Source organism: Streptococcus ictaluri 707-05 (assembly GCF_000188015.2).
GTDB classification, from domain to species: Bacteria; Bacillota; Bacilli; order Lactobacillales; family Streptococcaceae; genus Streptococcus; species Streptococcus ictaluri.
The window spans coordinates 1-230,686 of the sequence record NZ_AEUX02000001.1; the positions used below are offsets into that span (position 1 = coordinate 1).

Sequence of the window (230,686 nt, forward strand, 5' to 3'; positions counted from 1 at the left end):
CCAATCAACGGTTGAGAGCAATGCCAGACGATTACGTGACGCTGAAGGCAATTACAATAGTCTGGCAGAAACAGTGGCAGGCTATGAGCGCAGGATATCTAGTCACGATGAGACTATCTCCTCTAACTTTACACAGCTTAAAAGCTTAATTAATGCCAGCGTATCCCTGGAAAAAATCCAATCTATGCTGCAACTATCTGGTGACAGTATCATGTTTGCGATTAAAGACAAAATCCCGCAAAGTAAAATGTCTGGTAGTGAGATAATCTCAGCGATTAACCTCAACGCTTATGGCGCAGTCATTACAGGTAAAAACATCGCTCTTGATGGCAATACCACTGTTAATGGCACCTTTACCACAAAGATTGCCGAAGCTATCAAGATACGAGCTGACCAGATTATCGCAGGTACTTTAGATGCCTCTAAGGCTCGTATTACTAATCTAAACGTTAGCAGTATCGTTGGTTTAGACGCTAACTTTATCAAGGCAAAGATTGGCTATGCGATTGTTGACATGCTTGAGGGTAAGGTTATTAAGGCTCGTAATAGTGCAATGCTTATAGACCTAAACGCAGCAAAGATTGACTTTAACAGCAATGCCACGATAACTTTTAATACAAAATACAATGCGATTGTGCGTAAAAGAGGTGAGAGTACCGCATTTTTACACTTTAATGACGATGTACACGGAGGAGCCTTTATCGGTCTTGGAGTGACGTCAAATTATGAGGGCATAAAATCACAGGACACGGTACGTTTTGCTGGTATGCGAGTATTTAGATCAAATGACAGCAATGACCAACTTGAGCTTTACGGAGATAGGATTATTATGTCACACGGTTTTGATCAAGGTGGGTCGCTAATTATTAAATTTAGTGATTTTGCTGGTACGGATGTCAATTTAGCTGATATATTTAATAAAATTTTTGATAATTTTAACAATCTAAACAATAACGGTAACTATAGTCGTAGTTTTTACGGCAGTTGGAAATAGGAGATACTAATGGATTTAACATTAAAAAATAAAGATTTAAACACAATGTATGCCGTACTTGATAAAATCAAGGTCACTAATATGTGTGCCAATCGTGGCCGTGCTAAGTTACTGGCCAAAGTCGTTGATAAAATCAAAGAGTACGCCAAGGATGAGGCTGACCTTATTGATCTGTATGCGGCCAAGGATAAAGATGGCTAAGTTTGTCATCGATGAGCACAAAAACATCAATCTAGCAGATTCGACTAAGATTGATGAGCTCAATGACTTATTGTCTGAACTTGGTGATGAGGACATTACTATCAAAGGCCACGAGTATTCTAAGCGATTTATTGACTTTTTGGAATACTTGGCTGAATCTGAAGATGAATTTACGGCTCAGGAAATTTTGATTGTCGATAACATTTTGGAACAATTTGAAGAAAGCAAAGGAGAATAAAGATGAGAAATTGGAAAGTCACAGGAAAATACCCACAATATAACGGCGCAGGAGCAGTCGCAAGCACACACGTCATTATCGCTGCAGAAGACGGCGCCGTTATCCCGCAACTGATTAAGCAAGATTTAACATCAACTAACGATACAGAGATTATCAAAGCTGCCTTGGAAGAGTTTGAAAAATCAGAGTATGTCGAAATCGCCATGGGCGAAGCTGTCCAAAAAGTGGACGACTTGGAAAAAGTATCCCAAGAAGCTGCCAAGACTGCTAAAACAGCTCAAGCAGCTGCTGGACTAGCTAAGGTGTCCGCAGAGCGCACGCAGAAGATGATTAACTTGCAAACTATCCATGTTTTGACTAGCGGGGGCCGAGTAGAGCCTGACATCTACAAAGGCATGTTAGAGCTTATCGAGCCTGTCAAAAAAGGAGAGTACCAAGCCTATGATGTCTTTACTGTAGTGGACGACAAGCACGAAGACCAAGCAGGCGAAGGTAATCTAGTCTTTGTCCACGTTAACGAGCCGTTTACCTACGAGGCGCAGACCTTAGAGGAGCTCGAATCAGAGGAAAAAGTGACCATTATCAAATATGCGGACCTCGTTAAAGAAGATTAGAGGTGGTTAGATGATTATTAATTTAACAAGTCTTATCCATCTTTTTAGCGATCTTGTGCGCACAGTAGAGATCCACGTTTTTACGCTTTTTGTTTGCTTTGACATCATCACAGGATTGACAAAAGGTATTACTAATAAGAGAGCCAATAGCACAAAAGGGCTATCTGGCATTATCAAGCATTTTTTAGTAGTTTTGCTAGTCTACACTGTCTATCCTTACCTCATTTTGCTTGGGGCTAAGCCTTTGGCAGTTGCCTTTGTCCTCTTCTTTATCGCATGTTATGGCATCTCAATTGTGGAAAATTGGGGTCAGTTGGGCTTGCCGATGCCAAGTTTTGTCAGATCCTTTTTTGAAAAACTCAAACGTGACACTGATCAATTTGACATTGCCACGATTAAAATTGATAAGACAGGTGTTAAAGTCGAGGCACCACAAGTTGACCTAAAGCAAAAAGAAGAGGAGTAGCATGAGACAAGCAATCACACAACTAGCCGTAATCATAGCTATCATGGTGCTATATTTTCCACTGGCCGTGATTGCTTTGATTTTGGCTCCCTTTATAGGAGAGGATGATAGATGGCATTTTTAGATAATATAAAAAGCGCAGTTATCGCAGAGTGGCACAATCATAAGATTTTGCCATCTTTGACAGCTGCTCAAGCTATCTTAGAGAGTGGGTGGGGTAAGTATGCCCCACATAACGCTCTATTTGGTATCAAGGCAGATAGCTCTTGGACTGGTAAGTCATTTGATAGCAAGACTCAAGAGGAGTATCAACCAGGAGTTGTGACTGATATTGTAGACCGATTTAGGGCCTATGATAGTTGGGATGAGTCTATCGCTGACCATGGCCAGTTTTTAGTAGATAATCCACGCTACCAGTCTGTTATTGGGGAGACTGACTACAAAAAGGCTTGTCATGCGATTAAGGACGCAGGATATGCCACAGCCAGTGGTTATGCGGAGCTACTTATCCAAATTATCGAGGAAAATGACTTGCAGTCTTGGGATGCCGAAGTTATCGGCAGAAAGGAGAAACAGATGATTAGTTCTCAGTGTCGAGAAGTCATTGAATTTTATATCAACCTAGCCAACGCTGGCATGGGCGTTGATAAAGATGGTGCTTATGGCACGCAGTGTGCAGACGTCCCTTGCTATGCCGCTAAGCATTGGTTTGGTGTAGACCTTTGGGGCAATGCAGCTGACTTACTAGCTAGTGCAGCAGCCTTAGGATGGGAAGTCCACTACCTGCCTACAGACGCAAATCCACGAGCAGGAGCATTTTTTGTCATGAATGCTTGGTTTGACGGTGTAAATTATGGTCATACTGGTCTTGTCTATGTTGACTCAGATGGCTACACTATGCAGACTATCGAGCAAAATATTGACAGTAATGCCGACGCTTTATATGTTGGTGGTCCAGCAAGATTTAACGTCCGTGACTTTACCAATGTGGCAGGATGGTTTTACCCACCATATCAAGGAGATGCAGTTACACAAACAGTCAGCACCGAGCCACAAAACTCTGACACAATTGTAGAGACACCAAAAGCAGGTACCTTTACGCTTGATGTTGCAGAGATTAACATCAGACGTTGGCCAAGCTTAGCCAGCGAAGTTGTAGGCAGTTATAAACAAGGTGACATCGTTAACTTTGATAGCGAGGGTTATGCGAATGGCTACTACTGGATTAGCTATGTTGGTAGCTCAGGTATGCGAAATTACATGGCTATTGGGATAACTGACAAAGACGGTAACATTATCAGTCTCTGGGGAAAATTAAATTAGTGTAACCGACATATATGTCGGTAGCAAAAAAGAAGGTAAAGCTCCTTAAAATAAGACGAATGCCCTCGCTTTTGCGGGGGCTGTTTTTTTATTGAAATATTGAAATCTTACTTTGATACAGACACAGTCGTGACCGTTTCGTTCGCGGGAATTAGCGAAGTGAGTTCGTCTTTTGTAAATTCTGCTTTTATCAATTTATTGTCTTACTATGATTTTAATCATATTAAAAGTCAACTTAAAATTGTAAATTCAACAAAACAAATAAATGATTTAATAAAACAACGATTTAGTTTTGAAGTAAGTAGGCATATTACAGTATAGGTGCATATTATCTAGCAAGAATCGCCTGACACTAGTGGCTCTTGCTTTTTTATAAAAATATTGTAAAATAATATTAGGTTTGTTTAAGACCTAATCCTCTGAACAAATTCTCTAAATTGTTTACCTCCTGCTGATTCAGTAGGAGTTTTTATTGACTTTTACACGATAGATAGTGTAAAATAATGTTAATATTTGAACCACACTAGTTTAAATATCTTTTTCATTTAGTCGCCTTACGTTTTTTACGTAGGGCGTTTTTTGTATTTATCTGCACACGACATCGCCAAAAACCTTGATTTAAAAGCATTTATTCGCACATGGTAATGTCCGTTATAGTAGCAATTTTAAAAAATGTCTGTTTTAAGCGACTTTTTACGGATATAAGTGTAGGAGGTGTTTATGTTAACTTACGACGAGTTTAAGCAAGCTATTGACCGTGGGTATATCACAGGCGATACAGTGATGATTGTACGCAAGGATGGCCATATTTTTGATTATGTCTTACCAGGTGAGCCTGTGAGACCGTGGGAAATTTTGACTGAAGAAATAGTAGAAGCAGTGCTGATGGAATTGTGGCGCTAATCGGTCAAAAATCGGTCAAACGTCATCAAAACCTTTGTTATTAGGGCTTTTCAAATCCGTCTACCGCGCCTTCAGAACATACAAAAAAGCAAGTCCATTTATGTGGGCTTGCTTTTTTAGTTATCAGTTCTTGTTTGGATAGTTAAGGGTAAATCCTCGTAGAAGTCTTGCTTTTTAAGCCAATCTTTGGCAGCTTCCAAGCTTTCTCGAGTAATCTCATGACTGCCAACCCAAAAGGTCTGAACCTGAGCGAGGCGCTTTTGGAAGAGTTCGATAACTGTTTGGCTATCTTCTAGTGTCGCGATGGGGTCTCTTTTACCCATAGATAAAAAGACACTGGTATCTGCTTTACTTTCGCGTAAATGATCGATTGGCACAGGATACATAGGTGCAAAGAGCATGCCTTTTGTTAACGGTGATCCATCAGCTAAAAGGAGGTTAATAGCCATGTTAGCGCCGTTTGAAAAACCGACTAGGACGGTTCGGTTGAGATCAAGATGGTGTTCAGTACTAGCCTCTTTTAGAAATGCTAATAAGGCTTGGCCTCTTTTTTCCAAATCGTCGAGGTCAAAGTGGCCTTCCCCATGTCTTTTGAAGAAGCGTAACAGGCCATTTTCGTCGACATCACCTCTTAAGCTCAAGACATTAGCATCAGGGTTTAAAAAGTCTGCTATAGCCAAGAGACTGTGCTCGTCGCCTCCTGTACCATGTAATAGGACAAAGATTGGTTGGTCAGCTTGACCAGCTTTAAAAATAGCTTTCATCTAAAGTCACCTAAGGTCTTTCTAGTCGTCTCATCTCTCCAAGGGCTGCATAGTCTTGCCCAGCTAGACGACTCATGGGCTGCAGTTGATCGGCTAAGACATAAGTCTCTTGATAAACCGTTTCATCCATATGATAATGAAGGACTTCAAGTAGCATCAAATCAGCAATTACCTCTTCCTTATCATTTGTGATAGGAATGTGTTGATAGAGTTTGGTCTCAAATCGTGTCATAGCTTCTAAGACACCGGGTGTTTTAATCTTAGTGGAAGCAACTGTGGTCATACCAGTTAGAGGCAACTCACTTTCACTTGGGGGCAATTCCTTGGCTGCTTGATTAACAGCTTCTAAATTGGTAGCAGAGACTGAATGAATCACTGCTTCACCAGTCCTTAAGATATGGCGAGCAGAATCTTTCATCTGCCCTTGTCGCCTTTGAATGCTAATGGAAAGAATAGCAGGGTTATAAGAAACAATATTATAGAAACTAAAAGGAGCCAGATTGACCTGCCCATCTTCAGAGAGGGTAGAGACAAAAGCAATGGGCCTTGGAATAACGGTACCAATCAAAACCTTATACTCTTCAATGGCACTTAACTGGGATTTATCAATGGATTGCATAGGGTTTTCTCCTTTTAAGGTTTTAGTTTAGTGTGAGTGGTAAGAGATTTGCTGTGATACTGTCACGGAGTGACTCCAACTGTTTTGGCAATTGTAAGGCTTGGCCTAGTTTCTCTAGTGGTTCATCGACAGTCATTCCAGGACCTTGTGTGGCAAATTCAAAGATGACTTTGCCGCTTTCCTTTAAATAAATGGATTTGAAATATTTTCGGTCATGCACCACAGTGACATGAAAATTCTCTTTTTGAAAATCTGCTTGATAGGCTTTCAAGGCATCTAGATCGGTCACATTCCAGGCGATATGGTGACCTGTACCAGGTCCCCAACTGCCCCTTAGAAAATTAACCTTTGGCAATAAAATGTCATGAGCCAGGTCCCCAAGGGTTCGTAAGCGAATATAGTCAGCATTGTCATCAATCTCTTTTAGCCCCATATAGATCGTCATAAAGTCACGACTGCCTTGATAATCTTGAGAAAAAAGGATAACGCCGTGGAAACCAAGGATAGCGGTATCGTCTGCTTTGTCATCGCTTTCGACCAATGCTAATTCCAGTTGGTGCTTGTCTTCAAAATAAAGAGCAGGAGAGTCAAACCAATGGCCTTCTTCAATGCTAACCTGATGTTGTGTCAAACGGTTTTTCCAAAAGTCAAGTGAGCCTTTTGGAATACGAAAGGCAATACGTCCAACTTGACCGCCCACTTTTTGGCCGGCTTGACGGTCTTCCCAAGGAAAGAAAGTGATTAAGCTTCCTTTTTCGGCTTTTTGATTAGCGAAGTAAAGGTGGTAAACGCTAGGGTCATCAAAGTTAACGGTTTGTTTCACCAAGCGCAGTTGTAACACCTTTTGATAAAAATTGAGATTTTCTTGTACATTTCCGATAATAGCCGTAATGTGATGAATGTGTTGAATGGTTTCCATAAGCTAGTCCCTCTTACTCTTTAATGGCGTTTGGTATCGAAAGGACGGACAGTCTCTTCAATAAAATGACGTTTTGGTTCTAAAAATGGTGGTAATGATAAGCTTTCCCCAAGGGTCTCATAAGGTTCGTCAGTAGCAAACCCAGGACCATCCGTAGATAGCTCAATCAAGATATGACCGACACGAGAGTAGAGTGCTTCAAAATAGGAGCGATCAACCAAACCAGAACTTGGGATGCCTAGGTTTTGGTATTTTTCTGCCCAGTGACGGATAGCTTCCTGATCTTTGACGCGGAATGACACGTGATGAACTTCCCCGTATCCTTGGATTTCTTGACGGCTTGTAGTGTCTTGACGTAGGATAACTTGACCTCCGTGCCCACCAAGGCCAACTTCTAAGATACTGTAGTCATCCCCTGAGCTTAACAGACGCATCCCGTAGACTTGTGTTAAATAAGTTTTGAAGTCTTCATAATAGCTAACCGTGATTTCCACTGGACCAAGTCCATAGATAGCCATATCAGTAGGGACAGGACCTTCATGCCAAGGAATTCCTGGTTCAACGCCTTGATTGTGCTCATCTGAAACCAATTGGTAACGTTGACCATCTTCTTCTTCAAATGGTAGAGCTTTATGTCCAAAAAGATCGATAATACCATCATGTTTGACACCGAAAGTTTCAAAGCGTTCAAGGTAGTACTCTAAAGCGGCATCACTTGGAACACGAAAACCGACACGTGTAATAGAGTTGGTTCCACGAATACCTTTAGGATTGTCAGGGAAATCAAAGAAGGTCATGTCCGTACCTGCTGAACCCTTATCATCAGCAAAGAAGGTATGGTAAGTGTGGATATCATCTTGGTTAACTGTTTTTTTAACCAAGCGCATGCCTAAAGCTTCTGTGAAAAAATGGTAATTGCGTTCAATATCATTTGTCATTGCAGTCACATAGTGAATGCCAATTAATGCGGTATCTGTCATAAGCTTTCCTCTTTCTGCTTGAGCTGGTGAGCTATTAGCTTTCTCGGTTAACTAAGAGAAAGGTCTCATCGCTAGGATTATGATTTTATAATATCGCTAATTAGTAATAAAAACAAAAAAGATGCTTGGGATGTGAATTAATGTCACCTGGAACTAGAAAAAGTCTAAAAAAGGTTGAAGAAACAATTGTTTCTTCAACCTTAAGTTATGGTTCAAATCTAGTGTGTTAAAAGGAGTTAGTGCTTAAGTAATCATTAAAGACGTTACTTGCATTCTGGCGAAGCGAATAGGTCTCTAATTCGTTAACATGGTGGCGCAGTCCATGAGCCTGAGCAGCGCTAATATCTTCTCTTAGCTCAGCCTCATGAATGGCTCGTCGTTCTAAATAATAGCCGTGGAGTAGTTCGCCACTGTTATCTGGAATGAGGTGAGTAATCACACGTTCCACAAAGAGACCGGATTTAATCAACTCAGCGTCCTGTAGTCTTTTTCCCTGTAAGAAATTGACCAAGGCAGCATTGTAATACCCTTCCAAATCTTCTAAAGCATCTAAAACTAATTCGGTGTTACTAAGGTATAGGTCTGTCAAGTGTTGACGATCTTCTTGTTGTAAGAGATGATGGGGTCGCTTGAAGCTTTTCCAAAAAGCAGCCATGCCGTTCAAAGCCAGCAGCTCTCTCATCAGGCGACGAAGAACCCGCATCAAAATGGTCAAGCTGTAGGTAAAACTAGAGACAAAGCTGCGATTGACCTGTCTTTCTAGGGATTTCAAGTAGGATTGATAGAGGCGGTATTCAAAGAGGCTGACATGACCATGTTTGAAGGCATATTCAAGGCCTTCACTTTCAATAGCAATGATGAGTAATTGTAATTCAGCTAAATCTTCTTTGACATTGTTGGGCTCCTGTTCCAGGATGAGGCGCTCGATACGATGGTTGTAAATATCCATGACTTGATAAAGAGCAGCTTGGTTCTTAGGAGCTTTTCGACTTTCTTTTTCAAGTTCCTGAAGGACACTGGTTAAGATGCCGATTTTAGCAAAATGGTCAGGATTAACCCTTAAAGGAGAGACTAATCTTGGTAAGACCACTAAGCCCGTTAGGAAGCTTAACAAGGTAACGGCCCTGACAGTAAAGAGGACAAATTGATACTGGAAAGAATCCATACGTGGTAACAGAAGAATTGTCGCAATAGAAACACTCCCTTTAACACCAGAAAAAGTCAACAATAGAATATCTTTTTGGTATTTTTTAAAGGGCTTATGATTACGATGCCCTCTGATGGCATAAAAAAGCGAAATGAGTAAGAAGCGAACCAAAAACAAAACAGCGGTGATTAAGAGTACCATGCCAAACAAGTAGACATTACTGTATTGAGGGCTACTTAAAACAGGTCCTAGGATTTCAGCTAGCTCTACACCAAAGATAAGAAAGACAAAACCATTTAACATCACATTAATGGTTTCCCAAATAACATGGGTAACACGATCCACTTGGGCATCAAAGAGAGTGACTTTTTTAATACGATTAGCCTGCATGACACCTGCAATAACAACAGCAATGATAGCAGAAAAACCTAAAATATAAGCCAGAAAATAGCTAGCAAAAGGAAGGGTTAATTCCAGCAATAGGACACCAGTGACATCTGCGGCATCAAATTTTTCAAGTACAGAAAGTAAGATACGGTGCAAAAGGGCAAAACCAAGACCCACCAGAACACCTCCTAGGATAGCCATCAAAAGATGAAGACTGGCTTTAGCCAGGGAAAAATAACCTGTTGCTAGAGCAGTCAGAGCAAACTGGAAGGCTACCAGTCCACTGGCATCATTTAAAAGCCCTTCTGAAGTCAGAATATTTTTGATACGCTTAGGAAACTGAAAACAGTTGGCGATAGACAAGAGAGCCACAGCATCCGTCGGAGCTAGTGCCGCTCCCATAGCAAAAGCTACCGCCATAGGCAATTCAATCGGAAGCACCTGATAGGCAGTAAGCCCCATCAAAATAGTGGTGATAAAAACAGTAGGTAAAATCAGGTAAGTGATAAAGGTTCGAAACCTTAAAAAACTGTTGACATCACTTTCTTGTCCTTCTCTAAAGTTTAGTGGAGCTATCACAAAGGTGAGGAATAACTCGGGATTGAGCGTAATCGTATTGCCTTTGCTCCAAATCCCGTAAAGGAGTCCAAAAGCTAATTGAATAGCTGGTAACGGCAATTGGGGAAAAATGCGATTGATGACATTGGATACAACCAGAGACATAAGGAAGATAATCAGTAAAATGGAAAAAGACATGAGGATTCTCCTTAATGATTATCGTCAGCTTGCTCGTGACTATAGGAATGTTTCAGCTGAGCAATTTTTTGATCAATGAGAGTAATATCTTTTTTTCAATCAAAAGTTGGCAACGCTCTTTTTCCAAGGTCAGTAATTTCTTTTTTAATTTTTTAGCTTTTCTTAAATCACTACAAGTGATGTCACCTAAAGGACTACCTATAGGTGGCTGCGTCAAGGTATTTTTGGCGCATATGATTTAAGCGTTCAGCCAGAGTAAGATCAGACATATGGTCTCCTTGCTTGGTTTATCTTGAATAGGGCTTTTCTTAAAGCCGATATGAAACTATCCCAGTGATGCACAGATCACTAGGATAGTTGAAAAAGTCTGCTTGTGACCAAAGCTTGTTTTATTTGGTCATGCTTAATTTAACCTTAGGAAGGCTAATCGGCAAGCACATCGTCAAAATCACTTGTTTTGTCAAATAAGTTAACCACATAAGGGCAAGTGGCTGCTAGTTTGATGCCTTCAAGGCGAGCATGATCAGCAATCTTATCCACTAATTGGCGTGCAATACCTTGACCACCATAGGCTTTATCAACAAAGGTATGATTAATGGTCCAAACGTTGCCTTTAGCGACAAAGGTACATTCTCCGATTTCTGTTGTCATATCGTGTGCCACAGAGCGATTCTGTGATTTATCAAATGTGATTGTTACCATAGAGAACCTCTTTCTTTTAAAGGGATTAGAATACCTTCATTGTAGCAAAACTTGACCTTTATGACAAACACTAGCTGTCACTTAGGCTAGTCTTTTAGAGTAACCTTTTTTTCAATAAACGCATGGAACGACCAAATTTGTCGGTGGTCTGCCTTATAAATTGGAAACCACTCTTTTCATAAAGCCCCTCATGCTGCGTCAAGGTATAAAGCTCAGAAAAACCGTCTGCTTTAGCCACTTCAAGGATACGATCCACCAGCTCTAGACTTAAACCTTTCCCTCTAAAAGCAGGTGCTACATAGACAGTGGCTAAAAAGGGACCAAAACCGGGATTTTCCACAATATCCTCACTTAAAAGTGCCGCAAAACCTTTTAGTTGATCGGAATCATCAGTAATGACAACAATACGATCCTTAGGATCGAGCTCTCCTTCTTGTAGACGTTTGACCAGATAAGCACCAGCTTTCCAATCGATAGCAGCCATAGCTTCTAAAAGGAACTGAGGCCCTTGGTGGTCGAGAGTGAGTTGATAGACTTTTTCATCTAGTGGATTGTCGGTACGACTTGGGATCCATTTTTTGTAAAGGTAAGGGGTAATAAAGCTAGACAAGATGACAGCAAAGGCAATCTGACTGATGCTTTGACTAATGCTTTTCTCAGATAGAGGCATGTATTGACTAACAAATGGAGGGATGGACATGGAAAAAGCAGCAATAGAGCTCATAGAAAGTGCCATTCGTCCGCCATTGTCATTCCAATAACGATCAAAGACAAGCAAAGGAAGAACCGCTATCAGATAGTAGAAAAGAACAAGCAAAAGTCCTGAGAAGCTAGCCTTCAAGGCCATTAACATATTGATACGTGCCCCAAAAGTAACGGCTAAGAATGGGATTAACAAAATAGAAAGGGGACGAAACATAATTCGGCTAGAAGGGTAGAGGTAACCAATCACAATGCCAAGGACAAAGGGGAGAATGTTGGCTAATAAGGGGACTAATAGAGGAATGTGGGATTCGCCGACACTTAAAATGACCAAAGGAATAGCAGGAAGCATCAACAAATTGATGACTGAAAAAGCACTCTCTTCCATCTCGCTAATATCTTTGCCTAAAAGTACCAGATACATACCAGGATTGAGAGACATGAGGACAGCAGTGACAGTCACCGCTGAAATGCCTAAGAGCCCGCTGGCAGGAAAAAGAGCTTTGAAAAGTAGGCTTACGACCAGACTAATGGCGATTTTGAGTAATAAAACGGGACCAATAGCTTTGATAACTTTTGGGTATGTTGCCAAATCAGTCTGAATACCAGAAACCAATAATAAAACGGCAATGATGAAAAAAGTAGTCTCTTGACTAAAAAGCCCACTAAAAGGCACCCTTAATTGTAATAACTTAGGGAAAAAAGTGTAAACCAAAGAGGTAAAAAACATGGGGATAAGGAAATTGCTTCCTTTGAAATGACTGAGTTTACGAATAAGAGACATGAGATTCCTTTCTAATCTTTGAGTGAGATGGCTAGCATTTTACGTAAGAGCTCTTGCAACTTATCTAATTCAGCGTCTGTCAGACGCTCAGTCAGTTGATCTTCCAGTTGACTCGCCATATCTTTAAAGACACCTTGATAATCCAGTGCTTTTTTAGTTAAGTAGAGTTGTTTTTGGCGTTTGTCTTTGCCATTGGCTAGACGTTGAAGCCAGCCCTCTTTTTCTAAATTTTGTAGAATTCGAGTAACAGTGGGATTGCTCATATTGAAATAATTTTCAATGTCTCGCTGGTTACGGCTACCATTGTCAAATAAGTAAAGGTATTTTAAACATTTGAATTGGCTATGGGTAATGCCATGTGGGGTTAAAACCTTATTGGCAATCTTATCGAAAGACAAATTGGCTCTTTTAATTAAATAAACGGTATTTTTTTCGCGCATCTTATCTCCTAATATATAGCTTGCTATGTAATTAACTAAAAATAAGATAACATAGCTTGCTATCTTTTTCAAGAAAAGCGTTTGAAAAAAAACACCCAACAAGTTAACTTGCTAGGTGTTAGATGTATTTACCAACGATCTGCGTAGAGATGCTCAGCATTGTCTTTTAAGATAGCCAATGTATCCCTATCATCTAGTGGTGCTTGTCGAATATAGGAGAACGCACGGCTGTATTTGTTATCTTGAAAGTAAGGAAAATCACTTCCTGCTAAGAGCCGATCTTGGCCTAGAATAGCCTGACTATGTAAAAGAGAAGCCTCTAGGAAATTGGCTGTATCAAACCAGAAATGCTTTTTTAGGGTGGTGAGAGGATTGTGAGAGAAGCTATGCCAGTCCTCGTAATTATCTAGCAAGCGTTGCATTTGGAAAGAAACACCGCCACCTAAGTGAGCCATATGAAACTTGAGATTTGGGAAGCGCTTTGGATAATCAACTTTTAAGAGTTGGACAGTGGCTAACAAGTCTTCGATAGGTGCTCCCACCGTCCATTCTTGCTCATAATCTGTTACCATTGGGCTAAAAGCGCCACAGCCAGTAGGGTGGACATAAATAATAGCCCCTAAAGCATCCATAGCTTCAAAGAAAGGAACAAAGGCAGGGTCCGCAAGAGATTGACCATTTTCTAAGACGGTATTGACCGCTATTCCTAAAAACCCTAATTCTTGCATAATCCGTTTACCTTCAAGAATAGCTGCCTCCACATGAGGCAATGGCACCGCCCCATAAGCTTTAAAATGGCTGGGATACTTGTCAATGACTTCTTGATATAGGTTATTAATAAGCCTAGCTGCTCCTAAGGCTTGGTCGGCATTTCCAAATTGGGGCACTTGAGGGGTAGCAGAGAGAACTTGATAGGATACCTGAGCCTTATCCATCATGGCAAGGCGTCCTTGCATGTCTTTTTCTTGCTCACTGGCCTTTAAGCCCTTAGCGATAGCAACCCCTTTTGCTCCTAAGTCTTCTAATAAAGAGAGATAGTCGTCGGACCAGAGATGGGCATGGGTATCAATTGCATTAGCTGTCATTTGTCTACTGTCTACCTTCTTTCTATACGATAAGAAACGGAAGTTCTTTGCTTAGTTCTAAAAAGGCTAATCAAGAGAAATTCTATTATTACTATCTAAAGATAATTGTATCAAAAAACAGTCTTTTTGGTTCACCTAAGCCCTTACTCTTGACAAAGAAGTCAGAATCTAGAGCATTTTAAAAAAATAAAAAATAATCCCGCGTTGTAAAATGAAGTGCAACAAAAAAGACATGTTCGTCTGATATACTAGAATTCCCCAATTCAGTATGGAAAGCAGATGAACATGTCCAACATTAATTCTACCAGAAAATCATCCTATTCTCATCTTTCAGCCACAGAACGGGGTGAAATTGCTGCTTATCTTAAAATGGGAAAGAAACCCGCTGAGATTGCTCGACTCTTGGGTCGTCACCGTTCTACAATCTGCCGAGAAATAAAACGTGGTTCAGTAGAACAGGTAAAGGATAAGAATGGAAAACAAACCTTCTTCAACGCCTATTTCGCTGATAGTGGGCAACGTGTCTATGAAACCAATCGTCAAAAGAGTTCTTATCTCAAGTTGAATGACTGCTCCGCTAGGTTCATTGAACAATTAGAATCTGCCTTGACGGCTAACATTCGTCTCCATAGTGTGGATAGTTTTGTTCAGACTTACAAAGTGAACCATCCTGAAGAAGTCGTCCCCTCTACCAAAACGATTTATCGTTATATCAAAGAGGGGGTATTAGCTATTAAACCAATCGATTTGCCTAAGATGGTTAGTATCAGAAAACGTTCTAAGAAAGTCATGAAGACGAATAAGAAGACTTTAGGTAAATCTATCGAAGAACGTCCAGAATATATTAATGATCGTTCTGAATTTGGGCATTAGGAGATTGATTTGGTTCTCGGCAAGAAAACCAAAGGTGAAGCTGTTATGTTGACTTTGGTAGAGCGCCAGACACGCTATGCACTAGGAGTTAAGCTAGAAGACAAGCAGTCCCAAACCATTAACCGTGCTGTCACGCATCTCATCAGTCAGTATCCTATTGCATCCATCACAGCGGATAATGGTTCTGAGTTTAGTTTACTCTCAAACTTAGAAGCTGTTGAAGTTTACTTTGCACATCCCTATTCTTCACATGAGAGAGGAACAAACGAGAACTTCAATGGCCTCCTCAGAGAATATGTCCCTAAAGGAGTCTCACTTAATCCACTAACCTCTGAAGAACTTGACAATTATATTACTGCCATCAATGAGCGCCCAAGACGACTTCTTCAATATCAATCCTCAAAATTCCTGTTTGAGCTATCCCGAACAGCTTAACATCTGGAACTCTAGTTATCTATGAACTGGTTGCACTTGACTTGACAACTTGCGAAATGAAAAATTAATAATCTTTTTTAAGGTTTTTGATTGACAGGGCTTTCCTTTCGTGTTACACTGAGCAAGTAAATTAGTTTTTGAGTTAGTATTTGTGTTTCAACATCTTTATTTCTCTCTATTTTTACAAAATGCTTTATAGAAAGGAAGTGGATGTATATGGCACAAGGTACAGTTAAATGGTTTAACGCTGAAAAAGGTTTCGGTTTTATTTCAACTGAAAACGGTCAAGATGTCTTCGCACATTTTTCAGCTATTCAAACTCCAGGATTTAAATCTTTGGACGAAGGACAAAAAGTGGAATTTGATGTAGAAGAAGGTCAACGTGGCCCTCAAGCAGTCAATATCACTAAATTGTCTTAATTTAAATAAGATAATTAACAAAAAAGCAATTGTTAGTAATAGCAATTACTTTTTTGCGTGAAGTCTATATAAAAAAGTGGCTGTCCACTTACCTTTTAGTAGTCTAAAATGTCTTTGATTTTAGCCAGATGCTGTTTTTTTCGTAGCTCAAGAAGGGTTTCTTTTAGCTGATCGGACTGCTGTTGGATAAAGTCAAAGTTCATACCAATCACTTTGACTCCAGGATTCAGCCCTAATTCATCCATGATATAAGGAATGAGCTTAGGGGTTGTGACCACGATATGACTCGAAGGGTTAAAGGCTTCCTTATTCTCCATTAAAATATGGAGAGACTTTTATTAAAAGGAGAGAAAAATGAACAAAACTTTCAAAAAAATACTGGCCACATCCGCAGCCTGCATCGTCATGACAAGCACAATAGCCGCAAGCCCCCTAAGAGTGTGGGCGGAGGAATATTATGGATGGGAAGATGGGACGAGGAGTGACTCACCAGTTTTTTTGTATGTGACACCGAAAAATAATCTTAATCGTGAATTAAAAGATGATTATATTGTATATTGCTTTAATAGGGATAAAGCATGGCCAGAAAAATGGGAGGTAGGAAAATCATTTGAGGAAGTCCAAGAAGATATTAATTTTAAACTTCCTTCATATGATAAGAGAAAAGGCTCAGATGAATTGCTTAAGAGTACTGCTTCAAGATTTAGAACGTCTGTAAAAAATATTACTGCTTCTTTAGTTGGTGTACTAAAATCAGGTTATCCTACTGTAAAAAATATAAATAAACTTGATGAAAAGAAAAGTAGGAAAGTTACTCAGCTAGCTATTTGGTATTTTAGTGATAGTCAAACTGATCCCGATAGTTACTTACAACCTTCAGAAAAATTAACTTCAGAAGAAAAGACTGCTTTTAATTTATTGATTGAAGAAGGGGAAAAAGCAGGAGGAACTTTGGTTTCTGCTGACGATTATACATTGGATATTTATATAGCTAATGATAAATATTATAAACAGAAACAATATCAAAATTTACTAGGATCTCGCTTGGTTTCCAAAGAAGATGGCGAACGTGGTGAGCAAGGTCCCCAAGGAGAAAAAGGAGATAAGGGCGACCAAGGTGAACCAGGTCTACAGGGCGAACGTGGTGAGCAAGGTCCCCAAGGAGAAAAAGGAGATAAGGGCGACCAAGGTGAACCAGGTCTACAGGGCGAACGTGGTGAGCAAGGTCCCCAAGGAGAAAAAGGAGATAAGGGCGACCAAGGTGAACCAGGTCTACAGGGTGAACGTGGTGAGCAAGGTCCCCAAGGAGATCAAGGCGAACAAGGGCCAGTTGGACCACAGGGTCCACGTGGTGAAGATTGTAAGTGTTCTGATCAAGAGGTGACCCCTCAAATGCCTGGGACAAGTCCAAAAGACACATCAAATGGCAAAGGTAACACAAGCGATAAGAACACAAGTACATTGACAACTACTAATTCTTATCCAAGTCGTCAGCAATCATTACCAAAAACTAATGACGTTTCAAGCGGTTTTGCGGCTCTCGGCGCAGGTATCCTTTCCCTACTAGGATTAGCAGCAGCATTCAGACGTCGTCAGACTAAGTAATGACTTAAGTAGCTTAAAAAGACAGATGCCATCAAGTATCTGTCTTTTTCCCTGTCTTTCAATGATTTAGAGTTGCTTTTGCTCTCATCTATTTGTTATAATAATAGTCAGTTTTAGTCAAAATAGCTTGTTGGTAAGTGAATTGACGAGGAAAAAGTAAAGGAGTGATAGCATGCCAACAAAAAATACATCAGACAGTATTGAAGAATATATCAAAGAGCTTTTGGCACAGTCAGGAATTGCCGAAATCAAGCGATCCCTGCTAGCAGATTCCTTTCAAGTTGTCCCAAGTCAGATTAATTATGTGATCAAAACCCGCTTTACAGAAAGAAGAGGGTATGAGGTTCAAAGTAAGCGAGGTGGCGGAGGCTATATTCGGATTGCCAAGGTGAACTTTTCTGACAAGCACCATCTTATCGGTAATCTAATGGCCTTAATTGATGAGCAACTGAGTGAGCAGGTCTTTACAGATTCCATTCAGTTACTCTTTGATGAAGACTTATTAACCGAAAGAGAAGCCAATATCATTTTGGTCATGGGATCTGATGATGTTCTAGGTAGTCAAGGGCCACAGATTAGAGCGCGTATGCTCTATCGTTTACTCCAACGAATTGATAGAAAGGGAAGCCAATAATGAAGACTTATTCCTTAAAGATGCAAGAGATTTTCAAACAAGCCCAATTTCATGCGGAGCGTTTTGGCAGTCACTACTTGGAAAGCTGGCATATTCTGTTAGCCATGGTTGCTGTTGATCACTCCTTAGCCAATTTGGTGCTTAGTGAGTTTGACCAGAAGATTGCAGTAGAAGAATACGAAGCAGCAGCCATCTTAGCGATGGGCAAAAGTCCTAAAGAAGTGACAGATATGTCCTTTAAGTCACAATCAAAAACCTTAACCGAAATCTTACAGTTAGCGCAAGCAATTAGCCAAGTAACTGGAGACCAGGAGATTGGCTCAGAGCATGTCTTGTTCGCTATTTTACTCAAGCCTGATACTATGGCCAGTCGTTTGCTTGAAATGGCGGGCTATAAGTTAAAAGAGTCTGGTAAAGATGAGCTTCGCATGGCGGATTTGCGTAAAGCTATTGAAGTACACGCTGGCTATAATAAAGAGACCATTAAAGCCATCCACGACTTGCGAAAACCCAAAAAAGCGAAATCAAACGGTACTTTTTCTGAGATGATGAAGCCTCAAAGCACGGCAGGAGACTTGTCTGATTTTACCAGAGACCTAACGGAGATGGCTAGTCAAGGGCTCTTGGAGCCTGTCATTGGGCGTGACAAGGAAGTGTCGCGTATGATTCAGGTGCTTAGCCGAAAAACCAAAAACAACCCTGTTTTGGTAGGAGATGCTGGTGTCGGAAAGACCGCCCTAGCTTACGGGCTAGCGCAGCGTATCGTTAACGGTGCTATTCCTTATGAACTTCAAGACATGCGTGTCCTAGAGTTAGATATGATGAGTGTGGTGGCAGGGACGCGTTTTCGTGGTGACTTTGAAGAGCGCATGAACCAGATTATTGATGATATCGAAGCTGATGGTCATATTATTCTCTTTGTGGATGAATTGCATACCATTATGGGATCTGGCAGTGGGATTGATAGTACCTTAGATGCTGCTAACATCTTAAAACCAGCCTTGTCTCGAGGAACGCTTCATATGGTTGGGGCGACAACTCAAGAAGAATATCAAAAACACATCGAAAAAGATGCCGCCTTATCTCGTCGTTTTGCTAAAGTCTTGATTGAAGAGCCTAGTGTAGAAGATGCCTATCAGATTTTAGTGGGCTTAAGGTCTTCTTATGAGCTCTATCATAATGTCTCTATTTCAGATCAAGCTTTGCAGACAGCTGTCAAAATGGCTAAGCGCTATTTAACTAGCAAAAATCTACCCGATTCTGCCATTGATTTGTTGGATGAAGCTAGTGCCACAGTTCAAAGTTTGGTCAAAAAGGAAAGTCCAAGCTTTATCACGCCACTTGATCAAGCCCTCCTTGATGGTGACATGAAGAAAGCATCAGCTTTATTAGCCAAAACTAAAAAAGGCCAAAAGAAAAAACCAACTCCAGTTACTGAAGAGGACATCATGTCTACTTTGAGTAAGTTATCAGGAATTCCAGTTGAAAAGATGACTCAAGCAGATAGCAAAAAATACCTCAACTTGGAAAAAGAACTGCATAAGCGCGTGATTGGTCAAGAAGATGCAGTTTCAGCTATTTCTCGTGCCATCCGTCGTAACCAGTCAGGTATCCGAACTGGCAGACGCCCAATTGGTTCTTTCATGTTCTTAGGACCGACAGGTGTTGGTAAAACAGAGTTAGCCAAAGCTTTAGCAGAAGTACTCTTTGATGACGAGTCAGCCTTGATTCGTTTTGACATGTCTGAGTACATGGAAAAATTTGCTGCTTCTCGCTTAAATGGTGCCCCTCCAGGCTATGTTGGTTACGATGAAGGAGGAGAATTAACCGAGAAGGTTAGAAATAAGCCCTACTCAGTCCTTCTTTTTGATGAGGTGGAAAAAGCTCATCCTGATATCTTTAATGTTCTGTTGCAAGTTCTTGATGATGGTATGTTGACAGATAGCCGTGGCCGTAAAGTCGACTTTTCAAATACCATTATCATCATGACTAGTAACTTGGGAGCAACAACCCTTCGTGATGATAAGACTGTTGGTTTTGGAGCCAAAGCCTTTAGTCATGACCATCAAGCCATGGAAAAACGTATTTTGGAAGAATTGAAAAAAGCTTATCGTCCCGAATTTATCAATAGGATTGATGAGAAGGTTGTCTTCCACAGTCTCAGTCAATCAGATATGCGCAATGTGGTGAAAATCATGGTACAACCACTGGTATCTCATTTAGCTGAGAAAGGGATTCAGGTCAAATTCCAGCCATCTGCACTTAATCACTTATCAGAAGTGGGTTATGATGTGGAAATGGGAGCCCGCCCACTTCGTCGTACTCTTCAAACAGAAGTGGAAGACAAGTTATCAGAGCTCATCTTATCTGGTCAGCTCTCAAGTGGTCACCAGTTGAAAATTGGCATGTCACATGGCAAATTAAAATTCGATATCCAGTAATGATATAAAAAATAGCCTAGCTCTAAAAGAGCTAGGCTATTTTGTTTGAGTTATTGTTAAATAATAGAAAATCAAAAATCCCATTCAACAAGTGTTAACTCATAAATGGGAAATGACTTCATATTCTTTTAGTGGGTTAAATCTTAATAATTAATTAAGAAATAGCCTTTATCTGTCTTAGTTACAACAGGATCTTTAAAATTGATTGCTTCTTCATAAAAATCATAGCCATTATTATAAGCTTCAATGATTTTACGACCGTATTCAGCAGCTTGCTCAGCATAGTAGTCATGGTACTCAGTACCTTCAGTCAAATTGCTCAATTTAGAAAAAATAGATGATTCTGTTAAGAGATGCTTAATATCTGGACGTTGGGAATCAGCGTTAACAGAAGTTGATTGAGTTGCCATCATAAAGGCTGCAGCAGCTGTTGCAAGTGCGACAAAAAATTTATTTTTCATGATATAAATAGTTCCTTTTCTGTATGAAACAGGTGATGGGTGATTTAGAAAAAGGTAAGGAATAAGATAAGATGTCATTTTGATTGACGAATGTGATAGCGCTATTTGTTTAATCAAATTCTACTTTATTTCTAACTCTATTTAATAATACAGCAATAAAATAATAAAGTAAACATTTATTTATAAAATAATTAAAATTTAAACTATAAATGATTTTAGAATTAGAGTTAAGCAAAATATTTTTTACTAAAACTAAAGCTGTTAAATCCTTTCTTGCTCATAGTATTTTAGTAGTTTTTTCTTGATTATTTTCCTTCAAATGATAAAATAGAGAAGGAAGTTAGCACTTTTTGTGTAAGAGTGCTAATAAAAAAGAAAATGTATTAATTGGAGGTAATTATCATGTTAAAACCTTTAGGAGACCGAGTGGTCCTAAAATATGAAGCCGATAAAGAGCAAACGGTTGGCGGTTTTGTTTTGGCAGCTAGTCACAAGGAAATGACTAAAGTGGCTACTGTTGTCGCTATTAGTGAAACAGGTATTCGTACGATTACTGGCGAGATTGTTCCTTCAAACCTAACGGTTGGCGACAAGGTTCTTGTGGAAGCTGATGCTGGCTTACCTATTAAAGATGGTGATCAAGACTTGATTATTTGCCGTGAAGCTGATGTTTTAGCAATTTTGGCTTAAGTAACTTGTCTTGTTAAGACGAAGATAATTAACACTAGTAAAGAGAAGAGGAAAGAAAATGGCAAAAGAAATTAAATTTTCAGCAGATGCACGCGCTGCCATGGTGCGTGGTGTCGACATGTTGGCAGATACGGTTAAAGTAACCCTTGGACCAAAAGGACGTAATGTGGTACTTGAAAAAGCTTTTGGATCACCTTTAATCACCAATGATGGGGTGACCATTGCAAAAGAAATTGAATTAGAAGATCATTTTGAAAATATGGGCGCTAAATTGGTGTCTGAAGTTGCTTCTAAAACCAATGACATTGCTGGAGATGGTACGACAACGGCTACTGTTTTGACACAAGCTATTGTTCGTGAAGGCCTTAAAAACGTTACAGCTGGTGCCAATCCAATTGGTATTCGTCGCGGGATTGAAAAAGCAACAGCAACTGCAGTAGATGCATTGAAAGCCATTGCTCAGCCAGTTTCTGGTAAAGAAGCTATTGCTCAAGTAGCAGCAGTATCATCACGTTCTGAAAAAGTCGGTGATTACATTTCAGAAGCTATGGAACGTGTGGGTAACGATGGTGTTATCACTATCGAAGAATCACGTGGTATGGAAACAGAGCTTGAAGTGGTTGAAGGCATGCAGTTTGACCGTGGTTACCTGTCTCAATACATGGTCACTGACAATGAAAAAATGGTAGCTGATCTTGAAAACCCATTTATCTTAATCACGGATAAAAAGATTTCAAACATCCAAGACATTTTACCACTGCTTGAAGAAGTTCTTAAAACAAACCGTCCATTACTCATTATTGCAGATGATGTGGATGGTGAAGCTCTTCCAACCCTTGTCTTGAACAAGATTCGTGGAACCTTCAATGTGGTTGCTGTCAAAGCGCCAGGATTTGGTGACCGTCGTAAAGCTATGCTTGAAGATATTGCTATCCTAACAGGTGGTACTGTTATCACTGAAGATTTGGGACTTGAGCTTAAAGATGCAACTATGCCTGCTCTTGGTCAAGCAGCTAAAGTCACTGTCGATAAAGATAGCACAGTTATCGTTGAGGGAGCTGGTAGCTCTGAAGCTATCAGCAACCGTGTCAACTTGATCAAGTCACAATTGGAGACAACAACATCTGATTTTGACCGCGAAAAATTACAAGAGCGTTTAGCTAAGTTAGCTGGTGGTGTTGCAGTCATCAAGGTCGGTGCAGCAACTGAAACTGAACTAAAAGAGATGAAATTACGTATTGAAGATGCCTTAAACGCAACTCGTGCAGCCGTTGAAGAAGGTATTGTTGCTGGTGGTGGTACAGCCTTCATTAACGTCATCAAGCAAGTCGAAGCTTTAGAGCTTGAAGGTGACGATGCGACAGGACGTAATATCGTTCTGCGTGCCCTTGAAGAGCCGGTACGTCAAATTGCTTACAATGCAGGTTACGAAGGCTCAGTTGTCATTGATAAATTGAGAAATAGCTCAGAAGGGACAGGCTTTAATGCCGCGACTGGTGAGTGGGTAGATATGATTGCTACGGGTATCATTGACCCTGTTAAAGTAACTCGTTCAGCCCTTCAAAATGCAACTTCTGTCGCTAGCCTTATCCTGACAACAGAAGCAGTGGTCGCAAATAAACCAGAACCTGCAGCACCAGCTATGCCAGCTGGTATGGATCCAGGAATGATGGGCGGCTTCTAATTCCCCTATAGCATTGATGCTTATTAAAAAGAAAAGAACAAAGGTTGGATTTCGCATCATGATTTCCAACCTTTGTTCTTTTTAGTTGTGACAAAAATGCCAAACTTTTTAAATGAGAGTTTTTTGCTTACAGGCTTTTAATGTATTGGAAAGCCTGTTGTTTTTCTTTGTCATGTGCTATCATGGAGTCAAGGAAAAGCTATTCCCGTATATGCGTGGTGGAGGTCTGTGATGAATCATTTTGGAGAAATTTTTAAAACCTTTAGAGAATCAAGGGGATTACGATTAAAAGATGTCGCAAGGGCTGGTATATCAACCTCTCAGCTGTCGCGTTTCGAAAAAGGGGAGACAGACTTAACCATTTCGAAATTTATGCTGATCTTGGATGAAATTAACATGCCCATTGATGAGTTTATGTATGCTGTCCATGATTTTCGCCGTGACGACTTAAATGAACTCTTATCAAAAGTGAGGCATTTTGTAACAAATCGTGATAGTGACGGCTTGGAACACTTACTTCATGCTCAACTAGCATCAACTGATAAGAGGGAGACGTTTCACCATATTAATGCTATTTTATTAAAAATTCGCTTACAAGCTTTATCAGGTCAACCTTATTATACCCAACAAGACTTAACGGATTTAACAGACTATCTTTTTGGGGTTGTCTATTGGGGCTCTTATGAATTATTGATTTTTTCAAATACCCTAGATGTTTTAAGTCATGATGTTTTCATGGTTTTGGCTAGAGAAATGGCTAGACGTTCTGACTTTTACAAAGAAATTCCAAGTAATAGACGATTGATATCATCCATGTTATTAAACGGCTATATCACCTGTGTTGAAAGGGAAAAATTTATGGATGCCTTGTACTTTGAAAAACAGCTAAAGCAATGCTTTTTCACGGAGACAGAAGTTTATGAACGCCTGGTCTTCCAGTATGTTCAAAGTATGTATCAGTATAAAAAAACAAACAGCACTAGTGCTATGACTGAGATGAAAAAATGCATTGAAACGATGAGATTAGTAGGAAGTCACCATTTAGCAAAGACTTATGAGAGATATTTAGAAACCCTTTTGAAAAACAAGAATTAGTTGCAGATATGGGAATTAAATGAAGTGCTTCTTATCTTTTTGTAAACTTAAGGATAGTATCAGCGGCCTATTGATGATGTGACGATTTTTAGGCTTACTATCAGACTTATCTTTAATTGAGTAAAAAATGAGTTGTTGATATTGGTGCGAGAAGGTGTGGAAGGTATTGGACAATGTTATAAGAGTAATTCTTATGTCATTTAGATAGGGAGTAAGAAGGATGAATGTCTTTTTTAAAAATAGGGACTTTAGACAGTTATCGCTGAATCAGGCTATTTCGCTATTGGGTGATACCATGTTTTATCTGGCCATTATGCAGGCTGTATCGGCTTATGCTTTTGCACCACTGGCGGTTTTTTTGATTACTGCTTCAGAGGAATTACCACAGTTATTGCAGTTATTTACAGGGAGCTTTGCGGATTTTCAAAAAAATAGAATCAACAAAATGCTGATTATGGGTTTTGCCAAGTTTTTGCTCTACAGTTTTGTAGCAGTCTTATCAGGAGGTGGATTGACCATTGTCAGTGTTGCCTTGATTTGTCTTATTAATCTTGTATCAGATACACTCGGTCGATTTTCAGGCTCCATGCTAACCCCTATTTTTATCAAATTACTGGGTGATGATGTTGCTGAGGCTATGGGTTTTAATCAAGCACTTGTAAGTATTGTGCAAGTTTTCGCAAATCTTTGTGGAGGCTTAGCCTTAGGCTTTATCAGTTTGCAGTGGTTTGCTATGATCAACGCCTTGACCTTTCTTTTTACTTTTTTAGGCTCATGTTATATTCGCAAGGATTTGAAGAGCTACGAAAAAGAACTGCCAGAAACAACAGACTTTAATTTGAAAAATTATATCAGCCATATGTGGCAGTCCTTACGGGTCTTATTTGGCTTTTCAACAATACTTAAGTTATTTGTTATCTTAGCTATTGGACAAAGCATTTTGGGAATGATTGTTCCTTTATCAAGCTTATTGCTGATTAAGCATCCTTTTTGGGGCTTATCGGTTGGCTTTTCTTTAGGCTTATTATCCATTGCTATTTTTGTCGGCATGCTTTTGGGAAATATCAGCACGACAATCTTAAGAAAGAGCTTATCGACGCGAAGGGCTGTGCTTTTTTCTCAAATGATGGGTTTTGTGATGGTTTTAGGGATCTTCTTCTCTCAATTTGCCGTGATTCTGTTTGGAGCTTTTGGGAATGTTTTCTTCATGGGAGTCATTAATCCTAGACTCCAAGAATTGTTCTTTAAGCATATTCCAAAAGATAAAATGGGAGCGATTGAGTCTGCCTTAGGTTTTCTCTTAACATGTATAGCAAGTTTACTATCTATGCTGATGGTATTTATAGCCACACAACATACCGCCTTAGCCGCTTATCTAGCGGTGGCCGTCTTGGCTTTTTCAAGTATTTTGTTAGTGAGGGTCAAGTCTTTCGAATAGCAAAAGAGTCTGGGACAAAAAGATTTTCATTTTAGAAATTCTACATTACCTGTTCTGATTTGTTAACAAAATAGAAATAAAAACGAACAAAGACAGCTTTTCAAAGTTTTAAGTCTATCTTTGTTCGTTTTTTCTAATTGTTGACGAACTTTTGTCCCAGGCTCTTATGATGCGTAAGAAGGCTTAGTCATAAAGGTGTGTAGCAGTTTTTACCACCTTTTTTTCGGTTTCAGACCAGTAGTGAATACGCTCAAAAGGGCCCTTTCGCCAATAAAGAGGTAGACGCTCACGGATATCTTTTTGCATATCCAGCTTATCCAAGTCTGCTATAGCATGCCATTTTGGGAATCCCTCACGCGACTCTGTCAGTAGCTCTCCTTCAAAGGATTCACATAGAAAGTCGTAATAGACATAGCGCTCTTTTTTGTCAGGATTGATAAAGCCAGAAATGCCCTTTAATTGAAGATTTAAAGCTGTGAGGCCTGTTTCTTCTTTTAGTTCTCGTAAAGCCGCTTCAAAGAAAGATTCGCAGGGCTCGACTTTACCCTCCTGGCTGAATCCATCCTGGGAAGTTATCATGTTGCCTATGGAGTAATAAAATCATATCGTTATGTTTGACACAAATATTGACCCAGTTTTTAATCGTTTCTATCATCAGATTTACCTCCTTTTTAGTATAGCATAAGAAAAAAGGGGAGAAAGAGGTTTCTTGTCATTTTTTGGCTTAAGGTTTCTTTAAGCAAGAAAGAATATACTATAACTATCCTAAATAATGGTTAGTTACCAATGGATAACTAATTCTTTTCATAACCCCTTCCTAAGTTAATCAGTTTTTCGTTAGAAAAGCTGGTTAGCTTTTTTTACAAATTTAAAAAGCTGCCTTTTTTCTCCTAGGTTAGGAAAAGTAAGACAGCATAGAGAGTCATTTTTTAACGTTTTGTTATGATTTAGTATTTTTTGATGAGGCTTTCTCACCGCTTTCTTTAACCAATTTGGCTTCAATAGCTTTTAAGCGTTTGAAAGTTTTTTCAGCGCGATCTAGTGAAACCTTATCAGCTTTTTCTTGAGCAGCTTTGGGGTCACTGGCTACTAAGTCACTGATTTCTTTGGTGCTTTTGTTCTGTTCGGCAATCCAAGTTTTTTCTAAGGATTTGATTTCATCAATAACCTGATGGCCAAATTTTTTAGGATTGGCAGCCACTAAATCGTTAATGTGAGAAACTGTCCAATACCATGATTTTCCATTGTAAGATGTGCTTTTTTCCTGATAAGCTTCATAGGTCTGGCTAATATTGCCTAAGTAAGGTAGGTAAGGGGCATTTCTTGGGCTTCCCATAGCAAGCCACATAACCCCTCCTCCAACTTGGTCAGGGATATCGTCTTTGAGTTGGAAAATATGGGCTTCCATGACGTTAGGATTTGAAATGGGATAAGCATAGCCTTTAGTGGCTTTTTTGGATTTTGGTTTACCTTTGCTATCTAGTTCCATCTGATCCAAAGGTTTGAGGTTAAGACCTTCAAAGCGGTTGCGCTGTAAGGCCATAGCGTCTTCTAAGCTGAAGGTTTTATCAGTGCTTTGAAAGAGTTCATAGGATTTATCTTTGTAGGTTACTTTTGAATCAGGATCTAACGCTTTGATGCCTGAGAAAGAGCGTGATCGGTTGGCATCATCTAGCGGTGGATTGTAGGAGCGAGATATGTGAAACTTCCCATCTACTTCGGTATAGGATTTGGCTTTTTGAGCCACTGTCATCAGGTCTTTTGAAGTAATGGTGCTGTCTTTATCTTCTAGATTGACATGTCCTAAGTAAAAGGTATTGGGAAAAACAGCGAATTTGTCATCAGGAAATTTAATAGCAGCATATTGGTGACCTGAAAGGATTTCCATATACCAGATACCTTCTTTATCAGCTATGGTCACGATATTACCTTCAGCAGAGCCTTTTTCAGCTACTATCTGAGCAATCAATTCAATCCCTTGGCGAGCTGTCTTCACACTTGGCAAAATCACACTGGCCATGGAAGATTCAGCAAGCCCATCTTTGACATAAGGGTCGATTTTTTGAATGGCATCGTTGGCTGACGCCGAAACTGTTGCTGACATGGAGACACCCCATTCATTGATACCTGCTTCGTCATAGACGCCTTCTTTTGGAGTAACATCTGGCACAGCAGTGTATTTATAAGAATGTGAAGGTAAAGGGTACTTAAACCCATTGGATAGGTCTTCCCACATGTCCTCTTCTTGATTATCCTTGGCTGCTCTAACGACAAAGGTCTTATTATGGTTGGGTTCTAAGTCTTCGGTACGTCCATAGAGAGTAGATCCATCTTTAGTTAGCTCTTTTCCGATAATGAAACCGGTACAGGCATAGGTGACGGGTTGAAAACAAAGGGCAGTCGCAACAGCTAATAGGCTTATTGTCATTTTTTTGGTTTTCGTCTGAAACCTCCTCGATTTTGATAACGCTTCCAAAAACATTATAAATCTGGCTTTGAAAAATTCAAGTTTTTGCTAAGAACTTGTCAAACTGTTAGTTATCTAAATATTGTGATAATGACGGAGAAAATAGGGAAGATTAGAAGAGATTATTCAATTTAATAAATTTTGGTATAATAGGTGTAAGTTGAAAAAGGATAGGAAGTAGATATGAAACTATATTTTCAGAAAAAAAGTGTTAAAATAGCCTCGGCACTTTTGGCTCTTTTCTTGCTCTTATTGTTAGCTTTTGGAGCATTTCATTATTCGAAAACAAATCGCATCAATGCTTATGTTGCAGCAAAGTCAAGCTCATCAGGAGCGGTTTTTGAACAGATTAAAGAGTATATGGTCTGGGCGGATACCAATGAGCAGATCACTAACGATGAAGCACGCTATACTCGTTTTAGCAGACTCAAATCCTCAGATGTAGCAGCAGAGAAAGAGCGATTGAAAAAGGCTGGACCAGAAGATGAGCTCTACGTCAAGTCGGTGGGGCGCAAATTCCTCATTTTCCCGGATTATCGCATAGCTGTGAAGCCCATCCGCTTAACCCTAAAAACTAACCTCCCCAATCTGGATCTTCTGTTAAATGATAAAAAAGTAGCTGTCTCAGATTCAGAAAATTTCACCACAACCCTCGAACGCTTACCAGCTGCAGATTATAGAGCAAGTGTCTATGGTTATCATGAAAATCACAAAATCAAAGTTAGTAAAACTTACGATGGGCAAAATGAGTTGTTGGATTTAAGTCTTCTCTTTAAGACCTTCACAGTTGTCAGTAATGTAAAAGATGGAGAGCTTTACTTTGATGACAATCGCGTCGGTACCTTATCAGATGGTCAATTTCAAGTAGAGGATTACCCTGTCACTGAAACAGCACAAGCCATGATTAAAAAGCGTTTCCCAGATGGTCAGCTCAAGTCATCTAAGCATCCTTTAGCTCCTATTGAGAATGGGTCTCAGCTGGAGATTACTGTTGATAATTTGCTTGGAGACGACAAAGCAGGTCAACTCCTAGTGGCTGCTTTTGATCAGTTGCTAGCTTATCTCAATGCAGGACAAGATTCTGCTCAATTTGCTACCTTGTTTGAAGAAGGCGCTAATAACGATTTTTACAAGGGCTTAAAGGAATCTGTTCAAGCTAAATTTCAAACTGATATTAGAAAAGCCTCTTCTCTAAGTACTCCCTCAATATTACTGACAAAAGTAACACAAGTTGGTAAGAAAAGTTACCTTATTGATTTTTCGGCCACCTATGATTTTCTTTACAATAAGGAAACGGATCCTGCCAAATCGACTTCAGGAAATGTCCGTCAAGAATTAGTTGGAAAGATGCCTGTTAAGAAAGTCGGTCAAAACTACCTTGTCAGTCAAAAAGGTGCTAAATCCATTACAGTTGCTAGTGAAGACAATCAAGTCAAAGCGCCATCGCTTTTCCCTGAAGCACTCTTAGGGACATGGTTAGGACAAAAGTCTGACATGTCTATCAGTATGACCTTGAGTGAAGATGGCACTGTTACGACTAAGATTGATTATAAGAACCCTAACACCCCAGGCCTGTCTAAGTCGGTTAAGGTGAAAAAAGTAGAAGAAAAAGGAGAAGGTATTTACCTTTATAGGCTTGATCAAGGGACTGATACCAGTGTCCTAACCCCAGGTGGTGGGCTAGGAGGGATGAATGTGAAATACGCCTTTGGCTTCCAAGTTGCAGGTCAAACAGCTCATCCTATTGTTTGGCAGACTGGTCTTAATAGTGACTTTGACTATAGTAAACCCTTACCAGGTATAGAACTTAAAAAACAATAAGATTGTCCAGAGACAAACAAAAGACCCAGAAATATGATTTCTGGGCTCAGACGGTAGACGAACCCCATCTCCCTATACCAATAGGATGAGGGGGTTTGCAAGGGTTTTACTAAATGTCCTATTTCTGCGAGCGAAAGCGAGCTTATTAAGGCTATTTCCGCCGTGCTGAAAGTGTCTAAAATTCTTCTAAGAAATCGCTACCGTCCGACAGCACCTAAGGAAAGTAGTAAAAAGTGACTTTTTCTTCAAACAAAAGACCCAGAAATCATATTTCGGGGTCTTTTTTCTCTCTCAAAAGTTAGTATGATATCAACAGTCATCTAATGATTAGGATATTACACAATACCTGATTGAAGCAAGTAGTAAGCTAAGAGGTAAAGGCCATAAATATGGGCTGGGTAAAAAATGTAAAAGAAGTATTTGCTGCCTTTTCCACGCTTACCATTATAAAGAGATATTAAAAAAATAGCAAAGACCATCATCCATTGGTAATTTTGGCCATTAAAGAGTCCCATGATACTAAAATCCGGAACAGCAACAGCTGTAATAAAGGAAACGATGATTAAGCAAAGGCACTGAATAGTTCTTTTCTCTCTAAAAATGTAAAAACATAGTACTAGGATAATCGCTACAATATTAGCTTCTACCATAAGGTAAGAGGGAATAAAGAAAGCTAATTGTATCAAAAATGGATTTTGCGCGCATAGAAATGGTAATAGGCTACTGAAGATTGGCAAAGAAAAGAGGAGAATTCCTTTGGCTACTTTTTTCTCTCTAATCAAGTCAACTGCTCTCATGGCTATGGTAGCTAAGAACATGGTCATAAAGATATTGTTCATCAAAACGACAGAATGAACATGAATAGGAAAAACACTACTAATGATGTCTGTAGCAATGATCATGAGAGCTCCTGCAATATACAGGCGCAGACTGTAACGTGTCTTGGAGCGTGTGTGGTAAAACCCTTCAGCACACATGAAGAGAAATAAAGGAAGGGCCATTCTACCAAGCATATTAAGGATGGTAAAGTCAGCAGCGTAATAAAACATTTGGTGAATATGATCGCCCACCATAAGGAGAGCTCCAATGAGTTTAAGTTGAAAGCCATTTAGGCTGAATTTTTTGGTCACAGATTTCTCCTTTCTCTAATGTGAATGGGCACTGTTGCTTTGGGCCTTAATGGCTTGTAAAGCCTTTTGAGGAACTTTTTCTTGAGAAATGATTCGTTCACCAACAATGATGGTTTTGGAGTGTTCGACTTCCACATAGCTTCCTGGAGCAGGATAATCTTTTTTGGTGCCTCGAAAAGTGATTTCTAGCTCTTTTTCCTTGCCTTCTTTGTTAAAAGCTTTTAAGGGGTATACTTTACCAGGTAAGTCTTTGATGTCCTTGCCGTCTTTATCTTTTAAATAGGAATCTTTACTATTGTCACTATCCAAAGGAATTTGGGTGTAATAATAATCATCAACCACATAGCGATCGGTGTAATATTGTTTACCCCAAACGGCAAGACCGATAGCGGCAATCATGGTAAAAAAGAAAATGGTTTTTTTCATAGGGACTTTCTCCTTAAAATTCTAATTCTTTCTTTTTGAAGAGCTTTTGAGTCACAATGATAGGCAGAATAAGGTAAACTAGTACTCCTATTAGAGAAAGCCATTCCAGATGGCCATCTGTTAATTGAACGATAAGCTTTTGTAAGAGGTTTTTGAAAAGTGCAGGACTAGGGTTAAATGAGCTGTCTTTTAAAAAGTGGTTGAAGGCTAGTGATAAAAGGCCACAAATGGTATTGGTTGCAAGCAAGATATAAAGAATCAAACCTGAGATAGCTTGTTGTTGATAAAAGACTAGGACTTGTGCAAAGGTGATGTAGCCAATGACTAAAATGGCTTGAAGCAGCCAGTGAGTAGCCAAAACAAGGTTTTCATCTGAGGTTAAGGGGATTCCAGTCAGGTAAGGCACTAACCACATTAAGAAAGCAGAGAGACTAGCTGTGGTCAGTGTCAAAAGAGCTTGTTCTAAAAACTTAATAAGGATAATTTTTTGTCGAGAAATCCCAAAACCGATTGCCACCTGCATGGACTTGCTCTTAAAATCATCATGATAAACTGCTAGAAAAATAGCTACTCCCAGAACAACGGGGAAAAAAGAAGGGATAATATCTGTTTTTAAGAGGAATTGTTGGGAGGTGAGATGGGGATTGAATAAGATAAAATAGAGTGCTAGAAAGGCTGCTAAGTATAAGCCAATAGTGGCAATAAATGATTTTTTATTAATAATACGCATCAAATCTGCTTTAATGTAATTCATGTTGACCTCCGATTAAATCAAAGTAGTAGTCTTCTAGAGACCGTTTTTTCTGTCCGGAAGTTAAAACAGGAATATTGTTGACTTCCAATAAGGATAAGGCGCTAGCATAAAAGTTATCAGGAATCTCGATAATGCTTCCAAGGCTTTGTAAATCATCTTGTTCGATTTCTTTGATGATTTTTCCTTGGTCTAAAATGCCAAAACGAGTTGCTGTGTGTTCCAGCTCTCCCAAAATATGAGAGGAGACAATGAAGGTAATGCCTTGTTCTTGGTTAAGTTTTTTTATCAGTTGACGAATGTCAATGATGCCTTGCGGGTCCAAACCATTGACGGGTTCGTCTAAGATGATGATTTCAGGTGAACCAAGTAGGGCATTGGCGATGCCTAAGCGTTGCTTCATCCCCATAGAGAAGCTCTTAAAAGGTGCTCTAACCCCTTTTAGACCGACTAATTGTAAAACGCGAGGAACTTCAGTAGCACAGTCTAATTGCTTTAGACGGCAGTAATAACGAAGGTTGTCTTCGGCGGATAAGTAATCAAAGAAGTTTTTTCCGATAAAAAAGCCGATTTTTTGACGTTCGCTGGCCAAATCTTCTGACTTGAATCGGCCATTGATACTGATTTGGCCACTTTGAAAATGACTGAGTCCGAGTAGGGTTTTAAAGATAGTAGTCTTTCCGGCTCCGTTTAGACCGACTAGCCCGTAGATATCTCCTTTGTTGACGTGGAGGCTTAGGTTTTGGATAACTTGCCTGTCACCGTAGTATTTATTGATATTGTCAAGTGTAATCATAAGATCTCCTTTTCTATAGGACTAGTTTAATGCTCTAAGCTTATGACAAGCTAACCCCAACCTTAACTTAACCTTAAATCGACACAAAGTAACATTAAAGATGGCTATTTGTAGTAAAAACGGCTGTTTTTAGGCTTTACATGGTTTGTTCAATAGTGGCTTTTATTGTATGATAGAAGAGTGAGGAGAAAGCCAATGGAAAATGCTGTACTAGATAGACCAATCTTAATTGTTGATGATGAAGAAGACCTCTTGCAATTGCTTGATATTTCCTTGCGAAAAGAAGGTTTTACTCATATTTATCTGGCTAAAAATGGAAGAGAAGCTCTAGACATCTTTAAAAGAGAAGCCATTGACATGGCCTTGCTTGATATTTCCTTACCAGATATTGATGGCTATGATATTTGTAAGACCATTCGCCAAAGCTCAGATATTCCTGTCTTGTTTTTGTCTGCCAGAGGAGATGAGATGGACCGGGTAATTGGCTTAGCTACAGGTGCGGATGATTATAGTTAGTAAGCCTTTTAGCGTTAAAGAAGTATTGCTTAGAATTAAGATTCACTTGAAGCGCTATGGTCAAGCCAACCAAAAAAGTTCCCTTCAAGAAGAGACTTCTGAAATCATTGAAGTGGGACCATTTCGGATTAATACCAAAAGCATGTCCGTGTGGAAGCATGGTGTTCTTGTTCCACTAAAAGCCAAAGAATACAAGATGTTTCTCTTTATGGCTGAAAATAGCCAACAAATCATTAGCAAAGAGCGTTTTTCACAAGAAGTTTGGGGAGAAGACTATTTTGGTTTTGACAATACCATCACCGTCCATATTCGTCGCTTGCGTGAAAAATTAGAAGATTCCCCCTCTCATCCCAAACATATCTTAACGGTAAAAGGATTGGGCTATAAATTGATGCCAGGTGATACCCAGAAATGAAAAAGAAATTAACCTTACAATACACTCTAAGTGTTGGTCTGGTTGCTATTTTGATTTTAGTGGTTAATTTTTTAGCCATTATACTACTAACCTATAGCTATCAAGCCAAACGGGGTGTCAATGAAGAAGTAGAAACCTATGTGAGAGGCTTTTCTAAGCATATTACTGTTTCAGATGGACAAGTGAGCATTTCTCAAGCAGGCAAGAATTCTCTTGATCAAAAAGGCTTGTGGATTCAAGTGCTAGACCAAGTAAACAATGAAGTAGCGAGTTACAGACGTCCTAAGGCAGTCAAAACTCATCACGACAGTATTGAGTTGGTCAATGGCTATAAATATGCCGGAACCTTTGATGGACAGTCAGAAATGCTTTTTGGCCCGTTATCCTGATTGATGTGATTACGGTCTTATTGTTAGGCTATTTGTTTAGCCTTCATCTAACCAAGCCCATTAATAAAATGGTGACCAGTATTGCTGACTTATCAACAGCTAACTTGGAGCAACCGTTAGTCAGTAAAGGTATTTACAAAACTGTTTTTGAGCAAATTAATCGTTTGTCTCAACGCTTAAAGAGTAATGAAATTGAGCGTCAAGAGATTCAAAAGATGAGACAAGACTGGGTGGCTAATGTGACCCACGATATCAAAACTCCGCTAGCTTCGATAAAAGGTTATGCCGAATTATTGGAATCGGACATGCCCCTAGACAAGTCTGAAATCAATCAATATGCCGACATTATTCAAAATAAAGCTGATTATTTAACCGATTTGGTTGCTGACCTTAATTTAGTCATGCAATTGGAAAATAGACAGTCTCTCTTGCATAAAGAAAAGGTAAATTTAATTAGCCTAGTTAAATCACTCATCATAGAGGTTTTCAATGATCCCAAGTACCAGCATATTCATGTAGAATTCCAAAGTCAGCTGCCAGTAATTGAACGTCAAGTAGATATCAAATTAATGAAGCGGGCCATTGCTAATTTAATCTACAATGCCATCCTTCACAATGACAAAGTAGTCAATATCCTGATTAAAATTGTGGAAGACAACAAGCTTCATATTTGGGTTGTTGATGATGGTAAAGGGGTTAGTGACGAGGATTTACCACGACTTTTCAATCGTTATTACAGAGGAACGAATACAGGTGAAGCCCATAAAGGGTCAGGGCTTGGCATGGCCATCGTCAAAGAAATTATCACAGCACATGACGGTGAAATCCATGTTCACAGTCATCCTGGCAAAGGGATGGCCGTTGATATGATGTTGCCATAATCCTCTTGTTTCCCCTTTATTCAGTCAACAATGACAGTTATCATTCGAGAAAGGAATAGCCATGTCTTACCTTATCATTCCACCAATCATTTTTTGGTTGCTTTTTCTAATCATCTATCTAAAGGAACCAAGAACACTCTGGTTAGGAACAAGCCTTATAGCCGCAGCTGGGGTTTCAATGCTCTGCCTTTTGATATCCATTTTTGCTTTTAAAAACCCTGATTTAACAGAAGAACAGTTGTTTCTTGCAGGGATAGCTGCAGCAATACTTGCTTTTATCTTAATGATTATCCCCCTCGCCTTAATTTTACTCTTTATTGTGAATGGTATCCGCCTACTCAAACGAGAAGGTTTTTCCATGCGAAATCTACTCTGGCTAGCTATGGGGGTTGGGATGCTTTCCTATCCATTTGTGACAGGTCTATTGCAACGAAGTTTTGAATACTTCCGCTTTTCGGAAATTCCCTATGAGATGGTGGCCTTGATGATTACTTATTTGTTTATTCTGGCTTCTATTTATACGTTGTCTAGCCTATTAAACACTTTTTACCTCAAACCTGATCATCCAGATTATATTGTGGTCTTAGGTAGTGGCTTAAATGGTGACCAAGTCACGCCCCTGCTAGCTAGCCGTATCAAGAAGGGCATTGCTATTTATCAAAAAAATCCTGGCAGTCAATTGATTATGTCAGGCGGTAAAGGAGAAGATGAGCTAATTGCAGAAGGAGAAGCTATGTATCAATATGCCATAGCACAAGGTGTCCCTGAAGAAGCAATCTTAGTGGAAAACCAATCGCGCAATACTCGGGAAAATATCCTCTTTTCTAAAAAACTCATGACCAAGTCACAGCATTTTTGTTTGGTAACTAACTATTACCATTTGTTTAGAGCCTTGCTCCATGCTAAAGCCTTAAAGAGTCCTTGTCGTGGCTATGGTGCCAAGACCAAGCTCTATTTCACCTTAAATGCTTTTATCAGAGAATTTGTGGGTTACCTTTACCTCAAACGAAAACTACATACCATAGTACTACTTATTTTATTAGGAATTTTCACCATTTTAAGATTGATTGTTTTTATCACTTCTGGACAACTTTAAATTTGGTTTGCTTATTTTTAAAATAAGGGTTGACAAATAAATCTAATAGGACTATACTGACACTAACTAAATCGGTAGGTGAGACTACCATAGGGATACGGATGACTACCGCAAAATAGTGGAGACACTATACGCTGGTCAGCAGTCTTTGTCGTTAAGGCACAGACTAATGTCATTTCATCGCCCTATGATGTTAAAGCTTGAACGGTGAGAGAATCTATTAGTGTGCATTAATAGGGCTTATCGTCTTGCGACGGTAAGCCCTATTTTTTGTGGAAAGGAGTGGTGAAGATGTCGAGCGATGATCATCCGATAAGTCAACAAGAGATTACGATTAGAAAGCTATCAGTCGGCATCTTTCTGACTGGTAGAAGATGAGGTTTTTAAATGAAAACAACAAGAGAAAGACTCTTACAAGCCTGCCAACAACCAGTAGAGCAAACACTCCTTGAACTAAAGAGTAGCCAAGAAGGACTCAGCCAAGATCAAGTCCTTATTAATCAATCCCTATACGGGGCTAACCGATTTATCAAGCCTAATCAACCTGGCTTATGGTCTAAATTATACGATGCCATTATCAACCCCTTTACCCTTATCTTGTTGGTAATTGCCTTGGTTTCTTTTTTGACCAATGTCTTATGGGCAGCATCAAGGGAAAAAGATCCTACAACAGTCATTATTATCTTATTTTTAGTAGCAGTATCAGGAGCTATTCGTTTTTTTCAAGAGCTCCAAAGCGATAAAGCTACAAGCCATTTATCTGAAATGATTGTCAACAAAGCTACCGTTATCAGAGACAAGCAAAAAACAGACCTTCCCATCACAGATTTGGTGGTCGGAGATGTGATTCATCTGAGTGCGGGGGATATGTTACCAGCTGATGTTCTATTGTTTGAAACGCGAGATTTTTTTGTTCAAGAATCAAGCTTGACAGGTGAAAGCGAGCCAGTTGAAAAAGTAAGTCATGGTCAAAACAAAGAACAAGCAGAATCATTATTAGAAGCACAATGCCTTGCTTTTATGGGGTCCAATGTCATTAGTGGCAGTGCCTATGCTTTAGTTCTTGTGACAGGAAATGACACGCAGTTTGGTTCTATTCAAGCAAGTTTGACAGCTATTGATGAAGCCACTAGCTTTGAAAAAGAAATGGAACACATCTCATGGTTGCTCATCCGCTTGATGTTAATATTAGTGCCCCTAGTTTTTCTCATCAATGGCATGACAGATGGGGATTGGTTAGAGGCAGGTGTTTTTGCTCTTAGCGTAGGAGTTGGCCTTACTCCTGAAATGCTTCCCATGATTATCACTGCTAGTCTAGCTAAAGGCTCTATTGTCATGGCTAAAGAAAAGGTGATTATTAAAAAGTTGAATGCCATTCAAGATATAGGGGCTATCGATGTCTTGTGTACAGATAAGACAGGCACCTTAACTCAAGATGAGGTGGTTTTGGAATACCCTTTAGATATTCATGCTGAGCTTGATTTATCAGTTATTGAGCAAGCCTACCTCAACAGCTATTACCAGACTGGCCTTAAAAATTTATTGGATCATGCTATTATTGGACGCACTCATAGAGAGGCTAAGGAACATCTTTTTTTACGTGACTTAGACAAGCGTTACACTAAAATCGATGAACTGCCTTTTGACTTTGAACGACGTCGCATGAGTGTCATGGTGACAGACCAGACAAAAGAAAAACGAATGGTGACAAAAGGTGCGCTAGAAGAGATGCTAGGTATTTCCAACTGGGTTAAAGATGGGGATGCTATTTTACCTATGACGCAAGCTGTCCGTCAAAATATCCTGGACGCAGTGGATGACCTCAACCAACAGGGGTTACGCGTCCTTGGGATAAGTTATAAAAGCTTTAGTTCAGAAACATTGGACTTCACAGTATCTGATGAATCAGATATGATTCTAATGGGTTATTTAGCCTTCTTGGATCCCCCTAAAGAATCCGCTGCCCCTGCCATAGAAGCCTTAAAAAAACATGGAGTTGCTACTAAGATTTTAACTGGTGATAACGAAAAAGTGAGCCAAACCATTTGTGAGAAGGTAGGGCTTGATATCACTCAGGTTTTATTAGGTTCAGACATTGAAAATCTGTCAGACCAAGAATTACAAGTTCAAGTAGAAAAGACAAGTCTTTTTGCCAAATTATCTCCACAGCAAAAAGCACGTGTTATTTATGCTTTAAAAGCCAACGGTCATAAAGTGGGCTATATGGGAGATGGTATCAATGATGCCCCGTCGATGAAAGTGGCAGACGTTGGAATTTCAGTTGATAGCGCAGTAGATATCGCTAAAGAAGTGGCAGATGTTATCTTACTCAACAAAGACCTTATGGTTTTAGAAAAAGGAATAATAGAAGGTCGTAAAGTCTATGCTAACATGACGAAATACATCAAAATGACGGTTAGTTCTAATTTTGGTAATATTTTTTCTCTACTGGTAGCCAGTGTTTGCCTTCCTTTTTTACCCATGTCACCAATTCATTTGATTGTGCTTAATCTGATTTATGATTTAAGCTGTGTGGCTCTTCCTTTTGATCATGTGGATCAAGCATTCTTGAAGAAGCCTCACTCATGGACAGGCAAGTCCATCACACGCTTCATGTTATGGATGGGACCTATTAGCTCTATTTTTGACATTTTGACCTATGCTATTATGTTCTTTTTGATAGCACCACTGGTTTTAGGTGGACACTATCACATGGTCAGTGATAAAAGTCTCTTTGTTACTGTCTTTCAGACAGGCTGGTTTATCGAATCTATGTGGACACAAACCTTGGTGATTTACCTTCTACGGTCAGCTAAGCTATCTTTGACACAAAGTAAACCCGCTCCGCTACTCTTAGTTAGTACGCTTTTAGGACTTGCCTTTGTCACCCTACTTCCTTTTAGTCCCTTGGCAAATCTTTTTAAACTCTCTCCTTTGCCATTACTTTATTTTATTAGCCTCTTTTTGGTCTTATTAGCTTACTTGCTATTAGTGACTTACGTAAAAGCGCGATATATTAAACGTTACCACGAGTGGTTATAAGCGAAAAATTCTTAAAAACAAGACAAAACCCTGAAGAAAACTAGACTTCAGGGTTTTACTTTTTTGAGTGCTGTTTCATTAGCTAATATGGCTTCAAAACTATTAGACTTAGCCTTGATACAAAGGTCTTGATTGGTCAAAGGGTGCCTAAAAGAGAGCTGATGGGCATGCAGCATGAGGCGTTTGACTGGTGAACTAGGATAATAGAGAGGATCTCCTAAGAGAGGATGCTTGTGATGGGTCAAATGCACCCTGATTTGATGAGTGCGACCTGTCTTGAGCTTGCAGTTAATCAGACTAGAGCTTGCAAAAGTTTTAAGTACCCTGACCTCTGTGATAGCTCTTTGTCCCTGCTTAGGGTCCACAAGGCGTTTACGGCGGTCATGCCTGTGACGCCCAATAGGATCTCTAAAGGTCATCTCTTTTTTGTCAAAGCTCCCTTGAACTAGAGCCCAGTAATCGCGGTGAATATCTCGGTTTTCTAATAGGCGATTGAGAATGGGTAAGATAAAAGGATTTTTGGCAAACAAAATGACACCGCTAGTTTCCATATCCAAGCGATGGACCACATAGGCTGTCTGACCAATATAAGCCGACACGTGATTGAGCAGAGCCAACTCCTCGGGCTGGTTACCGTGAGTTTTCATTCCTTCGGGTTTGTTGACAATAATAAGGTGCTCGTCCTCGTAGAGGCAATCAACTAAGTCAGGATTGCCAAAGTGAATTGTCTTAGCAGGGTAGGCTTCTTGGTCAAAGAAGAGGGTGACAGTATCCCCCTTAGCGATGGGACTTTGCCAGTTAATAGGTTCTTGATTGATCCAGATATGTTTTTTTACCCGCAAAAAATGCCTGATTTTACGTGGAATCAGTAGCTTTTCTTCGAGAAAGCTTTTGACCGTCGTGGTTTCGTAGGGATTGTCAAAGCTTACATAAAAGCCCTGCTCCTTACTTCTTGTCTTCATCAAGCCAAGCATGGTATTTTTCTAAGAGATTGATGGCCATTTGAGTAGCAAGAGCAGCAGAGAAGGCTTCTGTACCCTCGCGCTTATCATTAGCCACTTCTAGACGTGTTTCATCGTAGATGGCTTTGAGGCTATTAGGGGATAGGGTTTCTTTAAAGGCTTGAAATTTGTTCATAAGACATTCCTTTTCTAAATGATAGTGATACCCTATTATAGCATTTTTTAGTCTTAGCATGGTAGTTTTCGTTAGTTGGAGATAGGTCAGATAAGGCTTTTTCCTTCTAAAAAATAGCATATTACAAGAAAAAGGCTTAAAAACAGCTAGCTGGTAGTTTTTTGATATAGGATTTGAGGAGAAATTGTTATAATATGAAAAGATACTGAACCAACAAAGGAAGAAGTCATGAATACTATTAGACGCTATGATGTGAATGAAGAGTGGGCACACACGGGACTTGTGGAAGCTGGTGATTTTTATTTTTTAAATTACTGCTGCGGTAATCTAGGACAAGATATCGAGAGTCAAATTAATGGTGCTTTTGATGAAATGGAGCGACGCTTAAGCATGGTGGGACTTACCTTAGAAGCAGTTGTCCAAATGGACTGTCTCTTTAGAGATGTCTGGAATATCCCTGTCATGGAAAAAATCATCAAAGAACGCTTCAACGGTAAATACCCTGCACGCAAGTCTATTCAGACAGAGTTTGCTCATTCTGGAGGTGCAGATGGGTTGCTTTTTCAAGTGGATGCCGTTGCTTACTCCAAACACATCACAGTCTCTTAGGATGACTTAATGATAGATTAACTGATGACATTTTTAGAATTGTTACAAAAAAAATTCTTCCCAAAACGCTATCAGCAAAAACAGGCTGCAAAGCAAGAGGCTGAGCAAAGAGCTCATGATTGGGAAGAGGATCCTTTTTTAGAAAACGAGGAAGGCTTACAAGCAAGGGATGCTTCCCAAAGCTCTCAGTCAGCCTTTCAGCGGAGTCAAGCCTATCAAGATAAGCCCAAGAAGCTGTCGCCTTGGAGGCAAAAGCTAGAAGCTGTCTTGCCTTCGCCTCAAAACCCTATGCGTCGTTTTTGGCGTCGTTACCATATTGGTAAGTTCTTACTTATAATAGTAGGAAGTATGGTATTGATTTTGGGGTCTTATCTCTTTTACTTATCAAAAACAGCTAAGGTATCGGACTTGCAAGATGCGTTAAAAGCAACGACAGTCATTTATGACCATGCTGGGGAGCAAGCGGGGAGCCTATCTGGACAAAAAGGCACCTATGTGGAATTGGATGCTATCTCGGATGACCTTGAAAATGCGTTTATTGCCACCGAGGATCGTTCTTTTTATAGTAATAACGGGGTTAACTTCAAACGCTTTATCCTGGCTGTGGTAACGGCTGGACGCTTTGGTGGTGGTTCGACCATCACACAGCAGCTAGCCAAAAATGCTTACCTCTCACAGGATCAGACTATCAAGCGTAAAGCGCGTGAGTTCTTTTTAGCCCTTGAATTAACGAAAAAATACAGTAAAAATGACATTCTGACCATGTACCTCAATAACTCCTATTTTGGAAATGGGGTTTGGGGCATTGAGGATGCCAGTCAAAAATATTTTGGTACTTCAGCAGCTAACTTGACCTTAGATGAAGCAGCTACCTTAGCTGGTATGCTTAAAGGGCCTGAAATTTATAACCCTTACTATTCCATTGAGAATGCCACTGCTCGTCGTGATACGGTCTTGGGAGCTATGGTTGCGGCTGGAAAAATCAGCCAGGAACAAGCCAGCCAAGCTCAAACCATTGGAATGGGCAATCGCTTAGCAGATAGCTATGTGGGAAAAACAGAGAATTATCAATACCCTTCTTATTTTGATGCGGTCATTAATGAAGCTATCTCTCGTTACGGTATTTCTCAAAAAGATATTGTCAACAACGGTTATAAGATTTACACCGAGCTAGATCAGAATTACCAGACGGGGATGCAGACCACCTTTAACAATCTTAGCCTCTTTCCTGTTTCTGCTTTTGACGGGACCACATCAGAAGGTGCAAGTGTAGCGCTAGATCCTAAGACAGGAGCTGTCAGAGGCTTGGTGGGGCGTGTGAATAGTACCGTTGACCAGCCTTTTAGAAGCTTTAACTACGCCACACAGTCTAAGAGAAGTCCAGCTTCCACGATTAAACCACTTGTAGTTTATGCACCAGCTCTAGCAAGTGGGTGGTCTATTGAAGAGGACTTACCTAATACCGTTCAAGACTTTGATGGCTACCAGCCACATAACTACGGCAATTACGAATCAGAAGATGTGCCTATGTATCAGGCGCTAGCCAATTCTTACAACATCCCTGCAGTATCTACCTTAAAAGAACTGGGGATTGATAAGGCCTTTAGCTATGGTCAGAAGTTTGGCCTCAACATGACAAAGACCCCTAAAGAACTAGGGGTAGCACTAGGAGGTAGTGTCACGACCAATCCTCTTGAGATGGCTCAAGCTTATTCGGCTTTTGCTAATGATGGGGTCATGCATAAAGCCCACTTGATTAGCCGTATTGAAAATGCTAGAGGAGAGGTCATCAAGTCCTTCACAGATAAGCCTAAGCGCGTGGTCAGCCAATCAGTCGCTAACAAGATGACTAGCATGATGCTTGGAACCTTTTCTAATGGTACAGGCGTTAATGCCAACGTTTATGGCTATACCTTAGCCGGTAAGACAGGTACAACGGAGACAGACTTTAACCCAGATCTTTCAGGAGACCAGTGGGTTATTGGTTATACACCGGATGTGGTTATTAGTCAGTGGATTGGATTTGACAAGACAGACGAGAATCATTATTTATCCGATTCGAGTGCGGGAACAGCTTCGGCCATTTTCAGCACGCAAGCCTCCTATATTTTGCCTTATACTAAGGGCTCATCTTTCAAGGTAGACAACGCCTATGCTCAAAATGGTATTGCGGCTGTCTATGGCATCAACGAAACCCAGACCGAGACTGCCTTAGATTATCAGTCCATCATTGATGGCTTAAGAAAGTCAGCTGAGGAAGCTTCCAAATCCTTATCGGATGCAGTCGATCAATCAGGCTTACGAGAAAAAGCACAGTCCGTCTGGAAAGATATCGTGGACTATTTCAGATAGCTTGCGGAAAAATGATATTCATGTTAGAATAATGTCTACGGAGGCGTTATGGCACAGAAAAAAGCAAGCCTAGCGTGTGTCGAGTGTGGTAGCCGCAATTACTCTATCGGGGTAAGTAGCACACCTAGAGCAACACGCCTAGAAGTTAACAAATATTGCAAACATTGTAAAAAATACACCCTGCACAAAGAAACACGTTAGAGGAGAGACAAATGACATTCATCAGTGGCATTTTTAAACTCTTGAAAGACACAACATGGCCAGATCGTAAACAACGTTGGAAAGATTTTATCTCAGTACTTGAGTACACAGCTTTCTTTACGGTGATTATCTTCATCTTTGACCAGTTGCTCTCAAAAGGAGTTTTATCACTTATTAATTATTTTTAATTCCTAAAACAGCTTGGGAAAAGCAAAGGTTGAGACATATGTCTCAACCTCAGATTGAAGACAAAGCCCTAGAAAAATGAATTTCTAGAGCTTTTTTGTTCGCTAAGAGTTATAATAAAGACAAGAATCTCTAGGAGGTCTCTCTATGTTCCACAAAGAAAATCCGAACTAAAATCGTAATCAAGTTGGCTTTTATAGCTTAGATGAGTTGGTCCCTAAAGACCATCTCTTACGTCAAATTGACCAAGCCATTGATTTCTCATTTATTTATGACTTAGTTGAAGATAGTTATTGTGCTGATAATGGTCGTCCTAGTTTGGATCCCGTTATGTTGATTAATATTCCTATGATTCAATGTCTGTTTGGCATTCGTTCTATGCGTCAAACTATCAAAGAAATTGAAGTCAATTTAGCTTACCGCTGGTTTCTTGGCTTGACTCTAGAAGATAAGGCGCCTCATTTCACAACATACGGCAAGAACTACAGCCGTCGTTTCCAAGATAAACAAGTCATTGAAGCCATCTTTTCTCATATTCTAGGTCTCTGCCTCAATGCTGGTTTGATTGATCCTACCGAAATCTTTGTGGATGGGACTCATATCAAGGCAGCTGCTAATCATTACAAATACATCAACCAGGAAGTTGAGGCACAAGCTAAATTTATGAGTGACCAATTGGAGAAGGAAATTGCCAAAGATAGGGAGAAACACGGAAAAAAGTCCTTAAGGCTCGCCAAAGAAAAAGAGCCCGCAAGTAAGAAAATGTCTACAACAGACCCTGATAGTGGTTGGTTTCATAAAGGAGAGCATAAATAAGTCTTCGCTTATAACGCTCAAGTTGCTTGTGATAAACATGGTTGGGCATTGGGGTATAGTATTCACGCTGGAGATGTCCATGATAGTCAGGCATTTCCTGAACTCTTTGACAAGATTAAAGCATTGAACTCTCATTATCTCATTGCTGATTCTGGTTATAAAACCCCAAGCATCGCTCATTACTTATTAACTCTAGGTGTCATACCAGTTTTTCCCTATACAAGACCTCATAGTAAAAAGGACCTGCTTCGGCCAAAAGAATTTATCTATGATGAGTATTATGATGTCTATCTTTGTCCAGAAAACCAACCTTTGCACTATTCAACGACTAATCGAGACGGTTACCGTGAGTATAAAAGCGGTCCAGCTATTTGTCAGACTTGTGCTCTTTTATCAGTTTGTACCCAGTCGAAGAACCACCAAAAAGTCATCACACGTCATTTATGGAAAGATGACTTAGAAGTCTGCGAAGACATCCGACACCAACTAGGGATGAAAGAGCGTTATCAACAGCGTAAAGAGACTATTGAACGCTTGTTTGGGACAGCTAAAGAATACCATAACTTACGCTATACGAGATTAAAAGGAAAGTCCAAAATGGGGGCAACCCTTGGGCTTACTTTAGCGTGTTTAAATCTGAAAAAATACAGCAAATGGATGGCTGGAATAGCCTTATTTCTTTGCCTGAAAGTTGCCAAAATGAGGCAAATCATCATAATGATAGTAAAAGAAAAGACAAACTGGAGGTTTAGACCAGTTTGTCTTCAATCTGAGGTTGAGACATATGTCTCAACCTTTTTTAGTATCTTTATGAGAAAAGAGTTTAGAGGCTGCAAGCTTGTGTAATTCATTGACAGCCTGTCTGTCTTCTACTATAATAAAGGGGAAGAAACCTCGCAAAAGCCTATCATGGCTTTTTTATAATGAAAGGAAATCAAAGATGTTAGATTCTTTTGACAAGGGCTGGTTCGTCCTACAAACTTACTCAGGTTACGAAAACAAGGTGAAAGAAAACCTTCTCCAAAGAGCGCAAACCTACAATATGCTAGACAATATTCTCCGTGTAGAGATTCCTACACAAACGGTCAATGTGGAGAAAAACGGTCAAACGAAAGAAATTGAAGAAAACCGCTTCCCAGGATATGTCTTGGTGGAGATGGTCATGACCGATGAAGCTTGGTTTGTCGTGCGTAACACGCCAAACGTTACCGGATTCGTAGGATCACACGGGAACCGTTCAAAACCAACCCCACTACTTGAAGATGAAATTCGTGCTATCTTATTATCAATGGGTCAAACCGTTGATGTCTTTGATACCAACATCAAAGAAGGTGACGTGGTTCAAATTATTGATGGTGCCTTTATGGGTCAAGAAGGCCGTGTTGTCGAAATTGAAAACAACAAGGTTAAACTCTTGCTTAACATGTTTGGTTCTGAGACAGTAGCTGAAGTGGAATTATATCAAATCGCAGAATTGTAAATAGCAATTAAATAGTCAGTCAAATTTAAAATTTCTAACAAAACAAACTAAAAATCTAGTTATCTAATTTTCAGATAATTATGTTTTTTCTTATTTCAAAAGGTTTTAATGGATTTTTAGAGGGTTGAGCAAAGAAAGTGATTGTAAATAAATGAAAATGACTTTTAATATTGACTTAAGGAATGATAAAAATTCTAATTAGAATAAGGTTATCCGCAGAGATAATTAAAATAAAACTTCCGTAAAATATTTAAAGGGGAATAGGAACATGGAAAACAAGAAGATGAAATACTACTTGAGAAAATCAGGATTCGGACTAGCTTCAGTATCAGCAGCGTTGATTGTAGGAACTAGTGTAGCACAAGCTGCCGAACCTTCATCAAATATTAATGTGGAAATTATGCAAGCGGCTGTAAGTGATTTAGATTCACAAATTAAGAAATCATATGATTTAATTAACAGTGAAGATGCTAAATTGAGTAGTGTAGCAACTGCTAAGTTGCAACTTGCTATTGATAAAGCGGTGAAAACATTAATGGAAAGTTCAGATGTTAATGAACTTATGAATGTGACAATTGAAATGGCTAGTGCAAAAGCTGATTTCAATAACACTATTACTGCTATAAAAGCATCAATTGCAGATCAAGAAAAACCAGCAGCGGAATACGCAGAAGCTTTGGCAGATTCTAAAGTTCAAGAATTGGATAATCTCTTTGAAAAGCAAGCTTTAACTCAAGCTCAGAAGGATGAATTTGAATCAAAAATTCAGGCTGCAACAGATATTGATTCTTTAAATTCATTGCGTGCTGAAATTAATCAAGCTGAACAGGATGCAATTAATAGTAAAGCAGATTTAGATAAAGCCAAAGCAGATGCTAAAGCAGCATTAGCTGCAGCCGGCGTTAGCGACTTTTACGTAAGTAAAATTGATGGTGCTAAGACATTAGCTGGAGTAGAAGCTCTTAAAGAAACTACTTTAGCATATGTAAAAGCATCTGCACTTGAAGCAGCAAAAGAAGCAGCAAAAGAAGCAGCGAAAGCAGAGTTAGCAGCAGCAGGCGCAAGCGACTTCTACATCAACAAAATTGATACAGCTAATACAGTTGACGGTGTTAACGCTCTTAAAGATGCAACATTGGCGTCAATGAAAGCATCAGCTCTTGATGAAGCTAAAAAAGCAGCGAAAGCAGAGTTGGCATCAGCAGGTGTAAGCGACTTCTACATCAACAAAATTGATGGTGCTAATACAGTTGAAGGCGTTAACGCTCTTAAAGATGCAACATTGGCGTCAATGAAAGCATTAGCTCTTGATGAAGCTAAAAAAGCAGCGAAAGCAGAGTTGGCATCAGCAGGTGTAAGCGACTTCTACATCAACAAAATCGATGGTGCAAACACAGTTGAAGGTGTTAACGCTCTTAAAGATGCAACATTGGCGTCAATGAAAGCATTAGCTCTTGATGAAGCTAAAAAAGCAGCGAAAGCAGAGTTGGCATCAGCAGGTGTAAGCGACTTCTACATCAACAAAATTGATGGTGCTAATACAGTTGAAGGCGTTAACGCTCTTAAAGATTCAATTCTTGGTGCATTAGCAAAACCAGAAGACAAACCAGAAGTAGATGCTTTAGCAGCAGCTAAAGAAGCAGCGAAAGCAGAATTAGCTGCAGCAGGCGTAAGTGACTTCTACATCAATAAAATCGATGGTGCAAACACAGTTGAAGGTGTTAAAGCACTTAAAGATGCGATTCTTGCCGCTTTAGCAAAACCAGAAGACAAACCAGAAACACCTGAAGTCCCAGAAAAACCAGAAACTCCAGAAACACCTGAGAAACCTGAAATGCCTGAAACTCCAGAAAAACCAGGTCAATCAGTACCAATGGCAGAATTAACACCTGCTAAGAAAGTTGCACCAGCAGCTAAAGCAGAGAAAAAAGCAGAAGCTAAGAAAGAAGAAAAACAACTTCCTTCAACAGGTAATGCTACAAATCCATTCTTCACAGCAGCAGCAATTGCAGTTATGGCAGGAGCAGGTATGGTTGCCGTTTCAAGCAAACGTAAAGAAGATTAATCCTATTTACCCATATACTATCTTAAGAAGTTCCATGCTTTTTGAGATTGAAAAGACAGGTCTTTTAGATCTGTTTTTTTGCTTATCTGCTTTTGAGAAGTTTCTGATGCTTACTTTTTAGGAAAGATATGGCTAATCAAAAGTGCTGTTTTCTGTAAGTATTTAGAAAAATCTGAATTTTATTATGTAGGGATTGATTTTCACATTCCTAAAAGGCTAATATCGTGATATAATAAGAAGACTAGACTTTTTACATGGGAGAATTCACATGACAACTTATAATCACAAAGAAATTGAGCCGAAATGGCAGGCCTTTTGGGCAGCTAACCAAAGTTTTAAAACTGGAACTGACAAAAACAAACCAAAATTCTATGCCTTAGACATGTTCCCGTATCCTTCAGGAGCGGGTCTTCACGTAGGACATCCAGAAGGCTATACAGCGACGGATATATTGAGTCGTTTCAAGCGTTTACAAGGCTATAATGTCCTACATCCAATGGGTTGGGATGCATTTGGTTTACCAGCTGAACAGTATGCTATGGATACAGGTAATGATCCAGCTGAATTTACAGCTGAAAACATTGCAAACTTCAAACGTCAAATTAATGCTCTCGGATTTTCATATGATTGGGACCGCGAGGTAAATACAACGGATCCTAATTATTACAAATGGACTCAATGGATTTTTACAAAGCTTTATGAAAAAGGCCTAGCCTATGAAGCTGAAGTAGCGGTCAACTGGGTGGAAGAATTAGGAACTGCCATCGCAAATGAAGAAGTTCTGCCAGATGGTACTTCAGAACGTGGAGGATACCCAGTTGTGCGCAAGCCTATGCGCCAATGGATGTTGAAAATCACTGCTTACGCAGAACGATTGCTCGAAGACTTAGAAGAAGTTGATTGGCCAGAATCAATCAAAGATATGCAACGCAACTGGATTGGAAAATCTACAGGGGCAAATGTTACTTTTAAAGTTAAAGATTCAGATCAAGACTTTACTGTCTTTACAACTCGCCCTGATACTCTATTTGGGGCTACATATGCAGTATTAGCACCAGAACATGGCATGGTTGATGCCATTACTCGCCCTGAGCAAGCACAAGCTGTTGCTGACTATAAACGTCAAGCAAGTTTGAAATCGGACCTAGCTCGTACTGACTTGGCTAAGGAAAAAACTGGTGTTTGGACTGGTGCCTATGCTATTAACCCAGTTAATGGAAAAGAAATGCCAATCTGGATTGCTGATTATGTCCTTGCAAGCTATGGTACTGGAGCTATTATGGCAGTACCAGCTCATGATGAACGTGACTGGGAGTTTGCTAAACAATTTAATCTTGAGATTATTCCGGTCCTTGAGGGCGGTAATGTTCAAGAAGCAGCCTACACTGAAGATGGTTTACATATTAATTCTGATTTCTTGAACAGCTTAGATAAAGCTGAAGCTATGACTAAAATGGTAGCATGGTTGGAAGAAAATCAAGTTGGTAATGAAAAAGTTACTTATCGTCTACGTGACTGGTTGTTCTCACGCCAACGTTACTGGGGTGAACCAATTCCAATAATCCATTGGGAAGATGGAACTTCAACGGCCGTACCTGAAAAAGATTTACCGTTAGTACTTCCTGTAACTAAAGACATTCGTCCTTCAGGAACTGGTGAATCTCCATTAGCTAACCTTACTGACTGGCTAGAAGTTGTTCGTGAAGATGGTGTTAAAGGCCGTCGTGAAACTAATACAATGCCGCAGTGGGCAGGCTCAAGTTGGTATTACCTTCGTTATATTGATCCACATAATGATCAAGCCTTGGCAGATCCAGAATTACTCAAAGAATGGTTGCCAGTGGATATGTACATTGGTGGTGCAGAGCATGCAGTGCTTCATTTACTCTATGCACGTTTCTGGCATAAAGTCCTTTATGATTTAGGTGTCGTTCCAACTAAAGAACCATTCCAAAAATTGTATAACCAAGGAATGATTTTGGGAACAAGCTATCGTGACCACCGTGGTGCACTTGTGGCAACTGATAAAGTTGAAAAACGTGACGGGTCATTCTTTAACATTGAAACAGGTGAAGAACTAGAACAAGCACCAGCTAAAATGTCTAAATCACTCAAAAATGTTGTCAATCCAGATGATGTTGTTGAAGAATTTGGTGCTGATACGCTTCGTGTCTATGAAATGTTCATGGGCCCACTTGATGCGTCAATTGCTTGGTCAGAAGAAGGCCTCGAAGGTAGCCGTAAATTCCTTGATCGCGTTTACCGTTTAATTACGACTAAAGCGATTGTTGCGGAGAATAGCGGAGCCCTTGACAAGGTTTACCATGAAACTGTAAAAGCAGTGACAGAACAAATTGACAGCATGAAATTTAATACTGCCATTGCACAGTTGATGATTTTTGTGAATGCGGCCAACAAGGAAGATCAATTATTTGTAGACTATGCCAAAGGCTTTGTCCAATTAATTGCACCATTCGCACCGCATTTGGGAGAAGAATTATGGCAGGTCCTAACAAGCTCTGGAGAGTCTTTAACTCATGAGGCTTGGCCAATTTGGGATGAAGCAAAACTGGTTGAAAATGATGTGGAAATCGTAGTCCAAATTAAAGGTAAGGTGAAAGCTAAGTTAGTTGTTGCCAAAGACCTACCAAAAGACCAATTGGAAGCTATTGCCTTAGCAAATGACAAAGTCCAAGCAGAAATTGCTGGAAAAGAAATCATTAAAGTTATTGCAGTACCAAACAAATTAGTCAACATTGTAGTGAAATAAAACAAAAATTCCCAAAGACACTTATGTCTTTGGGAATTTTTTTGTGCAGATATAAAAAGACGCTAGTATTAGGAATAGCTAGCGTGTATTTAGGAGGTTATAACTTAATAATGGGGTTTCGGTAAAGCCTAGTTAGCGGTCTAACTCTTACATTCTCACTTTTAGATAATGTCTTAAGGTTTTATGTTTTTTTAGGGTTAAAAAGATGGTGTGGGAAATTTTGTGCTTCCCTTTACGTTAGCCAATAAGGAGCTAACAATTTTATCTATTTTAATGGGAGAGTTAAACAATAAATCTAAATACCGCTAACAAAACTCTTACTAAGTTACTTTATATTATAATATAAATATAATATAAAGTAAAGTAAATTAATTTTATTTAATAAAAAATAATGATAAAAAATAGTTTAAAAAATGACTAAGTTTCACTTAATAATAAAATCGTTTACAATGTAAAATAAATTAAAAATATATTGAAAAGATAACAAAAGTATGATATATTAAATACATCATCGATGTAATATTAAACAATGAATAGACGATTTTTTTAATAATGAAAAAAACAATTTTAGCTAGTGCAGCAGCACTTATGTTAGCCGGTGTAGCATTTGGAACAACACAAACAGCAAGTGCGAATGGATATAACTATAGAAGTGAGAGATATTTTACGCAGAATGGTTCAAATAGACGTCATATAATGAAGGCATTAAGAGAAAATAAAGCATTACAACTTACAACTATTTTACAAGATTATCAATTAGATGACGAAGATTACAATGGTTATTATAACTATTATTCAAGACTAATCTATACCTTAACTGATGAAAATACTATGGACGGACATTTAGATTCATTAAGAGATTATTTGGGATCAAAAGAGAATTATCAATATTAATTTATAAGAAAAAGTTTAAATTAGAAAACTTTGTCCAAAATTCTACCCTTTGGGTGGGATTTTTTAATAGTAACTTATATAAATAAGATGTAGGAGGAGCGTTAGACTCTACCAGTTTAGGGGGTATTACCAATAAAGGAGGGAATTGGTGAAGTGGTCATTGGATAAGAAAATCAAGTGTTCCCTTTGGGGGATCTTGCTAGCTATAGTGATTTTCTTTTTTGAGGGAAGCGCTCAAGCTTATAGTACTTATGATGGGGATAAGATTAATCTCTGGTGGAATGGGGATTCCAAGATTAGTAAGTACGTGGATTATTCTAAAGAGGTGGTTGGGGACCGCATTCTTTGGAGGGTCTTTTTTAACAGTGCGCAGGAAGAGTGGGCTAAGCCAGTTTACACGGTCTTTTTACCCAAAGAGGTAGATGCTCCAGAAGGCTTGTCCATTATTCGTTATCAAAAGGATGGGAAAAAATCATCCTATTATAAGAAGAAAGCAGAGTGGGTCTATGAGTATGAGTCTCAGCGAGGTGCTTTTGATAAGGAGTGGCAGAGATTGCCAGGTCAGACAGGAGATAGTTACGGTCTGCAAGCTTTTACCTATATCAAAGATTTAGGTGATTTTTCACGCGTTATGATTGAGCACGATTATAATCCTTTACACAAAACCTCAGACAAGGTGGAGTGGCGCTTTTACACTAAGGTCAAAGCTAAGTATCAAGGCAAAGAGGACCGTTTTGCTTTTTTAGCAGGCATGCAACAAAACGATATTTTTAAGAATTTTCCTAGCTTTAGAGGCCAACTCAGTAAGTTTCAGGTTACCTTTAAGGGTGCGCATAAGCAGTGCAATGCTTTAGAGGACCTTGATATTACTAAGCAATTTGATATAGGTCATTCCTTAGATGATTTGCTGAAAAATCCAGAAATGACCAAGTTATTACCTCCAGGAACATTGATTTCTAACCAGCAAAATGCTGCTCATAAGGCTGATTGTAGTAAGTCCGATGCGCCTAAAGAAGATCGTACCTATTATGTCTATAAAGAAAAAGAAAAGAGTGAGTCACCCAATATAGCCAAAAAAACTAAAAAGACAAGATAGAAAAAGGCAAGAAAGTCATCTGACTGACCTATCTTGTCTTTTTTTGATAGGAGCGCAATTAGTAATACCATTCTTTTTTATCAGAGTTTTTCTCTGACGAGAGAGGGTGGTTTTTGTTTAGTCTAATTTTGAACACTTGGGTGTGCGATACTTGGTCTTTTTTAAAACGCTTACATTACCTATAATGAGATTATAAATAACATCATCTTTGAAAAGAGGTAGTTCATATGGAAACGCTCCTAGCTTCCTTGAATTGGTTTTCGCAAAATATTTTGCAAAATCCTGCATTCTTCGTTGGTCTTTTGGTTTTAGTCGGTTATCTCCTGCTTAAAAAACTAATCTATGAAGTCTTTGCTGGCTTTGTTAAGGCCACGGTTGGTTACTTGATTTTAAACGTTGGTGCAGGTGGTTTGGTAACAACCTTTAGACCAATTTTAGTGGCACTGGCTAAGAAATTTGAATTGAAGGCCGCTGTTATTGATCCTTACTTTGGTTTGGCAGCTGCCAATACTAAATTGGAAGAAATGGGCTTCATCAGTGTAGCGACAACAGCCCTCTTGATTGGTTTTGGGGTCAATATTCTTCTAGTTGCCCTACGTAAAGTGACCAAGATTAGAACTCTCTTTATTACAGGTCACATCATGGTACAACAAGCTGCAACTATCTCAGTCTTTGTCTTGCTTTTGATTCCACAATTCCAAAATGCCTTTGGTGCTTGGGCTGTGGGGATTATCTGTGGACTTTACTGGGCCGTTAGCTCAAATATGACGGTAGAGGCAACTCAGCGCCTCACTAACGGTGGAGGCTTTGCCATTGGTCACCAACAACAATTTGCCATTTGGTTTGTGGATAAGGTAGCCCCTATCTTTGGTAAAAAAGAAGAAAACTTGGATAACTTAAAATTACCAACGTTCTTAACTATTTTCCATGATACGGTAGTAGCTTCTGCCACACTGATGCTAGTTTTCTTTGGCGCTATTTTAGCGGTCTTGGGGCCAGATATTATGTCCAATGTGGAATTAATCGGACCAGGGGCCTTCAATCCTGCCAAGCAAGCTTTCTTCATGTATATCTTACAAACATCCTTGACATTCTCTGTTTATCTCTTCATTTTGATGCAGGGAGTACGCATGTTCGTTTCTGAATTAACCAATGCCTTCCAAGGAATCTCTAGTAAGTTGCTTCCAGGTTCATTCCCAGCGGTTGACGTTGCTGCTTCTTATGGTTTTGGTTCTTCAAACGCTATTCTTTCTGGATTTGCATTTGGTTTAATTGGACAACTGATTACGATTGCTTTGTTGGTTATCTTTAAAAATCCAATCCTTATCATTACGGGATTTGTCCCTGTTTTCTTTGATAATGCAGCGATTGCTGTCTATGCGGACAAACGTGGTGGTTGGAAAGCTGCGGTTGCTCTTTCATTTATCTCTGGGGTCATTCAAGTAGCCCTGGGAGCAGTAGCTGTTGGTTTGTTAGGATTGACTGGTGGTTATCACGGTAACATTGACTTGGTGCTTCCTTGGCTACCATTTGGTTACTTGTTCAAATTCCTTGGTATTGCGGGTTACGTGATTGTTTGTCTCTTCTTGTTGGCAATTCCACAATTACAATTTATCAAAGCAAGAGATAAGGAAGCTTACTATCGTGGGGAAGCGCAATAAAAAGGTTTAAGTAGCCTAGCGCGACTCTCATTTAAGAGTGATATTGACATAAGATTTGGAGGAAACTAAAAATGGTAAAAGTATTAACAGCATGCGGAAACGGTATGGGATCATCTATGGTTATTAAAATGAAGGTAGAAAATGCCCTTCGTCAGCTAGGAGTGACTGATATTCAGTCCGCTTCTTGCTCAGTAGGTGAAGCTAAAGGTCTGGCATCTGGTTATGATATTGTGGTGGCTTCTAATCATCTGATTCATGAATTGGAAGGACGTACCAAGGGACACTTGGTGGGTCTCGATAACCTCATGGATGACAACGAAATCAAAACCAAATTACAGGCGGTGCTTTGACAAAGAGCCCTACAATAACAGATAGGAGTTGTGAATCGTATTCCAACTCTTTATCTTTGCAGGTCCCCAACAACTACCAGTAGAGGAAGGATAGTGACATGAATTTAAAACAAGTATTTATTGATAACGATGCCATCCGATTAGGCTTAGAGGCAGATACTTGGCAGGAGGCTGTCAAGTTGGCAGTGACGCCCTTGGTCGAAAGTGGTGCGGTTGAAGAGCGCTACTACCAAGCTATTATCGAATCGACAGAGCATTACGGCCCTTATTATATTTTAATGCCAGGCATGGCAATGCCTCATGCCAGACCAGAAGATGGGGTCAATCGGGATGCTTTTTCACTGATTACGTTGAAAGAGCCCGTGACCTTTTCAGATGGTAAGAAGGCTCAGGTACTCTTAGCTCTTGCAGCTACTAGCTCTGCCATTCACACATCAGTTGCTATCCCGCAAATCATTGCATTATTTGAATTGGACAATGCCATTGACCGTTTGGTAGCCTGCCAAAGTGCTCAAGAGGTGCTGGATATGGTTGATGAATCCAAGGACAGTCCTTATTTAGAAGGACTTGATTTAGAAAGCTAAGACCGTTTAAGTTATCAGTTATTAGAAAAGAGGTTAAGAGATGACACAAAGAATTCCCAATTTACAGGTGGCCCTAGATCACTCTGGTTTACAAGGAGCTGTTAAAGCAGCTGTTGCTGTTGGTCAAGAAGTAGATGTGATTGAAGCAGGAACCGTTTGTTTATTACAAGTGGGCAGCCAGTTAGTCGAAGTCCTTCGCAGTCTTTTCCCACAGAAAATCATTGTTGCTGACACAAAATGCGCTGATGCTGGCGGGACAGTTGCCAAAAACAACGCCTTGCGCGGTGCAGACTGGATGACTTGTATTTACTGCGCTACCATTCCAACTATGGAAGCTGCCTTAAAAGCCATCAAAGAGGTTCGTGGCCAAGCTGGGGAAATTCAGATTGAGCTTTATGGTGATTGGACTTTTGAACAGGCACAACTGTGGCTGGATGCCGGTATTTCACAAGCCATTTACCATCAATCCCGTGATGCTCTCCTTGCTGGCGAAACGTGGGGACAAAAAGATTTAGATAAGGTCAAACGTTTAATTGAAATGGGCTTTCGTGTTTCGGTGACAGGTGGACTAGATGTGGATACCTTGAAACTCTTCCAAGGACTAGATGTTTTCACCTTTATTGCAGGTCGTGGGATTACAGAAGCGGAAAATCCAGCTGCTGCGGCGCGTGCTTTCAAAGATGAAATTAGACGAATCTGGGGATGAAGTCAATGACACGTCCAATTGGTATTTATGAAAAAGCGACTCCCAAAGGGATGTCTTGGCTTGAGAGATTGGCTTTTGCCAAAGAGCTAGGATTTGACTTTGTGGAGATGTCTATTGATGAATCAGATGACCGTTTGGCACGGCTAAACTGGTCAAAAGAAGACCGTCTAGCTATTGTCAAAGCCATCTATGAGACAGGTGTTCGGATTCCAAGTATCTGTTTTTCAGGGCATCGCCGTTACCCGTTGGGCTCTAATGATCCAGAAATTGAAGCTAAATCATTAGAGCTAATGAAGGCTTGTATCCAACTGGCTTTGGACTTGGGTGTTAGAACCATTCAGCTAGCAGGCTATGATGTCTATTATGAAGAAAAGTCAGCAGAAACTAGAGCTCGATTTATCAAAAACCTTCGTCAGGCCTGTGATTGGGCAGAAGAAGCACAAGTTATCTTAGCTATCGAAATCATGGATGACCCTTTTATCAATTCGATTGAGAAGTATTTGGCCATTGAAAAGGAAATTGATTCGCCTTATCTCTTTGTCTATCCTGACACTGGTAACGTCTCTGCTTGGCATAATGACCTTTGGAGTGAATTTTATTTGGGGCATGGCTCAATAGCAGCTTTGCATTTAAAAGACACCTATGCTGTGACAGAAACATCAAAAGGACAGTTTCGTGATGTGCCATTTGGACAAGGTTGTGTAGACTGGCAAGAGATGTTTGCGGTCATTAAAGCCAGTCGTTATCAGGGACCATTCTTAATCGAAATGTGGTCTGAAAACTGCGATAGTATTGAAGAAACGCGAGCAGCTATTAAGGAAGCGCAAGCCTTTCTTTATCCTTTAATGAAAGAAGCGGAGGTCATATAAGATGGTAAAACAATTACAAGAAATGCGAGAAAGGGTTTGTGCAGCTAATAAGTCACTACCCAAGCATGGTTTGGTCAAATTTACCTGGGGCAATGTCTCAGAAGTTTGTCATGAATTAGGCCGTATCGTCATCAAACCTTCAGGTGTTCCTTATGAAGAGTTGACACCTGAAAATATGGTGGTTACAGACCTTGATGGTAAAGTCATTGAAGGAGATTTAAACCCGTCCTCTGATTTACCGACGCATGTTCAGCTGTACAAGGCTTGGCCAGAAGTAGGTGGGATCGTCCACACCCATTCGACAGAAGCTGTGGGTTGGGCTCAAGCAGGACGAGATATTCCTTTTTATGGGACTACTCATGCAGACTACTTTTACGGAGCGGTTCCTTGTGCTAGGTCATTAACTTCGACTGAGGTTGAAGGGGCTTATGAAAAAGAAACAGGCATCGTTATTTTAGAGGAATTTACAGAACGAGGCTTGGATCCTATGGCTGTGCCTGGTATCGTGGTGCGTAATCATGGTCCCTTCACTTGGGGGAAAACACCAGAAGAAGCGGTTTATCACTCAGTTGTCTTAGAAGAGGTGGCTAAAATGGATCGTTTCACAGAGCAAATTAATCCGCGAGTTCAACCAGCACCAAGTTATATCATGGATAAACATTACCAACGCAAACATGGCCCGAATGCTTATTATGGTCAAAAAGGACAGGTTCACTAAGAAACCCTGTAGGATATGGTTTTTGATGAGTCTTTTGCCATCAAAAACAATTTATGTCAGAGTAGGTCTTTGACCTACTCTTTGCTACAGTTGATTAAAGGTGAAAAAGTGTTACAATGTCATGTACGTCAATCTTGTTAGTGGAGGTGAAATCAGGTGATTCTTTTAGATAAAAAAAGTTATGATCTTCTTTCTTATCTGATTAATTTACAAGAGGCAAAAACCGTCATGGCCATTTCAGCCGATTTGGGTCAGTCGCGCCGTAAAATTTATTATCACTTAGATAAAATCAATGAAGCCTTACCAGGAGAAGTCGGTCACATTACGGCTTTTCCGAGAGTAGGGCTTCTCTTAACGGGTGAGCAAAAAGCATCCTGTCAAAAATTATTAGATGAAGTCACCGATTACCATTATGTGATGAAAAGTGATGAGCGTCGCTGTTTATCTGTTATTTATATTGCAGTAGCAACTGAGCGCGTGACCTTGGATAAGTTGATGGCTATTAATGATGTCTCACGAAATACTATTTTGAATGACTTGGCAAAGCTTTGTGAAGAACTCTCTAGTAAGCAGTATAAGATTCAGCTACAGGCTACCAAAGCAAGGGGTTACTACTTTGATTGTCACCCTATGGCTTTAATTCAGTATCTCTATAAACTTTTGGCTACTGTTTATCAAGGCGGTAATCAGAGTTTTATTGACGTCTTTGATCATAAATTATCTGAGACACAGGGTCTGTCTGTTTATTTTTCTAAGGATGTTCTGGATTATATTCACGAATACCTCTTTTTATCGCAAGCTAGCTTAGGTAAGACCATCAATACACAAGATAGTCAGTTCATGTTACAAATTCTTCCTTTTATCTTGTTGAGTTACCGCAACATGCAGCTGCATTCGGAAACCAAAAATGCCTTAAAGCAGGAATTTAACCTCATTTGGAAACGAAAAGAATATCAAATTGCCAAATCCTTGGCGAGTGAACTTTACCATAATTTCAAGCTGCATTTGGATGATATTGAAGTGGGTATGGTAGCTATGTTGATGCTGTCTTTTAGAAAAGATAAGGATCATCATGTGGAAAGTCAAGATTACAAGGAAATGCGAGCGGATATTAGTCGCTTTATTGACCAGTTAGAGAGCCGTTATCAGCTGCACTTTGCGCATAAAAAAGACTTACTGAGACAACTAACGACACACTGTAAAGCCTTGGTTTACCGCAAAGCTTATGGCATTTTCTCTGTCAATCCTTTAACGGATCATATTAAGGAAAAGTATGAAGAGCTCTTTGCTATGGCTCAATCATGCGCCACTTTGCTAGAGAAGGCTTGGAAAATTCAATTAACCGATGATGATGTGGCTTACTTGACCATTCATTTAGGTGGAGAGTTACGAAATAGCTCTCTGGAGCAAGAAAAGACCAAGTTAGTCATTGTCTCAGATGATGGCATTGGGATTCAAAAGTTGTTGCTTAAACAGTGTCAGCGCTATTTGGCTAATTGTCACATTGAGGCGGTTTTTACCACCGATCAATACCAGAGTGTCTGTGATTTGATGACCATTGATATCTTAGTCTCCACGACCGATATTCTTGAAAGTGATGTTCCTACGATTATTGTCAATCCGATTTTGAGTGATGACGATATCATCAGATTATTACGCTTTTCAAAACAAGGGAGGCTGACAGAGAATTCGCAATTTTCCATTGATTTGGAGAAAGCTATCGAAGCCGTTGTCAAGGATGATAGTGACCGCTACGCTTTAAAAAACAAAATTGAAAAATTAATTCACCGTGATTTCTTATAGTCTAGAAATAAACATTCGATAAAAAAGGTACCTCAGTTTGCTATGACTTAGCAAAAGACACTGAGGTTTTTAGTATGTTTTGGACAGTCTTTCAGTCCAGTTTTGAACACTGAACTGTGTGACACTTGGTCTTTTTCTAATGTGTGTGAAGGACTATACTTAAGGTATAGAAAAAGACATTCAATTGTGGAGGAAAAGCAATGGCAAACGTAAAAGACATTACCCGTGAATCATGGATCCTTAGCACATTTCCAGAATGGGGAACCTGGCTCAATGAAGAAATTGAATCAGAAGTGGTCCCAGATGGCAATTTTGCCATGTGGTGGTTAGGAAATTGTGGTATCTGGCTTAAAACACCAGGTGGGGCCAACATCGTCATGGACTTATGGTCTGCGCGAGGCAAATCAACCAAGCAGGTTAAGGATATGGTTCGTGGGCATCAAATGGCCAATATGGCGGGTGTTCGTAAGTTACAACCAAACTTAAGAGCACAACCTATGGTTATTGATCCTTTCATGATTAATGAGTTGGACTATTATTTGGTATCGCATTATCATAGTGACCATATTGACATCAATACAGCGGCAGCGATCATGAACAATCCTAAATTGGATCATGTCAAATTTGTAGGACCATATGAATGTGGCCATATTTGGGAAGGTTGGGGCGTTCCAAAAGAACGCATTATTGTTATCAAGCCAGGAGAAAGCTTTACCTTTAAGGATATGACTGTAAGAGCTGTCGAATCTTTTGACAGAACTTGTCTTGTCACCCTTCCGGTAGCTGGTGCTGAGGAAAATGGTGGTGAATTGGCTGGCTTAGCAGTGACAGATGAAGAATTAGCACGTAAAACTGTCAACTACATTTTTGAAACACCTGGTGGAACTGTTTATCACGGTGCAGATTCTCACTTCTCAAACTATTTTGCTAAACATGGTCGTGATTATGATATCGATGTGGTCTTAAATAACTATGGTGAAAACCCAATTGGTATCCAAGATAAGATGACGTCAATCGATTTACTTCGTATGGCAGAAAATCTCCGTGCCAAAGTCGTTATCCCTGTTCACTACGATATCTGGTCTAATTTCATGGCATCTACCGATGAAATTATCGAACTTTGGAAAATGCGTAAAGAACGCTTGCAATACCAATTCCATCCATTTATTTGGGAAGTAGGTGGCAAGTACACTTACCCACAAAACCAAGACCGTATCGAATACCATCATCCTCGTGGCTTTGATGATTGCTTCTTGGAGGATTCCAATATTCAATTCAAAGCCTTGCTTTAGGAGGCCTTGAGGATTCTAGCAAAAGACCTTATTGCAATGCAATAAGGTCTTTTTGTGATTATGGGTTTGTACTACGTAGCACTTTTAAAGCTAGTCTTGACTCATGGAGCCCTACGCTAGTTTGAGCGTGAATATCATAGATTAAAGTACGCTCTTTTTCTCCGTCTTTCCAATTGATATGTGGTTTATCAAAAAAACAATTTGATTTGTTACTTCATTAAGATAAATCCAGTCAGGATCATTTCCAACAAATTTAATACGTTGGTATTTTAGTTGAGTTGTAATATCAATTGGAGAAACTTTTTCGTCTTCTTTAATTGTTTTATTTAGCATAACATCAAAGATGCGTTCCGGCACATATTTTGCCTCATCAGCTTGTGAGGCAGTCGCAAAACTTAAGGCTGATGCCAATGCAATAGCGAAAGTAGCTAGTTTAAACTTAGCATTTTTAATAGATGATTTTGTCATAGTGTCCTCCTTAATGACATGTTATAAAATAGCGTTAGGTGAACTCCTAAAGTTCATTTAACTAATATTATTTTAATTTAAATATAAGTAAATGTCAAAAACATATTAAATAAAATTAATAAAAACTTAAAAATGATAATAAAATCCTCTCTTAATATAAGAAAGGATTTTATTGAAAGATATTCTTCAAGTAAAAAGATTGTATTGGCTTTTTTAGGGCTTAGAAGGATTAGCCTCAAGAAAACTAGGAGCATGATAAAGTGGTCTAGTGGATTGGTCACCATTCTGATTAAATAGACTGGTGGAGGCTACTCCACGTTCTTTCTCAATAGCTAGGAGTTGATCAAAGGCTTTAAGATAGGAAAGATCTTTAGATCTAACCTTTGGTAGTCCAGCCTCTTGATGGAAGCGAAGTAGGTCTCTGGTTTGGACCGTGTCACTCATTTTTAGCTGTTGTTTGGCTGCTTCACTAATGGTTTGAAGTTCTTCTAGGGTTTTGTCATCCGGATTGCTAATTTCAATACCGGTCTGTGTTTGATAGAGGCGTCCACTGTAGTTAGTGTAATCTGGTGTGATGTAGTTGCCAGCACTTCGAAAAGCCACAATCTGTTTGTTATCTGGTGATAGTAAGTCCTGTCCTAATTGAATGAAAGGACTACTATCAATGCCTAAAGCATGTAACAGGGTTGGAGCCGTATCAACTAATCCACCATAGGTTTCATTGACATAGCCTTTGCCCATCCCTGGGATATGGAGCATATAAGGGACGCGTTGAAGCATGGCATTATTATAGGCAGACCAAGTTTCGGGATCTTTACCTAAAAGAGGCGCTAAATCGGGATTTCGTGAATTGGAAATACCATAGTGGTCCCCATACAAGACAATAATTAAATTGTCATAGAGGCCAGATTTTTTTAAATAGTCAAAAAAGGAAGCAACCGCTGAATCTAAGTAATTAGCTGTCGAGAAATAAGCATTAATGGTTTTGTCATTGGTATCCGCTAAGGGAAAGCCTAACTCATCGCCGCTTAAATGCAGATAAGGATAGTGATGCGATACGGTGATAAATTTGGTGTAAAAGGGTTGTTGTAGGCGCTCTAGGTATTTGATGGCATCGCCAAACATGACCTTATCATTCAAACCGTATTGGAAGGAATTATCACTAGTTTGCTCTGACATGTAGGCTTGATCAATCCAGTGCTCATAACCAAATTGCTTATAGACATTGTTTCGGTTCCAAAAAGTTCCTTTGTTACCATGAAAAGCAGCGCTACTATAACCGGCTTTTTCTTTTAAAATATGAGGTAGGGCTTATTGGGTATTGTCAGCTCCGTACTGCACAAAAAAGGAGCCTTGGTTGAGACCAAATAAAGAGGGCTCCATTAGTGTTTCAGCATCAGAAGATTTTCCTGCCTTGACTTGGTGAAAAACATTGGAAAAGGCAAAGGTATCCTTTGAATGAAAGAGAGAATTGATAAAAGGAGAGACTTCATGCTCAACCCCATTCACAGGCAGTTTGTAATCAATCAGAAACTGTTGGAAACTCTCTAAATGTAGAACGATAACGTTTCGGCCTTTAGCAATGCCATATAAATCAGGATTGGGTTTGGCGTGATGGTCCTTTAGATAGTCTTTAACTAGAGAGATGTCATCAGGGTTGGCCTTGTCACGTACTTTTTTGGTTTTGTAAGTTTGATTGGCATCATGGCTCATAAAGGCAGGTAAGCCAAGTCCTCTTACAATATAAGTATTTGAAAAGCCACGACTTAGGAGTTGCGGACGATCAATTTCAGCTAAGAAGAGATTAATCAAAAATAGTAAAGCAGATAGGCAAGTGACTGCAAAGCTAGCTTTTTTGCTCAGTGATAGGGGGCTAGGAGTTGGGTTCTTCTTTTGCTTACGCCATAAGAGGAAGAAAAGCAGAAGATCTAAAATGTAAACAAAATCCCAAGGTCTGATCAAATTAACAGCGGCATCGCCAAGACCAGCTGCCACCTTGCTACTAGCAAGCATGGTACTGACAGTAATAAAATCAGAAAATTCTCTGAAATAGATGACGTTAGAGATGAGAAGTAAATTGAGTAGGCCGTAGATGAAGAAGCTCAGACCATAAAACCACTTGCTATTTTTGACATAGAGTGGTAATGCCAGAAGCAAAAGGCTCAAAGGAAGGGGATTGATTAAGGTAAGAAGAAATTGGTAGGGATTGTCCAAGTCAAGGTTGAAGTCCACTTGATAGGCCCACATGGTCTTAATCCAGTAAGAAAGGGTTAACAGAAGTACAAATCCAAGCCTCGATCGAAGGATTTTGAAGACAAAGGGCTGATTTAGGTGTTGTTTCATGTAAATAAGTCCTCTAATTCATAATTAATATAGTAAAAAAGCAATAGTATTGATTATAACACAAAGCTTGCTTAAGAAGCCAGTCTAAGCATTTTTGAAATGGTCACTTATCAACGTAAAGCTTTTCTTGGAAAGATTAATAAATCAGAAAACATAATCGAGTGTTTTGCAAGTGTTTTCAATAAATGCTATACTGGTGATAACCAGATGATAAGATAATGGGTTCTCTTTTAATAAAAGCTATTCAAAACTGCTGACCAGACAATGATTGCTAAGAAACTTTTCTATTGAGTGTCATAGAGGTCTTTTCTACTTATTTTGGGAGGAAGCTAATGAAACAAGTGATGTTAATCGTAAATCCCGCTTCAGGCGGTGAAAAAGCAAAAGAGTATCAAGAAGCTGCTGAAAAAAGTTAAGCGAGTATTTTGATCACGTCACAACAAAGTTGACCGAAGAAGAAGGGGATGCTAAAGCCTTTGCGACACAAGCAGCCCAAGAAGGTTATCACAGCGTATTTGCAATGGGTGGTGATGGAACCTTAAACGAGGTTGTCAATGGCTTGGCTAATCAAGACCAAAGACCAAGATTTGGTTTTTTCCCTCTTGGGACTGTCAATGACTTAGCTAGAGCTCTAGCTATTCCTTTGGATCCATTGCAAGCCATTGATGAGATGAAACTTAATAGGACAAGACTTCTCGATATTGGTAAAATCAATGACACTTATTTCACCAATATTGTAGCTATTGGAAATATTCCAGAATCTATCAATAATGTCGATGATGACCAAAAAACCCTTTTAGGGCCATTTGCCTATGTACTATCTGGTTTGAAGGATGTCTTATCCAATGAAAGTTACGAGTTTCATATCGTAAGAGATAATCAAGAAGAGGAGCTCAAAAGCTCATTGCTCTTGATAGGCTTAACGAATTCCATCGGTGGGATGAAGCAAATTACTAATCAAGCAAGAGTTGATGATGGCTATTTGCATTTGGTTTACACAAAAGATCATCATTTGATGGATATGATTAAATCTTTACCTAGCCTTTTTGCTGACCATTCTCAAACCAATGACCAATTAGGGTATTATCGTGTCAAAAAGGTCAAGGTGAGTGTGGCTGGTCCTGTCTTAGGTAGTAATGTGGACGGAGATGAAGGAGATGAGCTGCCTTTAGAAATTCATGTCTTGCCTCATCATTTGCAAGTTTATACAACACAGTCTTAAACGAAATTGAGAGTCCTTTTAGGGCTCTTTTTTGATGATGACAAACAAGAGAAGTGACTCTAAAAGTCACCACTTTTTTTGAAAATGGAATGGTTTTTAAAGTCAAAAAGCAACTTTTTTTCAAAAAAGTTCTTAGCTTAGAAAGCTTGATAGGATTAGGTAGTTAGCGTTTTCGCTTTGTTTAAAGCTGTTAAAAAATCGGCGATAGTTCTTGACAGTAAGTGACCACACATGATATGATAATTATGTTCTGTTTCGGCAGATTCTTTTTTTAAGCAAAAAAGTGACCATACATTTATAGATATTGTAGCGCCACTTAATAAATAAAACGGAATGTAAAATCAACGATTTAAACGATTTAGGAGAGGAAAGAATGGAAAATATTTTAGAAGTCAAACATTTGAGTAAAATCTTTGGCAAGAGGCAAAAAACAGCTCTTGAAATGGTTAAGGCCGGCAAGAGTAAGAGTGAGATTTTCAAAAAGACAGGTGCCACCGTGGGTGTCTATGATGCTAGCTTTGAAGTCAAACAAGGTGAGATCTTTGTTATTATGGGACTTTCTGGAAGTGGTAAGTCTACTTTGGTTCGTATGTTGAACCGCTTGATTGAACCTTCAACAGGCTCTATTCTCATTGATGGTAAGGACATTTCGAAAATGTCAGTTGATGATTTAAGAGAAGTACGACGTCATGATATCAACATGGTTTTCCAGAGTTTTGCCCTCTTTCCTCATAAGACCATTTTAGAAAATACAGAATTTGGCTTAGAGTTACGTGGTGTTCCTAAAGAAGAACGTCAGGAAATTGCTGAACGAGCTCTTGATAATTCAGGACTGTTAGACTTTAAAGACCAGTATCCAGACCAATTGTCAGGAGGGATGCAACAGCGTGTTGGCCTTGCCAGAGCGCTAGCCAATAGTCCTAAAATTCTTTTAATGGACGAAGCTTTCTCGGCCCTAGACCCGCTTATTCGCCGTGAGATGCAAGATGAATTGCTTGATTTGCAAGATAGCATGAAGCAAACCATTATCTTTATCAGTCATGATTTGAATGAGGCCTTGCGTATTGGTGACCGTATTGCTCTGATGAAAGACGGTCAGATTATGCAAATTGGTACTGGTGAAGAAATCTTAACCAACCCAGCTAATGATTTTGTCCGTGAATTCGTTGAGGACGTAGACCGTTCTAAAGTCTTAACGGCTCAAAATATTATGATTAAACCTATTACAACGACTGTTGAATTAGACGGTCCTCAAGTGGCTTTAAATCGTATGCACAATGAAGAGGTTTCCATGTTAATGGCGACCAATCGCCGTCGTCAATTAGTGGGTAGTTTAACGGCTGATGCGGCTATTGAAGCTCGCAAAAAAGGCCTTCCTCTGACAGATGTTATTGATCGTGACGTCAGAATAGTATCAAAAGATACCGTTATTACCGATATTATGCCTTTGATTTATGACTCGTCTGCACCAATTGCGGTTACTGATGATGACAACCGACTTTTAGGTGTTGTTATTCGAGGTCGTGTCATTGAAGCACTGGCTAACATTTCAGATGAAGATCTTAATTAGAATGGAGAAAAGACATTTTGGAACATTTATTACAACATAAATTGCCAGTTGCTCAACTGGTTGAAACCTTTACGGAATGGCTGACCAAAACCTTCTCAGGTCTCTTTGACTTGATGCAACAAGTAGGTAGCTTTCTTATGGACTGGGTAACCAATACCCTTTTGTTTATCCATCCCTTACTTTTTATTGCCTTAGTGACCCTTGCCATGTTCTTTTTGGCTAAGAAGAAATGGCCATTACCAACCTTTACCCTTTTAGGACTACTTTTCATTTATAATCAGGGTCTATGGGAACAGTTGATTAATACCTTTACCCTAGTCTTGGTAGCCAGTTTGATTTCCATTCTAATTGGTATCCCTCTTGGTATTTGGATGGCTAAAAAAGCGACTGTGCGTCAAGTGGTTAATCCCATTTTGGACTTTATGCAAACCATGCCAGCCTTCGTCTACTTAATTCCAGCCGTTGCCTTCTTTGGTATTGGTATGGTACCGGGTGTCTTTGCCTCAGTGATCTTTGCTTTGCCACCAACGGTTCGTTTCACTAATTTAGCCATTCGTGATATTCCTACAGAATTAGTCGAAGCTTCAGATGCTTTTGGATCAACAGCTAAGCAAAAGCTATTTAAGGTAGAGTTACCTTTAGCTAAAAATACTATTATGGCTGGTGTTAACCAAACCATGATGCTAGCCCTATCTATGGTGGTAACTGGATCTATGATCGGAGCCCCTGGTTTAGGTCGTGAAGTCTTATCAGCTTTACAACATGCTGATATCGGAAGTGGTTTTGTTAGTGGTTTAGCCCTTGTTATTTTAGCTATTATTCTAGATAGAATGACTCAACTCTTTAACAGCAAACCACAAGACAAGTCAAAAGCAGGAAAAACCAACAAATGGATTGGAATTGCTGCCCTTGCTATTTTCCTTTTCTCAGCTATTGGACGTTCTGTTGTCATGATGACCTCAGGTTCAGCTGAAAAAGGGCAGAAGGTAAGAATTGCCTATGTCCAGTGGGATTCAGAAGTAGCTTCTACGAATGTTATCGCTGAAGCCTTGAAAAAAGAAGGTTATCAAGTTGAGTTAACGCCTCTTGATAATGCTGTCATGTGGCAGACCGTTGCCAATGGTAATGCAGACTTCTCTACTAGTGCTTGGTTACCAGTCACTCACGGGCAACAATACAAAAAATACCAAAAAGATTTAGATGATCTAGGGCCAAACCTTAAAGGAACCAAGCTAGGATTAGCTGTTCCAACTTATATGACTGATGTTAATAGTATTGCTGATTTATCAGATCAAGCTAGCCAAAAAGTAACTGGTATTGAGCCAGGAGCTGGTATCATGAATGCTGCTAAAAATGCTTTGAAAGATTATGATAACCTATCAAGTTGGGAGCTTGTATCAGCATCAACAGGAGCTATGACAACATCCCTAGACCAGTCTATTAAGAAAAAAGAGCCTATTGTCGTCACCGCTTGGTCGCCACACTGGATGTTTGCCAAGTATGATTTGAAATACCTAAAAGATCCAAAAGGAAGCTTTGGTTCAGAAGAAAATATCAATACCATTGCTCGTAAAGGGCTGAAAAAAGATATGCCAACCGTCTATAAAATCATCGATCGATTCCATTGGTCTCAAAAAGACATGGAAGCAGTCATGTTAGATATTAATAAGGGCATGAGCCCAGAAGCAGCGGCTAAAAAATGGGTTGATGCCAATACGGATAAAGTTTCTAAATGGATGAAATAGCATTTAGTTAATATTAAATTAAAAAAGAAGAGACTTGTATTTTCTCTTCTTTTTTGTTTATTTTTTGGCAGAAAATCTTGAGAATGTCTGGTTTAAATGGGTTTTAAAATGACAAAACAATAAAAATATGAAAAATAGTCAAAAAATACCTTGTCAAAGAAAATAAAAAAAGTATAATAAAATTATAAGTTAATTAACAATAACTTAACAAAGCTAATGAAAAGATAATTTAAAAAAGTTGCTTTGTTTCTTTTTTAAGAAAAAAGTTTACTGACCTATTGCCCCTTCACTTGGAGCTTGTGAGACAAGCAAGCTCCCCTGCTCAATCAAAAAGGAGAAACCTAATGAAAAAGAAACTAATCGTATCCCTAGCCACAGCTGCAGCAGCCCTTATGATGGCTGTGCCATCGGTGCACAAGCAGAAGCTACACCAGCTAAGATTTTTACAGCATTTTTAAAATCTAAAGTTGAGTATCAAAAATACACCGTTCATCGTGACACTTATTATCTCATTCCTCAAAGTATCATGAGTAATTTTGATCAGAAAATCCAATACTATAGCTTTGATGATATCTCAATCACTCATCAATTCTACAGCTTATGGCCTGAATTTAAAGATGATGCCTTTAAAGAAAAATTAGAAGAAGCACTTGAAACAGGCAATTACGGCCAAAAACTTAAAGTTAATTCCGATTTAACGATGGAACAATTTCATGCTCGAATGATAGATTTCTATAATGTTAAATAAACAACTTTCGGTAATTTTTTCTAATGAAACTGTTCTCGTTTGAGAGCAGTTTTTCTTTTATCCTTATGAGAAAGGGAGGCTTAGAAGCTTCTTCTATCAAGACTTGTGATATAATAAGGCTATGGAAAACAAGAATAAATTACTATTAATTGATGGCTCATCGGTAGCCTTTCGTGCCTTTTTTGCTCTTTACAATCAAATTGACCGTTTTAAAAATCACAATGGTCTTCACACCAATGCTATTTATGGCTTTCACTTGATGCTTGATCATATGATGAAGCGTGTCCATCCTACACATGTTTTGGTGGCTTTTGATGCGGGGAAAACCACTTTTAGGACAGAGATGTTTGCCGATTATAAGGCAGGCCGTGCTAAGACACCTGATGAGTTTCGGGAGCAGTTTCCTTATATTCGTGAGATGCTAACAGCGTTAGGGATTGCTTATTATGATTTGGAAAACTATGAAGCTGATGACATCATCGGGACGCTTGATAAAATGGCAGAGCGTACTGAGGTTCCTTTTGATGTGACTATTGTCAGTGGGGATAAGGATTTAATTCAGCTTACAGATGCTAATACAGTAGTTGAAATTTCCAAAAAAGGGGTAGCAGAATTTGAAGAATTCACCCCAGCTTATTTAATGGAAAAAATGGGGCTGACACCTGATCAATTTATTGACTTAAAAGCTTTGATGGGCGATAAGTCGGATAATATTCCAGGTGTTACAAAGATTGGCGAAAAAACAGGTCTCAAACTCTTACACGAGTATGGTAGTTTAGAAGGAATCTATGCCAACATTGATGGCTTTAAAGCCTCTAAGATGAAAGAAAACCTCATCAATGACAAGGAAAAAGCTTTCTTGTCTAAAGAATTGGCGACCATAAATACCAGCTCGCCTATAACCATTGGACTGGATGATATTTCTTATACAGGACCTGATTTAGCCCTCTTGTCTCAATTTTATGATGAGATGGACTTTAAACAGTTAAAGCAAGCCTTATCCAGTCAGTTGCCTCAAGAAGAAGTAGCTACTATTGCTTATCAAGAGGTGAGCAGTCTTAGTAGGGAGCTTTTTTCTGATGATGATGTCTTTTACTTTGAGGTCTTAAATGATAACTATCATAGAGATCGTATGATTGCCTTTGCCTGGGGCAATCAAGAGGCTATCTATGCGAGTGATGATATAAGTCTTTTGTCCCAAGATCTCTTCAAAGAGATTTTGGCTAAGCCTATGGCTACTTATGATTTTAAACGCAGCAAAGTGTTATTAAGCCATTTAGACATTGATATCCCAGCTCCTGCCTATGATGCGAGACTAGCTAACTATCTCTTATCCAATGTTGAAGACAATCAAATGACCACTATTGCGCGATTGTTTACTAAGATTCCATTGGAATCAGATGAAGTCGTCTATGGTAAAGGGGTCAAGCGTGCGGTTCCAGAGAAGGATATTCTACTAGGGCATTTGGCGCGTAAAGTCAAGGTGCTTTTGGATAGTAAACCGCTCGTCTTAGATAAACTGGTTGAACATGATCAAAAAGACCTTTATCAAGCTATTGAATTACCTTTGGCTAATGTCTTAGCTAAGATGGAAATTCAGGGGATTACAGTTAACAGAGCCAGTTTAACGGAAATGGCCCTTCAAAACCAAATTGTTATTGAAGAGCTGACACAGACTATCTATGAGATGGCTGGTGAGACCTTTAATATTAATTCACCTAAGCAACTAGGAGTCATTTTATTTGACAAGATGGGGCTGCCGCTTGAGATGACCAAAAAGACTAAAACAGGCTATTCAACAGCAGTGGATGTTTTAGAGCGATTAGCACCCATTGCTCCTATTGTGGCTAAGATTTTGGACTATCGTCAAATCACTAAACTCCAGTCGACCTATGTCATTGGTTTACAAGATTATATTATGTCAGATGGCAAAATTCATACCCGTTACGTGCAAGATTTGACCCAAACAGGACGTCTGTCCAGTGTAGACCCTAACTTGCAAAATATTCCGATTCGCCTCGAGCAAGGTCGCTTGATTCGTAAAGCCTTTACCCCGTCTCAAGCCGATTCCCTTTTGTTAAGTTCGGATTATTCTCAAATTGAGTTACGGGTCTTAGCTCATATTTCGGGTGACGAGCACTTGATTGCTGCGTTTAAAGAAGGAGCTGATATTCATACGGCGACGGCTATGCGTGTCTTTGGAATTGAAAAGCCAGAAGATGTTACAGCTAATGATCGCCGAAATGCTAAGGCTGTTAACTTTGGTATTGTCTATGGGATTTCGGACTTCGGTCTCTCTAACAATCTAGGGATTAGTCGAAAACAAGCGAAACAGTATATTGATACTTATTTCGAACGCTACCCAGGCATCAAGGACTATATGGAAAGAGTGGTACGAGAAGCAAAAGATAAGGGCTATGTGGAGACGCTCTTCAAGCGCCGTCGTGAATTACCAGACATCAACTCGCGTAATTTCAATCTCAGGTCCTTTGCGGAACGCACAGCCATTAATTCCCCTATCCAAGGAAGTGCTGCAGATATCCTTAAGATTGCCATGATTAACTTAGATCAGGCCTTGCAAGATGGTCAATTTGAAGCCAAAATGCTACTACAAGTACATGACGAAATTGTCTTAGAAGTTCCTGAACAAGAACTACAAGCTGTTAAGAAATTGGTCAAGGAAACCATGGAATCGGCAGTTAGCCTAGCAGTGCCTTTACAGGCAGACGAAAATACTGGTCAAAGTTGGTATGAAGCAAAATAAAGGCTATCTATTCCTCATTTTTAACATTTGTGTTATAATAACATGAAAAATAATGAGGTGTTTCATGAACGGATTGGAAATATTATTAAAACTCCTGTTAAAATTAGTAGGTATCATGTTGCTGATTGCACTTGCTTTTCTTGCCATTTTTATGGTCGCTTACTATTGGTGTTCTTAAAAGATTATTTCCGCTTCATTCTGCTATCATTTAGGACTTTTAAGTCCTTTTGATGATACGAAGAGACAACTTATGTTATAATGAGAAAAAATGATGAGGTAGTAGCTTATGGACATTCATTCACATCAGCAAGCCCTAGATGCCTATGAAAACGTCCTAGAGCATCTACGAGATAAGCACATTCGGATTACAGAGACACGTAAGGCTATTATTTCTTACATAATACAGTCCACAGATCATCCCAGTGCGGATATGATTTATAAAGATTTACAGCCAAAATACCCAAATATGAGTTTGGCTACCGTTTATAATAATCTTAAGGTACTCGTTGATGAAGGGTTTGTATCAGAGTTAAAAATTGCCAATGATTTAACGACCTACTATGACTTTATGGGTCATCAGCATGTCAATGTGGTTTGTGAAAGCTGTGGGAAAATTGCTGACTTTATGGATGTGGACGTTATGGATATTGCCAAAGAGGCTCACCAACAGACCGGTTACAAGGTGACGCGTATTCCCGTCATTGCCTATGGTATTTGTCCTGAATGTCAAGCCAAAGAAAACAAACTCAAATAATCTAGGAAGAAGTTAAAAAAGCTTGGGCCATATGGTCCAAGCTTTTTTTGTAGGCGATAGGTCTCTTTTAATCAGGCATAGGACTTGATTTTTTAGTCAAGCCTGGTAGAGGCAAACGGTCGCCTTCTAAAGGTTCATCTAATTGATCATAACGATCCTTTAGCTTTTGATAGAAAATCGCTTTTGAGGTGAGTAAATAAGGTAAAACATAGAAATATAATAGACCAAAACTTAGCATGCTACCAAAAATCCATAGGATAAAGCTAAAGTGTAGCCAAAAGTAAGACCATTTGTAGCCATCCATCAGGTATTTGCTCTCTTCAATAGCTGCTATAGAGCCTAGATAGTTTTGATTTTTGACCCTATCATATAAAATAAATTCAGATTGACTATAGGCATAATAACGGTTGATGTAGATAACCAGTCCGACCAAGCAAACCATAACACCTAAAACGATTAGTAGGATTGACATCTTATTATTGGTTCCAGCTTTAAGATTGGTAAGCAAGGCAAATACCCCAATAGCTAATATGATCACTCCAATAATCAAGACCAGAGACCAGACTAATAGCAGAAGCCATTTGACGAAGGCTAAGATTAAGATTTTGCCGATATAGTCTCTTGAAAAGGCAGTGGTGCTTTCTGAAAAAGTAACGCTAGTGCGGTGATATCTAACCACCTCTATCATCGTAAAACTAGCTGAAAGAGTGAGTAGAAGTAATATGATAGTAATCAGTAGGGGGAAGTAATTGGCACCCACAGACATTTCAATTCCTTGATTGATAATGTAAGACTGGTGTACCTCAATTCCCATATAAAAAATGGAAAGTAAAGTAGGCATTAAAAATAGCAAATACTTTCCCGAAAGCCCTTTAAGGGTTTGGCGAGCTTGCCTTTTAATTTCTCGAATTGACATAGTGAACTCCTTTGGGCTATTATATCATATTTGAATAAAGCTTTAAAATAGCAATAGTTATTTTAAAGAAAAGTTGACTTGTCAGAAGGCATGACAAGGACCTGTTTTTTTGGTAAAATGATAAGGCTTTAAACAAGCCCATCTTCCTGATAAGAATTAGGAAGATGCAAAATCGCTCAAGACTGTTTATCTTGATAGCAAGGAATAACAATATGACAGATTATCCAATTAAGTATCGTCTGATTAAAAAAGAAAAGCACACGGGTGCCCGTCTGGGTGAGATTATCACACCGCATGGAACCTTTCCGACACCAATGTTTATGCCAGTTGGAACACAAGCCACTGTTAAAACACAATCTCCTGAAGAATTGAAAGCAATGGGTTCAGGAATTATCCTTTCTAATACCTATCATTTGTGGCTCCGCCCTGGTGATGAGTTAATTGCAAGAGCTGGTGGCCTTCACAAATTCATGAACTGGGATCAACCAATCCTTACTGATTCAGGTGGTTTCCAAGTTTATTCTTTAGCTGATTCACGTAATATTACTGAAGAAGGTGTAACCTTTAAAAACCATTTAAATGGCTCAAAAATGTTCCTTTCTCCAGAAAAAGCTATTTCAATCCAAAATAATCTAGGTTCAGATATTATGATGAGCTTTGATGAGTGCCCTCAGTTCTATCAACCTTATGACTATGTTAAGAAATCTATTGAACGCACCAGTCGTTGGGCAGAACGTGGGTTAAAGGCACACCGCCGTCCACATGACCAAGGCTTGTTTGGAATTGTTCAGGGAGCTGGTTTTGAGGACTTACGTCGTCAATCAGCAGCTGATTTAGTGTCAATGGACTTCCCTGGATACTCAATTGGTGGACTGGCTGTTGGTGAAACCCATGATGAGATGAATGCGGTACTGGATTTCACAACCCCATTATTACCTGAAAACAAACCACGTTATCTGATGGGTGTAGGTGCGCCAGATAGCTTGATTGACGGTGTTATCCGTGGTGTCGATATGTTTGACTGTGTCTTGCCAACACGGATTGCCAGAAATGGGACATGTATGACTAGTGAAGGACGTCTAGTGGTTAAGAATGCTAAGTTTGCGGAAGATTTTACCCCCCTTGACCATGACTGTGATTGTTACACCTGTCAAAATTACACACGTGCTTATATTCGTCACTTGCTTAAAGCAGATGAAACCTTTGGTATTCGTTTGACAAGTTATCATAATCTCTACTTCCTAGTTAACTTAATGAAAAAGGTTCGTCAGGCAATCATGGATGACAACTTACTTGAATTCCGTGAAGATTTCTTGGAACGTTATGGATACAATAAATCAAGTCGTAATTTTTAAAGCATTCCTAAAGGCTGAACGAGAGTTTCAGTCTTTTTCCTATTCCATTGGTTTTTTCTTGTTCTTTCAACACCAATGGTTACCCTGTAACAAAAAATAGGTTGACAAAATATCTTAGCTCTATTAAACTATTACAGAGGATATCATATGACAGATTGTTACGGAATTGACTTAGACCCTGAATACCGCTGCATTCACTACCATAGTGTGCTTGACATTGTTGGCTTAAAATGTGCCACTTGTCAGCATTATTATGCTTGTTATCAGTGCCATGATAGTCTAGAAGATCATGCTTTTCAGGCAACTAGTCTCAAAGAGGCTTATCCTGTGATTTGTGGTCATTGTCGCAGACTTTTAAGCCGTTCAGAATATGATATTGGTCATTGTCCTTTCTGCCTTAGTCCTTTTAATCCAGCCTGTCGTAGGCACAAGACTATTTATTTTTTAGAGGAGTAATCACATGTTTTCAACCAAAGATTTAGTTAAAGTCGCTATGATGACGACCTTGATTATTGTTTTAGGTCTTATTCCAGCCATTCCATTAGGCTTTATACCGGTTCCTATCGTTTTGCAAAATTTAGGCATCATGTTGGCAGGTTTGATTTTGGGTGGTAAAAAAGGCAGTTTATCAGTTCTATTGTTTCTGATTATTGGACTCTTTTTACCTGTTTTTTCAGGGTCAAGAACGACGATTCCTGTTTTGATGGGGCCATCTGCTGGTTATGTGGTTGCTTATGTATTAGTGCCTCTTGTTTTTTCCGTAATATATCTAAAGTGCAAAGGAAAAAAAGCAGTGGCAGCATTTTTAGCCATCTTTATCTCAGGTGTCTTATTAGTGGATGTTATGGGTGCCATTTGGTTATCAGCTTATACCGGAATGACCTTGGGAGCTTCCTTTTTGTCTAACCTAATTTTTATTCCAGGCGATAGCATAAAGGCCATTATCGCGACCTTGATTGCCCTAAAATACCAGGATTCTTTCGTAAATCGTAAGCCTTAATTGAAAGTAGCTCCCAAAACGGGAGCTTTTTTAGGCCTGAGAAAAACCTTTTAGCTTTAGATTTGATATAATAAGAGAAAAGAAAGAAGGTGTGGTCATGAAATTAACAACCTTAGGCTCGTGGGGAGGTTATCCTTATCAAGATGGTGGAACAACCTCTTATTTGGTAACAGGACATGACGGCTTTCAATTACTGATGGATGCCGGTAGTCGTTGCCTTAATGAATTAGAAAAAGAAATCAGTCCATTGGATTTAGATGCTGTGATTATCAGTCATTACCATCCTGATCATGTGGCTGATTTAGGTGTTTTAAGACACTATTACCAACTTTATCCCAAACACCTTTGGCAATCTAAGGTTCTGCCAATTTATGGCCATCAAGAAGATGCCAATGAGTTTGCAAAACTCACTATTCCAGAAGTGTCTGAAGGGATTACTTATGATGTTGATGGGACTCAAACGATTGGACCTTTTGACATTACCTTTATCAAAACGGTTCATCCTGTTGTTTGTTATGCCTTTCGTATTTTGGAGAGAGAAACTGGTCAAGTATTGGTCTTTACTGGAGATACAGGTTACTTTGATCAATTAGCCCCTTTTACGAAAGGAGCTGATTTGTTCTTAGCGGATGTCTATCTTTATGAAGGCAATGAAAACCACATTGCCCATCTGAGCACTAAGGAAGCTGGACAAATTGCTAAGGAAGCAGGCGTTAAGCGCTTGGTTTTGACCCATATGCCTCCTTTGCCTCCAAAAGGAATTGATCCAGATAATCATTTGACTATCTTGCGTCAGCAAGCCCAAGCCCATGCTCAAGATATCCCGGTTGATCTGTCTTTACCACATCAGACTTGGGATTTAGGGAGTTTGACCTAATGGCTTACTGTCAAGAAGAATATCACTATTTTATGCGTGAAGCCCTGAAGGAAGCTGAAAAATCCTTAATAAAAGAGGAAATTCCAATAGGCTGTGTCATTGTCAAAGATGGAAAAATCATTGGGCGTGGGCACAATGCGCGTGAGGAGCTTAACCAAGCTATCATGCATGCTGAAATCATGGCCATTAATGAAGCCAATGCCCATGAAGGCAACTGGCGTCTACTTGATACGACACTCTTTGTCACTATCGAACCCTGTGTCATGTGCAGTGGCGCCATTGGTTTAGCACGAATTCCTCATGTGGTTTACGGCGCTAGCAACCAAAAATTCGGTGGAACAGATAGCCTCTATCAGATTTTAACCGATTCACGCTTAAATCATCGGGTTGAGGTGGAAAGAGGTGTCTTGGCAGAAGAATGCGCTCAAATCATGCAGACCTTTTTCCGTCAAGGACGCGATAAGAAAAAAGAAGCTAAGCATTTAGCAAAAGAAGAGGCAAAACTGGATAATGAGTTAGGTAAGAATGAAAAAACACTGACCGATCCCAGATGTTAGGGAAATAGGTCAGTGTTTTTCAATTGTTTAATGGCTATCATGCTGTCTGGGTGTTAAAGGAAATAGCATAAACCTCAGGGACTTGACTATAAGTGTAGCCACTATAGTGATCTTGGTAGCTACTAAATAAGTGATGATACTGTTCCTGGTTGGTGGCTAAATCCCTTACCATGTCTTCGTAAGCTTCTTGATTGGAAAATTGGATAGTGATTGGAGTTTGACTTTTAGCAAGCTGATTAGCAACGCTATCTAAGACCTGGTTAGTATCATAGGTGTCAAAATAGCTCTGATGTTGTTTCGCATAAAGCAGTGAGTCGTCAGAACAAACAGGCATTTTCCATACATTTTGATAAGTTTCGGTATGATTAAAATCAATATCAGAACTAGCGTGATGAGATAGATTCATCAAGCTATCAGGTAGACATAAGAAATGGTAGTTGGTATCCGTATGAGGGTTTCCTGATAATTGGCTATCAAAAACAGGATCTCCCCAAGTGGTATCAACGGCATACCATTTTCCATCAAGCATGATGGTATTCCAAGCATGTGGATAGCTGCCTTGGGTTTGGTGAGAGGTAACAGTCCCTCTAATATAAGCAACCGGAATGCCTGCCTTTTGACAAAGAAGTTGGAAGGCTTGTGCATAGCCATTACACACAGATAAGTGATTCAAAAAGACACTGCGAATGTCTTGATTAGAGGCGATTTTAGAGGAATCACCTGACTGATAGGCCTCAAAGGCTTTTTTATTGTAGTCGGTTTGCTGAACAATGACTTCATAAAAATACTTGACCTTGTCGTAATCACTTCCTTGAGGCATCTTAGAAACAATCTCATCTGCAGTGCTTTGCAGCTTTTGGTAGGTTGTTTTAATATCTTTAGGAATTGGGAAAGTGACATAAGCATCATAGTCAGAAATCTCAAAATGATAATCAGCAGAGGTAATCCAAAAGAACTCGGGATTATCCATAACAAAGGCGTCAATAGTTTTTATGAGGCTCTTTTTGGACTGTGAGCTTAGGCTAATCACTTCACGAAATTGCGATAAGCTCTGGTAGAGCTTAATGTAATTGTCTTGTTGCTTTTTGTTTAATTGTTGATAATAGTAGTTATTAGCTATTTTTTGGACAATAGCTTTTTGTTCGGTTTCTTTTAGCTGGCTTTGTTCATTATTGGCAGTTATTCCCTTTTCTTCTAGTAAGGAGCAGCTAGCTAAAGCAGGCAGTAATAGGCAAATAGCTATCGTGATAAGTTTCCTTTTCTTCATAGGATCTCCCCAAGCGATTCTAATAGGAATATTATAGCACACTAATGTTGAGATGAAACCAATATGCTCGCTATTGCAGTATTTCAAATAGGATTTAAAAATTGTTATTGAGATAATATAGGATTTTATTAAAAATAAAATAAAAATTATTATAAAATTATTGACATAAAATTTGTTTATATTTATAATATAATTAAATAAAATTAAAAAGGAAAATATAGCTAATGAAAGCAATGAAAAAAATCACAGCAGTGGCAACTCTAAGCACCTGTCTTGGATTGTTAGCCATCTCAGCCCCAGCCAATGTTAAGGCAGAAAGTGCTTATGATAACACTGTTAAATTGAACTTATGGTGGACAGATAATGGACAAGTTTCAGATATTGTAGATTACACAAAATCATACGATGCCTATAGAAATGAAATTACTTGGAAGGTTACTTTCAATAAAAACAAGGAATGGTGGTTATCACCTGATTATGTTGTGTTCTTGCCTAGAGAAGTTGAGGAACCAACGTCAGTTAATATTGAAAAAATCGACAATGTTAGAAGAACCGGAGAAAGTAAAGCACGTCCTAGTTGGGTTTATGATTTTGAAACAGAGCGTGGCAAATTTGATCAGGAATGGGATAAGTTTCCGGCTCATATTGGGCAAAGTAGTGGTTTAAGTGCTTTTACAAATATTAAAAATAAGGGATTTTTCTCAAAAGTTTTAGTTGAGCGTCTAGCAGAATCTGGTGTTCGAATGGATGATACTGTTGTTTGGACTTTTACTACAAAGATTAAAGAGAAGTATAGAAAAAACTTTAATGTTGATAACCTGTCCTTTTTAGCGGGAATTCAGCAAAATACCATCTTATTTGAAAAATTAAATCCGACTTTCCGAGGAGAATTAAGTAAATTCAAAGTACAATTTAAACCATTAGAAAAAGAAGCTAACGTCTTAAAGAAATTGGATTCAAGTGTTTTTGAGGAAAAAGTTTTTGATATCGGAAATTCTTTAGATGATATTCTAAAGGCAGAAAAATTCAAAGATTTAGCTGGTGAAGGTATTTCTATCTCAACAGATGATGTTGGTTCTCGTATTGCAGATCGAGGATATGGGGATGCACCAAGTGAAGACAAGCTATATACTTATTATGTCTACAGACGTATGACTGAAGAAGAAATTGATGAGGACTGGAAAGAGAAACATTCTTTCCAAGGAACTTTGGTTGGTCCCGGACAAGATTTGCCATCTGGAATCTCACGTGGTAGAGGAAGTGGCTATGGAAATTCTAATTGGTACACAGAGGCGAATGGGTATACTCAACGAGACCGTTATACAAGACGCTTAAAGCCAGGAACAACAATAGATTAAAAATGAGATAATAAGCACTGCTCAACGAGCAGTGCTTATTAATATAAACAGGACTCACCTTAGGAGTCCTTCTTGCAATTTTTTAGTATTATGTTATAATTGATAGTGGAGCAACACTTGTGCGTGAAGTGGGTCAGGGGAGGAATCCAGCAGCCCTAAGCGATGTCGAGTGTGTGCTCTTTTTTTATTTTCAAAAGATTAGATTTTTTATATAATGGAGGAGAGAAAAGGAGATTAGATGAGAAAATACTTACAGGTGAGACTCTATGAGATGTCTTATTATATCGAGATTATTATTTCCATTATTTTACTTGTTTCCTTGTTGATTTTGACAGGGCATTTGGCCTTGACCTTGACAGGTATTTTTTCTATTAAGACAGGTCTGGATACCTACTTGCAAAACTTTTTGAATCAGGCAATGAGTATCGCTATTGGGGTCGAGTTAATCAAAATGTTGAGTAAGCATACCTCAGGTACCATTATCGAAGTCCTATTATTTGCTATTGCACGCCAGATTGTAGTTTCTCACGGCTCTCCTGTGGATTCCCTTTTAAGTGTTATTGCCCTGACTATTTTGTTTGCGACTCGTAAGTACCTTTTTACAAGCTTTGATGATGCCTCTAGTATTATTGTCAGAGGAAGTCAAAAGGTGGCAATGGCTTGTCGTGTGGCTAGGGTGCAACTACCGCTTGTCGACAAAAACGAATTAATGAGAGATATGATGCTACGTTACCTTGAAAAGGAAGGGAAAACAGCCCGATTAGGAGCTTCTATTGCTTTTCCTGATGTAGCCCTTAGAGTTGATCATATGCATGAAGGGGTAATCACCCGAATTGAAATCATCAGAACCCAACTTTAGTTTCCTTGAAAGCCAAAATCATAGAAAATAATTGGAAATGATTGAAAAAAAGCTCACAAAGGGGTATGATAGTAGAGAATGAAAACGATGGAGGAATTGTTAGGATGTCACATATTACATTTGATTATTCAAAAGTTTTAGAAAAATTTGCTGGCCAACATGAAATTGACTTTTTACAAGGTCAAGTTACGGAAGCTGACAAGATATTACGTCAAGGAACTGGTCCAGGTTCAGACTTTTTAGGATGGCTTGACTTACCTGAAAACTATGACAAAGACGAATTTGCACGTATCCTAAAAGCAGCAGAAAAAATCAAATCAGACAGTGAAGTGCTTGTTGTGATTGGTATTGGTGGTTCTTATCTTGGTGCTAAAGCAGCGATTGATTTCTTGAACAACCATTTTGCTAACTTACAAAGTGCTTCTGAGCGTAAAGCACCGCAGATTGTATATGCTGGAAACTCAATTTCATCAACTTATCTTGCAGACTTAGTAGAGTATGTGCAAGATAAAGAGTTCTCTGTTAATGTGATTTCTAAGTCTGGTACAACAACTGAACCAGCCATTGCTTTCCGCGTTTTCAAAGAATTACTCGCTAAAAAATACGGTCAAGAAGAAGCTAACAAACGTATCTACGCAACGACTGATAAAGCCAAAGGTGCCGTTAAAGTAGAAGCTGACGCTAATGGTTGGGAAACCTTTGTCGTACCAGATAATGTTGGTGGACGTTTCTCAGTTTTAACAGCTGTTGGACTATTACCGATTGCAGCTTCAGGAGCAGATATTACAGCTCTTATGGAAGGGGCAAATGCCGCTCGTAAGGAATTGTCTTCTGATAAGATCTCTGAAAACATCGCTTACCAATATGCAGCTGTTCGTAATGTGCTTTACCGTAAAGGCTACATTACTGAAATTTTAGCTAACTATGAGCCATCTCTTCAGTATTTTGGTGAATGGTGGAAACAATTAGCCGGTGAATCAGAAGGAAAAGACCAAAAAGGTATTTACCCAACATCAGCTAACTTCTCAACAGACTTGCACTCACTAGGCCAATTTATCCAAGAAGGCTACCGTAACCTTTTTGAGACAGTGATTCGTGTAGATAAACCACGTAAAAACATCATCATTCCAGAAATGGCTGAGGATCTTGATGGTCTTGGTTACCTTCAAGGCAAAGATGTTGATTTTGTCAATAAAAAAGCAACAGATGGCGTTCTTCTTGCGCATACAGATGGTGGGGTACCAAATATGTTTGTGACTCTTCCAGCTCAAGACGAATTTACATTAGGTTATACGATTTATTTCTTCGAATTAGCTATTGCGGTTTCAGGTTACATGAATGGGGTCAACCCATTTGACCAACCAGGTGTAGAAGCTTACAAACGTAACATGTTTGCGCTTCTTGGAAAACCAGGATTTGAAGAGCTAAGTGCCCAATTAAATGCTCGTCTTTAATCAAAGTTAAAAAGGTCCCTCTAGGGGCTTTTTTTCTTGTGATGTTTTGTCACTTTTTGACCTTTACCTCTCTCTTTATCATTATTTGTAAAATAATATTGACATTGCTATGTGAGCTAGATATAATAGGGGTGTTAATTCGGAAAAACCGAAAACTATTTTCAAGGGGAGAAAAGGATGACCTATTCGTTTATCACGTCTTACTTAAAAGCTTCTGTTGGTGTAGAAGGAAACTTTATTAAAGTATCTAATCCTAACACGATTTTAAAGGTGATTCCATTAGGGGCACAAAATCGTACCATTCCAGTAGAGCAAATTGCAACAGTTGATGATTCCTTCAAATTAGATCTCAAATCATTTTTATGGGGACTGTTTTTCACCTTTATGGGATTTGGGCAACTATCGGATAGTTTCTTTTTAGGTTTCATCCGGACAGCTTATGGGATATTGACGGTTCTAAGTTCTTTACAAACTATTTTAACCTTAAATTTAACCTCTGGACAATCTCATGCCATTAGTGTTGTTGTTTTTGAAAAAGAAAAAACAGTGGTCTGTAAAGAAGCTATTCAAGAGCTTATTAGCCAACGTTATCAGGATACCAATGTTGGTAAGCACACTAGTGAACAAACAGAACGTTTGATTAACGCTATGACAAATCAGTAAAATAGCTCTTGGAAAAAGGATTGGGGAAAAGAATGGTAGACGTAGATAAGCTAAAAGAGACAGTAAAATCGAATGGTAAAACATTAATTGGGGGACTTGCCATTATTGCTTTGATTGGAATTGGGTATACTTACTATCAGGGACAGCCAAAAAGCATTTTGAATAAAGTAAAAATTACTTTTAGTGGTTATGATGGTTTTGGAAATGCTCATTATAATGATCGTGAAGTTGGTAATGAGATTTCAAAGATTGTCTATAAAAAGATGGGGTTTAGCAAAAAACAAGCACAAGACATTCTTGATAATGATCCTATCATAATGACAGATATCCGCTTGGATCCCAAGTTACAAGGAAAATTTGATAAGGCGAGTGCTATGCTTGGCACTATTCGGGTTGAATTGGGACGTAGCGAAAACCTATCAAATGGGGATAAGGTCATTTTCTCAGTTCAATCAAGTAGTAGTAAATCACCTATCAAAACGCAGAAAAAAACTTATACGGTTAAAGGCTTATCAAAACTTAAGTCTACTAGTATAGATGAGTTTTTGAAGGAACATCCTGTGGTTTTAAAGGGGTATAATCATTACGGATCAGTTACCTTACCTAAGGGCAAACATGATTTAGATTTCTTTGATAATCGTTATCAAATTGAGGAACAAAAGAATTTAGCAAACGGTGATGAGCTATCTCTGACGATTTCAGAAGATTATCTTCATCAGTTGCTAAATGAAGGTAAGACGATTAAACCTAAATCGAAGAAATGGAAAGTAACAGGTCTTAAAGAAATCACTGAGATTAGTAATCTGAATGACTTGTTAGCCAAAAATGATGACTTGGCAAAATCTAAATATGCCAATACCTCTTATACAACGTATCAGATTGAAAAACAGTCTCATTACATGAAATATAGTCCAGAGACACAAGGTTATTGGAACAGTGAGGAAAAACCAGAAGTGAGATTGGTAACGGTATATAAGATTACCGAAACCTATAACGACAAGTCAAGAGTGTATTACAATTACTATGGTTATTACGCTAATGTTGGAAACAATGACCAAGTGGAACTGGAGTCTAGTGAATCAACTTCAGGTTACACCGACGAGGACTTAGAAAATCTGATTTCAGACCTTAAAGCTAGTGGCTTCAAGGAATATGATGCTTAGAAAAAGCTAGAATAGAAAGTAATCAAATGAAAAAATTAGCAACTTTACTTCTCCCTCTAATGCTGTTGATTAGTTTAGCAGGCTGTGGGAAATCCATCAATGGAACTTATGTGCGACAAGAAGCCGGCGCTAAAGGAACCATAACCATCAGTGATAATAAACATGTTCATTACCAATTAGATAGTCTTTTAGGAAAATATGATTTCGAAGGTCAGCTAAATCCTTCTCAGAAAACCATGTTTTTAGAAGGGAATGTTTGGGGGAATGCCGTCTCTCAAGAGTGTCCTTATGAATTGACAGATGATGGAGATCTGCTGATAAAAGCAGAAGAATCAGAAGCTAAGATTAGTGGTCTGTTTAAACGTCAAGCTAATTAATCGAAAAAGAGTCTGGGACAAAAAGATTTTCATTTTAGAAATTCCACATTACCTGTTCTGATTTGTTAACAAAATAGAAATAAAAACAAACAAAGACAGCTTTTCAAAGTTTTAAGTCTATCTTTGTTCGTTTTTTCTAATTGTCGACGAGCTTTTGTCCCAGGCTCCAGACTGTAGACAAACCCCATGTCCCAGTACCAATAGGATGGGAAGCTTTGCAAGGGATTTACTAAATATCCTATTTCTGCGAGCGATAGCGAGCTTATTAAGGCTACTTCCGCCGTGCTGAAAGTGTCTAAAATCCCTTTAATAGCAAGATATTAGACACTCGGAACTGGCGAGACCTTAGGCTCGACAGTTAGGTATGGAATTCTTCTAAGAAGTCGCTACCATCCGACAGCACCTAAGGAAAGTAGCGAAAAGTGACTTTTTCTTCAAACTGAGAAAGCTCAAGTGAGCTTTCTTTTTAATAATTTCCAAAAGGAATGCAACAAAAAAGGTCAGTTTGGGAACTGACTAACTAAAAACAAGGGTTGGGCACCCATTATGGGTGCCCAGGAGATTTATGAAAAGGGAAAACAAGGGAATACCTTTTCTCCCAGCGGCTTTAGGGAACCGCTATTTAGGATGTCTATATCATAACCTAGAAAACTTAAAGTTTCCTTAAAATGAAAACTTCTTAGAGTTTTTTGAAAAATTTAGTTAATCTAGGCTCTGCTTTCTTTTTTCACATACTCTCTAAAAGCCCTATACAAAAGGATTTTTGGGAAATAAAAAGTCTTATATTATCATAGAATACCTCTAAAAGTAACCTTGTCTATCACTTCCTCTTTATGATATGATAAGGACATGACAAAAAAAGACTATCGCAAGCAGGTGCTAGAGCACTTAAAGGCTATGCCAGAGGCAGAAAAACAATCAAAAGATAAAGCACTTTTAGAAGAATTGACAAAGAGTGAAGCATACCAAAAGGCTCGGACCATTGCGACTTACTTAGCGATGCCGCATGAATATCAAACACAAGCTTTAATTGAGCAGGCTATTCAGGATAAAAAGACTGTTTTGATTCCCAAAACTTATCCGCAAGGAAAAATGATTTTTGTCCCTTATCATCTCAATGAGTTGATGAAAACAGCTTTTGGTCTTTTAGAACCTAAAAGCGATGTTCCTTTTGCCAAAGAAGCCATTGACATGATACATGTTCCAGGACTTGTCTTTAATGCTTCGGGTCATCGTATTGGCTATGGAGCTGGCTATTATGACCGTTATTTAGCGGATTATAGTGGGATGACAGTTAGTGCCATTTATAAGAGTCAATTAAGGTCATTTGAGCCAGAAGACCACGATGTAGCTGTGAGTGAGGTGTATTGTCAATGAGAAGACCTTTTAAAAATTATCCCATGACTGTTTTTTTATTACTTGTAACCAGTCTTGTTTTTTTAAGCATGCAACTGATTTATGGGAATCTAGCCACTAGCTCTCATGCGGTCTATCAATTTGGTGGGATGCTTGGGATAGTAGTAAAAGCCATGCCAGATCAACTTTGGCGCTTAATCACCCCAATATTTGTTCATATTGGTTTAGGACATTTCTTTGTGAATGCCTTGACCTTATACTTTGTTGGTCAAATGGCAGAAGATATCTGGGGTTCTCGAAACTTTTTGTTGCTCTATATGTTATCGGGAGTGATGGGGAATGCTTTTACCATGTGGTTGACTCCTGAAACCGTGGCTGCGGGTGCTTCTACCTCTTTGTTTGGTCTATTTGCTGCCATCATGGTGTTAGGAACTTTTGGTCAAAATCGTGCCTTAAAAGAAGTTGGGAAATCCTATCAAACCTTGATAGTTGTCAATCTCCTATTAAATCTCTTTATGCCAAACGTTAGTATGGCTGGACATGTCGGTGGTATTGTGGGCGGTTCACTACTTGGACTAGCGCTAGGAAGCCAATTAGAGAAAACTGTCTTTTCAAAAAGTCATCGCGCCTTAGCTTTTATTGCTTATGTCTTAATACTCGTGGCTGTTTTAGCTTATTGCTTTTTATTTTAGAAAAAGAAAAGGAATTGGATTTTAGTCCAATTCCTTTTTAACTTATGATTTTGAATCATTTTCCAATTCTTTGCCTAATTTGATAATGTAAGCTTTTAAGTCATCTTTGACTTGTTCATGTTTGAGAGCATAATCAATTGAGGTTTTCATAAAACCAAATTTATCTCCCACATCATACCGTTTTCCTGTAAATTCACGAGCAAAAACTCTTTGTGTCTTGTTTAGGGTATCAATAGCATCCGTTAGCTGGACTTCATTGCCAGCCCCAGGCGCTTGGTTTTCCAAAATGGCAAAAATTTCAGGGGTTAGCAGGTAACGACCAATGATAGCCAGATCACTAGGAGCTTCTTGAGGACTTGGTTTTTCAACAAAGGTGTCCACGCTGTAGAGACCATTAAGTGCTTTTCCTTGAGGAGCGATAACGCCATAATTAGAAACCTCTTCGTGAGGAACTTTCATAACAGCAATAGTAGAAGCATGAGTTCGATCGTAGTCGTCGATGAGTTGTTTGGTTAGGGTTTTGGCAGTAGGATCAGTGATATCCATCAAATCGTCCCCCAACATGACCACAAAGGGTTCGTTACTGACAAAAGCTTTTGCTTGTAACACAGCGTCTCCAAGGCCTCTTGGATGACTTTGTCGGATGAAATGCAAATTGATAGCTGTTGTTTCATCAACCAGTTTTAGGAGCTCTTTTTTGCCTTTAGCTTGAAGATTATATTCTAATTCAAAGTTGGAATCAAAGTGATCTTCAATGGAACGTTTGGCTTTTCCGGTAACAACTAAAATTTCTTCAATACCTGCTTTTAAGGCTTCCTCGACGATAAATTGGATCGTCGGTTTATCCACAATAGGAAGCATTTCTTTGGCTAATGCTTTGGTGGCAGGTAAAAAGCGTGTGCCCAGACCTGCTGCTGGAATAATGGCTTTTCTGACTTTAGTCATGAATAGACCCTCATTTCTATAGACCAATTCTTAATACCATTCGTTTTCAGAACGGAATTCGTTTGACATCATGCCAAGAATGCTCTCTTTAATGTCAGCACCTTCATAGATGGACTTGTAGATAGCGCTAGTAATGGGCATGTAAACACCCAATTCTTGAGCAATTTCGTAGGCAACTTTGGTTGTGGAGATACCTTCAATGACCATGCCCATATTGCGTTCGATATCTTCTAGTTTTTCACCTCGGCCAAGGGCATCACCAGCACGCCAGTTACGAGAGTGAACAGAAGTTCCTGTGACGATTAAGTCTCCTACACCAGAAAGACCACTATAAGTGAGTGGATCGGCTCCGAGTTTGACACCAAGGCGAGTAATTTCAGCTAGACCACGAGTAATGACGGCTGCTTTGGCATTATCACCATAACCAAGGCCATGAAGAGCACCAGCTCCAACGGCAATGATGTTTTTAAGGGCACCAGCTGTTTCGACACCAATGACATCAGGATTGGTGTAGAGACGGAAGTAATGATTGCTAAAGAGAGACTGAACGTACTTAGCGGCTTCAATATCTTTGGAAGCTGCTGTGATTAAGGTAATGTCTCGAACAATCGTTTCTTCAGCGTGACTTGGTCCAGAAACAACCACAATGTCACTTCGCAAGTCACTTGGAATCTCTTCTTCTAAGATAGTAGAGAGGCGTTCATGCGTTCCTGGCTCTAATCCTTTTGAAGCATGCATGACAACAACTTTATGGTCTAAGACTTGAGCCACTTGTTGAGCTACTAAACGTGTCACCTTAGTGGGAACCACAAATAGGACAGCATCCACATCAGCTAAAGCTTCTTTTAAATCTAAGGTCGCTTTGATCTTATCATCTAAAACGATATCTTTAAAATAATGGGTATTGGTATGCTGATTGTTAATTTCGTCAATTTGTGCAGGAATATTTCCCCAAAGACGGGCTTCATGACCATTGTCATTAAGAACTTGTGATAGGGCGGTACCCCATGAACCTGGTCCTAAAATGGCGATTTTTTGTTTTGTCATTTCTATTTCTCCTTTAAGAGCTAATCACTTTATTATATCACAAGACCAAGGCGAACTCTAACAGAAAAGGTCTTCTTTGAAAGGAGCTACTTTGTTTCAGAGCTTTGGTTTTTAAATCTAAAAATTTTCAGAAAATAAGACCTTTTAATTGACAATAGTTCCCAAGAGAACTAAAATAGTTTCCATGATAACGAATTAGGAGGAAAAGATGTCACAAATTATAGCTGATTTACGAGAATTAACCCATCAAGTGGAACAAATTAGTGACGAGATTGCCAGAAAATATCACCTTGAACATTTGGCAGGTCCTCAAGGACATGTTCTTGTATTTTTGGAAAAGCATAAAGGACAAGAAATTTTTGTTAAAGATATTGAAAAGAAACTGCAAATTTCAAAATCGGTTGCCAGTAATTTGGTGAAACGTATGGAAAAAAATGGTTTTATTGAGGTGATTCCCTCGACGGTAGATAAGCGTTGTAAGCAGGTGGTTTTGACAGAAGCAGGAAGAGGTAAGCTACCTGTCTTACAAGAATGTCGCCGTGATATTGAGAACTATTTTTTCAAAGAAATCACAAGAGAAGAATTGCTGACGGTTAAAAAAGTCGTTCAGCAATTGAAACACAATATGATGACTTATAAAGGAGATACAGATGCTTAAAAAAGCGATAATGTCTTATAAATGGTATGCCGCTTTGTCGCTACTAATGATTACAGTAGTGGTCGCTAGTGCTTTGCTACAACCTCATTATCTGAAAGATATTTTAAAGGCGGTTTTGGAAAATGATAAATCTCAAATCACTCAAATTGGGATTGGGCTCTTAGGGATTGCAGGATTTGGCTTATTAGCTGGAACCCTTAATACCATTTTGGCTGCTAAAATTGCCCAAGGGGTTTCAGCAGATATCCGTGAACAGACCTTTCGAAAAATTCAAAGTTTTTCCTATGCCAATGTTGAGGCCTTCAATGCAGGGAATTTAGTTGTGAGAATGACTAACGATGTTAATCAAATTCAAAACCTCGTTATGATGATTTTCCAAGTGCTCTTGCGCTTACCCCTTCTGTTTATTGGTGCTTTTTTCATGGCGGTCCAAACACTTCCAAAGTTATGGTGGATTTTAGTCTTAATGGTTATCTTGATTATTGTCATTATGGGCTTAGTCATGAGTCAAATGGGTCCACGATTTGGGATATTCCAAAAATTGATGGACAAGATTAACCGTATCGCCAAAGAAAACTTACGAGGAGTACGGGTAGTTAAATCCTTTGTGCAAGAAAAAGAACAGTATGAGAAGTTCAAGGAAATCTCTAATGAGCTATTAGACTTGAACCTCTTTATTGGTTATGGTTTTTCCTTGATGCAGCCAGCTATGATGTTAGTCTCTTACATGGCTATTTATTTCTCCATTTATTTGGTTTCAGGAATGGTTAAAACAGAGCCAACGGTTATTGGAAATATTGCTTCATTTATGACTTATATGGGGCAAATCATCTTTTCAATCATGATGGTTGGTTTTATGGGAATGCAAGCTAGTCGTGCTTTTGTGTCTATTCGTCGTATTAATGAGATCTTAGAGACTGAGCCAGCCATGAGCTTTGACACCCAAAAGGTGGAAGACCTCAATGGACGACTTGCCTTTGAAGATGTCAGCTTTACTTATCCCGATGATAGCGAAGCAACGCTCAAGCATATTTCCTTTACGGCTGAGCCAGGTCAAATGATTGGTGTTGTTGGTTCGACGGGTTCTGGGAAATCTACCTTAGCTCAATTGATTCCTCGTTTATTTGATCCTCAAGAAGGTCGTATCTTAATTGATGACAGACCGCTTAAGAGCCTTAGTAAAGAAACATTGCGTCAAACGGTCTCTATTGTCCTTCAAAAGGCAATTCTTTTTTCAGGGACCATTGCAGATAACTTACGTCAAGGCAAATCTTCTGCTGATGAATCGGCTTTAGCAGAGGCAGCTAGAATCGCTCAGGCCCATGAGTTTATTGAAAGAATGACAGATGGCTATGAGAGCCAAGTTGAAGAACGTGGAAACAATTTCTCAGGAGGCCAAAAACAACGCTTGTCCATTGCTCGAGGAATTATCAAAGAACCTAAAATCTTAATTTTAGATGATTCAACCTCTGCTTTAGATGCTAAGTCCGAAAAATTAGTGCAAGAGGCATTGAATAAGGAATTGAAAGATACCACTATTATTATGATTGCTCAAAAAATTTCTTCTGTGATTAAGGCAGATAAGATTCTCGTTTTAGATGATGGGCAATTGATTGGACAAGGGACACATGCTCAATTAGTGGCAACTAATCCAGTCTATCGTGAAATCTACGAGACACAAAAAGGGAAGGAGGAAGACGAATGAAAACCTTACGATTTTTCTGGTTTTATTTTAAACGTTACAAACTCTCATTTGTCTTTATAGCTCTGGCTATTGTACTAGCTACCTATTTACAAGTTAAGGCACCGGTTTTCTTGGGACAATCCTTAGCAGAATTAGGAAAGTGGGTGCAGTCCTACTTCAAGGCCAAACAGGTCAGTCAGATGACGGGGCAAGCTCTTGTAGAACCCTCTATGACTCCTTTTAAAAGCATCATGTGGAAGTTGCTTTTGACCTATCTTTTTACAGCTCTAGCAAGCCTCATTTACAGTCTGTTGTTTACTCGAATTATTTCTCACTCAACGAATCGTATGCGAAAAGGTCTTTTTGGGAAGTTGGAACGCTTAACCGTTGGCTTCTTTGACAGCCATAAGGATGGTGCTATCTTATCTCGCTTTACCAGTGATTTGGATAATATTCAAAACTCCATGAATCAGTCTTTGATTCAAGTTTTGACCAATATTGCCCTCTACATTGTCCTTGTCTGGATGATGTTTCGTCAGGATATTCGTCTAGCTTGGGTAACCATGGCTTCAACGCCAGTAGCAATTTTACTTTTGGTTTACATCGTTACAATGGCTCGAAAATACACCACCATTCAACAAGAAGAAGTCAGTAGCTTAAATGCTTACATGGACGAAAAAATATCTGGTCAAAAAGCCATCATTGTACAAGGGGTACAAGAAGAAACGATCGATGGTTTCTTGCAACATAATGAAAAAGTAAGAGCAGCAACTTTCAAAGGACGTCTCTTTTCAGGGCTTCTCTTTCCTGTCATGAATGGGATGAGCTTGATTAACACTGCCATCGTTATCTTTGTTGGCTCAACCATTGTCTTAAATGACCATTCTATTTCCTCTGCTGTCGGTTTAGGCTTGGTGGTAACCTTTGTTCAGTATTCTCAACAATATTATCAACCCATCATGCAAATCGCTTCTAGTTGGGGTGAATTGCAGTTAGCTTTTACAGGTGCTAGCCGTATTCAAGAAATGTTTGATGAAAAAGAAGAAGTGCGTCCGCAAAATGGTAGACGCTTTACAGAGCTTAAGGACAATGTGGCTATTAATCATGTGGACTTCAGTTATGTCCCAGGCAAACAGATTTTATCAGATGTTTCTATTGTGGCACCTAAAGGCAAAATGATTGCGGTTGTTGGTCCAACAGGTTCTGGGAAAACCACTATTATGAATCTGATTAATCGCTTCTATGATGTGGATTCAGGATCGATTACCTTTGATGGACACGATATTCGTGACTATGATTTAGATAGTCTCCGCCAAAAAGTCGGCATTGTTCTGCAAGAATCGGTCCTATTCTCAGGTACCATCGCAGACAATATCCGCTTTGGCGATAAGAGCATTAGCCAAGAAATGGTAGAAACAGCTGCTAGAACCACTCACATTCATGACTTTATCATGTCTTTACCAGACGGTTACGAGACCATGGTTTCTGATGATGACAATGTCTTCTCAACAGGACAGAAACAGTTAATCTCTATTGCACGTACCCTTTTGACCGATCCAGAAGTACTGATTTTGGATGAAGCGACCTCCAATGTCGATACCGTTACGGAAAGTAAAATTCAAAAGGCTATGGAAGCGATAGTGGCTGGACGAACTAGCTTTGTCATTGCTCACAGGCTTAAAACCATTTTGAATGCTGATCAAATTATTGTCCTTAAAGATGGACAAGTCATTGAACGAGGCAATCACCATGAGTTATTGCAGCAAAAAGGATTTTACTCTGAGCTTTACCATAATCAATTTGTCTTTGATTAATGAAAAAACCAAAACCAGCTTTTTCTGGTCTTGGTTTTTTGTTTTGTTTAGGCTAATGATTAGTGAGAAGATGCCCTTGAGACGGCGTCAGCTTCAGCAGCTAATGTTGGACTAGCACTCCCGCCGGCATCAGATGCCCCCGAGGTGGCATCAACAGCATGGACAGGCATAAGAGGATTGATTTTGCCACCGGCTAAATGCTGACCAGTTTCTTTAAGGTACCAGTCAAGCCACGGCTTAAAGTTGAAGACAATTTCATTGATACCAGCATAAGAGCCATCTGGATAATACATGGCTTGGTAATTGTGGGTATTAATAACCTCAGCAGGTGAGCCTGGTACAATGGTTCTCACGTACTCTTGATTGCCATTTCTCAAGGTACCAATCACCCATTCCACATTTTTCATACGAGCAGGTAGAAGAGAACCGTTAACGGTTGACATGCGGTTACCCACTTGAGCAGGTACTCGCTTAGCATACATGGTTTCAGGATCTTGATGGGCATTGTTATAATATAGAAATTGATTGTTATCGTCAGCAAAAGTCAACTCAAAAGGCATGGCTTTTAAAAAATGTTGATCTGGTCAACGGTTAAAAGACCATTGTCTAACTTGACATAGGTGTTTCCTTCAACTGCATTGACGAGTTTAGAAGCTTTTTCTAGCCATTCAGGATCATCGGGATCAACTTCTGTAATGGTTGTTGCGATAGGTTTTCCGGCATCTAAGTCTTCAGGTGCAATAGGTTTTGGAACTTTCAAGGTTGATACAACTCCTACGTATTTGATGAAATTATCAAGGCAAAGCTCAAGGAATTTAACTGTACCTTCGTTGATAATATTACCTTTATCGTCAAAGGCTTCTTTGGCCTTGCCTAAGAGAAATTCATTGCCAGGTAAGGTGTAGGCGTTGACGCCTGGTGCATCAAGAATTTTGCGCAAGTGTACTTGAGCACGAGACGTTCCTTGATCGTAGTATGAGGCTCCAACAATCATAACTGGTTTATTTTCAAGAGGATGTAAGTTAAAGGACATCCACTCTAAAGCGTTTTTTAGAGCAGGTGTGATGGTGTGATTATGCTCTGGTGTGGCAATGATAACCCCATCTGCACGTGTAATCTTATTATATAAGTATTGAACAGCAAAGGAGTTTGATTGGTCATTGTCCTGATTAAACATGGGAATGTCTTTGATTTCTAAAAGTTCTAGCTCGAACTTGAGTTTAAACTGTCGACGAATAAACTCTAATAGCATACGGTTATATGATTTTTCGGCGTTTGAGCCGACGATCCCAACAAATTTCATACTCATTCCTTCTTTCTCTTGTTTTACAAGTTTTCCCAATCAAAGTCTTCGGCGTCTTTTCGTAAAAGCGCTTGTGCATTGGATAGTTTCCCTGCAATCTTAACAAAGATACGGAAATCATCAAAAATAGCATCTAACTTTTTAATGGTGTCTAAGTCAAAGAGATTACCCTTGTCATCAAAAGCTTGCAAGGAATGAGAAAGGAGAAATTCATCTGGTAAGACGGTTGCTTTTAATTCAGGGGCATTGAGAATCTGACGCAGCTGTAGCTGAGCACGAGAAGAGCCAAGTGTACCATAAGAAGCGTCAGTAATCATAACGGGCTTGTTAAAGAGAGGGAAAATGCCATAAGATAGCCAAGCTAAGGCATTCATCAAAACAGCTGGAATAGAGTGATCGTATTCTGGCGTGCTAATAATGACGCCATCAGATGCTTCGATTTTACTGGCTAAACGTTTCACGCTTTCAGGAAGTTCTTTGCTTGCAGGTTTGTTAAACATAGGAAGATCAGCAATCTCCACAAGTTCTATGCTTGCTTTATCTGAAAAGTGATGCGCCATATATTGAAGAAGCTTACGATTAGTAGAACGGCTAGCATTGGTGCCGACAAGACCAATAAGTTTCATTTCCATAAAAATCCTCATTTCTGAAATAGTCAATCTATTTCATTTAATACGTTTATGATAACGCTTTCTAAAATAAAAATCAATTCTTTTTTAAGATAATAACAATTAAGCTAGCTTAATTTAATATGATTTTAAGAACTGTTATAGTATACGTGTCGGGCATGGTAAAGGATATGATATAATAATAGGAAACTTACTGAGGAAAAGAAAAACATGATTGACTTACAAGAGATTCTGTCTAAAATGAATCCTAATCAAAAAATAAACTATGATCGCGTCATGCAAGAAATGACTAAGTCTTGGGCTAAAGAAGCAGTGAGACCTCGCATTTTAATGCACGTTTGCTGTGCGCCCTGCTCTACCTACACGCTAGAATACCTGACAGAATTTGCCGATATTACCGTCTATTTTGCCAATTCTAATATTCACCCCAAAGCTGAGTATCACCGTAGGTCCTATGTGACCCAACAGTTTATTTCAGACTTTAATGCTAAGACAGGGCAGTCCGTTTCCTTTATTGAAGCGGACTATGTGCCTAACGAATACAAACAACTGGTTCGAGGCTTGGAAGAAGAACCAGAAGGAGGCGACCGCTGTCGGGTTTGCTTTGATTATCGATTGGACAAGACTGCTCAAAAAGCCGTGGAGCTTGGCTTTGACTACTTTGCCAGTGCCTTGACCATTAATCCCCACAAAAACTCGAAAATTATCAACGATGTAGGGATTGATGTGCAAAAGGTTTACACTACTAAATACCTCCCAAGTGATTTTAAGAAAAATAATGGCTATCGACGTTCTGTTGAGATGTGTGAAGAATACGATGTCTATCGTCAGTGCTATTGTGGCTGTGTCTATGCTGCCAAAATACAGGGAGTGGATCTCGTACAAGTCAACAAAGAAGCCAGGCAATTTCTGCAAGATAAGACCTTAAATCAAGATTTTCCTCAGATTCTCTTCACTTATCAGGGGAAAGAAATTTAAAAAATTGCTAGCCAAGCAAGGTATTTCTTGGGCATAGCCTCTTTTTGCTATTCAGTTACGAATAGTCTATAATAAGAAGACTAAAAAAGAAAAAGGAAATGAGCAGACTAGCTCAGGAGAAGACAAATGTCAAAGATTCGTGGATTTGAACTTATTTCAACACTGACTGATACTAATTTATTGCCAAAGCGTGAAACTAGTCATGCTGCGGGCTACGACTTGAAAGTCGCTCAAAAAACAACAATTGAACCTGGTCAGATTGCCTTGGTACCAACCGGGGTGAAAGCTTACATGCAAGATGGTGAGGTTTTGTACTTATATGATCGCTCCTCAAACCCTCGTAAAAAAGGATTGGTATTGATTAACTCTGTTGGAGTTATTGATGGTGACTATTATGGAAATGAAGCCAATGAAGGTCATATTTTTGCACAAATGAAGAATGTGACAGATCAAACCGTGGTGTTAGAAGTCGGAGAACGCATTGTACAGGGTGTCTTTATGCCCTTTTTAGTGGCAGACGGTGACCAAGCAGATGGTGTCCGTACAGGTGGCTTTGGTTCGACAGGACAGTAAAGCGATTTAACAAAAATGCTTATGACAGCAGGCCTATTCTTTACGAATGGGTTTGTCTTGTCTAGGGGAGGGAGATTACTATGGCTAAGAAGAAAGCAACCTTTATTTGTCAAGAATGTGGCTACCAGTCACCAAAATACCTAGGACGTTGCCCTAACTGTTCGGCTTGGTCCTCTTTTGTTGAAGAAGTCGCCGTTAAAGAAGTTAAAAATGCGCGTGTGAGTTTGACGGGAGAAAAAAGTCGCCCCATCAAATTAAAAGATGTGGACAATGTTAGTTATCATCGAACTCAGACGGATATGGCTGAATTTAACCGAGTTCTGGGTGGCGGTGTTGTCCCAGGTAGCCTTATTTTGATAGGTGGAGACCCAGGGATTGGTAAGTCAACCCTACTTTTACAAGTATCAACCCAGTTGGCTAACAAGGGGACGGTTTTATATGTTTCAGGAGAAGAATCTGCCGAGCAAATCAAACTGCGTAGTGAGCGCTTGGGAAATATTGATAATGAATTCTATCTGTATGCCGAAACCAATATGCAAGAAATCCGAGTAGAGATTGAAAAACTAGCTCCAGATTTTTTGATTATTGACTCTATTCAGACGATTATGAGTCCAGATATTACAGGGGTGCAAGGTTCAGTCAGTCAAGTTCGTGAAGTGACTGCAGAATTGATGCAGCTGGCAAAAACCAACAATATTGCTACCTTTATCGTGGGTCACGTTACTAAAGAAGGTACCCTGGCAGGTCCTCGTATGCTGGAACACATGGTGGACACGGTTCTTTATTTTGAAGGTGAGCGTCACCATACCTTTCGTATTTTAAGAGCGGTCAAAAACCGCTTTGGCTCGACCAATGAAATTGGAATATTTGAAATGCAATCTGGCGGCTTGGTAGAGGTCTTAAATCCTAGTCAAGTCTTTTTAGAGGAACGCTTAGATGGGGCAACAGGATCGGCTGTCGTTGTGACGATGGAGGGCAGTCGTCCTATTTTAGCAGAGGTGCAATCTTTAGTGACACCAACAGTTTTTGGCAATGCCAGACGCACGACAACAGGCTTGGATTTTAATCGGGTCAGTTTAATTATGGCGGTGCTTGAAAAGCGCTGTGGCTTACTCTTACAAAATCAAGATGCCTACTTAAAATCAGCAGGAGGCGTTAAGTTAGATGAGCCTGCTATTGATTTGGCTGTGGCTGTGGCCATTGCGTCAAGTTATAAAGAAAAGCCAACTAGCCCTCAAGAAGCCTTCTTAGGTGAAATAGGTTTGACAGGTGAAATCAGGCGAGTGACACGTATTGAACAGCGGATTAATGAAGCAGCCAAACTTGGATTCACCAAGATTTATGCCCCTAAAAATGCCTTACAAGGCATTGATATCCCTCAGGGTATTGAGGTTGTCGGAGTGACTACGGTTGGTCAGGTTTTAAAAGCTGTTTTTAGCTAAATAAATATACCATTCTTTTACTAATGAGATAAAATAGGTGTCATAGCAAATGAGAGGTCTACTCTAGGAGTCATTACTTGGAGTGGCCTTTTTTGAATACTTTTGTCACACAATTTCCCGAACATTGCATTCAAAATAGGCAAATTCTTAGACAGCAAACTAGCTTCATGATAAGATAAGACACAGTTAAACAGAATCTTTTAAGAAGATGAAGGAGAAACGAATGTCTTATTTTGAACATTTTATGGCTGCCAATCAGGCTTATGTGGCCTTGCATGGGACAGCTCATCTGCCCTTAAAACCCAAGACTAAAGTAGCGATTGTCACTTGTATGGATTCGCGCTTACACGTGGCACAGGCGCTTGGCCTTGCTTTGGGGGATGCTCATATTTTAAGGAATGCTGGCGGACGTGTCACCGAAGACATGATTAGATCTTTAGTTATCTCCCAACAACAAATGGGAACGCGAGAGATTGTGGTTCTTCACCATACAGATTGTGGTGCGCAGACTTTTACTAATGAAGGCTTTGCCAAGCATATTCATGATCACTTAGGCGTTGATGTTACAGGACAAGATTTCCTTCCTTTTCAAGACGTGGAAGACAGTGTCCGAGAGGATATGGCTAAGCTAAGAGCCTCCTCTCTAATTCCTGATGATGTCATTATTAACGGTGCCGTCTACGATGTGGATACTGGAAAGATGACACAAGTCTTTGAAAAATAGCATATTAGTCAAAAGGGACGAGAGGGGTTCCTTTTTTTATCGTTTTAGAATGTGATTAAGACCACTTATTGCTAAAAAATGACCACTTACTGGAAAAGCCTTGTTTTGAATGAGATGCTTGCTATAATAGAGTTAAGAACTGAAGGGTTAAGAAAGCAATAGCTGCCTGAGTGATAAAGGAAAGGAGAAGACGATGAAAGTTAGGCTTGACTTGGATGATAGCTACCAAGATGTTGAAGTCATCATAAAAACCTCTCACGTAACTGACCGAGTGAGACAAATCCAAGAAATGCTTCTCCAATTAGAAAAATCACCATTATCCTTTTATAAAGGAACGAGTGAATATTTTATTAAACTGGAGGAAATCCTCTTTTTTGAAACAAACTCTCCTAAGCTATTTGCTCATACTAAAGATGAGGCCTACGAGGTAAAGTTGAAACTTTATGAACTGGAAAGCTATTTACCCAACTATTTTTGTCGAGTAGCAAAAGCTACAATTGTCAATACACGTTCGATTTATGCTTTAGAACGTTCCTTCTCAGGGACTAGTACCATTCAGTTTTATAAAACACACAAAAAAGTTCATGTGTCACGACACTACTATCATGTTTTAAAAGAGACACTTAGAGAGGTAAAGTAATAAGATGAAACGAAAATTATTAGGGGTTAGCTTATTGTTATTGGCTTGTTTACTCATTCTTAAGGAACAATTTGGTTTAATTCCAATATCCGTTTGGACATTAATTTGGTTTAGCTTACTCAGTTTTATCACGCTATTTGTTTTGGCTAAAAAAAGATGGGTATTAGCTAGTATCCTGTCATTATTACTGTTAATCAGATTAAATGATTTTTGTCATTGGCTAGCAATTTCCAGTTGGCTATTATTTCTGATCGGTTTGTTAATTGTATTGGGTTTTTCCCTTCTTTTTAAAAAAGACCTGTCTTTTAGAGATTTAGTGGGCAAGAGCTCTCGGAAGTCTTTTGGACATTACGATTATTATATGAATGCGTCTCAGTCTTCTCAGAGAACCATTGATATTATCTTTAGTGATGCCTCAATCTATTTTGATGAAACTGAAATGCTATTAGACTTAGTGTTCTGTGAGATTAATGCCGCTTTTTCAAGTCTGACGCTCTATGTTCCTAAAGAATGGAAAGTAGAGATAAAGGGAGATCAATTGTTTAGCTCCCTTGATAAAAATATGGCTCTAAAGAGTGGTGAAAAAACTCTTGTTGTTGAAGCTGATATGTTGTGTTCGAGTCTTGTTATAGAGACTGTCTAAAGAAGTCGACCCTTAACCTTTAAGAGCAGTGATTTTCTTCTGCTCTTTTCATCTGCAAAAATAGACTGAATATTCTGGAAATAAAAGGTGTGAAATGAAAGCTATTCTACAAAATAAATTATTCTTGACCTTATTTGCAAGTAACAAACTATCAGATTTCGGGGATGTGATGTTTTACCTTGCCTTAATGGCCTATGTTCTTCAGATGCCTGGTTACAAGCTAGCGGTTTCCATTGTCAGTGTCTCAGAAGCTTTGCCCATTTTGACTAGTTTTGTGATGGGCTATTTGGCAGACAGGACGATTGATAAACCCAGGACAATTCTGTATACCCTAACCTTTCGTGTTTTCGTTTATCTTGTGGTAGCCTCTGTGGTCTCTTTTAGGCCGAGTATTGCCGTTGTCTTTGCGCTTGCTTTGTTAAACCTTTTATCAGATTTAACTGGACAGTATGAAAATTGAATAGGTTACACTAAACTAGACAGAATTTATAAAGTGTTCTACACTAAAGAAAATAGGAGAATATTATGTCTAGAAAAATACGTCGCCACTTCACCGATGACTTTAAGCAACAAATCGTTGACCTTCACAATGCAGGGATGAAACGAAGTGAGCTTATCAAAGAATATGAGTTAACCCCATCAACCTTCGATAAGTGGGTACGTCAGGCTAAAACAACTGGTTCCTTTAAAACTATTGATAATCTTACAGATGAGCAGCGTGAACTGATTGAACTCCGAAAGCGTAATAAAGAACTCGAAATGCAGTTAGATATCCTAAAGCAAGCGGCGGTGATTATGGCACGAAAAGAGAAGTAATCACTGCTAATAAAGACAAATATAGCATTTCAGCCATGTGTCGTTGGTTGAACATTCCTCGTTCTAGCTATTACTACAAGGCTGTTAAACCAGTCTCTGAAGCGGAACTTGAAGAAAATATCAAAGCTATTTTTCTCGAAAGTAAGGCCAGATACGGGGCTAGGAAAATCAAGAAATGTTTGGAAAATGAAGGCATCCAGCTGTCTCGTCGTCGGATTCGTCGCATCATGCACAAACTCAACTTAGTATCCGTTTATCAGAAAGCAGCCTTCAAGCCACATTCAAAAGGGAAGAATGTGGCAGCTATTCCTAATCACTTAGCCAGACAATTTCATCAAGAAAAGCCTCTAAATGCTTTAGTAACAGACTTAACCTACGTTCGTGTCGGTAATAGCTGGGCTTATGTTTGCTTGATTATTGATCTCTTCAATCGTGAAATCATCGGTTTGTCAGTTGGTTGGCATAAGACCGCCGAATTGGTTAAACAAGCGATTCAGAGCATCCCTTACGCTCTGACCAAGGTCAAGATCTTCCATTCTGATCGTGGGAAGGAGTTTGATAATCAGCTGATTGATGACATGTTGGAAGCTTTTGGAATCAATCGTTCTCTAAGCCAAGCAGGCTGTCCCTATGACAATGCGGTAGCTGAGAGCACCTATCGCGCTTTCAAAATTGAATTTATTCATCAAGAAACCTTTCAGTCACTGGAAGAATTAATCCTTAAAACGAAAGATTATGTGCACTGGTGGAATTACCATCGCATTCATGGCAGTCTCAGCTACCAGACACCCATGACATGGAGATTAATTGCTTAAAGAAAAAAGCACTTTATAAATGTTGTACAGAAAAGTGTTGCCTTTTCACTTTTAGTCAGGCTCTAGGTGCTATCTTGTTGCTAGGTTTTCAAGCTCTTGGAGCTGTTCTTGTGACCGTTGTGTCTTATTCTACTTTGGCTTTAATAAATGCGGCCACCTTTGCGATTAGTGCTTTAGTTATCCTTAAGGTCTCCTCGAACTTATATCATCTTTTAGCTAATCGTCCTGTTCAGATGGTTAAAAAGGGTGAGAAGAGTCTTTGGCAAGATTTGCGAAATCAAGTTAAATTTGCTATCAACGAGTCTTAATCACTTCCCTTGATCAAACAATGTTTACTTATTGCTCCAGTATTGAATGGAAGTCTCAGTATCTTATCCATTGTGGTTGCTATTTTAATAAAACAAGATTCAACTTTCTTAATCATTAATCCTGTCATGACGTTAGCGTTAATCAGCTGCTGTAGTATCTTTGGTGGGACTTTGGGAGCATGTTTAAGTATGACTCTGTTTCAAAACTGTGATTTAAGCTTACTGATTCGCTTACAAACCTTAGGCTTGCCCTTGCTTTTTATATCCCTCTATACCCACTGGATTTTTGGTGTCTACTTGAGCTTAGGGATGTTAATGATTGTCTCTGGTATGTTAAATCCCAAGTTTCAAGCCTTACTAATGAATTCTTTTCCAGAAGAACGGTTAGCCTTATTGATGTCTGGCATTATGACTCTTTTTCAAATAGGGACATTTATCTGTCGTGGCATCGTCGCAGTTTTGATTGTATGGCTTCTGGTTGATTGGATTAGTCTATCTTTTTTATTGATAAGTATCCTTCTTACCCTTTACACGTTTAAAACCCTTCAAAGAGTTAATAGTTCCCCTTATTAAATAGAAGAAAAGTCCCCGCGTTGTAAAATGAAGTGCAACAAAAAAGACATGTTCGTCTGATATACTAGAATTCCCCAATTCAGTATGGAAAGCAGATGAACATGTCCAACATTAATTCTACCAGAAAATCATCCTATTCTCATCTTTCAGCCACAGAACGGGGTGAAATTGCTGCTTATCTTAAAATGGGAAAGAAACCCGCTGAGATTGCTCGACTCTTGGGTCGTCACCGTTCTACAATCTGCCGAGAAATAAAACGTGGTTCAGTAGAACAGGTAAAGGATAAGAATGGAAAACAAACCTTCTTCAACGCCTATTTCGCTGATAGTGGGCAACGTGTCTATGAAACCAATCGTCAAAAGAGTTTTTATCTCAAGTTGAATGACTGCTCCGCTAGGTTCATTGAACAATTAGAATCTGCCTTGACGGCTAACATTCGTCTCCATAGTGTGGATAGTTTTGTTCAGACTTACAAAGTGAACCATCCTGAAGAAGTCGTCCCCTCTACCAAAACGATTTATCGTTATATCAAAGAGGGGGTATTAGCTATTAAACCAATCGATTTGCCTAAGATGGTTAGTATCAGAAAACGTTCTAAGAAAGTCATGAAGACGAATAAGAAGACTTTAGGTAAATCTATCGAAGAACGTCCAGAATATATTAATGATCGTTCTGAATTTGGGCATTGGGAGATTGATTTGGTTCTCGGCAAGAAAACCAAAGGTGAAGCTGTTATGTTGACTTTTGGTAGAGCGCCAGACACGCTATGCACTAGGAGTTAAGCTAGAAGACAAGCAGTCCCAAACCATTAACCGTGCTGTCACGCATCTCATCAGTCAGTATCCTATAGCATCCATCACAGCGGATAATGGTTCTGAGTTTAGTTTACTCTCAAACTTAGAAGCTGTTGAAGTTTACTTTGCACATCCCTATTCTTCACATGAGAGAGGAACAAACGAGAACTTCAATGGCCTCCTCAGAAAATATGTCCCTAAAGGAGTCTCACTTAATCCACTAACCTCTGAAGAACTTGACAATTATATTACTGCCATCAATGAGCGCCCAAGACGACTTCTTCAATATTAATCCTCAAAATTCCTGTTTGAGCTATCCCGAACAGCTTAACATCTGGAACTCTAGTTATCTATGAACTGGTTGCACTTGACTTGACAACTTACGTAAGAAATAACGTTCGGAGTAATCAAATTATAAGGAGAATGAGTATGCAACAGGTTTTTAATGTTAGTATTTCAATACCAGATGATGTTGTTGTTATTTCAAAAGAGGAGTATTTAGATTTAATAAGTGATAATGAACAAGGAAAATGGTGGGATATTGATAACTTACAAGAATTATTGGGACTTGGTAGGTCAAAATTAATTAATGATATCTTATTAAATCCAGATATTAAAAAGGATGTGGATTTATCAATTAATCCAAACGGTTTTATTGTTTATCCTAAGGGTAAAGGTAGCCATTATAAAATATTAGCAACTAGAGCTAGGAAATATTTTGAAGAAAATTTTGGTTCTATTTTGTTAAATAATTAAATGATATAATATTGAGGATAAATTCCTTGATGTCTAGGAAAGGAGAAAAATGGCAACATATAGACAAAGAGGTAAAAAGAAATTATGGGATTATAGAATATTTAATGAAAAAAGTGAGTTGGTTGCTTCTGGTTCAGGTTTTAAAACAAAGCGTGAGGCAATGAATGAAGCTATGAAGATGGAGCAACAGAAGTCACTAGTAAATTCTATATCCTCTGATATAACTTTATATGATCTATGGTTTGAATGGTATAGCTTAATTATTAAACCTAGTGATTTAGCAGAGACTACTAAAAATAAATATTTTATTAGGGGTTCAGTAATTCGTAAGCTTTTTGGTAATCAGAAAGTTAACAAAATAAAACATAGTGCTTATCAAAGAAAATTAAATATGTATGCTGAAAAATACACTAAGAATCATGTTAGGAGGTTAAATTCGGATATAAAAAAAGCCATTCAATTTGCAAAAAGAGATGGCATATTATTGAATGATTTTACTGATGGTGTTGTAATAGCAGGAAAGCAATCTGTTAAAGAATCGGATGATAAATATTTACATAGTATTTCTGATTATGAGAAAGTAATATATTATTTGGAAAGCAATCTAGACTATTCAAATAGTATTGTTTACCCGTGGTGCTAGTTAATCTCAAAATACAATAAAAAGCCCAAAAGGACTATACTGTAAGTGCCTACACAAACAGGAGGTTAGTCCAAATGAGCCACTTACAGTATACAGCTAAATCCCATCACTTACAATGGAATATGCGTCAATTATCAAAAATTTGTTCTCAGTTTTATCAGGATTATTGTCCGGAAGACTTCAAGCACCGTCGTAACGTCTGTCTGTCCAAAGTTTCAGACCAATCTCTTCTAGTTTTACTGCTATTACAAGCTGAACTAGGTATTAAATCACAACGTCACTTTTATAGGATTTGTCAGCTATTTCCCTGCGGTACATTACTAGAAAGAAGTCGCTTTAATAGGCGTGCAAGACAGTTGATTTGGCTGGTTCAAGTGATTCGTCAGGCAATGAACACTCAAATTTCTCCCAATACCATTGTTATTATAGACAGCTTTCCTTTGCCACTTTGTCAATCTATTCGTAACCACAGGGTCAGACTTTTCAATGGGATAGCTAATATTGGTTACACCGCCTCTAAACATATGTGGTTTTACGGTTTTAAGGTTCACATGCTAGTGACCTTATCAGGCTACATTCTGAATTATGTTGTCAGCCCAGCCTCTGTTCATGATATTAAGGCAGTTTACGAGTTGCTAGAAAGGTGTGAACAATCCGTCATTTTAGCAGACTTAGGTTACCTTAACCGTGAGCTGAAAGATGAGTTGAAGCAAAATGGCTATCACCTCTGGACTCCCTTGCGTCAAAATATGGAAGGGGCTAAACAGCATAATCATTGGAAACTAATGGCTATGAGACGAACCATTGAGACTAGATTTTCAGAACTTTGTTCCCTTTTTGATATGGAACGAACACTGGCTAGGGGCATGACAGGGCTGCAATTGAGGATTGAACAAATCATACTAGCTTACAATTTGAGATATTTTGAAATTAACTAGCACCATGGGTATTGTTTATTTTTTCTTATTAGTATTGTTTAAAACTGGTTTAAGAGTAGGTGAAGCTTTAGCGTTAACTTGGGATGATGTTAATTTTGATGATCTAGAAATCAAGACGTATAGAAGATTTAGTGGCGATAAAGGAACCTTTAGTCCACCTAAAACAAAAACTTCTATTCGTACTATTCCTATTAGTCAGTCTTTAGCATTAATCTTAAGACGTTTGAAGGATGATCAGCAAGTTATGTTGAAGAATTTAAAAATTGTAAATATTAATAATCAAATATTTTATGACTATAGGTACGGTGTGTCGTCAAATAGTGCCATTAATAAAAGTTTGAGAAATGTTTTACATGTCTTAAATATTGATTCAAAAATGAGTGCAACAGGTGCTAGACATACCTATGGAAGCTATTTATTGGCTAAGGGTGTTGATATTTGGGTAGTTGCAAGGTTAATGGGGCATAAGGATATCACACAGTTAGTTGAAACTTATGGTCATGTTTTGACAGAAGTAATAAATAAGGAATATGAAACTGTTAGAGATTTAGTATCTTAAAGATAATTTTTGAAAAAAATAATTCTAGAACAAATTTAGAACAAATTTTAAAAAACAAAGAAAAAAACCTTTAAAATCAAGGTTTTTAACTATATTATTAGTGCCCCCTACAGGGCTCGAACCTGTGACCCATAGATTAAGAGTCTACTGCTCTACCAACTGAGCTAAGGAGGCAAGAATGCTGTATTGGCACCGGTGGTCCACTTATTGTATTGATCCCGCACAACATAAGCAGGTGGGTAACGCGCCCCTTCTTGGAAGTTGCGTCCGCGTGAAACGGCTTGCAGACTAGAAGGGAACTTTGTTTCCCGGAATACAACGAAATAGTCGGTCAACACTTAGATGTGGACTCGTATGCCACAGCAATGTTTCTTTGTAATTATGATACCACTTTTTAAAAATTTTTCAAGTCAAAAAGATAAGTAATGGAACCGTTTTCTCATGATAGTTGTCCATTAGGGTTTAGAAAGCTTGTCAATTCGCTCTTTGTTACTGCCTAGGGCTCGCTCATATTTGCCAGTGTCATTAGGTATAAAATAATCTTTTCCTTGGAACTTATCAGGCAGGTATTGTTGTTTGACCCATTTTTCCGGATAATTATGGGGGTAACGGTAGTTTTGGGCGTTGCCCAGTTCTTTACTGCCACTATAATGACCGTCACGTAGGTGCCTTGGAATAGGAAGGTTTCCTGATTTTTTAAGGTCACTAATAGCTGCATCCATAGCCAAATAGGCAGAATTTGATTTAGGCGACAGTGCCAGATCAATCACCACATTGGCAATTAAAATGCGGGCTTCTGGGAACCCAATTTTTTGAGCCGCTTCAAGTGCTGTCACGGTATGAATCTGAGCCTCAGGATTGGCGAGTCCTATATCTTCATAAGCGATAACGGTTAGTCTTCTAGCTAGGCTAGGTAAGTCACCAGCCTCAACTAATCGTGCGGCATAATGTAAACTGGCATTAACATCTGAGCCACGAATAGCTTTTTGTAGAGCAGAGAGGACATCATAGTGTCCATCCCCATTTTTATCCATGGTAATGTAACTTCGCTGTAAGGAATTTTCCATGACGTCTAAGGTAATATGACGCACTCCTTTGTCATCTGCAGGAGTAGACATAACGGCTAAGTCCAGTGAGTTATAGGCGGAGCGTAAGTCCCCATTGGTAGCAGTAGCTAAAAAGTCTAAGGCCTCATCATCTAATAGGATATCAAAGGCAAAGCCTCTTTCTTTGTCTTGGATAGCAGATTTTATGGCAGCTTTAATAGCTTCTATACTCAAAGGCTCTAACTCAAAAATTTGCACGCGACTACGAATGGCAGGGGTGACCGAGAAGAAAGGATTTTCAGTAGTTGCCCCAATCATGATGATATTACCACTTTCTAAAAGCGGTAAGAGAAAATCTTGCTTAGTTTTATCAAGCCTGTGAATCTCATCGAGTAAGAGCACTAAGCCACCAGAGAATTTGGCTTCTTCAGCAATTTCTTGGAGTCTTTTTTTACTATCAACAGTGGCATTGAAAGTTCGAAAAGCATACATTGTAGTGCCTGCAATGGCACTAGCAATAGAAGTTTTCCCGATTCCTGGAGGACCGTATAGGATCATAGAAGACAGCATATTAGCTTCTACCATACGACGGATAATTTTTCCGTCGCCTACCAAATGATTTTGGCCGATGACTTCTGAGATATTGCGAGGCCGCATTCTGAGCGCTAAATTATCAGGCATTTGAGCCCTCCTTTCGTCCTTATCATGACTTGTGTTTGGCTACAATGGCCATAAAGTTAGCAATCATGGCCATCCCTTCTGGTGTTCCAATACTTTCAGGGTGAAATTGTAGACCATAGACAGGTAGTGTCTGATGTTCAAAGGCCATGAGCTCTCCATCATTGCAATCATTAGCTGTGGCGATAAAACCCTCCGGCAAGTGGTCCACTACAATGGAGTGATATCGCATGACCGTCTGCTTAGAAGCTAAGCCTTTAAAAAGGCTAGCAGGGCCGTAGCTTTGCATTTGGCTTTGCTTTCCATGCATGACTTCTTTAGCCAGCCGAAGTTGGCCCCCCATGCCTTCAGCGATAGCTTGATGGCCTAGACAAATGCCTAAAATGGGTTTTTGATCAAAAAATTCTTGAATTAAGTCAGGCATCTGATGAGCTTCTTTTGGCCAACCAGGTCCAGGTGAAAAGACTAAAGCATCCGCTTTTTCCGCTGTTTCAACCAAGCTGGGGTCTTCATTGGTGAGCACAATGGTTTCGTCGAATTCACTCAGGTACTGTGCTAGGTTATAAGTGAATGAATCATAATTATCAATTAAGAGTATCATAGTTTCCTTAAGAAATCGAAAAATCGTCTAGTGTAAGTTGGTATAAACCTCGAACGGCATTGCCACCATAGATGGCCTCTGCTTTTTTGAGATCAGAGATGGTCAATCGCTTTTCTTCTAAGAGCCCTTTATTGAGCAGGTCTTGGCGATAAATACCTGGTAAAATGCCTAGAGAAGTAGGTGGGGTATAGAGCTTGCCATCGATTTTAACTATAAGATTAGCGATAGAAGTCTCAAGTAGCTCTTCATTAGCGTTGACAAAAATTTGCTCGTAAGCTTTAGGATCAATGTGTGGCCTGTGACTGGTTTTGAAGTAGGTGAAGGATTCTGTTTCTACCTTCTTATTTTGACGCACCAGCTTAGCCTTTAAAAAGCTTTTAGAAAGTGGTTTGAGGGGTTGATCACTTAGCAAGAATTCTCCCTCTTTGGTCAAAGCAATCGATAAGCGATAGCTTGCCTTGTCTTTGCCTTGTAAATAGCTCTTGATTTGGGAGGTTAAGGCTGCTTCGTTATAAGGAAAATCAAAATAATGGGCTGATTCTTTGAGGCGTTTGACATGTTCATTACCATAAAGCATAGCCTGATTGTCGATTTTAGCTGTTGTGTTAAGTGTAAAAGCTGTTTTTTTACGGTAAAGAACAGAGGATTTCTGTTCAATTTCAGCAAATTCAGCCTGCCACTGGCTCTCCCAAGTGATACCACCGCCGACCCCATAGGTGGCTTTATTATGACTTAACTGGATGGTGCGAATAGGAACATTGAAGAGACGTCGTCCATCAGGTAGGCAAATGCCGATGCTGCCACAGTAGACTCCTCGGGGTTTTGGCTCTAAGCGCTTAATGATAGACATGGTGGAGACTTTGGGAGCTCCTGTAATAGAACCACAAGGGAAAAGGGCTCTTAAGATATCCTTAAGGTGACAATGATCCTTTAAGTCGCCAACGATGGTTGAGGTCATCTGCCAAACGGTGGAATATTGTTCTAACTGACAGAGCTGGGTAACTGATACACTACCGGTTTGGCAAATTTTCCCCATGTCATTACGCAGCAGGTCTACAATCATCATGTTTTCAGAGCGATTTTTAGCATCGGACTGTAGCCAATCATGTTCAGCTTGGTCGGCTTCCAAATTGACCCCACGTTTTGTGGTGCCTTTCATAGGACGGGTTGTCAGCTGCCTGCCTTCTTGCTTGAAAAAAAGCTCAGGACTAGCTGAGATGACGGCAAAGTCGTCGTGAGCGATATAGGCGTTGTAGCCAGCTCCTTGATCAATGACTAATTTGTTGTAAATGGCTAAACTGTCATTGGCAGTTAAGTCTTGTTGCAGTTGAATGGTATAATTAACTTGATAGGTATTGCCTTGTCTCATCTGCGCATGAATGGTCTCAATAGCTTTTTGATAGACTTCTTTCTGGGTTTGACTGACCCAGTTTTTAGGGATAACAATACTATCATATGTACTTGGAAGTGCTTCGATTTGACAAGTCTCATGCACAGTAAAATAGGCAAAGTATTCCTTGCCTAGAGGGTGGTGATGAGTCTCTAAGTTGGCATCAAAATAAGAAGCAGCCTCATAGCTGAGGTATCCTACAACATAGTAGCCTAAGTCTTGGTAATAGTTGACAGCTTCTATCACTTGCCCAACTTGGTCTATTGAGTTAGCCACTAATTCTTTAATTGGAGATTGAAAGAGATAGCGGCGACCAAGTTCTTTAAAATCAATAATGGTTTTCTTGTGCATACCAAAATTATATCATAATTTACTAACATGACGTGTCATGATGATTGCCACAAAAGGGGTAGGTAATGTCTTTTGACATTGGAGAGAGAGCCTAGGTGACATGATTTGAATCAGGTGGATAGGAAAAAAGTATGACAAGAGCTCTAAAAATGATAGAAAATTGCCCAAAAGTGCAGTTTTTAGTGATAAATGGTAGCACTAAGCTTAAGTTATTTCTTTTAACATGATAAGGTCTAGCTGACAAAAAGATGCGACCCTCGTACGACTTCTAGAAAGATTTGTTATACTAACAGTAGGAAAGGATTAGGGTGAAGAGCTGGTCCCTAATGACAAAGGAAAACTTATGAAACGAAAAGTAAACAAAGTGATTTATGTTTTATTAGCGCTATTTTTAGGTGAGTTTGGATTACACAAATTTTATGCAGGCCAAAATGGAAAAGGGATTCTTTATTTGATTTTCTCATGGACCTTGATACCAGGACTTTTGGGAGTCATCGAAGGGATTAGAGCTATCTTTCAGCCAGCTGACAAAGATGGTTATTTTGACATTTAAGTTGGATTTGCTTTTGAGTTTTTAGAAACGTATAATGAAAGCTTAAACAAAACATTTACTACATAGAAAGAAAAGGATGATGACATGGCAAAATTTGGCTTTTTATCAGTATTAGAAGAAGAAATGGACAAACACTTTCAGTATGATTATGCTATGGATTGGGATAAAAAAAATCATGCTGTAGAAGTGACCTTTGTTCTAGAGGCACAAAATCAAGACGCTATTGAAACCGTGGATGACCAAGGACAAGTCTCCAAAGAAGACATCGTCTTTGAAGATTATGTGCTCTTTTACAACCCTCAAAAATCACAGTTTAATGCTGAAGATTATCTGGTGACCATACCATATGAACCTAAAAGAGGCTTATCACGTGAATTTTTAGCCTATTTTGCTCAATTTTTAAATGATGTGGCAACAGAAGGTCATAGTGATTTAATGGATTTTCTAGAAGATGAGAGTCAATTCGATTTTGGACTAGAGTGGAACCAAGAGCTTTTCGAAGAGGGGCAAACAGGACTCGAAGAAAAAGAATTCTTCGCTTATCCGAGATACTAAGATTATATATCATAAAAGATAATTTTAAAAAGAATAATGACAACTAGAGAAATAGCAATAATTATATGGGGAACTATATTTTTTATTATCCTTTATTATAAAAAGTTAGTCGGACTGGATTTGATATCGTCTTTAGCTAAAAGTGTTTTAGATATACTTAAATCTCCCATTTCTAGATGGATACTACTATATAATTTTTTTGTAGCATTTGGTGTATATTACTATTGCGAAAAATATAATTTTTATATGTCAAATTGGTATATTAAAGATTACGTTTATGCATTATTATTTGTCCTATTTCCATTAGTTCTTGCTTCTAAAAATAACAAGATTAATCTCATAGTAAAAAGTAAATTTAAGGAACTTTTAGTATTAACAGGTATTTTAACGTTTATAACTGAAACTTATACATTTAATATAATTATTGAATTAGTATTGACACTTTTTATAGGAATTATGGCAGTAATGATCGGAATAAGTGAATCACAACTAGAATTTAAGAGTGTAAATAAGATTTTTAATATAATTTTTTATTTTGTGATTATTTTGATTATATTTCTTTCTTTTAGAAATTTTATAAATAATACCCGTGGTGCTAGTTAATCTCAAAATACAATAAAAAGCCCAAAAGGACTATACTGTAAGTGCCTACACAAACAGGAGGTTAGTCCAAATGAGCCACTTACAGTATACAGCTAAATCCCATCACTTACAATGGAATATGCGTCAATTATCAAAAATTTGTTCTCAGTTTTATCAGGATTATTGTCCGGAAGACTTCAAACACCGTCGTAACGTCTGTCTGTCCAAAGTTTCAGACCAATCTCTTCTAGTTTTACTGCTATTACAAGCTGAACTAGGTATTAAATCACAACGTCACTTTTATAGGATTTGTCAGCTATTTCCCTGCGGTACATTACTAGAAAGAAGTCGCTTTAATAGGCGTGCAAGACAGTTGATTTGGCTGGTTCAAGTGATTCGTCAGGCAATGAACACTCAAATTTCTCCCAATACCATTGTTATTATAGACAGCTTTCCTTTGCCACTTTGTCAATCTATTCGTAACCACAGGTTCAGACTTTTCAATGGGATAGCTAATATTGGTTACACCGCCTCTAAACATATGTGGTTTTACGGTTTTAAGGTTCACATGCTAGTGACCTTATCAGGCTACATTCTGAATTATGTTGTCAGCCCAGCCTCTGTTCATGATATTAAGGCAGTTTACGAGTTGCTAGAAAGGTGTGAACAATCCGTCATTTTAGCAGACTTAGGTTACCTTAACCGTGAGCTGAAAGATGAGTTGAAGCAAAATGGCTATCACCTCTGGACTCCCTTGCGTCAAAATATGGAAGGGGCTAAACAGCATAATCATTGGAAACTAATGGCTATGAGACGAACCATTGAGACTAGATTTTCAGAACTTTGTTCCCTTTTTGATATGGAACGAACACTGGCTAGGGGCATGACAGGGCTGCAATTGAGGATTGAACAAATCATACTAGCTTACAATTTGAGATATTTTGAAATTAACTAGCACCATGGGTGAAATATATATTTTTAATAAGGAAGTATAGTATTATTAATACTGGAAATGTAACGGTTGATAAAACTTTTTATGGATATCCTAAAGTAACAATTAATATAGAAAAATCTGTTGATTTATCTAACTCTGAAATTTTGAACTTAATTGCAAGAGCATATGTAAATTGTAAAAAGTATTTCAAAGTGACAGATATGATGATAAATTATCCTATATATATTGAAATAGTTGATAATGAGAAATTTACAATAGCACTTTGACAAGAGGATTTTTTCTCTAAGAATTGGCTATTATATGATCCATTTTCAGGTAATGATGTTGTAGAAATTTACCAGAATGTATTTAAGAGAGTATAGATACGTCTAGGTAAATATTGAAAGGAATTTAAGATGAATGCATGGCAAGAAGTGACGGTGCAGGTACACCGAGATGCTGAAGAAGCTGTTTCTAATTTGCTAATCGAAACAGGAAGTCAAGGGGTGGCTATTTCAGATAGCGCAGATTATATTGGTCAGGAAGACCGTTTTGGGGAGCTTTATCCTCAAGTTGAGCAGTCAGATATGATTGCAGTGACGGGCTACTACCCATCCAGTAGCGATTTGAGCCAGGTCATGATAGCCCTTAATCAAGGCTTAGGCGAATTATCCCATTTTGGGCTAGAGACTGGGCAAGTAGAGGTCAATAGCCAAAAGTTGGCAGAGGAAGACTGGGCTGAAAACTGGAAAAAATACTATGAGCCCGCACGTATCACCCATGACTTAACCATTGTACCGAGTTGGACAGAAAATTATGTGGCCTCTCCTAGCGAAAAACTCATCAAGTTGGATCCAGGAATGGCCTTTGGAACAGGTACCCATCCAACGACTAAAATGAGTCTGTTTGCGCTGGAGCAAGTGTTGCGTGGAGGTGAAACAGTTATTGACGTTGGAACTGGTTCTGGAGTTCTTTCTATTGCAAGCTCACTGCTTAGTGCTAAGGACATCTATGCTTATGACCTCGATGAGGTAGCGGTGCGCGTGGCACAAGAAAATATTGATCTTAATCAAAACACGGAAAATATCCATGTGGCGACAGGTGACTTATTAAAAGGCATTGATAGACAAGCAGATGTCATTGTGGCCAATATTTTGGCAGATGTCCTCATTCATCTGACTGATGACGCTTATCGCTTGGTCAAAGATCAAGGATATCTGATCATGTCAGGCATTATTTCTGAGAAATTGGACATGATGCTTGAAGCAGCCTTTAGTGCAGGCTTTTTCTTGGAAACGCATATGATTCAGGACGAGTGGAATGCTTTGGTCTTCAAAAAAACAGATGACATGTCGGGAGTGATTGGCGGCTAATGCAACAGTATTTTATAACAGGACCTGCCAAAGACAGGCTGGTCATAGAAGATAAAGAAACCCTCAAGCACATGTTTCAGGTCATGCGCTTAGTAGAGGGGCAAGAACTGGTTCTTGTTTTTGATGATGGCATTAAGCGCTTAGCCAAGGTCTTGGATCATCAGCAACACCTCCTTCAAGTCTTGGAACCTATAGATGATCAGGTGGAGCTTCCTGTAGAAGTGACTATTGCTTCTGGTTTTCTTAAAGGAGACAAGCTGGATTTTGTTACCCAAAAAGCCACAGAACTTGGTGCTATGGGAATCTGGGCTTACCCAGCTGATTGGTCTGTAGTCAAGTGGGATGCTAAAAAACTAGCCAAAAAAGAAGAGAAATTAGAAAAAATCGCCTTAGGCGCAGCACAGCAGAGTAAGCGAAACCGTCTGCCTCAAGTCAGCCTCTTTGCTCAGCAAAAGGACTTCTTGGCTGAGCTAGCTCATTTTGATCGCATTTGGGTAGCCTATGAAGAGTCAGCTAAGCGAGGTGAGCAGAGCCGTCTTGCTACAGAGCTTAAGGCTTGTCAAGCTGGTGAGAAAATCCTGATTATTTTTGGCCCTGAAGGGGGGATTTCACCGAGAGAAGTGGCTCTTTTTGAAGCAGCAGGTGCGACCAGCCTCGGTTTAGGTCCTCGGATTTTACGAACCGAAACAGCTCCACTATATGCTCTAAGTGCTATTAGTTATGCTTTGGAGATGTCTCGATAACAATAAACAAGTAGTTGATAAGCAACTGCTTGTTTTTTTGAAACAAAATTAAGTATTGACTTAATTTCAATTAAGTATATAATTTAGTTAAGTGTTTATTTAATTTAAAATAAGTGGGTGAAAATATGAAACGTGTAATCGGCAATCGCTTATTTATGGTGACTTTTCTAGCAGATTTACTTTCCAATTTTGGAGATGTGCTCTATTATCTTGCCTTAATGAACTATGTTCTTCAATTACCTCAAGCTAAGTTAGCGATTTCTTTAGTGAGTCTATCTGAATCTCTGCCCTTATTAACTAGACTATTGATGGGAATTTTGGGTGATCAAACAAGAAATAAGATTGATACGATCCTAGCTACACAAGTTTTTAGAGGCGTTCTGTATTTAGGGATGGGAATTCTGATGGGCTTTAAACCAGCTCTATGGGTGCTTATCGTGGCAGTTGTAGTTAACTTTTTGTCAGATCTTTCAGGTCAATATGAGAATGCCCTATATATCCCCTTGAGTTTGCGGATTGTTCCTGAAGAAGATCGTGAAGCCATGTTTGCTTTTCGCCAAGGAACCAGTTCAGCATTTGGTATGCTCTTTCAAACTTCTAGTGCATTGTTGATTGGCTTATTATCTTATCGAAACTTGGCCTTTATCAATGCAGGGACGTTTTTGGTTTCTTCTCTTTTGATGATAGGCATACGCTCTTCTTTAAAAGCTCTTGTAAAAAAGAGACCGTTGACTTTATCAGATTCAGGTAAGCTTAAAGGTAAAGGAATGCCTGCTCAAATCTTACAAAGGCTTCAATCATCCTATCGACTCTTAGACCGTGTTCCATTTTTAAAGAGCTCTATAGTAACGATTGTTATCCTCAATGCCCTATTAGCCAGCTTTGATGCTCTTTTAATGCTTAGCATGAAAGAAGATGCTCGTTTTAGAGTTTTTAATCCAGCAACCACCTTGGCAATCTTTAGCATGCTAACTACGCTTGGAACGATTATAGGTAGTGCAGTCACCACAACACTTGCAAAAAGGATTTCTCTAGAGAAACTATTAGTGATGACTACTTTTTCTCCCTTTTTCATTTTTATGGGCTTTTATTTAATCTCTTTCCCGCGTTGTAAAATGAAGTGCAACAAAAAAGACATGTTCGTCTGATATACTAGAATTCCCCAATTCAGTATGGAAAGCAGATGAACATGTCCAACATTAATTCTACCAGAAAATCATCCTATTCTCATCTTTCAGCCACAGAACGGGGTGAAATTGCTGCTTATCTTAAAATGGGAAAGAAACCCGCTGAGATTGCTCGACTCTTGGGTCGTCACCGTTCTACAATCTGCCGAGAAATAAAACGTGGTTCAGTAGAACAGGTAAAGGATAAGAATGGAAAACAAACCTTCTTCAACGCCTATTTTGCTGATAGTGGGCAACGTGTCTATGAAACCAATCGTCAAAAGAGTTCTTATCTCAAGTTGAATGACTGCTCCGCTAGGTTCATTGAACAATTAGAATCTGCCTTGACGGCTAACATTCGTCTCCATAGTGTGGATAGTTTTGTTCAGACTTACAAAGTGAACCATCCTGAAGAAGTCGTCCCCTCTACCAAAACGATTTATCGTTATATCAAAGAGGGGGTATTAGCTATTAAACCAATCGATTTGCCTAAGATGGTTAGTATCAGAAAACGTTCTAAGAAAGTCATGAAGACGAATAAGAAGACTTTAGGTAAATCTATCGAAGAACGTCCAGAATATATTAATGATCGTTCTGAATTTGGGCATTGGGAGATTGATTTGGTTCTCGGCAAGAAAACCAAAGGTGAAGCTGTTATGTTGACTTTGGTAGAGCGCCAGACACGCTATGCACTAGGAGTTAAGCTAGAAGACAAGCAGTCCCAAACCATTAACCGAGCTGTCACGCATCTCATCAGTCAGTATCCTATTGCATCCATCACAGCGGATAATGGTTCTGAGTTTAGTTTACTCTCAAACTTAGAAGCTGTTGAAGTTTACTTTGCACATCCCTATTCTTCACATGAGAGAGGAAAAAACGAGAACTTCAATGGCCTCCTCAGAGAATATGTCCCTAAAGGAGTCTCACTTAATCCACTAACCTCTGAAGAACTTGACAATTATATTACTGCCATCAATGAGCGCCCAAGACGACTTCTTCAATATCAATCCTCAAAATTCCTGTTTGAGCTATCCCGAACAGCTTAACATCTGGAACTCTAGTTATCTATGAACTGGTTGCACTTGACTTGACAACTTGCGATTTAATCTCTTTACCTATTATGGTGATTTCTTTTCTTGTTATGACAGTGGCTTCAGGTATTTTAAACCCTAAATTAAATGCCATAATTATGGTAAGTTTTCCAGAAGAGGGACTAGCTACTGTGGCAGCAGGTATTTCAAGTCTCTTTACCTTAAGTATGGTATTAGGGAAATTGTTTATGGCAGCTCTTATCTTGGTCTTGTCAGCAAGGCAGCTTTCTTCTATCTTTGTCTTGCTCTCGTTAGGCTTTTTGGGATATCCTATTATCAACAACTATACGATTCACACAGACAACAAATCAATCAGACTGGAGCATGATGAGAATTAATTATTCAGAAACAAGTAGTGACTTAGTGGAATTATCATATATTAATCTATTAGCTTATGACAAACAGGAATGGGAGTGGGACTTTTCAACCAAAGAGCAAAAGATTTTCCAGGATGTTTTTCCAGTGCTTGATGAATTACATGCCCTATTTCGGCCTTATCAAGACAGAATCAAACGCTACTACTTAATGGGAGATGCCTATAGTCTTTGGGCTATCCTTTACTTTAAAATGTTATCAGAAGGTTTATCACCTCAAGAACCGCAAGAGATTCATGACTATGCTTTGGCTATGAGTGATTTTGCTATTCAAGAACTTTTGACAGATTTAGTTAAAACTAAGCTAGACTCTAATCAAAAAGCGGAGGATTTTTTGACGTACTTGGAAGTCTCTTCCTACTCAGCTGAGAACAAATGGTATTTTAGTCAATTTTACAGAAATCCCTCATCTTTTATGAAGCATTTTGTGACGCTATCTGAGGAGCTGATTGCCTTATATTTGCCTTACTTAGAAAGAAGTAGACCTGAGCGTCGCCGTTATGCACAGGAATTTTCAATAGCAGAATTTTTGACACATTCTTCCTATTTTTCGGAGTCACCAATGACAATTGAAAAAGACAACCTTGCGGATGTCTACATTCTGAGTCCTTGGATGATTCGATTTCATTATTTTCAAGCTATGACAAGTCAACCCAAAAATGTTTTTATTCTCTCTTGTCGGATGGATCTTTTATTGGAAAGTCAACAGACCTTGAATTTGGATACTTTTACTCATAGTTTGAAAATTCTTAGTGATCCTACTCGCTATGCTATTTTAGCTGCTTTAACTAAGCCTCATGCTAAAAGTAAAACCATCGCTCAAGAGTTAGATATAACAGGAGCAGCCGTCTCTTTTCATACTCAAAAGCTGATTAATGCGCATTTGTTATTGGCTAGTAAGGCTGATGATAGTAGTAAATATCGTATTAATGCTAATCTCCTTAAATCGCTCATTGCTAAATTAGAAGATGATTTCCAACTAAAGTCTTAAGAAGTGAATATAAAATAGGAAAAGAAGACCCCCTGTCGTAACCAGGTAGCCTAAGAAAATCAGCCATTTAGGACGCTGGTGGCGTAAACGATAGATGAGGTAGAGCATAACTAGGTGAAGCAAACTGACGATAAAGATAAAGCTATCAAACATAAGTCCCTCCAGGAGTAAGTTAGTCCTCTGGAGTAGAGGCTGTCAGGATGTTTTCCTTTCTTTTAGCATAACATATCTCAAAGACATCATTCAATGCCTTATTAACCATAACTAAAAAAATCAGTCTGAGATCAGCTTCTAGCTGGTCTCAGACTGTAGAAAAACCCCATCTCCCTACACCAATAGGATGAGAAGCTTTGCAAGGGATTTACTAAATATCCTATTTCTGCGAGCGATAGCGAGCTTATTAAGGCTACTTCCGCCGTGCTGAAAGTGTCTAAAATCCTTTTAATAGAAAGATTTTAGACACTTGGAACTGGCGAGACCTTAGGCTCGACAATTAGGTATGGAATTCTTCTAAGGATTCGCTACCGTCCGACAGTACCTAAGGAAAGTAGTAAAAAGTGACTTTTTCGTTAAACTGAGATCAGCTCCTAGCTGGTCTTTTTGATTTAAGCAGTTGACAGTTGCTACTAAAATGACTATTCTAGAAGAAAAGATTATCAGGAGGGGACTTTGGTTACTATCAAAGATGTTGCAAGGCTAGCAGGTGTGTCGCCATCGACAGCTTCAAGGGCGATGCATGATAATGCCATGATTAGTCAAGCTACAAAAGACAGGGTTAGAAAAGCCATGGAAGCATTGGACTATTCTCCCAATTACTCTGCTCAAAACTTGGTCAAAAAGCAGTCTAATACTGTGGGTATTATCTTACCTGTAAGAGAAAGTCAAGAGAGCTTGGGGAACAATCCCTTTTTTATGCAAATTATTCAGGGGATTGCAGCCATTTGTACGGATCATGGCTATATGGTTAGTCTAGCGACTGGACGTTCTGAAGAAGAGCTTTTGAAAAATGTTCAAAATATGATTCGCAGCGGTAATATTGGTAAGCTAGTCTTTTTATATTCCAAAACGGATGATCAGGTCTTTGAGTTTGTTAAAAATCAGTCTGTGGACTGTGTGGTAGTAGGACAATCGGCACTTGAGAATAAAGGAAATGCCAAGTTTGTGGATAATGATAATCGACAAGCAGGTTATGATGCTGCTAATTTTCTCTTTCAAAAAGGCTGTCGCCAGATTAGCTTTGTCTATACGGATATGGCTGAATTAGTTCAGTCTGATCGCTATCAGGGATATCATGACTTAATGACAGAGCATGAGTTGACTCCGCATGCTTTTCATCTCAACAATAGCCAAAACCAATTGTGTGATCAAGAGAGTTTGGCTTATGTGAAAGAAAATCCTGACAGAGCCTATATTACTTGTGATGATTTATTAGCCATTAGCTTGCAGCGTTTGCTAAAGCAAGTAGAGTCTAACGAAGATACAAAGATGATTAGTTTTAACAACTCCATGCTAGCAGAACTTGCCAGTCCAGCATTGACTTCAGTTCCTTATCAACTGGGAGAAAAAGCGGCTGAGTTGGTCTTAACTGGCACTGATAGAGACTCAGAAACAGTCCTAATTCCCCATCAAATTATTGAGAGAGCTTCAACAAGTCAATAGAATAGTGAAGACTGGCCTCGGTCAGTCTTTTTAATCTTTTTTTGAGAAAACGCTTTACAAAATAATAAAAGGTTAGTATAATATGTGTAACAAAAGCGCAAACGTTTGCGTAATTTGTTAATCTCATCATCTAAAGTTGCTAGAAGTATTTATTAATGGCTTCTTAGCCCTGTTTTTTCAAAGGAGAGGAAGAATGAAAGGTTCGTTCAAACAAGTCTTTAGTTTCGAATTTTGGCAAAAGTTCGGGAAATGTCTTATGGTAGTCATTGCTGTAATGCCTGCTGCTGGTCTTATGGTTAGTATCGGAAATTCTATTCCTATGATTAATCCAGATTCTCATCTGTTAGCAACTATCGGTAACGTCATTGCTCAAATTGGATGGGGAGTAATTGGTAATCTTCATTTGCTTTTTGCCTTAGCTATCGGTGGTAGCTGGGCTAAAGAAAGAGCTGGGGGAGCCTTTGCTTCAGGTCTGGCTTTTGTTTTGATTAGTCGCATTACAGGAGCTATCTACGGGGTTAATGCAGCGATGTTGGCGGATCCCGAAGCTAAAATCAAGAGTATTTTAGGCACTGAAATGATCGTAAAAAATTATTTCACCAGTGTTTTAGAATCACCTGCTCTTAACACGGGGGGTTTCGTTGGGATCATAGCTGGTTTTGTGGGGGCTACAGCCTTTAACAAATATTACAATTACCGTCGCTTACCTGATGTCCTAGCCTTCTTTAATGGGAAACGTTTTGTGCCCTTCGTGGTTATTGTCAGATCAGCCATCGTTGCCTTGATTTTGGCACTGGTGTGGCCAGTTATTCAATCTGGTATTAACGGTTTTGGGATGTGGATTGCTTCGTCTCAAGATTCAGCTCCAATTCTAGCACCATTTTTATACGGTACTTTAGAGCGCCTCTTGTTGCCTTTTGGCTTGCACCATATGTTAACCATTCCAATGAACTATACAGCCCTTGGTGGCACCTATGAGGTTATGACTGGTGCTGCAGCAGGGACCAAGGTATTTGGACAAGATCCGCTTTGGTTAGCCTGGGTGACTGACCTTGTCAACTTAAAAGGCAGTCATGGCGCTTCTTATCAAGAGTTAATGCACACCGTGATACCGGCTCGCTTCAAAGTTGGTCAAATGATTGGCGCAACAGGAACCCTTATGGGGGTAGCCCTTGCCATGTATCGAAATGTCGATGCGGATAAAAAACACAAATACAAAATGATGTTTATCTCGGCGGCAGCAGCAGTCTTCTTAACAGGGGTGACAGAGCCTTTAGAATACATGTTTATGTTTGCAGCTATGCCACTTTACTTGGTTTATGCTGTGGTACAAGGTGCTTCATTTGCTATGGCAGATCTTGTCAACTTACGTGTTCATTCTTTTGGTAATATCGAGCTTTTGACACGTACGCCAATGGCCATCAAGGCGGGACTTGGCATGGACTTGATACCGTTGCTTTAAATGGCGTTCCTTTTTCTGTCAAAGTCAATCAAGGACAAAAAGTTGTGGCAGGAGACTTATTAGTCGTAGCTGATTTAGCTGCTATACAATCAGCTGACAGAGAAAAGACCATTGTCGTTGCCTTTACCAATACTACTGAAATTAAATCTGTTGACCTTGTGGCAAAAGGCGCACAGACAGCTAAGACGCTAGTCGCTAAAGTCAACCTTTAACATATCTTTAGAGAGAGTGATAGGACAAGGGGAATACCCTCTTACTTCCTATGACTCCTCTTGTCTTATAGGAGAAGAAATGACCAAGCTATTAACGCTAAATACCCATTCATGGATGGAAATCAATGCTTTAAAAAAATTAGTTGATATGGCCGAGCATATCTTGGCTGAAAAGTACGATGTGATTTGCTTACAGGAGATTAATCAATTAATGGAAAGTGAATTAGCTACCTCTTTACCAGCTTATCAAGCTATTCCAGGAACACCAGCCGTTCATAAAGATAATTTTGCTTTGCTGTTAATCCAGTACTTAAAAAAACGAGGGCAGCATTATTATTGGTCGTGGGCTTATAATCATATCGGCTACGGGATTTACCACGAAGGGGTCGCTATCTTATCTAAGCAACCCATGCAGACATCAGAAATCTTAATATCGGCCATGGATGATGAGAAGGATTACCATACTAGACGAGCTTTGATTGCTAAAACGACCATAGAAGGAAAAGAAATTACAGTGGTTAATGGTCACTTGTCTTGGTTTGATAAAGGCTTTATTGGAGAATGGCAACGTTTGGAAGAGAAGTTAAAAAGCATTGATAGTCCATTGATAGTCATGGGAGATTTTAATAATCCAACAGATCAAGCAGGCTACCAATTAATCTTAGATAGTCAACTAGGCTTAAGAGATAGTCATGAGATAGCAGCTTATCGCTTTGGAGAACACAGCATTGTCGCGGATATTGATGGCTGGGAAGATAATAAAGAGGCCTATAAGGTGGATCATATCTTTACGACTGAAGAATTTAAAATCCTATCTTCTAAAATCACCTTTGAAGGAGGCGAAGCACCAGTCGTGAGCGATCATTACGGTTTAGAATTCACCTTAGAATGGGCAAACTAAAAAAGAAGCATGCGCTTCTTTTTTGTTATTTAGAGATTGGCTAAGCTAGATTTACCGCGAATTAAAATAACTTTTGTCATCCTTTTTGCCTTAGTCAATCATGGAACTCTTGAGATAAGCATCTACTAAGCGTTCGGTAGCTTGGATGGAGTCCATGTGAGTGCGTTCATAGGAATGACTGGATTCAATACCTGCTCCTAGCAAGGCGTGTCTGACCTCAGCGCCTGCTCGCATGGCGGCTGAAGCATCACTACCATAATAAGGATAGATATCTAATTGGTAAGGAATATTGTGACTTTGGCACAAAGAGACCATGTGTTGACGCAGACCATAGTGGTATGGGCCTGAGCCGTCTTTGACACAAATAGAAACCGTGTATTCATCTGTGGCTTGATCATCGCCCATAGCTCCCATGTCAACAGCCAGATATTCTACGGCCTTAGGAGAAAGGCTAGAATTGGCACCATGTCCTACTTCTTCAAAGGCTGAGAAATAAAAATGAGTGGTGTAAGGCAGACGAATCTGCTCCTCATGATAAGTTTTCAGGAGATTCAATAAAATAGCAGCAGATATCTTATCATCCAAATGACGCGATTTGACAAAGCCAGAATCGGTAACAACCACACGAGGATCAAAGGAAATAAAATCACCTACTTCGATACCAAGAGCACGTGTTTCGTCAGCGTTGGTCACTTTCTCATCTAAACGAATTTCCATATTAGCCTGATTGCGCTCAGCAGTCCCCGCATCTTTGTAGACATGGACAGAGGTTTGGTGCATTAAAATCGTACCTGAGATTTCCTTACCAGTCTTGGCTACATGAACGGTACAATTTTCCCCTTCGATAGCATTGTAGACAAAGTCGCCAACAAGATCCATTTTGAGGCGACCATCTGATTTAATAGCACGAACCATAGCCCCTAAGGTATCTAAATGAGCAGTCACAATACGGTGCTTATCATCGTTTTTTCCCTTGACGGTTACCATAAGTCCACCTTTTGTGGTTGCAATAGCTTGGTAACCAAGAGCATTGATTTCCTTTTGGACATAGTCCATGATGACTTGGGTAAAACCAGTCGGAGAAGGGATATTGGCTAAAGTAGTCAGGTATTCAAGTGTTTGTGTCATCATAACTCCATTCTTGTTTAAAACTCAATATATCAGTCTCATTATACCATGTTTAGGAGGAGAATGCGTCCTAGCTCCTTAAGAAGAAGGGAAGCTTCTAGTGACTTGTTTTTTAAGGCTTTTTACAAGGAGAACCACGAAGAACAGACTTATCAAGCGATCCAAATAATCGGTTCCTGATTGAACCAGAATAACGCTTAAGGGCATGTTAATCCCAAGGCCATGGAGGGCTTGAACCAAGAGACTTGACCCACTAGAAGTAATGCACTTAAAGAGCAAAACAATAATCAAAGAAGCGACTAAGGTTCCTGGCAAGGACAGGATTAGGCTTTGCCAGAAGAGATTCTTAGATAGCCTTGTCTTTGGTGCGAGAAAGCCACAGATAAGAGACGTTAAAATAGCTACTGGCGCATAAAAGAGGGCAAAGATATCGGTGCTTGCCCAAGAGATGAGAGCACTAAGGAGTGCTGTTAGTGCTCCTAACCAAGGACCAAATAGCATGGAGATAGTTAGGGTGCCAAGCATATCCAAATAAATCGGTAAGCGCAAGAAGAGCGCCAAATTGGCACCGATAACATTAAGGGCAATGGCAACTGCCATGAAACTAAGTACTTGTGTTTTTCCTTTTGACATGAGTTATCCTAACTTTAGAGTGTCTATATCCTGACGGATTTGATGGTGTGGGGCTTCTAAAATAGGAGCCATAAAATCTTCCCAAAAGGGGCATGTCTCAACGCTTGTTAAGACATGGCTATTAGCCTTTTTCTGGTAAAAATCTGCCTGATCGACAATGCTTTTCCCCATGGCAGGTCCTTGTGTCACAATCTCAGTGTAACTGTCAAAGCCCTGGCAAATGGAAGGCTCTAAAAAATAAGCAAGGGCTAAAGGATCGTTGATGACACAACCAATCAGATGTTCGTATTGCCAATGAAAGTCATTATAAAAAGCAGTGATGGCTGAAGTGATGGCTGAGATGAAGGCTGTCACCTCAGGGTTTATACGGGACATGTAGGTAACACGATTAGGATCCAAGACAATCTGGCGCGTGACATCTAAGCCAACCATTTCCACCTTGCGTCCCAAGTCTTGAAAGACCTTATCAGCAGCATGTGGATCACACCAGTAATTGTACTCTGCCACAGGCGAGCAGTTGCCGTGAGACTTGAAGCTACCACCCATGCTGACAAAACGATGACAATGCTTGCCAAGGTTTGAGTTCCTGGTTAGGGCCTGAGCGATGTTAGTTAAGGGCCCCAAAGCAATGATAGCTGTCTCTTTAGGCCTAGAAAAATAGTTAGCTAAAAACTGATCAGCACTTTCTTTCTGCACAGTTTTAGTGACAGAAGGAACCAGCTGACTCTCTCCTAAACCGTCCATGCCGGGAGTATTTTGAGCGGAGACAAAGTCTCTGACTAAGGGGTTTCCTTGCCCCAGATAGATTGGAATATGCAGACAATTGGTTTTCTCAAGCAGTAAGATAGCATTTTGAAGCCCAATATCAACAGGGACATTGCCTTCTACAATGGTAATGGCAACCACATTTAAGTTGGGATGCTTAAGGGCGTATAGTAAAGCTAAGCTATCATCAATCCCTGGATCACAATCAATAATGACGTCTCTTGAAAACATAAACAACCTTTCTAAAAAACAAAACGTTCGAGAGCATAACTCCCGAACGTTTAACATAGGTAACCATTTTCTAGAACATGTGAAAAAAGCTTGAGGCTACGCCAAGCAATTGAAAAGGGGTTACTTAGTTTTTTATTCTGGGAAGTTTTCGAACCAGTCCAGGAAATTCCTGAATTTCATCTCTTAGTCTACTACGATTTAAAACACTTGTAAAGAGACTTTAATAGCTTTCTGTTGCTTTTTCATAATGTTCCACAATAATTTTAGCTAGGCGCTCAATATCAGCTTGGTCACCTCGGAGTTCGAAATCTCCTAATAGAGGAAAGCCAAAACGCTTTGCATATTGTTTAGCCGTTAAGCAATATTGTAGATTAAAATTCTTGTTACCTGAGCCAATGATACCCAGACAGTTTTTAGCGTTATCATGTGCAGCAATAAAGTCACCTAGAGGATTGGTTAGAATCTCAATATCTCCAGAATCACTTCCATTTCCACCTTCTAAATAGGTAGGTAAGATAGCAACAAAAGGTCTTTTTACAGGAAAAGTCTCATGTTTTAAGTCTTTGATATTAATAGGCTCAATCAATAACTGATACTGTTCCTCAAGATAAGGGATGATACGTTTAACAAAGCTTAAAGTATTGCCGCTTAAACTAATAAATACGATAGATAGGTTTGGCATGTCGTCTCCTTTTTTAAGAATAAACTAGTATTTTTTAAATAGTATCATAAGCTAATCCTGTTTACAATTGGAACTTGTATATCATAATCATATTATTGGGATAACAATCTTAGACAAACATGATTGATTAGAACAAAGCAGGATTAATCCTAAAATAAAAAAAGGTGAAAAAAAGAACGATTAAAGAAGTAATAAAAGGTTCATAAAGAAACTTAGCACCCTAAAAATATTTTTTTTAAAAAAAAGAATGGTCTCCATATAATGTGTATATATTACATCAAAAAATGTGAATACTATTGTAAGAAATAAAACTATGCTCATTTAGTATTTATTTGTGTTATAATATAATCGTTTACATTCTAATCGGTATGTTATGAGAGTTAGAAGAAAAATAATATTAAAGGATGAGAGAACATGAATGTTAGTAAACTATTTACTAAACAGCAATGGAGAGAATTGGAACTGATTGCCTATTTAACTGACCACCCTAATAAAACTGGTGTCAAAGACAGAGAACTGAGCAAGGTTCTAGATAGTACAATATTGACCCTACAGGCTAGTTTAGCGAATTTACAATTGATGAGTGGTATCGGAAAAGTACATTATGAAGATAGTTATTTGAAAATAGAATATTATGATAATTGTGGCTTACAGGAAGTTTATCAAAAGGCTCTAAGAGGGTCTCAAGCATTAAAATTGATGTCTATACTTTTTTTTAAGGAGTTTGCTTCATTGGAAGACCTGTCAGAAGAATTATTTATTAGCTTATCTACGTTAAAAAGGCTTATTACTAGAACGAATAGCTATTTGAAAAAAGAATTTAATATCTTCATATCAACTAGACCCATCTCGGTAATGGGTAATGAACACAATATCCGTTTATTCTATTTAAAATATTTTTCAGAAGCATATACTATAACTGAATGGCCCTTTGAAAGCTATTTAAATAAAAAGAATCATGAACGGTTAATTTCATTACTGGTAGAAAAGACATCTTTAAATATAAATTTTGCCTTATTTCAACATCTTAAGATTGTAAGTGGGGTAAACTTAATTCGTTTCCAAAAAGGCTATAGAATCAATGAATATAATAACAATCAAGGAAAGCTCCTTTTAAATGCATTAGAAAATTCGAAAGAGATGAAGGATTTATCCTCACTTTTTCGAATGAAATTTAATTATTACATAACTGAAGATGTTCTAACGGAATTATTCTCTAATTATCTAGATAAAAGGCTTGAACTTGGGATTTCAACTAAAACTGTTGCTTTCTCAAGAGAAGTTACTCCCTCTCCTTATATACTATCAAGTTGGATAGCAGTACTAGATTCTTTTGAACAAAAGTTGAACCTAAGTATTTCAAATAAATATAATTTAGCTGTCCATCTTCATGCCACTGTCATCTTAGGGCAAGAAGATATAGGTGTCAACTTTTTAGTCTATGATTATAAGCAAAACTATCTTACTCTGCTGAGTTCTCAATATGAAACGATCTATAGCTGCTTTTTAAACCTTGTAGAAGACTTATATGATAAGAATCACATTCTTTTGGATAGTGATTTGAGAGATAATCTACTTTATTGTTTTTTTATCACCTGGGAAAATTTTTATCTTGAAATGAGACGAAAACAATATAAATTAAAAGTACTGGTAATTGAGCGTAGCTATAGTAATACAGGTAACTTTTTGAAGCGGTATGTAGGAGAGTTTTTTGAAGTAACCAATTTTGAAGAATTAAAAGTTATGGATATTGATCTTGTGGCAATAGCTGAAGAATATGATTTAATTGTTACAGATGTTATTATAGAAAGGGTAGAAGGTGTAGAAATTTTATTTTTCAACCGTATGATTCCAACTCTAGTAGCAGATAGACTTAATGATATTATCTAAGGTTGAATACTCCATAAAGATTAGAACAAAGTGGTAGTTCCAACTGTGTAAATAGTGCCATCGATAGTGAAAAATAGATAAAGGGAGCAGAGATTTAAATTATAATAATTTGAAAATTGCCCTAACAATTAGAAAAACAGTCCGCGGAGTGATAGAATTTTAAAAAAGTGAACTTGAAATAGGGGATGTTATTTGTTAAAATTGAGTTAAGCTTGAGTATCAAGAAATAATTTGATTATTATTTGACTAAGTGGTAAAAATGATATACACTAAAAAAGGAGAAAAAATGACTAGAGAAAACACGAATAAGCACTATTCGCTTAGAAAGTTGAAAAAAGGCACTACATCAGTAGCAGTAGCTTTGTGTGTCTTGGGAGCAGGATTAGCAAGCCAAACAGAAGTTAGGGCGGACTCTGTAGTTAGGGAAGTTAGTCTTGAACAGGCTACAGATGACCCGGATACAAATACAAATACAATTACAGAGGAAGCGTATAGAGCTCTAGAAGAAACTTTATTAGGAGTTTTGAGAGATCATTCAATTCTATTTGAGGAAAAACAAAAAGAATTGAATGATCTCAGTAGTGAGCTTGAGCTTAAAAATAGGAAAATCGCAGAACTAGCAAATGAGAATGATGAATTAATAGACGAAATCGAAAGATACAGTGATGTTATCCAACAAGCAAATCGTGAAGCTAGTGCTAGACAAAAAGAATTGAATGATCTCAGTAGTGAGCTTGAGCTTAAACAAAAAGAATTGGATGATCTCAGTAGTGAGCTTGAGCTTAAATTTAGGCGAGTCGCAGAACTAGAAGATAAGAACAATAAATTAATAGACGAAATCGGAAAATACGCTGATGTTATCGAACAAGCAAATTTTGAAGCTAGTGCTAGACAAGAAGAACTTGCAATAGTTCAACTTCAACTAGAAGCTAAAAATGCTGAACTAGAAGCTAAAAATGCTGAAATTGAAAGCTTGAAAGTTCAAGGCAATATGAAAGCAGAAGAGATTGCTAAGTTGGAATCAGAAGTTGATATATTGGAAATCGCTAGACATGACTTGAATCTGGACATTGCAGTTTTACAAGCTAAACTGAATGAAGCTAATGCAGATAAAGCTAAACTCACAGAAGAAAAACAAGTCTTGGAAGCAAGCCGTGAACGCACAAACAGCGATTTAGAGGCGGCTCGTGAGGCTAAGAAACAAGTTGATGCAGAACTTGCAATAGCTCAACGTCAACTAGAAGCTAGGGAAGTTAGTCTTGAACAAGCTACAGATGACCCGGCTACAAATACAATTACAGAGGAAGCGTATAGAGCTCTAGAAGAAACTTTATTAGGAGTTTTGAGAGATCATTCAATTCTATTTGAGGAAAAACAAAAAGAATTGAATGATCTCAGTAGTGAGCTTGAGCTTAAAAATAGGAAAATCGCAGAACTAGCAAATGAGAATGATGAATTAATAGACGAAATCGAAAGATACAGTGATGTTATCCAACAAGCAAATCGTGAAGCTAGTGCTAGACAAAAAGAATTGAATGATCTCAGTAGTGAGCTTGAGCTTAAAAATAGGAAAATACGCAGAACTAGCAAATGAGAATGATGAATTAATAGACGAAATCGAAAGATACAGTGATGTTATCCAACAAGCAAATCGTGAAGCTAGTGCTAGACAAAAAGAATTGAATGATCTCAGTAGTGAGCTTGAGCTTAAACAAAAAGAATTGGATGATCTCAGTAGTGAGCTTGAGCTTAAATTTAGGCGAGTCGCAGAACTAGAAGATAAGAACAATAAATTAATAGACGAAATCGGAAAATACGCTGATGTTATCGAACAAGCAAATTTTGAAGCTAGTGCTAGACAAGAAGAACTTGCAATAGTTCAACTTCAACTAGAAGCTAAAAATGCTGAACTAGAAGCTAAAAATGCTGAAATTGAAAGCTTGAAAGTTCAAGGCAATATGAAAGCAGAAGAGATTGCTAAGTTGGAATCAGAAGTTGATATATTGGAAATCGCTAGACATGACTTGAATCTGGACATTGCAGTTTTACAAGCTAAACTGAATGAAGCTAATGCAGATAAAGCTAAACTGAAAGAATCAAAAGAGAAAGAAGAAACACCTAAGACTCCAGAGAAGCCAGAAGCACCTGGCAGATCAAGTATGCCTTGGACAGCGTTAACGCCTGCTACACCAATCGCTAAAGACGAGAAGAAACTTCCATCAACTGGCGAAACTGTGAACCCATTCTTCACCGCAGCAGCCCTGCCAGTTATGGCAACAGCTGGTGTGGCAGCAGTCGCAAAACGAAAAGAAGAAAACTAAAAACATCGTTCCTATTCCCCAATAGCGATAAAAGTTAAAAGAAGTTTGGAGATATCTTCTCCAAACTTCTTTTTTATAATAAGATGTTTAGTCAAAATTTGAAAATAAGCTATAAAAACTAAGTTATGCCCATTTCATCTTTTTACTTTAATTGTATAATAAGATTAGTAGTCATAATAGAAAGGTATAATCTATGACATCATCCCTTGAAGAAATTAGCATTCTATCTTTATCATTAGTTCTTGTGTCAGTATTTGCTATTACCCCGATCTCTCATGATATGTACGATTACTATTCACTTCCTCTATCAGTTATTGAAATATTAGTATCACTGCCATCTTTAACGATTATGCTTGTGCTAATCATTTCTCCACTTTTGACAAAAATACTGAGTGAGCAGACTATTATTACTACTGGTTTAATTATTACGGCTTTGTCTGGAGCTTTCCCTGTATTAATCCAATCATATCCGCTTGTTTTTGCTTCTAGGGTATTATTAGGTATTGGGATAGGATTAGTTAATATTAAAGCTATCTCTTTGATTGGAGAGCGTTACGATGGAGAGGTGCGACAACGACTATTTGGTTACAGGGGAGGGGTGGAGGTCTTTGGATCAGCGTTTCTCACATTTTTAGCAGGTCAGTTAGCAGATTTTGATTGGTCTTATAGCTTTTTAGTCTATTCTTGTGCTTTAATAATTCTGTTATTGTACGTTTTTTTGTTCCCTGTACCATTGATACTGGCGACAACGCTTATGTTACTACAGAGGAGTCAACTGAAAAAAGCACTAAAATGAGTTTCGTGCAAAACTTATATTTGTTTTCACTAATAGGGTTAGCAATGGAAACTGTTCTTATAAATGCATCTATTTATCTTCGACTTTTTGATGTAATGAGTAGTCTAGGTGATTTTACAAGTAGTCAGAGTGCACTGTTATTAGCAAGTCAGCAACTAATTGGTATAGTAGCTGGAATTTTGTTTGTTTTCTTTGTTAAATATTTTAGACACTATTGCTTTACTTTTGCAGAAGTAGGACTTTGTCTATCGCTTATTAGCTTAGTCTTTTCTCGCTATATAAGTTCTTTTGCTGTAGCGACTATTTTAACAGGCTTTTTTTTCACGATCAAAATTACTCTTATTTTTAATGCTTTACCTGAATATTTTCCTAAAATACACCTCAGTAGAGTCACTTCCTTAGTTCTTCTCGGCTGTAGTTTTAGTGCTTTCTGCGTACCATTAGTATTAAAACTTCTTGGATCAATAGTTGGAACGTCAAGAAATATATTTTTATTATATGCATTTTTATCACTTTTATTGATTATCGTACTATTTATAGTAGAAAAAACTAAGAATTCTACTTATTAAGATAATAGATATCTATACCCGTGGTGCTAGTTAATCTCAAAATACAATAAAAAGCCCAAAAGGACTATACTGTAAGTGCCTACACAAACAGGAGGTTAGTCCAAATGAGCCACTTACAGTATACAGCTAAATCCCATCACTTACAATGGAATATGCGTCAATTATCAAAAATTTGTTCTCAGTTTTATCAGGATTATTGTCCGGAAGACTTCAAACACCGTCGTAACGTCTGTCTGTCCAAAGTTTCAGACCAATCTCTTCTAGTTTTACTGCTATTACAAGCTGAACTAGGTATTAAATCACAACGTCACTTTTATAGGATTTGTCAGCTATTTCCCTGCGGTACATTACTAGAAAGAAGTCGCTTTAATAGGCGTGCAAGACAGTTGATTTGGCTGGTTCAAGTGATTCGTCAGGCAATGAACACTCAAATTTCTCCCAATACCATTGTTATTATAGACAGCTTTCCTTTGCCACTTTGTCAATCTATTCGTAACCACAGGTTCAGACTTTTCAATGGGATAGCTAATATTGGTTACACCGCCTCTAAACATATGTGGTTTTACGGTTTTAAGGTTCACATGCTAGTGACCTTATCAGGCTACATTCTGAATTATGTTGTCAGCCCAGCCTCTGTTCATGATATTAAGGCAGTTTACGAGTTGCTAGAAAGGTGTGAACAATCCGTCATTTTAGCAGACTTAGGTTACCTTAACCGTGAGCTGAAAGATGAGTTGAAGCAAAATGGCTATCACCTCTGGACTCCCTTGCGTCAAAATATGGAAGGGGCTAAACAGCATAATCATTGGAAACTAATGGCTATGAGACGAACCATTGAGACTAGATTTTCAGAACTTTGTTCCCTTTTTGATATGGAACGAACACTGGCTAGGGGCATGACAGGGCTGCAATTGAGGATTGAACAAATCATACTAGCTTACAATTTGAGATATTTTGAAATTAACTAGCACCATGGGTATATCTATATAAAAAGTAATCCAGGGAACTACATAAAGATAGTTCCCTGGATTGCTTTTTATGGGTCAGACTATACTGACTAATGATGTTGCTAGGTATAGAAAATTAATTTTGTTTTCTAGGCTTTTTAAATAAGGCAACTAAGCCCACGAGGGTCATTCCAAGAATAGCTAGTCCAGTTGATTGTTTTTGGCCTGTTTTTGGTAAGCTTGCTTGCATTTGGCCAGAAGAACGTGTTTCTTTGTAAACTTTTGCTGCTAATTGGTGGATGGCTTGACGATCCGCTTGGCTCATGCCTGTAGATGTCATGCTAGTCATTTGGTCCGGCTTCATATAAGTGAATGTGAAATCACTAAAACCTGCTGTTGCTGAAGGACCCACATAAGCAATATCTTTTGAGTTGGCAATTAAGTCTTTAGCTTTATCAGCGCTCAAGAAACGTAGGTCAAGTCCGTTGATGGTATCTGCGAAGTACCAGTTATTATCAGCTGAAGGATTAATGGTTTTTTCAGAAACGATATAATCAATAATGGCTTGACGATTTTCCAATTTGAGTAGACGGTTTACGGTAGCATTTTTAACTCCAGGGAAGTTTCCGCTAGCACGATAATTGTTAGTTACTACGATAAACTCTTGGTCGGCAGTGACTTCTTTGCCCATGTATTTCAGATTACGAACACGGCTAGAGTTAGGGTTAACCAGATTACCATCTTTGTCATATTTGTTAGCTTGGGTGACGTCAAACTCATAAGTAACGCCATCAATGACATCAAAGTTGTAGGTACGGAACTCAGTGTTAACTAAGTTTTGAGCTTCTTTATTAGATGGGTTAATCGTGTTAAATTGACCAGCAGCCATTTCCAACCATTCTTTGAGGTCAGCACCATTAACTTTTAAGATAGCTGTGACGTTATCATAAAGATATAAGTCAGCTACGTTTTTAATGGCAATAGGTCCTACAGGGATGTCAGTGTAAGCACTTGGATCGTTACGAGTACCGGCTTTGAAAGGCACTGCAGCTGATAAGAGAGGAAGGTTAGCCTCTGCTGTACCGGCTAATTCTTTGGCAGCGTACCAGCGTTGTGCATTGTTAACAATTTGAATTGATGGGTCATCTTTGACAAGGGCAAAGTAACTGGTAATAGGAGCAGAGGTCGTTCCCACTTGTTTACGCACATAAGCAACTGTGCCATCATGTGCTTCTTTAGCAATCTCAACAATAGAAGCGTCAGCAAGTTCTGATTTAGTATCAATTTTACGAATTTGAGCGTGGCTCTTATCTTTATTAACAGACCATTTGCCATTTTGGAAAGTAATTTCAAGATCGATAAGACCTAGATGATCTCCGTATTTCCCAGCCATGATAACAGGTGTTCCTTGAAGAATATCTCCGTTATCTACTAAAACCACATTACTGTTTTCTTTACGAGCTTCGTCGATTAGCACAGCTGTTTTAGCTAAACCAAGTTTTTGCGAAGGCATATCTTGGTAATAGTCATAATTGACAAGGTTGGTATGGAGGTCTGTTGTAGATAAGATACGCAAATTAAGGCTTTGCCCTTCTACAGGGGTTTGAGCCATTGTGTCTGATTGACTAGCTTCAGAAGAAGCTTTTTCACTAGTTTCAGTTGTAATAGCTTCTGCCTTTGGTGCTAAAGTCGCATCCAGCTGATTTGTAGTTACATTAATGTCAGAAGATTCTGAATTCATATCCGCTGACGGAAGTTTTTCAGCAACGTTAGTGGCTAGATTTGACGCAGTGTCACTAACAGGTTCTTCTGCATGAACTAATTGGCTACTTGAAGCCGCTAAAAAGAGAGACAAAAGCAATGCGCATTTTGAAACATCTTGTTTTTTCATAAACAATCTCCTATTTTCCTAAATAATAGTTTTACCTATCCATTATAGCTCATGGAAGCGGTTGCATCAACAATAAAGACGAACTATTTTGGAGACTTGTTTCCAAAACATTTTGGTTATGACTGCTTCTTTGTTAAAAACCATAAAAGTTAGAAGAGAAACTTAGGAGAAAGCTTGACACTCAAGGATTCCTTCTTTTTCTTTTGAAGTGAAAGTGTTAAAATAGGTAAAAGAAAAGTAGACGAGGATGAGAATGGCTAAAGAAATTAATTTATCAGGCGAGGAAGTGATTGCACTTACTGCCAATTATCTGAATGAAAAGGATGTGGCTTTTGTCAAGAAAGCATTGGACTATGCAACGGCTGCTCACTTTTATCAGATTAGAAAGTCAGGTGAACCCTACATCGTCCACCCCATTCAAGTAGCAGCTATCTTGGCAGATTTGCATCTTGATGCGGTAACAGTGGCTTGTGGCTTTTTGCACGATGTGGTGGAAGATACAGATATTACCTTAGAAAATATAGAAGCCGATTTTGGGAAAGATGTCCGTGATATTGTAGACGGTGTGACCAAGTTAGGTAAGGTAGAATATAAATCTCATGAAGAGCAACTAGCTGAAAACCATCGTAAGATGCTTATGGCCATGTCAAAGGATATTCGTGTCATCTTAGTGAAGTTAGCTGACCGCCTTCACAACATGCGCACACTCAAGCATCTTCGTAAAGATAAGCAAGAGCGTATTTCAAGAGAAACGATGGAAATTTATGCCCCTTTGGCTCACCGTTTGGGGATTAGTCGCATCAAGTGGGAACTTGAAGATTTGGCCTTTCGTTATCTTAATGAGGCTGAGTTTTATAAGATTTCGCATATGATGAGTGAAAAGCGTCGCGAACGTGAAGCACTTGTAGAAGATATTGTGACGAAAATCAAAACCTACACGACAGAACAAGGCTTATTTGGGGATGTCTATGGACGGCCAAAACATATTTACTCTATCTATCGTAAGATGAGAGATAAGAAAAAGCGGTTTGATCAGATTTTTGATTTGATTGCTATTCGATGTGTTATGGAGACTCAAAGTGATGTCTATGCTATGGTAGGTTACATTCATGAGCTATGGCGTCCGATGCCAGGTCGCTTCAAAGATTATATTGCTGCGCCAAAGGCCAATGGCTATCAGTCTATTCATACCACGGTTTATGGGCCAAAAGGTCCTATTGAGATTCAGATTCGTACCAAAGATATGCACCAGGTGGCTGAGTATGGGGTTGCGGCGCACTGGGCCTACAAAAAAGGGGTTCGGGGAAAAGTAAACCAAGCCGAGCAAAAAATGAGCATGAATTGGATCAAAGAGTTGGTTGAGTTACAAGATGCCTCAAATGGTGATGCGGTTGACTTTGTGGATTCTGTTAAGGAAGATATCTTTTCAGAACGCATTTATGTCTTTACCCCAACAGGTGCTGTTCAAGAATTACCCAAAGAATCAGGTCCGATTGATTTTGCCTACGCTATCCATACGCAAGTTGGGGAAAAGGCGACAGGTGCTAAAGTCAATGGTCGTATGGTTCCACTAACGGCCAAACTAAAAACAGGTGATGTGGTAGAGATTGTCACCAACCCTAATTCCTTTGGGCCTAGTCGAGACTGGATTAAGTTAGTCAAGACCAACAAAGTCCGTAATAAAATTCGTCAATTTTTCAAGAACCAAGACAAAGAACTATCTGTTAATAAAGGGCGCGAGCTCTTGGTGAACTTTTTCCAAGAGCAAGGCTATGTGGCTAATAAATACTTGGAGCGTAAACGCATCGAAGCCATTTTGCCAAAAGTCAGTGTCAAGAGTGAGGAAACACTCTATGCGGCAGTTGGTTTTGGAGATATCAGTCCAGTCAGTGTCTTTAATAAATTAACTGAAAAAGAACGCCGTGAAGAAGAACGTGCCAAGGCGAAGGCTGAAGCGGAAGAGCTGGTAAATGGTGGTGAGGTTAAGCACGAGAATAAAGATGTGCTTAAGGTTCGCAGTGAAAATGGCGTCATTATTCAAGGAGCATCTGGACTTTTGATGCGTATTGCTAAGTGTTGTAATCCTGTTCCTGGAGATCCTATTGAAGGCTATATCACCAAGGGACGGGGGATTGCCATTCACCGTTCTGATTGTAACAATATCAAAGGACAAGATGGCTATCAAGAGCGCTTGATTGAAGTAGAGTGGGATTTGGAAAACTCTAGCAAGGATTATCAAGCTGAAATTGATATTTATGGACTTAATCGTAGTGGTCTTTTAAATGATGTCTTACAGATTTTGTCCAATTCAACCAAGAGCATCTCAACAGTTAATGCCCAACCCACAAAAGACATGAAGTTTGCTAATATCCACGTTAGCTTTGGAATTCCTAATCTGACCCACTTAACAACAGTGGTTGAAAAAATCAAGGCGGTTCCTGACGTTTACAGTGTGAAACGTACCAACGGCTAGGAGGAAAATAATCATGAAAATTGTGATTCAAAGGGTTAGTAGAGCCTCTGTTAGTATTGATAATCAGGTCGTGGGCGCTATTAAGCAAGGATTGGTTCTGCTAGTTGGAATCGGTCCAGAAGATCAGCAAGAGGATCTGGATTATGCTCTTCGCAAAATTGTCAATATGCGCATTTTTTCAGATGCAGACGATAAGATGAACCTGTCCATTCAGGATGTTGCCGGTAGTATCTTGTCTATCTCTCAATTCACCCTATTTGCGGATACTAAAAAGGGTAATCGTCCAGCTTTTACAGGGGCTGCAAAGCCTCAGATGGCAAGTGATCTTTATGATCGCTTTAATCAAGCATTAGCTCAAGTGGTTCCCTTAGCTTGTGGACAATTCGGGGCAGACATGCAAATCAGCCTTGTCAATGGTGGACCAGTTACCATTTTATTAGATACTAAAAATCGTTAACTTCCTGTTAAGAAAAAGACAGGATACCTTTAGTCAAAAGCCATATGAAAGTGATTCCCTTAGGGAGTCGCTTTTTTCTTGTTTAGAATGAAGGGTAAAACCAAAAAAACAAACCATCCTTGTGATGATTTGTTTTCAGGGGAAGAAATAACCCTTTGAGTTGCTTTCTTCTATAGTATTAATTACTTTTCAAAAGTAGTTTCAGGCGCAGGTGTCCCTAAATCACGTAGGTAGCTATAAGCTTCTCTTTCTTCTTCGCTATAGCGATCTTTGTCATAAGCAACATGATAGCTAGCATTTTTACCCTCAGGACGTTTAGCCATGTAGATTGTTACTACGCGGTTAGCTTCATCTTGGTTATCGTCAACTTTTCCGGTTAGGCTATAGTCTAAGATTCCAAAAGCATCTAAATTGTTTAATAAGAGTTTGTGTTTATCACGAACGTCATACAAATCTGCAAAATCAAGTTGGTGTTCATTTTTAAGGTATAGGCTCTCACTTCTTAGAGTGGCTTTATTCTCATCGTCTACGTAGTTAACAGTCACTAAAGACATATTGCTACGGTCAGCATAATTGTAAGGTTTGTCACCTTTTTTCATAATATAGTAAACTTCAGAGATGACATCTGTGTTTTGAGCTTTTTCTTTATCTCCAGATTTTCCATTTATTTGATAAGCTTGCTCTCTATCTTTAACCTGATAAGTAAACTCATCTTGACCTGAAAAGATGGTACGGAAGATGTCTTTATCATGAGTGACAACTGCGGATTCACGTTCTGTAATGAGATATTCTGGATATTTTTGTGAAAGAATCGTTTGAGCGATAGCTTTTAATTCAGACGATGTGATACTATCTCCGACAGCTAATTTTTTCAAGTCGTACATATCTCGAAGTAACGGTTTGAAATCGTCATCGCCGTTTTCTGAGATAAAATTCACTTCATAATTGATTTGAACATCTTCAGCTGATTCTGTGATAGCTTTTGCTTGATATGGTTTGAGACGAACATGTCCGCTTAACAGGAAGTTTTGGTTAGGGTGGATAGGAACCGTTACAGAATCATCTTTATCTGCAAAGTAAATCTTGTTGTATCTATCTGTAATCTTAGCATCATCTGCAAAATCGATGACTTTGAAGTAATCAGCATTTGTACGCGCATTTGCCACTAACTTTTCTTGGATGACTTTTAGCAAGTCAGCTTTTTCAAGTTTTCTGCTAGTATATGCAGAGTCAGAATCAAATTGTTTTGATTTTTGACCAGGTTCTTTTCCTAGTACAGTATTTAATTGAAGATCGAGTTCAGAAATTTTAATATTAATTTCTTGATTAGTGCCTTCAACGATACCATTAACATTAATAATCAATTTGCTGTTTGTTGAAGTTGGAGTGTCTAAAAGCCAACCTGGACCAGCGATAGCATGGACAGGTTTACTTGCTCCAAGTGTTATGGCAGATAGTAGTGCAACCATCCCAAAAGATAAACGTTTTTTCATAAATACCCCTAAAATATTAAGTTTTTGCCGGCTAAATTAGTCTAGCAGAAGAAATTTACCCATACAAGAAGAGGGAAATTAAACCATCTCTTTTCAATGAGCCTTTCATAATAAAAAAATGATGACCTAAAAAGAAAAATGATGATATTTTTTGAATATTAAATGACCACATCCTTTTAAAACAGGCGTGTATCTTATTTTATAAAAATTTAATGTATAAAAATTCTTTTTAAATAAATATTATACTTTTATACGAAAAGATTAGAAAAATTATTATTTTTCAATTACTTAGAAAATACGGATTTCAAGTTCAAAAAACTAAAAAAAAAAATAATTCGCTTTTAAAGTCTTTTTAAGCGTTTTATGAGATGAAAACTAAAAAAGATTATGCTTTTGTTAAGGGCTAGCTATTATTTCTTTTAAAGAGAGGTCTTATTTATATGTTATAATGGTCTAAAGACCTTCACGAAAGGAGAGCTTATGAAGCTGAAGGATTACTTCCCAGACATGACAAGGGGCTCTCTCCCTTTAAATGATGACCAGTGGATTAGCCTTGAAAATGAAGAGGGCTACCTTCATTTACCTAAGAATGGGTTATCAGAGCGAGAGCTTCTCTTATTAGAGTTGATACAAAAGCAAACTCAAGAAAAGAGGGTAGGGGATATCTCCTCTCCCTGGTATCCTTACTTGATTGAACAAAAAGGAAAGCAGCCTCATTATTTTGCTCAGTGCCAATTCATATACTTAAACCATCATCTTCCCCTTTCAGAAGATCTCGTTGACTTGTTCCATAGCTTGATTCCAGGAGTTGAAGTTATTTTACCTGTCAGTCAGACTCGGACCGTTTTGTTGTTACGTCAGGAGACTGACGCGGATACTCTGCGAGTGTTGGCAGATACTCTTCCTACTATTGAAAGCGACTTTGGCTTGGCACTTATGATTTTTGTTGGTAACAGTTGGAATAAGCTGAGCGGGACAGCTTTACGGGATTATTTTGAAGAAGAAAATGCTCTCTTTAGTCATTATCTCAATCAGAAAGCCGCAGGGAACCTAGTTACTTTTGCTAAGCTCATGCTCTGGTCACTATTGTCTTCGGTAGGATTTCCCCATTTAGAGCAACATTTCAGTCAAGTCCTATCCAATCATAAAGAAATGTCAGAAGTGGTGTTGGCCATGTGGCAATCTCAAGGGAATTTGGTTCAGACAGCTCAAGCTCTCTTTATCCACCGAAATTCACTTCAATATAAATTGGATAAGTTTGCGCAACAGTCGGGGTTACATTTGAAAAACTTAGATGATCTTGCTTTCGCCTATCTCTTTTTGTTAAAACATTAGTTTTGTGCAAGGTGCCCAAAGAAGTTTGGGCGCCTTGTCTATTTTATGAAAGCGGTATCTTTGTTATAATGAAACCATCAAATAAATGTGTCGGCATTGGTGAAGGATACTCGCCAAAAATCCTCGCTGGCAAACAGGAGAAATCATGGTTGAATTAAATTTAGATCATATTTACAAAAAATACCCAAACACAACTCACTATGCAGTTGAAGATTTTGATTTGGATATTAAAGATAAAGAATTTATCGTATTTGTAGGTCCTTCAGGATGTGGAAAATCAACAACTCTTCGTATGATTGCAGGACTTGAAGATATTACCGAGGGTGAGTTAAAGATTGATGGTGAAGTGGTTAATGACAAATCACCTAAAGATCGTGATATCGCTATGGTTTTCCAAAACTATGCCCTATACCCTCACATGACGGTATACGATAACATGGCATTTGGTCTAAAACTTCGTAAATACAAAAAAGATGACATTGATAAACGTGTTAAAGAAGCAGCTGAAATTCTTGGTTTGACTGAGTTCTTAGAACGTAAACCAGCAGACTTGTCAGGTGGTCAACGTCAGCGTGTGGCTATGGGACGTGCTATTGTCCGTGATGCTAAAGTTTTCTTGATGGATGAGCCATTGTCAAACTTAGATGCCAAACTTCGTGTATCAATGCGTGCTGAAATTGCTAAAATTCACCGTCGTATTGGTTCAACAACTATCTACGTTACTCACGACCAAACAGAAGCAATGACACTTGCAGACCGTATCGTTATTATGAGTGCTACTAAGAACCCTCAAGGAAATGGTACTGTCGGTAAAGTAGAACAAGTGGGAACACCACAAGAATTGTATAATCTTCCAGCTAATAAATTTGTTGCAGGCTTTATTGGAAGTCCAGCTATGAACTTCTTTGAAGTAGTAGTAAAAGATGGTCGTATTGTCAGTGAAGATGGTTTAGACATTGCTATTCCAGAAGGCCAAGCTAAAATGCTTGATGCTGCTGGTTACACTGGTAAAAAAGTCACTTTTGGTATCCGTCCAGAAGATATTTCAAGCAACCAAATTGTGCATGACACTTATCCAAATGCTAATGTCATGGCAGAAGTTTTGGTTTCAGAATTGCTTGGTTCAGAAACCATGCTTTATGTGAAATTGGGACAAACTGAGTTTGCTTCTCGTGTGGATGCGCGTGATTTCCACAGCCCAGGTGAAAAAGTTAGCTTGACATTTAATGTGGCTAAAGGCCATTTCTTCGACCTAGATACAGAGCAAGCTATCCGTTAATCGTACCTCCTAGAATATAACGAAATCCTCAAAGGTCTTTGAGGATTTTGTTTTCATGAGATATTAGAAAGAGAGTAATCAGTATGGAAAAACACTGGTGGCACAAAGCAACCGTTTATCAAATCTACCCACGTTCTTTTAAAGATACAAGTGGCAATGGGATAGGGATCTTAAAGGAGTAACTAGTCAGCTAGATTACTTGCAAAAGCTGGGCATCACAGCTATTTGGTTATCACCTGTCTACCAATCGCCTATGGATGATAATAGTTATGATATTTCCGATTATCAAGCTATCGCACCAATCTTTGGGGATATGGCGGATATGGATGAATTGCTTTTAGAGGCTAATAAACGAGGCATCAAAATCATCATGGATTTGGTTGTCAATCATACTTCTGATGAGCATGCTTGGTTCGTTGAAGCTAGAGAAAATCCAAACAGTCCTGAGCGAGATTATTACATTTGGCGAGATAAGCCTAACGATTTGATGTCTATTTTCTCAGGTTTGGCTTGGGAATTGGATGAAGCTTCTGGACAGTATTATTTACATCTCTTTAGTAAAAAGCAGCCTGACTTAAATTGGGAAAATGCACAGCTACGTCAAAAAATTTACGACATGATGAACTTCTGGATTGCTAAGGGTATTGGTGGTTTTCGAATGGACGTCATTGATTTAATTGGGAAAATTCCTGATTTAGAGATTACTGGAAATGGCCCTCGTCTCCATGAGTACCTCAAAGAAATGAATCAAGCTACTTTTGGAAACCATGATGTGATGACTGTTGGTGAGACTTGGGGGGGCAACGCCTGAAATCGCTCGTCAATATTCACGTCCTGAAAATAAAGAGTTGTCCATGGTCTTTCAATTTGAGCACGTTGGTTTGCAACATAAGCCCAATAAACCGAAATGGGATTATGCCAAAGAACTTGATGTGCCTGCCCTTAAAAGGATTTTTAGCAAGTGGCAGACAGAGTTGAAACTGGGTGAAGGCTGGAATTCCCTTTTTTGGAATAATCATGACCTGCCAAGGGTCTTATCCATCTGGGGGAATGATCACGACTACCGTGACAAATCAGCTAAGGCGCTAGCTATTTTACTTCATCTCATGCGTGGAACTCCTTATATTTATCAAGGTTAGGAAATTGGTATGACCAATTACCCATTTGAAACCTTGGATGATGTTGATGATATTGAATCACTCAACTATGCCAAAGAAGCTTTGGCTAATGGTATTAAAGAAGCTGATCTGATGGATAGTATTCGTAAGGTGGGTAGAGACAATGCCAGAACACCTATGCAGTGGTCTAAGGAAAAGCATGCTGGATTTTCAGAGGGTCAAAGTACTTGGTTACCCGTCAATCCTAATTATCAAGAGATTAATGTGGCTGAAGCACTTGCTAATCCTGATTCCATCTTTTATACTTACCAAGAACTAATTGCATTACGCAAGAAGGAAGAATGGTTAGTTGAAGGTGATTACCAGCTCTTGTCCACAGCTGATAAAGTTTTTGCCTATAAACGTCAGTTTGGAGAAGATACTTATGTGATTGTTGTCAATGTATCTGACCAAAAGCAAAGTTTTGCTAAAGACTTGGCAGGGGCACAAGTGATTATCACTAATACAGACGTGACTAAGGCTTTAGAGACTAAGTGCCTAGAACCTTGGGATGCTTTTTGTGTGAAAGTGGCTAAGCAGTAAGAATAATATGTTTGTCTAGTCATGAATAAGGTTTAGAGAACGTTGAATATCAAAAAAGGTAGACCTAGGCTTCTGCCTTTTTTGTATTTTAGCTTGTATGACTTATTGAGCTGAGCACTGAAACTTATCTCAAGATCGACATGAGGCGAGCAAATAAAAAACAAATGAAATAGCTTGTTGAAAGCGCCTGCACAATGTGCTAAGATAGGGTTGTTAGAAACTTTTATTAATAGGGAGGTCTTATGAACAAACAAGTCACTCAAGGGTCTAAAACCTATAAATATGCCATCAAAAAGTTGAGCATAGGGGTTGTGTCGGTAGCTACTGGAGCGAGTATCTTACTTTATAGTCCACAGGTTTTAGCGCAAGAAGGTGGTCAGCCTCAGACAGCGCAAGCATCCAGTCAAGGATTTGATGGAGTTGAGGTAGATGATACAGCCGCTGTTTTAGCCATTCTTGATCATGAGGGGTTAAATCTTAGCCAGCCGGATTTTGTCTCTGAATCTGCTAATAGCCTTAAGAGTCAAAGCAGCTCAGCTGAATCGTTACCTGTAAACGGAGAAGCGCCTTCTAAAAGCCCTGCTCTAGCTCAAGAAATGTTAGAGGAGAAGCAGTCTAATTCAGAAATTGAAGCCAATCATTTAAGAATTCACTTTAAAAATCTGCCACAGGATCAATCCCCAGAGGCATAGGGGTTATGTGTGTGGGATGATGTGGCTGAGCCATCCAAAGACTGGCCTAAAGGTGCCTTACCTTTAAGTGAAGCTCAAAAAGATTCTTATGGTTCTTATCTTGATCTTAAGTTGTCCGATCAAAAGCGGCAACAACTATCTTTCTTAATCAATAATAAGGCTGGGGATAAAGTTGTTGATGACCATCATCTTAAGCTTTTAACAGACAAAATGAATGAAGCTTGGTTGGATGAAGACTTCAAGTCTTATCCTTATCAACCTTTAGAGAAAGGGTTCATTCGAATCAATTATCAAAATGACAGTCAGACTTACGACAATCTAGCTGTTTGGCTATTTAAGGATGTTAAGACGCCTTCTACCGATTGGCCAAATGGTTTAGATTTGGTCAAAAGAGGTCCTTATGGTGCTTATGTAGATGTTCCTTTAAAGGAAGATGCTAAAGAAATTGGCTTTTGATTCTGGATAAGAGTAAGTCAGGTGATGCCATTAAGGTTCAACCGAAGGACTACCTTTTTAAAGATTTAGTTAATCATACACAAATCTTTGTTAAAGGCACCGATCCAAAAGTCTATAATAACCCTTACTATATTGATCAAGTCAGCCTAAAAGGTGCTCAACAAACAGAGCTAGATGAGTTAAGAGCAAGTTTTACGACTCTAGACGGTCTTGATAAGGATGATATACTAAAAGCTATCAAAGTTATGGACAAAGATGGTAAGGAAGTTGCCATAGATGACCTTAGCTTTGATAAGGAAAATCCTGTGGTTATCCTTAAAGGCGATTTTAAAGTGGCCGGTTCAGACTATACCGTTACTTTTGGAGATTTAAGTCAGGTGGCTCGCCAATCCTGGCAATTAAAAGATAAGCTCTATACCTATGAGGGTGAGCTTGGTGCTAATTTATTTAAGGATGGTTCTGTTGACTTAGCCTTGTGGTCTCCGAGCGCTGATAGTGTTAAAGTTGTGATTTACGATAAAGACGATCAGACAAAAGTTCTTGGTCAGGTTGATCTGACTAAGTCGGAAAAAGGTGTCTGGACAAGTCATTTAAGTGCGGATAGTATTCGAGGGATTAGTGATTACACCGGTTATTACTATCTCTATGAAATCACACGTGGACAGAAAAAGGTTATGGTTTTGGATCCGTATGCTAAATCGTTAGCGGCTTGGGATAGTAAGACTGTCACTGATGAGATTAAAACGGCAAAAGCTGCCTTTGTTAATTCTAGCTCACTAGGTCCTAAAGACCTTGGTTTTGCTAAGATTGAAAACTTTAGCAAGCGTGAAGATGCTATCATCTATGGGGCACATGTACGAGATTTCACCTCTGACCAGGCTCTTGATGGTAAGTTGAGCAGCCCGTTTGGGACCTTCTCAGCTTTTGTGGAAAGACTAGATTACCTCAAGGATTTAGGAGTTACCCATGTGCAATTGTTACCTGTTCTAAGCTATTTTTATGTGAATGAGCTAGACAAAGCAAGATCCACAGCCTATACTTCCTCTGATAACAACTACAACTGGGGATATGACCCTCAAAGTTATTTTGCCCTGTCTGGTATGTATTCTGAAAATCCTAAAGATCCTGCGTTACGAATTTCAGAACTCAAAGAGTTGGTCAATGAGATTCATAAACGTGGTATGGGGGTCATTCTAGATGTGGTTTATAATCACACTGCTAGGACTTATCTTTTTGAAGATTTAGAGCCTCATTATTATCATTTTATGAATGCTGATGGCACAGCCAGAGAGAGTTTTGGTGGTGGACGTTTGGGTACCACTCATGCGATGAGTCGTCGTGTTTTGGTGGATTCCATTACTTACTTAACAAATGAGTTTAAGGTGGATGGTTTTCGTTTTGATATGATGGGTGACCATGATGCACAAGCGATTGACCAAGCTTTTCAAGCGGCTAAGGCCATCAATCCTAATACTATTATGATAGGAGAGGGTTGGCGAACTTACCAAGGAGATGAAGGGCATAAAGAGCAAGCCGCAGATCAGGAGATGAAGGCAACTGATACTGTTGGTGTCTTTTCGGATGATATCAGAAATATTCTCAAAACCGGCTTCCCGAATGAAGGGACACCAGCTTTTATAACGGGTGGTGCTAAAGATATCGAAAGCCTCTTTAGATCAATCAAAGCGCAACCAGCTAACTTTGAAGCTGATGATCCAGGTGATGTGGTGCAATATATTGCTGCTCATGATAATTTAACCTTACATGATGTGATTGCCAAATCCTTGAATCTTGACCCTAAATCAGCTCAAGAAGAGATTCATCGTCGCATTCGCTTAGGAAATACCCTTATCTTGACTTCTCAAGGAACTGCCTTCTTGCATTCAGGGCAAGAGTATGGTCGTAGCAAACAGTTGCTTAATAAAGATTACAAGTCAAAAGTGACTGATGATAAGGTACCAAATAAGGCGACACTTATTGATGCGGTGAAAGAGTACCCTTATTTTATTCACGATTCTTACGACTCTTCAGATGCCGTGAATCACTTTGATTGGACAAAAGCAACTGATAAAGAGTTTAATCCTATCTCGACCAATACGCAAGCTTACACAGCAGGCCTAATTGCCCTCAGACGCTCAACAGACGCCTTTTGTAAAGCTAGTAAAGCAGAAGTAGAAGCTAGTGTCCATTTGATTGGTCAAATTGGGCAAGACGGTATCGAAAAAGAAGACAAGCTGATTGCCTATCAAACCAGAGATTCTAATGGCGATCTTTATGCTATTTTCGTTAATGCTGACAGTCAATCTCGTCGTCTTCGCTTAAATGACAAATATCGTTTCTTGTTGAAAGGTCAAGTAATTGTCGATGCTGATAGGGCTGGTACTTCTGAACTTAGCAATCCTAAAGGGGTTAGTTTCACTAAAGATGCGATAAATCTAGATGCTTTAACAGCTATTGTGATTAAAGTTGAAGCTCCTGACGTAGATAATATAGAGCAAAGTCATCCGTCTAAAGAAATGACTGAGGTCATGCCTTTAGTCACCCAAAGCGCCAAAAATTCAGAAACAATTTCTCGGCAAACACAAAGTCACGCAATCAAAGAGACCTTACCAAAAACGGGTACTCAAGATTCAAAAGGTCTAGTAGCAATGGGCTTGTTGGCATTAAGTGCTGCATTTAGGCTTGTTACCTTTAAGACAAGCTCTAAAAACTAGTCATTCATCTTAAAAATTGATAAAATAGAATGATAAATAGGGGTCATCTATTGCTAACTTTAGTATATAAAGATTGCTCCAAGTCCGTGAAAGGAACATGATATGACGTTTTCAGAAAGTATTCTTGCTTTTCAAGAAGTGACCATAGCAGAGCTGACAGCTAAAATAGAGGCTGGGCAAGATTTATCTCTCTTTGTAGGACGAGAAAGTTGCCCTTATTGTCATCGATTTGCACCTAAGTTAGCGACTGTAGCTAAATAGGTTAAGGAGCCTATTTATTTCCTTAACAGTGAAAGTCACGCTGATTTCTATGAGATACAAAGTTTTCGTAAGAAATACCAACTAGTGAAAGTACCTGCTTTGCTTGTGCTAAAAAAGGTCAGGCGCGTAGCGTTTGTGATTCCTCTCTTTCAGAAGAAGAAATTGTAACTTTCTTAGAAAATTAGGCAGGATATGGTATGTAGTTTTGGTAGCCAAACCTTGCTATGTGCCAGTAAATCTGTTATAGTAGACATGACTTTTATAAAGACTAAGGAGAAATTATGGGATTTCCAACAATTTTAATGTTTGTTGTTATGATTGCATTGATTTGGTTCATGCAACGTCAACAAAAGAAACAAGCACAAGAACGCCAAAATCAGTTAAATGCCATTGAAAAAGGTGATGAAGTGGTAACCATTGGTGGCATGTATGCGATGGTAGATGAAGTTGATACTGCTGCTAAAAAAATCGTGTTAGATGTGGATGGGGTTTACCTTCCTTTTGAATTAACAGCTATCAAGCGCGTGGTTACTAAGGGTGGCACAGTTGACGCTCCTGTGGAAGCTGAGCAAGCGGTGATTGTTGAAGAGCCAGTCATTGACACACCTGAAGAAAATCAGTCTATTATCGAAAACGATTAATGATTATAAGTCTGAGACACTATTGTTTCAGACTTTTTTAATTCTTCAAAAGTGTGGTGATTTAATATAGGAAGTGAAAAAATAAGAAGGGGCTGCTTGGCTTTTTTTCAAGAAAGCCCTTAGAAAAAGCAAGCCAAATAGCCTATAATGTGGTAGAATAAGAGATAAGTATGCTTATAAATAAGGAAAAAACATGTTTGGATTAAAAACGAAATCGAAAAAAGTTATTTTGGACAAAATTCCAAAACATATTGGAATCATTATGGATGGTAATGGGCGTTGGGCTAAGAAACGACTCCATCCAAGAGTCTTTGGACACAAAGCTGGTATGGATGCTTTGCAAGATGTTACCGTTGCTGCTTCTGATTTAGGGGTGAAAGTGCTAACCGTCTATGCCTTCTCTACCGAAAATTGGTCAAGACCACAAGATGAAGTGTCATTTATCATGAATTTACCTGTTGAATTTTTTGACAAGTACGTTCCTGAGTTGCACCGAAATAATGTGAAAGTTCAGATGATTGGGGAAACTCATCGCTTACCTGAAGCAACCTTGGATGCTTTAAATGCTGCTATTGCAAAAACAAGACAAAACACAGGCTTGATTTTAAATTTTGCTTTGAACTATGGAGGACGTGCAGAAATCACAAATGCGGTTCGTCTCATTGCTCAAGATGTCTTGGATGCTAAGCTAAATCCTGATGATATAACAGAGGGCTTGATTGCCAATTACCTGATGACAGATCATCTTCCTTATCTTTATAGAGATCCTGATTTGATTATCAGAACAAGTGGTGAGTTACGCTTGAGCAACTTTTTACCATGGCAATCGGCTTACAGTGAATTCTATTTCACTCCCGTCTTGTGGCCGGATTTTAAAAAGGCTGAGCTCATCAAGGCTATCGCCGAGTATAATAGTAGACAACGTCGCTATGGTGGGATTTAAAGGAGAAAAGATATGAGAGAACGTCTTATTTGGGGAGGAATTGCCGCCGCAATTTTCCTACCTTTTTTAATCATTGGAAGTCTTCCTTTTCAGCTTTTTGTTGGCTTATTAGCGATGATTGGAGTATCTGAATTGTTAAAAATGAGAAGACTTGAAGTCTTTTCGTTTGAGGGAATTTTTGCCATGCTTGCCGCTTTTGTTTTGACGGTACCCATGGGAAATTATATGACTTTTTTACCTATTGATGCCAGTTTTGCTGCTTTTGGATTAATTGTCTTTTTCCTTTTAGCCGGTACAGTGATAAATAGTCAAGCTTATTCTTTTGAAGATGCTGCTTTCCCTATTGCTGCTAGCCTCTATGTTGGCATTGGTTTCCAAAATCTGGTCAATGCTCGCATGACAGGGATTGATAAGGTTTTACTAGCCCTTTTTATTGTTTGGGCAACTGACATTGGAGCCTATATGATTGGGCGTCAATTTGGTCAGAGAAAGTTACTTCCTAAAGTCTCCCCTAACAAAACAGTCGAGGGAAGCCTAGGAGGTATCGCAAGTGCTGTCGTGGTATCTTTGCTATTTATGATCATTGATAGATCCGTCTATGCTCCACATAACTTCTTTGTGATGCTGCTTTTAGTAGCTTTATTTTCTATTTTTGCCCAATTTGGAGACTTGGTAGAAAGTGCCATGAAGCGCCATTTTGGTGTCAAAGATTCAGGTAAATTAATTCCTGGGCACGGTGGTATTTTAGATCGTTTTGATTCAATGATTTTTGTTTTTCCCATCATGCATCTATTTGGTTTGTTCTAAGAAAAGAAAAAATAGACTGAAAGGAAATCTATGTTAGGAATACTTACCTTTATTATTATTTTTGGGATTTTAGTTATTGTTCATGAATTTGGGCATTTCTATTTTGCTAAGAAATCGGGCATTCTTGTTCGAGAATTTGCTATTGGCATGGGGCCAAAATTATTTACCCACGTTGATAGTCAAGGAACCCTTTACACTATTCGTATCCTCCCTTTAGGCGGTTATGTTCGCATGGCAGGTTGGGGCGATGATAAAACAGAAATAAAAACTGGAACACCAGCCAGCTTAACCTTGAATGAGGCTGGAATGGTGTCACGTATCAATCTATCGCATAGTAAAATTGACCCAACAAGTCTTCCTATGAATGTGACGGCTTACGATTTAGAGGAACAATTGACGATTACAGGTCTGGTTCTTGATGAGACAAAAACCTACCCGGTAGATCATGATGCCACCATTGTAGAAGAAGATGGGACTGAGGTTCGCATTGCCCCTCTTGATGTTCAGTATCAGAATGCTTCTATCGGAGGACGTTTGATTACTAACTTTGCAGGGCCTATGAATAACTTTATCCTAGGTATTATCGTTTTTGTCATTCTGGTCTTTTTGCAAGGTGGCGTTCCTGATTCCAGTACCAACCATATTCGTGTGTCAGAAAATGGACCAGCCGCAAAAGCTGGTATCAAAGATAATGACCAAATTATCAAAATTGAACACTCTAAGATTGACAACTGGGATGATCTAGTTCGTGCGGTGTCACTGAGTACATCAGGAAAAGAAGCTAAGAAATCCTTAGAGGTTACTTACCAACGAGGTCAAAAGACAAAAACAGTTACCATAATGCCTAAAAAAGTCAATAATAGTTACATTTTAGGTGTACAAGCACCTTTAAAAACAGGATTAATGGATAAAATTCTGGGTGGCTTCAAATTAGCTGGTCGAGGGGCTCTACTTATTATCGTGGCTCTAAAAGGTTTGATTACAGCCTTTAGCTTAGATAAGTTAGGTGGACCAGTAGCCATGTTTCAAATGTCCAACCAAGCAGCACAAAATGGCTTGGAGTCGGTATTGAATCTCATGGCTATGCTGTCCATTAACCTTGGGATTTTCAATTTAATTCCTATCCCAGCACTAGATGGTGGCAAGATTCTGATGAATATCATCGAGGCTATTCGTCGCAAACCCCTCAAGCAAGAAACAGAAACCTATATCACTTTAGTGGGTGTGGCTATCATGGTTGTCTTAATGGTAGCAGTAACCTGGAATGATATTATGCGTGTTTTCTTCTAATCAAACAAGAATGATAGCCGAAGAGTCTGATAAGAAGGGCTCTTTCGACTTCGCTTGTCTTTAAAGTAAAAATGGAAAGGAATACCTGTTCAATACAAGGAGTAGCTAGTCAAGTGGCCTCCAAATGATTTGAGGAATCAGGTATCTTAAACTTATGAAACAAAGTAAAATGCTTATCCCAACCTTGCGCGAAATGCCAAGTGATGCCCAAGTAATCAGTCATGCGCTGATGATGCGCGCTGGTTATGTGCGACAAGTTTCAGCTGGTATTTATGCTTATTTACCATTAGCTAATCGTACCATTGAAAAGTTCAAAACTATTATGCGTCAAGAATTTGAAAAGATTGGTGCAGTAGAAATGTTGGCGCCAGCCCTTTTAACAGCAGATTTATGGCGTGAATCTGGCCGTTACGAGACTTATGGTGAGGACCTTTATAAATTAAAAAACCGTGATAAATCTGATTTTATCTTGGGGCCAACCCATGAAGAAACCTTCACGACCTTGGTCCGTGATGCGGTTAAATCTTATAAGCAGTTGCCTTTAAATCTCTACCAAATTCAATCCAAATACCGTGATGAAAAACGCCCACGTAATGGTCTATTACGGACACGTGAGTTTATCATGAAAGACGGCTACAGTTTCCATCAAAACTATGATGATTTAGATGTCACTTATGAAGATTATCGTCAAGCCTATGAAGCTATCTTTACAAGAGCTGGCCTTGATTTTAAAGGTATTATTGGAGATGGTGGTGCCATGGGTGGTAAGGATTCACAAGAATTTATGGCCATCACCCCAGACCGTACCGACTTGGATCGTTGGGTGATTTTAGACAAATCTATTGCGTCCTTTGATGATATTCCTGAAACGGTTTTAGAAGAAATTAAAACAGAGCTGACGTCATGGATGGTTTCTGGAGAAGACACCATTGCGTACTCTAGTGAGTCTAGTTATGCTGCCAACCTTGAGATGGCAACCAATGAATACAAACCATCTTCTAAAGTGGCCTCTGAAAAAGACTTGATTGAAGTGGAAACCCCTAATTGTAAAACTATCGATGAAGTGACTAACTTCCTTTCTGTTGACCAAAGCGAGACTATCAAAACCTTACTCTTTATGGCTGATAATGAGCCTTTAGTAGCTCTTTTAGTTGGTAACGATCAGGTCAATGATGTGAAATTGAAAAACTATCTTGGGGCAGATTTCTTAGAGCCTGCAACAGAAGAGCAAGCACTAGCTTTCTTTGGGGCTAACTTTGGTTCCCTAGGTCCCGTTAATCTTTCAGAAGGTAGCCGTATTGTGGCTGATCGCAAGGTAGCTGACTTGGCTAATGCTGTAGCAGGAGCTAATAAAAATAGCTATCACTTGACAGGGGTTAACCCAGAGCGTGATTTCCAAGCGGAGTATGTTGATATCCGAGAAGTGAAAGAGGGAGAAATGTCTCCTGATGGGCATGGTGTCCTTCAATTTGCGCGTGGTATTGAAATCGGACATATCTTCAAATTAGGGACACGTTATTCAGATAGTATGGGAGCTAACATCCTTGATGAAAATGGCAGAGCTGTACCAATCGTTATGGGTTGCTACGGTATCGGGGTTAGCCGTATTCTATCAGCCGTTATCGAACAACATGCCCGCTTGTTTGTTAGCAAGACGCCAAAAGGAGACTTCCGCTATGCTTGGGGTATTGACTTCCCTAAAGAATTAGCGCCATTTGATGTCCATCTCATCACTGTTAACGTCAAGGACCAAGTATCTCAAGACCTAACTGCTAAAATTGAAGCTGATTTGATGGCTAAGGGCTACGAAGTATTGACTGACGATCGTAACGAACGTGTGGGATCTAAATTCTCAGATAGTGATCTTATTGGATTACCGATTCGTGTGACAGTTGGTAAAAAAGCCTCTGAAGGTATCGTTGAAATCAAAATCAAAGCAAGTGGTGACAGTATTGAGGTTAATGCTGAAAACCTAATTGAGACGCTAGATATTTTGACAAAAGACAAAGCATAAAGAGTAAGATGATGACAAATGTCGTCATCTTTTTTTGTTATTGGCAAGCTTTTAGAAAAACTCGAAAAATCCAAGTATTTGTGTTAAAATAGAGCCTAAGAAAATCAGGAGAAAATTATGTCAGATTTATTCGTTAAATTGATGGAACAAATTGAAATGCCGCTTGAAATGAGACGTTCAAGTGCTTTTTCGTCTGCTGATATTATTGAAGTCAAGGTTCATGCTTTGTCACGGCTATGGGAATTTCATTTTTCTTTTGCCCATATTTTACCTATTGCCATTTATAAAGAACTGGCTGATCGTTTGCAAAGAAGCTTTCAAGCTGCTGATATTAAGGTGACCTTTACCATTCAAGTAAAAGAGCCACAGTTTTCAGACCAAGACTTGCAGGCTTACTACCGAGAAGCTTTTGAGTATCCTCCTTGTAATGGGGCTAGTTTTAAATCATCTTTTTCCACTTTAAAAGTGGCTTACCTAGACCAAAAACTGATCATTTCAGCTCCCCATTTTGTTAATAATGACCACTTCAGGAAAAACCATCTGCCCAATCTGGCTAAACAGTTTGAACGATTTGGATTCGCCCCTCTAATCATTGATATGGTTTCAGATCAGGAAATGACTGAGCAGTTGACCAATCATTACGAATCAAGTCGTCAGGCTATTTTAGAAAAAGCAGTCCAAAATAATCTTGAAGCTCAAAAATCCTTAGAAGCCATGCAGCCACCGGCAGAAGAAGCCCCTGCTGCCCCAAAATTTGACTACAAAGAGCGTGTGGCCCAGCGTCAAGCTGGATTTGAAAAAGCAACCATCACACCAATGGTTGAGATTGATTCTGAAGAAAATCGTATCGTCTTTGAAGGTATGGTTTTTGATGTGGAACGAAAAACCACACGTACGGGCCGACATATTATCAACTTTAAGATGACCGATTACACGTCCTCTTTTGCCATGCAAAAATGGGCCAAGGACGATGATGACCTTCGGAAATACGATATGATTGCTAAAGGAGCCTGGTTGCGGGTACAAGGCAATATCGAAAACAATCCCTTTACCAAAAGTTTGACCATGAATGTCCAACAGGTGAAAGAAATTGTTCATCACGATCGTAAGGATTTGATGCCAGAGGGACAAAAACGGGTGGAATTTCATGCCCATACTAACATGTCCACAATGGACGCCCTACCAACAGTTGAAACTTTGATTGATACCGCAGCTAAGTGGGGACATAAGGCTGTTGCTATCACCGATCATGCTAATGTGCAGAGTTTTCCACATGGTTATCACCGAGCACGCAAGGCAGGCATCAAAGCTATTTTTGGCTTGGAAGCTAATATTGTTGAGGATAAGGTTCCGATTTCTTATCAGCCTGTGGATATGGATTTGCATGAAGCCACTTATGTTGTCTTTGACGTTGAGACCACAGGTCTGTCTGCTATGAATAATGACCTGATTCAGATTGCAGCCTCTAAGATGTTTAAGGGCAATATTGTCGAGCAATTTGACGAATTTATTGATCCAGGACATCCCTTGTCAGCCTTTACCACTGAGTTGACCGGTATTACAGACAAGCATTTGCAAGGGGCAAAGCCCTTATGTCAAGTCTTAGAAGCATTTCAAGCCTTTTGTCAAGACAGTATTTTAGTAGCCCATAATGCCAGTTTTGACGTTGGCTTTATGAATGCCAACTATGAGCGCTACAACTTACCTAAGATTAGCCAGCCTGTCATTGATACTCTTGAGTTTGCTAGAAACCTTTATCCTGAGTTCAAACGTCATGGTTTGGGGCCTTTGACCAAGCGCTTCCAAGTTAGCTTGGACCATCACCATATGGCCAACTATGATGCCGAAGCCACTGGCCGCTTGCTTTTTATTTTCTTAAAAGAAGCACGAGAAAAGCGTGGCATCACTAATCTTTTAGAGCTCAATACCAAACTGGTGGCAGAAGATTCTTATAAAAAAGCACGTATCAAGCATGCGACTATTTATGTGCAAAACCAGGTTGGTTTGAAAAACATGTTTAAGTTGGTGAGTTTGACCAATGTCAAGTATTTTGAAGGGGTTCCTCGACTACCAAGAACGGTCTTAGACCAACACAGAGAAGGTCTCTTGATTGGTTCTGGCTGCTCGGAAGGTGAAGTCTTTGATGCCGTTTTATCTCAAGGTGTAGATGCAGCTGTTGAGATAGCCAAGTACTATGACTTCATTGAGATTATGCCGCCTGCTATTTATGAACCACTGATTGCAAGGGAATTAATCAAGGACCAAGCAGGAATTGGAAAGGTTATTAGTGATTTGATTGAAGTGGGGCGTCGCCTTGACAAGCCTGTTTTGGCAACGGGAAATGTCCACTATATAGAGCCTGAAGACGAGATTTACCGCGAGATCATCGTGCGTAGTCTGGGTCAAGGGGCTATGATTAACAGAACCATTGGACGCGGTGAGGGGGCAAAACCAGCACCTCTTCCTAAAGCACACTTTCGAACAACCAATGAGATGTTGGATGACTTTGCCTTTCTTGGTAAAGATTTGGCTTATCAAGTGGTTGTGCAAAATACCCAGGACTTTGCTGATCGTATTGAAGAGGTTGAGGTGGTTAAGGGGGATCTTTATACCCCTTATATCGATAAGGCCGAAGAGACCGTTGCAGAGTTAACCTATCAGAAAGCCTTTGAAATATACGGCAATCCCTTGCCAGATATTATTGATTTACGTATCGAAAAAGAATTGACCTCTATTTTGGGGAATGGTTTTGCGGTGATTTACTTGGCCTCTCAGCTCTTGGTAAATCGCTCTAATGAACGAGGTTACTTAGTAGGATCACGTGGTTCTGTTGGGTCTAGCTTTGTGGCGACCATGATTGGCATCACAGAAGTTAACCCTATGCCTCCCCATTATGTCTGTCCTAAGTGTCAACACTCAGAATTTATTACAGATGGTTCTGTAGGATCAGGTTATGATTTACCGAATAAACCTTGTCCGAAATGCGGAACGACCTATCAAAAAGACGGTCAAGACATTCCCTTTGAAACCTTCCTTGGTTTTGATGGGGACAAGGTTCCTGATATTGATTTGAACTTTTCAGGTGATGATCAACCCAGTGCCCATTTAGATGTTCGCGATATTTTTGGAGCAGAATATGCTTTTAGAGCTGGGACCGTTGGTACGGTTGCTGAAAAAACAGCCTATGGATTTGTCAAAAGATACGAACGTGATTACGGGAAGTTTTACCGAGATGCTGAGGTGGATCGTCTAGCAACAGGGGCTGCGGGTGTGAAACGTACAACGGGTCAGCACCCGGGAGGAATTGTTGTTATTCCAAACTATATGGATGTTTATGATTTCACCCCTGTACAGTATCCTGCCGATGATGTGTCAGCTTCTTGGCAGACGACTCACTTTAACTTCCATGATATCGATGAGAATGTTTTGAAGCTAGATATACTAGGACATGATGATCCTACCATGATTCGAAAACTACAAGACTTATCAGGTATTGATCCTATCAGCATACCTGCTGATGACCCAGGAGTTATGGCTCTCTTTTCTGGTACGGAAGTGCTTGGAGTGACTCCTGAGCAAATTGGGACACCAACTGGGATGCTAGGGATTCCTGAATTTGGGACTAACTTTGTTCGAGGCATGGTCAATGAAACCCATCCGACCACTTTTGCGGAGTTATTACAATTATCAGGGCTTTCACACGGAACCGATGTTTGGTTAGGCAATGCCCAAGATTTGATCAAAGATGGGACAGCCACTCTAAAAACAGTAATTGGTTGTCGTGATGATATTATGGTTTACCTTATGCACGCAGGCTTGCAACCTAAGATGGCCTTTACCATCATGGAGCGGGTGCGTAAGGGCATGTGGCTTAAGATTTCAGAAGATGAGCGCAACTCTTACATCCAGGCGATGCGAGAAAACAAGGTACCAGATTGGTATATTGAGTCCTGCGGTAAGATCAAGTACATGTTCCCTAAAGCCCATGCGGCAGCCTATGTCTTGATGGCCCTTCGAGTGGCCTACTTTAAGGTGCATCACCCTATTATGTATTATTGTGCCTATTTCTCCATTCGTGCTAAGGCTTTTGAGTTAAAAACCATGAGTGGTGGCTTAGAGGCTGTCAAAGCCAGAATGGAAGACATCAGCCTTAAGCGTAAAAACAACGAAGCCACTAATGTGGAAAATGATCTCTTTACCACGCTTGAAATTGTCAATGAAATGTTGGAACGTGGTTTCAAATTTGGTAAATTAGACCTTTACAAGAGTGATGCCACGGAGTTTCAAATTGAAGGAGATACTTTAATACCACCTTTTATTGCCTTAGAAGGCTTGGGGGAAAACGTGGCCAAGCAAATTGTCAGAGCACGACAAGAAGGAGAGTTCCTCTCTAAAATGGAGCTCCGCAAACGAGGTGGTTCTTCTAGTACCCTAGTCGAAAAAATGGATGATATGGGGATTTTGGGTAATCTACCTGAGGACAACCAATTGAGTTTATTTGATGATTTTTTCTAAAGGGTTGGTGAGAGCATTTCACTAACAATACGATAAAGTGAGTGGGACAAGACCGACTTCTTGTCCCGCTACTTAAATTGATTAATACTAATCAGTGACATATAAAATAAAGCGAGGAAATAAGATGAGTCATTTAGATACAAATACCGCTTTGAAAGCCATGGTGGTGTTTCGTAAAGCTCAACGAACTTTGGATGCTTTTGGGTCTGATATCTTTAAAAGTGCAGACTTAACAGCTACACAATTTAGTGTGCTTGAGGTTCTACATACCAAAGGCTGTATGCGAATCAATAATTTGATTGATTCTTTACTAGCCACTTCAGGTAATATGACCGTTGTGTTAAGAAACATGGAGCGTAACGGTTGGATTAGTCGGTGCAAAGATGAAAGTGACAAAAGAGCCTATGTGGTTACATTAACAGAGGAAGGTAATCGATTGATTGAATCCGTATTGCCAAAACATATTGCACGTGTCGAAGAAGCCTTTGCGGTTTTGACCGAAGAAGAACAACTAGAGTTGATTGAACTGCTCAAAAAATTTAAAGATTTATAAACAAATGTCTTTACAGCTCTTCCAAAAGAAGGTATAATTACTACATAGTGATAAAGGCCTAGAAAGAGGAATTTATGACATGTCGTTTTTAGACAGCATCAAAACTATCTTTAAAAAAGAAGAGGAAAAAGAAATGAAAAACATTTTATTTATCGTTTGCTCACTTCGTGAAGGTTCTTTTAACCATCAATTGGCTACTCAAGCTGAAAAAGCTCTTGAAGGACAAGCAGCAGTATCTTATTTAAACTGGAAAGATGTTCCTGTCTTTAGCCAAGATATGGAAGCAAATGCACCAGCTTCAGTTGTTGAAGCTCGTCAAGCTGTTCAAGCAGCAGATGCTATCTGGATTTTCACACCAGTTTATAACTTATTTATTCCAGGTTCTGTTAAAAACCTTTTAGACTGGCTATCACGTGCTCTAGATTTATCTGACCCAACTGGACCATCTGCTATCGGTGGTAAAGTGGTTACTGTTTCTTCAGTAGCAAACGGTGGACATGATCAAGTCTTTGCGCAATTTAAAGAATTGTTGCCATTTATCCGTACGTCAGTAGCCGGAGAATTTACAAAAACATCTGTTAATCCTGAAGCTTGGGGAACAGGAGTTCTTGAAGTTACAGAAGAAACAAAAACAAGCTTGTTAGCACAGTCAGAAGCACTTCTTGCAGCTATTCAAGACTAAAGAAAAAAGGCCAAGGGCCTTTTTTCTTATTCTAAAATCAAGAGGCCTTCTTTGGCTTCAAATGGGTTTTTAGGGTTGATGCGGTCATAAAACATAACACCATTAATATGGTCGATTTCATGTTGAACCACAATGGCATTATAGCCTTTTAGCTTGAGTTTGTGTTTTTGGTTGTTTTTGTCAACATATTCAATCGTAACACGGGCATGTCTTACGACATAGCCTTCAACAGTTCGATCGACAGATAAGCAACCTTCCCCATCAGCTAGTGCAGCGTCTTGAACAGAGTGAGAAATAATTTTTGGATTATAAAGCACTTCTTGCATGCTGTAGGCTTCTTTAGGTGGATTACCCTCACTATCTTCAGGGTTAGGTACTAAGACGGCAATGATGCGTTTAGAAACATCAATTTGTGGTGCAGCTAAGCCAACACCTCCTCTAAGTCCCATTTTTTCTGCCATAATAGGATCTTGAGAATGTTTTAAAAATTGCATCATCTTTTCACCTAAGATGATGTCTTCGTCACTTAAGGGCAAGCTCACTTCTTTGGCAACCGCACGAAGTGTTGGATTTCCTTCCCTAATAATATCATCCATATCAATCAGATGACTTGCTTTAATTAATTTATCTTGTGCAGACATGATTACTCCTTCTATTTATTCAATGGCTTTACTATATCATAAAAGCCTTTATTTTAAAAGATTTCCCTTTGATGACAAATTTGTCTAGCTTTTTATCAACAAATGATATTATTTGTCAAAAAAGTGAAATATTTAGGCTAAAACAGTTGTTTTTTGCGTCACTTATCTGTATAATCTTCTTAATATCCAAACATATGTATCTTATAGAGAGAAGATGACACTGTAAACACAAGGAATCTAGGGAAGATTCCTTGTGTTTTTGCTAAATGAAGACATCAGTCCTCAGTCGCTAATATCAAGTGACTGGAGGGCTTTTTTAGAGATGATTTGATAGTTTTTAAAGCTGGTACGCTTAATAATGCCTTGGCTTAGGAATTGATTGAGGACGCGGTGGAGGTGGCGGTAGCTAGTTCCAAAACTATCCGCTAAAAGACTTAGTTCTAATGTGAATTGGCCTGCCTCCTCTATTTGCAAGATATAGGCTGCAAGTCGTTCTTTGACGGTGTATGTGATGTTGGTGCTTGAGGTAATGTTTTGTTGATAAAAGTTTTGTGCTAAGCCCTGTCCGATATGATAGAGAAAAGAAGCATCTTTTAATAAGTTTTCTTTAGACACTAATGGCAAGTGAATGACATAGGCTTGAGTCAATACAATAACGGAAGTCACCGCATTTTGGTTGGTCATTAATTCAATGTCACCAATAATAGTTGGTCTTGAATGGGTCTCTAAAATGTGTTCTTTTCCATTAAAGAGGCGTCTAACGATTTTAATGCTACCTTGTACCACATAAAAAAGCCCCTTTAATTCTTGATCTTGAATACAGATAGCCTCCCCTTTTTGATAGTGCAGTAGTTGCAGCTGGTCATGGCTAAAGCTAGGAAAAAAGGTATCCAAGTGGTGCCTTTTGAGGTAGTAGTGTAATAAGTTGTGATCTGAAATCGTCTTCATAAGCGTTTTATGACCTAGGTCCTATTTTTATCGATTTCTTTCGATTATACTGAGAGTAAGAAAAATAGTCAAGAAAAGAAAGTTAAGCCCTATGAAGTCTCTTATTGAAAAAATCAATTTACTCAGTCTCTCCCTAATGATGATCTCCCCTTTTTCGGTGTCACCAGCACTTCCCAAAATGATAGCTTATTATCAAAAAGTGGGTTACCAAACGAAGGATGTGGAATTACTTTTTTCCTTATCTTCTTTTGCTATTTTAGTGATTTTATTGCTTAATCCCCTTATCAGTCGTTTATTGAGTGAAAAAATCACCATCATACTTGGTCTTTTACTCTTATCTGCGGGTGGGAGCATACCTGTCCTCATTCAAGATTACCCTCTTGTCTTTTTATCACGTATTTTCCTTGGCCTAGGTATCGGCCTTATCAATGCCAAAGCCATTAATATTATTAGTGAGCGCTTTAAAGGGAAAGAACGTATTCGAATGTTAGGTTTTAGAGCTTCTGCTGAAGTCCTAGGCTCAGCGGTCTTTACCTTCTTAGCGGGCTATTTGATTGGCTTTGATTGGTCCTTTGCTTATGTCATTTATGCTTTTGGCTTTCTGATTTTAATGCTTTACTTGCTAGCCGTATCACCTATGCCAACAGAAACAACAAGTCCTTTGGAAAATAGTCAGAAAAACACTAAAAAAGCTTCTCAAGTTGCTCTATCGGCCAAACAAATACTTTATATTTTTTCTATGGCTCTTTATGCTGGCTTTGTTATCTTGATAAATACACTTAATACCCTTAGAATACCACAAGTGATTGACCGCTTGCAGCTAGGTTCTGCTAGCCAGGCTAGTTTGATTTTAGGCTTAATGATGCTGATGGGGATTCTATCTGGTCTTAGCTTTAGTCGCTTGTTATCAGCTTTCAGAGATGAATTGGCTAGTCTGGTTGTCTTTGTCTTGGGCTTAGGAATGCTGGTGCTTTGGCAGGGCAATAGCCTCTTTTTGGTCAGTTTAGGTGCCTTATCAACAGGTTTTGTTTATAGTATAGGGGTGACCTATATCTTCAATGCTCTTTCAGAAAAAATACCAAGTCATCAATTAACCTTGGCAACCACTTTGGTTTTAATTGGTTGTAACATTGGTGGAGGTAGTGCAGCCTTAGTTTCTCAACTTTTAAGTGTCTTTAGTCAAGATTTGCGACAGGGTTTCTTGATTTTTGCTATCTTGAGTTTTCTACTCTCAGTTCTATTATATGGCATAACAAAAGGTAAGAAGAAACAAAGCTAAGTAATCTTTAAGAATTAAAGTTGACCTTATCTGCCTAATTTGCTAGAATAGAAGAGTCGTAAGACACACCAACTTTTTCTTGGTTTTAGGAGTGCCAATCCTAGGACTCGGATTAAGCAAAAAAAGGAGAATTTATTATGGCAATCTCAAAAGAGAAAAAAAATGAAATCATCGCTCAATATGCACGTCATGAAGGCGATACTGGTTCAGTTGAAGTTCAAGTAGCTGTTCTTACTTGGGAAATCAACCACCTTAACACTCACATTAAAGAGCACAAAAAAGACCACGCTACTTACCGTGGTTTGATGAAAAAAATTGGTCACCGTCGTAACTTGTTAGCGTACCTACGTCGTACAGATGTTAACCGTTACCGCGAATTGATCCAATCATTAGGTCTTCGTCGTTAAGTCGATCAAAGATTGAAAAACTCCCTTTTGGGGAGTTTTTTTATTGTTACCTCTCTTTTTCTTCTCTTATGACTATGTTATAATGTTACTATAATATAGTAAGAGCTATCACGATAAAAGGAATTGATATGGTAAAACCAAATGTGAAGCAGATAAAAGTTTTGATAGATTATGTTCTGTCTTCTATTCTATTCTTTTGCGTGCTTGATTTTTTAGTATCTCTCTTTCGGGGTTACAGAGATATTCGGATTGGTGGCTTTTCTACCTTTATTTTTGTGATTTTCTTAGCTTGGTCATGGCCAAAGAAGAAGTGGTTACGGGTTTGCCTGGCCTTTGTACTGAGTTACTTATGGTTTAGTTTGTGGGACGAGCTGACCTTCAAGGGTAACCCCGTGGTCTATTTACTGCTAATCGTTCTTTTAGGGTTTTATTTAAGAGGACGGTTCATGCATTTTTTTCTCAAAGAAAGTCTTTCTCAAAAAGAGATTAAAGAAGGAGATCAGTAATGGCACAACAAGTTCAAGTGTATATCAAATGGTTAATGGTACATCTCGTGTTACTCTTATTGATTGAGACCCTTATCAGTTTAGTGACTTTTCAATCCTATTATGTCTTAACACCTATTCTCATTTGGCTTCTTTTAGCTTCTCCAATTAAGTTTTTACATCCAGAGGGATTTCGTCTATGGAAACTTTTAGCGGTTTTAGGGACTTTTTTAGGTTTACTTTGTCTTTCCTGGCTTTTTTCCATTTAGATTTGATATGCCACTATATGCTGTTCTCATACTGTTGGTCATTAGTTTCTTCTTACTACGTTATTGCTATCCTATTAAAAAATCAGAATTGAAAAGGCTATGGTTTGGTTATTAACACTATCCTATTTATCTGGCTCAGCCTTGAGGTTGGGCGTTTTTTATTTAACTGAATTATGTTAAAATAATACTTATACGTGGTTTTATACAAAGTTGAGTTTAGGGACAGCTAGATTGAACTTTGTAGGAAACACGTAAACTAAAAAAACGGAGAATTTTATGTCAAAACAAACCTTTACAACACGTTTTGCAGGCAAGTCACTGGTAGTTGAAGTCGGCCAAGTGGCTAAACAAGCTAACGGTGCCACAGTGGTATGCTATGGTGACTCAACAGTACTTACAGCAGCAGTCATGTCTAAAAAAATGGCAACTGGAGCTTTTTTCCCGCTTCAAGTCAATTATGAAGAAAAAATGTATGCGGCAGGGAAATTCCCAGGTGGCTTTATGAAGCGTGAGGGTCGCCCTTCAACAGATGCGACCTTGACAGCACGTCTGATTGACCGCCCAATCCGTCCTATGTTTGCTGAGGGTTTTCGTAATGAAGTACAGGTGATTAACACAGTACTTTCTTATGACGAAAATGCAAGTGCACCAATGGCGGCTATGTTTGGGTCTTCATTGGCCCTCTCTATTTCAGATATTCCTTTTAACGGGCCAATTGCTGGGGTGCAAGTGGGCTATGCGGATGGTCAGTTTATCATCAACCCAGACAAAGAACAAATGGCAAATTCTTTATTAGAATTAACAGTTGCTGGTAGTAAAGAAGCTATCAACATGGTGGAATCTGGTGCTAAAGAATTGCCAGAAGATATCATGCTTGAAGCCTTACTTTGCGGGCACCAAGCCATCCAAGAATTAATTGCCTTCCAAGAAGAGATTGTGGCTGCAGTTGGTAAAGAAAAAGCAGAAGTAGAACTCTTACAAGTTGATGCGGACTTGCAAGCTGAAATTGTGGCTAAATACAATGCTGATTTGCAAAAAGCGGTCCAAGTTGAAGAGAAAAAAGCGCGTGAAGCTGCCACTGAAGCCGTTAAAGAGACGGTTAAAACAGAATACGAAGAGCGCTATGCAGAGGATGAAAATTTTGCCAGCATGATGCGTGATGTGGCAGAAATCCTTGAACAAATGGAGCATGCTGAAGTACGCCGTCTCATTACTGAAGATAAAGTCCGTCCTGATGGCCGTAAGATTGATGAGATTCGTCCGCTGGATGCAGTTGTTGACTTTTTACCACAAGTTCACGGCTCAGGTCTCTTTACGCGTGGACAAACTCAAGCTTTATCAGTCTTGACGCTTGCCCCAATGGGTGAAACACAAATCATTGATGGCTTAGCACCAGAATACAAAAAACGTTTCCTACACCATTACAACTTCCCACAATATTCAGTTGGTGAAACAGGTCGTTACGGAGCAGCTGGTCGTCGTGAAATTGGTCATGGTGCCTTAGGTGAACGTGCCCTTGAACAAGTTCTTCCAAGCTTAGAAGACTTCCCATACGCTATCCGTCTCGTTGCTGAAGTCTTAGAATCAAACGGCTCATCATCACAAGCATCCATCTGTGCCGGAACACTTGCCCTTATGGCTGGTGGTGTGCCTATTAAAGCACCAGTTGCTGGTATTGCTATGGGTCTTATCTCTGATGGGACAAACTACACTGTCCTAACAGACATCCAAGGTTTAGAAGATCACTTTGGCGATATGGACTTTAAGGTTGCTGGTACACGTGAAGGGATTACTGCCCTTCAAATGGATATCAAGATTGAAGGGATCACCCCACAAATCTTAGAGGAAGCCTTAGCACAAGCTAAAAAGGCGCGTTTTGAAATCCTTGACTTGATTGAAGCAACTATTCCTGCTCCTCGTCCGGAATTAGCACCAACGGCACCGAAAATTGACACCATTAAAATTGATGTTGATAAAATTAAAGTGGTTATTGGTAAAGGTGGGGAAACCATTGATAAAATCATTGCTGAAACTGGTGTTAAAATTGACATCGATGATGAAGGAACCGTTCAAATCTTCTCAAGTGACCAAGCAGCTATTAACCGTACCAAAGAAATTATTGCTGGCTTAGTCCGCGAAGCTAAAGTTGGTGAAGTTTACCATGCTAAAGTTGTTCGTATTGAAAAATTTGGTGCCTTTGTCAACCTCTTTGATAAAACAGATGCCCTAGTTCACATTTCAGAAATTGCTTGGACACGTACGGCTAATGTAGCAGATGTCCTTGAAGTTGGTGAAGAAGTTGATGTTAAGGTCATTAAGATTGATGATAAGGGACGTGTTGATGCTTCAATGAAAGCTTTGATTCCACGTCCGCCACGTCCAGAAAAAACAGAAGCAAAAAAAGAAGAAAAACATGACTAAAGTAAATGAATTAGATATGCGATTAAGAGCTTTTATCAATGTCCCAGACAATTTCTTGGATGGGGTAGCTCTGGTAAATGCCTTTCACCATTTTCCGGTAATAGCAGCTAAAGAGCCTTATGCTATCGAGATAGAGGGTGTTAAAGTAACTCCTGTCTTTACAGATAAAGATGACATGGCTCTCTTTAAAGAAGAACAAAAAAGTGCTCAAAGCCTTTATTGGTTGGAACGCTCAGCGCTTGCGGTTCTTGAAGAAGTTATTGAAGCAGGACTATCAGGCCTTGCCTTCAACCTTAAGAAAAAAGGCGATTTCGGCAATTCAACGGTCTTTAAAAGCAGTGATATGATTCAATTTATGAACAATTACACTCATATCTTGAATGCTTTGATAAGCGACGAGAATGTGGCTGCTGATACCATGGACAAAATCTATTTGGTACCAGCCTTTGTTTACCCTAGAGATGATAAGCATTACGACCGTCTTTTCCCAACTATGTCAACTCCTGAAGGAAAAAGCTATGTTCCTGCCTTTTCAAATCTGCAAAGTTTTGCTAAATGGTACAACCAAGAGGACTTTGGAGGACAGTTTAGAAAAGCTCAGGGCACCATTTTGACTTGGAAAATTGAAGATATTTACCAACCCCGAAATGGTGAGAATGAGCTTGATGAGACTTTTGGCGTTGCCATTAACCCCTTTGATGATCAACAGATTTTGGTTGATTGGTCTGAAATGGATAACTAAAAGGAGAGACTATGGGCTGGTGGAAAGAAAGTATTGCTATTGTAAAAAAATTGGACCCCGCTGCCCGTAATACCTTGGAAGTTTTGTTAACCTATCCAGGCATTAAAGCTTTGGCAGCTCATCGAATCTCTCATTTTTTGTGGCAACATCATTTTAAGCTCCTAGCACGCATGCATAGTCAGTTTTGGCGCTTTTGGACGCATATTGAAATTCATCCTGGGGCTTCAATTGCTCCTGGGGTTTTCATTGATCATGGGTCTGGTTTAGTTATTGGTGAGACAGCCATTGTTGAAAAGGGAGCCATGCTCTATCATGGGGTCACCTTAGGTGGAACGAGTAAGGATCAGGGTAAGCGACATCCTACTGTTCGAGAAGGAGCTTTGATTTCGGCGCATGCACAGGTGATTGGACCAATTGAGGTTGGCAAGAATGCCAAGGTAGGTGCAGCAGCTGTTGTCCTATCAGATGTACCTGAAGATGTGACGGTAGTCGGTGTTCCAGCCAAAGTGGTGCGTGTTCATGGTAAAAAAGATGATGTCCAAATCCGAACCCTGCAACATCAACGCGAAGAATCCTATTATTCTTCTAAATTGTAAGAAAGACGAAAGGTTTAAATAATGACATACCTTAAGCGGACTCCTGGCAAGTTACTCTTTTTGGCTATAGCAGCCTTTGTGCTCTATGACGCCCTTAAAAAGGGGTCTTGGTTTTGAGGGATCTTGGCCAGTTTAGTCATGATAAGCAGAATTAGAGACCTTTTCAGGATTTACCATAAGAAATAAGCAGTAAAAAACGGATAAAAAGCTAGAAGCAGGACTTCTGGCTTTTTAGGCTTAAGGAAAGAATTGTTGCTAGAGCGGATCTCTTTTGGTTCAGTCTTTACCTTTATGCTATAATAAGGGTTACAAGGATTCTGACTTGTTCATAGAAATCAATGCTCAGTAGTCAAAGAAGTTAAGAGTTTTTGGCTCACTCCGAAAAAATGTAAGTGATATAAAGGATATGTAATGATTAAAATCTACGATACCATGACGCGACGTCTTAGAGAATTTGTGCCCATCCATGACAATACGGTTAATATGTATGTTTGTGGTCCAACGGTCTATAATTATATTCATATTGGAAATGCACGTTCAGCGGTTGCCTTTGATACCATTAGACGCTATTTTGAATATGCTGGTTATCAGGTGAATTATGTTTCCAACTTCACGGATGTGGACGATAAAATCATCAAAGCGGCAGCAGAAGCTGGGGTCAGTCCAAAAGCTTTGGCTGATACCTATATTGATGCTTTTATGAAAGATACCCAAGCACTGGGTGTCAAAAAAGCCACTCAAAATCCACGTGTAATGGATTATATGGCTGAAATTATTGATTTTATCCAGATATTAATTGAGAAGGACTTTGCTTACCTATCAGCTGGAGATGTTTATTTCCGAGTGGCTAAATCTTCTGGTTATGCTACATTAGCTAATAAATCACTGGAAGACTTGGAGATTGGAGCTTCTGGACGAACCGATGCTGAGAAGGACTTGAAAGAAAATCCTCTTGATTTTGCCTTGTGGAAAAGTGCCAAAGAAGGTGAGATTTCCTGGGATAGTCCTTGGGGTCAAGGTCGTCCAGGATGGCATATTGAGTGTTCTGTCATGGCGACAGAACTCTTAGGAGATACCATTGATATCCATGGCGGGGGAGCCGACTTGGAGTTTCCGCATCACACTAATGAAATTGCCCAATCAGAAGCTAAGACTGGTAAAACCTTTGCTAATTATTGGATGCACAATGGTTTTGTCAATGTGGATAATGAAAAGATGTCCAAATCTTTGGGGAACTTTGTCACAGTTCATGACATGCTAGAAAATGTAGACGGTCAAGTCCTGCGCTTTTTCCTGGCAACCCAACATTACCGTAAGCCCATTAATTTCACTGAAAAAGCCATTCATGATGCTGCGCTTAATCTAAAGTATTTGAAAAATACTTGGCAACAAGATGTCAGCCAAGGAGCAGACAAAGCAGAATTGCAAACTTTCCTTGATGCTTTTAAAGAAGCCATGGATGATGATTTTAATACGGCTAATGGTGTTACCGTGATATTTGACATGGCTAAATGGATTAATTCGGGCTCTTATGATGCAGAGGTTAAGACAGCCTTTGAAGCGCTTTTAGCTGTTTTTGGGATTGGTTTTGAAGAAGAGGTCTTGGATCAGGCTATTGAAGATTTGATTGCAGAACGTCAAGAGGCGCGTGCTAATCGTGATTTTGTTAAAGCTGACGCCATTCGTGATCAATTAGTGGCTCAAGGCATTAAGTTATTGGATACCAAAGATGGTGTGAGGTGGACTTGTGACTAATGCTCTGGATGTGAATCTCATCAATGGGATTGCCCTTGCTTTTGAGGGGGATGCGGTCTATTCTTGCTATATTCGCCGTCATTTAATTTTTAAAGGACAAACCAAGCCTAGTCAGTTGCATCATTTGGCCACTAAGTATGTCTCAGCTAAGGTACAGGCTACTTTAATTCAAGCCATGCTAGCGGAAGGTCTTTTGTCGGAAAAAGAAGAAGATATCTATAAACGCGGACGCAATGCTAATAGCCATACCAAGGCTAAAAATGCCGATATCGTGACTTATCGCATGTCTACAGGATTTGAAGCCCTTATGGGATATCTGGATATGACTGGGCAAACAGAACGCTTAGAAAGCCTTATCCAATGGTCCATTGATTATGTGGAAAGTCATTAAACTAAAAGAAGACCAAGATAATTAGTTCTCTTGGTCTTTATTGTCCTTTAGTAAGCTTAATCAAGTGGAATTAATGCTTTTGATTGGCTCAAGTCCACTGTTAGGGCGTAATTACTGTTATCTCGAATGGTATGTTCAAAGTCAGTGGTGTAAAGGAGTAGTCTTAGGGTATCTCCTTTTTCCAAGTGATAGAGACTTGGTTGTAAGCTAAAGTGTAGCATCATCCACTCATCATTAGGAACAGCTTGGTTGGTTAATAGGTCCTCACGATTTTGCAAATTCATGACCCCTTTGGTGATCACCCGGTAAGGGGATTTCTTAAAAGGTAATTCTTTTAGAGCTTCACGGGCGAAATTTTGCCCATTGTCAATGCTAGCTAAAGTGAGATTAGCCGGCATATCAAAGAAACGTTTTTTCTTACCGTAATCTAAGACTTGTGCGGATAGGATACCTTTGTTTTCACTTGATTTCACTTTTAACTGTAGGACAATTTCACCGTTAATGGGTAAGTCCTCTTCCAGTAAAATATCAACCAGGGCTTGATTGGCCTTGCCTTCAAAGAGAGCTGCTTTGAAAGAGCGGAAATCTTTACCGTAAGCTTTAAAATCGTCTTCACCGTAGTGATTGTCAATTAAAAGCAGTTCTTGACCGAGGTCAAGAACTTTGATGGTTGAGGTTCCAAAGACTTTACGCTCCTGCCAGTTTTGTGGGCGGGTGTTATCTTGCCAGATGATTTCAGGAAGGCTAAAATCATTAGCTAGGCCTAGGAGTTTTTGGCAAAGGAGGGCATTCATGCTTTCACGGAAATCAATGGATTGCCAATTATGCATGTAAACATGCTCACCTTGATGTAAAAAGAGGTGCTTGTTGATAGTGGATGGAAGCGCATTGAAAATCTCATAGACCTGTCTTGGTTTGACATTCCAATCTTGTAAGCCATGTTTGTAAACCACATCGCAAGTGATCTTGTCAGCGTTTCTGAGATAGTTACGATCATGCCAGAACTGGTTGTAATCACCAGTTTCTCTATCAAGAGCTTTTGATTGTTGTTTTAAGAGTTCTTGGTAGTGGTCATTATGACGAAGGTAATCACCGGCTAATAAATTACGGGAGTAGGTGAGTTCGGTTAAGACATCCAAATCTTCTCCGGGATAGCCGCCAGGGCTACAAACAAGGCCGTTTTCACGATAATAACCATACCAAGAAGAGATGGCTGATTCAGCAATAATGAGGGCCAAACCATCTACTCCAGTGGTTGCCAGTCCAGTAGACATAGTGCCTAAATAAGATTTACCAGTAGTGCAGACTAAGCCATTAGACCAATCTGCTTTGACCTGGTATTTTTTCTTGTGGCTGGTATAGGCCGTAGCTCTTCCATTTAGCCAATCAATAACGGCTTTAAAGCTTTCAATTTGAGCGTAGTCCCCACTGGTCATAAAGCCAGTGGAACCAGCAGTTCCCACACCAGAAACATAGATATTGGCAAAACCACGCGCTAGGAAGTAGTCATTAAGACTATAAGAACTTATGTAACTAAAGCTCTCTAGGCTTTGACTCAAAGGAAGGTCAGATTCTTTAGTATCAAGTGGCGTGAATGGGTGATCTTCCACTTGAATGAGGCCATTTTCTTTAAGATTCAAGTCTCCTTCCATGGCATAGAGCTTTTTATCGTTAGCCACTTCATTGATGCCTTGGTGGTAGGGGCTTGGTGTCATCATGCTTGGTAGGGGCTGATCTGTTTTGGGACGAATAATATTGACCTTAATCAGATCCAACTCCCCATCTTGATCGGTATCAAGTGGAGCTTCCACGTAGACCACTTCTCGAATCAGCTGTGATGTGTCAAAGGTAGCTAGTGATTTTCCGTTGAAGAAGTGGTAATCATTGTCCATGGCAAGCATGCCTTTGCTGACCAAATCATCAATCAGGGTCATGCCAGACTTACAACGGGTCGCTAGTAAGTGGTGAAGATGCTTGATAATTTCTTTTTCGTCAAAGTGGATAGGAAAGGCCAGTTTATCAAGGAAAGCATTAGCCTCTGTAAAATCAACTCCAGGAATAAAGCCAAGGATTTGTAAGGCCAGTAAATCAAAAACCTCTTTGGTTAAAGCTTGCTCTGATTGGAAAAAGCTCAAGGCGTCCATGTCATTTTTGGCGATTAGATGACTTAAAGGATAATCGCTATCAGGGTAGTGGAAGAAGAGTTTACGTAAAAAGATTTCTAGGTTAGCTTTGGCAGTTTTTTGCAGATTCAGATCAAAGCCCAATTCTTGTAATTCTTCAGCTGCTCTTTCTAGGCTAGTTGGGATGTAAGAAAATTGATTGTAACGCATAAGAAGGTCCTTTCTAGTGGCTTAGAAAACGATATTATCCTTTAATTTTTCTAGATTAGTGATGATAATATGTTGCTTATTGATGCGAATGATGTTTTCTTCTTTTAATTGTTTCAAAATACGACTGACACTGCTAGCAGTAGAAATGCCACAAAATTTCCCTAACTCTTCATTAGTAATCACAAAATTAATGCGGATATGACCATTAGGAAGCGTCTCTCCAAAAAGAGTCATCAAATCAAAGATTTGTGTTGAAATAGCTCCAATTCGTCCATTGGTTAACATGCATTGCATTTTTTTCATGGATTTTTGAAGGCGATTATGGTAAAAGTCCTTGACATAGCCTTGCAGCCCCAAATCTTCGTTGATGTCTTTTAAAAAGGTTGAGCGACGAACCTTGTAAAAACTAGCTTTCTCCGACTCAATGCGAACATTATAAGGCTCTCCCATGTCTTTTGAATAACCAGTGTTTAGGACGGAGGTTATTTCTAAACCCGTTACATATCTGAGATTGAATTCCATACCATATTTTGAAAGGACGCTTTGTTTTACAATACCGTCCTTTCAAAATATAGGTAAAATCTTCCTCAAGACTCTCAAAAGTCAAGTACTTGTGATAGGTCTTTTCAATGATGGGGAAGTTATGATTGTCAATATACTTTTGTAAAATGTGATGATTCACGCTTTTCTCCAAATATCTTCTTCTACCATTGTATAACTTGTCGCTTCAAGAGGGCTTAACATTTGCTAATGCCCTTTGATAGTATCACTTATATTATACCATTGAAATATATTATATTCTGCTTTTTTTGTAAAATGTTTATGAAAATAGAGAGGAGTTCATTTTCAGTGGAAGAAAAGTTATTTAACAAACATTTTGTGGCCGTTACCATTCTTAATTTTATTGTTTATATGGTCTACTACCTTTTTACGGTTATTATTGCCTTTGTGGCAACTAGAGAGTTAGGAGCCCAGACTAGCCAAGCAGGATTGGCAACAGGTATTTATATTCTAGGGACTTTATTAGCCCGTTTGATTTTTGGAAAGCAGTTGGAGGTGTTTGGTCGTCGTTTGGTTTTAAGAGGAGGTGCTATTTTTTACCTCTTAACTACCTTAGCCTACTTTTTTATGCCAACCATTAGTATGATGTACTTGGTTCGTTTCTTAAACGGGTTTGGTTATGGTGTGGTGTCCACTGCGACCAATACCATTGTAACAGCCTATATTCCAGCTCGTAAAAGAGGAGAAGGTATCAATTTTTATGGCTTGTCAACTAGCTTAGCAGCAGCCATTGGTTCCTTTGTGGGAACTTTTATGTTGGACAATCTTCATATTGATTTTCGTATGATTATTGTCTTATGTAGCGTCTTAATTGGGTGTGTGGTTGTAGGTGCTTTTGCTTTTCCAGTCAAAAATATGACTTTAAATGCGGAGCAATTGGCTAAAACCAAATCGTGGACTGTGGATAGTTTCATTGAGAAAAAAGCCTTGTTTATCACTGGTATTGCCTTTTTAATGGGGATTGCCTATGCTTCAGTTTTAGGATTTCAAAAGTTATACACGTCTGAGATTCATTTGACCGCAGTAGGCGCTTATTTCTTTGTGGTCTATGCTTTAATCATTACCATCACTCGCCCAGCAATGGGGCGTTTAATGGATGCTAAAGGCGATAAATGGGTCTTATATCCAAGTTATCTCTTTTTGGGAATGGGACTTTTCTTGCTAGGTAGTGTGTCATCTGGACCAAGCTATTTGCTGTCAGGAGCCTTGATTGGGTTTGGTTATGGCACTTTTATGTCTTGTGGTCAATCCGCCTCCATACAAGGGGTAGAAGAGCATCACTTTAATACGGCTATGTCTACTTATATGATTGGTCTTGATTTAGGTTTAGGTGCGGGACCGTATCTCTTAGGTTTGATTAAAGATTTGGCACTTGGTAGTGATGTGGCTTCCTTTAGGCACTTATTCTGGTTAGCTGCTGTGATTCCACTGATTTGTACCTTGCTTTATTTGTTAAAAACAAAGACAAGACAGATTGTTTCTTAAGAAGAAAGGAGTTTAGCCTTATGCTTAAATACAAACGTATCTTAACAGCTGTAGATGGTTCTTATGAATCGGAGTTAGCTGTGGAAAAAGCCATCAACGTAGCTCTTCGCAATAATGCTAGGTTGTTATTGACTCATGTCATTGATACTAAGGTTTATCAAAGTGACGCCCTCATTAGTGATGTTGTGTTTGATAACCATGAAGCTCATGCTAAAGCTGTTTTGGCCTATTATGAAAATCTCGCCCATTCAAAAGGGCTTCAAGATATCAAATTGATTATTGAAGCCGGAAATCCGAAAAAGTTATTAGCTCGTGACATCCCAGAAAGAGAAGGAGCCGATCTCATTATGGTGGGAGCTACTGGGCTCAATACCTTTGAGCGCTTATTGGTTGGCTCAACCTCAGAGTATATCTTATGGTATGCTAAAATTGACTTATTAGTGGTACGTGATTGCCAAAAAACCTTATGAGTTCTCTAAAACAGAAAGTCTTAATAAGAAAAGGCTTTCTTTTTTGATGTGCTTGATGGCTTGAAAATCTCTTTTGATTTTCCTTTCATTTCTCTGTCCATACGCTTTACAATCACTGCTAAGCCTGTTAAAATGGTATCTGTTACATTTTATAATTATTTGGAGGAAACCAGAAGACATGGAAATGACATGGACTGTGAAATATATCACAGAATTTATTGCAACGGCTTTTTTGATTATTTTGGGAAATGGCGCTGTTGCCAACGTTGATTTAAAAGGAACAAAAGGACATAACTCAGGTTGGTTAGTAATTGCCTTTGGTTATGGTTTAGGGGTTATGATGCCAGCCTTGATGTTTGGTAACGTATCTGGTAACCACATTAATCCTGCTTTCACAGTTGGACTCGCAGTATCAGGCTTGTTCCCATGGGCTCACGTCTTACAATACATTGTGGCACAATTACTTGGGGCTATCTTTGGTCAGTTGGTAGTGGTAATGGTTTATAAACCTTACTTTATGAAAACGGAAAACCCAAATCATGTGTTAGGTTCATTCTCAACGATTTCAGCTCTTGATAATGGTCAAAAAGACAGCCATAAAGCTTCTTACATCAATAGTTTCTTAAATGAGTTTGTAGGTTCCTTCGTTCTTTTCTTTGGTGCCCTAGCTCTTACAAAAAACTATTTTGGTGTGGAATTAGTTGGTAAATTAGTTGAGGCAGGTTATGACCAAACAACTGCTGCAACACAAATTTCACCATATGTGACAGGATCATTGGCGGTTGCTCACATCGGTATTGGTTTCTTAGTTATGGTCTTGGTTACATCATTAGGTGGACCAACTGGGCCAGCACTAAACCCAGCGCGTGACTTAGGTCCTCGTTTGTTACACCACTTCTTACCAAAATCAGTTCTTGGTCAAGCCAAAGGTGATTCAAAATGGTGGTATGCATGGGTACCTGTAGTAGCTCCTGTTTTAGCAGCCATTGTAGCTGTAGCAGCATTCAAATACCTATATATTAAATAATAAAAAAAGAGGCTGAGGCCTCTTTTTAGTTTGAAGAAAAGTCACTTTTTGTTCCTTTTCTTAGGTATTGTCGAAGGATAGCAGCTTTTGTTAAAAATGCTAGACCTAACTGTCGAGCCTAAGATCTTAACAGTTTCGATTAAAAAAAAGAGGTTTTGACCTCTTTTTTATTTATGTGCCACTTGTTTCGCCATAGTTGGGGTTAGAGATGAGCGTATCAACATGCCTCCTGTAAAGATGACGATAGCAATGACCAGTACTTTGAGGCTATTAATATCTAGGTTAGTTAAGAAGAGAACTGCAATTAAAACCCCAATAACCCCTCCGCAGACAATACCAGCAAAACCATCCCAGTTAACACGGTTGCCCTTGATAAATTGGCTACTTGAAGCCGCCATAATCATAGCAGCATCTAGCATCATGACAGGCATTGCGACAGCAGGACTTAGTCCCATGAGTGAGAAGAAAATCAACTCGGGTGCGTAATTGCCTAGTCCCATGGTCATTAAGACCCCAACAGTAAAGTTAAAGGCGATTCCGACAAATAGCCAAATACCATGCAAACCATGGACAGCATCAGAAAGATTATCACCTGGATGAGCAATCATTCTAAAAATCATGATTAAAGCAGCTACTATCAAAAGGCTTCCTAAAATGCGTTGAACAGTAGGGGTATGCCAATTTTTAGTGATTTGAGTCCCAAAATAGGCACCCACAAAAGCGGCAGCAGCCATGGTAACCAAGGTCAGAACCTCCACTTTAACGACAAAAATAAAGCAAAGAGACTGGATGAGAACAGGAATAACGTGCCCGACGGTCATGGTTCCAGGTAATTTCTTATCATCAGTGACTAATTTGGTCACCTTAAATAAGGTAGTTGTAGTGGCAAAAGAGCCAATGCCAAGGGTATCTAAGCAATCTGTGACAAGGCCAATAAAAAAGCCAGTCCAGAAACGTTTAAAAGGGTTGATCTGATGGCTTTTAAGGTGTTTTACCAATACCACAAAAATAAAAAGCATTGCCGAAACTAGCAAAGCCTGTATCAGTCTAAGGATAATCATTTCATTCATAAAGACTAGTTTACAAAAAAAATGGGTCTTCGTCAATTTTACTTTCAAAAGAAACCGACGGCTAGAGACCTTAGCTTAGCATATAATTTCTTGTCAAAAAAGGCTTTTTTGTCTATAATAACAGAGGATTAGGAGGAAATTATGTCTTTATTTAACAATCTCGTCTTTAAAACTCCTGTTTTACGTGTCAATGACCGTGACCTTAATATCGCTTTTTACCAAGAGCAATTAGGTTTACGCTTGGTCTCAGAAGAAAATGCCATTGCTATTTTTTCATCTTGGGGAGAAGGACAAGAGCGCTTTGTGATTGAAGAGTCGCCAGCAGCTAGAACCCGTGCGGTTCAAGGGCCTAAAAAAGTCAATACCGTTGTCATCAAAACAAACTTTCCAGAAGATATTGAACAGTTGTTAGCGCATGGAGCTGCTTATGATCTACTTTTTAAGGGGAAAAATGGCTACGCTTTTGAAATTAATTCGCCAGAGGGTGACCGATTCCTCCTTCACGCTGAAGACAGTATTGAAGTCCTAGAGCCTGCTGACATGCCGTCACTGGCTAAAGAAGCTATCTTTAAAGGATTACGTCATTTCCAATTTGACATTATTGTGCTCAACGTACCTGATGAAACAGCCTCCAAAGCCTTTTATCAGTCTATTTTTACGAACCAATTACCAATTGCCCTAGAGTTCAATCAAGAAGAAGGACCTGATTTAGCTATTGACCCCCACATTGCTTGGGATTTAGAAATACTAGAGTTTCAAGTGCCAGCAGATTATGATATGTTAGCCTTAAAAGCTTACTTAGAAGAAAAAGGTCAGCAGGTCTATCTGGATAAGAAGGAAAAAGTCCTAGTCATTTCGGACCCAAGTCGTATTGAAATTTGGTTTGTCAAATGTCCTTAAAACTGTTAGAAACCATCCATCAACAGATAGATAGAGGCTTATACCATGGGGCTAGTTTAGCACTTTTTCAGTCGGGTAAGTGGCAAGAATATTACATTGGCACGGTGGATGGCAAGCAAAAAGTGAGAGAAGACATGGTCTATGATTTGGCCAGCGTCTCAAAAGTAATTGGCGTTGCAACAATGTGCATTTTTCTAGTCAATAGTGGTGCGCTGCACTTGGACTTTCCCTTGAAATATTATTACCCAGCAGTAGTAAATGAGATGGTTACGCTTAGACAACTATTGACTCATACAAGTGGCTTAGACCCTTATATTCCTAACAGAGATAATCTGAATGCTGAGCAGCTTAAGCAAGCTCTTAATCAATTGACCCAAAAAGAAGATCAGTCTTTTCATTATACGGATGTCAATTTTTTATTGTTAGGCTTTATGTTAGAAGAGCTCTTTGGGCAGTCTTTGGATCACTTGTTTAAAGAGCGTATTTTTACGCCATTTGGCATGAGCCAGACCTCTTTTGGTCCACGAAGAGAAGCTCTCCCGACGCGTCGAGGAATTAGTGATGGACAAGTTCATAATCCTAAAGCTAGGGTTTTAAAAGAACATGCTGGTTCAGCAGGACTCTTTTCGACGCTTAAGGATTTACAGCTCTTTTTAGAGCATTACCTTGAGGACGATTTTTCAGATTCCCTTTTTCGAGACTATAGTGGCACTGCCAAGAGCAGATCTTTAGGGTGGAACTTGGAAAGGGATTGGATAGATCACACGGGTTATACAGGTCCATTTATTATGCTCAATAAAAACGAAGGACAAGCAGCGATTTTTTTGACCAATCGCACCTTTGAAACGGATGATAGACCTTTGTGGATTGCAGAGCGTCGTCTTATTCGTGATGCTATCCTAGAAAGCTTTACCAAAACTAAGCAAGAAGGACTAGACAAAACTGTCTAGTCCTTCTTGCTTAGTAAAGTCGGGGGCTTGCTGAAGATTCTCTTTCTATCAGAGCAACTGGTAGCACCTGTTTTGTTGGAATGTTTTTTCCATGTAAGAGTGCTAAAAGGGAATCAATGGCAAGTTGGGCCTTTTGGCTGGTTTCTTGGTGAATGGTTGTTAATTTAGGGCTAGTATAGAGTGTAAAAGGCAAATTATCAAATCCAATGAGCGAAAAATCATCTGGGACTTTTTTTGGTGAGCCTCTAAACCTTCCTTAATGCCGACAATCATTTCATCGGCTGTTGAAAAAATAGCCGTAATCTGATGGGGATTATGCTTAGCAAGCTCTTCTCCAAGAGTGTAGCCGCCATCAAAACAAATTTCCTGACCAAGCAAGTGTGGTTCAAGCTGCCATTCTTGAATGGCTTTTTGATAACCCAAAAACCGTTGATAGAGGATACCATTTTGTTAAAAGCCTCTAAGTGATAAACCTCTTTGCCTGAGGCAAAGGCGATGGCTTTATGACCTAATTGGCAGAGCTGTTTGGTGGCCAAATAAGCTCCTCTGAAATCGTCTGAATGAATAGTATAAATGCTGTCATCGTCCACATAAGAATCGATAAAAACCGTCGGAATAGAAAGGGTTTTTGTCATTTGCTTAGCATGCTGAGAAGAAATCCCAAAGGCAATAACCCCATCTGCCCCCCATGACTTAGCGGTATGGCAACACTCCTCTACTGAGGGGGTCTACAAAAGCATGATGTCATAATGGTATTGATTAGCAAATCGGGAAATAGTAGCGATAATGCTAGATAAATAAGGGATTTCAAGCAAGCTCTTCCCTTCAAAAGAAGGCAGCCAAAGGGCGATGATACGAGATAGACCACTACTCAGAGACCTAGCATTAGCATCAGGAATATAGCCACTTTCTTCAATGAGAGCCATGACTTTTTGATAGGTTTTATCACTAACTTTATGACGTTTATTATTGAGCACATTTGAAACCGTCATGGGACTGATTCCCAGTTGGGCAGCAATTTCTTTAATAGTTGGCACAGGTAAACTCCAATTCACGCAATGTAAAAGATAAGTCTATGATACCATAAGTCCGTCTCTTGACAAACTTAAAATGGCAAAAGATTTTTAGAAAGGGTATTGACAGGTTTTTACTCTCGTATTATATTGAGGTCAATAGAAAACGCTTCCCTAATTCTTACAAAGACTTTTGGGATTTATTTGGGAAGATTAGTTTAACGATAAACCTAATAAAGAAAAATGGTTGTGACAACACTTTTCTTTATTTTTACTATTTGATTTAACGATAAACCAGATGAAACCTAAACTAATCTCACTAAGCTAGACACCTTATGAAATGGAGAAAGACAATTGAAAATGCCAACTGTAATTAGCCAGTACATAACCGACTACAAAAAAGATTTCAAAAAAGCATACCTCTTTATGTCTTGCTTTTACCTTCTTTAGTCTTACTTCTTGTATTTTCTTACTATCCCATGTATGGGCTTGTGATTGCTTTTAAAGATTATTCACCGTCACTTGGTTTTTCAGGCAGTCCATGGGTCGGTTTTAAGCATTTTTACCAATTTTTTAATTCTTACCAGTTTGGTTTGACCATTAAAAATACCTTGGTGATTAGTCTTTATAGTATATTTATTGGATTTCCCTTGCCTATTTTGATTGCCTTGTTATCAAATCAATTGAGGAGTGAACGCTTTAAGAAGATTTTCCAAGTGACCACTTATTTTCCGCATTTTATTTCAGTTATGGTTGTGGTGGGGATGGTCTTGATTTTCTTCTCACCTGAGACAGGGATTGTGGCTAATTTCTTTCGTTTTTTAGGTTTACATTATCCCAATATTTTAGCTAATAATAGTTTTTTCAAAGACATTTATGTGTGGAGTGATGTTTGGCAACACACCGGTTGGGACAGCATAGTTTATATCGCAGCTTTAGCATCCATTGATCCGACTTACTATGAGGCGGCAGAAATGGACGGAGCCAGTCGCTTTCAAAAGATTTTGGCTATTGATATACCCCATTTGATTCCGACCATGGTGGTTCTTTTGATCCTGAGGGCAGGTGGTTTACTGAGTATAGGATTTGAAAAAGTCCTTCTTTTACAAAACCCTCTTAACTTATCAGCGAGTGAAATCATCTCGACCTATGTTTATAAGATGGGGCTGCAAAGCTTCCAATACAGTTTGTCGACGGCTATTGGATTGTTTAATACCTTAGTCAATTTAATTATTCTACTAACGGTGAACTGGTTAGCGAAAAAATACACGGAAAATAGCTTATTATAAGGAGATTTGGACTTGAAAGTGATAACTAAATTTTTCAAACGTAAAGCGTCAGATGTTCTTTTTGATATTAGCCTCTATGTCATTGCCTGTTTGATTATTCTTTTGGTCATTTACCCATTGTGGTTTGTTTTTATTGCTTCGTTTAGTGATCCTTCTTCAGTGGCAAGAGGAGATGTGCTCTTATGGCCTAAAGAATGGAGCTTAAATGCCTATCGAACCTTACTGCAAGATCGTAGCATCTGGATTGGTTACCGTAACACCATTTTATATACCTTTTTTGGAATTCTTTTTGGCTTAGCGGTTAATCTCCCTGCTGGCTATGCCTTATCACGACAGGAGTTATTAGGGAAAAAAGTGATTCAATTTCTTTTCTTGGTTCCCATGTTTATCTCTGGGGGCTTGATTCCAACTTATTTGGTAGTTAGAGATGTAGGCTTGCTCAATAATCCCTTGGTTATGATAGTTCCTTTTGCTGTGTCTTCTTACAATGTGATTGTGGCTAAAACCTTCTTTAAGAGTAATATTCCTGAAGGCTTATGGGAGGCAGCTCAGATGGATGGTGCAGGAACCATACGTTTCTTCTTCTCGTTCGTATTGCCTCTGTCAAAAGCCATCATTGCGGTTATTGGCTTATGGACAGCTGTTGGCATTTGGAATTCCTGGTTTAATGCTTTGATTTACTTAACAGATGCTGATTTGCAGCCCTTGCAATTGGTTTTGAGACGCATTTTAGTAACTAATGATTCCTTATTAAAACAGGCAACAGGTAGCTTAGCTTCTAAGCTAAGGGATTTGTCAGAAATGATGAAGTATGCTGCTATTGTAGTATCCACCTTACCCATTCTTTGTTTATACCCCTTGTTGCAGAAACATTTTAATAAAGGGGTCATGATTGGTTCGATTAAAGAATAGGAAGACAACTGATGACTAAATTACTTAATCCAAATAGTCGTGTACTGTTTTTTTAGAGGCATGCTTTGATTTATGGCTTCTTAATTGTTTATTTCTTACATTTTCTTTACCTGTCATAACACTTGGGGCGAGTTTAACAGCTCTGTACAAGTCGGTTGGTGATCTTCGAGACGGCAAGCGACTTCATGTCAGCAAAGGTTTCTACACTACTTTTAAAGCCAATTGGAAAGACAGTAGCTACTTTTATGGATTAAGTGGTTTGGTGATGCTAGTTGTCTTATTAAATGTCAGATTGATGAATCTGACGACTGGTTTACCGAGACTGATACTCATTTCCAGTCTCTCAATTGTTAGCCTTTATTTGTGGCTCTTTGTCTTTTCGACCTATTACTTTATCGTTCGTTATCAGAATCGTTTAAGGAAACAACTCGTCTCTGTCATGCAATTTAGTGCTTGTGAGAAGTGGAAGCTGCTTGCCATGAGTGGTTTATATTTGGCATTATACCTCTTCTTTTTAAGTAGCCGTATCGGCCTTGTCACAGCCCTATACTTTTTCAGCTTTGGTGGTGCAGCCTTATTAGCCTTAATCAAGGTCATCTTTTTTAGAAAAATACTAAAAAAATACGAAGAAAGTGGAGGGAAAAAATCATTGTAATTGTCAATCGTTACTTGTAGGATACCAATATTTATAAAGGAGAAAACATGAAAAAACCTATCCGCTCTTATCTGTTACTTAGTTCCCTATTACCTATCTTAGCCTTGTCCTTAAGTGCTTGTCAGTCTCAAACTGCTTCAAAAGAATCAAAAAGTACTAGTGATAAGGATTTTACAGTGGCAACTGTCCGTTGGCAAGACTGGGGCAAAGATTTCTTAAAAGGTTTTGTTGAAAAAGCTGAGAAAAAAGCAGATGTTTCGGTCAACTGGAAAGTCTATTTGAACTCAGATTGGGCAGACCAAAAAGCTGTTCTTATGGCTGGTGGTAAGCTCCCAGATGCTTTTTTAGGCTCAATTTCCTTCTCAGACAGTGATTTGTCTGTCTTTAAAAATCGCTTCATTCCACTAGAATCTTTGATTGACAAGCACATGCCTAATCTAACCAAAATTATGAAAAAGAATCCGAACATGCGTGCTATTGTCACCGATCCAGATGGGCATATTTATTCCTTGCCAAAACGTGAACCAATGAGTCCCAAAGTGGCTAATCAGCTTTATATTAATCAAAAATGGTTGGATCGTTTAGGTTTACAAATGCCAAAGACTTATGAAGACTTAGTTGCGGTTTCAAAAGCCTTTCGTGATAAAGATGCTAATGGCAATGGGAATCCTTCCGATGAAATTCCATTTGAAAATGGTGGTGTAGACCCAATCTTAACTTATGCGTTACCATTTGGGACAGTTATCAGTCCAGGAGAATCAGGACGTTACTGGACAGTCAATGACAAGAAAATTACCTTTACTCCAACTGCTGATTACTATAAAGAGGGGATTAAATGGGTACATCAACAATATCAAGAAAAATTAATTGATCTTGAAATTTTCACTCAAGATTCCTCTCAAGCAGAAGCGAAACGTCAGAATAAGGGGGATGCTATTGTTGGTATCTCTGCTGGCTGGACAGCAGATTCCTTGTTTGGACCACATGCTTCTGAGTATGTACCGATGCCACCTATCACAGGTCCAAGTGGCAAAGCTTTTGTTCACTCAGATGGTAGTGGTTATGGGCGAAATGAACTCTTGATTACTGATCAAGCTAAAGATCCTGGTAAAATTCTAGCGTTCTTTGACCAATTCTATACTGAGGACGCAACCATTCAGACTTTCTACGGTTCCTTTGACAAGGCCACTAAGAAGAATGAAGATGGTACTTATACGGTTTTAGAAGCCCCAGATGGCGAGCAAGATATTTTTGCATGGGTTAATTCTTTAAGAAGTTTTGGACCTAAATATGCTCCAGATGGCTTTAACCAAAAAGTCACCTTACCTAAAGGAGCTGGTGATGGCCTTAAGTTAGAAGCTCAAAAAGTGGTCGAAGACGCTGCTCAAGAAGCCTTCCCTAATGTCATGTTCACCCAAGAAGAACTCAATCGTTTGTCAGTGATTTCCGTAGATATCATGTCCTTCATTCAATCTAAACAAGCTCATTGGGTTACAGAAGGTAATATTGATAAAGAATGGGATGACTACTTAAAAGCTCTTGATAAAATGGGCTTAAAAGAATACCAAAGCATTCATCAAACGGCTTACAAACGCTATCTACAAAGCGAGAAAAAATAAGTTTTGAAAAAGGCCCCAAGGAAAGGTCAAGCATTTCTTTAGGGCCTTCTTTTTTGAAAGTATCAGACAAGTTTATTAAGGAGAATATATGGAATCCCTTTTGACATCTATCTATTCGGATTCAACCAGTCATTATGTGTCTAACCCCTACCCAAAAAGAGGTGATAAGATTAGCATTACCATAAGACTTCGTGTCAATGACAAGATTGATAAGGTTTTTTTACGCTATAAAAAACAAGGTGTGGAAATTATTGAGACCATGAGCAAACAAAAAGTTGTTAATGGGCTGGTTTATTACCAAGCGCAAGCACATTGTTTGGACCAGTTTTTGACCTATCAATTTTACTTAACGACTCAGGATACAATTTATTTTTACACCCAAGCTGGCCTCACAACTTATTTGCCAGATGATAGTCGTAATTTTAAGATTTTTACAGATTATGACGCACCGTCATGGCTTTCTAAAACGGTCTTTTATCAAATCATGCCCGATCGCTTTGCTAATGGCCGTCCAGAATTGACCCTAAAAGCGGATGCTTTCACTTATAATCACAAACAGCCACGCTTGATGAACTGGGATGAAGCGCCTCTTGAATATAGTGAAGTTTCTGGGATGGATTTTTATGGGGGTGATTTGTGGGGGATTATTGATCGCTTGGATTACTTGCAAGAGCTTGATGTCAACGGAATTTACCTTAATCCTATTTTTACCTCACCGACCCATCATAAGTATGATGCCCTTGATTATTTTGAGGTTGACCCTAGCTTAGGAGGTGAAGAAGCCCTTATTGCGCTTTCTAAAGCCATGCATGACCGTGACATGCGCTTGATTTTAGATATTTCGATTAATCATACCAGTTCGTCTTCCAAGTGGTTTAACAAAACCTGTGAATTTTATGATAAGAGTTAAGGAGCTTATCATAATCCTGACAGTCCAGAACGCGAGTTTTTCTTTATTAAAGAAGATGGCAGTTATTTGTCCTGGTTTGGCGTTGAGACCATGCCACAGCTCAATTATGGCTCTGAGAAATTAAGGGATATAATCTACAGAAATGAGAACTCTGTTTTAAAACGTTACCTTAAAGAACCCTTTAATATTGATGGTTGGCGCTTTGATGTGGCAGATGTCATGGCTAGAAATGAGATTTTAGATGTCTATCACGAGGTTTGGCAGGAAATCTATCAAGAAGTTAAAAAAACCAAACCTGATGCAGTGGTCTTAGCCGAAGAATGGGCTGACGCTTGGGAGATGTTTGACACCAAACAGTGGGACTCTACCATGAATTATTTTCAAGCAGCAAGGCCCTTACGTGAATTTGCAGGCACAGGAGATCTCTTTATGGATCGTCAGGCAGATTTGGCTAAAATCCATTACCCCAGAGATGCTAGTCACCTAGGGCACCGTATTTTACAATTTTTGACCAAAATTCCATCTCAAGTTCAGTATCAGATGCTTAACCTCATTGATTCTCATGATATTATTCGGTTGTATCATATGCCAAATATCACGACGCAAGCTTTTCAAGGCGCTTCTGTGATCCTCTTTGGATTACCTGGAGCGACTAGTATTTGGTATGGGGATGAGCAATTATTGGCAGGGCATGGTCATTCTACGGAAGGAACTCGCTATCCTATGAATTGGGATGTGCCTTTAACGCCAGAACAGAGCCAAAACTTCCAGCTTTATCAGCGATTGTGTCCCTTAAAAACCAGTAGAGAAGCACTACAAACAGGTGGCTTTAAAATCATCTCGATGACAGGGGACTTATTTGCTTTTGCCCGCTTCACCAAAGAAGAATTCTTCTTATTCATGTGGTCTCAATCAGATGAAGTAGAGCAGTTAGAAGTCTCCTTGGCAGATTTTGGCATGTCCGAGATCATACAAGAAGTCTTATTTGGTGATGTGACAGTGAATCAAGAAGGCGGTCAACTGAAGGTTACTCTAGTTGCTAAAGGATTCGGCTTAGTCGGTCACTAAATTTTAGTTAAGAACAATAAAAAAAGCCTTTCGAGGCTTTTTTATAATTTGAGTTGCATGGTCACATGTTCAATGCCAGCTTCTGTGAAAATAGGGCCTTTAGGCTCAAAGTTTAGTTTGGCATAAAAGGGCTGTGCACTTAATTGGGCATGTAGCTCTAAGAGCTGAAAACCTTGGTTTTTAGCTTCTTGGATGACATGGTGCATAAGAACTTTTCCAAAACCTCGCTTACGATAGGCTTTTAGCACAGCCATACGCTGTAAAGTGGCGCACTGAAAGTGACTATCAGGAAGAAGGCGACAAGTCGCAGCGGGCTTTTGATGCTCATCGTATAAAACAAAATGTAGGCAATGGGCTTCTTTGGCATCTATTTCAAGGCTTTCTGGAACTCCTTGCTCGGCAACAAAGACAGCACGTCTTATTTTGAGGGCATCTAAATAGGCATCTGATAAGGTATTTCGTGTTTGTTTGATTAGCATACCTCTATTTTAGTGAAAAAGAAAAGCTTGTCAACTAAGACAAGCTCTTTCTTTTTGATGTTATTTTCCAGAAATAGCTTCAGCAGCATCATCCATTGAAAGAACTTCGTGGAAGACACGTTGAGTCAATTCTTGTTTTTGTTCTGGTGTGAGGTATTTCGTGTTGACACAGTAACCTGAGATACGTACGATAACGTCTTCACCGCTCATGATCTTGTCATAAACATCGTTAAGGTCCATAACGTTCAAGTTAACGTGTTGGCCACCGTTTTCAAAGTAACCATCAAGAACAGTTACCAAGTTATCAACTTGCTCGTCAAATGTTTTACCAAGTGCACGAGGTGATACTTGTGTTGTTAATGAGATACCATCATTAGCGTGTGAGAATTCCAATTTAGCCAATGAGTTAAGGTTTTGTAACCAACCACCTTTAGCTTTGTTAGATGGGTTAGCACCTGGTGAGAAGAATTCCACTTGGCTAGTGTTAACAGAACCATCTTCATTGAGGAAGACACCACGGTGAACTGGAGAGTTACCAGTTTGTTTAGAGTAAGCAACGTTTGAAGTGATGGTAAGAAGTGATACAGAAGCTTCAGCGTCTTTGTATAGTTTGTGGCTTGCAAGACGTGTGTGGTAAGCTTCCATCAACCATTTAGCGATATCATCTACACGGTCATCATCTTCACCGTAACGAGGGAAATCACCGATAACTTCGTAGTCGTAGATGTAGCCGTTTTCGTCGCGGATAGTTTTAACAGTAGCGTATTTGATAGCTGACAATGTATCAACAGTATTTGCGAATCCACAGATACCGAATCCCATGTTAGCACGTTGGTGACTTGGCAAGAAGGCCATTTGAACAGCTTCGTAGTTGTACTTGTCAGTCATGTAGTGAATGATGTTAAGCGCATCTACGTAAGTATCAGTCAACCAGTCAAGAGATTTTTCGAAGTTAGCCATAACTTCGTCGTAGTTAAGCACTTCAGAAGTGATTGGCTCAACAACGTTAAATACTTTGTAGTCTCTGTGAACATCGTCATAACCACCGTTAAGACCAGTAAGAAGGGCTTTAAGAACGTTAACACGCGCACCGAAGTATTGGATATTGTGACGTTTGTCTTCGTTTTCTGGGTCAAGTGGTGATACACAACATGAGATACATGACATTTCGCCATATCCTTCTTTAGCCATTGTTGTCACACCTTCGTATTGGATAGAAGAGTGTTTGTGGCTCATCTTCATACAATAGCGACGGAAAGATTCAGGTAATTGGTCAGTCCAAAGAACAGTCAAGTTTGGCTCAGGAGAGTTACCGATGTTATCAAGAGTGTTCAAGAAACGGTAATCCATTTTTGTCACACGGTGACGACCGTCGTTACCCATACCAGCCATAGATGTTGTGATAAATGTTGGGTCACCTGAGTAAAGAGCATCGTAAGCTTTGGTACGACCAAATTTAACAGTACGTAATTTAAGAACGAAATCATCAACGAATTCTTGGATTTCTGACTCTGTGAATGTTCCACGAGCTAAGTCACGTTCTGCAAAGATATCAAGAACGATTGGCACACGTCCAAGAGAAGTAGCAGCACCGTTGATCACACGACATACAGCCATGAATGCAATGTTAACCCATTGGATAGCTTCTTTAACGTTTTCAGCAGGACGACGAACGTCAACACCGTAAAGGTCACCAAGTTTAGCCACTTCACCAAGTGCTTGGTATTGAAGGTTGATTTCTTCACGAAGACGGATTGATTCTTCATCAATTTCGGTGATAGCATTCCAGTCGTTTACTTTTTCTTGCATCAAGTAGTCAGCACCGTAAAGAGCAAGACGAGCGTAAACACCGATGATACGGCCACGTGAGTAAGCATCTGGAAGACCAGTTACAGTGTGGGCGTGACGAGCGCGACGAATATTTGAAGTATAAGCGCGGAAGATACCGTCGTTAACAGTTGTCACATACTTAGTAAAGATTTCGTGAACGGCTGGATCTGGTTCATAGCCATTTTCTTTAAGAGTAGTTTCCGCCATACGGATACCACCTTTTGGCATGAAGTTCAATTTGAACAATTCATCGTTTTGGATACCGTAGATAAGCTCATTTTCTTTGTCAATGTATCCAGCAGGAATACCAGCGATTGAAGATGGACGTGTGTCGTATGGGAAACGTGTTTCTTCGTAACCAGCTTTAGTATCTTCGATGATTTTTTTGATTTTAAGTGAACGTTCTGTTGCACCAGCTAAGAAGCTTTCATCGCCATCATAAGGGGTGTAGTTAGCTTGTACGAAACGAGAGACACTTGCTTTTTCTTTCCAGTCTGTTCCTTTAAAACCTTCCCAAGCTTTTTCGAAAACATCTGTATTAGTTTTTACAGTCGCCATAAATTTCTCCTTAAATTTTAGTAACGCAAAGAATCTGTTACATTTACAATTCTAAGTTTACCATACAGGAAACGTTTTCCCAAGCAAAATTATTGACAAATGGAATTTTCTTTTATGATACAGTTTGTTGAAACAGTCACAAACTGTATCAGAACTTAAGTTCTTGGCTTCAGATAAGGGAAGAGGTATAATAAAGAAGGAGGTGAGTATGCTTATTTTTCCATTGATTAATGACACCTCACGAAAAATCATCCATATTGATATGGATGCCTTTTTTGCTGCAGTGGAAGAAAGGGATAATCCTAATTTAAAAGGAAAGCCAGTTGTTATCGCCAAAGACCCTCGAGAAACTGGTGGCAGAGGAGTAGTGTCAACCTGTAATTATGAAGCACGAAAATACGGTATTCACTCAGCCATAAGTTCAAAAGAGGCTTATGAGCGTTGTCCTCAAGCGGTTTTTATCTCTGGCAATTATCACAAGTATAAAGAAATTGGTTACCAAATTAGAGAAATCTTTAAGCGTTATACGGATCAGGTAGAGCCTATGTCTATCGATGAGGCTTACCTTGATGTGACACAAAATAAACTAGGTCTTAAATCCGCTGTTAAAATCGCCAAATTAATTCAACATGATATTTGGAAAGAAGTTGGCCTAACCTGTTCAGCTGGGGTTTCTTATAATAAATTTTTAGCTAAATTAGCTAGTGATTACCAAAAACCACATGGATTGACCTTGATATTACCAGAAGATGCCTTGACCTTTTTAAAAGAGCTTCCTATTGCCAAGTTTCACGGAGTGGGCAAAAAATCCGTTATCAAGTTGGAGGAAATGGGGATTTTTACGGGAGCTGACCTCTTAGCAGTTCCTGAAATGACCTTGATTGATCACTTTGGACGTTTTGGATTTGACCTTTACCGCAAAGCAAGAGGCATTAGTAATTCTCCGGTTAAAGCTAATCGTATTCGTAAATCAATCGGAAGTGAACGAACCTATGGAAAACTTTTATATGAAGAAAAAGATGTCAAAGCTGAGATTAGTAAAAATGCTAGCCGACTGTCTGAACTGTTAAAATCCAATCAAAAATCAGGTAAGACGCTTGTCTTAAAGGTCAGATATGCTGACTTTATCACCTTGACTAAGAGGATAAGCTTAGAAGAAGCCATCAATGACTTTACTACTATTGAACAAGTGGCTCATCAGATCTATGATTCCTTAGAAGAAAGTGAGGCAGGTATCCGTCTCTTGGGTCTTACCATGACAGGATTAGAAGCTAAAGAACCAGATATTTCTCTTGATCTCTATTAAAAAACCACCCCTATTAGCTCACTTCAAAATAAAGGAGAGTAGGGATGGTTTGTTTATGTAATAACTTAGAGGTTATAAGATAGCATGATCTGTATCCACATCTTCTTTGCGATCGTTAAGGGTTTTAGCTTTGTAAAAGGCAAATCCGTAGAGTGCTAATTGAGCAAGATTAAGGACAAATCCTAAAGTTGTGAATGTTGTGGCAAACATTTGGATAACACTAAGAATAGAAAGGATAATACCAAGAAGATATGGTAGTGTTGAAACTGGAAGAGAATGTTTAAGTTTTGATAAGTTCTTGAAGCATAAGACCATAATGGCAATAGTAGCGATTAGGTTTAAGACTATAATGAAAATACTAAATGGTGAAAATGCGGCTTCTACATTAGCTAAATCTTCTGCTGGAAATTGAGAGCGGAAATCAGGATTTTTTAATTGAGTGTAAAAAAAGGCCATACCAGCAAAACCAAATAAGGAGAAGACGATACCTAGAATATCTAAGACAATAATAACGATGGTAGATGTTTTCAATGCTTGACGCACTTTTTCGTATGAAATCATATAAGCCTCCTTGCTTAAGGTCCGAAGTTGTATTTTTTGTTAGTACAAAATAATTATAAAAATATTATACCATAGGAAAGGACTTACGTAAGCCCTTTTTTAGATTTTTTTAAAAAAATATTCAATATCTTTTTGACTAATTCCAATCATAGGATCAATACTTGAGAGGTTCTTGGCATTTAATCGGTACTCTTCTCTTTTTTCGTCATTATTGTCAGTACTTTGTTGAGAAAGCTCTTTTTGAGTGTTTTCTTCTTTGACAGACTGATCAGAGCTTGAGTCGTCACTAGTTTCTGAAGAAGGAAGTTCGGAATGCTTGTCTTGGAAGCGTTCAATCAGATAGGTTTTGCGCTTGTCTCCTTCTTTATGGATAGCCTCAGCAAAAGCTGCCACTTCTCCTAACATAATCAGCTTACTTTTTGAGCGCGTGATAGCAGTGTAGATGAGGTTGCGTTGCAGAAGTCGACCACTCTGACGTGTGATCGGTAGAATCACCACTTGAAATTCACTACCTTGTGACTTATGGATGCTCATGGCATAAGCTAAGGTAATTTTAAGCCACTCTTTATGAGGATATGTGACTTGGCTACCTTCAAAATCAATCATGATTTCATCTTGCTTGGATTCCGTGTATTTAGCTGGAATAATATCTGTGATATAGCCAATATCTCCATTAAAGACATTGACCTGGCTATCATTGACCAAATGGAGTACTTTATCCCCTTTACGAAAATGCATGTCATTAAAGGAAAATTCTGTCTCCTTCTCGCTTAAGGGGTTAATGAGCTCTTGCATCAGTTGATTGAGGGTGTTGATACCAGCTTGGCCTTTATACATAGGCGCTAGGACTTGGATTTCTTGGGCAGGAATGCCACTTTTTAAGGCTGATTGTGTGATTTTTTTGACCATATTAGGAATGAAGCTAGCCTGAGCTTCAAAGTAAGAGCGATCCGCTTTTTTAGCTCGAAAGTCTTCTGGAAGAATGCCTTGTCGCAATTGGTTGGCTAACTCAACGATGGTGGAGTCTTGAGATTGGCGAAAAATCTTACGCAGAGCCATCTGGGGTATCTGCTCGACTTTTAGCAGGTCAGCAAGAACCTGTCCAGGTCCGACAGAAGGTAATTGGTCGCTGTCTCCTACGATGATGACTTGGGTCTGAGAGGCAACTGCTCTTAGCAACTGATTGGCTAACCAGGTATCCACCATAGAAAATTCATCAATAATGATTAAGTCACAGTCTAGAAAATCGTCCATGGCTTGAAAGTCATTGTCTCCATTTAAGCCTAGATGGCGATGGATGGTGGCACTGGCAAGGCCGGTTAATTCATTCATGCGACGCGCTGCTCTTCCTGTTGGAGCAGCTAATACAATAGGAAGGTCTTTTTGCTTAAGATCAATAGCATGCAGTTGGGCATAGGCTTGTAAGATACCTTTAATCACAGTTGTTTTTCCAGTCCCTGGTCCACCTGTTAGGATAAATACTTTGCTGGATAAGGCATTTGCGATAGCTTCTTTTTGAATGGGGTCGTAGGTGATGTTTAGGTCGTCTTGGACCTGGTCAATGGTTTTTGTGATTGTCTCGGCTTCAAAGGAAGCAGAAAAAGGGGTATCAAGGAGGCGCTTGATATGAGAAGCAATGCCTTCTTCTGCTGAAAAGAGACTGGCATCAAATAGACGGGTGCCAATATGACAGATTTTTTCGTCAGCGATTAACTGACTGAGTTGATCAGCTACAAGAGTGGGATTGCACTCAAATTGGCGAGCATCTTCCAAAAGCGTAATGGTAGCATCTAATAAGTCTCTGGCTTGGATGAAGGTATCCCCTTGACTGATTGCTTTTTCTAAGAGGCAGTGAAGGAGTGCTGCTCGAAAACGCATTGGGGAATCACTTTCAATACCCACTTGTTCTGCAAGCGTATCAGCCATCTTAAAGCCTACGCCTGGAATATCTTCTACCAACTGATAAGGATTGGATTTGACTATATCAACAGCCTCTTCTTTATACTTTTCAAAAAGCTGAAAGGCTACTCGATTGGATAAGCCTAGTTCTGCCAAAGCTGCAATAATCTGCTCGGTGCCATAGTTAACTCTTAGTTTAGCCACAAAAGCTTGTCTATTGGCCTTAGATAATCCAGAAATTGCCTCAAGCTTACTAGGGTCTTCTAAAATACCATCAATAGTATTTGTGCCATAGAGAGCGATAATTTTTTCGGCTGTTTTTTTACCAATCCCTTTAAAATGATCACTAGCAAAATAGGCAATTAATCCTGATGAACTTGGTTTGGCTTTTTGATAGCGACTAATGGTTAATTGCTGACCGTATCTGGGGTGTTGTGTTAATTGTCCCCAAAAAGTATAACTATCTCCTTCCATGATATCAGCCATGGTACCTGTGATGATGATTTCAAAGTCATCAAAGTCACTATCAGTATCCTCAATTTCTAAAAGGAGAATTTTAAAGAAGTTGGCAGCATTCTCAAAAATAATGCGGTCAACCCTCCCTGTGAAAAAATAGTCCATTGATGTCCCTTTCTAAATCATAAGTAGACGAAAACCTGCTCAGAGGCAGGCTTTTTTAATGTTTGAATAAATGGGCTTTCTTGATTGGCCAAAAACGAGCTTTCACTTCGCCGACAATAGCTTCCTTTTGAAAAGGTCCAACTTCTCGACTGTCACGTGACACAATACGATCATCACCTAACAAATAGTACTGGCCTTTTGGCACGGTTACTTCAAAGGAGGTCTTGCCATCAGAGCTGGTCGTGAATGCTGCTGAATTTTCAGCTAACTGTTGGAAAAGACGATTATAAGAATAGGTATCGTAAAGATTATCTTTTTTAAATTCGGCTAAGTATTTGACAAGGTATGGCTCGGCTGTTTTTTGACCGTTGATATAGAGGGTGTCATCCATATAAGCAATTTTGTCGCCAGGCATTCCCACGACCCTTTTAACGATATCTTTTTTCTGACCGTTTTCGAATTCTCGTGCAACCACGATATCAAAGCGGTCGATTTTGGCATGGTTAAGCACCAATAATCGCTCGCTGTCAGCTAGGGTAGGGTCCATCGAATGGCCATCAACCTTGACAGGTTGCCATAAGAATAAACGTGATAGTCCAAAGAGAACTAAAAAGAGTGTAAATAGTCCCCATTCTTTAATAAAATGTCTCATATATTTCCTTATCTATTATTTATTGTGATTGTATCGTGCAAGAGCTTTTTGCGTATTGGCAAAATGAAGTTTAGCGCTGTATTCTAGACCAGGCATGCCATAGACGGCAAGTATCTGACTAGCGACTTTATCAGAAGCTTGTCCAGCACCACTAGGGAGTCGATAAGCTAGTTTCTGACTAAGTTTATCTAGATTTTCTAAGAATAAGTTTCTAGCGATAATGGAGCTAACGGCGACAGCTAAGTATTTGCCTTCAGCTTTTTCTTCAAAAGTGAGTGGGTTACTAAAGTGATTTTTTTCCTTTTGCAGGTGCTTTTGGTAATTGGTCTGACTCGTAAAAGCATCAATCACGATTTTTTCTGCTCTTGCCCCTTCTTGTAGAAGTAAGAAGATGGCTTGATTATGGAGGGCTACTTTAACGGAGACAGCGTTGTAGGCTTTTCCTTTTCCAACCATTTCATTATACTTTTTAGGGGAGAGTAGTAGGGATTTATGTGTGATTTTGTCTTCTAATAGTGGGGCAATCTGGCGAATTTTAGCATCTGTCAAGGTTTTTGAATCATTAACACCTAAGCTTTTTAAGAAGGCATGATCTTCTGGTCTAACAAAGCTAGCCACCACCGCAATACCTCCAAAATAAGAACCGTTGCCTACTTCATCACTACCAATCAAGGGTAGATCTTGTGAGGTATCGTGTGTTTTTTTTTCAGAAGACTCAAGGCTTAGACCTAGGTCACTAGCTACTTGTTGGCATGCTTTACCTTGTAAAACCAGTTTTCCAGAGCTATATAATAGGATAGTTACCCCATTTTTTTTAGCAGCAAAAGTCACATAAGGACTGGCGTTACTAATATGATGAGGGGCTAATTGTGCCATCAATGCCTTCTGTCTAGGAGGGTCTAATGTTAAAACTAAGGTGTTCATAGAGAATATTTTATCATAAAATCTCAGTCTGTGGGGGATGCTTGGTCACTATTAGCACATTAATTTCGAAAATTTTACGAAAGGCCCTTTTTGCGGTATAATGCTTAAAGAGGTGACCCTATGAAAAGTATTAATCGTTATAAATTTACCTTTGGTGATAAAACGCTCACGCTAACAACTGATAAAGATAATCTTTTTATGGAAGAAGTTGATCGTGTTGCTAAAGAAAAGTATCAAGCTATTAAAGAAATGTTACCAGAAGCAGATGATGAAACAGTGGCTATTTTAATGACCATCAACACCCTATCTACACAGCTCAGTCGTGAAATTGAAATGGAAAAAATCGAAGCTGAGATTTTAGAACTCCGTCAAAAAACTTTGGTAGGACTACAAGAAAAAGCCAATCAGCAAGTCGATACAAATGAGGTTTAAGGATGATTTCCCTATTGATTTTACTTATTTTGGTATGGAATTTCTACATTGGTTATAACAGAGGCATTATCCTTCAAAGCTTCTATAGTATTGGAGCCTTGGTTTCGCTTTTGGTAGCCAATCGTTTTTACAAGCCTTTGGCTCATCAGCTAACCTTATGGGTTCCATACTCTAATCCAGCTGAAGGAGTCAGTACTTATTTTTTCAAGGACGTGAATGTCTTTGATTTAGATAAGGTCTACTATGCTGGAGTAGCTTTCTTTGCTATCTTTGTTGCTAGCTACGGTGTGGTTCGTTTGGTTGGGGTACTAGTCCATTTCTTCCCAATTGATTATTTTGAAGCTCTTTCTACCAAGCTAGTTAGTGGTTTTTTAGCAGTTTTGGTTTCTATTATCTTTTTAAATATGATGTTGACCATTTTAGGGACCATTCCGATGCCTCTGATTCAAGAGCATTTGCAAGCTAGTAAGCTGGTGCGCTTTTTAATTGAGGGGTGCCCACCTATGACAGGTATTTTAAGACAGCTTTGGGTAAAAGCAATGATTTAGGATCAGGGGAGACCTGGTCTTTTTACTTGTCTAAATTTCCCCATTCTAAAGACTTTTTAGGTATAATGTAATTATGAATAATAAGATTTTGGAACAGTTAGAATTTGATAAGGTTAAAGAACAAGTAGCCGGCTATTTACAGACCGAACAAGCAAAGCAAGAGTTGGCAGCACTTGAACCCATTAGCCAATTGGAAAAAATAGAACATTCCTTTGCAGAAATGGAAGACATGGCTGCTATTTTCGTTGAGCGCCATCACTTTGCTATTGGTGCCTTAAAAGATATTTCAGACAGCGCACGGCGTTTAGAGTTAGAGGCTGATTTGAGTATCCCGGAACTTTTGTCGCTGAAAAAACTATTACAGTTGTCTGCAGAAGTGCATCGCTTTTACGATGATTTAGAAAATATTGAGCTCAAAGCCTTGCATCTCTTGTTTGAGAAGATTGCCATCTTCCCAAGTCTTCAGGGAAGCTTACAGGCTATCAACGATGGGGGCTTTATTGAAAATTTTGCCAGTCCAGCTCTGGAAAAAATTCGCCGTCAGATTGCTGAAGAAGAGCAAGCCAGTCGTCAGATGCTTCAAGATATTGTGAAAAAGCAGTCTGATTACTTATCAGAGGCGCTCATTGCTAGTCGAAATGGCAGGAGCGTTTTGCCGGTCAAAAATACTTATCGCAACAAAGTAGCTGGAGTGGTTCATGATATTTCTTCTTCAGGTAGTACTGTTTATATCGAGCCACGAGCTTTGGTGCAAATGAACGAAGTCATTACTCAGCTACAAGCCGATGAACGCCATGAATTGGTTAGGATTTTGCGTGCCTTATCCGATATGCTAAGACCTTATAGTGATCAATTACGCAATAATGCTTGGTTACTAGGGCATCTTGATTTTGTGAGGGCCAAATATTATTACATGCGTGATTACAAGGCTACCATTCCCAAGATCTCCAAGGACAAAAGTCTACATCTTTTGAGTGTTCGCCATCCTCTGCTGACAGAAGCAGTTCCTAATGATTTACAGTTTTCAAAAGAGTTAGCCGTTATTGTGATTACAGGGCCTAATACCGGTGGTAAAACCATCATGCTAAAAACCCTAGGGCTCGCTCAGTTGATGGCGCAGTCTGGATTGCCTATCTTGGCTGATAAGGGCTCAAGGGTAGCCCTCTTTAATGAGATTTATGCTGATATCGGAGATGAGCAGTCCATCGAACAAAACTTGTCCACCTTCTCCAGTCACATGACCCATATCGTCTCCATCTTAGACCAAGCTGATCAAGACAGTTTAGTTCTGTTTGATGAGTTGGGGGCAGGAACAGATCCACAAGAAGGGGCTAGTCTAGCTATGGCCATATTAGAGCAATTACGCTTGACCTCTATTAAAACCATGGCAACGACTCACTACCCAGAGTTAAAAGCCTATGGTATTGAGACAGACTTTGTGGAAAATGCCAGCATGGAATTTGATAGTACTAGATTGAAGCCCACTTATCGCTTTATGCAGGGGGTTCCGGGACGCTCTAATGCCTTTGAAATTGCTAGCAGGCTTGGCTTAGCTCCTCATATTGTTAAAGAAGCTCAAGAAATGACTGATACTGATAGTGATGTCAATCGCATCATAGAACAATTAGAGGCACAAACCCTTGAAAGCCGCAAGCGTTTGGAACACATCAAGAGTGTGGAACAGGACAATTTGAAATTCAACCGTGCGGTTAAAAAACTCTACAATGAATTTTCACATGCTAAGGACAAGGAACTGGAGAAAGCGAGCCAAGAGGCTCAAGAAATTGTGGACATGGCTCTGACAGAGAGTGAGGCGATTCTTGAAAAACTACATGATAAAGCAGAACTCAAACCTCATCAAATCATTGAAGCTAAGACAGAGTTGAAAAAATTAGTACCAGAGCCTAACCTATCTCAAAATAAGGTGCTTAAAAAAGCCAAGAAATTAAGAGCACCACGAGTTGGAGATGGTATTCTTGTGACTGCCTATGGTCAAAGGGGAACCTTGGTTAAGCAGGTGAAGGACAAGAAATGGGAAGCTCAGGTTGGCTTGATTAAGATGACTTTGAAAGAGGATGAGTTTACCTTAGTTAAAACCAGTCAGGAAGCTCAAACGGCTAAGAAAAAAACAGTTCACGTGGTCAAAAAAGCCACCTCTGCCGGTGGACCAAGAGCTCGCTTGGATCTTAGAGGCAAACGTTATGAAGAAGCTATGCAAGAATTAGATGCTTTTATCGATCAAGCTTTACTTAATAATATGAGTCAAGTGGACATTGTTCACGGTATCGGAACAGGGGTGATTCGAGAAGCTGTCACTAAGTATCTACGTCGCCATAAACAGGTGAAAAGTTTTGCCTATGCCCCTCAAAATGCAGGAGGCTCAGGTTGCACGATAGCTAATCTAGGATAAGAGAGGTGATGGATGCGTATTAGAAATTATCAAGCGGGTGATGAGAAGGGTTGGATCTACACGAAAGCTCTAGCTTATCTATTTTCTCCGTTTTTTGATGACCGAGACAGCTTTAAACCGGAGCTTGATAAGGAAGTTTTTGAAGAAAGACTGGAACTAGTTGCTGAGGAAGATGGGCAGATTGTTGGTCTTTTAGATATTGACATTTATAATCAAGCCTATAGTAGAACTTACCGCTACGCTCCTGCCAATAAGGTGGCCTACTTTTCTAATTTGGCGGTCCATCCAGATTATCAAGGTCGAGGGATCGCGCAAGTCTTATTTGATACAGCTAAGAGAGTACTAAAAGAAAAGGATGTCGAGAAATTATCTATTTTTACCCGTGATGGCAATGCTGCTAACCACCTTTATCAAAAATGGGGAGGTCAGCTGGTCTGTCAAGATTGGTTGGTGATTGGGAATCCGAAAGCTCAACCAGCCATTCAATTTGGGGTGGATTTGGAAGCAGGAAGACTGCATTTGTCATCCAGTGATGGGAGTCATTGTTCCTATTATCAACGCGAGGGAATTTATGTTGTTGCAGATGAGGCATCGCTTGAACAATTTAATATTGAAAAAGTATATCAGGAATTTACTTATGTGATTGATTTGTTAGTAAACTAACTAAAATCTGCTTACCGTAGCAAATATTTTGAGAATCCTCATTTTTCTTGTACAATTAATTTATCATTTAGATAGAACGGAGAACAACTCAATGGTACAAATCGTTACAGACAAAACATTTGAAGAAGAAACAAAAGAAGGATTGGTTTTAGTTGACTTTTGGGCAACTTGGTGTGGACCTTGTTTGATGCAAGCGCCTATCCTGGATCAATTGTCTCAAGAACTAGACGAAGATGATTTAAAAATTGTTAAGGTGGATGTGGATGAAAATCCAGAAACAGCACAAAAATTTGGAATCATGTCTATTCCAACCTTGCTCTTCAAAAAAGATGGTCAAGTTGTTAAACAAGTAGCAGGTGTTCACACGAAAGCTCAAATTAAAGGCATCATTGATCAACTAAGTTAAGCTTAAAAAAATGAGTTTCTTTCAAAGAAACTCATTTTTTACTGTCTAAATAGGTTGCAAGCATTTTCTTCTGAGGAGTCGCCATGGGGTAATTGGCCATTTCTTCTAGGCTAAGCCAGAGAAGTTGATGGTTTTGAGTATCCTGAGGGTGATTGACTTGGCCAGAGATGGGCTCAATACTCCATTTTTGATGGCTAAAGGTATGTTTGACAAGAGGAAAACTGTCAGTTGTCCAAGCTGCTTCTAATCCATAAGTCTGTTCAAACTGTTTTTTTTGTGAGATAACCTCCAAGTCAGCTTTGCTATTGTTCTCAAATAAATCTAACTGTTGGCTGATAAGATCCGTCTCAATCAGAGGAAAGGACCAAAAACCACCTAGTAGACGACCTTTAGTGTTCTTTTCTAGGAGAAATCTACCCTTTTGATCTTGGATAATAAAGGCTTGACAGAAAATGGGTCTTGGTTTTTTCTTGGGTAATTTGATCGGATATTTATCGTAGCTACCGTTTAAATAGGCTGCATTAAAAGAGCGAATAGGTGACTCATCTGGTCGAGGAGCTTTTGCCGATTCAATGTCAGTTCCTAAATCCATAAGAGCTTGATTGAAATCCCCAGGACGATCGGGATCAATGAGAATTTCCATGATGGCTTGGAAAATTTTTCGGTTTTTGGGATCTCCGATATCATAATCGACTTCAAAAAGTCTAGCCATAACACGCATGACATTGCCATCTACAGCAGGCTCTGGCAAATCAAAGGCGATACTTGCGATGGCTCCTGCCGTATAGGGACCGACGCCCTTTAAACGACAAATATCTTGGTAAGAAGACGGAAAATTCCCTTTAAAATCAGACATGATTTGTTGAGCAGCCACTTGCATATTACGAACTCGTGAATAATAACCAAGCCCTTCCCAAGCCTTTAAGTGTTTTTCTTCTGGGGCATTAGCTAAGTCTGCAATTGTTGGAAACCAAGATAAAAAGCGCTCATAATAAGGAATAACGGTTACCACTTGAGTTTGTTGCAACATTATCTCAGACACCCAAATGTGGTAGGGATTTTTAGTCCGTCTCCAAGGGAGGTCACGTTTTTCTTGATCGTACCAAGCTAGGAGGGTTCGACGAAAGGAAGCAATTGTATCTTGATTCCACATCTTTATGCCATAGTCTATTAAATCAATCATAGCCTTATTGTATCATATCTTGATGAAAACTTTTGAAAAGAAGAGTTATCAGACTTGCCAAAACTTTTTCTATTTATTACACTAATATTAGTTGAAAAGAGTTTTTTTGTTCTTATTTTTTAATTAAACTAATACCTTCAATCAAGTGTTAAGCTTAAAAAATGGTAAAAAAGCCATTATTAAGAGATGACTAATACATCCAACGAGAAGGTTAATAGGAGTTTTTAGGCATTTCAAGTAAAGTATGGTCTTATTGTAGGGGGTGAGTGGTATGTTTCTTAAAATTAGAAATATGATTGATCGGTATTCCTGGTTCTTTTTTGGAATGATGTTGCTGATATTGTTTCTAAGCTATCTATGGCCTCTTCATTACTACTGGGAAGGTGTCTGTGTTGAATATTTAATCATGACGAGAGTGTTCCCACTCATTGGTATTTTGCTGGTCTTGATTTCTATTTTATTTCGAAAACTCAATTTATTGATGCTGGGCTTGCTATTTTACTTTGCTTTATGGATTAAGATTCTCTTGGCTTTCTCAGTTTTACCCAATATGTTAGGATTTTAAGATGAACTTTAGGAGGGTGTGACCTGCTAAAGTTTTTATTTTTTTAAGAAAAAACATCAAAAGCTTGACTTCAGCAGGCGCTTACATTATAATATAACTATAAAGAAGGATGACAGATGACACAGATTTATTAGGAGGCAATCTTATGATGAACGGACATGTCGCACGGTATAAGAACGGAGATTGAGAACTCCAAAGAGGTAGGCAAAACCAACTTTACAAGAAAAAGAAAAAAGTGATCACTTAACATAAACTTATTGCCATAACTGGCTGTAGGAGCGCTCTAGACAGTATAAGTTTGAAAAATCTCCAATATTGAAAGGTGTATATTATGCTAAAACTCAATATAGGACGTTACAAAAACGGAGACTAGTTATTGTCATCAGTCATCCTTAATAATTGTTATTGGCACTCAGGGAAACTGTAGTTATTTTTGTTAGCTTATTGTCGCTCAGGGATTAATACTTTTCAGTTAGAGGAGGATCTTATGAACGTAGCAAGATATAAGAACGGTGACACAGTGGGCTATTGTCTAAAATAGCTAAGGAAGTGACTCCGATGTAAACGAATATAGCTTAAGAATAATTCATTATTTAAAAGATAACCTTTTAAAACATTTCATTTTTAAAGAAGAAAGGGGATTGCCTATTAGTAAACACAATCGAATCTCCTCTTATAGGGGCAACTTGGTAACCAACTCCTTATGAAATGATAAAGGGAGAAATCACTTAATTAGAATACGTGTTGAACACCCACAAATTATGTGGGTGTTCTTTTTTGAGAAAAGCTCAGTTTAGACTTGCCTTAATTCTCATTTTTTAGTATACTAGTGATCTGTGAGCATACCTCACTTACCTAAATCAAGTGGTTTAGGTCATTAGACCAAAAGGAGGAAAAATCAATGGCTAAATACGAAATTCTTTATATCATTCGTCCAAACATTGAAGAAGAAGCTAAAAACGCTTTGGTAGCACGCTTTGACTCTATCTTGACTGACAACGGTGCAACTGTTGTTGAATCAAAAGACTGGGAAAAACGTCGTCTTGCATACGAAATCAACGATTTCCGCGAAGGACTTTACCACATCGTTAACATTGAAGCGACTGATGCTGTAGCTCTTAGCGAGTTCGATCGTCTTTCAAAAATTAATGGCGACATTCTTCGTCACATGATCGTTAAACTTGACGCTTAATTCCAAAGAAGGTAGTTTATGATTAATAATGTAGTACTAGTTGGTCGTATGACCAAAGATGCCGAACTTCGTTACACACCAAGTCAGGTAGCGGTCGCTACTTTCACACTTGCTGTTAATCGCACCTTTAAAAGTCAAAATGGTGAGCGCGAAGCAGATTTCATCAACTGTGTTATCTGGCGCCAACCGGCTGAAAATTTAGCTAACTGGGCTAAAAAAGGAGCTTTAATCGGAATTACAGGTCGTATTCAGACACGTAATTACGAAAATCAACAAGGACAACGTGTTTATGTAACGGAAGTTGTTGCAGATAATTTCCAAATGTTGGAAAGCCGTGCTACACGTGAAGGTGGTTCATCTAGTTCTTATAATGGTGGTTTTAATAATGGACCATCACATAACAACTACTCAGCGCCTGCACAACAAACACCTAACTTTTCTAGGGATGATAGTCCATTTGGAAATACAAATCCAATGGACATTTCAGATGATGATCTACCATTCTAAGGAATGGATTTGGATTAAATGAATTGAATACTATAAAGGAGATTACACATGGCTCAACAACGTCGTGGCGGATTCAAACGCCGTAAAAAAGTTGACTTCATCGCAGCTAACAAAATTGAATATGTTGATTACAAAGATACTGAGCTTCTTAGCCGTTTTGTTTCAGAAGGTGGAAAAATTCTTCCTCGTCGTGTTACTGGAACTTCAGCTAAAAACCAACGTAAAGTAACAGCAGCAATCAAACGTGCTCGCGTTATGGCACTTATGCCTTACGTTAACGAAGATTAATTAAGAAAGCAACTCGTTATGGGTTGCTTTTTTGATGTCAAAAAAAGAAAAGACAAGGCTCACTGGGAGCTTTGTCTTTTGAAATCAATTTTATAGTAGAAGCTTAGTTTTTAATGGATTGACCAGTTCTTTTTTAGTTTTGATTGGGAGCCATGGCATTTTGGATATTGTATTTCTTTTGCAAGGCATATCGAACAGCGATAGCTGCTGCACCGATGATGACAAGAGCTAAAGGAGACAATTGTGGATTGAGCGATTGAGGAAGGAAGGCTGTAGCTGAATAAAGACCAAACCAAATGAACATAGCTAAGGCTAAACCGACGACAATTTTTAACCAACTAGGACATTGGCTTTTATCTTTGCCCATATGACGATAGATGAAGTAATAAGTGGCATACATCGATGCTCCTCCTCCAAAACCGAGTGCCAACAAGGAAACAAGTCCAGTCACCGTAGCATTGGTGTTAAAGAAAATCATAACGCCATTTAATAAAGCAACCATACCAATAAAAAGTAAAGAAGTGTCTAACCACATTAACCAAGGATTGGTATTTTTAGGAGTATTTTCTTTTTGGCTTAAAGACTTTTCTTGGCTAAATGAGGCTGCCCATACCGTAGGAGCTCCTAAAAAACTTCTTGCGGTAATGCCCTTCTTTTGATTTTCCAAAATCTGTGGTAATTCTTTCTCTAAAATAGCTTTGATATCTTGGTCTGTTTTGCCATCTTGGATAAGTTTATTAGTTGCGATGTGAATAAATTCTTGATTTTTCTTGGTTAATTCTTGTAAATCCATAGGGATTAATCTCCTGTTTGTTAGCTTTTAAAAGGGAAATGAGCAAGTATTTGGTTTAGAACCATTTTTTTCGGATGAAATAAATCACGACACACGAACTCAAAAGGGTTGAAATAAGGGCGACTACCCAAAAGCCATATTTTAAGTCATTCAGGGGCAGCCAGTTGTTTTGAAAGTTCATGCCGTAGGCAGAAAAAATAACAGTCGGAATATCCAAAGCCATGGTCATCAAAGCTAAGGTTTTCATAATAGTATTCTGATTGTTGTTGATGATTGAAGCGGTTGTTTCAGTCATGGCGTTTAAGACATTCTCATAAATACCAGCCATCTCGATGGCCTGTTGGGTTTCGATCAAGGTATCTTCAAGCAAATCTTCATCTTCAATGTATTTTTTTAAGGAACTAGTAGAACTAGAGAGTTTCTTGACGATACGTTCGTTGAATTTTAGAGATGCTTTTAAGTAGACGATAGATTTTTCAAGTTCCATCATGTCAATCAGTTCTTCATTTCGAGTGGCAGCTTCTAGTTGGGCTTCCAAACGATCGCTTTGACGGTCGATAGTTCTTAAGGCTGTCAGAAAGAGCTCAGCATTTCGGTAGAGAATTTGAAAAACAAATCGTGTCTTCATGAAGGTATAGAAATTTTTGACCCGACGATTATGAAAATGATCAAAAAGTGTCATATCGTGTAGACAGGTAGTGATAACAGCATTTTCTGTCACGATAATACCTAAAGGCATGGTGATGTAATAGCTTTTGTTGTTGCGTTCTTCATAGGTAGGAACGTCGACGATGATTAGGGTGTAATCGTCCTCAACTGCAATACGTGAGGTTTCTTCAACGTCCAAAGGAGCGCGCAAGTCAGAAATATCAATGTTAAATTGATCGGCAACAGCCATTGATTCTTCCTGGGAAGGGTTTACCAGTTTGATCCAAGCTCCTGGCTCGAATGTCTCTATTTCTTTGAATTCAATTGCCGATGAAAGAAACATTTGTTTCATGACAAGCCCTCCTTTTTTCATAGTTACTGGGTAGAGAGATAGGGAAATCCTTTTAAATTAAGGCTTTCAAACTCTTTTTCAGAAAAATTCTCAATACTTAACCATTATACTACAATATGGAAGCAACGTCCATTGACATTGCTAGTATTGGTTTTTTAGATGACCATAACGACTCTTTCTTAGTCAGAGAAATCAGCAAGAAAACGAGACCTGAGTTCTAGCGTGCTAGGATAATACGATATAGTTGCTTTTTTGATATAATAAAGGAAACTTCGGTTAGGGGGGATGCCTTCGGGCAAAACAGTATGCAAGACAAAATTCTAATACATGGAGCCAGGGCTCACAATCTTAAAAATATTGATGTAGAAATTCCTCGAGACAAATTAGTAGTTGTCACAGGGCTTTCAGGTTCAGGAAAGTCTAGTTTGGCTTTTGATACCATATATGTAGAAGGGCAACGTCGTTATGTGGAGAGCTTATCCGCTTACGCCCGTCAATTTTTAGGGAACATGGAGAAGCCGGATGTAGACTCAATTGATGGGTTAAGCCCAGCTATTTCCATCGACCAAAAAACAACTAGCAAGAATCCACGGTCGACTGTCGGAACGGTTACTGAAATTAATGATTATTTACGTTTGCTTTATGCGCGTGTTGGGACACCTTACTGCATTAATGGCCATGGGGCAATTACGGCTTCATCTGTTGAGCAAATTGTCGAGCAAGTTTTGGAACTGCCAGAATGTACCAGGATGCAGATCCTGGCGCCAATTGTGAGACGTAAGAAAGGTCAACATAAGACTATTTTTGAAAAAATTCAAAAAGATGGTTATGTGCGTGTCCGTGTTGATGGGGATATCTATGATATTTCAGAAGTTCCTGAATTATCTAAGAGTAAAATGCATGATATTGAAGTGGTCATTGACCGTTTAGTCAATAAAGACGGTATTCGAAGTCGCCTCTTTGACTCGGTTGAAGCGGCACTGCGTTTAGGAGATGGCTATCTGATGATTGATACCATGGATGGCAATGAACTTCTCTTTTCGGAGCATTACTCTTGCCCAGTTTGTGGCTTTACGGTACCAGAATTAGAGCCTCGTCTCTTTTCATTTAATGCCCCATTTGGTTCTTGTCCGACCTGTGATGGTTTGGGAATTAAATTAGAAGTTGACCTGGACTTGGTAGTTCCTGATCCCACTAAGAGTCTTCGTGAGGGAGCTATTGCACCTTGGAATCCCATCTCATCTAATTATTACCCGACCATGCTTGAGCAAGCCATGACACAGTTTGGCGTTGATATGGATAGGCCTTATGCAGATTTGAGTGAAGAAGACAAACAGTTGGTTCTTTACGGTTCTGGTGATAGGGAATTTCACTTTCACTATGTCAATGACTTTGGTGGTGAACGTAATATTGACATCGTATTTGAGGGTGTCGTTACTAATATCAATCGCCGCTATCATGAAACCAATAGTGATTACACGCGCAATGTCATGCGAGCTTATATGAATGAATTGACTTGTGCTAGCTGTAATGGCTACCGCTTGAATGATCAAGCCCTTTGCGTTCGCGTAGGAGGTGAAGATGGTCCAAACATTGGAGAAATTTCAGAGCTTTCCATTGCAGATCATCTGGATTTGTTAGCTAACTTGACCTTGAGTGAGAACGAAGCGACAATAGCTAAACCTATTCTAAAGGAAATCCAGGACCGATTGAGTTTCTTAAAGAATGTGGGACTTAATTATTTAATGCTGTCACGCGCTGCAGGAACATTATCTGGAGGTGAGAGCCAGCGGATACGATTGGCGACTCAGATTGGATCTAACCTTTCAGGAGTTCTTTATGTTTTGGATGAGCCGTCTATAGGCCTTCATCAAAGAGATAATGATCGCTTGATTGACAGTCTTAAAAAGATGCGGGATTTAGGAAATACTCTGATTGTGGTCGAGCATGATGAAGATACCATGATGCAGGCAGATTGGCTCATTGATGTTGGGCCAGGTGCAGGAGAATTTGGTGGGCAAATTATTGCCTCTGGAACGCCTAAGCAAGTAGCACGCAATCGTAAGTCGATTACAGGTCAATACTTATCAGGTAAAAAATCCATTCCAGTGCCCTTGGAAAGACGGCAAGGCAATGGTCGTTTCATTGAAATAAAAGGGGCTTGTGAACATAACCTTCAAGATTTAGATGTTCGTTTTCCTTTAGGTAAGTTTATCGCAGTGACAGGCGTTTCGGGTTCGGGGAAATCAACCTTGGTCAACAGTATTTTGAAAAAAGCTGTTGGACAGAAATTGAATCGAAATTCTGAAAAACCTGGTAAACACAAGTCTATTACAGGTATTGAACATATTGAGCGCTTAATTGACATTGACCAGAGTCCGATTGGAAGAACGCCAAGGTCTAACCCAGCGACTTATACCGGTGTTTTTGATGATATCCGTGACTTGTTTGCGCAGACCAATGAGGCTAAGATTCGTGGTTACAAAAAAGGACGCTTCTCCTTTAATGTCAAAGGCGGTCGTTGCGAAGCTTGTTCGGGTGATGGTATTATCAAAATTGAGATGCACTTTTTACCAGACGTCTATGTTCCGTGTGAGGTTTGCCATGGCCGACGCTACAATTCAGAAACGCTAGAAGTTCATTACAAAGAAAAGAATATTGCTCAGATTTTAGATATGACAGTCGATGATGCCCTAGACTTTTTCTCAGCTATTCCTAAAATAGCGAGGAAAATTCAGACCATCAAGGATGTGGGGTTGGGTTATGTCATTCTGGGGCAACCTGCCACAACCCTCTCTGGTGGTGAAGCTCAGCGGATGAAATTGGCTTCTGAGCTTCATAAACGCTCAACGGGTAAGAGTCTTTATATATTAGATGAGCCTACAACGGGTCTTCATACAGATGATATTGCCCGACTCTTGAAAGTGCTGGAGCGCTTTGTGGATGATGGCAATACCGTCCTTGTCATTGAGCACAATTTGGATGTCATTAAAGCAGCTGATTATATTATAGACTTAGGTCCAGAAGGCGGTGTTGGCGGTGGCCAAATCATTGCTACTGGGACACCAGAAGAAGTCGCACGAGTTAAAGAAAGCTACACCGGTCACTATTTAAAACATAAATTATTTTAAACGTTGAAATTCCTATGTTTTAAAAATTATAGGAATTTTATATTTTGAAAGAATGATAATCTGTTTAATGGTAAAATAGTTTCATAATATTTATTGGAGGGAAGAATGGCTAAGTTACCTGTTTCAAATGATTTTATTGCTAATGAAGTGAAGTCGACTATACCGTATATTTTTTCTAGTTTAAAAAAATTTTATAAAGACATAAAATTTAAAACAGAGGAAGAACTTGGAATAGTTTACATGGACTATTTAGAGTTTACATACAAGAAATATTCTACGGTGAAAACCTTGCTATATAAAAATGAAGGAAAGCATTTATATGATTTCTATGAACATACAAGTTTAAAAAGCGATACTAGAAGTGAGATAAAAACAGATAACACAGAGTTGATTTTTGATGAGAAACAAAATGTGATAATAACTGGAACTGGTGGAATAGGTAAGTCGATGTTAGTAAAGCATATTTTTATAAATCAGGTACAACAAGCAACTACAATACCAATTTTTATTGAATTAAAGTCTCTTAATGACTTCGAACATTTAGAAAAAACTTTAGAAGATTTTATCTATGTTGAGACTTATAACAATCATCTAAATCTGGAGCGAGAATACTTTATTTCAACTTTAAAGTTAGGGAAATATACTATTATTTTTGATGGACTTGATGAGGTTGTTGCTTCTAAACGTCAGTGGTTAGATAAAGCTATAAAAGATTTTGTATCTTTATATGATAAGAATAGGTATGTTTTATCTTCTAGACCATCAGAAGTTTTTATAGGATGGGACAATTTCATTGAGTATGAAATGAAAGTCCTCTCTAAAGAACAGGCACTATCTTTAGTGAATAAATTGGACTATGATTCAAAAATAAAAAAAGCATTTTATCGGGATTTGAAGGACTTTTTATATGTTAATCACGAATCATTTGCTTCAATTCCTCTGTTGCTAACAATAATGTTAATGACCTTTGAAGCTGGTGCATCAATTCCAAATAATTTGACTGATTTCTATAATCAAGCTTTCTATACTTTGTATCAAAGACATGATGCATCTAAATCTGGATATAAATGTGAATTAAAAACCAAGTTATCTCCGGAAGAATTTAAATCAGTATTATCTTACGTTGGAATGAAAACATTTTTTGACAGCCAAGTTGATTTTAATACAAGTACAGTTGATAAAGCTATAAGGAGATATCAAGAAAAAATTAATATTAAAATGAGCAGTTTTGACTTTATTTTTGATGCTACCAATAGTGCGTGCATGTTGATTCAGGAAGGAACTGATTTGAAATTCTCGCATCGTTCTTTTCAAGAATATTTTGCTGCTCTAGGAATTAATCAACTAGATGATAAATTGCAGAAGCAAATTTTGCTCCAATGGGTAAAAGAAGATCGAAATAATATATCGGCCCATAAGACTTTTATGAACTCCTTGTTTTCGATACAGAAAGAGAGAACTTACAAAAATTTATGTTTGCCAGTAATTGAAAAGATGGAGGAATTGTATTTAGGAATGCCAGATATTGACTTTGTTATTCAAAATTGTTTTAAGCATTTTCGTTTAGCGAAAGGAAAAACCAATCAAAAAGGAATTGGATTTGGATTGGCTGATGACTATGCTTACTATTTCAGTTTACAATTCATTATTTTTCATTCAATTGGTAAGGATATCTCGTCTGTTCATAACAAAGAAGAGGTGGAGCTTTTAGAAATGAAACTATATGATTTATTGGAGGAGGACCAACGATACTCGTTTAATGACTTAGTTGAAGAAGAAAAAGTACTATTACGTCAATGGATTGATAACTGGTATATGGCAAGGCATAGATTTTTAAAACAGTGGGCAAAAGAGTTTGTTGAAAATAGCAGCACCCAAAAGAGAACTTTACAAAACATTATGAACTCCATATGATATTTGAATATAATATAATCTTATAAATTTACTAAGATTAACACTTATTGGGTGCTAAACCCAATTAAATTTTACAGTTGTTTGCGCTTGTTATCCTGACAAATATTAATGGTAATGCTGAGAACGATGATGTTCTCTTTTACAGGATTATAAATCATTCAAATTCTAGAAAATTACACAGGATGTTACTTGAAATATAAATTTCTTTAAAAAAGGAGTCTGAAAGGACTCTTTTTTACTTGGATTCTGTCTTTTAAAAGCCATGAATTCATGATAAACTTAGGTTAGTTTTTTCACTGGAAGGAGTCCTGATGTCACCATTTTTAAAAGAGCGTGTCAGTCGCTGTCAAAAAGAGTTAGAGGCAAAGGGTCTGGATGCTATTTTGATTACCAATTTAACCAATATCTATTATTTGACAGGTTTTTCAGGGACATCGGCTACTCTATTGTTAACGTCAAAAAGACGATTGTTGATTACAGATGCTCGTTACAGCTTGATCGCCAAAGCTTGTGTGAGTGACTTTGATATTATTGAGAGTCGTACCCCTTTGGAAGTGGCAGCAAAGGTTTTGAAAGAAGATGGACTTAAGTCTCTAGCTTTTGAAAATCAGGTTCCGTTTTCTTTTTACCAATCGTTAGAGGCTGTTTTTGCGGGCCTTGAACTTCTTCCTCAGTCTCAATGGGTAGAGCAGTTTCGATTAATAAAAGACCAAAGTGAAATTGAAACGATTGCCAAGGCTTGTTCTATTTCGGATAAAGCCTTCATTGATGTTTTAGATTTTATTAAGCCTGGTCAAACCAGTGAGCTAGAGGTGGCTAACTTTTTAGATTTTCGTATGCGTCATTATGGGGCAACAGGTGTGTCTTTTGAAACCATTGCTGCGTCTGGAGAACGTTCGGCCATACCACATGGCGTCGCCAGCTCTAAAATCATTCAATAAGGTGAAAGCTTAACCTTGGATTTTGGCTGTTATTACAATCATTATGTCAGTGATATGACACGTACCATTCATATTGGTGAGGTGACTGATCAAGAACGTGAGATTTATCAGTTGGTTTTAGCTGCCAATCAAGCGTTGATTGCAAAGGCGCGTGCTGGTATGACTTATCGTGACTATGATGGCATTCCACGTCAAGTCTTGACGGATGCCGGTTATGGTGAACATTTTACCCATGGTATTGGGCATGGTATCGGCTTGGACATTCATGAAGATCCATTTTTTGGCAAATCAGACCAAGAACTACAAGTTGGTATGGTGGTAACAGATGAGCCTGGACATTATTTTGACCATCAATTTGGGGTACGTATTGAAGATGACTTGGTCATTACAAAGAGTGGTTGCCAAGTCTTAACGAAAGCCCCTAAAGAACTAATTGTTTTGACCTAAATGACCCGACAAAAAAATAATGAATGAGGAGAAAAAGATGGCAAATAGACTTTCTTGGCAAGATTATTTTATGGCTAATGCCGAGTTGATTTCAAAACGGTCAACTTGTGATCGGGCTTATGTCGGGGCTGTTTTGGTTAAGGACAACAGAATCATTGCGACAGGTTACAACGGTGGTGTCTCAGCTACCGATAACTGTAATGAGGCAGGACATTATATGGAAGATGGTCATTGTATTCGAACGGTTCATGCGGAAATGAATGCCCTCATCCAATGTGCTAAAGAGGGGATTTCAACGGATGGGACAGAACTTTACGTAACCCATTTTCCTTGTATTAATTGCACCAAGGCGCTTTTACAAGCAGGAATCCGCAAAATCACCTATAAAGCTGACTATCGTCCGCACCCTTTTGCCATGGAATTAATGGAGAAAAAAGGGGTTATTTACCAACAACATCCGGTTCCTCATATTATTTTAGGAGGAGATGACTAGTGAGCTCTTGTCATAAAACATTTGAGCAGAATAGGGTTTTGTGGTAAAATGAGATGATAAATATTTTAGTAAGAGGTAATAATAATGATTGAAGCAAGTAAGCTTAAAGCAGGTATGACATTTGAATCAGAAGGAAAATTAATCCGTGTTCTTGAAGCGAGTCACCATAAACCTGGTAAAGGAAACACTATCATGCGTATGAAACTACGTGACGTGCGTACAGGATCAACTTTTGATACAACTTACCGCCCAGATGAAAAATTTGAACAAGCGATCATTGAAACAGTTCCAGCTCAATACCTATACAAAATGGATGATACAGCTTACTTCATGAATACAGATACTTACGATCAGTATGAAATTCCAGTTGCCAATGTTGAGCAAGAATTGTTGTACATTCTTGAAAACTCTGATGTTAAAATCCAATTTTATGGAAGTGAAGTTATCGGTGTGACTGTTCCAACAACCGTTGAATTGACAGTAGCTGAAACACAACCTTCTATTAAAGGAGCAACAGTGACTGGTTCAGGTAAGCCAGCAACTATGGAAACAGGTCTTGTTGTTAACGTTCCAGACTTTATCGAAGCAGGTCAAAAACTCGTTATCAATACTGCTGAAGGTACTTACGTTTCTCGTGCCTAATTCGTCATTATAATTGATTAGTCTAGGGGAAAGAAAGGAAATGCTATGACAACTGAAAATATTGGGGAAATTGTTATTTCACCACGAGTACTTGAAGTGATTACAGGGATTGCAACAACTCAGGTTGATGGCGTTCACTCACTTCATAATAAAAAAATGGCAGACAGTTTTAACAAAGCTAGTCTTGGCAAAGGGGTTTATCTCCAAACAGACGAAGCAGGTGATGTTAAAGCTGATATCTATGTTTACTTGCAATATGGGGTAAAGGTGCCAGCGGTAGCTATTGCTATTCAAAAAGCGGTCAAGTCAGCGGTTTATGATATGGCAGAGGTCCTTATTTCTTCTGTTAATATTCATGTTGAAGGAATTGTTCCTGAGAAAACACCAAAACCAGAAATGAAATCACTTTTTGATGAGGATTTTTTGGATGACTAAAAGTTTTCAAAACTCGAGAAGAGATCTACGTGAACGTGCCTTTCAAGCGCTCTTTAATATGGAAATGGGTGGTGAATTTCTGACGGCCTCTCAATTCGCCTACGACTATGATAAAGCTAGAGAAGGGCAAGAGCAACCTCTTGAAGTTCCTGTCTTTCTATTAAATCTTGTTAATGGGGTTATTGCTCATCAAACAGAACTAGATGAGTTAATTACCAATAACCTCAAAGTGGGCTGGACATTGGATCGTTTGACTGTGTCAGATAAGACCATGCTACGATTGGGACTTTTTGAAATTAAATATTTTAATGAAACACCGGACCGTGTGGCTTTGAATGAAATCATTGAAATTGCTAAAAAATATTCAGATGACCGTTCAGCCAAGTTTATTAACGGTTTGTTGAGTCAGTTTGTCTCAACTGAAGAGCCTGTTCAAGAAAAAAAAGAATAACAAAAAAACTCACTTCCTTTGGAAGTGGGTTTTTTGATTTGAGAAAGTTCTTTGCAATTCTTGTTTACAAATCAAGTGGATGTCTATATGGCAAGGCAAAGAGCATGTTTTAGAAGAACGGAGTTACGTGTGGCTTTAAAGGCTGCTTCCTGGTAGAAGTCGGATGGGTAAGATATAATCTTTACTTGTTTTTTGACCGTTGATTTTTTTGAGGAGAACCTCAACGCAGAGTTTTGCGATTTCGTCAATAGGTTGTTTGATGGTAGTTAGTTGCGGGAAGTAGTTTTCGGTGAAAGTAGTCCCATCATAGCCGATGATTTTAAGATCCTCTGGGATGCGGAGTTGCATGTCTTTAGCAATTTTCATAATCAAAATAGCTGTTAAATCATCTGAAGCAAAGATGCCATCGGGATTTTGAGTTGCCAAAATTGATTTGATTTCTATTTCACGTCGGATGGTAGACAGCTCTTTAGGTAGTTTAACGATGTCAGCTTTTTTTTGAAGTTGGTAATTAAAACCTAACTGTCGCAATCCTGTTGGAGAATCTGAATGGTCATTGCCTGTAATCATGAGAATGCTTTGGCAGCCATGTTTTTGAAGCGTTTTGGCGGCTAGTCGCCCTCCTTCAAAATTATCTGATGAAACGATAGGAATATTAGGCGCTAAATTGCGATCGAAAGCAACGATAGGAGCTTCAACGCGTTCATAGTCATTAATGCCCAGATTGTGACTAGAAGAAATAATGCCATCGACTTGATTGGCGGCCAGCATTTCGAGATAATCTCGTTCCTTCTCTGGTTTATTCTCACTATTACAAATAATGCTCTTATAACCGTGGTTGAACAATTCGATTTCCAAGTGCTCAATAAGTTCGGCATAAAAGACGTTGCTGATATTTGGAAATATCAAACCTATCAGCTGTGCTGATTTGCCTTGTAGGCTTCGCGCTAGGTTATTAGGCTTATAACCTAAGTCACGCATGGCCTTAGTTACCTTATCCACCGTTTTTTGGGATAGATAGCCTTTTTTATTAATGACTCGAGAAACAGTGGTAGGGCTGACACCAGCTAATGCCGCCACATCTGTTAATTTTGCGACCACCTTTAATACCTCATTTCATAGTAGTGCCCAGTCACTTGCCCAACTAAATGCTTAATACCGGTTTGATTAGCGTCTGGAAAGACACGACTAGTCAAGACCCGTTGACCCTGATTGACGAAAATTTCCACAAGTGCCTTGTCAACGTAGATATTAAGTGTAACATGCTCTTGAGGAATTTGGCAAGAGCGCTGTTGTCCAAAAGCTTGAGCGTAAGGCTGTCCAGCCTTGCTGCGATCAATCTCCATATATCCCTTTTGGGTATCTACTGTCAAAAGTAGTCCGCTATGCTGATTCGCAAAGAGTTGTATTTGTGCTTTTTGATCAGCGGAAATATCTAAAACCAACTCATATGTATTGGAGCTCTTATCGAGAGACTGAAAAACTTGAGCTTCTTGCCTCAGCTTTTTTAAATTATCGACAGGGAATTGATAGAGTTGTCCATTTTTGAGACTGAGTTCTTTAACCAAGCTGAGGGCTCCTTGGTAGTCGTAGCGATCGGTTGGATAATTAATATCGGGCAAGCCGACCCAGGAGACAGCTAAGACGCGACTATCTGGACTGTTAAAAGCTTGAGTAGCATAAGTCTCAAATCCAAAATCAAGATTTTGAATCGGCTGGCCTCCTACCAAGCGAGCTTCTTTGGGATCAAAATGGTCAAAGACTTGATAAGTATTGGGGTAAATATTGTCATAATGAAGTTCGGAACGGTCCAGACCCTGGGGGCTAGAGATTAATACAGGTTTATCGTCAATAAAAACTAAATGTGGGCATTCCACCATGTACTGCCCTTGCCATTCACCAATATCTAAATCGCCCAGTAATTGCCAGTTGGTAACATCGTTATTGATGGCTTTATACAGTTTAATAAGACCTTGTCCTTCTTTATTTTGGGCACCAATAAGGGCATAAAATTCTTCCTTGTAGCAAAAAAATTGAGGGTCACGAAAGTGATCGGTCACATCTTTTGGTTGCTTAATTAAGGCTTGAGGAAGTTTTTGAATCTTTCCTTCCTTTGACATCCAGGCTCCTAATTGAAAGGCTTGCCGATTCCAGTCTTTATCACGGACATTTCCGGTATAAAATAAGAACAACTGGTCTTTGATAGGGTAAGCTGATCCAGAGTATGCCCCGTGGCTATCCAAAGGACTATCAGGAAGGAGTCGTGTCTGACTCTCGGTAAAGTGCACCAAATCAGTAGAATAGGTGTGTACCCATTCTTTGAGTCCATGTGCCGGACCAAAGGGCCAATGCTGATAAAAAAGATGGAATTGCCCGTTGAAGTAAGAAAAGCCATTAGGATCATTTAGTAAGCCAGTTCTGGCTTCGATATGATAGTGGCAGCGCCAAGGAGATTGGTTGACTCTGTTTTCTATGTTTTTAAGCTCTTCTTTAGTCCAGTCTTGGTAGGGACGGTAGCGAACTTCTCTTGGTAATTCCATATTGTTTCTCCTTTATCTTTAAAGTATATGATAAACGTTTTCCTTTGATAAATCAAGTTTTTTATGTTTTTAAAATAATTTTATATCAAACGATTGACATAAAATGGAATCGTGTTAAAATGTAGGTAACTTGTCAAAGACATGCTTAAAAAGGTAAGGAGATCTTATGGATTATAAAAAAGTAGCACAAGTAATTGTGAATGCTATCGGTCGGGAGAATATTGTAGCAGCTGCTCATTGCGCTACCCGTCTGAGATTGGTCTTAAAAGACGATAAAGCTATCGATCAAAAAACTTTGGATAGTGATCCTGATATCAAGGGAACTTTTCGATCAAATGGACAGTATCAGATCATTATTGGACCGGGAGATGTTAATTTTGTCTATGCTGAATTAATCAAAGAGACGGGTCTCAAAGACGCTCAAAAGGATGATTTGAAAAAAATCAGCCAAGAAGGCCAGCACTTTAATCCCTTAATGGCTTTAATGCGATTGCTTTCTGATATTTTTGTACCGATTATTTCAGCTTTGGTAGCCGGTGGTCTTTTAATGGCCTTACGTAATTTTTTGACCTCACCAGATTTGTTTGGACCCTTATCATTAGAGCAACAATTCCCAACGATTAAGGGACTATCAGAAATGATTCAATTCATGTCTGCGGCTCCCTTTATGTTTTTGCCAATATTGGTTGGGTTTTCTGCTTCTAAGCGTTTTGGAGCCAATCCTTGCCTAGGAGCTGCTCTTGGGATGATTATGACAGCAGCTAATCCCGCTGACTTGACTACATGGAAGCTCTTTGGTTTACAAATTGCGCAAGCCAACTATTTTTACCAAGTGATTCCAGTCTTGGTTTCTGTCTGGGTCTTATCATTACTTGAGAATTTCTTTCATAAAAAATTACCGTCTTCGATTGACTTTACCTTTACTCCTTTATTATCTTTATTAATCACAGGCTTCTTGACTTTTGCGGCTATAGGTCCTATTATGATGATGGTCTCTGATAGCATCACTAATGCCATTGTGTGGTTATATAACACAACTGGTCCCTTAGGAATGGGCATCTTTGGTGGGACTTATTCGCTGATTGTGATGACAGGTTTGCATCAATCTTTCCCTGCTATTGAAACCCAGTTGCTCTCAGCATATAATCAAAACGGAACTGGAGTTGGAGGCTATATTTTTGTAGTAGCCTCCATGGCAAATGTGGCTCAAGGTGCAGCTACCTTAGCTATCTATTTTTTAACTAAGAAGGCTAAGACAAAGGGATTATCCGGTTCAGCTGCAGTGTCTGCTTTCTTAGGAATTACTGAGCCAGCTCTTTTTGGGGTTAACTTAAAATACCGCTTCCCCTTCTTTTGCGCTTTGATTGGTTCAGCAGTTGGTGCAGCATTCGCGGGATTGATGAAAGTTATTGCAGTGTCTTTAGGTGCAGCTGGCTTTATCGGATTTTTATCTATAAAAGCTAGCAGCATTCCCATGTATGTTGTGGCTCAATTAATAGCTTTTGCGATTGCTTTTGGTTTGACCCTGCTCTATGGTAAAACTAAGGCAGCAAAGGTATTTGTAGAAGAAGCCTTGGTTGATGTCGAAGAAGCACCTATTATTTCTGCTAAGCCTTCTCAAGAAGAGGTTCTTAGTCCTCTTGATGGATTTGTGGTTCCTTTAGAATCAGTCTCTGATCCTGTATTTGCATCAGGCGCTATGGGTCAAGGCATGGCTATTAAACCAGAAGGGAATACGGTATATGCTCCTTTTGATGGTCAAGTGACAGTGGTCTTTGAGACAGGTCATGCCTATGGATTGCAAGCAGATAGTGGGATAGAATTGCTAATTCACATCGGTATAGATACGGTGTCTATGGCTGGTGATGCTTTTAAGGCTTTAGTGACAAAAGGACAGAGAGTACAAAAAGGACAGGTCTTGGGAACATTTGATATTAATAAAATTGAAAAGGCAAAACTTGAGTTAACAACGATGTTGATAGTGACAAATAACTCTCAATATCACAAGTGTCACAAGACTAGTGATGAGCATATTAGAGTAGGACAAGTCCTTATGACTTTAGACAAGAACTAACAGAAAAGCTGGACCTAGTCCAGCTTTTAGCACTTTGAAAAGGATGAATCAAAAAGTCAAGGAGTTCTGGAAAGCCTTTTTGAGCTCGAGGTAAAGATTACTAAAGTTTGTGTTATTTTAACTATACTTTGTGCCTTGTTTTTTGAACAATTAACTTGATATACTGGATAAAACGAGTTATGACCTTTTAGGTCAAGTTAACTTTCATATCTAATTTAAAAGGGACAGGTCATCAGAGACGCGTTAATAGGAGAAAAAATGGGAAAATTATTTGGAAGTATCGAGGCTGGTGGAACAAAATTTGTTTGTGCAGTAGGCAATCAGGAATTTGAAATTGTCGATAAAATACAATTTCCGACGACAAAACCTGAAGAAACCATTGACAGAACAATTGCTTATTTTAAAACTTTTGAAGAGCAATTGGCTGGGATAGCGATTGGGTCATTTGGTCCTATTGATATTGATCCAGAGTCAAGTACTTATGGTTATATCACAACAACTCCAAAGCCTTATTGGGCTAATGTGGATTTATTAGGAAAGCTTTCAGCTGCCTTTGATATTCCCTTTTATATCACCACAGATGTCAATAGTTCAGCTTACGGCGAAGCTATTGCACGCCCAGGAACAAAGAGTCTGGTTTATTACATCATTGGAACAGGAATTGGTGCAGGAGCCATACAAGACGGTCGCTTTATCGGTGGAATAGGGGATACTGAAGCTGGTCACACCTATGTGAAGTCGCACCCGTCGGATTTGCAGGCAGATTTTCAAGGTGTTTGTCCTTTTCACAAGGGTTGTCTAGAAGGAATGGCGGCTGGACCTAGCTTAGAAGCACGTACTGGTATTAAAGGGGAATTATTAGAAGCAGATGATCAAGTCTGGGATACCCAAGCCTTTTACATCGCTCAAGCTGCTTTACAAGCCACCATGCTGTATCGCCCACAAGTCATTGTTTTTGGTGGCGGTGTCATGGCACAAGAGCATATGGTGAAAAGAGTTCATGATTGCTTTAGGCAATTATTAAATGGCTATCTGCCTGTTCCAGATTTAAAAGACTATATTGTGACACCAGCTATTGCTGACAATGGCTCTGCTACAATAGGTAATTTTGCCTTGGCTAAGCAAGTATCAGAAACCTAATAAGGAAGCAACCTTTAGATTAAAGCTAAAGGTGGTTTATCACTCATTATATTATTGGGTCTAATAGGTACACAGTCCAACTATTTCAAAAATACTAGAAAATGCTATAATAACTAAGAAAGAAGTCATAAAAAGAATTGAGGAAGTATTATGTCAGAACTGTTATTTCTAGAGTCTTGTATGCACGATAAAATTTGGGGAGGAACTCAATTAAGAGATCAATTTGGTTACCAAATTCCTTCAGAAACAACAGGTGAATACTGGGCAATTTCTGCTCATCCCAATGGGGTATCAACCATCAGTCAAGGTCGCTTTAAAGGGGAAACTTTAGATAACTTATATGCCCAAAGACCAGATTTGTTTGGCAATCCTAAGGAAGCTGTATTTCCACTTCTGACCAAGATTTTAGACGCTAATGATTGGCTTAGTGTACAAGTTCATCCAGATGATGCTTACGGCATGGCTCATGAGGGTGAGCTTGGAAAAACTGAGTGCTGGTATGTGATTGCTGCAGAAGAAGGGGCAGAGATCATTTATGGTCATCATGCTAAATCTAAAGAAGAGTTGAAGCAGATGATTGAAGCAGGTGATTGGGATAATCTATTGACACGTGTCCCAGTTAAAGCTGGTGACTTTTTCTATGTTCCTAGTGGCACCATGCATGCTATAGGAAAAGGTATTTTGATTTTAGAGACGCAACAGTCATCTGATACTACCTATCGTGTTTATGATTTTGATCGTAAAGATGCCAAAGGGGAGTTAAGAGAATTACATATTGACAAATCGATTGATGTCTTAAGGATTGGTGAGCCTGAAAATAGCGTTCCAGCAACCCTTTATATTGATCAGTTCGTCACTACTTGTTTGGTTTCAAATCCTTTCTTTACCGTTTACAAATGGAAGGTTAGTCAATTGGTTGAGATGAGACAAACAGCTCCATATCTTTTGGTCAGCGTCCTCGAAGGACAAGGGAAGCTTTTTGTGGATCAAGAGGCTTATGACTTAAATAAAGGTATGCATTTTATCTTGCCAAATGATGTCAAATCATGGCAATTAGATGGACAAATGGAATTCATTGTCAGCCATCCCAATTAAAAATTGCAATAACATTAATTTATAATGAGAGTCCAAAAAAGGTGGTTTTTATTGATACTACCTTTTTTTCACTGATAACTTATCATCAATTCTTGAACTGAAAGCCTATTTATGTTAGAATGAACTGATTAGACGAGCGAAAGGAAAGAGAATGACCAATATTCTACGCAAAGTCATTGAAAATGACAAAGGCGAATTAAGAAAATTAGAAAAAATTGCAAAAAAAGTAGAGTCCTACACAGACCAAATGGAGGCTCTATCAGATAAAGAATTACAAGCCAAAACCCCTGAATTTAAAGAACGTTACCAAAATGGTGAAACCCTTGATCAATTGCTTCCAGAAGCTTTTGCGGTTGTCCGTGAAGCTGCTAGACGTGTCTTAGGACTTTACCCATATCGTGTTCAGATCATGGGGGGAGTTGTTCTTCATAACGGTGACGTACCGGAGATGCGTACCGGTGAAGGAAAAACCTTGACAGCTACTATGCCTGTTTACCTGAATGCTTTAGCAGGAGAAGGGGTTCATGTTATTACCGTTAACGAATACCTATCTACCCGTGATGCGACTGAAATGGGTGAAGTTTATAGCTGGTTAGGTCTTTCAGTGGGGATTAACTTAGCCGCTAAAACTTCAGCTGAAAAACGCGAAGCCTACCAATGTGATATCACTTATTCAACCAACTCAGAGGTCGGTTTTGACTATTTGCGTGACAACATGGTTGTTCGTCAAGAAGACATGGTGCAACGTCCTTTGAACTTTGCTCTTGTCGATGAAGTAGACTCTGTCTTGATTGATGAGGCAAGAACGCCTTTGATTGTATCTGGTACCGTTAGCTCAGAGACTAACCAATTATACGTTCGTGCGGATATGTTTGTGAAGACCTTGTCATCAGTTGACTCTGTTATTGATGTGCCAACTAAGACTATTAGTCTGACAGACTCTGGTATTGATAAAGCAGAAAGTTACTTCAATCTTAAAAATCTTTATGATATCGAAAATGTAGCTCTTACGCACTTCGTAGATAATGCGCTTCGTGCTAACTATATCATGCTTTTGGATATTGACTATGTGGTTAGTGAAGATGGTGAAATCCTTATTGTTGACCAGTTTACAGGACGTACCATGGAAGGTCGCCGCTTCTCAGACGGTCTACACCAGGCTATTGAAGCCAAAGAGGGCGTTCGTATCCAAGAAGAGTCTAAGACAAGCGCCTCAATTACCTACCAAAATATGTTCCGTATGTACAAAAAATTGGCAGGTATGACAGGGACAGCCAAGACAGAAGAAGAGGAATTTCGCGAAGTTTACAACATGCGCATTATTCCAATTCCGACCAACCGTCCTATTGCACGTTTAGATAACACTGATCTTCTTTACCCCACACTTGATTCGAAATTTAAAGCGGTAGTGGCAGATGTTAAAGAACGTCACGAAAAAGGACAGCCGATTCTTGTAGGTACTGTAGCTGTTGAGACCAGTGACCTTATTTCCCAAAAATTAGTTGAAGCAGGCATTCCTCATGAAGTCTTGAATGCTAAAAACCACTTCAAAGAGGCTCAAATCATTATGAACGCGGGTCAACGTGGTGCCGTTACCATTGCAACCAACATGGCCGGTCGTGGTACCGATATCAAACTTGGTGAAGGGGTTCGTGAACTAGGTGGACTTTGTGTAATTGGTACAGAGCGTCATGAGAGTCGCCGTATTGATAATCAGCTTCGTGGACGTTCAGGTCGTCAAGGTGATCCAGGTGAATCACAATTTTACCTTTCTCTAGAAGATGACTTGATGAGACGCTTTGGTTCAGACCGTATCAAGGCCTTCTTAGAACGCATGAAAATGAATGAAGAAGACACGGTTATCAAATCAGGTATGCTATCTCGCCAAGTGGAGTCAGCTCAAAAACGTGTTGAAGGAAATAACTACGATACCCGTAAGCAAGTCTTGCAGTACGATGATGTGATGCGCGAGCAACGTGAAATTATCTATGCTAACCGCCGTGATGTGATTATAGCTAATCGTGATTTGGGTCCTGAAATCAAATCAATGATTAAACGAACAATCAGTCGTGCTGTAGATGCTCACGCACGTAGCAATCGTAAAGATGCTCTTGATGCGATTGTCGCTTTTGCTAGAACTAATCTTGTTCCAGAAGAGACTATCAGTGCCAAAGAACTCCAAGGACTTAAAGACGAACAAATCAAAGAAAAACTCTATCAAAGAGCCATAGATATCTATGATAGCCAGTTATCTAAATTACGTGATCAAAATGCTATTATTGAATTCCAAAAAGTCTTAATTTTGATGATTGTGGATAACAAGTGGACAGAGCATATTGATGCTTTGGATCAATTACGTAACGCAGTTGGTTTACGTGGTTATGCACAAAATAATCCTGTTGTAGAGTATCAATCAGAAGGCTTCAAGATGTTCCAAGATATGATTGGGGCAATTGAGTTTGATGTGACGCGTACCATGATGAAAGCACAGATTCATGAACAAGAGCGTGAGCGTACTACTCCACACGCGACAACAACAGCTGTCCAAAACATCCCATCACAAAGCATGAGAGATGATTTAGACCCATCCCTTGATTATTCAAATGTGGAACGTAATGCTCCATGTCCATGTGGTTGTGGAAAGAAATTTAAAAATTGTCACGGTCGTAAAGCTTTTTAAGACCAGGTCCCCTTTTAGGGAATGATGATATGGAATCAAAAGGAGCTGGGAGCTAATCTCAGCTTCTCTTTTTCAGAGAAAAAGAAAGCTAGTAAGGAATAAAATGATTGTTGGACATGGTATAGATTTGCAAGAAATCACTGCAGTAGCAAAAGCCTATCACAGAAATCCTCGATTCGCTCGAAAAATCTTAACGGATCAGGAGCTTAGCATTTTTCAAAGCTTTCCTCCAAAACGTCAAATGACCTATCTAGCAGGTCGTTGGTCTGGTAAAGAAGCCTTTGCTAAAGCAATGGGCACGGGAATAGGAAAGTTGACCTTTCAGGATATTGAGATTCTAAATGACCAGAGAGGTAGACCTTTTATTACCAAATCTCCTTTTGAAGGAAAGAGTTTTATTAGCATTTCTCATAGTGGCGACTATGTTCAAGCCAGTGTTATTTTGGAGGCTGACAAATGATATCAAGTACACATCGACCAACCCTTGCAAGGGTTAATTTAAAAGCTATTTCAGAAAATATTGAAAAGGTTAAGCGTCATATTCCTCAATCGAGTAAAGTTTATGCTGTGGTAAAGGCTAATGCTTATGGTCACGGAGCTATTAGGGTGGCAAAAGCCATCGACCAGCAAGTTGATGCTTACTGCGTTTCCAATTTAGATGAAGCCCTAGAATTGCGTCAAGCAGGTATTGACAAAGATATTCTTATTTTAGGAGTTATTTTAGCAACAGATCTGCCTTTGGTTATCCAAGAAAAGATAACCATTACGGTAGCTAGTCTTGAGTGGTTAGAAATGGCTTTGAGTCAAAAGCTAGACATGTCTCAGCTCCATGTCCACCTCAAAGTGGATTCTGGAATGGGACGTATTGGTGTTAGGACAGTTCAAGAAGCTGATGCTCTTATCTCGGTTTTACAAAAGCATGGCGTCAAAGTGGATGGCATTTTCACACATTTTGCGACAGCAGATGAGTCTGATGACCATAAATTTAACCAACAGTTAAATTATTTTAAAGACTTAGTGGCAAACTTAGCTTACCGTCCAGCACTTGTCCATGCTAGTAATTCGGCAGCCAGCTTATGGCACCAAGAAAGTATCTTTAATGCCGTTCGTTTAGGAATTGCCATTTATGGTCTAAATCCTAGCGGAGAAGACTTGGCACTGCCATATCCCTTACAAGAGGCCTTAAGTTTAGAAACCATTTTAGTTCATGTCAAAGCGATTGACAAAGGTCAAACGGTTGGCTACGGTGCTACTTATTGTGCTCACGAAAAGGAGTATATCGGAACCTTACCAATTGGCTATGCTGATGGTTGGACCAGAGATTTACAAGGTTTTAAGGTGTTGGTAGAAAAAGAGTGGTGCGAAATTGTTGGTCGTGTTTCCATGGATCAGGTTACGATTAGACTGCCTAAAGCCTTTCCTATAGGGACAAAAGTGACCTTAATAGGGCAGCGAGGTAACCAAAAAATCAGTGCAACAGATATTGCTAACTATAAGAAAACTATCAATTATGAAGTGCTTTGTTTATTGAGTGACCGTATCCCTAGAGAATATTAAAGAAAAATGACAAAAAATCCTTGCTTTTTAATTCATATTAGTGCTATAATGTGGGGTAGAATACTAGAAAGAAGCAACCAATCATTAAATGAAAAAAACCAAATTATTAAGAATGGCCATGGTAATGGCTCTTCTAGCCCCAAGTATGGGAAATGTAAGGGTGTTTGCTCAAGATAGTTTGCTTGATGTCAACCACACAAAGTCCTTATCTGAAGATGATTCTTCTATAGAAGAATCAGACCAAGCTGAGGTAATGGATGATGTTGACACAGGCCTTGAAACAGAAGATGCGACAAGTCCAGAATCGCCTTCTAGTTCAAGCCCAAGCGATACGTCAAAAGAAGCTGATGATAAAAAGCAAGGGAGTGACACAAGTCAAACAGAACTTCCTTCAGATCAAACAAAGCCTGAAGCACCGGAAGTAAAATCACCTCTTGAACCAAGTCCACAACCAAGCCCAGAAAAAGCAACTCCGCAAGCAAGTGCTCCACTTGTTCCTTTTATGCCATCAGTTTCAGATGAACCTTTAGAAATGCCTAACATTCCATCTGTTAATACTTATGCGGCGTATGTGGATCACTGGAGTGGTAAAGATGCTTATACGCATAATCTTTTATCTCGACGTTATGGGATTAAAGCAGAGCAGCTTGATGGCTTTTTGAAGTCTACGGGCATTCAGTATGATAGCAAACGAATCAATGGCGCTAAATTACTGAAGTGGGAAAAGATGAGTGGACTTGACGTTCGTGCTATTATTGCTATTTCGATGACAGAGAGCTCATTAGGAACCCAAGGTGTAGCAAGGCTTTTAGGTGCCAATATGTTTGGTTATGCTGCTTTTGACCTTAACCCTAATCAAGCAAGTCAGTATAACGATGATATTGCTATTGTCAGAATGACTCAAGAAACAATCATCAAAAATAAAAATACGGATTTTGCGTTACAAGATCATAAAGCTTCTAAATTTGCAAAAGGCTTATTGAATTTTGCTAGTGACGGTGGTCTGTATTTCACTGATACTAGCGGTTCTGGTAAACGCCGTGCTCAAATCATGGAAGCTGTCGATACTTGGATTGACCAACACGGTGGAACCCCAGCTATTCCTGCAGAATTGAAAATTCAATCTTCTTCAAGTTTTGAAAATGTACCAGTCGGTTATCAAATTTCTAAAAGCTATGATGTCTTGAGCTATCAAGCTACTAGCTACGCTTGGGGACAATGCACTTGGTACGTATACAACCGTGCTAAAGAGCTCGGATATCAATTCGATGCCTTTATGGGTAATGGTGGTGACTGGAAATACAAAGCTGGTTTCCGCTTGTCTAAGACACCAAAAGTAGGCTATGCTATTTCCTTTGCTCCAGGGCAAGCAGGTGCGGACGCAACATACGGACACGTGTCAATCGTTGAAGAAGTCAGAAAAGATGGTTCTATTTTGATTTCTGAATCAAATTGTATTGGTTTAGGAAAAGTTTCTTACCGTACCTTTACACCTCAACAAGCAGAGCAATTAACTTACGTCGTTGGAAAAAAATAAATTAACAATCACAAAAGTGTCAACTCTATATAGAGTTGATTCTTTTTTTGTTTATTATGTGAATTTTTTCCTAAAGTCATCTTGACAAAGGGTAGCTAACATGATAGATTAAGCATAGTTAATAAAAAAGTTAATTCGTTTGGAATAAACGTTAGAAAGTTGATTTATCCCCATGAAAAGTATCAACAAATATGCCTTGCTGACCCTATCGGTTTTAGCACTTGCGCAATCGGCTCATTCTGTAAGCTCAGAAGGTAATCTTGTGGTTTCGGATTTGGTTAGTTCTGTTAAGGCGGAGGATGATATTCTAATCCTTGAAGATATTGGTCCTTACGCCAACAAACAAGCTGGCAAAGACTATTATAAAAATATCGACAAGCTGTTGGTTGATGATAAAGAATACAAAAAAGATTTGGACGGCCCTTGTACCTTTGATATCAATTATAAGGGTGTCAAAATTAAGTCTAAAGCTATTCAAGATGGGGAGCATAAACTGACTATTTTGAATGCTAAGGATGGTGACATCTTAGTGACCTTCAAAAAAGAAGGTAAAAAAGTGACCTTTTTAAACGCTCAAGAAGTAAAATCTAAGGTCATTTCATCATCTCAAGCACTTAAGTCCTACAAGGCTCCTCAGAGCTCAGAAAAAAAGCAAGAAGCAGCTACTGAAAGCGCAGAAGAAGGCTTCTCACTCACGGTAACTAAGCTTGAAAATGAAGATGGAGCCCTTTTATTTCCTGAGTTTGAACGCTACTCCAGCAATAAGATGCTTGAAAAGTTAGTTCATGATATTACGACAATTACTGTTAACGATGTCTCTTATGAGGACAAGACATCAGGTTCCTTAAAAGACAAACAAGGGTGGGTATCAGATCTTAAAGGACTTCATATTGCGAGCAAAGACTTGAAGGAAGGGAAAAATACCATTACCATCTCTTCCAAAGATTTTGAAGCGATTAGCATAGTCATTGAAAAATCAGGCAATCAGTATAGTATACTCTCTTCTAAGCAAGCTCCTTCACAGGTCGCTAAAGGATCAGATAAAGAAGCGCTAGACTTCACTTCTCTAGAAGGTCTGATGGCTAAAGCGCAAGCACTAATTGATCAAACAGAGAAGAAAGAAGCTGTTAAAGGATTAGCTGAAAAGTTACAGGTCATTAAAGATTCTTACAAAGACATTGATAGTCTGTCCTTATTGAAAGATACCGAAGCTTTACTTAAAGATTTGTTAGCAAGTCAGCAATCAGAAAAAGTGGCGATTTCAAAATTAACAGAAGGGACTTATACGCTAAGCTTTACAGCTAATAAGGAGCATACAGAAGAGTCATCAATGCTACAAGGTACTTTTGATAAAAAAGCCAAATTGGTTGTAAAAAAAGATGGTAGCAAAGAACTGACCATGTTAAATACAGCATTAGGGGCATTTTTGATTGATTTTTCAGTTGAAACAGATGGAAAATTCCCAACGGCTATTCGTAAGCAAGTAGGCGATCGTGACATTAATAATGCCTATGTGAGAAGTGAGTTTACCTTACCTATTGATCATCTTGAAACATTACATAAAGGTGCTGTCTTGGTTTCTGCCATGGGTGGTCAAGAAAGTGACAAGCATCATTATGACAAATACACCAAACTGGATATGACCTTTGATCAAATGGCTACTAAAGGTTGGACAGGTTATCAAGCTGAAATTGATGATAAGGAAAAAGGGGTGGGCTCAGAGCGCCTTGAAAAGGCCTTGGTAAGTTTAGGCAAAGACTTAAATGGTGATGGAAAAATGTCACCAGAAGAATTAGCTAAAATCACAGGTGAATTACGCTTGGATCACTATGATTTAACGGATATCTCTCTTCTTAAGGATGCTACCAATATTAGCGAACTTTATCTGGTAGGAAATCAGATTAGCCAAATTCCAAAAGATACTTTTAGTCAAATGAAAGGACTGAAAGTTCTTGAGTTACAAAGTAATCTTTTGACGAACTTAGACAGAGACTTATTTGCTCATAATAGCCAGTTGACAAAACTTCAATTAGCAAGTAATTATTTGGCAAGTATAGAGCCAGAAGCCTTTAGTGCTCTCAATCACTTGGATGAGCTGGATTTATCCAAAAACCGTCTGAGTCGACTTGAGGCCAGTAGCTTCTCTGGTTTGTCACAATTAAAAACCTTAGCTTTATCTGAAAACCAATTGGAAGCTATTGATGAGCAAGCTTTGGCACCGCTTAAGCAATTGACTTTTATTGATTTATCAGAAAACAAACTAACTAAGCTTCCAAAATCACTAAATGAGCTTGGGCATTTAGGGCATATCGCGGCGGATTACAATCGCTTGATGACTTTAGATAACCTTGATTTTAAACAGTTTCCACAGTTGACAACTCTCAATTTATCATCAAATGAATTGACAACATTGCCTAAATCAGCATTCAAAGCTAACAAAGCGCTGACTTCTTTAAATTTATTTAATAACCTTATTTCAAAATTAAAAGAAGAGAAACCAAAATGGCACGACTAAGTAAAATCTTACTCTGCTCGATGGCTGTTTTGACTTTGGTAGCCTGTGTCAATCAGCACCCAGATACAAAAGAAAGCCAAAAAGAGGAGCGCATTGTGGCCACATCTGTGGCTGTCACAGAGATATGTGATCGTTTGAAGTTAGATTTGATAGGGGTTTGTGATAGTAAACTCTATCAACTGCCTAAACGCTATGATAAGGTGAAGCGTGTTGGGCTTCCTATGAATCCTGATATTGAAGTCATTGCTTCTTTAAAACCGAGTTGGATTTTGAGTCCGAATTCCTTACAAAATGATTTAGAACCCAAGTACCAAAAACTTAAGACCGAGTATGGTTTCTTAGATTTAAGAAGTGTGGACGGCATGTACCAATCTATTGATGATTTGGGGAGATTGTTTCATCGTGAAAAAGAAGCCATGGCTTTACGAGATGATTACAAGCGTTTTTATAAGGATTTTAAAGCCAAACACAAGCCTCAAAAGAAACCAAAAGTTCTTATTTTGATGGGACTTCCAGGTAGCTATTTGGTGGCTACAGACCAATCTTATGTTGGGAACTTGCTAACTTTAGCGGGAGGTGACAACTGTTACAATTCTAAGGATAAGGAATTTTTAACTCTTAATCCTGAGGATATGCTTAGCCAAAAGCCTGATATAATCTTAAGAACATCTCATGCTTTACCTGATCAAGTCAAAGCCATGTTTGCCAAGGAGTTTGAAGAAAATGATATTTGGAAACATTTTGAAGCGGTTGAAAAAGGTAAGATTTATGATTTAGATAATCAGTTGTTTGGCATGAGTGCGAAGTTTAATTACAAGCAGGCCTTAGAAGAGCTTTCAGGAATTCTTTATGACCATGAGAAGGGAGACTAGATGACAGCTTTAGAAGAGAATCTTGACTATCAGAAGTTAAGCCATAAGAAGCAAAGAAGTTACTTGGCATTCATTGTTCTAGGGTTGGGTCTTCTTGCATTAGGGTTACATGCTATCTCAGTTTGGGGTCTGTCTCTGTCTTACCAGACACTTTTTAAGGGGCTTTTTGTTTCTTATCATCCAGACGTAGCTTTGGTTTATGACTTGAGGTTTCCTAGGATTTTGATTGCTCTTTTGGCAGGGGAAGCTATTTCTGTTTCAGGTCTCTTGTTTCAATCGGTTTTAAAGAACCCTATTTCAGATCCAGCAATTATTGGAGTTTGTAGCGGTGCTAGCTTTATGGTGCTCTTATCAGGTACCCTTTTGCCACAGCTTCTCTTACATGGGCCAATCCTTTCTTTTTTAGGAGGAGGATTGTCTTTTCTCTTAATTTATGGTTTGTCATGGCGAGAAGGGCTTCATCCTGTTCGCGTCATACTCACAGGAATTGCCATTAATGCCCTTTTTACAGGGTTATCTAATGCTTTATCGGGCTTATCAGGGTCTAATAATCCCTATATTAATGCTTTGATTTCGGGAAATATTAGTCAAAAGACCTGGTCAGATGTCAGCTTGCTCTTACCATATACTCTTATTGGCATTTCTTTAGCTTTGATCTTATCAAAAAGCTGTGACTTGCTCTTATTAGATGATAAGGTGATTAGGAGTTTAGGAGTTGATGCTAATCTCTTACGACTCCTAGTTTCTGTGGTAGCTGTCTTATTAGCTTCGGTGGCGACATCCATAGTGGGTTTAGTAGCTTTTTTAGGCTTAATTGCCCCTCATATTGGTCGTCTCTTAGTTGGCAATAAGCATAGCTGTTTGATACCTTTTTCTGCTATGTTAGGCGCCTTTTTGTTCTTATTGGCAGATACCTTGGGCAGAAGTCTTTTTTACCCATTAGAAATCAACCCTTCCATTCTTATGAGTATTGTGGGTGGCCCTTATTTTATTTACCTACTCAGAAAGGCTAGATTAATATGACCGCTAAAACCATTTCCTTATCCCTTGATAAAGTTAGCTTTTCATATGGTGGCATTAAGGTCATCGATCAGCTAACGCTTGATATTATCGAAGGGCAGATTACAACGATTTTAGGAGCCAATGGTTGTGGCAAGTCAACTTTACTTGGACTTTTAAGTAAAGGGTTAATGCCTCAAGAGGGAGACATTTTTCTGAAAGGAAAAACGATTTCTCATATGGGATTAAAAGTGTTTGCCAAGCAAGTGGCCATGGTTCATCAAAATCAGCAACCTATAGCGGATATGACCGTTTACGATATGGTAGCTATGGGGCGGTTCCCTTATCAGCGTTTCTTTCAAAGAGATAAGGGAAAGGATGACGATGCTATTAACTGGGCTTTGGAGGTGACCGGCTTAGCCAATCTGGCTTATCGTTGTCTACAAGACTTATCTGGGGGAGAAAGGCAAAGAGTTTGGATAGCTCGAGCCTTAGCTCAAAAAGCTCCAATTTTAATACTAGATGAACCAACCACTTATCTGGATGTGAAGTACCAACTGGAGATTTTGACCTTGATTAAAAAGATTAATCAAGATTGTGGAATGACTATTATCATGGTATTGCACGATATTAACCATGCCCTGGCGGTTTCAGATACCATTGTTGGTTTAAAAGAAGGAAAAGTTTACGGACAAGGTTCTGTTGAAACTGTTATTGATGAGGCCTTTATTGAAACTATCTTTGGGGTATACTTACCTCTTGTTACTATTGATGGTAAGCCTTATTTAATGCATACCTTAGGGCAGACATCATAGTCATATGCTACAATAGAAGAATTGATTTATTGATGATAGAAAACACATAGAAAGAAGGGATAAAACGATTTCGTTATGATAGAAGAAAAGGAAAAAATATCTCGACAAAAGAAAAAGCTACTTTTGAAGCGCTTAAAAGAAAGGATTGCTCCAAAGAAACACCTGCTTTATTTAGGGGCCTTTTTATCTTGGTTGCAATTTGTGATGCGTTTGCTGAGTTTTTATGTCATTTCAGAGCAGTTTGCTAGCTTTTTGATGACAGGAGAGCTAAAACTTTTGACTAGCTTTCTTAAGTTGTTAACGCTAAGTCTTTTAGGTTATGGCTTTGCTTTCTTAGCCAAAAATTTACAAGGGATTGCCTCACAGTATGCGCGTGATTCCTTAAAAGCTTCTTTTTTTGATGCTTTTATTGCTTTAGATGGGCAGGTGGATCAAGAAGCTACAGAAGCAGACGTGCTTACCTTGGCTTCTCAAGGGATTGATAGCTTGGATACTTATTATTCCTACTATTTATCTTTGGCATTGAGGACCTTGTTTAATTGCAGTACCGTCCTTTTCTTGGCACTCATTATCCATCCGATGGGGGCTTTGGTCTTTTTACTGGCCTTACCGATGATTCCCTTATCTATTGTGGCTATGCAAAAACACTCAAAACGCATTATGACT

The 230,686-nt window shown here is 39.0% G+C and carries 197 protein-coding genes, 1 tRNA gene, 2 other RNA genes, 20 pseudogenes and 2 riboswitches (1 of these 222 cut by a window edge); of the genes and pseudogenes, 162 read left to right on the top strand and 58 right to left on the bottom strand.

The annotated features are described in order from the left end of the window. From STRIC_RS00010 to STRIC_RS00040, 8 genes and pseudogenes are all read left to right on the top strand, one after another. Positions 1-994 (top strand): gp58-like family protein (locus STRIC_RS00010; protein WP_008087155.1); only part of this gene is annotated, 994 nt, incomplete at its 5' end. A 9-nt stretch (positions 995-1,003) separates the two neighbouring features. Next, positions 1,004-1,433: pseudogene (locus tag STRIC_RS00015) on the top strand (DUF1617 family protein). Between the two features lie 2 nt (positions 1,434-1,435). Continuing rightward, positions 1,436-2,047 (top strand): DUF1366 domain-containing protein, encoded by a 612-nt coding sequence (locus tag STRIC_RS00020; protein ID WP_008087396.1) that lies wholly within the window; start codon positions 1,436-1,438, stop codon positions 2,045-2,047. Positions 2,048-2,057: 10 nt separating this feature from the next. Further along, the gene (locus tag STRIC_RS00025; protein WP_008087054.1) at positions 2,058-2,513 is read left to right on the top strand and encodes a phage holin family protein; all 456 of its coding nucleotides are present in this window, start codon (positions 2,058-2,060) and stop codon (positions 2,511-2,513) included. Between the two features lies 1 nt (position 2,514). Then, a complete protein-coding gene (locus STRIC_RS12830; protein WP_040831703.1) occupies positions 2,515-2,637 on the top strand; it encodes a hypothetical protein in 123 nt (40 codons plus the stop codon). Further along, positions 2,625-3,836: a glucosaminidase domain-containing protein gene (locus STRIC_RS00035; protein WP_008086952.1), complete on the top strand. Its 1,212-nt coding sequence runs from the start codon at positions 2,625-2,627 to the stop codon at positions 3,834-3,836. Before STRIC_RS12830 ends, STRIC_RS00035 begins: the two co-directional genes overlap by 13 nt. A gap of 96 nt (positions 3,837-3,932) precedes the next feature. Continuing rightward, positions 3,933-4,157, top strand: a complete 225-nt coding sequence (locus STRIC_RS11655) for an STAS-like domain-containing protein (RefSeq protein WP_268741213.1) — start codon at positions 3,933-3,935, stop codon at positions 4,155-4,157. A gap of 399 nt (positions 4,158-4,556) precedes the next feature. Then, on the top strand, positions 4,557-4,739 hold the full coding sequence (locus STRIC_RS00040) for a competence regulator inhibitor paratox (RefSeq protein ID WP_008087281.1): 183 nt from the start codon (positions 4,557-4,559) through the stop codon (positions 4,737-4,739). A gap of 116 nt (positions 4,740-4,855) precedes the next feature. Here STRIC_RS00040 and STRIC_RS00045 read toward each other — a convergent pair whose 3' ends face one another. From STRIC_RS00045 to STRIC_RS00085, 9 genes are all read right to left on the bottom strand, one after another. Further along, positions 4,856-5,503: an alpha/beta hydrolase gene (locus tag STRIC_RS00045; protein ID WP_008086968.1), complete on the bottom strand. Its 648-nt coding sequence runs from the start codon at positions 5,501-5,503 to the stop codon at positions 4,856-4,858. Between the two features lie 10 nt (positions 5,504-5,513). Further along, positions 5,514-6,122, bottom strand: a complete 609-nt coding sequence (locus tag STRIC_RS00050; RefSeq protein WP_008087135.1) for a flavin reductase family protein — start codon at positions 6,120-6,122, stop codon at positions 5,514-5,516. A gap of 22 nt (positions 6,123-6,144) precedes the next feature. After that, positions 6,145-7,041: a VOC family protein gene (locus STRIC_RS00055; protein ID WP_008087173.1), complete on the bottom strand. Its 897-nt coding sequence runs from the start codon at positions 7,039-7,041 to the stop codon at positions 6,145-6,147. A gap of 20 nt (positions 7,042-7,061) precedes the next feature. Next, complete coding sequence (locus STRIC_RS00060) at positions 7,062-8,021, bottom strand: ring-cleaving dioxygenase (protein WP_008087397.1); 960 nt, start codon at positions 8,019-8,021, stop codon at positions 7,062-7,064. 226 nt (positions 8,022-8,247) lie between these two features. Further along, positions 8,248-10,311 (bottom strand): cation:proton antiporter, encoded by a 2,064-nt coding sequence (locus STRIC_RS00065; protein ID WP_008087184.1) that lies wholly within the window; start codon positions 10,309-10,311, stop codon positions 8,248-8,250. A gap of 423 nt (positions 10,312-10,734) precedes the next feature. Continuing rightward, positions 10,735-11,013 (bottom strand): GNAT family N-acetyltransferase, encoded by a 279-nt coding sequence (locus STRIC_RS00070; protein ID WP_008087006.1) that lies wholly within the window; start codon positions 11,011-11,013, stop codon positions 10,735-10,737. A 94-nt stretch (positions 11,014-11,107) separates the two neighbouring features. Further along, positions 11,108-12,499, bottom strand: a complete 1,392-nt coding sequence (locus tag STRIC_RS00075) for a GNAT family N-acetyltransferase (RefSeq protein ID WP_008087377.1) — start codon at positions 12,497-12,499, stop codon at positions 11,108-11,110. Between the two features lie 11 nt (positions 12,500-12,510). Then, positions 12,511-12,939, bottom strand: coding sequence for a MarR family winged helix-turn-helix transcriptional regulator (locus STRIC_RS00080; protein ID WP_008087303.1), 429 nt, complete (start codon positions 12,937-12,939; stop codon positions 12,511-12,513). A 128-nt stretch (positions 12,940-13,067) separates the two neighbouring features. Then, positions 13,068-14,024, bottom strand: coding sequence for an amidohydrolase family protein (locus STRIC_RS00085; RefSeq protein ID WP_008086959.1), 957 nt, complete (start codon positions 14,022-14,024; stop codon positions 13,068-13,070). 285 nt (positions 14,025-14,309) lie between these two features. Here STRIC_RS00085 and STRIC_RS00090 point away from each other — a divergent pair. Both STRIC_RS00090 and STRIC_RS00095 read left to right on the top strand, forming a co-directional pair. Continuing rightward, positions 14,310-15,332 (top strand): annotated as a pseudogene (locus STRIC_RS00090) (IS30 family transposase). A gap of 216 nt (positions 15,333-15,548) precedes the next feature. Beyond that, positions 15,549-15,752 (top strand): cold-shock protein, encoded by a 204-nt coding sequence (locus tag STRIC_RS00095; RefSeq protein WP_008087254.1) that lies wholly within the window; start codon positions 15,549-15,551, stop codon positions 15,750-15,752. A gap of 95 nt (positions 15,753-15,847) precedes the next feature. On the opposite strand, the gene STRIC_RS00100 is transcribed toward STRIC_RS00095, so the two are convergent. Further along, on the bottom strand, positions 15,848-16,069 hold the full coding sequence (locus STRIC_RS00100) for a hypothetical protein (protein WP_156033559.1): 222 nt from the start codon (positions 16,067-16,069) through the stop codon (positions 15,848-15,850). A 37-nt stretch (positions 16,070-16,106) separates the two neighbouring features. On the opposite strand from STRIC_RS00100, the gene STRIC_RS11495 reads away from it, so the two are divergent. The 3 genes from STRIC_RS11495 (at position 16,107) to STRIC_RS00120 (ending at position 20,432) form a co-directional block, all read left to right on the top strand. Then, positions 16,107-17,357 carry a thioester-forming surface-anchored protein gene (locus STRIC_RS11495; RefSeq protein WP_008086930.1) on the top strand — a complete coding sequence of 417 codons (1,251 nt, stop codon included), beginning with the start codon at positions 16,107-16,109 and terminating at the stop codon, positions 17,355-17,357. Between the two features lie 172 nt (positions 17,358-17,529). Next, positions 17,530-17,991: a CtsR family transcriptional regulator gene (locus STRIC_RS00115; RefSeq protein WP_008087258.1), complete on the top strand. Its 462-nt coding sequence runs from the start codon at positions 17,530-17,532 to the stop codon at positions 17,989-17,991. After that, the gene (locus tag STRIC_RS00120; protein WP_008087171.1) at positions 17,991-20,432 is read left to right on the top strand and encodes an ATP-dependent Clp protease ATP-binding subunit; all 2,442 of its coding nucleotides are present in this window, start codon (positions 17,991-17,993) and stop codon (positions 20,430-20,432) included. The genes STRIC_RS00115 and STRIC_RS00120 overlap by 1 nt, the downstream gene beginning before the upstream one ends. Positions 20,433-20,575: 143 nt before the next feature. On the opposite strand, the gene STRIC_RS00125 is transcribed toward STRIC_RS00120, so the two are convergent. After that, positions 20,576-21,010 carry a hypothetical protein gene (locus STRIC_RS00125; protein ID WP_162097577.1) on the bottom strand — a complete coding sequence of 145 codons (435 nt, stop codon included), beginning with the start codon at positions 21,008-21,010 and terminating at the stop codon, positions 20,576-20,578. A 285-nt stretch (positions 21,011-21,295) separates the two neighbouring features. Here STRIC_RS00125 and groES point away from each other — a divergent pair, with 285 nt between their 5' ends. From groES to STRIC_RS00145, 4 genes are all read left to right on the top strand, one after another. Next, entirely contained in the window at positions 21,296-21,583 is a 288-nt protein-coding gene (groES, locus tag STRIC_RS00130; protein ID WP_008086939.1) for a co-chaperone GroES, read from the top strand. Positions 21,584-21,641: 58 nt separating this feature from the next. Continuing rightward, positions 21,642-23,267: a chaperonin GroEL gene (groL, locus tag STRIC_RS00135; protein ID WP_008086945.1), complete on the top strand. Its 1,626-nt coding sequence runs from the start codon at positions 21,642-21,644 to the stop codon at positions 23,265-23,267. 231 nt (positions 23,268-23,498) lie between these two features. Next, complete coding sequence (locus tag STRIC_RS00140; protein ID WP_008087274.1) at positions 23,499-24,362, top strand: helix-turn-helix domain-containing protein; 864 nt, start codon at positions 23,499-23,501, stop codon at positions 24,360-24,362. A 220-nt stretch (positions 24,363-24,582) separates the two neighbouring features. Further along, the gene (locus tag STRIC_RS00145; RefSeq protein WP_008087341.1) at positions 24,583-25,800 is read left to right on the top strand and encodes an MFS transporter; all 1,218 of its coding nucleotides are present in this window, start codon (positions 24,583-24,585) and stop codon (positions 25,798-25,800) included. Between the two features lie 183 nt (positions 25,801-25,983). Here the strand turns inward: STRIC_RS00145 and STRIC_RS00150 are convergent. After that, positions 25,984-26,455 (bottom strand): annotated as a pseudogene (locus tag STRIC_RS00150) (NUDIX domain-containing protein). A gap of 285 nt (positions 26,456-26,740) precedes the next feature. Then, positions 26,741-28,228 carry a C69 family dipeptidase gene (locus STRIC_RS00155; RefSeq protein WP_008087247.1) on the bottom strand — a complete coding sequence of 496 codons (1,488 nt, stop codon included), beginning with the start codon at positions 28,226-28,228 and terminating at the stop codon, positions 26,741-26,743. 222 nt (positions 28,229-28,450) lie between these two features. Here STRIC_RS00155 and STRIC_RS00160 point away from each other — a divergent pair, with 222 nt between their 5' ends. Then, positions 28,451-30,088 carry a zinc ribbon domain-containing protein gene (locus tag STRIC_RS00160; RefSeq protein WP_008087186.1) on the top strand — a complete coding sequence of 546 codons (1,638 nt, stop codon included), beginning with the start codon at positions 28,451-28,453 and terminating at the stop codon, positions 30,086-30,088. Positions 30,089-30,423: 335 nt separating this feature from the next. On the opposite strand, the gene STRIC_RS00165 is transcribed toward STRIC_RS00160, so the two are convergent. Genes STRIC_RS00165 through STRIC_RS00180 form a run of 4 tightly spaced genes read right to left on the bottom strand, consistent with a single transcriptional unit; the run spans position 30,424 to position 33,191 of the window. Further along, positions 30,424-31,218 (bottom strand): TraX family protein, encoded by a 795-nt coding sequence (locus STRIC_RS00165; protein ID WP_008087078.1) that lies wholly within the window; start codon positions 31,216-31,218, stop codon positions 30,424-30,426. Positions 31,219-31,233: 15 nt separating this feature from the next. Beyond that, positions 31,234-31,644, bottom strand: a complete 411-nt coding sequence (locus tag STRIC_RS00170) for a DUF1093 domain-containing protein (protein ID WP_008086944.1) — start codon at positions 31,642-31,644, stop codon at positions 31,234-31,236. 13 nt (positions 31,645-31,657) lie between these two features. Further along, entirely contained in the window at positions 31,658-32,398 is a 741-nt protein-coding gene (locus STRIC_RS00175; protein WP_008087333.1) for a hypothetical protein, read from the bottom strand. Next, entirely contained in the window at positions 32,385-33,191 is an 807-nt protein-coding gene (locus tag STRIC_RS00180) for an ABC transporter ATP-binding protein (protein ID WP_008087235.1), read from the bottom strand. Before STRIC_RS00180 ends, STRIC_RS00175 begins: the two co-directional genes overlap by 14 nt. 195 nt (positions 33,192-33,386) lie before the next feature. On the opposite strand from STRIC_RS00180, the gene STRIC_RS12310 reads away from it, so the two are divergent. The 6 genes from STRIC_RS12310 to mgtA all read left to right on the top strand — a co-directional run bounded on the left by STRIC_RS12310 (position 33,387) and on the right by mgtA (position 39,530). Further along, positions 33,387-33,707: a response regulator gene (locus STRIC_RS12310; RefSeq protein ID WP_008087241.1), complete on the top strand. Its 321-nt coding sequence runs from the start codon at positions 33,387-33,389 to the stop codon at positions 33,705-33,707. Between the two features lie 25 nt (positions 33,708-33,732). After that, positions 33,733-34,122, top strand: a complete 390-nt coding sequence (locus STRIC_RS12315; RefSeq protein ID WP_200857357.1) for a winged helix-turn-helix domain-containing protein — start codon at positions 33,733-33,735, stop codon at positions 34,120-34,122. Further along, positions 34,119-34,511 carry a hypothetical protein gene (locus tag STRIC_RS00190; RefSeq protein ID WP_008086928.1) on the top strand — a complete coding sequence of 131 codons (393 nt, stop codon included), beginning with the start codon at positions 34,119-34,121 and terminating at the stop codon, positions 34,509-34,511. The genes STRIC_RS12315 and STRIC_RS00190 overlap by 4 nt, the downstream gene beginning before the upstream one ends. Positions 34,512-34,516: 5 nt before the next feature. Next, the gene (locus STRIC_RS00195) at positions 34,517-35,392 is read left to right on the top strand and encodes a sensor histidine kinase (RefSeq protein ID WP_156033560.1); all 876 of its coding nucleotides are present in this window, start codon (positions 34,517-34,519) and stop codon (positions 35,390-35,392) included. A 61-nt stretch (positions 35,393-35,453) separates the two neighbouring features. Further along, entirely contained in the window at positions 35,454-36,488 is a 1,035-nt protein-coding gene (locus STRIC_RS00200) for a YdcF family protein (protein WP_008087382.1), read from the top strand. 63 nt (positions 36,489-36,551) lie between these two features. Beyond that, a riboswitch (M-box (ykoK) riboswitch) is annotated at positions 36,552-36,707 on the top strand. A gap of 168 nt (positions 36,708-36,875) precedes the next feature. Then, on the top strand, positions 36,876-39,530 hold the full coding sequence (gene mgtA / locus STRIC_RS00205) for a magnesium-translocating P-type ATPase (protein WP_008087023.1): 2,655 nt from the start codon (positions 36,876-36,878) through the stop codon (positions 39,528-39,530). Between the two features lie 47 nt (positions 39,531-39,577). Here mgtA and STRIC_RS00210 read toward each other — a convergent pair whose 3' ends face one another. Both STRIC_RS00210 and STRIC_RS00215 read right to left on the bottom strand, forming a co-directional pair. Next, entirely contained in the window at positions 39,578-40,492 is a 915-nt protein-coding gene (locus STRIC_RS00210; protein ID WP_008087218.1) for an RluA family pseudouridine synthase, read from the bottom strand. After that, positions 40,476-40,667: a hypothetical protein gene (locus tag STRIC_RS00215; protein ID WP_008087090.1), complete on the bottom strand. Its 192-nt coding sequence runs from the start codon at positions 40,665-40,667 to the stop codon at positions 40,476-40,478. The genes STRIC_RS00210 and STRIC_RS00215 overlap by 17 nt, the downstream gene beginning before the upstream one ends. Before the next feature lie 228 nt (positions 40,668-40,895). On the opposite strand from STRIC_RS00215, the gene STRIC_RS00220 reads away from it, so the two are divergent. From STRIC_RS00220 to ulaG, 18 genes and pseudogenes are all read left to right on the top strand, one after another. Beyond that, positions 40,896-41,276: a RidA family protein gene (locus STRIC_RS00220; RefSeq protein ID WP_008087025.1), complete on the top strand. Its 381-nt coding sequence runs from the start codon at positions 40,896-40,898 to the stop codon at positions 41,274-41,276. Positions 41,277-41,300: 24 nt separating this feature from the next. Then, positions 41,301-43,628: a penicillin-binding protein PBP2A gene (pbp2a, locus tag STRIC_RS00225; RefSeq protein ID WP_008087047.1), complete on the top strand. Its 2,328-nt coding sequence runs from the start codon at positions 41,301-41,303 to the stop codon at positions 43,626-43,628. A 48-nt stretch (positions 43,629-43,676) separates the two neighbouring features. After that, on the top strand, positions 43,677-43,829 hold the full coding sequence (rpmG, locus tag STRIC_RS11665) for a 50S ribosomal protein L33 (protein WP_083835405.1): 153 nt from the start codon (positions 43,677-43,679) through the stop codon (positions 43,827-43,829). 11 nt (positions 43,830-43,840) lie between these two features. Continuing rightward, complete coding sequence (gene secE, locus STRIC_RS00230; RefSeq protein ID WP_008087208.1) at positions 43,841-44,017, top strand: preprotein translocase subunit SecE; 177 nt, start codon at positions 43,841-43,843, stop codon at positions 44,015-44,017. Positions 44,018-44,162: 145 nt separating this feature from the next. Continuing rightward, positions 44,163-45,677 (top strand): annotated as a pseudogene (locus STRIC_RS00235) (IS1182 family transposase). Positions 45,678-45,771: 94 nt separating this feature from the next. Beyond that, positions 45,772-46,311 carry a transcription termination/antitermination protein NusG gene (gene nusG, locus STRIC_RS00240; protein WP_008087338.1) on the top strand — a complete coding sequence of 180 codons (540 nt, stop codon included), beginning with the start codon at positions 45,772-45,774 and terminating at the stop codon, positions 46,309-46,311. Positions 46,312-46,579: 268 nt separating this feature from the next. Then, a complete protein-coding gene (locus STRIC_RS00245; RefSeq protein WP_008087266.1) occupies positions 46,580-48,376 on the top strand; it encodes an albumin-binding GA domain-containing protein in 1,797 nt (598 codons plus the stop codon). 268 nt (positions 48,377-48,644) lie between these two features. Beyond that, on the top strand, positions 48,645-51,146 hold the full coding sequence (gene leuS / locus STRIC_RS00250; RefSeq protein ID WP_008087364.1) for a leucine--tRNA ligase: 2,502 nt from the start codon (positions 48,645-48,647) through the stop codon (positions 51,144-51,146). A 552-nt stretch (positions 51,147-51,698) separates the two neighbouring features. Continuing rightward, on the top strand, positions 51,699-52,040 hold the full coding sequence (locus tag STRIC_RS00255) for a hypothetical protein (RefSeq protein ID WP_040831707.1): 342 nt from the start codon (positions 51,699-51,701) through the stop codon (positions 52,038-52,040). A 148-nt stretch (positions 52,041-52,188) separates the two neighbouring features. Continuing rightward, positions 52,189-53,136, top strand: coding sequence for a hypothetical protein (locus STRIC_RS00260; protein WP_008087275.1), 948 nt, complete (start codon positions 52,189-52,191; stop codon positions 53,134-53,136). Positions 53,137-53,363: 227 nt separating this feature from the next. Then, positions 53,364-54,797 carry a PTS sugar transporter subunit IIC gene (locus tag STRIC_RS00265; RefSeq protein WP_008087352.1) on the top strand — a complete coding sequence of 478 codons (1,434 nt, stop codon included), beginning with the start codon at positions 53,364-53,366 and terminating at the stop codon, positions 54,795-54,797. A 71-nt stretch (positions 54,798-54,868) separates the two neighbouring features. Then, a complete protein-coding gene (locus STRIC_RS00270; RefSeq protein WP_008087064.1) occupies positions 54,869-55,147 on the top strand; it encodes a PTS sugar transporter subunit IIB in 279 nt (92 codons plus the stop codon). A 98-nt stretch (positions 55,148-55,245) separates the two neighbouring features. Beyond that, the gene (locus STRIC_RS00275) at positions 55,246-55,731 is read left to right on the top strand and encodes a PTS sugar transporter subunit IIA (RefSeq protein WP_008087011.1); all 486 of its coding nucleotides are present in this window, start codon (positions 55,246-55,248) and stop codon (positions 55,729-55,731) included. 40 nt (positions 55,732-55,771) lie between these two features. After that, positions 55,772-56,437, top strand: coding sequence for a 3-keto-L-gulonate-6-phosphate decarboxylase UlaD (locus STRIC_RS00280; RefSeq protein WP_008087379.1), 666 nt, complete (start codon positions 55,772-55,774; stop codon positions 56,435-56,437). Between the two features lie 5 nt (positions 56,438-56,442). Beyond that, positions 56,443-57,306, top strand: a complete 864-nt coding sequence (locus STRIC_RS00285) for an L-ribulose-5-phosphate 3-epimerase (RefSeq protein ID WP_040831711.1) — start codon at positions 56,443-56,445, stop codon at positions 57,304-57,306. Between the two features lies 1 nt (position 57,307). After that, the gene (locus tag STRIC_RS00290; RefSeq protein ID WP_008087263.1) at positions 57,308-58,024 is read left to right on the top strand and encodes an L-ribulose-5-phosphate 4-epimerase; all 717 of its coding nucleotides are present in this window, start codon (positions 57,308-57,310) and stop codon (positions 58,022-58,024) included. Positions 58,025-58,180: 156 nt separating this feature from the next. Next, on the top strand, positions 58,181-59,827 hold the full coding sequence (locus STRIC_RS00295) for a BglG family transcription antiterminator (RefSeq protein WP_008087308.1): 1,647 nt from the start codon (positions 58,181-58,183) through the stop codon (positions 59,825-59,827). 200 nt (positions 59,828-60,027) lie between these two features. Further along, positions 60,028-61,119, top strand: a complete 1,092-nt coding sequence (gene ulaG, locus STRIC_RS00300) for an L-ascorbate 6-phosphate lactonase (RefSeq protein ID WP_008087181.1) — start codon at positions 60,028-60,030, stop codon at positions 61,117-61,119. 141 nt (positions 61,120-61,260) lie between these two features. Here ulaG and STRIC_RS00305 read toward each other — a convergent pair whose 3' ends face one another. Continuing rightward, entirely contained in the window at positions 61,261-61,587 is a 327-nt protein-coding gene (locus STRIC_RS00305; protein ID WP_008087029.1) for a hypothetical protein, read from the bottom strand. Between the two features lie 213 nt (positions 61,588-61,800). Further along, positions 61,801-63,930, bottom strand: a pseudogene (locus STRIC_RS00310) (LTA synthase family protein). Between the two features lie 332 nt (positions 63,931-64,262). Between STRIC_RS00310 and STRIC_RS00315 the strand changes: the two are divergent. From STRIC_RS00315 to perR, 6 genes and pseudogenes are all read left to right on the top strand, one after another. After that, positions 64,263-65,152, top strand: a pseudogene (locus STRIC_RS00315) (diacylglycerol/lipid kinase family protein). A gap of 373 nt (positions 65,153-65,525) precedes the next feature. Further along, positions 65,526-66,722, top strand: a complete 1,197-nt coding sequence (locus STRIC_RS00320) for a quaternary amine ABC transporter ATP-binding protein (RefSeq protein ID WP_008087014.1) — start codon at positions 65,526-65,528, stop codon at positions 66,720-66,722. A gap of 17 nt (positions 66,723-66,739) precedes the next feature. Further along, the gene (locus STRIC_RS00325; RefSeq protein WP_008087098.1) at positions 66,740-68,467 is read left to right on the top strand and encodes an ABC transporter permease/substrate binding protein; all 1,728 of its coding nucleotides are present in this window, start codon (positions 66,740-66,742) and stop codon (positions 68,465-68,467) included. A 526-nt stretch (positions 68,468-68,993) separates the two neighbouring features. Continuing rightward, a complete protein-coding gene (locus tag STRIC_RS00330; protein WP_008087249.1) occupies positions 68,994-69,215 on the top strand; it encodes a hypothetical protein in 222 nt (73 codons plus the stop codon). A gap of 121 nt (positions 69,216-69,336) precedes the next feature. Further along, entirely contained in the window at positions 69,337-71,979 is a 2,643-nt protein-coding gene (polA, locus tag STRIC_RS00335; RefSeq protein WP_008087153.1) for a DNA polymerase I, read from the top strand. A 286-nt stretch (positions 71,980-72,265) separates the two neighbouring features. After that, positions 72,266-72,733 carry a peroxide-responsive transcriptional repressor PerR gene (gene perR, locus STRIC_RS00340; protein ID WP_008087149.1) on the top strand — a complete coding sequence of 156 codons (468 nt, stop codon included), beginning with the start codon at positions 72,266-72,268 and terminating at the stop codon, positions 72,731-72,733. 67 nt (positions 72,734-72,800) lie between these two features. Here the strand turns inward: perR and STRIC_RS00345 are convergent, their stop codons facing one another. Then, complete coding sequence (locus STRIC_RS00345; protein ID WP_008087202.1) at positions 72,801-73,649, bottom strand: DUF975 family protein; 849 nt, start codon at positions 73,647-73,649, stop codon at positions 72,801-72,803. A gap of 212 nt (positions 73,650-73,861) precedes the next feature. Here STRIC_RS00345 and tgt point away from each other — a divergent pair, with 212 nt between their 5' ends. The 5 genes from tgt to tadA all read left to right on the top strand — a co-directional run bounded on the left by tgt (position 73,862) and on the right by tadA (position 77,438). Continuing rightward, on the top strand, positions 73,862-75,004 hold the full coding sequence (tgt, locus tag STRIC_RS00350) for a tRNA guanosine(34) transglycosylase Tgt (RefSeq protein ID WP_008087326.1): 1,143 nt from the start codon (positions 73,862-73,864) through the stop codon (positions 75,002-75,004). Between the two features lie 147 nt (positions 75,005-75,151). After that, a complete protein-coding gene (locus STRIC_RS00355; RefSeq protein WP_008086987.1) occupies positions 75,152-75,460 on the top strand; it encodes a CHY zinc finger protein in 309 nt (102 codons plus the stop codon). 4 nt (positions 75,461-75,464) lie between these two features. Continuing rightward, positions 75,465-76,004: a biotin transporter BioY gene (locus STRIC_RS00360; RefSeq protein WP_008087362.1), complete on the top strand. Its 540-nt coding sequence runs from the start codon at positions 75,465-75,467 to the stop codon at positions 76,002-76,004. A 97-nt stretch (positions 76,005-76,101) separates the two neighbouring features. Then, the gene (locus STRIC_RS00365) at positions 76,102-76,881 is read left to right on the top strand and encodes an MBL fold metallo-hydrolase (protein ID WP_008087038.1); all 780 of its coding nucleotides are present in this window, start codon (positions 76,102-76,104) and stop codon (positions 76,879-76,881) included. After that, a complete protein-coding gene (gene tadA / locus STRIC_RS00370) occupies positions 76,881-77,438 on the top strand; it encodes a tRNA adenosine(34) deaminase TadA (protein WP_008086913.1) in 558 nt (185 codons plus the stop codon). The genes STRIC_RS00365 and tadA overlap by 1 nt, the downstream gene beginning before the upstream one ends. 37 nt (positions 77,439-77,475) lie before the next feature. Here tadA and STRIC_RS00375 read toward each other — a convergent pair whose 3' ends face one another. After that, positions 77,476-78,705 carry a transglutaminase domain-containing protein gene (locus STRIC_RS00375; protein WP_008086963.1) on the bottom strand — a complete coding sequence of 410 codons (1,230 nt, stop codon included), beginning with the start codon at positions 78,703-78,705 and terminating at the stop codon, positions 77,476-77,478. A gap of 224 nt (positions 78,706-78,929) precedes the next feature. On the opposite strand from STRIC_RS00375, the gene STRIC_RS00380 reads away from it, so the two are divergent. The 9 genes from STRIC_RS00380 to STRIC_RS00415 all read left to right on the top strand — a co-directional run bounded on the left by STRIC_RS00380 (position 78,930) and on the right by STRIC_RS00415 (position 86,627). Then, entirely contained in the window at positions 78,930-80,063 is a 1,134-nt protein-coding gene (locus STRIC_RS00380; protein ID WP_008087387.1) for a hypothetical protein, read from the top strand. A 97-nt stretch (positions 80,064-80,160) separates the two neighbouring features. Continuing rightward, positions 80,161-80,256: signal recognition particle sRNA small type (gene ffs / locus STRIC_RS11515), an RNA gene on the top strand. Positions 80,257-80,301: 45 nt separating this feature from the next. Continuing rightward, a complete protein-coding gene (locus STRIC_RS00385) occupies positions 80,302-80,922 on the top strand; it encodes a hypothetical protein (protein ID WP_008087211.1) in 621 nt (206 codons plus the stop codon). A gap of 104 nt (positions 80,923-81,026) precedes the next feature. Then, positions 81,027-82,376: a glucose-6-phosphate isomerase gene (locus STRIC_RS00390; protein ID WP_008087031.1), complete on the top strand. Its 1,350-nt coding sequence runs from the start codon at positions 81,027-81,029 to the stop codon at positions 82,374-82,376. 177 nt (positions 82,377-82,553) lie between these two features. After that, a complete protein-coding gene (locus STRIC_RS00395) occupies positions 82,554-83,039 on the top strand; it encodes a hypothetical protein (RefSeq protein WP_008087353.1) in 486 nt (161 codons plus the stop codon). A gap of 32 nt (positions 83,040-83,071) precedes the next feature. Next, on the top strand, positions 83,072-84,202 hold the full coding sequence (locus STRIC_RS00400; protein ID WP_008087311.1) for a hypothetical protein: 1,131 nt from the start codon (positions 83,072-83,074) through the stop codon (positions 84,200-84,202). Between the two features lie 26 nt (positions 84,203-84,228). Beyond that, positions 84,229-84,579, top strand: coding sequence for a hypothetical protein (locus STRIC_RS00405; protein WP_008087096.1), 351 nt, complete (start codon positions 84,229-84,231; stop codon positions 84,577-84,579). Between the two features lie 849 nt (positions 84,580-85,428). Then, a complete protein-coding gene (locus tag STRIC_RS00410; protein ID WP_008087027.1) occupies positions 85,429-85,956 on the top strand; it encodes a 5-formyltetrahydrofolate cyclo-ligase in 528 nt (175 codons plus the stop codon). After that, complete coding sequence (locus tag STRIC_RS00415; protein ID WP_008087346.1) at positions 85,953-86,627, top strand: rhomboid family intramembrane serine protease; 675 nt, start codon at positions 85,953-85,955, stop codon at positions 86,625-86,627. The genes STRIC_RS00410 and STRIC_RS00415 overlap by 4 nt, the downstream gene beginning before the upstream one ends. 42 nt (positions 86,628-86,669) lie before the next feature. Here STRIC_RS00415 and galU read toward each other — a convergent pair whose 3' ends face one another. Next, positions 86,670-87,572: a UTP--glucose-1-phosphate uridylyltransferase GalU gene (gene galU / locus STRIC_RS00420; RefSeq protein WP_008087224.1), complete on the bottom strand. Its 903-nt coding sequence runs from the start codon at positions 87,570-87,572 to the stop codon at positions 86,670-86,672. A 30-nt stretch (positions 87,573-87,602) separates the two neighbouring features. Continuing rightward, on the bottom strand, positions 87,603-88,619 hold the full coding sequence (locus tag STRIC_RS00425; protein WP_008087007.1) for an NAD(P)H-dependent glycerol-3-phosphate dehydrogenase: 1,017 nt from the start codon (positions 88,617-88,619) through the stop codon (positions 87,603-87,605). A 208-nt stretch (positions 88,620-88,827) separates the two neighbouring features. On the opposite strand from STRIC_RS00425, the gene STRIC_RS00430 reads away from it, so the two are divergent. Genes STRIC_RS00430 through STRIC_RS00440 form a run of 3 tightly spaced genes read left to right on the top strand, consistent with a single transcriptional unit; the run spans position 88,828 to position 92,775 of the window. Continuing rightward, entirely contained in the window at positions 88,828-89,277 is a 450-nt protein-coding gene (locus tag STRIC_RS00430; protein ID WP_008087348.1) for a MarR family winged helix-turn-helix transcriptional regulator, read from the top strand. Then, positions 89,270-90,982 carry an ABC transporter ATP-binding protein gene (locus tag STRIC_RS00435; protein ID WP_008087393.1) on the top strand — a complete coding sequence of 571 codons (1,713 nt, stop codon included), beginning with the start codon at positions 89,270-89,272 and terminating at the stop codon, positions 90,980-90,982. The genes STRIC_RS00430 and STRIC_RS00435 overlap by 8 nt, the downstream gene beginning before the upstream one ends. Continuing rightward, entirely contained in the window at positions 90,979-92,775 is a 1,797-nt protein-coding gene (locus STRIC_RS00440; RefSeq protein ID WP_008087056.1) for an ABC transporter ATP-binding protein, read from the top strand. The genes STRIC_RS00435 and STRIC_RS00440 overlap by 4 nt, the downstream gene beginning before the upstream one ends. Positions 92,776-92,834: 59 nt before the next feature. Here STRIC_RS00440 and STRIC_RS00445 read toward each other — a convergent pair. Continuing rightward, a pseudogene (locus STRIC_RS00445) lies at positions 92,835-94,084 on the bottom strand (NAD(P)H-dependent oxidoreductase). Between the two features lie 17 nt (positions 94,085-94,101). Beyond that, on the bottom strand, positions 94,102-94,704 hold the full coding sequence (locus tag STRIC_RS00450) for an NADPH-dependent FMN reductase (protein WP_040831745.1): 603 nt from the start codon (positions 94,702-94,704) through the stop codon (positions 94,102-94,104). Positions 94,705-94,917: 213 nt separating this feature from the next. Between STRIC_RS00450 and STRIC_RS00455 the strand changes: the two genes are divergently transcribed. The 15 genes and pseudogenes from STRIC_RS00455 to STRIC_RS00525 form a co-directional block, all read left to right on the top strand. Beyond that, the gene (locus tag STRIC_RS00455) at positions 94,918-95,685 is read left to right on the top strand and encodes an epoxyqueuosine reductase QueH (protein ID WP_008087044.1); all 768 of its coding nucleotides are present in this window, start codon (positions 94,918-94,920) and stop codon (positions 95,683-95,685) included. A gap of 126 nt (positions 95,686-95,811) precedes the next feature. Further along, positions 95,812-96,258, top strand: coding sequence for a dUTP diphosphatase (locus STRIC_RS00460; protein ID WP_008087285.1), 447 nt, complete (start codon positions 95,812-95,814; stop codon positions 96,256-96,258). A gap of 80 nt (positions 96,259-96,338) precedes the next feature. After that, positions 96,339-97,700 carry a DNA repair protein RadA gene (gene radA, locus STRIC_RS00465; protein WP_008087207.1) on the top strand — a complete coding sequence of 454 codons (1,362 nt, stop codon included), beginning with the start codon at positions 96,339-96,341 and terminating at the stop codon, positions 97,698-97,700. Positions 97,701-97,923: 223 nt separating this feature from the next. Then, positions 97,924-98,424, top strand: a complete 501-nt coding sequence (locus STRIC_RS00470; RefSeq protein WP_008087070.1) for a beta-class carbonic anhydrase — start codon at positions 97,924-97,926, stop codon at positions 98,422-98,424. Positions 98,425-98,617: 193 nt separating this feature from the next. Further along, a complete protein-coding gene (locus tag STRIC_RS00475; RefSeq protein WP_008087318.1) occupies positions 98,618-99,064 on the top strand; it encodes a LytTR family DNA-binding domain-containing protein in 447 nt (148 codons plus the stop codon). 4 nt (positions 99,065-99,068) lie between these two features. Further along, a complete protein-coding gene (locus STRIC_RS00480) occupies positions 99,069-99,707 on the top strand; it encodes a hypothetical protein (RefSeq protein ID WP_008087391.1) in 639 nt (212 codons plus the stop codon). 94 nt (positions 99,708-99,801) lie between these two features. Beyond that, positions 99,802-100,167: an MFS transporter gene (locus tag STRIC_RS00485; RefSeq protein WP_008087016.1), complete on the top strand. Its 366-nt coding sequence runs from the start codon at positions 99,802-99,804 to the stop codon at positions 100,165-100,167. 65 nt (positions 100,168-100,232) lie between these two features. Then, positions 100,233-101,338 (top strand): IS3 family transposase gene (locus tag STRIC_RS00495; RefSeq protein WP_156033561.1). Its coding sequence is split into 2 segments (ribosomal slippage): positions 100,233-100,509 and positions 100,509-101,338, totalling 1,107 coding nucleotides; the frame shifts between segments, so codons are not numbered across the junction. Positions 101,339-101,415: 77 nt separating this feature from the next. After that, positions 101,416-101,646 carry a hypothetical protein gene (locus STRIC_RS11500; protein WP_008087112.1) on the top strand — a complete coding sequence of 77 codons (231 nt, stop codon included), beginning with the start codon at positions 101,416-101,418 and terminating at the stop codon, positions 101,644-101,646. A gap of 42 nt (positions 101,647-101,688) precedes the next feature. Further along, positions 101,689-102,219, top strand: coding sequence for a hypothetical protein (locus STRIC_RS11505; protein ID WP_234944176.1), 531 nt, complete (start codon positions 101,689-101,691; stop codon positions 102,217-102,219). A gap of 101 nt (positions 102,220-102,320) precedes the next feature. After that, positions 102,321-103,305, top strand: a pseudogene (locus STRIC_RS00505) (IS30 family transposase). 137 nt (positions 103,306-103,442) lie between these two features. After that, a complete protein-coding gene (locus tag STRIC_RS00510; RefSeq protein WP_008087205.1) occupies positions 103,443-103,769 on the top strand; it encodes a DUF771 domain-containing protein in 327 nt (108 codons plus the stop codon). 49 nt (positions 103,770-103,818) lie between these two features. Further along, a pseudogene (locus STRIC_RS00515) lies at positions 103,819-104,400 on the top strand (site-specific integrase); the annotation flags it as partial. Positions 104,401-104,486: 86 nt separating this feature from the next. Further along, positions 104,487-105,350, top strand: a complete 864-nt coding sequence (locus STRIC_RS00520; protein ID WP_008087066.1) for an IS982 family transposase — start codon at positions 104,487-104,489, stop codon at positions 105,348-105,350. 10 nt (positions 105,351-105,360) lie between these two features. Then, a pseudogene (locus STRIC_RS00525) lies at positions 105,361-105,909 on the top strand (site-specific integrase); the annotation flags it as partial. 101 nt (positions 105,910-106,010) lie between these two features. On the opposite strand, the gene STRIC_RS00530 reads toward STRIC_RS00525, so the two are convergent. The 5 genes from STRIC_RS00530 to pabB all read right to left on the bottom strand — a co-directional run bounded on the left by STRIC_RS00530 (position 106,011) and on the right by pabB (position 109,975). After that, a tRNA-Lys gene (locus STRIC_RS00530) sits at positions 106,011-106,083 on the bottom strand. Beyond that, positions 106,084-106,278: non-coding RNA, 6S RNA (gene ssrS, locus STRIC_RS11670), on the bottom strand. An 86-nt stretch (positions 106,279-106,364) separates the two neighbouring features. Beyond that, entirely contained in the window at positions 106,365-107,636 is a 1,272-nt protein-coding gene (locus STRIC_RS00535; protein WP_008087264.1) for a replication-associated recombination protein A, read from the bottom strand. Positions 107,637-107,658: 22 nt separating this feature from the next. Next, on the bottom strand, positions 107,659-108,234 hold the full coding sequence (locus tag STRIC_RS00540) for an aminodeoxychorismate/anthranilate synthase component II (RefSeq protein ID WP_008087170.1): 576 nt from the start codon (positions 108,232-108,234) through the stop codon (positions 107,659-107,661). A 7-nt stretch (positions 108,235-108,241) separates the two neighbouring features. Further along, positions 108,242-109,975, bottom strand: a complete 1,734-nt coding sequence (gene pabB, locus STRIC_RS00545; RefSeq protein WP_008086931.1) for an aminodeoxychorismate synthase component I — start codon at positions 109,973-109,975, stop codon at positions 108,242-108,244. A 343-nt stretch (positions 109,976-110,318) separates the two neighbouring features. Between pabB and STRIC_RS00550 the strand changes: the two genes are divergently transcribed. From STRIC_RS00550 to STRIC_RS00615, 14 genes and pseudogenes are all read left to right on the top strand, one after another. Further along, complete coding sequence (locus STRIC_RS00550) at positions 110,319-110,528, top strand: TM2 domain-containing protein (protein ID WP_008087134.1); 210 nt, start codon at positions 110,319-110,321, stop codon at positions 110,526-110,528. Positions 110,529-110,612: 84 nt separating this feature from the next. Then, positions 110,613-111,083, top strand: coding sequence for a DUF3013 family protein (locus tag STRIC_RS00555; RefSeq protein WP_008087238.1), 471 nt, complete (start codon positions 110,613-110,615; stop codon positions 111,081-111,083). Between the two features lie 36 nt (positions 111,084-111,119). Continuing rightward, entirely contained in the window at positions 111,120-111,686 is a 567-nt protein-coding gene (locus STRIC_RS12050) for a hypothetical protein (RefSeq protein ID WP_008087336.1), read from the top strand. Positions 111,687-111,756: 70 nt separating this feature from the next. After that, on the top strand, positions 111,757-112,620 hold the full coding sequence (locus STRIC_RS00565; protein ID WP_008086983.1) for an IS982 family transposase: 864 nt from the start codon (positions 111,757-111,759) through the stop codon (positions 112,618-112,620). 395 nt (positions 112,621-113,015) lie between these two features. Continuing rightward, positions 113,016-113,972: a 50S ribosomal protein L11 methyltransferase gene (gene prmA, locus STRIC_RS00575; RefSeq protein ID WP_008087200.1), complete on the top strand. Its 957-nt coding sequence runs from the start codon at positions 113,016-113,018 to the stop codon at positions 113,970-113,972. Then, a complete protein-coding gene (locus STRIC_RS00580) occupies positions 113,972-114,715 on the top strand; it encodes a 16S rRNA (uracil(1498)-N(3))-methyltransferase (protein ID WP_008087074.1) in 744 nt (247 codons plus the stop codon). Before prmA ends, STRIC_RS00580 begins: the two co-directional genes overlap by 1 nt. Before the next feature lie 125 nt (positions 114,716-114,840). Beyond that, on the top strand, positions 114,841-115,863 hold the full coding sequence (locus STRIC_RS00585) for an MFS transporter (protein ID WP_008086966.1): 1,023 nt from the start codon (positions 114,841-114,843) through the stop codon (positions 115,861-115,863). 41 nt (positions 115,864-115,904) lie between these two features. Next, complete coding sequence (locus STRIC_RS00590; protein ID WP_200857358.1) at positions 115,905-116,927, top strand: IS30 family transposase; 1,023 nt, start codon at positions 115,905-115,907, stop codon at positions 116,925-116,927. 41 nt (positions 116,928-116,968) lie between these two features. Further along, positions 116,969-117,310: an MFS transporter gene (locus tag STRIC_RS00595; protein ID WP_156033562.1), complete on the top strand. Its 342-nt coding sequence runs from the start codon at positions 116,969-116,971 to the stop codon at positions 117,308-117,310. Further along, positions 117,297-118,337: an ArsR/SmtB family transcription factor gene (locus STRIC_RS00600; protein WP_040831714.1), complete on the top strand. Its 1,041-nt coding sequence runs from the start codon at positions 117,297-117,299 to the stop codon at positions 118,335-118,337. Before STRIC_RS00595 ends, STRIC_RS00600 begins: the two co-directional genes overlap by 14 nt. A gap of 669 nt (positions 118,338-119,006) precedes the next feature. Then, positions 119,007-119,996 (top strand): LacI family DNA-binding transcriptional regulator, encoded by a 990-nt coding sequence (locus STRIC_RS00605; RefSeq protein ID WP_008087357.1) that lies wholly within the window; start codon positions 119,007-119,009, stop codon positions 119,994-119,996. A gap of 193 nt (positions 119,997-120,189) precedes the next feature. After that, positions 120,190-121,446, top strand: a pseudogene (locus tag STRIC_RS00610) (PTS transporter subunit IIBC); the annotation flags it as partial. Between the two features lie 50 nt (positions 121,447-121,496). After that, positions 121,497-121,670 (top strand): annotated as a pseudogene (locus STRIC_RS13005) (hypothetical protein); the annotation flags it as partial. A gap of 79 nt (positions 121,671-121,749) precedes the next feature. After that, on the top strand, positions 121,750-122,571 hold the full coding sequence (locus STRIC_RS00615) for an endonuclease/exonuclease/phosphatase family protein (protein ID WP_008087381.1): 822 nt from the start codon (positions 121,750-121,752) through the stop codon (positions 122,569-122,571). A gap of 90 nt (positions 122,572-122,661) precedes the next feature. Here the strand turns inward: STRIC_RS00615 and STRIC_RS00620 are convergent, their stop codons facing one another. The 4 genes from STRIC_RS00620 to nrdI all read right to left on the bottom strand — a co-directional run bounded on the left by STRIC_RS00620 (position 122,662) and on the right by nrdI (position 126,010). After that, positions 122,662-123,699, bottom strand: a complete 1,038-nt coding sequence (locus tag STRIC_RS00620; protein ID WP_008087286.1) for a M42 family metallopeptidase — start codon at positions 123,697-123,699, stop codon at positions 122,662-122,664. Between the two features lie 78 nt (positions 123,700-123,777). Next, positions 123,778-124,332 carry a membrane protein gene (locus tag STRIC_RS00625; RefSeq protein WP_008087378.1) on the bottom strand — a complete coding sequence of 185 codons (555 nt, stop codon included), beginning with the start codon at positions 124,330-124,332 and terminating at the stop codon, positions 123,778-123,780. Between the two features lie 3 nt (positions 124,333-124,335). Continuing rightward, the gene (locus tag STRIC_RS00630; protein WP_008087001.1) at positions 124,336-125,328 is read right to left on the bottom strand and encodes a nucleoside hydrolase; all 993 of its coding nucleotides are present in this window, start codon (positions 125,326-125,328) and stop codon (positions 124,336-124,338) included. A 118-nt stretch (positions 125,329-125,446) separates the two neighbouring features. Beyond that, positions 125,447-125,491, bottom strand: a riboswitch (PreQ1 riboswitch). 57 nt (positions 125,492-125,548) lie between these two features. Then, positions 125,549-126,010 carry a class Ib ribonucleoside-diphosphate reductase assembly flavoprotein NrdI gene (gene nrdI / locus STRIC_RS00635; protein WP_008087214.1) on the bottom strand — a complete coding sequence of 154 codons (462 nt, stop codon included), beginning with the start codon at positions 126,008-126,010 and terminating at the stop codon, positions 125,549-125,551. Between the two features lie 414 nt (positions 126,011-126,424). Between nrdI and STRIC_RS00640 the strand changes: the two genes are divergently transcribed. The 6 genes and pseudogenes from STRIC_RS00640 (at position 126,425) to STRIC_RS00665 (ending at position 132,554) form a co-directional block, all read left to right on the top strand. Continuing rightward, positions 126,425-127,900: a helix-turn-helix domain-containing protein gene (locus STRIC_RS00640; protein WP_008087100.1), complete on the top strand. Its 1,476-nt coding sequence runs from the start codon at positions 126,425-126,427 to the stop codon at positions 127,898-127,900. 286 nt (positions 127,901-128,186) lie between these two features. Then, positions 128,187-129,110, top strand: a pseudogene (locus STRIC_RS00645) (YSIRK-type signal peptide-containing protein); the annotation flags it as partial. A gap of 343 nt (positions 129,111-129,453) precedes the next feature. Further along, positions 129,454-130,221, top strand: a complete 768-nt coding sequence (locus STRIC_RS00650; RefSeq protein WP_162097579.1) for an LPXTG cell wall anchor domain-containing protein — start codon at positions 129,454-129,456, stop codon at positions 130,219-130,221. Between the two features lie 193 nt (positions 130,222-130,414). Further along, positions 130,415-131,017: an MFS transporter gene (locus STRIC_RS00655; protein WP_008087106.1), complete on the top strand. Its 603-nt coding sequence runs from the start codon at positions 130,415-130,417 to the stop codon at positions 131,015-131,017. 5 nt (positions 131,018-131,022) lie between these two features. Continuing rightward, positions 131,023-131,586, top strand: coding sequence for an MFS transporter (locus STRIC_RS00660; RefSeq protein ID WP_162097580.1), 564 nt, complete (start codon positions 131,023-131,025; stop codon positions 131,584-131,586). Between the two features lie 104 nt (positions 131,587-131,690). Beyond that, on the top strand, positions 131,691-132,554 hold the full coding sequence (locus tag STRIC_RS00665; RefSeq protein ID WP_008086983.1) for an IS982 family transposase: 864 nt from the start codon (positions 131,691-131,693) through the stop codon (positions 132,552-132,554). Between the two features lie 115 nt (positions 132,555-132,669). Here the strand turns inward: STRIC_RS00665 and STRIC_RS00670 are convergent, their stop codons facing one another. Continuing rightward, on the bottom strand, positions 132,670-134,424 hold the full coding sequence (locus tag STRIC_RS00670; RefSeq protein ID WP_008087304.1) for a 5'-nucleotidase C-terminal domain-containing protein: 1,755 nt from the start codon (positions 134,422-134,424) through the stop codon (positions 132,670-132,672). A gap of 253 nt (positions 134,425-134,677) precedes the next feature. Here STRIC_RS00670 and STRIC_RS00675 point away from each other — a divergent pair, with 253 nt between their 5' ends. Beyond that, the gene (locus STRIC_RS00675) at positions 134,678-136,897 is read left to right on the top strand and encodes a RelA/SpoT family protein (RefSeq protein ID WP_008086921.1); all 2,220 of its coding nucleotides are present in this window, start codon (positions 134,678-134,680) and stop codon (positions 136,895-136,897) included. Positions 136,898-136,910: 13 nt separating this feature from the next. Beyond that, the gene (dtd, locus tag STRIC_RS00680) at positions 136,911-137,354 is read left to right on the top strand and encodes a D-aminoacyl-tRNA deacylase (RefSeq protein ID WP_008087032.1); all 444 of its coding nucleotides are present in this window, start codon (positions 136,911-136,913) and stop codon (positions 137,352-137,354) included. Between the two features lie 182 nt (positions 137,355-137,536). On the opposite strand, the gene STRIC_RS00685 is transcribed toward dtd, so the two are convergent. After that, entirely contained in the window at positions 137,537-138,847 is a 1,311-nt protein-coding gene (locus STRIC_RS00685; protein ID WP_008086929.1) for a staphylokinase domain-containing protein, read from the bottom strand. A gap of 480 nt (positions 138,848-139,327) precedes the next feature. Here STRIC_RS00685 and STRIC_RS00690 point away from each other — a divergent pair, with 480 nt between their 5' ends. The 13 genes and pseudogenes from STRIC_RS00690 (at position 139,328) to STRIC_RS00750 (ending at position 158,729) form a co-directional block, all read left to right on the top strand. Beyond that, positions 139,328-140,182: a helix-turn-helix domain-containing protein gene (locus STRIC_RS00690; RefSeq protein WP_008086970.1), complete on the top strand. Its 855-nt coding sequence runs from the start codon at positions 139,328-139,330 to the stop codon at positions 140,180-140,182. 145 nt (positions 140,183-140,327) lie between these two features. Next, positions 140,328-141,461 carry an ABC transporter ATP-binding protein gene (locus STRIC_RS00695; RefSeq protein WP_008087239.1) on the top strand — a complete coding sequence of 378 codons (1,134 nt, stop codon included), beginning with the start codon at positions 140,328-140,330 and terminating at the stop codon, positions 141,459-141,461. A gap of 83 nt (positions 141,462-141,544) precedes the next feature. Then, positions 141,545-143,161: pseudogene (locus STRIC_RS00700) on the top strand (glycoside hydrolase family 13 protein). A 242-nt stretch (positions 143,162-143,403) separates the two neighbouring features. Beyond that, a pseudogene (locus STRIC_RS00705) lies at positions 143,404-147,023 on the top strand (pullulanase). Positions 147,024-147,125: 102 nt separating this feature from the next. Next, positions 147,126-147,284: a thioredoxin domain-containing protein gene (locus STRIC_RS12510; RefSeq protein ID WP_008087260.1), complete on the top strand. Its 159-nt coding sequence runs from the start codon at positions 147,126-147,128 to the stop codon at positions 147,282-147,284. 281 nt (positions 147,285-147,565) lie between these two features. Further along, positions 147,566-147,925 (top strand): preprotein translocase subunit YajC, encoded by a 360-nt coding sequence (gene yajC / locus STRIC_RS00715; RefSeq protein ID WP_008087068.1) that lies wholly within the window; start codon positions 147,566-147,568, stop codon positions 147,923-147,925. A gap of 193 nt (positions 147,926-148,118) precedes the next feature. Further along, complete coding sequence (locus STRIC_RS00720; RefSeq protein WP_008086933.1) at positions 148,119-148,868, top strand: isoprenyl transferase; 750 nt, start codon at positions 148,119-148,121, stop codon at positions 148,866-148,868. Between the two features lie 12 nt (positions 148,869-148,880). Further along, complete coding sequence (locus STRIC_RS00725) at positions 148,881-149,675, top strand: phosphatidate cytidylyltransferase (protein WP_008087121.1); 795 nt, start codon at positions 148,881-148,883, stop codon at positions 149,673-149,675. Positions 149,676-149,705: 30 nt separating this feature from the next. After that, on the top strand, positions 149,706-150,965 hold the full coding sequence (rseP, locus tag STRIC_RS00730) for an RIP metalloprotease RseP (protein WP_008086981.1): 1,260 nt from the start codon (positions 149,706-149,708) through the stop codon (positions 150,963-150,965). Positions 150,966-151,119: 154 nt separating this feature from the next. After that, positions 151,120-152,979: a proline--tRNA ligase gene (locus tag STRIC_RS00735; RefSeq protein ID WP_008087342.1), complete on the top strand. Its 1,860-nt coding sequence runs from the start codon at positions 151,120-151,122 to the stop codon at positions 152,977-152,979. Positions 152,980-153,096: 117 nt separating this feature from the next. Continuing rightward, positions 153,097-157,494: a PolC-type DNA polymerase III gene (locus tag STRIC_RS00740; RefSeq protein ID WP_008087220.1), complete on the top strand. Its 4,398-nt coding sequence runs from the start codon at positions 153,097-153,099 to the stop codon at positions 157,492-157,494. A 124-nt stretch (positions 157,495-157,618) separates the two neighbouring features. Continuing rightward, on the top strand, positions 157,619-158,047 hold the full coding sequence (locus tag STRIC_RS00745; RefSeq protein WP_008087240.1) for a MarR family winged helix-turn-helix transcriptional regulator: 429 nt from the start codon (positions 157,619-157,621) through the stop codon (positions 158,045-158,047). Positions 158,048-158,180: 133 nt separating this feature from the next. Further along, the gene (locus STRIC_RS00750; protein ID WP_156033563.1) at positions 158,181-158,729 is read left to right on the top strand and encodes an NADPH-dependent FMN reductase; all 549 of its coding nucleotides are present in this window, start codon (positions 158,181-158,183) and stop codon (positions 158,727-158,729) included. A gap of 26 nt (positions 158,730-158,755) precedes the next feature. Here the strand turns inward: STRIC_RS00750 and def are convergent, their stop codons facing one another. Together def and STRIC_RS00760 are read right to left on the bottom strand one after the other, a co-directional pair. Next, the gene (gene def, locus STRIC_RS00755) at positions 158,756-159,370 is read right to left on the bottom strand and encodes a peptide deformylase (protein WP_008086985.1); all 615 of its coding nucleotides are present in this window, start codon (positions 159,368-159,370) and stop codon (positions 158,756-158,758) included. Positions 159,371-159,652: 282 nt separating this feature from the next. Continuing rightward, entirely contained in the window at positions 159,653-160,318 is a 666-nt protein-coding gene (locus tag STRIC_RS00760; protein ID WP_008087374.1) for a cyclic nucleotide-binding domain-containing protein, read from the bottom strand. 91 nt (positions 160,319-160,409) lie between these two features. On the opposite strand from STRIC_RS00760, the gene STRIC_RS00765 reads away from it, so the two are divergent. From STRIC_RS00765 to STRIC_RS00805, 9 genes are all read left to right on the top strand, one after another. Continuing rightward, complete coding sequence (locus tag STRIC_RS00765; protein WP_008087223.1) at positions 160,410-161,597, top strand: MFS transporter; 1,188 nt, start codon at positions 160,410-160,412, stop codon at positions 161,595-161,597. A gap of 137 nt (positions 161,598-161,734) precedes the next feature. Then, on the top strand, positions 161,735-162,004 hold the full coding sequence (gene rpsO, locus STRIC_RS00770) for a 30S ribosomal protein S15 (RefSeq protein ID WP_008087108.1): 270 nt from the start codon (positions 161,735-161,737) through the stop codon (positions 162,002-162,004). A 128-nt stretch (positions 162,005-162,132) separates the two neighbouring features. Continuing rightward, a complete protein-coding gene (locus tag STRIC_RS00775; RefSeq protein ID WP_008087305.1) occupies positions 162,133-162,510 on the top strand; it encodes a hypothetical protein in 378 nt (125 codons plus the stop codon). Continuing rightward, positions 162,510-162,758, top strand: coding sequence for a hypothetical protein (locus STRIC_RS00780; protein ID WP_008087277.1), 249 nt, complete (start codon positions 162,510-162,512; stop codon positions 162,756-162,758). The genes STRIC_RS00775 and STRIC_RS00780 overlap by 1 nt, the downstream gene beginning before the upstream one ends. Before the next feature lie 276 nt (positions 162,759-163,034). Next, a complete protein-coding gene (gene pnp, locus STRIC_RS00785) occupies positions 163,035-165,179 on the top strand; it encodes a polyribonucleotide nucleotidyltransferase (RefSeq protein WP_008087150.1) in 2,145 nt (714 codons plus the stop codon). Further along, positions 165,172-165,921, top strand: coding sequence for an SseB family protein (locus STRIC_RS00790; protein ID WP_008087242.1), 750 nt, complete (start codon positions 165,172-165,174; stop codon positions 165,919-165,921). Before pnp ends, STRIC_RS00790 begins: the two co-directional genes overlap by 8 nt. Positions 165,922-165,932: 11 nt before the next feature. Further along, positions 165,933-166,517, top strand: a complete 585-nt coding sequence (cysE, locus tag STRIC_RS00795) for a serine O-acetyltransferase (RefSeq protein WP_008087157.1) — start codon at positions 165,933-165,935, stop codon at positions 166,515-166,517. A 411-nt stretch (positions 166,518-166,928) separates the two neighbouring features. Beyond that, complete coding sequence (cysS, locus tag STRIC_RS00800) at positions 166,929-168,272, top strand: cysteine--tRNA ligase (RefSeq protein WP_008087018.1); 1,344 nt, start codon at positions 166,929-166,931, stop codon at positions 168,270-168,272. Further along, positions 168,265-168,663 carry a Mini-ribonuclease 3 gene (locus STRIC_RS00805; protein ID WP_008087343.1) on the top strand — a complete coding sequence of 133 codons (399 nt, stop codon included), beginning with the start codon at positions 168,265-168,267 and terminating at the stop codon, positions 168,661-168,663. Before cysS ends, STRIC_RS00805 begins: the two co-directional genes overlap by 8 nt. Positions 168,664-168,719: 56 nt before the next feature. Here the strand turns inward: STRIC_RS00805 and STRIC_RS00810 are convergent, their stop codons facing one another. Next, positions 168,720-170,996: a Xaa-Pro dipeptidyl-peptidase gene (locus tag STRIC_RS00810; RefSeq protein ID WP_008087177.1), complete on the bottom strand. Its 2,277-nt coding sequence runs from the start codon at positions 170,994-170,996 to the stop codon at positions 168,720-168,722. A gap of 21 nt (positions 170,997-171,017) precedes the next feature. Further along, positions 171,018-171,678: pseudogene (locus STRIC_RS00815) on the bottom strand (Crp/Fnr family transcriptional regulator). 167 nt (positions 171,679-171,845) lie between these two features. Between STRIC_RS00815 and STRIC_RS00820 the strand changes: the two are divergent. From STRIC_RS00820 to gla, 3 genes are all read left to right on the top strand, one after another. After that, positions 171,846-173,042, top strand: a complete 1,197-nt coding sequence (locus STRIC_RS00820) for an MFS transporter (protein WP_008087009.1) — start codon at positions 171,846-171,848, stop codon at positions 173,040-173,042. Between the two features lie 20 nt (positions 173,043-173,062). Then, positions 173,063-173,512: a universal stress protein gene (locus STRIC_RS00825; RefSeq protein ID WP_008087293.1), complete on the top strand. Its 450-nt coding sequence runs from the start codon at positions 173,063-173,065 to the stop codon at positions 173,510-173,512. Between the two features lie 178 nt (positions 173,513-173,690). Next, positions 173,691-174,539 carry an aquaglyceroporin Gla gene (gla, locus tag STRIC_RS00830; RefSeq protein ID WP_008087154.1) on the top strand — a complete coding sequence of 283 codons (849 nt, stop codon included), beginning with the start codon at positions 173,691-173,693 and terminating at the stop codon, positions 174,537-174,539. Between the two features lie 167 nt (positions 174,540-174,706). Here the strand turns inward: gla and STRIC_RS00835 are convergent, their stop codons facing one another. Further along, a complete protein-coding gene (locus tag STRIC_RS00835; protein WP_234944177.1) occupies positions 174,707-175,609 on the bottom strand; it encodes a sulfite exporter TauE/SafE family protein in 903 nt (300 codons plus the stop codon). Positions 175,610-175,750: 141 nt separating this feature from the next. Between STRIC_RS00835 and STRIC_RS00840 the strand changes: the two genes are divergently transcribed. Together STRIC_RS00840 and STRIC_RS00845 are read left to right on the top strand one after the other, a co-directional pair. Continuing rightward, on the top strand, positions 175,751-176,509 hold the full coding sequence (locus STRIC_RS00840) for a CppA N-terminal domain-containing protein (RefSeq protein ID WP_008087358.1): 759 nt from the start codon (positions 175,751-175,753) through the stop codon (positions 176,507-176,509). Next, positions 176,500-177,459, top strand: coding sequence for a serine hydrolase domain-containing protein (locus STRIC_RS00845; protein ID WP_008087227.1), 960 nt, complete (start codon positions 176,500-176,502; stop codon positions 177,457-177,459). Before STRIC_RS00840 ends, STRIC_RS00845 begins: the two co-directional genes overlap by 10 nt. Positions 177,460-177,469: 10 nt before the next feature. On the opposite strand, the gene STRIC_RS12515 is transcribed toward STRIC_RS00845, so the two are convergent. From STRIC_RS12515 to STRIC_RS12530, 4 genes and pseudogenes are all read right to left on the bottom strand, one after another. Beyond that, positions 177,470-177,652, bottom strand: coding sequence for a substrate-binding domain-containing protein (locus STRIC_RS12515; protein ID WP_008086993.1), 183 nt, complete (start codon positions 177,650-177,652; stop codon positions 177,470-177,472). Next, complete coding sequence (locus STRIC_RS12520; RefSeq protein ID WP_234944180.1) at positions 177,619-177,882, bottom strand: hypothetical protein; 264 nt, start codon at positions 177,880-177,882, stop codon at positions 177,619-177,621. The genes STRIC_RS12515 and STRIC_RS12520 overlap by 34 nt, the downstream gene beginning before the upstream one ends. A 113-nt stretch (positions 177,883-177,995) precedes the next feature. Continuing rightward, positions 177,996-178,130 (bottom strand): annotated as a pseudogene (locus STRIC_RS12525) (LacI family DNA-binding transcriptional regulator); the annotation flags it as partial. 57 nt (positions 178,131-178,187) lie between these two features. Next, positions 178,188-178,496 (bottom strand): LacI family DNA-binding transcriptional regulator, encoded by a 309-nt coding sequence (locus tag STRIC_RS12530; RefSeq protein WP_008087216.1) that lies wholly within the window; start codon positions 178,494-178,496, stop codon positions 178,188-178,190. Between the two features lie 407 nt (positions 178,497-178,903). On the opposite strand from STRIC_RS12530, the gene STRIC_RS00855 reads away from it, so the two are divergent. The 5 genes and pseudogenes from STRIC_RS00855 (at position 178,904) to STRIC_RS13120 (ending at position 184,925) form a co-directional block, all read left to right on the top strand. Further along, positions 178,904-179,761 (top strand): ABC transporter permease, encoded by an 858-nt coding sequence (locus STRIC_RS00855; protein ID WP_008087265.1) that lies wholly within the window; start codon positions 178,904-178,906, stop codon positions 179,759-179,761. Positions 179,762-179,773: 12 nt separating this feature from the next. Continuing rightward, complete coding sequence (locus STRIC_RS00860; RefSeq protein ID WP_008087210.1) at positions 179,774-180,673, top strand: carbohydrate ABC transporter permease; 900 nt, start codon at positions 179,774-179,776, stop codon at positions 180,671-180,673. 85 nt (positions 180,674-180,758) lie between these two features. Further along, positions 180,759-181,328 (top strand): annotated as a pseudogene (locus STRIC_RS12540) (DUF624 domain-containing protein); the annotation flags it as partial. Between the two features lie 47 nt (positions 181,329-181,375). Then, on the top strand, positions 181,376-182,947 hold the full coding sequence (locus STRIC_RS00870) for a type 2 periplasmic-binding domain-containing protein (RefSeq protein ID WP_008087110.1): 1,572 nt from the start codon (positions 181,376-181,378) through the stop codon (positions 182,945-182,947). Between the two features lie 88 nt (positions 182,948-183,035). Next, positions 183,036-184,925 (top strand): annotated as a pseudogene (locus tag STRIC_RS13120) (glycoside hydrolase family 13 protein). Positions 184,926-184,966: 41 nt separating this feature from the next. On the opposite strand, the gene STRIC_RS00880 reads toward STRIC_RS13120, so the two are convergent. Both STRIC_RS00880 and pflB read right to left on the bottom strand, forming a co-directional pair. Continuing rightward, on the bottom strand, positions 184,967-185,404 hold the full coding sequence (locus STRIC_RS00880) for a GNAT family N-acetyltransferase (protein ID WP_008087222.1): 438 nt from the start codon (positions 185,402-185,404) through the stop codon (positions 184,967-184,969). 60 nt (positions 185,405-185,464) lie between these two features. Next, entirely contained in the window at positions 185,465-187,792 is a 2,328-nt protein-coding gene (gene pflB, locus STRIC_RS00885) for a formate C-acetyltransferase (protein ID WP_008087283.1), read from the bottom strand. Positions 187,793-188,000: 208 nt separating this feature from the next. Here pflB and dinB point away from each other — a divergent pair, with 208 nt between their 5' ends. Further along, positions 188,001-189,098 (top strand): DNA polymerase IV, encoded by a 1,098-nt coding sequence (gene dinB / locus STRIC_RS00890; RefSeq protein ID WP_008086999.1) that lies wholly within the window; start codon positions 188,001-188,003, stop codon positions 189,096-189,098. 72 nt (positions 189,099-189,170) lie between these two features. On the opposite strand, the gene STRIC_RS00895 is transcribed toward dinB, so the two are convergent. The 4 genes from STRIC_RS00895 to rnhC form a co-directional block, all read right to left on the bottom strand. Continuing rightward, entirely contained in the window at positions 189,171-189,659 is a 489-nt protein-coding gene (locus STRIC_RS00895; RefSeq protein WP_008087194.1) for a DUF4064 domain-containing protein, read from the bottom strand. Between the two features lie 99 nt (positions 189,660-189,758). Next, on the bottom strand, positions 189,759-192,179 hold the full coding sequence (recD2, locus tag STRIC_RS00900) for an SF1B family DNA helicase RecD2 (RefSeq protein WP_008087328.1): 2,421 nt from the start codon (positions 192,177-192,179) through the stop codon (positions 189,759-189,761). Between the two features lie 55 nt (positions 192,180-192,234). Next, the gene (gene lepB, locus STRIC_RS12320; RefSeq protein ID WP_008087383.1) at positions 192,235-192,831 is read right to left on the bottom strand and encodes a signal peptidase I; all 597 of its coding nucleotides are present in this window, start codon (positions 192,829-192,831) and stop codon (positions 192,235-192,237) included. 15 nt (positions 192,832-192,846) lie between these two features. Continuing rightward, positions 192,847-193,755: a ribonuclease HIII gene (gene rnhC, locus STRIC_RS12325; RefSeq protein WP_008086977.1), complete on the bottom strand. Its 909-nt coding sequence runs from the start codon at positions 193,753-193,755 to the stop codon at positions 192,847-192,849. Positions 193,756-193,875: 120 nt separating this feature from the next. On the opposite strand from rnhC, the gene STRIC_RS00915 reads away from it, so the two are divergent. The 5 genes from STRIC_RS00915 (at position 193,876) to trxA (ending at position 198,214) form a co-directional block, all read left to right on the top strand. Beyond that, positions 193,876-194,187, top strand: a complete 312-nt coding sequence (locus tag STRIC_RS00915) for a hypothetical protein (protein WP_008087097.1) — start codon at positions 193,876-193,878, stop codon at positions 194,185-194,187. A gap of 2 nt (positions 194,188-194,189) precedes the next feature. Then, complete coding sequence (locus STRIC_RS00920) at positions 194,190-194,735, top strand: CvpA family protein (protein ID WP_008086956.1); 546 nt, start codon at positions 194,190-194,192, stop codon at positions 194,733-194,735. A gap of 73 nt (positions 194,736-194,808) precedes the next feature. After that, positions 194,809-197,145, top strand: coding sequence for an endonuclease MutS2 (locus STRIC_RS00925; protein WP_008087331.1), 2,337 nt, complete (start codon positions 194,809-194,811; stop codon positions 197,143-197,145). 12 nt (positions 197,146-197,157) lie between these two features. After that, the gene (locus STRIC_RS00930; RefSeq protein WP_008087192.1) at positions 197,158-197,808 is read left to right on the top strand and encodes a GNAT family N-acetyltransferase; all 651 of its coding nucleotides are present in this window, start codon (positions 197,158-197,160) and stop codon (positions 197,806-197,808) included. Between the two features lie 91 nt (positions 197,809-197,899). Further along, positions 197,900-198,214, top strand: a complete 315-nt coding sequence (trxA, locus tag STRIC_RS00935) for a thioredoxin (protein WP_008087052.1) — start codon at positions 197,900-197,902, stop codon at positions 198,212-198,214. A gap of 31 nt (positions 198,215-198,245) precedes the next feature. On the opposite strand, the gene mutY is transcribed toward trxA, so the two are convergent. Next, positions 198,246-199,397 (bottom strand): A/G-specific adenine glycosylase, encoded by a 1,152-nt coding sequence (gene mutY / locus STRIC_RS00940; RefSeq protein WP_008087350.1) that lies wholly within the window; start codon positions 199,395-199,397, stop codon positions 198,246-198,248. Between the two features lie 1,466 nt (positions 199,398-200,863). Between mutY and rpsF the strand changes: the two genes are divergently transcribed. Genes rpsF through rpsR form a run of 3 tightly spaced genes read left to right on the top strand, consistent with a single transcriptional unit; the run spans position 200,864 to position 201,949 of the window. After that, the gene (gene rpsF, locus STRIC_RS00950) at positions 200,864-201,154 is read left to right on the top strand and encodes a 30S ribosomal protein S6 (protein ID WP_008086984.1); all 291 of its coding nucleotides are present in this window, start codon (positions 200,864-200,866) and stop codon (positions 201,152-201,154) included. Between the two features lie 18 nt (positions 201,155-201,172). Further along, positions 201,173-201,661, top strand: a complete 489-nt coding sequence (locus STRIC_RS00955) for a single-stranded DNA-binding protein (RefSeq protein WP_008087060.1) — start codon at positions 201,173-201,175, stop codon at positions 201,659-201,661. A 48-nt stretch (positions 201,662-201,709) separates the two neighbouring features. After that, positions 201,710-201,949, top strand: a complete 240-nt coding sequence (gene rpsR, locus STRIC_RS00960) for a 30S ribosomal protein S18 (RefSeq protein WP_008087046.1) — start codon at positions 201,710-201,712, stop codon at positions 201,947-201,949. A 133-nt stretch (positions 201,950-202,082) separates the two neighbouring features. Here rpsR and STRIC_RS00965 read toward each other — a convergent pair whose 3' ends face one another. Together STRIC_RS00965 and STRIC_RS00970 are read right to left on the bottom strand one after the other, a co-directional pair. Next, positions 202,083-202,742, bottom strand: coding sequence for a DUF1129 domain-containing protein (locus STRIC_RS00965; protein WP_008087126.1), 660 nt, complete (start codon positions 202,740-202,742; stop codon positions 202,083-202,085). A gap of 55 nt (positions 202,743-202,797) precedes the next feature. Next, entirely contained in the window at positions 202,798-203,742 is a 945-nt protein-coding gene (locus STRIC_RS00970) for a magnesium transporter CorA family protein (protein WP_008086989.1), read from the bottom strand. A gap of 305 nt (positions 203,743-204,047) precedes the next feature. Here STRIC_RS00970 and uvrA point away from each other — a divergent pair, with 305 nt between their 5' ends. The 7 genes and pseudogenes from uvrA to nusB all read left to right on the top strand — a co-directional run bounded on the left by uvrA (position 204,048) and on the right by nusB (position 212,196). After that, positions 204,048-206,873 (top strand): excinuclease ABC subunit UvrA, encoded by a 2,826-nt coding sequence (gene uvrA, locus STRIC_RS00975; protein WP_008087330.1) that lies wholly within the window; start codon positions 204,048-204,050, stop codon positions 206,871-206,873. A gap of 105 nt (positions 206,874-206,978) precedes the next feature. Next, positions 206,979-208,787 (top strand): NACHT domain-containing protein, encoded by a 1,809-nt coding sequence (locus STRIC_RS00980; protein WP_008086923.1) that lies wholly within the window; start codon positions 206,979-206,981, stop codon positions 208,785-208,787. Positions 208,788-209,098: 311 nt separating this feature from the next. Then, positions 209,099-210,175, top strand: a pseudogene (locus STRIC_RS00985) (M24 family metallopeptidase). A gap of 37 nt (positions 210,176-210,212) precedes the next feature. After that, complete coding sequence (locus STRIC_RS00990) at positions 210,213-210,668, top strand: deoxycytidylate deaminase (RefSeq protein ID WP_008087036.1); 456 nt, start codon at positions 210,213-210,215, stop codon at positions 210,666-210,668. Between the two features lie 84 nt (positions 210,669-210,752). Then, positions 210,753-211,310, top strand: coding sequence for an elongation factor P (gene efp, locus STRIC_RS00995; RefSeq protein ID WP_008087119.1), 558 nt, complete (start codon positions 210,753-210,755; stop codon positions 211,308-211,310). Positions 211,311-211,355: 45 nt separating this feature from the next. Beyond that, entirely contained in the window at positions 211,356-211,745 is a 390-nt protein-coding gene (locus tag STRIC_RS01000) for an Asp23/Gls24 family envelope stress response protein (RefSeq protein WP_008087354.1), read from the top strand. Continuing rightward, positions 211,738-212,196 carry a transcription antitermination factor NusB gene (nusB, locus tag STRIC_RS01005; RefSeq protein ID WP_008087271.1) on the top strand — a complete coding sequence of 153 codons (459 nt, stop codon included), beginning with the start codon at positions 211,738-211,740 and terminating at the stop codon, positions 212,194-212,196. The genes STRIC_RS01000 and nusB overlap by 8 nt, the downstream gene beginning before the upstream one ends. Before the next feature lie 135 nt (positions 212,197-212,331). Here nusB and STRIC_RS01010 read toward each other — a convergent pair whose 3' ends face one another. Together STRIC_RS01010 and STRIC_RS01015 are read right to left on the bottom strand one after the other, a co-directional pair. Then, positions 212,332-213,297, bottom strand: a complete 966-nt coding sequence (locus STRIC_RS01010) for a LacI family DNA-binding transcriptional regulator (RefSeq protein ID WP_008087174.1) — start codon at positions 213,295-213,297, stop codon at positions 212,332-212,334. A gap of 2 nt (positions 213,298-213,299) precedes the next feature. Beyond that, positions 213,300-214,736: a sucrose-6-phosphate hydrolase gene (locus tag STRIC_RS01015; protein WP_008087005.1), complete on the bottom strand. Its 1,437-nt coding sequence runs from the start codon at positions 214,734-214,736 to the stop codon at positions 213,300-213,302. Between the two features lie 166 nt (positions 214,737-214,902). Between STRIC_RS01015 and STRIC_RS01020 the strand changes: the two genes are divergently transcribed. The 12 genes from STRIC_RS01020 to STRIC_RS01075 all read left to right on the top strand — a co-directional run. Further along, positions 214,903-216,810: a sucrose-specific PTS transporter subunit IIBC gene (locus STRIC_RS01020; protein ID WP_008087345.1), complete on the top strand. Its 1,908-nt coding sequence runs from the start codon at positions 214,903-214,905 to the stop codon at positions 216,808-216,810. Positions 216,811-217,068: 258 nt separating this feature from the next. Further along, complete coding sequence (gene scrK, locus STRIC_RS01025; RefSeq protein WP_008086917.1) at positions 217,069-217,950, top strand: fructokinase ScrK; 882 nt, start codon at positions 217,069-217,071, stop codon at positions 217,948-217,950. A gap of 150 nt (positions 217,951-218,100) precedes the next feature. After that, positions 218,101-219,045: a mannose-6-phosphate isomerase, class I gene (manA, locus tag STRIC_RS01030; RefSeq protein WP_008087268.1), complete on the top strand. Its 945-nt coding sequence runs from the start codon at positions 218,101-218,103 to the stop codon at positions 219,043-219,045. A 151-nt stretch (positions 219,046-219,196) separates the two neighbouring features. Beyond that, positions 219,197-221,725, top strand: coding sequence for a preprotein translocase subunit SecA (gene secA / locus STRIC_RS01035; RefSeq protein ID WP_008087086.1), 2,529 nt, complete (start codon positions 219,197-219,199; stop codon positions 221,723-221,725). Positions 221,726-221,828: 103 nt separating this feature from the next. Next, complete coding sequence (gene acpS, locus STRIC_RS01040; RefSeq protein WP_008087196.1) at positions 221,829-222,185, top strand: holo-ACP synthase; 357 nt, start codon at positions 221,829-221,831, stop codon at positions 222,183-222,185. Then, positions 222,182-223,282, top strand: a complete 1,101-nt coding sequence (gene alr, locus STRIC_RS01045) for an alanine racemase (protein WP_008087320.1) — start codon at positions 222,182-222,184, stop codon at positions 223,280-223,282. Before acpS ends, alr begins: the two co-directional genes overlap by 4 nt. 88 nt (positions 223,283-223,370) lie before the next feature. Further along, entirely contained in the window at positions 223,371-224,819 is a 1,449-nt protein-coding gene (locus STRIC_RS01050) for a CHAP domain-containing protein (protein WP_008086946.1), read from the top strand. Between the two features lie 172 nt (positions 224,820-224,991). Further along, complete coding sequence (locus tag STRIC_RS01055; RefSeq protein ID WP_008087116.1) at positions 224,992-227,334, top strand: leucine-rich repeat protein; 2,343 nt, start codon at positions 224,992-224,994, stop codon at positions 227,332-227,334. Continuing rightward, on the top strand, positions 227,322-228,206 hold the full coding sequence (isdE, locus tag STRIC_RS01060) for a heme ABC transporter substrate-binding protein IsdE (RefSeq protein ID WP_008087390.1): 885 nt from the start codon (positions 227,322-227,324) through the stop codon (positions 228,204-228,206). The genes STRIC_RS01055 and isdE overlap by 13 nt, the downstream gene beginning before the upstream one ends. Next, positions 228,207-229,229: a FecCD family ABC transporter permease gene (locus tag STRIC_RS01065; protein WP_008087133.1), complete on the top strand. Its 1,023-nt coding sequence runs from the start codon at positions 228,207-228,209 to the stop codon at positions 229,227-229,229. It abuts the gene before it with no gap. Continuing rightward, on the top strand, positions 229,226-230,020 hold the full coding sequence (locus STRIC_RS01070; protein WP_008087043.1) for an ABC transporter ATP-binding protein: 795 nt from the start codon (positions 229,226-229,228) through the stop codon (positions 230,018-230,020). The genes STRIC_RS01065 and STRIC_RS01070 overlap by 4 nt, the downstream gene beginning before the upstream one ends. A 75-nt stretch (positions 230,021-230,095) precedes the next feature. Beyond that, positions 230,096-230,686 carry the beginning of an ABC transporter ATP-binding protein/permease gene (locus tag STRIC_RS01075; RefSeq protein WP_008087395.1) on the top strand. Its footprint extends 1,173 nt past the window's final position, so 591 of the gene's 1,764 nt are visible here — the first part of the coding sequence; it begins with the start codon at positions 230,096-230,098; the stop codon falls past the right edge of the window.

What these genes read in the sequence shown, in the direction of transcription:
- STRIC_RS00485 (WP_008087016.1), top strand. Translation starts at nt 99,802, where the DNA reads ATGAAAGCTATTCTACAAAATAAATTATTCTTGACCTTATTTGCAAGT.
- STRIC_RS00750 (WP_156033563.1), top strand. Translation starts at nt 158,181, where the DNA reads ATGAAAAACATTTTATTTATCGTTTGCTCACTTCGTGAAGGTTCTTTT.
- STRIC_RS00145 (WP_008087341.1), top strand. Translation starts at nt 24,583, where the DNA reads ATGAATGTCTTTTTTAAAAATAGGGACTTTAGACAGTTATCGCTGAAT.
- STRIC_RS00835 (WP_234944177.1), bottom strand. Translation starts at nt 175,609, where the DNA reads ATGAATGAAATGATTATCCTTAGACTGATACAGGCTTTGCTAGTTTCG.
- STRIC_RS00035 (WP_008086952.1), top strand. Translation starts at nt 2,625, where the DNA reads ATGGCATTTTTAGATAATATAAAAAGCGCAGTTATCGCAGAGTGGCAC.
- STRIC_RS00745 (WP_008087240.1), top strand. Translation starts at nt 157,619, where the DNA reads ATGAGTCATTTAGATACAAATACCGCTTTGAAAGCCATGGTGGTGTTT.
- STRIC_RS00245 (WP_008087266.1), top strand. Translation starts at nt 46,580, where the DNA reads ATGGAAAACAAGAAGATGAAATACTACTTGAGAAAATCAGGATTCGGA.
- STRIC_RS00880 (WP_008087222.1), bottom strand. Translation starts at nt 185,404, where the DNA reads ATGCTAATCAAACAAACACGAAATACCTTATCAGATGCCTATTTAGAT.
- rseP (WP_008086981.1), top strand. Translation starts at nt 149,706, where the DNA reads ATGTTAGGAATACTTACCTTTATTATTATTTTTGGGATTTTAGTTATT.
- STRIC_RS00085 (WP_008086959.1), bottom strand. Translation starts at nt 14,024, where the DNA reads ATGACAGCTAATGCAATTGATACCCATGCCCATCTCTGGTCCGACGAC.
- STRIC_RS00380 (WP_008087387.1), top strand. Translation starts at nt 78,930, where the DNA reads ATGAAAGCAATGAAAAAAATCACAGCAGTGGCAACTCTAAGCACCTGT.
- STRIC_RS00355 (WP_008086987.1), top strand. Translation starts at nt 75,152, where the DNA reads ATGACAGATTGTTACGGAATTGACTTAGACCCTGAATACCGCTGCATT.
- acpS (WP_008087196.1), top strand. Translation starts at nt 221,829, where the DNA reads ATGATTGTTGGACATGGTATAGATTTGCAAGAAATCACTGCAGTAGCA.
- STRIC_RS00275 (WP_008087011.1), top strand. Translation starts at nt 55,246, where the DNA reads ATGAATTTAAAACAAGTATTTATTGATAACGATGCCATCCGATTAGGC.
- STRIC_RS00290 (WP_008087263.1), top strand. Translation starts at nt 57,308, where the DNA reads ATGGTAAAACAATTACAAGAAATGCGAGAAAGGGTTTGTGCAGCTAAT.
- pnp (WP_008087150.1), top strand. Translation starts at nt 163,035, where the DNA reads ATGTCAAAACAAACCTTTACAACACGTTTTGCAGGCAAGTCACTGGTA.
- STRIC_RS00400 (WP_008087311.1), top strand. Translation starts at nt 83,072, where the DNA reads ATGGTAGACGTAGATAAGCTAAAAGAGACAGTAAAATCGAATGGTAAA.
- STRIC_RS00655 (WP_008087106.1), top strand. Translation starts at nt 130,415, where the DNA reads ATGACATCATCCCTTGAAGAAATTAGCATTCTATCTTTATCATTAGTT.
- STRIC_RS00580 (WP_008087074.1), top strand. Translation starts at nt 113,972, where the DNA reads ATGCAACAGTATTTTATAACAGGACCTGCCAAAGACAGGCTGGTCATA.
- gla (WP_008087154.1), top strand. Translation starts at nt 173,691, where the DNA reads ATGGAAATGACATGGACTGTGAAATATATCACAGAATTTATTGCAACG.
- STRIC_RS11495 (WP_008086930.1), top strand. Translation starts at nt 16,107, where the DNA reads ATGAACAAAACTTTCAAAAAAATACTGGCCACATCCGCAGCCTGCATC.
- STRIC_RS00270 (WP_008087064.1), top strand. Translation starts at nt 54,869, where the DNA reads ATGGTAAAAGTATTAACAGCATGCGGAAACGGTATGGGATCATCTATG.
- STRIC_RS00430 (WP_008087348.1), top strand. Translation starts at nt 88,828, where the DNA reads ATGTCACAAATTATAGCTGATTTACGAGAATTAACCCATCAAGTGGAA.
- STRIC_RS00775 (WP_008087305.1), top strand. Translation starts at nt 162,133, where the DNA reads ATGGTAAAACCAAATGTGAAGCAGATAAAAGTTTTGATAGATTATGTT.
- STRIC_RS00155 (WP_008087247.1), bottom strand. Translation starts at nt 28,228, where the DNA reads ATGACAATAAGCCTATTAGCTGTTGCGACTGCCCTTTGTTTTCAACCC.
- STRIC_RS00625 (WP_008087378.1), bottom strand. Translation starts at nt 124,332, where the DNA reads ATGTCAAAAGGAAAAACACAAGTACTTAGTTTCATGGCAGTTGCCATT.
- STRIC_RS00585 (WP_008086966.1), top strand. Translation starts at nt 114,841, where the DNA reads ATGAAACGTGTAATCGGCAATCGCTTATTTATGGTGACTTTTCTAGCA.
- STRIC_RS00075 (WP_008087377.1), bottom strand. Translation starts at nt 12,499, where the DNA reads ATGTCTCTTATTCGTAAACTCAGTCATTTCAAAGGAAGCAATTTCCTT.
- STRIC_RS00440 (WP_008087056.1), top strand. Translation starts at nt 90,979, where the DNA reads ATGAAAACCTTACGATTTTTCTGGTTTTATTTTAAACGTTACAAACTC.
- rpsF (WP_008086984.1), top strand. Translation starts at nt 200,864, where the DNA reads ATGGCTAAATACGAAATTCTTTATATCATTCGTCCAAACATTGAAGAA.
- STRIC_RS00080 (WP_008087303.1), bottom strand. Translation starts at nt 12,939, where the DNA reads ATGCGCGAAAAAAATACCGTTTATTTAATTAAAAGAGCCAATTTGTCT.
- STRIC_RS00140 (WP_008087274.1), top strand. Translation starts at nt 23,499, where the DNA reads ATGAATCATTTTGGAGAAATTTTTAAAACCTTTAGAGAATCAAGGGGA.
- nusB (WP_008087271.1), top strand. Translation starts at nt 211,738, where the DNA reads ATGACTAAAAGTTTTCAAAACTCGAGAAGAGATCTACGTGAACGTGCC.
- STRIC_RS00435 (WP_008087393.1), top strand. Translation starts at nt 89,270, where the DNA reads ATGCTTAAAAAAGCGATAATGTCTTATAAATGGTATGCCGCTTTGTCG.
- STRIC_RS00405 (WP_008087096.1), top strand. Translation starts at nt 84,229, where the DNA reads ATGAAAAAATTAGCAACTTTACTTCTCCCTCTAATGCTGTTGATTAGT.
- STRIC_RS00915 (WP_008087097.1), top strand. Translation starts at nt 193,876, where the DNA reads ATGAAAAGTATTAATCGTTATAAATTTACCTTTGGTGATAAAACGCTC.
- STRIC_RS00115 (WP_008087258.1), top strand. Translation starts at nt 17,530, where the DNA reads ATGCCAACAAAAAATACATCAGACAGTATTGAAGAATATATCAAAGAG.
- alr (WP_008087320.1), top strand. Translation starts at nt 222,182, where the DNA reads ATGATATCAAGTACACATCGACCAACCCTTGCAAGGGTTAATTTAAAA.
- dtd (WP_008087032.1), top strand. Translation starts at nt 136,911, where the DNA reads ATGAAAATTGTGATTCAAAGGGTTAGTAGAGCCTCTGTTAGTATTGAT.
- def (WP_008086985.1), bottom strand. Translation starts at nt 159,370, where the DNA reads ATGTCTGCACAAGATAAATTAATTAAAGCAAGTCATCTGATTGATATG.
- groES (WP_008086939.1), top strand. Translation starts at nt 21,296, where the DNA reads ATGTTAAAACCTTTAGGAGACCGAGTGGTCCTAAAATATGAAGCCGAT.
- ulaG (WP_008087181.1), top strand. Translation starts at nt 60,028, where the DNA reads ATGGCAAACGTAAAAGACATTACCCGTGAATCATGGATCCTTAGCACA.
- STRIC_RS00980 (WP_008086923.1), top strand. Translation starts at nt 206,979, where the DNA reads ATGGCTAAGTTACCTGTTTCAAATGATTTTATTGCTAATGAAGTGAAG.
- STRIC_RS00345 (WP_008087202.1), bottom strand. Translation starts at nt 73,649, where the DNA reads ATGTCAATTCGAGAAATTAAAAGGCAAGCTCGCCAAACCCTTAAAGGG.
- STRIC_RS00025 (WP_008087054.1), top strand. Translation starts at nt 2,058, where the DNA reads ATGATTATTAATTTAACAAGTCTTATCCATCTTTTTAGCGATCTTGTG.
- STRIC_RS00540 (WP_008087170.1), bottom strand. Translation starts at nt 108,234, where the DNA reads ATGATACTCTTAATTGATAATTATGATTCATTCACTTATAACCTAGCA.
- pabB (WP_008086931.1), bottom strand. Translation starts at nt 109,975, where the DNA reads ATGCACAAGAAAACCATTATTGATTTTAAAGAACTTGGTCGCCGCTAT.
- tadA (WP_008086913.1), top strand. Translation starts at nt 76,881, where the DNA reads ATGGCTTACTGTCAAGAAGAATATCACTATTTTATGCGTGAAGCCCTG.
- STRIC_RS00510 (WP_008087205.1), top strand. Translation starts at nt 103,443, where the DNA reads ATGCAACAGGTTTTTAATGTTAGTATTTCAATACCAGATGATGTTGTT.
- STRIC_RS00475 (WP_008087318.1), top strand. Translation starts at nt 98,618, where the DNA reads ATGAAAGTTAGGCTTGACTTGGATGATAGCTACCAAGATGTTGAAGTC.
- rpsR (WP_008087046.1), top strand. Translation starts at nt 201,710, where the DNA reads ATGGCTCAACAACGTCGTGGCGGATTCAAACGCCGTAAAAAAGTTGAC.
- STRIC_RS00375 (WP_008086963.1), bottom strand. Translation starts at nt 78,705, where the DNA reads ATGAAGAAAAGGAAACTTATCACGATAGCTATTTGCCTATTACTGCCT.
- STRIC_RS00765 (WP_008087223.1), top strand. Translation starts at nt 160,410, where the DNA reads ATGAAGTCTCTTATTGAAAAAATCAATTTACTCAGTCTCTCCCTAATG.
- STRIC_RS00410 (WP_008087027.1), top strand. Translation starts at nt 85,429, where the DNA reads ATGACAAAAAAAGACTATCGCAAGCAGGTGCTAGAGCACTTAAAGGCT.
- STRIC_RS00020 (WP_008087396.1), top strand. Translation starts at nt 1,436, where the DNA reads ATGAGAAATTGGAAAGTCACAGGAAAATACCCACAATATAACGGCGCA.
- STRIC_RS00825 (WP_008087293.1), top strand. Translation starts at nt 173,063, where the DNA reads ATGCTTAAATACAAACGTATCTTAACAGCTGTAGATGGTTCTTATGAA.
- rnhC (WP_008086977.1), bottom strand. Translation starts at nt 193,755, where the DNA reads ATGAACACCTTAGTTTTAACATTAGACCCTCCTAGACAGAAGGCATTG.
- STRIC_RS00470 (WP_008087070.1), top strand. Translation starts at nt 97,924, where the DNA reads ATGTCTTATTTTGAACATTTTATGGCTGCCAATCAGGCTTATGTGGCC.
- STRIC_RS00895 (WP_008087194.1), bottom strand. Translation starts at nt 189,659, where the DNA reads ATGATTTCATACGAAAAAGTGCGTCAAGCATTGAAAACATCTACCATC.
- yajC (WP_008087068.1), top strand. Translation starts at nt 147,566, where the DNA reads ATGGGATTTCCAACAATTTTAATGTTTGTTGTTATGATTGCATTGATT.
- STRIC_RS00070 (WP_008087006.1), bottom strand. Translation starts at nt 11,013, where the DNA reads ATGGTAACAATCACATTTGATAAATCACAGAATCGCTCTGTGGCACAC.
- efp (WP_008087119.1), top strand. Translation starts at nt 210,753, where the DNA reads ATGATTGAAGCAAGTAAGCTTAAAGCAGGTATGACATTTGAATCAGAA.
- STRIC_RS00930 (WP_008087192.1), top strand. Translation starts at nt 197,158, where the DNA reads ATGCGTATTAGAAATTATCAAGCGGGTGATGAGAAGGGTTGGATCTAC.
- STRIC_RS00725 (WP_008087121.1), top strand. Translation starts at nt 148,881, where the DNA reads ATGAGAGAACGTCTTATTTGGGGAGGAATTGCCGCCGCAATTTTCCTA.
- pbp2a (WP_008087047.1), top strand. Translation starts at nt 41,301, where the DNA reads ATGACATTTTTAGAATTGTTACAAAAAAAATTCTTCCCAAAACGCTAT.
- STRIC_RS00630 (WP_008087001.1), bottom strand. Translation starts at nt 125,328, where the DNA reads ATGTTTTCAAGAGACGTCATTATTGATTGTGATCCAGGGATTGATGAT.
- STRIC_RS00170 (WP_008086944.1), bottom strand. Translation starts at nt 31,644, where the DNA reads ATGAAAAAAACCATTTTCTTTTTTACCATGATTGCCGCTATCGGTCTT.
- STRIC_RS00870 (WP_008087110.1), top strand. Translation starts at nt 181,376, where the DNA reads ATGAAAAAACCTATCCGCTCTTATCTGTTACTTAGTTCCCTATTACCT.
- STRIC_RS00255 (WP_040831707.1), top strand. Translation starts at nt 51,699, where the DNA reads ATGAAAAAAACAATTTTAGCTAGTGCAGCAGCACTTATGTTAGCCGGT.
- STRIC_RS00735 (WP_008087342.1), top strand. Translation starts at nt 151,120, where the DNA reads ATGAAACAAAGTAAAATGCTTATCCCAACCTTGCGCGAAATGCCAAGT.
- STRIC_RS00055 (WP_008087173.1), bottom strand. Translation starts at nt 7,041, where the DNA reads ATGGAAACCATTCAACACATTCATCACATTACGGCTATTATCGGAAAT.
- STRIC_RS00425 (WP_008087007.1), bottom strand. Translation starts at nt 88,619, where the DNA reads ATGACAAAACAAAAAATCGCCATTTTAGGACCAGGTTCATGGGGTACC.
- STRIC_RS00550 (WP_008087134.1), top strand. Translation starts at nt 110,319, where the DNA reads ATGAAACGAAAAGTAAACAAAGTGATTTATGTTTTATTAGCGCTATTT.
- STRIC_RS00565 (WP_008086983.1), top strand. Translation starts at nt 111,757, where the DNA reads ATGAGCCACTTACAGTATACAGCTAAATCCCATCACTTACAATGGAAT.
- STRIC_RS12310 (WP_008087241.1), top strand. Translation starts at nt 33,387, where the DNA reads ATGGAAAATGCTGTACTAGATAGACCAATCTTAATTGTTGATGATGAA.
- STRIC_RS00040 (WP_008087281.1), top strand. Translation starts at nt 4,557, where the DNA reads ATGTTAACTTACGACGAGTTTAAGCAAGCTATTGACCGTGGGTATATC.
- STRIC_RS00100 (WP_156033559.1), bottom strand. Translation starts at nt 16,069, where the DNA reads ATGGAGAATAAGGAAGCCTTTAACCCTTCGAGTCATATCGTGGTCACA.
- STRIC_RS00535 (WP_008087264.1), bottom strand. Translation starts at nt 107,636, where the DNA reads ATGCCTGATAATTTAGCGCTCAGAATGCGGCCTCGCAATATCTCAGAA.
- STRIC_RS00615 (WP_008087381.1), top strand. Translation starts at nt 121,750, where the DNA reads ATGACCAAGCTATTAACGCTAAATACCCATTCATGGATGGAAATCAAT.
- cysS (WP_008087018.1), top strand. Translation starts at nt 166,929, where the DNA reads ATGATTAAAATCTACGATACCATGACGCGACGTCTTAGAGAATTTGTG.
- STRIC_RS00810 (WP_008087177.1), bottom strand. Translation starts at nt 170,996, where the DNA reads ATGCGTTACAATCAATTTTCTTACATCCCAACTAGCCTAGAAAGAGCA.
- STRIC_RS00480 (WP_008087391.1), top strand. Translation starts at nt 99,069, where the DNA reads ATGAAACGAAAATTATTAGGGGTTAGCTTATTGTTATTGGCTTGTTTA.
- STRIC_RS00365 (WP_008087038.1), top strand. Translation starts at nt 76,102, where the DNA reads ATGAAATTAACAACCTTAGGCTCGTGGGGAGGTTATCCTTATCAAGAT.
- STRIC_RS00320 (WP_008087014.1), top strand. Translation starts at nt 65,526, where the DNA reads ATGGAAAATATTTTAGAAGTCAAACATTTGAGTAAAATCTTTGGCAAG.
- STRIC_RS00590 (WP_200857358.1), top strand. Translation starts at nt 115,905, where the DNA reads ATGTCCAACATTAATTCTACCAGAAAATCATCCTATTCTCATCTTTCA.
- STRIC_RS00720 (WP_008086933.1), top strand. Translation starts at nt 148,119, where the DNA reads ATGTTTGGATTAAAAACGAAATCGAAAAAAGTTATTTTGGACAAAATT.
- STRIC_RS00415 (WP_008087346.1), top strand. Translation starts at nt 85,953, where the DNA reads ATGAGAAGACCTTTTAAAAATTATCCCATGACTGTTTTTTTATTACTT.
- STRIC_RS00220 (WP_008087025.1), top strand. Translation starts at nt 40,896, where the DNA reads ATGAATACTATTAGACGCTATGATGTGAATGAAGAGTGGGCACACACG.
- STRIC_RS00285 (WP_040831711.1), top strand. Translation starts at nt 56,443, where the DNA reads ATGACACGTCCAATTGGTATTTATGAAAAAGCGACTCCCAAAGGGATG.
- STRIC_RS12050 (WP_008087336.1), top strand. Translation starts at nt 111,120, where the DNA reads ATGACAACTAGAGAAATAGCAATAATTATATGGGGAACTATATTTTTT.
- STRIC_RS00640 (WP_008087100.1), top strand. Translation starts at nt 126,425, where the DNA reads ATGAATGTTAGTAAACTATTTACTAAACAGCAATGGAGAGAATTGGAA.
- mutY (WP_008087350.1), bottom strand. Translation starts at nt 199,397, where the DNA reads ATGATTGATTTAATAGACTATGGCATAAAGATGTGGAATCAAGATACA.
- STRIC_RS00065 (WP_008087184.1), bottom strand. Translation starts at nt 10,311, where the DNA reads ATGTCTTTTTCCATTTTACTGATTATCTTCCTTATGTCTCTGGTTGTA.
- mgtA (WP_008087023.1), top strand. Translation starts at nt 36,876, where the DNA reads ATGAAAACAACAAGAGAAAGACTCTTACAAGCCTGCCAACAACCAGTA.
- nusG (WP_008087338.1), top strand. Translation starts at nt 45,772, where the DNA reads ATGTTAGATTCTTTTGACAAGGGCTGGTTCGTCCTACAAACTTACTCA.
- recD2 (WP_008087328.1), bottom strand. Translation starts at nt 192,179, where the DNA reads ATGGACTATTTTTTCACAGGGAGGGTTGACCGCATTATTTTTGAGAAT.
- STRIC_RS00095 (WP_008087254.1), top strand. Translation starts at nt 15,549, where the DNA reads ATGGCACAAGGTACAGTTAAATGGTTTAACGCTGAAAAAGGTTTCGGT.
- STRIC_RS00685 (WP_008086929.1), bottom strand. Translation starts at nt 138,847, where the DNA reads ATGAAAAAACGTTTATCTTTTGGGATGGTTGCACTACTATCTGCCATA.
- galU (WP_008087224.1), bottom strand. Translation starts at nt 87,572, where the DNA reads ATGACTAAAGTCAGAAAAGCCATTATTCCAGCAGCAGGTCTGGGCACA.
- perR (WP_008087149.1), top strand. Translation starts at nt 72,266, where the DNA reads ATGGACATTCATTCACATCAGCAAGCCCTAGATGCCTATGAAAACGTC.
- STRIC_RS00210 (WP_008087218.1), bottom strand. Translation starts at nt 40,492, where the DNA reads ATGAAGACAAGAAGTAAGGAGCAGGGCTTTTATGTAAGCTTTGACAAT.
- isdE (WP_008087390.1), top strand. Translation starts at nt 227,322, where the DNA reads ATGGCACGACTAAGTAAAATCTTACTCTGCTCGATGGCTGTTTTGACT.
- STRIC_RS00780 (WP_008087277.1), top strand. Translation starts at nt 162,510, where the DNA reads ATGGCACAACAAGTTCAAGTGTATATCAAATGGTTAATGGTACATCTC.
- STRIC_RS00955 (WP_008087060.1), top strand. Translation starts at nt 201,173, where the DNA reads ATGATTAATAATGTAGTACTAGTTGGTCGTATGACCAAAGATGCCGAA.
- STRIC_RS00395 (WP_008087353.1), top strand. Translation starts at nt 82,554, where the DNA reads ATGACCTATTCGTTTATCACGTCTTACTTAAAAGCTTCTGTTGGTGTA.
- STRIC_RS00120 (WP_008087171.1), top strand. Translation starts at nt 17,991, where the DNA reads ATGAAGACTTATTCCTTAAAGATGCAAGAGATTTTCAAACAAGCCCAA.
- STRIC_RS00690 (WP_008086970.1), top strand. Translation starts at nt 139,328, where the DNA reads ATGAAGCTGAAGGATTACTTCCCAGACATGACAAGGGGCTCTCTCCCT.
- STRIC_RS12830 (WP_040831703.1), top strand. Translation starts at nt 2,515, where the DNA reads ATGAGACAAGCAATCACACAACTAGCCGTAATCATAGCTATCATGGTG.
- radA (WP_008087207.1), top strand. Translation starts at nt 96,339, where the DNA reads ATGGCTAAGAAGAAAGCAACCTTTATTTGTCAAGAATGTGGCTACCAG.
- groL (WP_008086945.1), top strand. Translation starts at nt 21,642, where the DNA reads ATGGCAAAAGAAATTAAATTTTCAGCAGATGCACGCGCTGCCATGGTG.
- STRIC_RS00385 (WP_008087211.1), top strand. Translation starts at nt 80,302, where the DNA reads ATGAGAAAATACTTACAGGTGAGACTCTATGAGATGTCTTATTATATC.
- rpsO (WP_008087108.1), top strand. Translation starts at nt 161,735, where the DNA reads ATGGCAATCTCAAAAGAGAAAAAAAATGAAATCATCGCTCAATATGCA.
- STRIC_RS00965 (WP_008087126.1), bottom strand. Translation starts at nt 202,742, where the DNA reads ATGGATTTACAAGAATTAACCAAGAAAAATCAAGAATTTATTCACATC.
- STRIC_RS01070 (WP_008087043.1), top strand. Translation starts at nt 229,226, where the DNA reads ATGACCGCTAAAACCATTTCCTTATCCCTTGATAAAGTTAGCTTTTCA.
- STRIC_RS00675 (WP_008086921.1), top strand. Translation starts at nt 134,678, where the DNA reads ATGGCTAAAGAAATTAATTTATCAGGCGAGGAAGTGATTGCACTTACT.
- STRIC_RS00360 (WP_008087362.1), top strand. Translation starts at nt 75,465, where the DNA reads ATGTTTTCAACCAAAGATTTAGTTAAAGTCGCTATGATGACGACCTTG.
- pflB (WP_008087283.1), bottom strand. Translation starts at nt 187,792, where the DNA reads ATGGCGACTGTAAAAACTAATACAGATGTTTTCGAAAAAGCTTGGGAA.
- STRIC_RS00180 (WP_008087235.1), bottom strand. Translation starts at nt 33,191, where the DNA reads ATGATTACACTTGACAATATCAATAAATACTACGGTGACAGGCAAGTT.
- STRIC_RS00840 (WP_008087358.1), top strand. Translation starts at nt 175,751, where the DNA reads ATGTCTTTATTTAACAATCTCGTCTTTAAAACTCCTGTTTTACGTGTC.
- STRIC_RS00305 (WP_008087029.1), bottom strand. Translation starts at nt 61,587, where the DNA reads ATGACAAAATCATCTATTAAAAATGCTAAGTTTAAACTAGCTACTTTC.
- STRIC_RS00045 (WP_008086968.1), bottom strand. Translation starts at nt 5,503, where the DNA reads ATGAAAGCTATTTTTAAAGCTGGTCAAGCTGACCAACCAATCTTTGTC.
- leuS (WP_008087364.1), top strand. Translation starts at nt 48,645, where the DNA reads ATGACAACTTATAATCACAAAGAAATTGAGCCGAAATGGCAGGCCTTT.
- STRIC_RS00050 (WP_008087135.1), bottom strand. Translation starts at nt 6,122, where the DNA reads ATGCAATCCATTGATAAATCCCAGTTAAGTGCCATTGAAGAGTATAAG.
- uvrA (WP_008087330.1), top strand. Translation starts at nt 204,048, where the DNA reads ATGCAAGACAAAATTCTAATACATGGAGCCAGGGCTCACAATCTTAAA.
- trxA (WP_008087052.1), top strand. Translation starts at nt 197,900, where the DNA reads ATGGTACAAATCGTTACAGACAAAACATTTGAAGAAGAAACAAAAGAA.
- STRIC_RS00200 (WP_008087382.1), top strand. Translation starts at nt 35,454, where the DNA reads ATGTCTTACCTTATCATTCCACCAATCATTTTTTGGTTGCTTTTTCTA.
- STRIC_RS00520 (WP_008087066.1), top strand. Translation starts at nt 104,487, where the DNA reads ATGAGCCACTTACAGTATACAGCTAAATCCCATCACTTACAATGGAAT.
- STRIC_RS00845 (WP_008087227.1), top strand. Translation starts at nt 176,500, where the DNA reads ATGTCCTTAAAACTGTTAGAAACCATCCATCAACAGATAGATAGAGGC.
- STRIC_RS00620 (WP_008087286.1), bottom strand. Translation starts at nt 123,699, where the DNA reads ATGACACAAACACTTGAATACCTGACTACTTTAGCCAATATCCCTTCT.
- STRIC_RS01015 (WP_008087005.1), bottom strand. Translation starts at nt 214,736, where the DNA reads ATGGAATTACCAAGAGAAGTTCGCTACCGTCCCTACCAAGACTGGACT.
- STRIC_RS00600 (WP_040831714.1), top strand. Translation starts at nt 117,297, where the DNA reads ATGATGAGAATTAATTATTCAGAAACAAGTAGTGACTTAGTGGAATTA.
- STRIC_RS00280 (WP_008087379.1), top strand. Translation starts at nt 55,772, where the DNA reads ATGACACAAAGAATTCCCAATTTACAGGTGGCCCTAGATCACTCTGGT.
- scrK (WP_008086917.1), top strand. Translation starts at nt 217,069, where the DNA reads ATGGGAAAATTATTTGGAAGTATCGAGGCTGGTGGAACAAAATTTGTT.
- prmA (WP_008087200.1), top strand. Translation starts at nt 113,016, where the DNA reads ATGAATGCATGGCAAGAAGTGACGGTGCAGGTACACCGAGATGCTGAA.
- STRIC_RS00695 (WP_008087239.1), top strand. Translation starts at nt 140,328, where the DNA reads ATGGTTGAATTAAATTTAGATCATATTTACAAAAAATACCCAAACACA.
- lepB (WP_008087383.1), bottom strand. Translation starts at nt 192,831, where the DNA reads ATGAGACATTTTATTAAAGAATGGGGACTATTTACACTCTTTTTAGTT.
- polA (WP_008087153.1), top strand. Translation starts at nt 69,337, where the DNA reads ATGGAAAACAAGAATAAATTACTATTAATTGATGGCTCATCGGTAGCC.
- secE (WP_008087208.1), top strand. Translation starts at nt 43,841, where the DNA reads ATGACATTCATCAGTGGCATTTTTAAACTCTTGAAAGACACAACATGG.
- nrdI (WP_008087214.1), bottom strand. Translation starts at nt 126,010, where the DNA reads ATGCCAAACCTATCTATCGTATTTATTAGTTTAAGCGGCAATACTTTA.
- STRIC_RS12510 (WP_008087260.1), top strand. Translation starts at nt 147,126, where the DNA reads ATGACGTTTTCAGAAAGTATTCTTGCTTTTCAAGAAGTGACCATAGCA.
- STRIC_RS00670 (WP_008087304.1), bottom strand. Translation starts at nt 134,424, where the DNA reads ATGAAAAAACAAGATGTTTCAAAATGCGCATTGCTTTTGTCTCTCTTT.
- STRIC_RS00555 (WP_008087238.1), top strand. Translation starts at nt 110,613, where the DNA reads ATGGCAAAATTTGGCTTTTTATCAGTATTAGAAGAAGAAATGGACAAA.
- STRIC_RS00390 (WP_008087031.1), top strand. Translation starts at nt 81,027, where the DNA reads ATGTCACATATTACATTTGATTATTCAAAAGTTTTAGAAAAATTTGCT.
- STRIC_RS00455 (WP_008087044.1), top strand. Translation starts at nt 94,918, where the DNA reads ATGATTGACTTACAAGAGATTCTGTCTAAAATGAATCCTAATCAAAAA.
- tgt (WP_008087326.1), top strand. Translation starts at nt 73,862, where the DNA reads ATGACAGATTATCCAATTAAGTATCGTCTGATTAAAAAAGAAAAGCAC.
- STRIC_RS00990 (WP_008087036.1), top strand. Translation starts at nt 210,213, where the DNA reads ATGGCAAATAGACTTTCTTGGCAAGATTATTTTATGGCTAATGCCGAG.
- STRIC_RS00460 (WP_008087285.1), top strand. Translation starts at nt 95,812, where the DNA reads ATGTCAAAGATTCGTGGATTTGAACTTATTTCAACACTGACTGATACT.
- rpmG (WP_083835405.1), top strand. Translation starts at nt 43,677, where the DNA reads ATGGCACAGAAAAAAGCAAGCCTAGCGTGTGTCGAGTGTGGTAGCCGC.
- STRIC_RS01065 (WP_008087133.1), top strand. Translation starts at nt 228,207, where the DNA reads ATGACAGCTTTAGAAGAGAATCTTGACTATCAGAAGTTAAGCCATAAG.
- STRIC_RS00330 (WP_008087249.1), top strand. Translation starts at nt 68,994, where the DNA reads ATGAGTAATTTTGATCAGAAAATCCAATACTATAGCTTTGATGATATC.
- STRIC_RS00190 (WP_008086928.1), top strand. Translation starts at nt 34,119, where the DNA reads ATGAAAAAGAAATTAACCTTACAATACACTCTAAGTGTTGGTCTGGTT.
- STRIC_RS00215 (WP_008087090.1), bottom strand. Translation starts at nt 40,667, where the DNA reads ATGAACAAATTTCAAGCCTTTAAAGAAACCCTATCCCCTAATAGCCTC.
- STRIC_RS00665 (WP_008086983.1), top strand. Translation starts at nt 131,691, where the DNA reads ATGAGCCACTTACAGTATACAGCTAAATCCCATCACTTACAATGGAAT.
- STRIC_RS00760 (WP_008087374.1), bottom strand. Translation starts at nt 160,318, where the DNA reads ATGAAGACGATTTCAGATCACAACTTATTACACTACTACCTCAAAAGG.
- cysE (WP_008087157.1), top strand. Translation starts at nt 165,933, where the DNA reads ATGGGCTGGTGGAAAGAAAGTATTGCTATTGTAAAAAAATTGGACCCC.
- STRIC_RS00920 (WP_008086956.1), top strand. Translation starts at nt 194,190, where the DNA reads ATGATTTCCCTATTGATTTTACTTATTTTGGTATGGAATTTCTACATT.
- STRIC_RS00790 (WP_008087242.1), top strand. Translation starts at nt 165,172, where the DNA reads ATGACTAAAGTAAATGAATTAGATATGCGATTAAGAGCTTTTATCAAT.
- manA (WP_008087268.1), top strand. Translation starts at nt 218,101, where the DNA reads ATGTCAGAACTGTTATTTCTAGAGTCTTGTATGCACGATAAAATTTGG.
- STRIC_RS01020 (WP_008087345.1), top strand. Translation starts at nt 214,903, where the DNA reads ATGGATTATAAAAAAGTAGCACAAGTAATTGTGAATGCTATCGGTCGG.
- STRIC_RS00925 (WP_008087331.1), top strand. Translation starts at nt 194,809, where the DNA reads ATGAATAATAAGATTTTGGAACAGTTAGAATTTGATAAGGTTAAAGAA.
- STRIC_RS00060 (WP_008087397.1), bottom strand. Translation starts at nt 8,021, where the DNA reads ATGACAGATACCGCATTAATTGGCATTCACTATGTGACTGCAATGACA.
- STRIC_RS00175 (WP_008087333.1), bottom strand. Translation starts at nt 32,398, where the DNA reads ATGAATTACATTAAAGCAGATTTGATGCGTATTATTAATAAAAAATCA.
- STRIC_RS00740 (WP_008087220.1), top strand. Translation starts at nt 153,097, where the DNA reads ATGTCAGATTTATTCGTTAAATTGATGGAACAAATTGAAATGCCGCTT.
- STRIC_RS00450 (WP_040831745.1), bottom strand. Translation starts at nt 94,704, where the DNA reads ATGAAACTTATTGGTCTTGTCGGCACCAATGCTAGCCGTTCTACTAAT.
- dinB (WP_008086999.1), top strand. Translation starts at nt 188,001, where the DNA reads ATGCTTATTTTTCCATTGATTAATGACACCTCACGAAAAATCATCCAT.
- secA (WP_008087086.1), top strand. Translation starts at nt 219,197, where the DNA reads ATGACCAATATTCTACGCAAAGTCATTGAAAATGACAAAGGCGAATTA.
- STRIC_RS00160 (WP_008087186.1), top strand. Translation starts at nt 28,451, where the DNA reads ATGAAACTATATTTTCAGAAAAAAAGTGTTAAAATAGCCTCGGCACTT.
- STRIC_RS01055 (WP_008087116.1), top strand. Translation starts at nt 224,992, where the DNA reads ATGAAAAGTATCAACAAATATGCCTTGCTGACCCTATCGGTTTTAGCA.
- STRIC_RS01050 (WP_008086946.1), top strand. Translation starts at nt 223,371, where the DNA reads ATGAAAAAAACCAAATTATTAAGAATGGCCATGGTAATGGCTCTTCTA.
- STRIC_RS00265 (WP_008087352.1), top strand. Translation starts at nt 53,364, where the DNA reads ATGGAAACGCTCCTAGCTTCCTTGAATTGGTTTTCGCAAAATATTTTG.
- STRIC_RS01000 (WP_008087354.1), top strand. Translation starts at nt 211,356, where the DNA reads ATGACAACTGAAAATATTGGGGAAATTGTTATTTCACCACGAGTACTT.
- STRIC_RS00970 (WP_008086989.1), bottom strand. Translation starts at nt 203,742, where the DNA reads ATGAAACAAATGTTTCTTTCATCGGCAATTGAATTCAAAGAAATAGAG.